Genomic DNA, 230686 nt, shown 5'->3' with positions numbered 1-230686 from the left:
TAATCGATTTAAATGTTCAATTAGTTCCTTGTTTTGAATCGTTTGAGCCAATTCATCAATGCGCCCACGTTCAATTACACTTTCTTCAAACATATTCATTAATCTTTCAATTTTCTCTAATTGAACACGAATTGAACGATTCTCCACTTTAGCATTTTTCGTTTTTGTAGTACTTTTAGCTGGCTGATTCGTTGCCACTATCGGTGATTCTACCTGCGTAGCCACAGCTGGTTGTAGCGTTTCTTCTACTTGCACAACTTCTTGTGTAACGACTTTTTTAGAAGCTACTTCCCTCGATATAGGTTCTCCTTGCTTTACTTCCACTTTCTCAATTTCAGAAACATGAAGTACTACTTGTTTCAATTCTTCTATACTACAATCCGTATCCATAAATACTGTAAATTCAAATCCGAAAGCATCTGCTTCAATTTCTTCAATACTCGGAGCTGTTTTTTGTATATTCCCCACATTTTGTAATGCTTCAATACACATAATGGCACGTACTGCTTTTAAAATTGCTTGCTGTTCAACTGTTATATGCACTGCATGCGAAACTGCATCATCGTTGTCTATATGATTTTGCTCTATATGTTCCGTAGTAGTTTCTACATTACCGTTCAATAATGCTTCTAATTTCTGTTTAGTTGAGACTACATCAATATTGCCCATTCCACCTTGTTGCACATCTGCAACCATCTTCTCCAAATTATCAATGCACTCAAAAATCACATCAATAATATCCGCATTTACAACTATATTCCCATGACGAATTTCATCTAACACATTTTCCATCTTATGTGTTAAATCAGCCATCTCCGTAAATTCCATACTCGCAGACATACCTTTGAATGTATGAGCGGAGCGGAATATTTCTCCTACAACATCCATATCAGCAGGATTTTGCTCTAACACTAGCACATTTTCATTTAGCGACTGTAAATGTTCTTCTGACTCTTCAAAAAATATATTTAATAGATCTGTTTGCATTTTTATCCCCTACCTGTCTAACAAACATTTCATTTATGTATAACAATTTAGTGTTTTATAATGAGAAAAAAGGGGGCCACACGTCGATCCGCTATCACTGTTTTGATTCCTTGTGGCACCCCTTCTATATTAACTATTTGCTACTTTTGTTAAAGCTTCAATTACACGATCCGCTTGGAATGGCTTTACAATAAAGTCTTTTGCCCCGCCCTTAATTGCATCTAATACCATACCTTGTTGTCCCATTGCAGAACAAATAACAACCTTTGCACTTGAATCAATTTTAATAATTTCTTTTAATGCTTCAAGCCCATCCATTTCTGGCATAGTAATATCTAATGTTACAATATCAGGTTGAAGTTCTTTATACTTTTGAATTGCTTCTACCCCATTCTCTGCTTCGCCAATAACTTCAAATTCAGCATTACTTTTTAATAAGTTTTTAATCATCGTTCGCATAAACATCGCATCGTCTACTACTAAAATTTTATGTGCCATTCTTTTTAATTCTCTCCTTCTATGTATAAATATATCTTAATATTTCACCTTATCATTCTCACTCATTATACAAAATAAAATGATAAAATTTAATATTTTTTTAAAAGAATTTTCGTATTTTTATTATTTTATTATTAAAATAATAATATACTACTCTTTTATATAAATAACAACGCGACGGTTTTTTTCCCAGTTTTGCGGTGAATCATTTGGTACAATTGGCTTTGTGTCTGCATATCCTACCGCAGCTAGCCTTTTATCATCCACATTATACACTTCAATTAAATGGTGAATCATATTTGCCGCTCGTGCTGAAGATAACTCCCAATTTGAAGGGAATTTCTCGTTATGAATAGGTCTACTATCTGTATGTCCCTCTACAACAATTGGGTTAGGTACGGATTGAAAAAATCCAACTAATTGACTTATTATCCCTTTCGCTTCGGGCTTAACGTTTGCATCGCCTGTATCAAATATTAAATTATCTACTATAACGACGCTTACCCCTGTATCCTCTCGATATACATTCACTTGACTAATACCGTTATTATCTACATACGCTTTTAACTTCTTATATAATTCATCCATTCTCTTTTTTGAGATCATCTTTTCATCATTTTTTTCATGTGAAATATCCGGTATTGTATTTTCCATTACTTTTGCATCTACTTGCCCCGTATCACTAAACTTTTCAAGCATCTTTGACAATTTTACTGCATCTTGCTTTGATGTAGCAACTAGTAATACAAAGAAAGTTAATAATAACATTGTTAAATCTGTAAAAGTCGTCATCCAACGAGGCGATCCCTTTTGCGGTCCTTTACTCATCATACCACTCCTTGAAATATTAGGCTGCTCCTTTTACCTTTTTTACCTTTGTTTCGTATACGTATGTATCCAGTTTCAACTTTAATTTAGAAGGGATTTGTCCACGATACAATTCTGAAATTGCTTCTATTACAAACTTCTTCTCTGTATATAAATCTTCAATACCACGATATACTTTTTCCGCAAGAGGGATTGCAATCATATTCGCAAGTACGGACCCATATAATGTCGTTAACATCGCAACTGCCATCCCTGTACCAATTTGCGATGTATCTTGTAAGTTTTGGAGCATAATGATAAGACCGATTAACGTACCAATCATTCCCCAAGCTGGAGCAAAATCACCAATTTTATCTAATAATGCTGCTCCTTTTCTTAACTCATACACTTCCGTTTCAATATCTTTCAGTAACACTTCTTTTAATTCATCTTCATCGTAACCGCTTAACATTAATCGAATTCCTTTTTGAATAAAAGGATTGTCTACTTGCTCTCCATCAACCTCTAAAGAAAGCAAGCCGTGCTTTTTAGACTTTTTCGAAAAATCGACAAACAAATCCGTTAACTGTTCTAAATCTTCTTCTCTTCTATGTAAAACAGTAAAAATGCTTTTCGTATATTTTTTTATTTCTCCAAATCGATATGCCACAACAATTGTCGCTGTTGTTCCCCCTATGACAATTAAAATAGATGAAACATCTAAAAAGTTTTTAAAAGCTTTTATTCCACCGCCGCCAAGCATAATTGCTGCTATCACTATAATGAAACCTACTATAATGCCCACTGGGCTAGAAATATCAAACTTCCTTTTTCTTCTTTGTGGTCTAGCTAATACTTGATTTTTCTCTCCCATATTTCTGCCCTTTCCTTTCCATTTTTATATAACATTTTTTTATTTTAATAATACGTTTTCACATATAACATGTATTATACGCTTATCATCTATTTATCGCAATATACTCATGAAATTGACACATTTCATTTCTATATTAGAATTATAGTATGGATAAATGAGGAGGATCACGATGGAACACAACATTTTACAAGTCATTGCATTAGCAGAAAAACTAAAATATGAAATGCGACATAGCTGGCTTTCTAACGGACGTCAAGAAAGTGTTGCCGAACATACATGGCGTATGTCTCTAATGGCTATTTTAGTTGAACCTTATTTGGATCAAAAAGTAAATATTGAGAAATTACTTAAGATGGTTATTATTCACGACCTAGTCGAAGCCGAAGCTGGTGATATCCCTGCTTTTGATACAATGAATAGTCACGAATTACAACTACAAAAACAAAAAAATGAACTAGAAGCTATTTTAAATATTAAACAAACATTAACAAGTTCTCTCGGTGAGGAATTATATGACTTATGGATGGAGTTTGAAGCGAAAGAAACGTACGAAGCAAAAGTTGCTAATGCACTCGATAAACTTGAGGTGAAAATCCAACATAACGAAGCTGATATTGATACGTGGTTACCAATTGAACATAAAATGACATTCCAAGTAGCAAAGCATACAAACTTTGATTCTTTCCTATCTAAATTACAAAAAATTATTGAACAAGATGGAGAAAAGAAGTTAATTGCTGCCGGTATTGATGTTGAGGCATGCAAGCAATAATGAAATAAGACACTCAACAAGAGTGTCTTATTTCATTATTGTTGATATAGCCTGCTTATAAATAAGCTGTTGTTTTCCATCCACTAATATTAAAACTGTAAATTTATCTACTCCAACAACTTCTCCTACTATTCTAACGCCACTCTTTAAGAAAATTGTAACTGTACCTTTTTCTTCTTTTATTTGTTTATACAATTCTTCCTGTAAATGTTCCAATTACTGTCCTCTCCTTCTCGTGAAACATCTTAATATAAAAAACTATAAATTTTTTATTTATGCACTTTGTCTTTTCCATTCATAAACTTATTAATTAGTATATCTAAATCTCGGCTAAATAACAAAACTTTATCATGATCCAATCCGTGTCTCGCAACAAGTTGAATTAACTCTTTCTTTTTGTTTTCTATTTTATTTTGTAATTGTCCCATCTCCATCTCTATACTAAAACTCCCTTTTCCCATAATATTACTTGTAAAATTATAGTACATATTCTCTCATAAAAAAATAAAAAAATGGTTTTTTTTACAATTTTTTATTTTTTTATGCCTAAATTACGAATCACGTAAAGGTTCATTTACAAATCACTAACATACAATCCTAATGAATCTACAGGCATTTGTCTAATTATAAATGAGACTGGCTCGTTTTCTATACAAAAAACATACTGTATATAGTAGTCCATGAACCATATAGATTAACTTACTAAAAAGGAGGAAAACATATGAGTTATGGTGGAAGTTGCGCTGGTTTCGGCGGTGGATTTGCTTTGCTTATCGTACTATTCATCCTTCTAATCATCATCGGATGTAGCTGTTGGGGTGGCGGCGGATACGGATATTAATATATCCTATCCTTGACAAATGAACTAAAAACTATAGAAAAACAGCTCATATTTGAGCTGTTTTTTTCATACTTTCGTATGAATTTATATCCCTCTTATTTGCGATTTCAACTAACAAAATATCGTTTAATATGGAATAAGAAACATTTTTCACTGATATAAAAGATCGTTATACATACATATTACAAACAAAAATTATTTTAACATTAATTCTTGTCGGCATTTCATGGGGCATTATTGGAGGCGCTTATCAGCTACTCCTAACGATCTATGCCGAGAGAATTTTCCACACTAACATTGGAATTTTATATACAGTTCAAGGCATTGGGCTTATGATTGGAAGCCTTCTCGTTAATCTTTATATGTCTCATAATAAAGAAAAAATGAAAAAAGTATTCGGTTGAGCCTAATTATTACAAGGAATTTTCTTTCTCGGATTCATTCTATCCGATCAACTTATTATCGGTATCGTTACTTTATTCTGTATGCGCATAGCAGGAGGAATCCTCGTTCCACTTGATACGACATTACTTCAAACTTACACACACGAAAATATGATGGGTAAAGTTTTTTCATTCCATTATTCCGTTTACGGATCTCTTATTCAGTTATCTATGTTTTTTACAGGAGGGCTGTTAGAAATTCTTTCTCCTCAAATAATTGGCAGTTTATTAGCTACATGCTGTATTTTTGTAAATTTTATATGGCTTTTCTTGTTTATCGCGGGGATCTCAGTGAATAATCTAATGATAATCAATAGATTTTAATCCCATTCATTATTTGTTTCCCAATAATAAAATTGCTTAAAAATGTCAGTCTAATTTTTTAGTTAATGATCCTTATATGGCAACACTATTTGAGAAAAAACTAGATATTTATGTTAAAATATAAATAAGTTTGTGAAAGTTTGCACTTAAATAAGAGACTTCAACTAGTTAAACTTGATTAAAGAGGAGGGCTGTTTTGGGTATCACATTCATTTTCATATGTATTATATTAGTGGCTTCTATTCTGCAAGCAAGTACAGGTTTTGGCTTTTCCATAATGGCAACCCCTTTCTTACTTATGTTATTTCTACCACAAGAAGCTATACAAATAAACATTATTTTATCTTTAATTATCTCCATTTCACTCATTTGGAAAATAAGAATGGACGTTGATTTTGTTCTACTGAAAAGGTTTATTTTGGGAAGTATAGTTGGTGTACCTTTTGGTATTTTAATCTTCATTTCCGTTAACATAAACACTTTTAAATTAGCAGTTAGCATCCTACTCTTACTATTAACATTGTTGCTAATATGCAACGTTAAGGTTAGATCAACACAATCTAGAGATTTCATAGTTGGCGGATTATCTGGTCTTTTAACGACAAGTATCGGTATGCCAGGTCCACCCCTGTTACTTTATTTTACAGGAACTAATACTGAAAAAGAGAAGTTAAGAGCAACTACATTAGCTTTTTATCTGTTTATATATTTCATTAGTCTAGTAACTCAAATACTCTTTACTGGCACAAACAAAACCATTTGGGAATCAAGTTTTTATGCCATTCCAATTGTATTTTTAGGTTTGTTTATAGGTCAAATTATGTTCAAATGGCTTAATCAACGGATTTTTAAAATATTTACGTATATCCTTTTAAGCTGTACGGGTATGTATCTTCTTATTGAAAGTTTGCATTTATTATAGAAGTTGCTTTAGGTTATGCATTAAGAATTAGGTTTCGAATGAAATATCATGATATATTTTTAAACGTGATAACGATAAAAAGCGGCTATTATGCCGCTTTTTATCATTATCAAATTGGTCGATATTAAACCAAATGACAGTAAATACATCGTTATAACAATCATCCACATATTATTTTTCAATAGGGGTACTTAATGATTTATGAATAATGTACAAAATTAATTTTCCATATTGATCAATCACTTCTTTCAAAGCATCTTGATCATGTTTTTTCATAGCTATAATTAAATCCTCTTCAGAATTGAAAATCATAAGCATCTTCCTTCCTCAGCTCCCCTTTAGCAGCTGCTTTTACTTACTATTGGCATTTCATTCTCTTTTTCTATCACTTTTGTAAAAAATTATTAATTTTTATTTCTATGTATATGATAACAAACAAAATACCTAAGTTCAGAAAGAATAAAGAACTTAGGTATTTCTCCTTCCAAAAAAGGCAAACCCACATCACAGGTTTGCCTCTTTACTCACTTCTTATTTAATCCTTTTTCACTTAAAAACTCTTTCATATGCATTCTTTTTTCTTTAGACATAAACGAACTCATTGATTCTGTCCATGTTACGTTTTTCTTGTTTGATGGTCTTTCTTTATAATACGCGTTCATCGTTTCATCATATTCGTTTAGTAATTCATCATATTTTTGTTCATCATATCCATTTTCATGAAGAACTGCTGCTACTGGTAAACGTGGTTTAACTCCATGTTCTTCATCTGGTACACCGACTGTCATTCCAAATACAGGATATACTTTATCCGGTAAATGAAGCAATTCGCTCACTTCTCTCGGATTATTACGAATACCACCAATATAACAAATACCGTATCCTAATGATTCTGCTGCTAGTGCTAAGTTTTGCGCAAAAAGGGAAGCATCTACCGTCGCAACGATAAAGTCTTCTACTCCCTCATGCTTTATCTCTGTACTATGTTTTTCACATGCAATTTCAAGTCGTTTTAAATCTGCACAACAAACAAAAAATGCTGCACAGTCCTTCACATGGCGATTTCCGGATAGCTCTGCTAGTTTAGCCTTTAATTCCTGATCTGTTACATATATAACAGAATACGCCTGTACAAAATGTGATGAAGCTGCATGTTGCGCAGCATGCACCATCTTTTCTACTACATCTTTCGGAATTGATTCTTCTTTATATTTACGAACTGAAACATGTTGCTCCATCTTATGTATCATCTCATTCATGAAAGTCACTCCTTTTTTCTCTTCATAATGAAAAATTAACATATCTTTTTCAATTTTCACAACTTATAAGCACAAAAAGAGCAATTCTTTTTGAATTGCTCCTTTATTAAAACGTTTATCAATACGGTAAATGAAATTATACTTATCTTATTACGCCGTTTTCAAAACTTTAATACCTTTTACGATATTCCAAATGAAGTAGTAAATTCCTACAAGAATGAACACTGCATATGTGATAGCCATTCCAATTCCAGCACCGTCAGATTGATTAAAACCTAAACCGTACATGCCTGATACTGCTAGTCCTCCAAATAAGATTGCGTATGGGAAAACATGTGACCAAAATGCTTTTTTCGCGTGATACTTCACTTCATCTTCTGCAATAAAGTACACGATAATTGGTAGTAAAAATGGTGCAAAAAAGATACTAAAGTAACATAACGAAGATAAAATATTATTTCCTTTCATCCGATTCACCTCTAAATAGTTTTTGTTACCTTCATTATGTCAGGAAATCATTCTAGAAACTATCGCTTTACCTTTCACGAACGTGACATATTTGTAAGATTTTCCTCAAACTAAATCCCGCCTGAAGTTTCAGACGGGATCACTTTCACTATATTCGATTCATAAACCAATACTGTGTAATTGCTAAATATTCTCGTACATTCGATGGAATGATGATTGGTTTCGGTGTTTTTGCCGGAAGACCTTCTAATTGTAAACCTTGTTTGGCCGCTATTTTTTTCGCTCTAAACATGTGAAAATCGTTTGTTACGATCATACCTTTTTTCATATCGACTGGAATTAACGGTTTTGAGAATGTAATATTCTCATCTGTACTCGTAGATTTGTCCTCCATTATAATGCGGTCTTCTGCGATATTTTGTTTTATTAGTCCTTGTTTCATTGCTAATGCTTCTGAAATGTCTTCGCCTTTTCCTTGTCCTCCAGATACGATAGCGATTGTTTTCTCATGTGATTTTAAATATTCAGCTGCTTTATCAATACGATATTGCAATGAATAAGATGGTTTCGCCCCATTTACTTTCGATCCTAGTACAATTATGTAATCAGCATCGTATGTTGCATTCATATGCCCATGCTTATAAATGTGATATTGTAAAAACCCCGCATACACGGAGCAAATCATTATAACAACTAAAATGCCCTTCATTATTTTCTTCTTTCTCATATTCATATACTCCTATTTTCTTTTACTTCCTTCATGATAATATCCATTTATTTGTTTGTATACAGACAAATTCCAATAAACCCTAATTTATCCTCTGAAAGGTAATATTTATATTACTTTCGGGAATAGTAAGTACAACTTTACACGAAGGAGTGTCTCTATTGCTTCTCTTTTTATGTAACGTGTCGTTCTTTTTCATCTTATTTTTGCTATCGCTTAAGTTACTCGGTAAATCCGCGTTAGCGCAACTAACTCCTCATGATTTTGGGGCTATAATTTTTTTATCTTATTTAGCTTTCCAGGCCATACCCGTCTCTGGTGCTTTACAAGCATTTCTCGGTATGGTTGTTATCACATGTTTACATTTACTCCTTACAAAATTAAGCCTATTCAACAAACTAAATCGCTTTATTCTCGGACACCCTATCATTTTAATTAAACATGGTGATATTATTTTTGAGAACTTACAAAAAAGTAGATACCCCATTGCAGAACTGCTTTCTAATCTTCGCGTTGCAGGATATCCAAGTGTTCATGAAATTGAATACGCTATTTTAGAAGCGAACGGCGCTATTAGTATTTTACCAAAAAGAGAACTTGTACCATTAACTCCAAAAGATTTAAACATAGATGTTAAGTATGCTGGATTACCAATTGCACTTATCGTCGATTCACAAATTCAATATGATAACTTAAAGTTAATACATAAAGATGAAAAATGGTTATATAAAGAATTAAAAGAAAAAGGAATTACAAATATTAAAAACGTTGCCTTTGCTTCTGTTCAAGAAACGGATGGATCTTTTGCGATTAGTTTAAAGGAATAAAAAAATCCCCTTAATTGCTTAAGGGGATTTCTTCATCATATCGCTTCTTTCTCTCCTGCCATATTTAATGGCACAGGATGCTTCATACGATTCATCGTAAATACGATAACCGCTGTCATTACTTCTGCAACTGGCATAACGAGCCAAATTCCATTTATACCAAATAATTTCGGCATAATCCATAACAATGGAATAATAAATAGTAATCCTCGGCTCATTATAATAAGTACTGATTTCTTCGTTTGTCGCACTGATTGGAAGTACTCTCCATACACAATGTTATAACCTAAAAATACGTATTGGATAAAGAATAAACTAATACCTGTTAAGGTTAACTCCAATAATTCTGGAGATTGAACATCAAATAAACCAATGATATATTTCCCGAAGAATAATCCGACAATTATCGCAACGCCTCCAAGGACAACTGCAATTTTCACAGCAAACTTCAATCCTTCACGCAATCTTTCTGATAAGTTTGCACCATAATGGAAACTAGCAATTGGTTGCAATGCAGCACCTACACCGAAGAATAATAGTAATGTCATTGCATGAATACTATTCACCATCGCATAGGAAGCTACTCCTACTTCTCCTGCATATTGGACGAATGCGATATTAAAACCAATCGTTACGATTGCAACCGTACTTTCTGCTGTAAAACTTGGGAAACCAATCACCATAATTTGTTTGACAGTATCCCATTCAAAATGGAATTTCGTCCACTTTAAGATACTACTTTTTCTAAAGAAATGAGTTAATAATACAAGGAAACCAATCGCTGCCGAAAGAATAGTCGCTGAAGCAGCACCTGTTACGCCCCATCCAAAAATAAAAATAAAGATGTAGTCAAACACGATATTTAATACAGCCGTTACAACAAGACCTGCCATCGCTAAATTAGGATTTCCATCATTTCGAATAAATGTACTTAAAATATTTTCTAAAACGTATATCATTCCAAATGTTAATAATACGTGTAAATAGTCTAACGCATATGGTAGAATCACTTCGTTTGCACCAAATAAGTATGCTAAATCTTCTATTCTCCATAAGCAAATCGCTGCTAAAATCCCTACGATAACAACTGCTACCGTCATTGATTGAGTAAAAATAGACCTTGCTCTTTCTCGTTTATTTTCACCTAATGCAATGGAGTATAACGTTGCCCCGCCCATTCCAATCCATAATGAAATAGAGAAGAAAATCGAAAAGGCTGGAATAGCCACGTTCACTCCTGCTAAACCGTTCGCCCCAACTCCTCTACTAATCATAACCGCGTCAATTACAATATTCACTGACATTAATACCATTCCAAGAACTGCTGGTATTAAATAAGAAATAAATAAACTTTTAATTGGTTTTTCTCTTAATTTTTCTGTTGCTTCCATACTCTAATATGCTCCTTTTTTTCAACTCTCTTTTCTTAGTTTAAACCTTCAAGTAACTTTAAGGTCAATAGAGAATTAAAAAATAGGTAACTGACTTATATGAATGTAAATTTGTAATCAATTCAAAGGTTTTCATCTTATTTTTTTACTACAGGAATTTGAATTTCTGTTACTTGCTCCTCAGGATCTTCTGTTACAGACCAATCAATCAATCCAATCTCAATCGAATCTCCATGTACTTCGTAACCTTCTTTATCAATGTATGTAAGTAACTCCTTGTACGTTGCATCTGTTTCTTCATATGGTCCATGATGATAAGAACAAGCATATAAACCTTCTTTAATTTCATCTGAAGTATGCACTTCATACGGCATATAATCCAAAAGAATAAATACACTGCTATATGCTTGAAACTCATTTTGCATTAAACCTTTTTTCGCAACAGTTACACCAATATCTCCAGAAAATAAACTATCATCCATTTGCCTCATATTTTTTTGAAGCGAATGGATGTAGTACTCAAACATATCATCCGTCGTATTTGGAGCAACCGCAATAGCTGTAATTTTTCGCGGCGGGATCTCTTTTATTACCATTTGTTCAGCTTTTGCTTTTGTTGCTTCCTTAATTAAATGAATTCTATGCTCCATTTTCGCCAAAGCATACTCAATTTCTCTTTGTTTCTTCAGCATCATCTCTTTTTGTTTTTCCAGTAAATTGAGTGCGTATGCTGGATTTCTTTCATCAATATATTTTTTAATTTCCTTTAATGGAATGTTTAATTGGCGTAAAAACTTAATCGTATCTAATAGTGAAAATTGATCGATTGTATAATAACGATAATTCGTTTGAGGATCAACAATGGACGGATGAAAAATTCCTTTTTCATCATAATACCTTAATGTAGATTCTGCGATATTATGCATTTTTGCCATTTCTCCAATTGTAAAACGTTTATTTAATAACATCTTTTATTTCCTTCCATTTCTATTTATTTCATTATATGTTCATTTTGTCTTCAAAACAAAAAAGAATTCCCATACGAGAATTCTTTTTTTACTATTAAACCTCTATTATTATAGGAAGAATCATCGGCTTTCGTTTTGTATTTGTATATATATACTTCCCTAACGCTTCTCTTACCTCCCTTTTCAAAATACCCCAGCTATTCACATTCTCTTTCTTTAAATTATTAATTGTAATAACAGCTAATTTATTTAATTCTCTTAAAAATTCTTCTGAATCACGAACATAGACAAATCCACGAGAAATAATATCAGGACCTGAAATTATTTCTCCATCCACTTTATTAAAAGTAATAACTATAACGAGCATTCCATCTTCTGAAAGTTGTTTACGATCACGTAATAATGCATTTCCAACATCTCCAATTCCTAATCCATCTACATATATATTTCCTGCCTGTATTCTTCTAGATTGAATTGCCACTTCATTACTTATATCTACAACATCTCCATTACGTACGATAAAGATATTTTCCTTTTCAATACCAATTGATTCTGCTAACAAACTATGGTGATGTAGCATTCTAAACTCTCCATGAATTGGAATAAAATATTTTGGCTTCATTAATGTAAGCATTAACTTCAACTCTTCTTGATATGCATGACCGGATACATGCACTCCAGTAGAACTACCTGATCCGTAAATCACCTTTGCTCCTAATGCAAATAAATTATCGATAATTCGAGAAACGTTACGTTCATTTCCTGGGATAGGGGTCGCGGCTATAATAACCGTATCTTCTGGTAAAATATCCACTTGTCTATAGTTTCCACTCGCTAAACGCGCTAAAGCTGCCATCGGTTCTCCTTGACTTCCTGTACAAAGTATCGCTACCTGCTTTGGATCTAAACGATTTACCTCACTCGCTTCAATTAACATGCCGTCTGGAATATGTAAATATCCTTTCTCTAGAGCAACTTCTACTACATTTACCATACTTCTCCCGAGCAAAGCCAATTTTCGATTTGTTTTTATACATGCTTCAACTATTTGCTGAACACGATTCACATTAGAAGCAAACGTAGAAATAATTACTTTTCTATTTGCTTTCATAAATATTTCCTCTATCCGTTCTCCTACTGACCTTTCTGATGGAGTAAAACCTGGGCGTTCTGCATTTGTGCTTTCAGATAATAAAGCTAGTACACCTTCACTTCCTATTTTAGCCATTTTATGAATATCAGGATGTTGATTATTTACTGGTGTTAAATCAAATTTAAAATCACCTGTATGTACTACAGTACCTTCTGGTGTATGAAAAACAATACCGAGACAATCCGGAATACTGTGGTTCGTTTTAAAAAAGGTTGCCTTAATAGAACCACAATCAATTTCTGATTCTGAATGAATAACGATTAATTCCGTATCATTTTGAAGATTGTGTTCCTTTAATTTAATTTCAATTAAACCTAACGTTAACTTTGTTGCATAGATTGGTACATTTAGTTGTTTTAAAAAATATGGTATTCCGCCAATATGGTCCTCATGCCCGTGCGTTACTACTAAACCGCGAATTTTTTCTTTATTTTCTTGCAAATATGTGACGTCTGGAATTATTAAATCAATCCCTAATAAACTTTCATCTGGAAATTTAGACCCACAATCAATGACGACAATATCATTTTCATATTGAATAGCATACATATTTTTTCCTATTTCATTTACTCCACCTAAAGCAACAATAGACAAGTTATTTTTTAATGAATTCAAATGATAAAACCTCCCTTTCACAGTTATAGTTTGTGAAATAGTATGTAGAATTTATTATTTGTAATGGAAAAGGACTTCATACTATTTTATACATATAAAATTCACACACTACTCTTACACCTATATCCCAATAAGACAGCTTCTTCCTCAAAAAGCTCCCATTTTTTCATTGATTTTTTATAAAATCTATTATATATTAATTACAGGTTCAAATTACGAGTTCAAAAGAACTTGTAATCAGACCCTTTTGTTTAATGGGTTTTACATATTTTCATTAGGCAAATTCCGAGAAATCGTATGATAAAATTAAAAATGACGAGGAGAGGATCAGATGGAATTCGAATTTTTCTTTCAAATTGCACTTATTTTATTAAGTACAAAGCTTGCTGGTGATCTTAGCGTTAGATTAGGTCAACCTTCTGTACTAGGTAAATTAATTGTCGGTATCGTTATCGGTCCAGCTGTATTAGGTTGGATTGAAAATTCAGAGCTTCTAACTCAATTAAGTAATGTCGGGGTTATTCTCTTAATGTTTATGGCTGGACTTGAAACAGACTTAGAAGAATTAAACGCCAATCGTAATTCTTCTTTAGCAGTTGCACTCGGAGGTATCATTCTTCCATTCGTAGGTGGTTACGTTTCCGGCCTTGTTATGGGAATGGAACAAGGAAACGCTGTATTCTTAGGATTACTTCTATGTGCGACAAGTGTTAGTATTTCCGTTCAAACACTTCGCGATTTAGGAAAGATGAAAACACGTGAAAGTACAACTATGCTAGGCGCAGCTGTATTTGATGACATTCTTGTCGTTATTTTATTAGCATTCGCAATGAGCTTCTTAGGTACTGATGATGTTAACTTAACAATGGTTATCTTGAAGAAAGTAGTATTCTTCGCTTCTATTATTTTAATCGGATGGAAAGGTGTTCCTGCGATTATGCGCTGGTTATCACCACTACGCGTATCTGAGTCTATCGTGAGCGCGGCTCTTATCATCTGTTTCTCATTCGCATATTTTGGCGAATTATTAGGAATTGCTGGTATTATCGGTGCTTTCGCTGCTGGTATTGCAATTTCTCAAACAAACTACAAACATGAAGTAGAAAAGAAAGTAGAACCAATTGCTTACGCTATGTTCGTTCCAGTATTCTTCGTTAGTATCGGTATGAATATTACATTTGACGGTATTGGCAATCAAATTTGGTTCATCCTAGCATTAACAGTAATCGCTGTATTAACAAAACTAATTGGTTGTGGTGTTGGTGCACGCATGACTGGATTTGACGCTAAGTCTTCTGCAATTATCGGTGCTGGAATGGTTTCTCGTGGTGAAGTTGCACTTATCATTGCAGGAACAGGACTTTCTTCAGGTCTATTGGCACAAGATTACTTTACAGCAATCGTTATTGTCGTTATTTTAACTACAATGATTACACCACCAATGTTAAAATATACTTTTGGTGCAAAAGATAAAGCAATGAAAGCAAGTAAATAAGTTTACTATAATAAAAGGAGATTGCTATTTTATAAGATAGCAATCTCCTTTTTGTTTTATCTTTAAACAATCTCGTTCTTTTTTAACCATTTTTCAAAAATAGTTCGTGCTTCTTCATCATTGATATCATTACTAAATGAATACACCTTAATACCATAATCATCTATATATTCACCCAGTTTCATTTCCTCCACTTTCTTATAAAAATCGTCTGCCTCATAGTGCGGAAGATAAGCATCCCAAACTGGTTCATTTATTCTTTTGTACGCCGTCACTTCTAAATCATATCCGTCTTCATAATATCCGATGTGATAATGTTTGTTCGGATCATATTTATCCATTAAAAGTCCCCTCCTACTAAACAAAAGCGAGCCTTATATTACAGCTCGCTCCTCTCTCTATTTATTAAATACGTTCCATCGCCGTCTTCAACGTTCCAACAACAAAGGCAATTTCTTCACTTGAAATAATAAGCGGCGGTGCTAATGTTAAGACGTTATTATACCCTGCTGTTGTCATACCATTGCGTCCTATAATTAAGCCCTTTTCTTTACAAGCATTTACAACACTTGCAATTTTGTCGTTATCAATTGGCTCTTTCGTCTCTTTATCATTTACTAATTCAATTCCGACTAATAGACCTTTTCCTCTAATATTCCCAACAAGCGGATGTTCCCCAATTTCATCTTTTAGTTGCTCTAATAAAAGGGAACCCATTTGCGCAGATCGCTCGATTAAATTTTCATTTTCCATAATCTCTAAGTTTTTAAGTGCTAATGCACAAGCTGCTGGATTTCCACCAAATGTATTAATATGTCGGAAGAATTCATACTCTCCCTTCCCTTTAAATGCTTCATATATTTCTTTTTTCACAGCTGTTGCAGATAATGGTAAATATGCGCTCGTAATGCCTTTTGCCATCGTAATAATATCTGGCTTCACATCATAATTCATAAATCCAAATGCTTTTCCTGTACGACCGAAGCCGCAAATCACTTCATCACTAATAAGCAAGGCACCGTGTTTTTGACACGTCTCATGAACAGCTTTCATATAGTCTTGTGGTGGCATTAAAATGCCCCCACCTGTAATAATTGGTTCCATAATAAAAGCGGCAATTGTTTCACTTAATTCCCACGTCATAACACGATCGACTTCTTTCACACATTCTACATCATAAATATGCTGCCCTTCAATCCCAGGCATACGGTAACAATCCGGTGGTGTTACGTGTAAAAAGCCTGAAGCAAACGGCTCATATTGATATCTACGCTGCGCTTGTCCCGTCGCTGCCATTGTCGCCATTGTATTCCCGTGATACCCACGATAACGTGACATAAATTTATAACGATGTGGTTCACCTTTTTGCGCATAGTATTGCCTTGCTATTTTAAAAGCTGTTTCGTTCGCTTCTGAACCACTATTTGAGAAGAAAATAACATACTCTCCCCCAAGCCACTCATTTAACTTTTCAGCAAGCTTTATAGCTGGTTCATGAGATTGTGACATCGGAAAGTATGATAATGTTTGTAATTGCTTATAAGCCGCTTCTGCGAGCTCCTTTCTTCCATATCCACTATTCACACACCAAAGACCACTCATACCATCTAAATATCTTTTTCCTTGTATATCTTCAACCCAGCACCCTTCAGCTTTTGCCCCTACCATTGTACTATTTGGACTAAAGGGACGCATTCCGTGCCAAACATATTGCTCATCTTTTGCTAATAATTCATCAGTTTGCTTCGTTTTCATCATTACTTCCACCTTCCATAACAACTTATTTTTCACAAAAGCTGCGCTGGTGCCATGATGACTTAAATTTCTCCCTGCTATTTTCATTCCACAAAATTAAGACAAATCCTACTTACAAATCAGTAATATTTACAAGAAAATGACAAAAGAAAAAAGAGCTTTTCTTATCTATCGAAAAGCTCCTCTTTTATTTAATGTGAAGACGCATCACTAATACCGTGACCAGTATTAGATTTCACAAGAATTTCATCAAATTTCGCTGCATCTTCTTTCTTACTAGATAAAACAGTTCCTAAATATGCTGCAAGAAATCCGAGCGGAATTGAAATAATTCCTGGTGTCGTATATGGGAATATCGCTTCCCCAACAAAAATAGCTTTTCCAGCTACAGGGTTCCAAACATTCGGACTCAACGCTACGAGAACAATTGCTGATACGAGCCCTACAATCATACCGGAAATAGCACCCGTTGTATTAAAACGCTTCCAATATATTGTAAATAAAATCACTGGTAGATTTGCACTCGCTGCAACTGCAAATGCTAATGATACTAAAAATGCTACGTTTAATGTTTGGGCAAATAATGCAAGTATGATAGATAGTATCGCTACTCCAATAGATGCATACCGAGCCATAGATACTTGCTCTTTTTCCGTTGATTTCCCTTTGCGAATGATCTCATTATAAAAATCATGAGCGAATGCTGATGCTGCCGTTAATACGAGACCTGCCACTACAGCCAAAATTGTTGCAAAAGCAATTGCTGATACGAAAGCAAATAAGAAATCTCCACCTAACGCTTTTGCTAATAAAGGTGCCGCCATATTACCAGCTGGGTTCGCTTTAATAATCGCTTCATTTCCTACAAAAGCCGCCGCACCAAATCCTAAGAAAATCGTCATAATATAAAATGCACCAATTAACCACGTCGCATATACGACAGATTGACGTGCAGTTTTTGCATCACGTACTGTAAAAAAGCGGACAAGTATATGTGGTAATCCAGCTGTACCAAGTACTAGTCCTAAATTTAAAGAAAGTGTATCAAGACCATCCTTATACTTTACACCTGGATTTAAAAATGAATCTTTTAATGGTGTAGCTGTTTTCATTTGAGCGAACATTTCAGTCACGCTGAAGTTGAATTTTGCGAAAACGATAACAGAAATAATAAACGTACCAGCCATAAGTAATACAGCCTTTACAATTTGTACCCAGCTCGTTGCTGTCATACCACCAAAAATAACATACACCGTCATAAGTGTTCCAACGATTAATACAGATGTCGTATATTCAATTCCTAATAATAATTTAATAAGTGCACCCGCGCCAACTAATTGTGCAATCATATAAAAGATAGAAATCGTCATCGTATTAAGAGCTGCGACTCCGCGAACTTTTTTCGCATCAAAGCGTGCTGCAATCATATCCGCCAAAGTGTACTTTCCTAAATTTCTAAGCGGTTCTGCAACAAGATATAGTACAACTAAATAAGCAACTAAAAAACCGATACTATAAAAGAATCCATCAAACCCAGTTAATGCGATTGCTCCGGCTATACCAAGAAATGAAGCAGCAGACATATAATCTCCAGCAATGGCCAGACCATTTTGCCAACCAGTTAATCCCCCTCCAGCCGTATAAAATTCACTCGCATTTTTCGTTTTTTTCGATGCAAAATAGGTTATGACAAGCGTACCAAGAACAATAATTAAAAATAGTGCAAACGCAGTAGTATTCAAGTTCAGCCCCTCCCTTTTTGCATATCTTGCAGAATTTTTCGGGAGATTTCATCAAATGATTCTGCTTTTTTGCTATAAATCATACATAGTGCCCATGTCATGATAAATTGGGAAAAAGCAAATACCCACGCCCATGTAACGTCACCAAATGCAGGTGTATTGAGCACCTTTGAATACGATGTTAAAATAGGTAATGCGATAAAAAAACTAAAAAAGAAAATACTCATTGGAATGATAAACTTCTTTTTCGTATTTAATAACAATTGAAATTCTTCCGACTGAACGACCTCTGTATAATTCACCTCATTTTGCAACTTACGTGCTGACGTATCATCTCGTTTCATTAACCGATCCCCTCTCTTACTTGAAATGCACTTCCCCCTTGCATACCTAAAGACTAAATTTTATAAATATTCAGAAACTTATACTTATTGTAGACAATCCGTGCATTCATGCAAAGATTTTTTGATAGACATTTTTCGGCAATTTCCCCTAAATTTTTAATATACTTTTTCAACATAAAGTGACACCTTACTTATTTTTTCCTCATTAAGACAAAAGCAGTGCTTAACGCACTACTTTTGTCTTTTTTTCCTTTTCTAAATTACGAGCTGTTTCGCTTAACTCAACCTCTTTTCCGTCTTTAAGTGTTCCAAATATAAAATCGAATACTGGATTTGAAACACCGAACCAAAACTTTTCGTTTTTATAATGGTGTAATATATGTTGTTTTTTTAGCCATCTTCCAAACTTAGTGACGGGACGAATCGGTCTATGGGCAATATAATGTTTCCATTCGTAAACGAGCAGCATAATAATCATTCCGATTCCAAATGAAAGTGTAATAGTAAGACTTTTTGTAATACCATATGCTATAAGTAAATATATAGTAAAACTAGGTATACTAAACCATACAGGTAAAAACAAAAGTTTTAAATCATCTGGATATACGTGGTGATCATAATGCAATCTTCTTAACATTTTTAATAGAAATGTGTTTTTAGGTGGCTTTATATGGAATAAAAAACGATGTGTCATATATTCATTAAGTGTATAGAAAACAATCCCAAACATACATGCTAACATGCCAAACCACGTAAAAAATTGCATTTTTAAAATAATAATGAAAATAAATAGAATGCTATACATAATAACAATATCATGTTGTAAAAAGAACTCTTTCCCCACTTTCTTCATCTTGTTTCCCCCTTTTCCAAAAAAACAGCCGCAACATATCGTTACGACTATTTCTTTTCTATTCTTGTTCTATTCACTTTACAAATTTGCCTGCTGTTCTATTGCCGAGAAAAAATTGTTTGGCCCAAATATATTTTGCTTCGGAATAATATGTTCCACTGCAAACACTGTTACTTCTCCTCTTTGCACTTCTCCAATAATGAGACCAAATATTTGATGATTTACTGCAAACGTCGGTTGCTTTGTTTGTAGCAATCTTGCAGCATTATGAAATACTGCTTCATATAGTGGATTTCTATCAGTAATTTCTTTTCGGATTTTTGGCGCTAACGTAATTATAATTTCTTTTCCGTCAATAGTGGTTCGATACATAAAAATCTCCCCTTCAATCTTATGTGAACAACTGTAAAGCTTTGTATGCAAAATGTATAGAGTAACCTACTAAAATAATACCTGCTCCGGCTGTTATGTAGCCAAGCGCTTTTGGTTTTAATAAAGTTCTTCCAAAATGTACAGAAAAAGCAATATTTAAATTCCATAAAATAATACCTGCAATAATGCAAAGACTGTACAAAAAAGCTTCTTGTTTCGTTACCTTCGTAAGTAATGAGCTAAGTGTACTTCCGTATATACCAAACCAAAAAACAAGATTTAATGGATTGGATATCGCAATTAAAAATCCTGCCATAAACGATTGCTTAAGACCACCTACCTCTTCTTTTTTATATTCCATGTTTGAGTGGGAAATTCCTTGTTTTACACTTTGAAATCCTAAATAAAATAACAAGAAAAAACCCGTGCAATACATGAAGGCTTGTACATATGTATACATAAACACAGAAGATAAACCGAAATAAATGAGAAGCATAAATAAAACATCTGCAGTCATTCCACCAATTCCAACAACCCAAGCATGCCAAAACCCACGTTCAATTCCTCGTTTTAACATTTCAATATTAATCGGCCCTACTGGTGCAGCTAATGAAATACCTAATACGATTTGCTGTATAATTGCTCCAAACATCGCTCTATCCTTTCTACTCTCTTTACTACTAGTTAATGATGTAATTTGAAAAAATGGACTAGCTTCCATAATAAAATACCCTTTTTTATCCAAAATATACAAAAGAGCCATATAGGTGATGGCTCTTACTTTTCTATCCTATGAAGAAAAGGACATTTCCCTTTTATTGGTTCTACATCGTCTCCTATGAAATATTGTTTCCATTCACGATGCTCTGGGTCACCATAATGACTAATGTTAGGATGTTTCGGCAATTGATCCCACTTTTCAACTCGCTCACGGACCATTTGTCTTGAATATGCTCCTTTAGGACGATCCCCCTCTAATCCATCAAAAATAGTGCGTGGTTGAAACCCAATAACGAGAGAATTCCCTAAATGTCTAGTTTTTCGTTGTTTATAAGCTGGCGCGTTTCCAAATGCGAATATTGGCTCACCACAAAATGAAAATTCCCATAAATAATGGTCTGGATCCTCAGGAATTTGCTTTGGCCATGCTTGATTATCGTTTTCATGTAAATACTGTAACACTTTCCAAAAGGAATCACGGTAATATTCGAGTGATCGTTCTTCACATTCCGGTTCTACAAAAAGGAAAAAGCCCCTTCTTACAATCGGCCTCTCTTTCATTAACTCTAAAAAAGATAACATTGTATGCGGCAAATGACTCCAATCATTATGAGAAAGAAATGAATAACGAAGTTCATTCTTTTTCAAAGCTGTTAAACCGAAATAACATGGAAAAGTTGGTTCTAACACGACACTTGAAAAAATCTCAAATTCTTTTGCAACCCAATCCGGTATGTCGGTTCTCGTTCTCATTCCTTCATTATCTAATAAGTACGACCTATTCATTCTTTCACCTCGTTATGTATAGCATTCAATTAAGAATATTACATACTCGGCCTGTCCTATACCTATTTAAAAATTTGATTGGAAAATTATTTAAAAATATAAAAAATAAAACCGCTTACTTGACTAAATTCTCCCAATTCGTGTATATTTAAATTAATCATTTAGCAGAATATTCAAGAATATAGCATTTTTAGTTTATATTATTTCTTTAAATGAATTTCACTAAATGAAAATAGTAAACGCTTTTAGGAGGAATTGTAACATGCAAGGAAAAGTAAAATGGTTTAACAACGAAAAAGGTTTTGGATTTATCGAAATGGAAGGCGCTGACGATGTATTCGTACATTTCTCTGCTATTCAAGGAGACGGCTACAAAGCTTTAGAAGAAGGTCAAGAAGTATCTTTCGACATTACTGAAGGTAACCGTGGACCTCAAGCTGCTAACGTAGTAAAACTTTAATCCAACATATAACAGGAGGTTACCTTACTTGGTAACCTTCTTTGTTATTCCTTTGTATATTTCCGTTTTACAGAGCAAAAACTATGTAAAATGCGCACTATACAAAGGAGGAATTATTAATGGGATCAGAAGTAAATGATTTTGAAGAAGTAAAATTCCGTGTAGAAACAGCACAAAAGATGGTAGGTTCTGCAACAATTTCAATGGATCCAGACACATTAGAGCATGCCACTACTGCAGTAGAAGCAGCTCGCTCACAGCTTGAAATTATGAAATCTGTTGCAGTAGATTTAGATGAACCATTTTTAATGAACGAGGAAAAGAAACTAAGCAAATGCGAGCAGCAATTAAACGAAGCAAAGCACTAAAAAACATCCAGAGAATTTTCTCTGGATGTTTTTTTATGACAACTGTTCTCCATACTTTTTCAATGTTTCTCCAACTGTACATTGTCTTATACAAAATGAATGTGCATAATATTTACTATTTGTCTTTCGATTATGTTCTCGCAAGAAACATCCTTCACAATATGTTTCTAATAAGTCATTTACCTCTGTAATGAGTTGCTTTTTATCCACCTTTGCACCTCTCTATTCGGTTATTTCTTTATGACTATCAATGACTGTCCCTTCTAATGCTTGCGTTGCTAATTGATGTGCTTCTTTATTTTGTTTTCTAGATATCGGATCACATACAAGTTTTAATTTCATTTGCTTCGCCTTTTGTTCAATTTGATCTAAATAATGGTTTAAATGCTCATCATAACAAGGCCATTCTCCCGCCAATTGCTGCAATACAACTTGAGAATCTCCGCGAAGTGTAACTGCTTCATATTTAATCCCTAATTCCTCGAGTATATTCATACCGTATAATAGTGATGCATATTCCGCTTCATTATTATCATCTATACCTTCTATATATGCATTGCGGCGAATGCGGTAGTTTGTATTTCCTTTTTTATAGTACACACATATACCAACGCCAGCTTCTTTCGTTTGCACATCATATCCCCCATCAAAATAAACGAGTATTTCTTGGGGCTCTTCCTCTACTTGTTTACTCAGTTTTTTCATTTCCTTTAATGACCATTCTGCATCCATTTCATCGTAAAATAAAAGTTCCTTAGCTCTTCCTGTTTTCTCAAAATCCTCTGCAAATTGAAGTATTTCTTCTATGTTCATATAATCTGTTGTTAATTCCGTCTGCAATCCTCGCTTCGTTTTATACAACCAATGAATTTTATATTTCATACTAGATTCCCCTTATATAAGACTTCTTATATGTAGCCAGCTAATGAAAGCCTTACTTTATTTTATTATATTTTATCTAGAGTCACAGCATTATATTCAATATGATTACATACAAAAAGAGCTATCCCTATAGGAATAGCTCTTTCATCTATTACATAAATCTTTCAAATTGTACTCGCTTATTAATCCAGTACATTACAGGCATACCAATGGCCATTACAACAAATTCACCGACTGCACATGTTAACCAAGACAACATAAATGGTAAACCCAATGCAAGATGAAGTTCAATTGCAATCATAAACATTGTAATCGTAAAGATAACCGTATTAAAAATCATACGAGCCCAAACACCTTTAATAAATCGCATAGAAATAATCGTTGCAACTAATGCAAGAATAGATTGCCCTACTCCAAATACTAAATCATAAGCGATCATAGGTGAGAAAAAGAGATTCGTTAAAAATACACCTAATACAATTCCGTAAATTGCTTTCTTGTTAAATACAACGAGATGATTAAACATCTCTGAAATACGAAATTGTACATTCGTAAAGCCAAATGGCTGAATAAGCATAGAAACAGCAATATATAATGCCGCTAAAATACCATTGCCGACTAAAGTTCTAATATTCATGACAAAATCTCCTTAGTTTTTTTACGTGGGATGGTTTCGAACCACGTTATTCTTTTTTTAGCAACAAGATTATATTTTACGTGGTAGCCCCTCTTTCGTCAATAGATTCCTATCATGAACTACCTTTTTTCTTTTAGACAACGTATAATGAAACATATGAAAGATTTAGGAGGTTTCACTTCATGATAGCAACAATCCAAAATGAAAAAGTGATCGTTTCCATTTCTGACAAAGGTGCAGAATTACAAAGCGTTCGCTTAAAAGAAGACAACACAGAATATTTATGGCAAGGTGATTCTACATATTGGGGACGTCGCGCACCAATTTTGTTCCCAATTGTCGGCCGATTAGTAGATAATACATACTACGTAGACGGTAAACCATATTCATTAACACAACACGGTTTCGCTCGTGATCTTACTTTCTCTGTGAAAGAACAAAGTGAAACAAAGATCACTTATATCGTTACTAATAATGAAGAAACGTTAAAAAAATACCCATACGAATTCGAATTACTCGTTTCTTATGAGCTAGAAGGACAAAGCGTTCATGTAACATATGAAGTAAACAATCCTACTTCTAAAGAGATGTTCTTCTCAATTGGGGCACATCCTGGATTCAACTTCCCTTTATTGGATGGTGAATCATTTACAGATTATCACTTATCGTTTAATGGTTCGGAACGCTTAGAAACAAGCGTATTAGAAGGACCTTACCTTTCAAACAAAAAGCAATTAATCGCTGAAAATACAACTGAATTGCCACTTACATATGATTTATTCAAAAATGATGCGCTTATTTTTGAAAATATGAATACGAATGAAATTTCGATTCGTTCTCATAAACATAATAAATTTGTAAAAGTAGAATTTGATGGCTTCCCATTTGTCGGCGTATGGACACCAGGGGATAACGCACCTTTCTTATGTATTGAACCTTGGTATGGAATCGCTGATGAAGTAAATCCAGCAAAAGATTTCAAGGACAAAAAGGGAATTCAATCTTTACAAGCGAATGAAACATTTACATGTCGTTACAGCATCACAATCGGATAACTACTCTATCCCCTACTTCAAAAAAATATTTAAGTAGGGGATAACCTTATAATTTGGAGGTTTCTCATTTTGATTGAAGTATATATTGATGGTGCATCAAAAGGAAATCCTGGTCCTTCTGGTGCAGGAGTGTTTATTAAAGGCGTTCAGCCACCTGTACAATTATCATTACCACTTGGAACAATGTCCAATCATGAAGCAGAATACCGCGCTTTACTTCTAGCATTAAAATATTGCATCGAGCATAATTATAGCACTGTCTCTTTTCGTACAGATTCCCAGCTTGTCGAACGGGCTGTTGAAAAGGAATACGCAAAAAATAAAATATTTGCACCTCTTTTAGATGAAGCACTACAGTACATAAAAAACTTCGATCTCTTTTTTATTAAGTGGATTCCAAGTAGTCAAAATAAAGTAGCTGATGAATTAGCTAGAAAAGCTATATTACAAAATTAACGGGGGTATGAGTGTGAAAAAAGATTGGATTGCTCCTCTTGCTTTATTATTTGTCTCTTTTATTTGGGGAGCTACGTTTGTTGTCGTTCAAAATGCTATGTCTTTCGTTGGTCCATTTACCTTTAATGGTATTCGCTTTTTATTCGCTGGAATTATTTTATTATTCGTTCAAATGATTTTCTCAAAAAACACTTCAAAACAAGATATAAAACAGAGTAGCCTCGCTGGATTAATCGTTGGGTTCTTTTTATGTGTTGGCTATGTATTACAAACATTTGGCTTACTTTATACAACTTCTTCAAAAGCAGGTTTCTTAACAGGGCTTAGTATCGTTATGGTACCAATTTTGTCTTTTATCTTTTTAAAACAAAAAGCTACCATTTTTATCGTACTTGGTATTGCTGTAGCAACAGCAGGTTTATACTTATTAACAGCTGCTGATTCTTTCCAATTAAATATAGGAGATGTACTTGTTCTCGGTTGTGCAATCGCTTTCGCTGCCCATATTCTTATTAACGGCTTCTTTTCTAAGAAAATATCACCTTTATTATTAAGCACATCTCAAGTATTAGCTGTTGGTATATTTTCTTCTATTTGCGCTTTTTTATTTGAAGATTGGGAAAAATTATTTTCAGTATCACTATGGACGAATCAATCTTTTTTATTCGCACTCTTTCTAACTGCCCTGTTTGCAACATCTATTGCTTTTTTCATTCAAACATCGGCCCAAAAGCACACTTCTCCAACGAGAGTAGCAATTATTTTCGCAATGGAACCCGTTTTTGCTGCATTAACAGGCGTTCTCGTTGCAAATGAACAACTTTCTATTTCTGCTATTATCGGATGTCTATGTATTTTCCTGGGCATGATTTTTGTTGAATGGCCTTCCAAAACAAAAAAAGAAGCGCAGGCTGCGTGAAGTTATGCTTGTAACTTCCGCATAAAAGCCTTAGCGCTTTTTTTATCTGTAATTTCTTCCTCTTTCAATCGTTCTAATAACGCAACGAAATAACTACCATCAAACTGCAATTGATGTTTAATTGTCGCTTCTATTGCTGCGTTCACAATCCCATCAGACGCACCAGTATATCCTTGTCCGAACATAATAAACCCTTGTGCTTCCTCTGATAATTTAAATCCTTTCGTATGTAAGAATGAAAGATAATCTTCTACTGTTTGCATGTTATTCCCACCTACTCAAAAATTCTCCATCTCCTATCATACATGTTTTTACACGCTATGAGAATGAAATTTCTTTGACAACTTTGTAAATCGCTCTTCTAATTCGCTTGCAATGGAGGATTTCCTAACAATCTGAAGGAATATGTACAGTGGAACTTATTTCATATTAAAGGGGAGACACGATGAAACAAGCACTATTAATTATCGACGCTCAACAAGAATTAATTGATGGAAATGAGCAAGAAAATGAAGTTTTTCGTAAAATCGAGCTATTATCTACACTAAATACAGCCATGCAGAAAGCAATAGATTCCAATGCTCTTATTGTTTTCGTAAGAGATATCGATGTTGCTTCTGGTAGCGGAGAAGGATTTGAAGTACATAATCAAATTCAAGTACCTCAGTCTGCAATCTTTATTAATAAAGCAGCAACCAATTCATTCTACGGCACTTCTTTACTTGAACTTTTAAAAGAAGAGAAAATTGGCCATATCGTTATCGGTGGATGTAAAACAGAGCATTGTATCGACACCGCAGTTAGAACTGCGACTGTACAAGGATTTGATGTTACATTAATTAAAAACGGTCATTCCACAACTGATTCTAACGTATTATCTGCAGAGCAAATTATTGCTCATCACAATAAAACTTTACACGGTCATTATAACGTTGATCATTTTTCTATGGTGAGAGATATCGAGGAAGACCTCTTTCAGCCAACTCATGACCAATATCGTGATTAAATTAGCTCAAAAAAGAATCCTTCATTTAAAAGGATTCTTTCTTTATCCAAAAATTTGTGCTGCAATACTATATAGTTCACTATTTCTTTTTATTAACCGATTACTATTTTTCATCATAATTGGTGGTGTATTCACCTTTTTAAAACCAGCAATCTCTAATTCTTTCATGAAATCGTTCTTTCCTTCTGGTACATCCATTCTTAATTTTCCATTATGCCCTCTTGCTAAATCATGTACTATTCTCATCGCCATCGCATTATTTTTAGCAACGACTGGTCCTATTATTTTATTTTCTGGCGTTTGTATACTTATACCGTATCCTACTACATTTTCTTTCGTATCCTTTACAACGACACACTGCTCACTTTGCATAATTCTTTGTTTTAAAAACTCGTTTCGGCTTGTCCCAAATGCGCCTTTATCTATTTTTATTATTCCTTCTAAATCACTCTCTTTATAAACCATCATATATTCTTCATTTTCTGCACATTTATGATTCGCATTGTACGAGTTACAAATATATTTAGAAACATAGCTTACTACCCTAAATCCTAATGTTTCATATAAGGGCTTCCCTTCATCCGTAGCAATAAGCATACATGGAGTTTGAGCTGATACGCTATTCATGCATGAATTCGTTGTCATCTTTCCAATCCCTCTCCCCTTATAATCTGGATGTACAATTACCATTCCAATAGATGCCAACGCCTCCCCGTATAATATAATTGCTGCGCTAGCAATAAGTTCCTTTCTCTCATTCCAGACGCCGTATACAATACCTGAGTTAAAAACTGCTTCAATTTCTTCTATGTTATAATCCCAGCCAATATAAGAAGATAACGCTACAATATCGCCTATTTGTTCTTTCCTAAGACGCTCCACCCTAATTTCCAATTCAATCATACTCCATCCCCTTATCTAGACATTTAAATCATTATTACTAAATCAACTTGTACATGTTTCCCTTTATTTGTCACACACATATGTTATTTTGACCAAGACTATATTGTAAATGAGGTGACAACATGCCCATTACGAATCGATTTTCTACCACCACTAACGGCGCACTCGCTATTACAGGTAATACTTTAGGCTTAAGTAAAATTAGTAATCAAAACCGTGCTGGTACAATCGGGGCCATTGGTGCGTTCGTAACTACGAATACAGCTTTACAAGTTCCTACTTTTCCTGCTGGTACAACGTTAAACTATACACAAAATAGTTCTACCGCTATTTTAAATATCCCTGCTGGCAGTACTATTCTTTACGCAGAACTCATATGGGGAGGAAATTATTTAACTCGCGATCAAAATATTACAAGTGTTCTAGGAAATCCCGTTTCATTTACGACACCCGTTTCAACATACTCAATTACTCCTTCAGCTGTTACAGCTTCAAATCAAACATTCGTTTCAAACTCTATTACATTTGGCTTTTATACTCGTTCAGCAGACGTAACAACTCTTATTCAAGCGGGGGGTTCTGGTTCCTATACTACAGGAGCTGTCCCTGGACTTGTTGATCCTTTAGATGCTTCAAATGGATCTATTAACTCGGCTGGATGGACACTCATTGTCGCTTATCAAAACGGGACATTGCCTGCAAGAAACTTAACCATTTACGTAGCTGGTAACCGTGTTTCTGCTGATACTGGTAGTGCAGATGTAGCTGTTTCAGGATTTTTAACACCCGCAGGAGGACCTGTAAGCGGGAGATTATTCTTAAGCTCCACTGAAGGAGATGCAGATTTAACCGGGGATCAAGCATTATTTGGACCAAATTTCAGTTCATTAAATGCTTTATCTGGGCCAAATAATGCTGTAAATAACTTCTTCGGTTCTCAAATTAATAATGCTGCTGGAAACTTAGATACAACTGGGACATTTGGAACGCGAAATCAAAGTGCTTCTACAGGCACAAACATCTCCGCTGGGAGACAGGGCTGGGATATTACTTCTATTGATATTTCTCCTTATTTAACAAACTCACAAGTGTCCGCCGCAATCCGTTTAACAACTAACGGAGATGCGTATATGTTAAATACAGTCGGTTTACAAATCAACATAAATTCACCTACTATACAAGCAACGAAAAGCGTGAATAAAAGTGTTGCTGCAATTGGAGATATTCTCACTTATACAGTTACGATCCCTAACACCGGACTTCTTCCGGCGAATAATGTTACCTTTACAGACATTCTCCCTAACGGGACTTCCTTTATACCTGGCACTGTAACAGTAGATAATGTCCCGCAAACAAACGCAAATCCCGCCGCTGGTATATCTCTTGGAACAATCAATAATGGTGCTTCTCGTACAGTAACTTTCCAAGCTACTGTCGTTTCTCTTCCAAGTCAAAACCCTATCTCTAATACCGCTAATATTACATTTCAATATACACCTATCGCCGGAGGAACAACCTTTAACGGTCTTGCAACAAGCAATTCTGCTGGAACACAAATTAACCTGGCAGATATTAATGGAACAAAATCAGTCAACAAAATTTTTACCGATATTGGTGAAACATTAACTTACAGTATTGCCTTAGCTAATATAGGAAATATCGCTGCAACGAACGTTATATATACGGATCCGATTCCTAGCGGAACTACTTTCATTCCAGGAAGTGTAACTGTTAACGGAGTTACTCAAGCTGGAGCAAATCCCGCTAATGGTATATCAATTGGTTCGATTGCCGCAAATTCCACTACTACTATTTCATTCCAAGTGCTCGTTCCTTCTATCCCTCAAACAAATCCAATATTAAATAGTGGAACAACAACATATCAATATATTCCTGTACCAAATCAACCTGCAGTAAGTGGGACTGATACGACAAATATCGTATCTACTCAAGTGAATAACGCTACTGTAACAATGGTAAAAGCAGTAGATAAAAATTTTGCAGATATTGGTGATACACTAACGTACACCGTTTCTTTTACAGGTACAGGTAATACAAATGCGAACAATGTTATTTTTACAGATGTCATTCCTACTGGAACAACTTTTGTTTTAAACAGTTTAACAATAGATGGCACTACACAAGTGGGCGCAAATCCCGCTAACGGCGTGAACATTGGATCCATCCCAAGCGGCACAACAAAAAATGTTACATTTCAAGTAGTAGTAAACACAATACCCGTGTCAAATGTCGTATCTAATGGATCAAATGCTTCTTATCAATATACCGTCAATCCTATCCAATCACCCGTTACAAAAAACATTTCTTCTAATCTCGTTTCCACTCAAATTAACAATGCGAATGTAACATTAACAAAATCAACTAACAAACAATTTGCCACAATTGGTGAAACGATAGGTTATACAATCCTTATTACAAACAGTGGAAATACAGCCGCTAATAACGTACAACTAACAGATCCACTTCCAAATGGAACGATATTAACATTAGGTTCGGTAACGCTCAACGGCGTTTTGCAAAATGTAGATTCTCTCGTTGCTTTACCTATTGGCACAATTCCTGCTGGAGCTACTTTTATCCTCTCTTTCCAAGTAACAGTTATTAATATTACTTCACAAAATCCTATCCTTAATAACGCTTTTGCCTCTTACATTTACACTGTAAATCCAAGTCTGCCACCAACTTCAAAAACAGCAAATTCTAATTCTGTTACATCTACAATTAGACTAGCAAATCTCCATGCTAATAAATCTGTAGATAAGACGTTTGCGGAAGTTGGCGATGTATTAACTTACACCTTTGCTCTTACTAACGATGGAAATGTTGCAGCAAACAACGTATTACTATCCGATTCCATCGCGAATGGCACTTCCTTTGTACCGAACAGTGTTATAGTTAACGGTGTTACTCAGCCGGGCATAACACCAGCTAGCATCAATATTGGTAGCATCAATGCTAATACTACAATTACAGCTTCATTCCAAGTAGTAATAACTAGCATTCCAAATCCAAACCCTATTTCAAATAGCGCTTTCGTCTCCTACAACTTTATCGTTGATCCAAACGCTTCACCTGTAAATAAAAACACTACTTCAACCACTACATTTACTCAAGTAAACGATGCAAATGTCATTTCAGCAAAAACAGTGGATCAAGCGTTCGCTACCGTAGGGGATATATTAACTTATACTGTTACTTTGACGAATGCAGGAAGTGTTTCTGCTGATAGTCCTACTTTCGTAGATACAAATCCAGACGGTACTACCTTTATTCCAAACACTTTTCTTATTAATGGTGTACTCCAAAATAACGCAGATCCAAATATAGGTGTTCCACTACCTTCCATTCCTGCTAACGGCTCACTTACCGTCTCTTATCAAGTAACCGTCACCTCTTTACCAACACAAAACCCAACGATAAATTCATCTAGTACACAGTATAGTTTTATTCTAAATCCGGGAGATCCACCAACTATAGAAATATCTGTAAGTAACACTGTAAGTACACAAATTAATTTAGCTAATGTAGTTATTGTCAAAGAAGTAGATTTAACTATCGCCGATGTAGGGCAACCAATCACATATACAATTTCTTTAGCTAATCTTGGCAATACTACAGCAAATAATGTTATTGTTACTGATATAATCCCTAATGGCACCACTATCGTACCAAATAGTATTTTTATAGGTGGTGCTTTACAACTAGGTGCAGATCCCAGTACCGGTCTTCAAGTCGGCTCCATTCCTTCGGGTGGTTTTACAACGATTGTTTTTCAAATAAGTGCAAATGGGCTACCTTCACCAAATCCAATTCAAAACAGCGCTTCACTTCAATATAGCTTTATCGCTGATCCAAATTTACCCGCTCTTGTTAGAAACGCTGCTAGCAATATAGTAACTACACAAATTAATACTGCTAATATCATTGCTACAAAGCTAACAAGCACAAACTTTGCTGATGTCGGTGATATCATATTATATGCGACTATTTTAACAAATAACGGGAATATCCCTGCTGCTAATGTAACGTTTACAGATATCATTCCAGCGGGTACCCTCTTCATTCCTAATACTGTAACGATTAATAATGTCCCTATAGCTAATGCAAATCCTGCTAACGGCATTTCGATTGGTACGATAGGAGCAAATTCATCACGCACCGTTGCATTCCAAGTTTTTGTACCAACTATCCCTGCTGTAAATCCGATTACAAATCAATCAGGCACAACATTCCAATATACGTATGATCCATCCAAACCCGCTGTGATGCAGATGGTTGCTTCTAGCACTGTACAGACAACTATTAATAACGCCTCAATTGCCGCTACTAAATCGGCAGATAAACAGTTTGCTAACGTAAATGATATTATTACGTACACGACTACTTTAACGAATAACGGGAATACACTTGCATCAAATGTAATATTTACAGATGTAATCCCAAACGGGACATCGTTCATTCCTAATAGTGTTACTGTAAACGGGAATGCACTGCCTAATGTCAATCCAGCAAGCGGAATTGCAATCGATCCAATAGATCCGAATACAAATACAATCATCTCGTTCCAAGTACAAGTAAATTCTATCCCGAACCCGAATCCAATCCCGAACCAAAGTAATACAACGTATCAGTATGTCATAGATCCTAACTTACCTCCAGCATCCGCTAATGCGCTGAGTAACGTAATAACAACTCAAATCAATAATGCCACGATTATCGCTACAAAATCAGTGAACACACCGAATGCTGCAATTGGAGATATCGTTACTTATACAATTGCAGTTACGAACACAGGAAATATCCCTGCTAGTGCTACAGTTTTAACAGATGGGCTTGGACCTGGTGCATCCTTCATCCCAAATTCCGTTACAATAAATAATGTTTCCCAACCTGGATTAGATCCTTCATTAGGGATTCATTTAGACGATATTTCACCAGGAAACACTACTTTCATTACATTCCAAGTGAAAATTCTGGCTATTCCACCTAGTGGAACTTTAACGAATAATGCTCTTGTAAACTACGAATATGCAGTGAATCCAGCTGAAACGCCAGCTATTGGTAGTACCGTTACAAACACAACAGTTACACCGATTATTGACGCTACTTTAGTAATAAATAAAAGTGCTAGTACAACTTTCGCTACGATTGGTGATACAATTACATTCACTTCATCTGTTACAAACACAGGAAATACTACTGCGAACAACATTGTTTTTACAGATACAATTCCAAACGGTACTACCCTTGTCCCAAATAGCTTTAAGATAAATGGTGTAACCGTCCCGAATGCAAATCCACAAAACGGTATCAATATTGGTAACTTAAATTCAAATGCATCGGTTACACTCAGTTTCCAAGTAAACATCACAACGCTTCCAAACCCTAATCCAATTCCGAACAAATCATCGCTTCAATATAGCTTTATTGTTGATATAAATGAACCGCCTGTTTCACGAACAGTTCAATCCAATACAACTTTTACGCAAGTAAATTCAGCTTCCGTTATCGCAACGAAAACTGCGAGCAGTGCATTTGCCGCTGTTGGCGATACAATTACGTATACAACTACTCTCACTAATAGCGGAAATACTACCGCAAACACACCTGTTTTTATCGATATATTACCACCTGAACTTTCATTCGTTCCTGATAGCGTACAAATTAATACCATCCCACAACTTGGATTTAGACCAGATAGCGGAATCTCTTTAGACTCAATTCCAGTTGGAGGAACGACAACAATTAGCTTTCAAGCTATCGTTGGCTCAATACCAGCTACAAATCCAACTTTGAACCAATCCAGTACGACATACTTGATCATTGTTGACCCTACCCAGCCACCGGTGACAGAAACAGCTACAAGTAATCCAACTTTAGTTCAAATTAATGAAGCAATTATTCAAGCAACGAAAAGTGTGGATCGACTATTTTCTGACGTAGCACCTGGAAATTCATTTTTAACGTATACAGTTTTATTAGAAAATGTAGGGAACACAACTGCTACGAATATCATTTTTACAGATCCTATTCCAAATAACACAATATTTATAGAAGATAGCGTTCGAGTCGGCGGAGTTTTATTGCCTGGGGTAAATCCAGCGAATGGAATACCAATTGGGGATATTATTGCAGGAGATTTTACAAACGTCACCTTTCGCGTTCAAGTAGTTAGTATTCCAAATCCAATTTTCACAATTGGACCTGGTGGACCAAACTCACCGGTTGTAAATAGTGCCTCCATTGACTATCAATTTATTACAGGACCTAATTTACCACTCGTTTCAAGAAGTACGACATCCAATCCCGTTGCGACACAAATAAATTCCGGAGAAATTGTGGCAATCAAATCTGTAGATAAAACTTTCGCAACGATTGGCGATACAATTTCTTATACAATTACATTAAGTAACCCTGGAAATGTCACTTCACAAAATATCATTTTTACAGATATTTTACCTGACGGAACGACATTCATATCTGGCACTCTTACAAACGATTCTGGTACACAGCAAATCGGAAATCCAGCTAGCGGGATACAGATTGGAAATATAAACCCAAATGGAACGGCCGTTATTTCTCTCAACGTACTTGTTACAAACATTCCAAGTATAAATCCTATCTCTAATTTTAGTTCCATACAATTTGAACATGTGATTGATCCTAGCCAACCTTCTGCATTACAAACAGCTGTATCTAATACAGTTTCAACGACCATTAATAGCGCAGTATTAACTACAACAAAAAGTGTTGATAAATCTATTATTTCCGTCGGGGATACACTTACGTATACAACGACTATTACGAATACAGGAAATACACCAGCTACAAATATAACTTTTACAAGTGCGATTCCTCCTAGTACTACTTTTGTACCAGATTCGATCACTATAAATGGCATCCAGCAGCTTGGTGCACAGCCAGCACTCGGAGTAAATATACCAAATATCGCTCCTGGTGAAACAGTAACTGTTACTTTCCAAGTAAATGTGATTTCTGTTCCCCCTTCAAGCTCAATTATGGATAACGATACAATTTTATATTCTTATACTGTTGATCCAAACGGAACTCCTGCTACTACTTCTACTTCAACAAACATTGTTACAAACCCTGTATTAGATGCTATGATAATGATGATTAAATCAGTTGATCAAACACTTGTAACGCTAGGTGATACCATTACCTATACGACAATTTTAACGAATAATGGTAATACAAATGCAACGAATATTACTTTCACCGACCTTATACCAGATGGTACAACGTTTATTACTGATAGCGTTACAATAGATGGCATCACGCAAATTGGCCTTAATCCTAATACAGGTATAACGATTGGAGCAATTGCTCCTAACAGCTCAATATCTATAGCATTTCAAGTGACGGCTACTTCTACACCTGTTCAAAATCCTATTGCCAATTCCGCTAGTGCTTCTTACACATTTATCGCTGACCCAAATGCCCCTATTGTTTCAAGAAATGTTACTTCAAACACAGTGTTCACTACGATTAATACAGCTACCATTCTTTCATTAAAACAAGTCGATAAATCCTTTAGTCGTATTGGAGACACACTCACTTATACTGTCGCTTTAACAAACAATGGAAACTCATCCGCACAAAATGTTATATTTACAGATACAATGCCGAGCGGAACTACTTTTATTGCAAACACATTCTCTATTAATGGGGTTCCTCAAAGTGGTGCGGATCCATCGAATGGTGTGAATATTGGGACTATAACAGCCGGGACTACAGTAACCGTTTCGTTCCAAGTTACTGTAACGTCATTACCAACGGAAAACCCCATTGTAAATTTCTCATCAACATCGTACCAATTAGTCTCACCACCTGATGCAGAAACTTCAATTAGTAATCCTGTTTCAACGCAAATTAAAGAAGCCATATTATCCATGACGAAAAATGAAAGTGTATCCTTTGCAGATATCGGGCAAACTGCTTTTTATACTACTTCTATTACCAATGTAGGAAATACCGATGCAACTAACATTGTATTCACAGATGTATTACCAAGTGGACTCACATTTGTTCCTAACACATTAACTGTCAATGGCGTTTTACAACCTAACGCGAATCCAAATACAGGTGTATTACTTGCAACACTTCCACCAAATGAAATATATAGTATCGTCTTTCAAGTGACAGTGAACAGTATTCCTCCTAGTAACCCAGCACCAAATACAGCATCAACGACGTATGAGTTTACTGTTGATCCAGGTAATCCGCCAGTATCGAGTACAGCTACTTCCAACACTACACTCCTTCAAATAAACAACGCAACTATTATTAGCATAAAAACAGCAGATCTTACTTTCGCGGATGTTGGTAATACAATAACATTTACACTTAACCTCCCTAATACCGGGAATGTGACTGCAACTGATGTAACTATTATTGACATTCTTGATAGTAATTTAAGTTTCGTTCCAAATAGTTTCACAGTTAATGGGCAAACCATTCCAAACGCTGATTTATCTACTGGTGTAAATATTGGTTCCATTAATGGTGGTAATGCGGCAATCGTTACATTCCAAGCAACTGTTATTACACTTCCAACACTTAATCCCATTTCTAACTCTGCTTCTATCACATATCATTATGTCGTTGATCCTAGCCAGCCACCTATTACAACTTCCAATCAATCTAATACAACGACAACACAAATTAATAGCGCTACCCTTACTGCACAAAAAAATTCAAATGTATCTACGGTAGATATCGGGCAGGATATTACCTACACCGTTACAATTACAAATAGCGGAAATGTTAGTGCAACGAATGTTATTTTTACCGACCTTATTCCAGACGGAACTTCCTTTGAACCAAATAGTTTTACACTAAACGGAACTAGCATCCCAAATGCAAATATCATTACAGGCGTTCCAATTGGTGATATTGCGCCAAACGAATCTGTCATCGTAGCATTCCATATTAATGCCAATGAAATTCCGCCTATAAATCCAATTACTAATCAAGCTAGCGTTAGCTTTCAACATATCGTTAATCCAGCTAATCCTCCAGTTTCAAAAAACATTACTTCTAATAGCGTTTCAACACAAATTGAAAGTGCTATTTTAAATACGATTAAAATAGGAGATAAAGCATTTGCAACGATTGGTGATACGATTACGTATACAACAACTATTACGAATACAGGAAATATCCCAGCTAACAATGTTGTATTCTCAGACCCTATACCATCGTGGACACAATTTGTTGCAGGATCAGTTGTTGTTGATGGAACTCCATTAACATCCGCTTCTATCATTGACGGCGTTGGCATAAATACAATAACTCCAAATCAAATCGTAACAATCGTATTCCAAGTTCAAATTGTAAGCAACCCAACAACGCTCACACCTGAACTCCAAAACTTAGGATTTGTTAACTTCCAATATAACGTAGGCAATGCATTACAGGCTCAACCTGGCAATGTGGAAACGAACGTCTTCGTTACCTCTATTAATTCAGCAATACTTTCAGCTGTAAAAACTACTAATACAGCCTTTGCAAATATTGAAGATACAATCACTTATACAGTTTTGATTCAAAATAATGGCAATACAAACGCTACGAATGTAAATTTCTCAGACATGGTTCCAGCAGGAACAACCTTTGTTGAAAATAGTTTTACTGTAAATGGAAGTAGCCTTCCAGGCGCAAATCCAAATTACGGAGTTAATATCGGAACAGTTAACGCGGGTAGTTCCTTAACCATTACTTTCCAAGTCATAGTTACATCAACCCCACCTTCAAATCCGATTACAAACGTAGCATCTATTCAATACGCATTCATCGTTGATCCAGCCTCTCCTCCTGTTACAAGCACGATAAATTCTAATAGCGCTTCAACACAAATTAATAACGCGACTGTTACAACTGTTTTACAAGCAAATCGAACAATCGTATCTCTCGGAGATGTAATTACGTATACAGCAACATTAACGAACACTGGAAACTTCCCTGCAAACTCTGTATTACTCATTAACGGCATTCCTGAGGGAGCATTATTTGTTCCAAATAGTGTCACGCTCAACGGAGTTTCACTTCCAGATGCAAGTCCAACTCTCGGTATTCCAGTTGGTATTATCGCACCAGGTGATTCTGCTACTATTACGTTCCAATTTCTCGCTAGTTCTATTCCACCGCAAGGAGCAATTATCAATCAAGCCATTACAAGTTACACGTATATCGTCAATCCAAGTCAACCTCCAGTTACAGCAACATCCTCATCTAATACGGTTAACACAGCTGTTGTTGATGCATCGTTATCCGCAATTAAAAATACAGATTCTCTCGTACAATCTACTGACGGTACAATCACTTACACAGTAGTCGTTCAAAATAACGGAAATACTACTGCAAATACAGTTACTTTAACAGATTTGGTTCCAGAAGGAACTGCATTTATTCCTAATAGCGTAACTATTAATAACGTTTCCGTTCCAGGTGCCGATCCTAATGTAAGAATACCATTAAACTCCATCGCACCGTCAGAAATAGTTAGCGTCACATTCCAGGTTATCGTTCAATCCATTCCAAGCGTGAATCCAATTTCCAATACGGCCCGTATTGACTATAATTTTATCGCTGATCCAACTGCTCCCATCATCTCTCGAACAATTACGTCTAATCCTGCTTTCACACAAATTTCGGATGCGACTATCCTTTCTTTAAAAGCAGTCAATGCACAACAAGCAACAACAGGTGATATTTTGACTTATACAATAACATTAGAAAATACAGGAAATATCCCAACTACGAATCTCACATTTTCAGACACTATCCCTCAAGGGACTACCTTTGTAGAAAATAGTTTTACACTTAACGGAACAGCTATACTTGATGCCAATCCTAATGTAGGTGTTACTTTGCCTAACCTAGCTGCAAACGCTACGCACCTTATTTCGTTCCAAATTCTTATTAACGATTCATTCTCGCAAGAATCAATTACAAATCAATCCAACACAACTTATACAATTCAGCCAGACCCAGGGCAACCGCCTATTACTGAAACATCTACTAGTAATATCGTCATTACAAATTTCGTGCAAGCACAATTGACAATTACAAAAACATCCAATCCAACAACTGTTGATATTGGCGGAACTATACTTTATATTTCTGAAGTAAAAAATATCGGCAATGTTGACGCAATAAATATTAATTTCACAGATTCTATTCCAGCTGGGACTACATTCGTTCCCGATAGTGTCACAATTAACGGTATCCTTCAGCCAGGTGTAAATCCAGAAAACGGAATACCGATTGGAACAATTCCAGCAAACAGTTCCAAAACGATACTATTTCAAGTGCAAACAAATAATCCACCTACTGAAACCGAAATTGTAAATCAATCTTCAGCAACTTACCAATATGTAAGTATTCCTGCAGCCCCACCAGTAAATCGTTCTGCAAATTCTAATATCGTTACAACATCACTTCAAAATGCAAATATTATTTCTGTTAAAAGTGCGGATGTAACTTTCGTATCAATCGGGCAAATTATTACCTACACAAATACACTTCAAAATATAGGAAGCGTTCCAGCTAACAATACCGTTTTCATTGATAACATTCCAGAAGGTACTATATTCATTGAAGATAGCTTAGCAATAAATAATGTAATTCAGCCTGGCGCTAATCCTGAAAACGGAGTAACTCTCGGCACGATACAACCAAATGAAACAGTCACTATTTCATTCCAAGTACAACTTACAAATATACCAGAGGGCAATACAGTCATTAATATTTCAGACACTTCGTACGAATACCAAATTGACCCTAGTTCTCCAATTATTCAGCGTAGATCGTTATCAAATGCAGTAAATACTGAAGTGCGGACGGCAAATGTTAGTGCCATTAAATCCGCCAATAGATCCATTACACGCATTGGTCAAATCATCACATATACAGTCGCAGTTACAAACGCCGGTACAGTACCTATTACAAATACTCTCCTAATTGACGCAATTGCAGCTGGGACCACATTCGTTCTAAATAGCATTCTTGTAGATGGCATACCGAGACCTAATGAAAATCCAATTACCGGTATCAACCTTGATATTATCCTTCCAAATAATACAATTATTGTTACTTTTCAAGTAAGCGTAGTCTCTATACCGCCACAAAATAACATTAATAATATCGCAGTCATTCACTATGAGTATGAACCAGACCCAAGCGCACCACCAATTTCAGAAACGACATCTTCCAATAGTACAAATATACAATTTATTGATGCTATTCTTATTGCTACAAAATCCGCTAATACTGTATTAGCTAACATTGATGAAACCATTGAATATACAGTATTCATTCAAAATAACGGATCGACTACAACTAACTCCATCTTTTTTACAGATACTATAGCGGATGGAACAGCATTTATTCCAGGAAGTGTAATAGTTAACAATACTGTACTTCCTGCAGCAGATCCGAATATCGGCTTTTCCATTCCTAATGTCGCAGCAGGTCAAATAGCTACAATAACATTCCAAGTTTCCGTTACGAATTTACCTGTTGTAAATCCAGCACCTAATACTGCAAACATCGTCTACGACTTTATTTTCAATCCTGACTTTGCACCAATTCAAAAATCTACTACTTCCAATACTACTTTCGTTCAAATTAATGATGCTGATATCGTTTCACTTAAAACTGTTGATTTGACCTCTGTAACAATTGGTGACATTTTAACTTATACAACAACTTTAACGAATACAGGGAATACGGATGCCACTGCTGTTGTATTTACAGACAATATACCTGATGGAACAACTTTTATTGACGGTAGCGTTTTAGTAAATAACATTCCTCAGCTTAACGCCAATCCAAGTGCAGGTATACTTGTAGGAACGATTACTCCTAACACTTCTATCCCAGTCACATTTTCTGTTACCGTCGTAGCTCTTCCTGCTAGCGGCCATGTTCAAAATCAATCAACTTCTCGTTATACAATAAACGCGGAAGAACAAATATCGACTAGCAATATTACCTTCACTGAAGTTATTTCTGCTAATGTAATTGCGACAAAAACAACGCCTATCCAATATGCTGACTTACAAACTATCATCCCTTATACAATTTCCATCATAAATAACGGAAATATACAAGTCGAAAACATTATTGTTACAGATATCATCCCAGCAAATACGAGCTTTATAGAGAATAGTGTTATCGTGAACGGCAATGCTCGGCCAAATGACAACCCTCTTAACGGTATACAAATTGATAACATTCCGCCTAATACGACAGCAACTATTCTATTCCAAGTACGGGTTACTTCGATTCCACAAACAAATCCAATCTCTAACACGAGTACAATTGAATATGAATACACGGTACCAGATCGACCACCTATTACCGAAACTATTATTTCATCAGCTGCCGCAACAGAAATTAATCACGCGAATTTGAATAGTAATAAGGCTGTTGACCTTGCATTTGCAACGGTTGGTGATACGTTAACGTATACGATTACACTAAATCAAACCGGTAATGTTGCAACAAATGATGTAAACATTCAAGATATTATTCCTCAAGGTACTACGTTTATAGAAAATAGCGTCATTGTAAACGGAGAAGCTCTTCCGGGAGTGAATCCAGTAAGCGGCATACCAATTGGCACTATAATTGTTGGTGGAGATGCTATCGTTTCATTCCAAGTAACTGTGACTTCTATTCCAACACCAAATGAACTAAACAACAACGCAATTACTACTTTTAACTATGTAGTCAACCCAAATAACGTACCCGTTACAAATACGACTACAACAAATACCGTCACAACTACTGTCCAAAATGATAATGTCATTGCCATAAAATCTGTTGATGTAACGAATGCCTTACCTGGTCAAACTTTAACGTATACAATTACGATTACGAATAGCGGTAATGTAACGATTGAAGACCTTCTTGCCATAGACACCGTACCAATAGATACGACTTTTGTTGCTGATAGTGTTACGATTAACGGAATCAATCAGCCTAATGAAAATCCTGAAAATGGTATTACGTTAGGAAATCTTGCTCCTAATGAATCTGTTATTATTACGTTCCAAGTGACAATATCTTCTTCTACTCTTCAATCTACAATTAATAATGATGCTTCTGTTTCCTATACCGTTATCATTGATCCAACAAAACCACCTATTACAATTACAAAACAAACAAATACCGTTACAACGACAGTCATTGATCCGATGGTTCGCATTGAAAAAACAACTGACAAATCTATTGTCGTTATAGGAGATATCATTACATTCACATTAGCGGTATTTAATCACTCCCCCATTCCGACAATCAGTACTTCTGTTATAGACAGCATTCCAGCTGGTACAACATTTATAGAAAATAGCGTAACAATTAACGGTACTTCGGTTCAAAATGTTCGTCCAGACACTGGTATTAATATTGGTTCTTTATCTGCAGATACAGTAGCAACTATAACATTTCAAGTTCTCGTAACTTCTATTCCTTCAAACAGTACAATTATAAATTCTGCAACAGTTACCGCTGCTTTTCAATTGACACCACAGGATCCAATTATTACTTTCATTGTTAATTCAAATATTGTTCGTATACCAGTTCAATTTGTAACTGCAACAGTCACGAAAAACGCTTCCGTCAGCTCCGCTTATTTAAACCAATACTTTGATTACACGGTGCGTATTACAAATACTTCCGAAATTTCACTCTCAAATATTTCTTTACAAGATACCATTCCAGCAGGTTTACAATTTATAAACGGCACTGTCTTTATTAACGGTGAACGCTCTCCACTAGCGAACCCAAATATCGGTTTCCTAGTTGCCACTAATTTAGAGCCAAATGAAACAATTATCGTGTTATTCACAGTACAAGTAATAAGTCCACCTATTAATAATCAATTTAAAAATACGGCCAATATTTCGTTACAACTTCAAGTCTCGCCTACCGATCCACCAATTACAGTAACCGTTACAAGCAACGAAAACATCGTCACCTTTGTTCCAGAAAATCCAGACGAAACACTTCCAAATTTAAATTGCTTCTTTGACGGTGAACGCTTCATACGGATTACTCCCCAAAATGCAAGAAATTACCTTTGGACTTGGATTTGGTGGAATTAAATTAAAAAAGAGATTGTAGTTTGGTTGAAACCAAATTACAATCTCTTTTTCATTGCCTTTATCACACTACGTTATAACTCGTCCAAGGATATACAATTAAGCATCACCTCAAGTTATTTTAGTCGTAATAAGTTGGCCAGCTTCATTAATAGTAACTTTCCATTTCACTCCACTAGCTGTCTTCATGATTATGCCTTTACTTGCCTCTATTTCAATATCTCCAAACATTCTTCCACCAGTTGTAGCTAACCAAGCATTCCCATTTTCCATAGAAGACCTTGCAAAAATGCGATTAATTCGAAAACGCTTATGATCTTGAGAATAACCACTTAATGTAATTCTTACTTTATATAGTTGATTCGCCTTCATATTCGATATAATTGTATCGCCTACATTTAATGGAACATCCGATGCGATAACCCAATTTCCAGTTGTGCTTAATGCATATTCAATTTTAATTTTTTTTGGACTCTCTCCCCATCCAAAATACATTCCGAAACAATTTAACATTTGTATTGGTTTTTTCGTAAAATCCAGTTCAATAACAACTGGATTACTATCTGGAACGTCAATATAGTTTACACTTTGTTCATCTATTAAATTAAAGCAATTTGCTAGATTTCCACCGTACGGTACTTTCCCACTTACTTGCTTAACAATATACTTTTGCTGAGCATTTACTAATATATCATCTTGATTGCCTATTAAGTGAGGTTTATTTAACGTAATCGGTAACTGAATTCGAAGAGATTCTTCATAGGTAGACTTACAAACATTATATTGCCCTTTATCTACAATAGTTGTCGAAAGCAGATTTGAAAAAAGGTAGTTACGATGAGAATTAGAAGAAAATTCAATGACAATTTGTTCACTACTCATCCGGTACGTATCCCAGATCATACAATCAAATGTATTATACGCACCTGAGCAACGAATTACTTTTTTCGTTTGTTGTCTACATTGTACTTGAATATCATGAAACGTATTTCCTGAACTTTCATTTGGTAAATCACTATTTCCATCTACTTCAATCCCATACACACATCCATCAATAAATATAGATTGAAATACATTGGCGTTAATCCAACAAGGTGTATTGATATCATTTATATATTCTGTCTTCAAATGTATTGCAGTTTGAAAGTTTTTAATTTGAATAAATTTAACTTGAAAGAAACTAATAAAATCCCATGCCTTTTGACAATAAAAATGTATAGCTTTTCCTTTATACGATGGGGTTGCATTTACTATATTTATATTTGATATAACAGATTGATTAGGTACTTCGATTTGTTGTGAACCAGAAACATAAATAACAACAGATTGAAACAATGGATTTATAACTTGAAGAGTACCACCAACTATCGAAGCGTTACTTTGTAGCTCAAATGCATTAAAATCTCCATCAATTTGCAGCGTTACGGTAGGATCTAACTCTAATCTTACGTTTGATTTAATAACAATCGGCTTTACAATTTTGTACGTATTTACCCCGGTAATTCTAACCGTCGAAATTCGATTCGCTACACAATAATCAATAGCTTGCTGAATTGCTAATGAGCTATCATTTCCCGAGTTTGGAACTGCGCCAAAACAATTAATGTGAACGCTACTTTCTGGCACACAATCTTCTTGGGAAGAAATATATTCTGACAAAATAAATTCACTCCTCATATTACCTTTTTCATATAATATGTGAGTTGTCTCTTAAAAGTTTCTATAATAAAAAAAACAAACGACCTACCCGGTCATTTGTTTAATTCATATATATTTTTCGTTTCCTCTATCATTTTAGTTAACGAGAAATACATCATTGCTTTCTCTCGTGCTTTTAGTCTAATAGCAATTACCTTTTCTTCATTCCCTTGTAGTTCCTCAAGCGCACTTGCGAATTCATATTCGCAATATTCAGATATCAAAATACCTGATTCTCCATCTATTACTGCTTCATGTATTCCACCAACATCTATTGAAACTATTGGTGTCCCTGTAGCCATTGCTTCAATTACTACCATTGGAAACACTTCACGAAAAGATAATAAAAGTAAGGCATCCATATTCCCTATAAACTCATGCGGCTCAGAAATATTTCCTAGCATCTTTACACTCTGTTGCAATCCATATTTTTCTATTTCTTTCATAATCGGTTCTTTCTCTGGTCCATCACCAGCAATATAAAACATAAAATCATTTCTCTTTTTCAACACATTTGCAATTTTAACAAATAGTAGATGGTTTTTCTCTTTGGATAATCTAGCTAATATCCCTATTTTATATGTAGATTCTTTCTTTTTCTGCTGGAATAAAAACTTTTCAATATCGACACCGTTATAAATTGTATTTATTTTTTCTTCTGCTACATGAATTGAAATTAAATTATTCTTTTCAAACTCACTTACTGTAATAATATTGTTTACATATTTATTCATGAAATAACGAAAAAGCGTTGGCATTTTCTTTTCTAATATCGTTACATTATGTTTCGTATAAACAATTTTCATCTTTTTTTTAATAAACTTTTGAAGTAGCAAAGCATATAATACCATTCGCAAACTATTTGCATGAATAAGTTCTATCTTTCGTTTACAAATTTCGTTTCGTAAATAATAAATATTTCTCAAATGATTCCATCTACTAAGTAAGATGAAATTTTCTTTTCTAGTAAGAGATTCATATAGTTCTCCATCACCTGCAGCTGTATAAATCTTAAAATCCTCATAACGCAAATTACTTTCCAATTTACAGAAATAGCTCTCGGCTCCGCCAGTTATCAATTTATCTGTCATCAACAGTATATTCATAATTGCGTCTTCCCAACTACATTGATTTTATTTTTTTTATAAGCATGATAAGCATACTTGCTGAAATAGTAAAAAATTTGTACCGAATTCAGTCTTTCTTGTTCCCTTAACAATTTCCAATACCGGAAAGCTGCTCTAATTTTATTTCTAGAAACAGAATTTGTAACAATTCTATATTTTGCTAACACTTGCTGTATCCCTTTTGCTTCATACCCTTTATGTAATAAGTTCAGCCATAACGCTGTATCTTCCGGCTGTATACTAGGCATTTCTACATACGGAATTTTTTCACGATCAATCATCACTGTTAAACACCCGATAATTGTATTTCCTACTAAATAATGATAGTCAACAGATTTTGGTACACTCACTTCGCGATTTAGTTCATTACCATTTTCATCAATTAAACTATACGACGCATATGAAAAAGCAATATTCATTTCTTCCATAAATAACAATTGTGTCTTCAATTTATGCGGCAACCATATATCATCACTATCTAAAAAGGCAATATACCTTCCTCTTGCCTCTTGGATCGCTAAATTCCGAGCTTTAGCAGCACCAACATTTTCTTTTAATGATAATAATCTAATTCGTGAGTCTCCTTCTATTATCTCTTTAATTTTTTCCGCAGATTGGTCGGTTGAACCGTCATCAACGATAATCATTTCCCAGTTTTCATACGATTGATTCTGTACAGATAAAATTGTCTCACCTATAAATCGTATACTATTATAAGAAGGTGTTATTACAGAAACATAAGGCGGCTCGTTATGTGCTGATAGACATTTTACCATCTATCTTTCCCCTTCCTTCATATATTGAAATATACTTCACAACAACTGCTAAAAATAAAAAGAACGCTTCGTTAATAATGAGTGACAATGACATCATCTGAAATAAAAATGCAATCATAGTCAATAGAAGGTATGGTTTTTCACGAAACAAAGTATGCTGCGCTAGCTTGAATATTAATATGAATAAAAACGCGCTATATAGAAGAAAACCAATTGTACCCGATTCAGACAAAATTTCTAAAAATGTATTGTGTACATATAATTTTTCATTAAATTGATACTCATAATAATTCGAAAAGTTAAAAGCACCGATTCCGATATATGGATTGGATAAATAATATTTAAAAGCAGCTTCCCATAATGTAAATCTACCACTTCCATTATCATGGGAAAAATCAGAGATTCGTTTATTTAATATGTCATCTAATTGGCCCCCCATTACACTATTCGATAAACTAAAAATAACTACACTAAACAATACTAAACTCATAATTATTTTTATTTTTTTAGCGAAACTAGACATACATATATATACAAAAACGACAAGCACAAGCGCTAATATACCACCCCTTGAAAAGGTTAATAGACTCGTCGTAACACATAAAATTAACCCTAGGATGTTAGTGATATTTTGTAAATTAGTCATATAGTACATAAAAAATATTGTATTATAGAAAATAAAAATGTTAGGATCATCTAGCAATCCAATTAACCGTGGATATCCTCTATCAACTAATAAACCAGCAAAAATTTCTCTCTCTTCTCCACCGTATAAACTAAAGTATTGTAAACCGATTATATAGAGTATTAGACTTACAATATTAAATACTACTCCTACATAAGCAATAGATGATTCAAGTACCACTATTTCAGTATTCCCCAATAAATTCCTCATTATAAAATAGCATCCTAAAACGAGTAGCACGCCAAAAATCATACGAATACTAGCATTTAAATACATAGAAAGAATTCCACTTAAACAATAAATGAAATAAAACAGTAAAAATATAACTTCATGAAAATATAACTTTTGAATATGAAAGTTTTTAATTGTTAAACAAAAATATATGACTAAAAAAATCATATATATTTTCAATGAAAATCCAATATATAAATTGTATTTACTTAACATAACAAATAATATTAGAAGAATAATCCATCCCATCGATACTTTCATACTATTTTCCATAGGCTATATCCCCTGTTTCGTAATATAATCCTTTTTGCGTATTTTTCTTATAAAAGAAAGAAGAAGTTTTTTTAGCTCATAATCATATAGGAATATGGCAGCTACTACAATTAGTATATTAAGAACAAGCGCAATTAAATGATATGTATGCAATATATATTGCACTCCAATAAAGGTTACACCAAAATAAATTGTATACGGTATTACAATTTGGAATACAATTTTTTTCTTCACTACACTTACCGCTATATATCCCACTAAAGCGACAATTTCAAATAAAACCATAGCGTATGCCGCTCCTATCACTCCACCAAGACTACTAAAGCTATAAAGCATAACCCCACCTATCACCAATGCTACACACTGCACAACAGTTCTCTTATTTTGACATCCGCTCGTCGTTAAACCGTCAGCAATGGCAATATTTAAACTTTGTAGCACAATAAGAAATGATAATATTTGGAGTGGTTCTACTGCATTGCTCCATTCTTCATGAAAAAATATAGAAATAAAGTATGGTGCTAAATGATATAAACCAATCGTCATACATATTCCTACAATCGCCATTGATTTAATTTGAAGCAAATTTAATTTCGTATGCGCTTCTAAATTATTCTGGTTATAATGCTTAAAGAGCACTGGAAAAAATGCACCTGCAATTACCCCCGGTACTTGATATAAAGCTGCCGGCATCCGGTAGGCTACTGCAAAAACACCTACCATACTTAATGGCAATGTATAGTTAAGCAAGATAGGTGCTAATTGTGGCGTACTCATTATTAAAAAACCGCTAATAATAAAGGGAGTTAATTGCCAAAATAACGCTTTATGAATTACGACTTTCATATTCATTTTCGTCTTTCTTCTCATGATATATATACTGAATACACCACCGATCATATACCCAAAAGCATATAAGCGAGCCGTTACATACACCGGTAACTCTCCGAAAATACAAAAACATGTAATTATAATAACAACCGATGATGATACAACTTTAATGAGCGCTATATACTCCATACGTTCCATCAGTTGAAAATAGACAATTCCTATGTTTTGCCAAGTTAATCCTATTAACATGAAAAACATTACGTTTATCATCATATAAATTAAATTTTTATCTACATACATATAATGAATAGCAACATAACCGATGATAGAAATAAAAATAAGTAGAATCATCCTTATTTTTATATACGATGATAAAATCTTCTCTAAATCTGCTCCACCCTTTGCCCCTTCTCGAAGAAACGTATTACTAAGTCCTAAGTCTGTAAAAAATAACATAACAAACGTCACTGCTATGGCAACACTAAACATCCCATAATGTTGTGCGTTAAAAAAGTTTGCTAAAATAATTAAACTGACAGCCTGAAGAAGGTTAGCTAAAATCGTACTATAAAATAGATGGATAATATTGTTTAGAATAGATCTACCCATACCAGTTCTCCTTTGCAAGTAACCTACTTACATATGTTGTTTGTTTACATATATATTTATCTTGCACCATTACCGTTCAATACAATTAAAACGGTCTTACATAAAATACGGATATCCATCCGAATCGTTTTCATTTCAATATACTCCATATCCAGCCTCAACTTTTCCTTTGGATCAAGATTATATCCTCCATTTATTTGTGCCCATCCTGTTAATCCTGGTTTTACCATTAAACGATCCTTAAATTCTGGAATATACGCATCAAATTCATTATAAAAAAACTCTCTCTCTGGTCGAGGGCCTACAAAAGACATATCTCCTCTTAAAATATTTAAAAGTTGCGGTAATTCATCAATTCTCGTTTTTCTTATGAACAATCCAACTTTTGTAATTCTTGAATCATGTTCTTTTGCCCATTGCGGGCCATTTATTTCAGCATCCTTTACCATCGATCTTAATTTAAATACATTAAACTTCTTCCCGTTTATACCTAAACGTTCTTGAAAGTAAATTGGAGCCCCTGATGTTTCTAAAGTAATCATAATACAAAAGAACAACATAATTGGTATCGTTAATAGTAACAATATGATTGAAAATATAATATCAAACAAGCGTTTTACACTTCGATTCAATATGCTAGGCTTTTCTTGAGCCGGAATCGTATACAACTTGGCTTGATTTGTTTCACGAATCATGGATCGTTACCCCCACATTCAAGAATATAAAATTATACCTATTAATTCACATTCTTTCCTCTTTATATCCACTATTACTTTTTGCACTGTACGTAGTGAATCTTTTCGCTTTTTAACTGCTAAGACCACTCCATCGCATTTCCCTGCAATAATGTGCGTAGCAGGAAGATCAAATACTTCAGAAGAATAAAAGAAAATGTAATCAAAATCTTCTTTCCACTTAGCAATCGCATTATCAAATTCATCCATAGCAACTAAGGGGGTCCCTGTGTGTACTGTTTTTTTTGCAGGAATACAATATAAGTATTTAGACAAATTACTAGAAAAAGATTCATAATTGCAGGGGGAAGAGCTTATTATATCGTTTACTGTTATCATGTGATCACTTTGTAATAATACATGTAATTTAGGATCAGAAAAATTCACATCAATAAGTAACACCTTTTTCTTCATTTCCGCAAACACTAGACCCATATTTACTATAAGCGAGGCAACAACCCCTCTGTCCTTCGTTGAACTAACTGTGAACAGTTGTTTTCCAGATTTTTTTAGCTCGTGATACACCGTATAAAACTGTTCTTTCATCAGATCATCATGCAGATCGAATGGCAGCTGTTTCTTTGTCCTAAACATCAACATGTTCACCTCGATATATAGATGATTGTTTATCAACCTCTGTAGGTTTCTTTTTTCTATTCGGTTTCATATTTATGTGACCAATAACAGAGACTGTTGTTATTTTCTCTAAATCCTGTTCCGTGTATATACGTTCATCAAAATAATCTCGAAATACAGCTAAACCTATCCCAACAAAAAAACTAACAATTAAAGAAATAGGAATGATTAGTTGAAATTTTGGAAACAATTTTTCAGCCTGTTCCTGTAACTCAGGATCCGTCAACACTTTCACACCTTGTACATTTGTGTACTGTTGAAAACTTTGTTGTGATTGCTCTGCCAATGTCTTTACTATGTCTTTCACGACTTTCGGATTGGAATCTTTTACTGTAACAGTTACAATTTGTGAGTTGTCCGTATTTACCACCGAGATTTTTTGTGCTAATTCATAACTTGATTGCTCTAATTTCAAAGTTTTTTTAACTGTTGAAATAATTAATGGGCTTTTTAAAATATCGACATACGATGTTACTAGTTGCTTATTTTCTTGTGTTTTATTTGTTGAATTTTCCTTATTAAACTCATCTAAATTCCCAACAAGAATTTGCGTTGAATATTGATATGACGGCTTTAAAACATACATAGAGATAAGAACTAAAGAAGCGGTTAAACAACACATCGTTAAAATAATCGTTACGAATCTTCTTTTCAATAATTGTTGAAAATCTTTTATACTCATTTCTTGCTTCAATTATTTCACCGCCCTTTTCTGAATAACATCCTGCAAGTCACTCTTTACAGATAACCCTTTCTCCTTTCTATCCACTTGTTTTGTTACATACTTTCCGACTCTCAATGCAAATTTTTCTACATATATATACGAAAGCATTGCAAATATAAACGAAAAAACAAGTGAAAAAATTAAAATAATAAGCAACGGTAATATTTTATGGAGCATGTATATAAGGGAAAATAACGATATAATATGATATAAATAAAGACTGTAAGAAATCTTCCCCAAATATAACAAGTATTTATTACGTAGTAAGGACGACAAAGTTGATATTGACAAGCTTAATATGACAAATAGACATGCACTTATCGCCACTACATAGTCTCGAAATATAAAATTATTGAGCACTTTCATTTCTCCAATAAGCCCTTCATACATAAAAAGTAAAATCGCAAATAAAAACCATGCAATTTTCGTGTTTTTAGTACAATTACTATAAAAAACTATTAAATTATTTTTATACTTCGCAACTAGTGCTCCTAGTAAAAATAGCACCGTATAATGCAAAGTTAATGCATAGCTTGTTAATGTTAAGCCCGAACGAAACAAAAATAATATGATGACAGAACATATACTAAAACTAAACAATAATAGTAATGAACCCCTTAACGTTTTTCGTAAGCAAATCATCAAAATTAACGGGAAAATTATTGATATTCGCATTTCATGGACAAGCGACCAAATCACACCGTTATATGCATCTGTATTATATTTCCCAACCAATAAAATATGTTGTGCGATTAAGCTTGAAGAACTTTCAATCGTCCATGAGCGATTAAACCATTCACTTAAATAAGAAATACCATATTCACTAATTGTAGTCTGGCATATAATCGCTATAATTATTGCCACAATATAAGGAATATATATTCTGCATATACGTTTTAAAAGGTATGACCCATAGCTACTATAGTTTTTTTCAATAGATTCATACAAAACAAATCCGCTCAAAACAAAAAAGATAATAACAGATTCGTTACCACTACTAAAAATTAGACGAGCAGGTGTTTCTTTTAATAGATACACAACAAATGGTTTATTATCTTCATAACTGTAATTTTGAAATGCTGAAAAAATCATTAAATGATGACCAATCATTACTACTAATGAAGAAATCCCTCTTATAGAGTCCAATTCTTCGTATCTCTTCATCTTTTTACATCAACTCCTAATGAAATGATACTAATCATTTCAAAGCGACATCTTTATTCATATTCCTCTCCTTTCTTTTCATTCCAATTTTTCATATTAAAATGATTTTATAGTATAAATTTGAGTGTATTGTAACATTTTTTGTAATATTATGAATAGTAAATCTCGAAAATTGGTATATACCAATTTCAACCTCGAAAAATGAGTAATATTGATAGAAAAACACTATAAAAATTTCTTGCATATTTACAAAATTAAAGAGATGAATAGCGTTTTTTCAATATAAAATAAAAAAGATAGCCTATATAGGCTATCTTTTTTATTTTATTTAATTACTGGCACCACTATATGCTACATGTCGTTTCTCAATTCTTTCTTCAATTTCTTTCATATTTTCTTTATTATTTAATAGTGATTGTTTATTTTCAATTAATAATTGTTTAAAAGATTTTCTCACTTTTTTTCTCATTTTCATTGTCCTCCTTGGGGGATGGTTTATATAAAAGATAAAGAATTATCTGTGTGTCCTTATAATAATTGATTGTTGTGAATTCTATTTGAACTTCATATGAAAATTCCGTTTATTTTCTGACAACTTTGTGAACACGAAAAAAAGACTCTCTAAAACTATGTTGAAATTAATTCACTTCATTATAAAAATTACTATTTCCATCAACTTTTATCATTATATCTTGTCGAAACATTTATATATTTAAAATTGATTTCGACATAATTTTATTTACTATAATACTGTTTACAAAAACAAAAAGAAGGTGTTGCATAAGTCAAAGTTCGACTTATGCAACATCCCTCTTTCCAAACTATTTATAGCATATTTATTAATATTTCAGGTCTTCCCCAATTCATTTCTTCACAAACAAATTTAAGTTTTTCTTCATCCATTGTGTGTAGTCCCTCTTCTAGTGAACATGAAATTGGAACTTCACAGTGAATTTGTGCTAATTGCAACGAAATATTTAAGTTCTCTAAATCACTTTCAATCTTCGTACGCTGCGCTTTCGTTAATGATTCTACATTTTCTAGTACAGCGGATACTGTTCCGTGCTCTTGAATAAGCTTATACGCTGTTTTTTCACCGATACCTTTTACACCTGGATAATTATCACTTGTATCTCCCATGAAAGCTTTTGCATGGACGATTTGCCACGGCTCTACACCTTTTTCTTCCATGATTTTCTCCGGTGTGTAATATTCGTAATTTCCAATTCCTTTACGCAGAAGCATAACTGTAACGTTCTTATCAACAAGTTGAAGTAAATCTGTATCACCAGTTAAAATATAAACTTCAGCTTCATTGCAATATTGTTTTGCAAGCGTACCGATACAATCATCGGCTTCGTAGCCTTTCATACCGATAACTGGAATGGATAATTTCGCAGTCATTTCTTGCACTAAATCAAATTGAGGAATTAATTCTTCTGGTGGCGCTGCACGATTTGCTTTATAATTCGAGAACGATTCTGTTCTAAATGTCGTACTTCCCATATCCCAGCATGTAACGATATGTGTTGGTTCGATCGCTTGCGTAGCTGTTAACAAGTGTTTCATATAACCATGAATCCCGTTTGTAGGGGTTCCATCTTGTCGTTTCATAAATTGTCCGTAAACACTTGTTGCGTAAAAAGCACGAAATAATAGTGCCATACCATCAACTAATAATACTTTTTTCATAATTCCTCTCCTATTAAAAAAATAATAACCTCACGTTATCACGTAAGGTTATATAAATAGATTACCATTCTACGTTTTTGCTCAACTTTGTCTATTATACATGGTTTTTGTATATTTAGCACCATTAACACATTAAGACATCCTACTACAACAAGTATGCAATATGCCTGAATACGTATTTTTTCCAGTAGAAACAACGACAGCCTTTGCATTTCCACTAACAATATGCGAACCTTTAAAACATACATTTTCAAGCTCAAGTGGATTATAATCTTTCATCCGTTTTAATGGAATAAATCGTTTACGTTCAAGGTGATAGCAGCTTTCAAACTTCTCTATACTCGCTTCGTTTCCCGTTAACACAGACTCATTTACTAATAAATCATCTGCATAAATAATACGTACATCAGCTGGCACAGCATCTCCAGCCGAAAGAAAAATCATATCTCCAGGTACAAGTTCTTGCACTGGTATCTCCATCATTTTCAGTTCACTATTTAGCCCTGTACTACTAGAACATTCTACTCTAGATACAGTAATCGTTTCACGTTGTAATTCATCACACACACGTTGTTTTGAAAAACCTGGGATCATGCCACCAAGCTTCATCATTACTTCTGCAAGAAGTGCTCTTTTTGAAGTTAGTTCATTTCGGCCATATACTTGAATACGTTTTTGTGCCTCTTTCATTGATAGTCCGTCTCTTGTTGTTTTAAAATATGCAAATACAGATTTTACATCTCTTGTTGCAATTTCAATTAATAAATCTTTATTTTTTTGAAGCATTGTTTGTTCTTTTATTGATTTTTTACTTAGTTTATATGACGTGTTACCCACAGTTTTGTTTGCATATAACATATTATCGTCTCCTCCTTTACAACATAGGAAGAAACGCTTTGTTTCTCAATTTATCCACTTTACTGTGAAAGTGTCTAGCGCTTTATAAACGCTACATTGTGATAAATATAGAGGGAGGAACAAATCGTTTCCTGCCTACATCATATATTTTTGATTTGAAGTATATGGGTAACGGAACCGAGTCAGAATTTGACATGCTCCTCACCTCCTCGTTTAATTTTATAGTTTATACTATGAAATTACTCATAGCTTGGTAACAAAAAAGACCCCTACCCTTAAGAGAGTAGTGGCCATTACATACACAAATAAACGATTTCTAATATAATTAGAAATCTACGGACCTCTCCCTCACCGAGTTTTAGCACTGTATAGCATAGGTACATTACCAGCTACGTTAAGAAAAACCTTAATTCGATCATTCCTGTTGACCCATTGGCGTCTCTCGACATTTTTGGGCAGTAGCATTTCTCTATACAGGAGCCTCACCTAACAGAGACTTATTTTCATTACATTGAAAATGTTACTCTTATTTAAAATAGATGTCAACCGTAGCCTACAATTTTTTCAAAAGGTATGGCAAACTAACATATATAAAGTGAAACTTTAATCAGTGGGGTTTTGTTCATCCCCCACTGATTATTAGCCCTCACCAATCGGGCTGCCCGGCAAATAGCGGAATAAAATAAAAAACTTTACGTTTAAACGTAAAGTTTTTAATAAGTTATACAGCCAGCAATTACAATCCCAATTGAAAGCGATAAAAACATAAGAAAAAGACCGACTGCTTGATTATCTTCTTCAAGACTTTTGTTTATATTAAAGCGTGGTGTAAGCCACTCAGCTAAATAAAAAACGATAATTTGAGCCAAAATCCCAACTGCTCCCCACGAAATCATATCAAGAAGTGAAATTGAATTAGCTGCTGTCGAATATAAAACAATAGCTAACCCAAGTAATCGTCCTCCAAGCACATAGCTTACCGCCTTATTCCCTTGAGCCATTAACTTAAATTCCTTAACTTTCGTTGTCACTTCCATCAAGAACAGACCAATACATAAAAGTCCGAGTGTTACTGCTAAATATGATAAAAAATTAATCATTTTTCCCCCTCCTTTTTATACCTACCGGTAAATAGTACGATTCATTTCCTGTAATCTTTTCTCCCGCGCGAATACCGATACTACTTGCTTTTCCAGCAATTAAAAAAGAACCAAACACATACGACAGTTTCTCCATCCCTTTTTCTGTTTCCAAGGATACGACTGGAAGTTCTATATACTTTTGAAATATCGGCAGTGAAGTTTTATACGTTTGATGTGCATTTTGAAGCATAATATTTTCATCCTTATCGCGAATCGTAATTGTATCTCCTTCTCTACCAAATGAAGGTTTTTGAACGAAAGAACCTTTTCCTAAAAATAAATCTGGTTCTAAATATGTAGGTAACATATATTCTTTAATCCACTGTTGTTCCTCGTTTGTATAAAAGACCTCTTCTTCTGCTAACCCCCAAATAAGACACTGAATTGATTTTGGCTGAAGTAAAAATGCTGACAAAGGATTTATTATAAAAAGCTTTCCGGCTTTTACAAGTTGCAGCAGTTCCACACCTACCAAATCTCCTGTTTCAGGATCTTGATCCTCAATTAAATCTTCTATCGGATATGTTTGACGATATAAAACATCAATCTTCGCCCCATCTTTATCAACTAGAGCACCTTTCGTAATTCTAAGTTCTGACATTGGCACTACTTTATTTTCAACATGGCATAACTGACTTAAATACATAGTCGTATTCCAATCCTCAATATGTTCATGATGTGCTGTAAAAACAACATTTGGATTGTCTAATCCCTTTGTCGCTTCCATTACAGCTTTCGTAACACCAGAAGATAGTAATCGTTCTTGATCCGAGTTTGGATCATCATAACCTAGGTTTTCACAAACTTTTCCATTCATTTGAAAGCATTCCATAATAAAAGTTGGTGTATCACTATTAAACTCAAGCATTTTAATTTGGTTATCAACCGTTATAACGAAATCAAATCGTGAAATAACAGATTCAGGATATAATCCTTTCATTCTAATGAATGATAAGCTCGCAGGAGGAAAACCAAGCTCAAGAAGCTGTTCGTCACTTAAATTTCGCAAAAGTTTAGCAGTCTTAAAAAATATTTTACCCATTCGTTCAGTCGCTAAGTGTAATTGTTCCAAAGTCTGATTTGTTATAGAAAAAACATGAAACAAACTATATTCACATTCATATAAATCCGACCAAAAATTCGGATATTTTAAATAAAAATCTTTTCGATCCCTTATGTATTGCGACATATTTTAGCCCCCAAATCCTCCCTTTGAACCGCTTCCAATTCCACCTTTAAATTCAGCAGACGATTGATACGATTTAAACGCCGATGAATTTTTAAAAGTGGATTTATTTTGATAATATCGCCCACCATAGAAATAATGCCCACGATAACCTGAACTACTATCATCACACTGCCATACCCCAAGTTCATCATCCCAATCCCAATCAGAACAACTATTATCATTCGGTTTTGGGGGAAGATCTTGTGCGCAACCAAATAAAGTGCCAGTCATTAAAGACGTTACGACACCACCTACTAGCCATTTCGTTTTTGTCACCTTCGCACTCCCCTTTTTAAATTCTATTCCTATTATATAGGATGGCATGATAAAGTAGAAGAAAAAGGAAGAAGAGGGATGAAATGCGCTTAGAATATCGACTTAATGATGAAACGAAAGGGTATCCTGCTTTATGGAACTACGCCAATATTTCTAATTCTGAAATTATCGCACGCATGACTTGTGAATATTTTATTAAAGAGAAAAATACTTATGTTGTTACTGCAACTTCGGTTGATCCAGACGGAACAGCAGTTATTTATATTCAAAAAGAAGTTTTCGCCAATGACCCTTCAGACCCTACATACTCCCACATCGGTTTTGAAATTAGAGAACTAAGTGAAACGAGTTCAAGCTTAGTAGATAGTCAAGATGTATGGAACTACGAAGAAATTTTACCATCTCTTCATTCAGATATTATATATATTCAGCGAGACGGCATGTCTATGGAATTCTCCTTGGATTCAAGAGAGATTGATGAAGACAGAAAGTGCTACATTTATTACGGAAACTTCACAGGTGAATCAAGATAATATTGATATATCTATGCAACAAAAAAACCTTACGTATAAAACGTAAGGTTTTTATATAGCCCCACATATGCCGTTCTCTCTAGATGTCCATAAACCTGCTCTCACAGGTGGATGCTCTCACAAATGTTTGTAACTTCCTTCTTAAAAAGATGGCATGTTAGCTACATTTAAATATTGAACTTCCATATTAAACTTATTGGTTTAAGACATGCATAAGCTACGTACACCGTAGGAATTTTATATAAGGTTAGTTGAAATAAGACCCCCGCACGTGCCGCTCCTCGTAAATGTCCAAAAACCCGCTACTCGCAGGTGGATGCCCTCACAGTTACCGTACATCTTCCTCCACAAGGAAGGCTTGATGATGGTCGCTAAATATTGAGCTTCCGTATAACTAACATCGGTTTTAGACATAAATAAGTTACGTACACCGCAGGATGTATTATTTACTTGTCGTTATATTATCACATTGTTTCCAATGTGTAAAATACAAAGTTTTTCGAGCAATCTCTTGCTTGTGACCTTATTTTAATACAAATTATTTTTGCATGCAAGTGATTAATCTTCTTCTTTTGCAATTTGATTTTCTGGATAAGAAATCCAATCACTCCAGCTACCCGCATACAATTTAACATTTTGGAATCCAGCCAATTTTAACGCAATGATATTTGGACATGCCGTAACACCAGAACCACAATATACTATGGTTTCCTTATCTTTCGACAGATTTTGGAATCGTCCTTGTTGCTCAGCTTCATTCTTAAATTGTCCTGATTGCAACATTCCATCCTTCCAAAAATAGTTTGCTGCTGTCGGAATATGTCCTGCTTTATGATCGACAAGTTCCTCTACACCAGCATAACGTTTTGGCTCTCTTGAATCAATTAACGTAACATCTGCACCTGCCTGGATATTCTCTCTTACTGTTTCCATCGATACAAGCATATGATCTTGTATGTTTGTTTTGAATGTTTTTCGTATAACAACAGGAATTTCCGTTGTTGTCGGTAGTCCATTCTCTTTCCAAACCGGGAAACCACCATCTAATATATATACTTTCTCATGTCCTACATAGTTACATAACCACCATAAACGAGCAGCATTTGCACCAGCTTGACTGTCGTACGCAATTACTGTCGTATGTTCATCAATACCAACCTCCGAAAGCTTGTCCGCAAACTCTTCAATGCTTGGCAACGGATGGCGGCCACCATGTTCTGCTATAGGACTTGATAAATCTAAATTCAAATCAAAATATAACGCATGAGGAATATGTTCTTCTTTATACTTTTCTCTACCCCAATTAGGCTTCGCTAAATCAAAACGACAATCGATTACACGGACGTTCTCATCTTCTATATGCTCACGTAACCATTCGACTGTAACTATCATCTTTAACGACCTTCTTTCTCTTGTAAACGACTTACATACTCCATAACCATTTCTTCTGTAACATATTTACGCTGCAAGGTAACACCATTTTTTGCAAGATCATTAATTTGCTTTGTTACAACATTAATGACATCAACCGAAAATTCTTTCCCATTTGACGCAAGAGATACGGCTGCTTCAATAGCTGCTTCACGCTGCGCATCTAATTGTAAACATGCTTTTACACTTTCATTTTGTTTACGAGAATGTGCTGTAATTGCTTTATGTACTTCCATCTTCTCTTCCCCCTAAATAAGTTATACGTTCTAATTCAATTCCATTGCAAGCCGAATCATATCACGGCATACAATGCCATTTTCAATAATCTCTTCTTCATAATGCTTCGAAAAGTAATCAAAATCAATAGAAAAAATACGAAATCCACATTTTTGATATAAAGCAAGTTGTGAAACACTAGAATTGCCTGTACCAACTTCCAGTTTTGACATACCATATCCTTTAGCAGTTTCTACAGCATGACTTACTAGCTTCTTTCCAATCCCTTTTCCTTGCACATGCTCTGCAACCGCAATATTCATGATTTCCATCGTCTTTGGCCTTGTTTCTAAAAGAACATATACACCGATAACGCTACCCTCTTGCTTTGCTACGTATGTTAATCCTCTTTGTACATATGTAGCTATTTGCCGTTCACTTGGATCAGCAAGTAGCAATAAAGACTTCGGTATAGCTTCTTCTTTCGAAATATACTCTATTACTACACCCATAAAAATTCCCCTTTCTCTATTGTTCTAAACCCTCCTTGTCTACCATAAGTAATAGAAAGGAGGGGTTCATCATGGACAACAATGAGAAAAAATGCAACGTCATCTCTATTGATGGAAAGAAGAAGAAAAGCGACACGTATTCCTATCCAAAATTAGTAGTAGAAAATAAAACATATGAATTTTCTTCATTCGTCTTATGCGGTGAAACACCAGACGGCAGACGACTCGTTCTTACTCATATGATTTCTACCGATGAATTTGCTGGATTTGTAAAATCTTTAGATACTGTACTGCAAAAGAAAATTGAACGAATCTTTTTCTCATAACGACTATATAACATAAATTTCTTTTTCAATCTCTACTAACTGCTTGTGCAATTGTTCTTTACTTTGCTCATATAGAGATACATCAATCGTTTCAGCCAATGCAAATAATATACTTTCATAATAATTCATCACATCTTGCTGCATTACTTTTTGGAATAAGTTCCATTTCAAATCCCACTCTTGCTTATAATGATGAACAAATAAATCTTTTTCATCAGCTACATAGTTTGATACGAAAGGTTCTAATACAACTTTAGCCTCTTCTTGCATGAATGCTTTATCATTTTTTTCAAAAAAGCTTTTTTCATTTTTAAAATGTGCCAGTGCTTTTTTGAAATCTTTTATTTCAACTGAAGGGAACGGTTCTTTATGTGTAATATCTTTATATTCATACTCCACTGTTCCATTCATAGAAATTGATTGATTTTCTACTTTACAGTTCACTACAATTTCGTCCTTTGCACGCTTCATCGCTTCGTCTATCCATTTTTCAAGACGTAATGATGTCGCACGCATTTCTTGTAATAAATCATGCTGAATAAATGCTACTAATTCCATAACACACTGTTGCAATTGTGTTTTCACATTTCCATCCGTTCGAAGTGACGCCGGATTAATAAATTCAGTAAACACATCGTTATAACGTAGGAATAGACGCTGTTGCACGTAATAAAGCAACTCTTTCACTTCATTTTGCATCGCCTGTTCTTCAGCAAGTACACTATATGATGAAATGATATGAAGTAGTTGATCACGCTCTGCTTCATATTTTTTCGTTTGCTTCTCTTTCTCTTCATTCCCCTGCTTTGCACCATTTATCATGTTTACTAAAAGCTGATCTGCCCCTTGCAACGCACCGTATAGAGCATGCACAGAAACAAGCATTAAATCTCTCATCATAAAGGACGTAAATGATTCCTCAAACTTAGTAATTCCAGAGTTTTGTAAAATACCATACTTCTCTTTTTCAACACTCTTTCCTTGTTTCTCTTCAAGCGCACATAAACTTGAAATTGCAAATAAACGCGGATTTCTAATACCGTATTGCAGTAGCTGATCTGCGATATAACCTTTTACCATTTCAAGTTCTTCTTCAGACTCTGCTAAATCCGCCGCATTAATTAAGAAGAACATTTTATCAAGGGCAAAAGTATCCTTTACACGACCAAGCTGAATTAAAAATTCACGATCCGCACGAGAGAATACATGGTTATAATATGTTACAAATAAAATAGCATCTGCGTTTTTAATATACTGGAATGCAACATCCGTATGGCGAGCATTAATAGAATCCGCTCCAGGTGTGTCTACAAGCGCTACTCCCTGCCTTGTTAAAGCACAATCATAATAAAGCTCCATATACTCAACGAAGCATGATTTTTCTTCGTTCGCTACATAATCAGAGAACTCTTCTAATGTAACTTGTACTTGTTCTCCTAAATAAGTAGAAACTGCATCATACCCTTTTTGTACCGCTCGTAAAAAGCTAAATGTTGTTTTTTGCTTCCCAGTTGGTGAAGGATATTTCATAACTTTATCAATTTGTGCTAACGCCTCATCTAACGTAGTAATCTCATAATGAAACAGCTTATAAACAGCTTTCATATCTTCTAATAAAGCTTGCTTTGATTTGAATTGAACCATTACTGTTCCGTGTGGTTTTTCCTCTGTAACCGGCAAAATTTGATTAATCGTTGCCGTCGTCGGATTTGGTGATACAGGAAGTACCTTCTCACCTAGTAAGGCATTGGCAAATGATGATTTTCCAGCACTAAAAGCTCCGAATAACGCTACTGTAAATTGTTTCGTTTCCACACGACGCCTTTTTTCTATTACCTCTTGCTGTACATGTTTCAGCGCTGGCAATGGCTCTAATATCATTTCAGCTTTCTTCACTTTCTCTAATATACGCTGAATATTTAAAACTGCTGTTCCTTTTATCTCTTCTTCATGAGCCGCCCCGTTATCATTTACAATCTCCTGCTCTTGTAGTGTAAATTTCTCACTAACAATTTGTTTTTCACGTTGCAATATCTCCTCTATTTGCAATCCTTCTGGTGTAGCAACACGCTCGCGCCAAATATTTTGTAAATAACTTTCATATGTCTCTAAATTGTTACTGTATTGTAATTCCGTCTCTTTTGCCGTTTGCAACATCGTATATTTTTCAATCTCTTGTTCCATACGAGCAACTGCTTCCTTCACCTTTTGCTTTAAAACGACTGCACTTTTATCAAAAATTTGCTGAGCTTTTGTAAAATAACGTTTCTTCAGTTCATTCGCTACATCCGCTGTATAAAGAAGTAAGTAATCACCTGTGAAACCTGCACCTTGTTTAATGACTTCAGCTAACATTTCTGGTCCAAAAGCAATTTCTAAAGCATATATGTCTTTCCCAATTTCCTCCGTGAACAATCCTTCTTCTTTTAAGAAGGCCACAATAAATTCTTTCACATGAAAATCAAGTTGCGTTTCAACAGTCTTTTGAAGGGCAGAATAAAACGCCTCTACACGTCTTTGTTTTTCTTGCTCCGTCTTTCCTTTTGCAAATAGCAAACCAACTTTAAACTTTGTTAATTTCGTTTCTAAATATGCATTTGCCAATTCTCTCATTTCAAATGGCATTAAATACGCGTTATCTAATATAGCTTGTAAACCTTTTATAAATTCGTTTCTCACATGAGATTCTTTACTAGCCTCGCGATGTTTAATTTCCGTTAGCTCTTCTTTCTTTTCAACTATTTCTGAAATCGAAAGCGGTGATGCTAACTCTTCCTCATATGTCAAAAGAGCTTTTTCATTTTCAGAAAGAATAAACGAGAAATGTTCCCCCATTAAATATTCTGTTTCTCGCTCCATTCCATCTCTTACATACTGCTCTTTTTCTTTCATAATAGATGTAATTAATGTTTCTAAGCTTCCAATTTCATTTTGTGGATGGTTCATCATTCTTAATGACGTATAATAAACTCCATCTACTTCAATATCCCAGTTAGAGAACGATTGTTTTACACTATCTTTATAATCCTCAAACGATAATTCATTTTCTTTATGTTTATCTATTTGATTTACAACGAGATAAACCGTTTTATTACGTTGTTTCAATTCTTTAACAAATTGTAAATTCACTTCCGATTGGACGTGATTATAATCCATCATATAAAAAATTACGTCTGCTAGATGCAGCGTTGATTCTGTCGCTAATTGATGGGCATCATCTGTTGAATCAATCCCTGGTGTATCAACTAACATAACACCCTCAGGAATTGGCGCATCATTCCGATAAATATGAACACCAATTACCTCATCACCGTCTTTACAAATTTGTTTTAATTCTTCCGCTGAATATGCACCATCATATTCGTACTGTTCTCCAGATTTAATCGTTACAACAACACGATCAAATCCCTTTTCAATTTTAACGACGTTAGCGCTTGTCGGAATTGGACTTGTTGGTAACAACTGTGCTTTATATAGATGATTCATCATCGTTGATTTCCCTGCAGAGAAGTGACCGCAGAACGCTATCATAAGCTGTTCTTGTTTATATTTTTGAATCACCTCAAACAACTTTAAACTATTCTCTGCATCGCCGTGTTTTTGCCACTCTTCATAAAAACAAACAAGTTTTCTCATACCGTTTGTCTGTACTATGTTTGTCATCCCCTTGTTCCCCTTTATCCAAGATGTATATACTTTTCCCTGCTATTTGCGAGCTCATAACCAGTGAGAGTTACACCTACCCATTGATTACAGTTTCACTTTACTATCATACTAAATTTTCAGCATATTCTCATTAAAAATAAAAAATCCCTTTCATTCTTTTTACAAATGAAAGGGATTTTATGTCATATCACTCATTTTGCTGTTCCTACTCCATTTAAAACATACTTTGTAATAACTGCATATACAACGACTGTACCTGCTACTAATGCATATACCATACTTACGCACCAACCTTTTTTGATAATGATTATCACTTTTGAATACAGTTTATCATTAAAGAGAATCATTATCAACACTTTTCATAAAGAAAGCCCCTTATAGGAAGGAGCTTTACTGCCTGTTTTGAAGAAGGTTAAAACTTGTTGTGCACTCTTATTATATCTCATAATACGCATCTTAACAGTTTTAAAAATTGGAAATTACCTATATACCCTCTTCTTTACATTTTGTATAATAAAAGGGAATTACTTAACAAGGAGGAAAATAATGACACAAAACATTTCACAAGGCGAGAGGATACATTCCATCGATATTATTAGAGGAATAGCTGTATTAGGTATTTTTCTTGTTAACTGGCCAATTATTGCCGGGGTTGACTCACGTGATATTACAGGAATTTACGAAGGGATAGACAGCTATATTCGCCTATTTTACGATATGTTTATTCAAACGAAATTTTATACAATTTTTTCGTTTTTATTCGGATTAGGTTTTTATATTTTTATGAATCGTGCTGAGGCGAAGACCGATCGTCCAAAAACTTTGTTTGTTCGCCGCTTACTTATCTTATTATTATTTGGGTTCTTACATTACGTTCTTTTATGGGACGGTGACATTTTACATACTTATGCAATTACCGGGTTTTTCTTATTTTTATTTTACAAAAGAAAGACACGTACTATTTTAATATGGTCAATTGTACTATTAAGTTTCATGCAATTGTTCACATTATTAGGTTCTCTTGTCATGTTATTAGTGCCGGTAGATGAACTAGGCCTTTCCATAGCCATTATGCCGTTAGAAAACTGGGGCTTACAAATTACAGACAGATTCTATTCTTTCTATTCTGAAGCAATAAGTAACAGTCTTATTATGCTTCCTGAAACACTAGGATTGTTTTTACTCGGATTATATGCCGGTAAAAAAGACATTTTCCGCCGTGCTAAGGAATTAGATCCAAAACTTAAAAAATGGCAAATCATTATGTTCATTTTAACATTACCGATGTGGTTTATTATGGTTTACTTCTTTATGAACAATCAACCATACACACCATTTTCACTTATGGGTATTACGATGATAAGCGGAAAGACATTGTTCATCTTCTACATTGTCACGTTAATGCGTTTATTACAAAAAGAAAAATGGCAAACAGTATTACGTCCATTCCAATACGTTGGACGAATGGCGTTAACGAATTACATCTCACATACAATTGTTACATTACTTGTATTTGGGCTACTATTCAAAAATGATTATCTTGCTCCATTATGGGTTGGACCACTATTCTGCGTCGGTTTCTACACGTTACAAATCTTTATTAGCCGCTGGTGGCTTTCACATTACCAATACGGGCCACTTGAGTACATTTGGCGTCTTGGTACTTACGGGAAAATGATGCCACTTAAAAAGAAAAGCAAGGTCTCATAACGAGACCTTGCTTTTTTACGCTTCTCTTACTGCACTTTGCATAGACACCGGCTCTTCTTTTACTTTCACTTTGCGCTGCGGCACCATATTAAATACGATATTTAACAATACTGCTGATGCACTTCCAAGTACAATTCCGTTATCTGTTAAAATACGAATGCTTTCTGGAAGTTGTGAGAATAATGTAGGAACGACTGTTACGCCAAGCCCAATTCCAACAGAACATGCAACGATTAATAAGTTTTCTTGTCTTCCAAAGTCAACGCTACTTAACATTTTAATACCATATGCCATAACCATACCAAACATTGCGAGCATAGCACCGCCAAGTACTGACTTCGGAATAATTGTTGTGATAGCTGCAATTTTCGGAATAAACCCAAGAGCGATTAACATACCACCGCAAGTATAAATAATAACGCGATTTCTTACTCCAGTTAATTGAACAAGTCCTACGTTTTGAGAGTATGTTGTATATGGGAACGCGTTAAAAATACCACCTAACACCATCGCTAATCCTTCTGCACGATACCCTTTTGTTAATTCTTTTTCACCGATTTTTTTATTGCAAATATCAGATAATGCAAAGTATACACCTGTTGCTTCTACAATCCCTACACAAGCAACGAGAATCATTGTAATAATTGGTGTTAATTCAAATGTTGGTGTACCGAAGTAAAATGGCTGAATACCATGGAACCAATCCGCCTCTCCAACTGCTTGCAAGCTTACTTTCCCCATAAATGCTGCAGCGATAGTACCGAACAACAAACCTAATAGAATAGAAATTGAACGGATAAACCCATCAAAGAAACGATACATAATGATGATAAATAATAACACTCCAAATGCTAACGCTAAGTTTTCAAGACTTCCGAAATCTTTGCTTCCTACTCCACCAGCCATATCATTAATAGCGGCTGGAACAAGTGTAACTCCAATTACTGTAACGACAGACCCTGTTACAACTGGTGGAAACAGTTTTACAAGCTTTCCAAATAATTTCGCAAAAATAACAACGAATAACCCGGCAGCAATAATTGCCCCATAGATAGAAGACACACCGTATTGTTTTCCAATTGCAATCATCGGCCCAACCGCTGTAAATGTACAACCAAGTACAACTGGGAGTCCAATACCGAAAAAGCGATTTGATAATGCTTGTAAAATTGTCGCAACGCCGCACATTAATAAATCAATTGAGACTAAGTATGTTAACTCTTTTTGATTTAAACCAAGTCCGCCGCCTACAATAAGCGGTACGATAATTGCGCCAGCATACATAGCAAGCATATGCTGCATACCAAGCGATGCAATTTTAAATGGATGCTGCTTCATTGCTTATTTCACCTCCGCAGTTTCATGCTGTACAAATGTAACTGTGCCGTTATCAAGTGATGCAATTTCTGCTAGTGATTCAACACGAACGCCTTGTTCACGAAGCTTCTTTCCTCCATCTTGAAATGCTTTTTCAATAACAATTCCAATTCCTGCAATACTCGCTCCAGCTTGCTCTACTAAACTCATTAAACCTAAAGCAGCCTGACCGTTTGCTAAAAAGTCATCGATGATTAATACACGATCATTTTCATCGATATGATTGCGAGATAATGAAATTTCATTCGTTTCTTGTTTCGTAAATGAGTATACGTTTGCAACGTACATATTATCTTGTAACGTTAACGATTTACGTTTTCTTGCAAAGATTACTTTTACACCAAGCTCTAATGCAGCCATAACTGCTGGTGCGATGCCTGAAGATTCAATCGTTACGATTTTTGTAATGTTCTCTTCTTTAAAACGTTTAGCAAATTCTTTTCCAATCTCTTGCATAAGTACTGGGTCAATTTGATGATTTAAAAATGCATCTACCTTTAATACGTCACCAGATAAAACCTTTCCTTCGTTCAAAATCTTTTCTTGTAATACTTTCATGTTTGTTCCCCCTCTTATGCAATAAAAAACTCCAAAAGCCGCCACCACTCGTTACAAGTGAGAGACGCGCTTTTGGAGTTTCGCAAAAAAGAATGCTAAACAAGCAATATATTCGTCCTCACTCATAGTCAAAGTATTTACGGTACTTCGGTAGAAACTTGCAGGCCATATCCCCGCGATTATATGAGTGTAGCTAACTATTTATTTTATAGATGGATTATAACGCACTTTTTATACTTTGAAAAGTATTTATTAACAAAACACGTACAAATTTTATAAAAACATCATTTTCGTTCGAGTTTTGTAAACTCTTACATATTATTTCAAAGCGTCGTTAAAACAATTGGCCCATCTTTTGTAATTGCAATTGTATGCTCATATTGCGCTGATAATTTCCCGTCCATCGTTCTTGCAGCCCATCCATTTAAATCTACTTTAGAATATCGCATACCTACATTTACAATTGGCTCAATTGTAATTACCATTCCTTCTTGCAACTCAGGCCCTTGTCCTTGTTTCCCAAAATGAAAAATTGCTGGTTCTTCATGGATCTCTTTACCTATTCCATGTCCCGTAAAGTCTCTTGCGACAGAACAACCTTCATTTGCTACGTAACTCTCAATTGCATACCCAATGTCTCCTACATGATTACCGATTACCGCCTGATCAATCCCTTTATACAATGCATTCTCAGCTACTACCATTAACCTTTCCGCTTCCTCAGAAACATTTCCAACTCTATACGTCCAAGCAGAATCTGAAAGACCACCATTTAAGTTTACTACCATGTCAATTGTTACAATATCTCCTTCATTTAAAGGAACATCGGCCGGAAACCCATGACACATTTCATCGTTTACAGATGCACATATCGCATATGGATACCCATTGTAACCTTTCTGTTCAGATGTGGCACCATGCTGTTTTAAATACATTTCAACAAACGTATCAATCTCTTGTGTCTTTATACCTGGCTTTATCATTTTCGCAATTTCTTTATGACATGAAGCAAGTAATTTTCCAGATTCATGCATCAAATCTATTTCATTTTTCGTTTTAATTGTAATCATACTACCTCTACCTTTCCTTGCTAAACCTACTATTTACTACTAAAATTCTATCATACACATCTTCTTCCACAATTTCCAATTACAAAAGCAAATATCCTTTATCTCTATTTTCCGAATATAAATTTTTAGTTAATTCGATTTTTAAGATATTATATCTAGTATTTTTTATTGATATTTACTTATAAACAAAGTATAGTGTTACCATACTATTAAAAGGAGGATTATTAAAGATGATGCACGCAGGAAGACTACGTCAGCAAACTTTGAACAATAAGTAACTTAATATGTTCAAAGGCTCTGTTTTCATAAAGCAGAGTAAACGGGATTAGTCTGCACATTTTTAATAATCTTCAACGGAAGAGTACACTTTCCACATGAAGAAAGGCAGATATACGTCTGTCTTTTTTTCGTATATTTTTTCATACAAAGAGAGGCGTTTATTCATTATATCCTCGTTTACTCTTAACCACAGACAGAAGCTCGTCTGTGGTTTTTTTATGATTACATTTCCTTATATCTCGCTACTTTAATCATATTGATGTAGTTAGAAACAATTAGTAACAGAAAACATTAAAATTAGAATAAACATTTGGAGGAAATGGGAATGAATACACTTAAAGTTAAACAATTAGCAAATAAGGAAGGACTAAATATATTAGAAGATTCAATAGTAATTAATGAATCTGGCGTTGACTTTCAAGTAGCACACGTTAAAGAACAAAACGGAGATAAATGGATACTAAGAATCCCTCGTAGACCAGAATCTATGAGACATGTCCAACGAGAAAAAAAGCATTAGAACTTATGAAAAAACATGTAGAATTCCAAGTTCCTGATTGGTCTATATTCTCTGAGAAACTAATCGCTTATAAACAACTAAGTGGCGTTCCTGCCGCTACTATCGATATAGAACAACAAGAATATATATGGAACTTTAATGAAAAGAATGCACCAACTGAATACAATATTTCATTAGGAAAAGTTCTAGCGAATTTACACTCATTACCTCAGCAAAAATTTAATAATATAGGTGTTGAAATTCTTACTGCTAATGAATTAAGAACTTCTATGAAACAAAGGATGAATCGAGTGAAGGAACAATACCACATCAATCAAAACTTATGGGATCGTTGGCAAGCATGGCTAGCTGAAGACTCTTTTTGGCCATCTCATGTAGGAGTAAAGCACGGGGATATACATCCAGGTCATATCCTGATTGATAAGAAAAATAATGTAACTGGCTTAATCGATTGGACAGAAGTAGGGATAGCTGATGTATCTATCGATTTCGCTTCCCATTATCTGCTCTTTGGGAAAGATGGACTAACAAAGTTAATTAGTTCTTATGACAATTCTGGCGGTAAAACTTGGTCAAGAATGGATGAACATATTATCGAACTTCTAACAACAAGTAGTATCACTGTTGCTGAATACGCTCAAGTATCAGGTTTGAAAGACATGCATGAAATAGCTGTACACATGCTATCAACTGAAAGTTAATGTAGTTGCAAAAAACAGAAGAACCCTCTTCTGTTTTTTGTTATTTTCCACATATATAATTCATTTTCAAAAACTCAAAACAACTACCGTTTGTTTTTTGTATAAACGTCCCAACTGCTTCAAACCCTGCCCTTTTATATACTTTAATAGCTCTCTCATTAAATTTCACTACTGATAGTGTTATATAATTGCACCCATATTTTTCTTCACTAAAAGCTAGTCCCGCATTCACGAACTGTAAACCAAATCCATTGCCAGTTATATCAGGTCTCATTCCAAGTCCTATATCAACCGTTCCATTATTCATTTTACAAACAGTAAAAAAACCAATGAGAGTGCCATTTTCCTTTACAGAAAATGTATGATTCCCTCTACTCTCATCATGTAAAAACTCATCTAAATCTTCTTCATCTGCCGCTATATCATAAAAAGAATATTTCCCTTCATAGTGCCAGTTATATGCAATCTCTTCCGCTTCTTCTTGCGTCATTACTGTATATGTATAAAGCATTCTTTTATCCCCCTTAAAAAAAGAGCTGCAATTAAGCAGCTCTTTTTTATAACTCATAAATTTCTTTATACTTCGCTTCTAAATAATCTGCTAAGTAGTTTGCATTTAATCCTTCGCCTGTCACATCTTCTAAAATTTCAAGTGGCTTTTTCGTTTTACCGTATTGGTGAATATTTTCTGTTAACCATTCACGAATTGGTGTTACGTTTCCTTCTTCTAATAATGCGTCAAAGTTCGGAATGTCTTTTAACATTCTTTGCTTAAACTGTGCTGCATACATGTAACCAAGCGCATAAGATGGGAAGTATCCAAATGAACCACCAGCCCAGTGAACATCTTGCAATACACCTTGTGCATTATTTTCCGGACGAATGCCTAAATATGCTTCCATCTTATCATTCCAAGCTGCTGGTAAGTCCTTCACTTGTAATGTACCATCAAATAATTCTTTCTCAAGCTCATAACGAACCATAACATGAAGCGGGTATGTAAGCTCATCTGCTTCTATACGAATGAATGACGGTTTCGATTCGTTAATTGCATCATAAAACTCATCAACTGACATATCATCAAATTGACCATTGCTATACTCTTTTAATAAATCATAATTCTTCTTCCAGAATGATTTATTACGGCCGATAAAGTTCTCAAAGAATAATGATTGTGATTCGTGAATACCCATAGATGTACCACTGCAAAGTGGTGTACCTTCAAATTGTTCTGCAATATTTTGTTCATATACTGCATGACCACATTCATGAATTGTTCCAAAAACAGCCATACGAAAATCTTTTTCATCATAGCGTGTCGTAATACGAACATCCCCTCTATTTAATGTAATTTCGAAAGGATGTACTGTTTCATCAAGACGACCTGCTTCAAAGTCATAATTCAATTGCTTCAATAATTCTAATGTAAAGTTCTTTTGTTTTTCTTTTGAAAATCGTTCCGATAAAGCACTTGTTTTTAATCCTTTTTTAGACTCAGAGATTTCTTTTACAAGCGGTACGATGCGCTCACGAAGTTGACCAAATACGTGATCTAAAACTTCCACTATAATACCTGGCTCATACATATCTAATAATGTATTGTATTTATATGTTTCATAACCCCAATATGTAATAAATTTCTTTTTAAATTCCACAATTTTTTCTAAGTATGGGCGGAACATTTCGAAATCAGATTTTTCGCGAGCTTCTTCCCACACACTCTCCGCTTTCGCTTCTAATTTCACATAAGCCTCATATTCAACTTGTGGAATTTTTTTATTTCTATCATATTCTTTCCGGCACTCTTCAACCATTTTCTTCGTCGTTTCAGAAAGTTTATCTTCGCGTATTAAAGCTTCAAGCTCTGTTAAATAGTTTCCCATCTCATCTGAAGTCGACATAGCAAACACTTCTGACGAAAGCATACCAATTACTTCAGAACGCTGATCCACACCTTTTTTTGGTGCACCTGTTCTTAAATCCCAAAACATTAAACTTAATGCTTCTCCATAATTCTGTATCTTCTTCACGTATGTTAAAAATTGTTTTTCTACTTCATATGTAGCAACTGTCATCGTATAAAAGCCTCCTTTTTCTACCTCAAACTTAATTCGACACGGAAACATAAATTCCTTTTATAATAGAAAAAAGCTTGGCAAGCGCCAAGCTTTTTCCTTATAATTCTTTACCTTCTACTGGCAGTACATTTTTCACAGCTGCAACTACTTTCTCATCTTCTGAATCAGATAAGAAGATTGATATAGCACCTTTATCGTCGCTCGTACGAATTAAACGTCCGATCCCTTGACGAAGTCGTAAAATCATATACGGTACATCTACATCCCAGAATGGATCATTTACGTGCTTACGTTTCGCTTCAAACACAGGATCGTTTGGAGGGAATGGTAATGACCAAATGATAACATGTGATAATGATGAACCTGGAATATCTAAACCTTCCCATAAATGAACGGCACAAAGTACAGTCTCTTCTTCATTTTGGAAACGAGAAACGAGCTGACTAATTTCCTGATCTCCTTCATATAGGAACGGAACTGACATTTGTTCTTTACTTACATATTCTTTAAACGCTGCAAGTTCTTGTGTTGTACGGAATAATACAAGCGTACGTCCATTTGTTTTTTGTATATTTTCAAGTGTATATTGACACTTTCTTTCCCATTCATTTTCTTTCGTATGCGATAGTAAGTTTACCGCCATTTGCTCCTCATAATCAAACGGTGAGGCAACTGAGAATGATAAGTAATCTTTTACCCCTAGACTATTTGCTGTAAATGCGAATGAATCGTTGTTCGATAATGTCGCAGAAGAGAAAATATACGGGATTTTCTTCGAGAATACTTTCTCTTGTAACACCTCTTCAACTGCACGCGGCATAATAACTAACGTGAAGGCACCATCACCTTCTTCACCCCATGTAATTACATTTTTCTCGTGCATAAACAGACGAAGTGAATGTTCTAACACATCTAAATGCTCATCAACGATATTTAAGTCATACGTGTTTACTGTATGCATTTCACTTTCAAATACTAATGCATCACCGACTTCACCAATTTTTGCATAAAGTCGCTTCGCTTCAGCTGTTACTTTTTCTGTCACAGTAATTTCTAAACGATCAGAACCGGCAATTTCCTTTTTATTCTCTTGTAACACATCAAAGAATCGCTCTGTTTGCCAAATTGTTTCTTCTACTAAATGCGCAAACTCCTCGCGAATATCGTTTTGTAGCAATCTCGTTAAAAGTTGCTCCATCATCGTTTGCTTTAAACGGTATGTTAAAGCTTTTTGAGCTGCATATTCTACAAGATGTCCTTCATCGAATACAACGCAGCTACTTTCTGGTAATAACGGAATTTGCCCTTCACGCTTACGAGCATCGTACGTCCAAATATGATCCATATAGAAATCTTGAGAACAAATAATTAAATCTGCTGCTTTACGATAATGTTCACGAGAAAGAGTTTGTCCACAGCGATGACGAGAATCACAAGTAAAGCAATCTTGGAAGTAATCCCAATTTACTTTTGACCATTCTTCGTCATTTAAAAGTGGAAATTCTTTTCTGTCACCATAGTGAGTAAAGTTTTGCATCGTACCATGATCAAATACAAACTGTGGTAACTCATAATATACGTCTTCAATTACTTCTGGAGCTCGTCCACTCATAACATCTTCAAGTTTACGTAAGCATAAATAATTATCCATTGATTTTGCAAGCCTTACATCAACAGAGAGCCCTAATGCTTCAGATAACTTAGCAATGTCCCCTTCTTCTTTCACAAGTTGCTCAATTAACGTTTCATCTGCACAAGCAATAATAGCTGGTTTCCCAGTATAACGCGCGTAACAAATTGCATATAGAAGATATACAATTGTTTTCCCTGTTCCTACACCCGCTTCTGCGAACATAACTTTCTTTTCTTGGAAAGCGCGTTCTAACTGAAACGCCATAAAAATTTGTTCATCACGCTCTTCAAAGCCTTTTTCCGGAAGGATGTCGTAAAATACATCTCCAATCCACTCATTCAACTTATCATAAAAATTATCTTGTTTTCCTACTTCAAATGGTAATCTCTTCTCAGTAAACATCCTTAGCCTCCAACCAAAAAGTTTTTCTATAAAAAGATAATAGCAACTGCTACGCATATGTATGCATTTGCTTTCCCCTGTTGCCATACATAGAAATTCACGAAAAAAAATTTTCCTTTCGAAAAAGGAAAATTTTCTTCTATATTAATGACTTTAAATACCGTTTATCAATCGCTGTTTCATGTGAAAGAGCTGACAGATATTCTTCTTGTGCTTTTTGTATTTCATCTACAATCGCACCTTGACTATCCACTTCTTTTCCGAGCTCATCATACGTACGGTGAATAGCTTTTTGAATCATTGATAATTGGAAACTATCCATATCACTTCCTCCTTTACGCATTACATAATAGCCAGTATATGCGCGCTGGAGGAGTTTTATACTATGAATTACGCGGTGGACGTTTTCCGAAGTATTGGTAGTAATCTGTACGGATAAATCCGTTAAACAGTTTACGCTTCTTCGACGCATCTTTTCCGTAACACTTCTCAAATGCTTCGTAGCTTGTTAATACATACGCTGACCATGTATCTAACGGACGGAATACTTGTCCCATTTCTTTATACAGTTGTTCAACGAGTGCTTTTTCACTTAAACGTTCTCCGTATGGAGGATTCGTTACAACGTAGCCATAATCCTCTTTTGTTGTGAAATCTTTTACCTGCATTTGTTTAAATGTAATTAAATCACCTAAACCTACTTCTTCTGCGTTATCTTGAGCAACTCGAATCATACGATGATCAATATCTGATCCTATGATTTGTAATCGTTGATCATAGTTCGCTAAATCTTCAGCTTCTTGACGCGCTTCACGCCAGTTTTGTTTACCTACCCAGCCCCACTCATCTGATGCGAAACCACGGTTAAATCCTGGCGCAATGTTTTGCCCAATTAATGCCGCTTCAATCGGAATTGTACCTGATCCACAGAATGGATCAACAAATGGACGATCTGGCTTCCAGTTTGTTAATTTAATTAAAGACGCAGCTAATGTTTCTTTTAACGGAGCTTCCCCTTGATCCATACGGTATCCACGTTTATGAAGTCCAACACCACTCGCATCAATTGTTAATGTTGCAATATCCTTGAGCATTGCAATCTCGATACGGAATAACGGACCATCTTCTTCAAACCAAGTTGTACGTTTATATGTTGTTTTTAATTTTTCAACGACAGCCTTTTTAACAATACGTTGGCAATCCGAAACACTGAATAATTCAGATTTTAAAGATTTACCGATAACAGGGAACTCGCCATTCTCTGGAATATAATCTCCCCAGTTTAATGCTTTCGTTTTTTCAAATAGCTCATCAAATGTTGTTGCTTTAAATTCGCCAACTTTAATTTTTACACGATCCGCAGTACGTAACCATAAATTCGTGCGACAAATCGCCTTTTCATCTGCTTCAAATGTTACTTTGCTGTTTTCTACTTGACATTCATAACCAAGATCGCGAACTTCTCGGGCAACTAACGCTTCAATACCCATTGCCGCTGTTGCAATTAAAGTAACTTTTCCCATTTGCATTCACCTCTTATGTATATTCAAACAATAATTAATAGCAATTGTTCCTATTAATCATTACATTTTACGAAAAATTTTCTCATTAACCATTTTAACTCATACTTTATAACTTCATACAAATAAAAAGCCCTCCTCTAACAAAGGAGAGCTGAGTTATTTCATAGTTGGTTCATAACGTTCTGTAAGCCATGTTCTGTTCCTTTGTACTACAAACGGCCCACGCCTCGTACTCCGGTGGCAATCATCTATCTACAGGTTTTATAACCTGTCCTTTCCCGTCGTTCATTTCCTTGGAAAAGATTCCCCTACCATTATTTGGGTTTCTCGCTCGTGGGGTTTACCTCGTTCCACTCCTATCATTTCTTCAAGGACTTCGTCACTGTGGCACTTTAAAGGTAGTCAAACCATATCCGAAAGGACTTAGGTTTTTTCCCTGCCGTTAAACCAGCCTTACAGCCAGAATACCCTAGCTTATGAATTGGCTAGGCACGAACACTACAGCCATCTCAGGCCGTGCGAGCATGGACTTTCCTCTACAACGTTGGCGTTGCAGCGATTACCCAAACGTTATGACATCCATTAGTATAGTGGAAACAAAAAGATTTTGCAACGTTTTTTTCTATGTAAAATGCTTAAACCTTTTCCCACCTTACATCATTCGTATAACTTACTTCCAAATACAGCTTTTTCTAAGTTAGATAAGCGTTTTAAAATATCCGTATTCGTGTTGTTATAAACCGGTTGTGCAACTGGTGTTTGTACAGGTTGTTGTGGAACTTGCGTTACTGCTAGTTTTTGTTCCTCTAATTCACGCTTTAAACGAGCATTTTGTTGCTTTAATTGCTCAAACTCTTTGTGGAAAGCTTCATAGTCTTTAATGATCATATCAAGAAACTTATCTACTTCTTCTTGCTGATAACCTCTCATACCTGTTTTAAATTCTTTTTCTAAAATATCTTTCGCTGTTAATTTAATTTTATCCGAAATCATTTTCTTCACCTCAAATTTTTACCAAAACTTTCATTAACTAAATTTTTTCAGAAACAATGCTTTTTGTCAATCATATATACGAGTACTATATTACATATTACTCTGCATTATTCCACTGTTCCTCTTCTATTATATCTTGTAACTCAGAAAAAAGAATGAAATAACTGTGATAATTTTCTATTTCCCCTTTTTTCTTTGCTGTTTCTACAATATATTTGGGACTTCCTGGTTTTTCTTCATCGTATACCGCTAAAAGTGCATCACTTTTTTCAATAAAAAATTGATTTTTTAATTTAAATTGCTCTGGGCTTTCATACTTCCGTTTCGTGATACTATCAACATGGTCTGCTTGAGAAAGAATAAATTCGTAATATTCACGATTATCTTCTTTCCAATTTTCTTCTTGTTCTAAAAACGGAGTGAATACCGCTAATTTTAAATCTGGATATTCTACTTGAATTTCAAAAACAACTTCAGCAGCCCATAATTCTACACCTAACTGGCCGCTTATTATAACCCATTCTAAACCATCTTCTACAAAAGTGGTTAATTTACGGTGTAATGCCTTTTTTATACACCCCACCCCTGGATGATCATTTTTAAATATTCCGAGTTCAAATGGCTTATATCCTGTTACTGCAATAACTTTCATATCAACACTCCAATTACAAAAAAAGAACTAGCATTTCGCTAGTTCTAACATATCATTTACTTTTTAAATATTCCACCAACGTTTGGTCCGATATTTGGACCTACTGGTGATACATTGTTTGGTAAAAACGGTGATACATTTGGTCCTGGTCCAAACGGTGATACATTCGGTCCTGGCCCAAATGGAGATATTTGATGACCGTGGTGATGATGACCATGGCCACACGGTCCACATCCACCGCCGAATCCTGGGTCGATTGGGTCCACAACATTTACATTTGAATTTGTTTGTGGGAAGAAGTTTTGGTTTTTAATTTGTTGATGATGTACATGTGTTGTATGTGTTGGGAAAATGTGTGGCACCACCGTTGTTGAAAAAGAGTGTGTTACGCATTGTTTCGTCGGATGAACGACAGGAGCAGTTGTACAAATAGGTCCTACAGGCTTATGCCCTCCAAAACAAGGATGACAATGATGCATAGTTTTTTCTCTCCTCTCTCGTTAAAAAAATCTGATTACACTTTACAGTATGAGAAAAGAGAGAAAGCCGTTTGTTATATATACCCATTTATTACAAGGAAATTTGTCTAGTCCTTTATTTCATATACCATACTTTCATAGACAACTCTTCAACATTACTTACCAAAAAAGCCTCCAACTTGCTTTACAATACCTGTCACCTGATTCATCGCATTCATCATTTGTCCAGCTGTATTCATCATTTTATTTACATCATAGTTACCATCGGATGTTTTAAATTGAGAAACAAAACTAGAAAACTGACTTGGCTGTTGTTGCTTTTGTTTACTCTGCGTCGGGTACGGCTGTTTTGGTGGATAAAACATCGCTTGTTGATTAGCATAGGGCGATGGTGGTGGCATATAATATTGCGAATTCATATAAGGCTGCTGCTGTTGTTGATTCATGTATGGTTGCTGAGCTTGTGATTGTTGAGCTTGATTCACATAAGGTTGCTGCTGTTGTGATTGTTGAGCCTGATTCACATGAGGTTGCTGTTGTTGTGGTTGTTGAGCCTGATTCACATAAGGTTGCTGCTGCTGTTGTGGTTGTTGAGCTTGATTCATAAACGACACTTCAAACGGTTGATAATAATTTTGATTTCCATAATAAGGCTCGAAAGGATACATATTATACCGTAAATATGTATCCGTATTATATTGGTACATATTTTGCTGTGCATATGGATTTGTTTGCTGATATACGTTAGATTGTTGAAACATGCATTCTCTCCTCCTTCACATAAGTTTCTACATATATAATATGTACCTATAAAATAATATGTGTGATGGAGTATCTGTCTATTTTTGTCGGAAGTTTAAATTTTTAAAAAATTAAAAAAGAAAACCCTTCCATGCTATGATAATTAAGAAGAAGATTCTCATGGGGGAGGAATCAACATGGTATTAGGGGATTTAAAACAAGCGTTTTCTCAAAAAAAGGGGTATTGCACAGAGAATGCAAATGAATTATTAGACTTTGCGAGACATTGGTATCTCGAAGGAAAAATATGCATTTCAGATTATCGAACATTAATAAAAGAATTAGAAATAAACGGCGCAACAAAACCTACAACAATGACAGAAGCATAAAAATAACAAGAGGGTTCTCCCTCTTGTTATTTACATTGCTCAACTATATTTTGCAAAGTATACGAAATGGCTTGGTGTGTTTCAAAGAATCGTTTACCTTTACCTTTATTTACAAAGCATTGTAACACATTCGTTTGTAAATTATCGTATACTTGATCAATTTGCTGTACATGTATATACTTTGGCTTTTCTTCTTTAATCCACGTATAAGCTAATTCTTTCCACTTCTTTAATTCCTCATCTACCATGTCTACAAATGGTTTCATATCCTTATAAAAGTCGTATTCGATTAGTTCTCTTTTTTTTATATTCGCTTCATTATTATACTGCATGAGTTTTTCTGAAGACTGTATTAATGCTTCATTCTTCATCTCTTTCCCACCTTATTATGCACTCACTACGACGTTTTGAAATGTCTTTACCCAATTCCCTTTTTCTTCGTGATGCACTAATTTATTTTCCATATGTTCAATATGCATTTCTGTTATTTCTATCTTATTACATATTTTTTCACTCGCATCCTTTAATGCATGATTCATTCTAATCCCTATATTCATTTCCAGCAAATCGAGAGAACTTAACATTTGATCCATTTTTTTCATTACATCTTCCTTCTGAACCATCGCCATATACAAAACGCCTCCTTCTTTGCTTTTCCTTTGTCATGTAATTTCGCCGAACGATTCACCACTCCTGCCCACATGACAAAACTAGTTGTTATTCGTCAAAGAAATCATTTCGTATGTCATTTATAGAAATGGTAACAATACAAAAAGGAGGTGTAGTACAATGGCAAAGAACAAAAATGAAAAAAAGAAAAACCAAAACAAACAACAAAATAAACCCGAGACTGGCAATCCAAAGCTAGATGGTCCAAACTTCCCTGCTACATAAAGCGAGACTTTATTACGTACGGTTAAATTTCAAGTCACCCTTAATCTCCTACTAGCATTACGTTTTGAGATTAAAGTCGTAGCAAGCATAGCAGGATTATTTCAAATTAAGAAGTCCCGTCTTCAAAATGGAAGACGGGACTTCTTTTTCATTATATCATGAACTCATCCATCCTTTTAACGAAACGATTTACGATAGATATCCTATAGATTTGTTCCCTCTTTCTCCTATACCATTCTGTTATATTAACTTCCTCTTTAGGTTCTTCAAGTACAAATAGCACATTCATTTTCATATTTGCACAAAACCAATCTCTCATTTCTATTTCTTCATGTAAAACAACAGGATAACTATCTCTAAGTGCTGGCGTACACGATTTTCTAGTTTCCTTTGAGTAAAATTCATAATCTTCTCTAGACCCAGTATGTGTAGTTTGCACTGCAAACTTATAAAACGAACCATTATAAATTGGATGAAACAATAACCATGCTAATTTTTTTCCCAGTTCTATACGCTGTTGTAACGTTTCAAATTGATAAACCGAAAATCCATACATCCTCCCTTCAATTGTTGGGAAGATAACTGCACTAATATGAAATCTTTCTTGTACTTTAAAAAGTGCAGTATGGAATACATGTTTTTTAAAATATGTGCTCTCAATGACTGGTTTTTGAATTTTATTTTGTTCATTTATAATAAGGGCTGTTATAAGCCTATTCATATCTCTTTTCTCCCAGAAAAGTAACCATTCTTTTTCCATAAAAATTGATACGCTGAAATATTGCAACAAATGAAAGAGAGGTGTACGTCTCTTCTTACTTTCCTCATACAATAATAGCTGAGGAAAGGCATCTAAGAAAATAATCCAATTAGCTTGTTCGTACAGAAGAAATAAATGTTTTTTTACCGTTTTAGGTAAAACAGTAGCATAATATCTCCCTTCTAAATCGGTCATATTCCATCCCGCATTTCTCGAAACCATACTCGCTAAAAAGGCCCACCTGATTTCACTATTTCTTAAATAATATTCTTGATAAGATTGTGTCCGAGAAATATTGTCCACATTAGCTATTTCTGTTTTCTTTGTAATATTGCGAATGATTGCTTTTTCTTCCTCTGTACAAAACTTTTTTTCTCGATTTTGTTTAATTTTCATATAATCATTCCATGTCAACATAAATAAGTCATCATACCTTTCATCAAAAAGGTCACATCTTTTTTCATTTTTTGATATAATCACCTTTGTAAGTAATTCTTAGTAAGTTGGGAGTGGACACACTATGACCATTCGTTACCCAAATGGAAAAAGGTATAATCAAGCTTCACAACCTCAAAAAACACCTATAAAAACACATACTTATAGCAACAGAGGTATGTCCCTTGAAGAGGAATTGAATGAAACAAATCAATATTACTTAACCCATAATATTGCATGTGTACATAAAAAACCTACACCTCTTCAAATTGTAAAAGTAGATTACCCCGCTCGAAGTGCTGCAGTGGTAAAAGAAGCGTATTTTAAACAACCTTCTACAACAGATTACAACGGTGTATACAAAGGGAAATACATCGATTTTGAAGCAAAGGAAACAAAAAATAAAACTAGTTTCCCACTTCAAAACTTCCACCTTCATCAAATAGAACATATGAAGCAAGTGGTTGCTCATAATGGAATTGCATTTGTCATTATTAAATTTACACTTTTTGATGAATTTTATTTATTAGATGCAAAACATATTATTGCATTTTGGAATCGTCAAAATACTGGTGGACGCAAGTCGATTACGAAAGAAGAAATAGAAGAGCATGGATCCTTATTATCATGCGGTTATCACCCTCGGATTGACTATATCCGTGTACTAGACACGGTTTATTTTTCGTGATAGAGTCATCACTAAGGCTCTTTTTTCGACTTTTGGGGGAGAGAATGAAAGGTAGGAGAAAGTATAATGTCAGATAATTATCGTTCTCGTACAGAACGAAATCATGTGAAAAATCAAGAGAAAAAAACACATAAAGAAGAAAAACCAAAGAAAAAAGGCTCCTTTTTCAAGAAATTCCTTATAGGTTGTCTACTTCTTGGTATCGTTGGTCTCGTAGCCGGCGTTTCCGCTTTCTTTGTTATGGTAAAGGACGCTCCAAAATTAGACAAATCCAAACTTGTTAATCCTTTATCAACAAAGTTTCTTGATAAAAACGGGAATTTCTTCTATGAATACGGTGCTGAAAAACGAACGCATGTTACTTATGATCAAATTCCAAAAGTAGTTGAAAATGCATTCCTTGCAACTGAGGATTCGCGTTTCTATGATCATAATGGAATTGATTTTAAACGAACTACAAAAGCAGTTATGGAAAATGTCACTGGTGGTTTCGGTTCCCAAGGTGGTAGTACGATTACACAGCAAGTCGTTAAAAACTATTTTCTAACGATGGATAAAACTGCTAAGAGAAAAGTACAAGAATGGTACTTATCTTATAAATTAGAGCAACAATACTCTAAACATGAGATTTTAGAAATGTACTTAAATAAGATTAATTTAGGTAACCGTTCATATGGTATTGCGACAGCAGCGCAAAAATATTATGGTAAAGATTTAAAAGACTTGCAATTACATGAAGCTGCTATGCTCGCTGGTTTACCCCAAGGTCCAAACATTTATGATCCAACAAAAAAGGAAAATGTTGAACGAGCAACAAATCGTCGTAATGTTGTATTATCATTAATGAATCGACATGGTTATATAACAAAAGAAGAAATGAATAACGCCGTTAAGATCCCAGTAACAGAGGGCCTTCAACCGTCTTCAGAAGTAACTGAGATGAAGTATCAAGCATTTTTAGATGCGGTTGTAAAAGAAGTTGAAAAAGAATATCCTGATGTAAATATCGGTTCAGATGGTTTAACGATTCATACAACACTTGATCAAGATGCTCAAGATTACGCTGACAAAATTATGGATGGCAATCTTATTAAGTATCCAGACGATCAATTCCAAGGGTCATTCGTATTTATGGATACACAGTCTGGAGAAGTTCGAGCAATTGGTGCTGGACGTAAAGAAAGTAAGTCTACTTTCAAAGGTCATAATATGGCAACTGATTTAAAACGCCAAGTTGGTTCAACAATGAAACCAATTTTCGACTACGGTCCGGCAATTGAAAATTTACAATGGTCTACATACCATCAATTAAACGATTCAGAGTATACGTATTCCAATGGTAAAAAAATACAAAATGCAACAAAGAGCTACAAAGGTGACGTTTCACTACGTGAAGCTTTGAAAAAGTCATTAAACATTCCAGCTTTAAAGACAGCACAAACAGTTGGTCTTAATAAGTCAAAAGAATTCGCTGAAGGTTTAGGCATGACCTTTAAAGAAGGAAAAGTCTACGAATCAACAGCAATCGGTAGTAACGAGGGGTCTCCATTGGAAGTAGCAGGTGCATATGCAACCTTCGGTAATAGTGGTAACTATAATAAACCACACTTCGTAAAAGAAGTAACCTTCCCGGACGGGAAAAAGAAAAGCTTTAAACCTAAGGAACAACGCGCAATGCAAGACTATACAGCTTACATGGTTACTGACGTTCTTCGTGACGTAGTAAAACCTGGTTCTGGTGGTACAGGTCCAACAGCATACGTTTCAGGTGTTGACGTAGCAGGTAAAACAGGAACACAAAACTTTGATGCATCAGTTCTTCAAAAATATGATATCCCAGCTGATGCAAACAGAGATAGCTGGTTTGCTGGATATACACCACAATACACAATGGCTGTTTGGACTGGTTACGAAAAAGATGGTCCAAAAAATTATGTTAGTGATCGCTCCACTAGAATTGCACAGCAAATGTTCCAAATAATGATGAGCAAATTCGCTACAGATAAATCACGCTTTGAACGTCCTTCTTCTGTACAAGAAATAAACGGAGAGTTATACGTTAAAGGTGCGAAAAAAGATGCAATTAAACAAATTAAAGTAGATGCCCCTAGTGGTCTGAATGTCACTTTTGATGGCGCTAGCACAGTTACACTAAACTGGTCTGGACCAGCAGAAGTTGACGCATATGCAGCCAGCTATAAAGCAACTGACGGTTCAAGTGGTAGCCTATCAATAAGTGGTACGACAGCTACTCTTGGTGGTATTAAACCAGGTGTTACTTACAGCTTCTCTGTAGTAGCGAAAAAAGGTACTGGAACAAGCCCAGCAATTGGTGCATCCTTCACTGCGCCTGGCGGAACTCCAGATGCGAAAAAAGCTGATGAAGAGGCTAAGAAAAAGGCCGATGAAGAAGCTAAGAAAAAAGCTGATGAGGAAGCCCAGAAAAAAGCTAATGAAGATAAAGTAAAACAAGACGAAGCTAAGAAAAAAGCTGATGAAGAGGCTAAGAAACAACAAGAACAGCAGCAACAACAAGAACAACAACGTAAACAGCAAGAAGAAGCTCAAAAGAAAGCTGATGAGGAAGCTAGAAGAAAAGCTGAAGACGAAGCTAAGAAAAAAGCTGAAGACGAAGCTAAGAAGAAAGCTGAAGAAGAGGCCAAGAAAAAAGCTGAAGACGAAGCTAAGAAACAACAAGAACAGCAACACCAAAATACCGGAGGAGATACACCTCAGGCAGACGGTGCTGTTGTTACAACAGAGTCCTAATAAACAAAAAAAGAAGTCCGTTTCTCTTAACGAGAAGCAGACTTCTTTTTTGTTATCATTTTCTTTACAAACAGCTTTTCTATTTCGATATATAACTGCGCTAATTGAATATAAGAATGATAATTACTCGGTTTCTTTATAATGAATGAATACCTTTCCATAAAATTAACAGGTTGCACTTTTAATTTATTCGTATTTATTTGCATTTCATTCAAACTATGAACAGGTTGCTCATTTAACCAATAGACAACCGATAACAAGTGAGCTGCAAAAAGAATCATTGGCCCCTCAGCCTCTTGCTTATCTCTATTTCGAAACAGTATAGCAATGTCTTCATGCTTATTTTTCCATACATTCAACACTGCTGGAATACTGTTTTCAATTTCCTTCCATGGCTCATACTGTCTTTCAATATCAAATATAAAGTAAGTATTTTGTATTATTTCTTCAAAAGACTCGTCTGTATGATACTCAATTGAATTTACGCTTTCTTTAAAAAATGGTAAGCAATGAAATTCTTTCGGTATTTCTATAACTCGCTCCATCCTTTATTTCACCTTCATTCGCTTCTTTCCTTCACGACATACTTCTAACAGCCTGCACTCCTCACATTGCGGTCGTTGTGCTTTACAGTGATAACGTCCAAAGAAAATCATACGATGATGCGTAACCCCCCACTCATCCATCGGTACTTTCTTCATTAACGTTTTTTCTACTTCTAACACAGAGTCTTTCCATCTACAAATCGCTAATCGTTTACTCACTCGCTCCACATGTGTATCAACAGCAATTGCCGGAATCCCAAACGCTACGGAAACTACAACATTCGCTGTTTTCCTTCCTACACCTGGTAATTTCGTAAGTTCATCTCGATCGCTCGGTACCTCCCCATTATAGTCATCTAATAACATTCGGCATAATTTTTGAATGTTTTTTGCTTTATTTCTATACAATCCGATAGAGCGTATATCTTGTTGTAATTCTTCTAGAGAAACACTTAAATAATCTTCTGGTGTTTTATATTTTTGAAATAAATTTCTTGTCACTTTATTTACAAGTACATCTGTACATTGTGCAGATAACGCCACCGCGATTACAAGTTCAAATGGATTGTCATGAACCAATTCACAATGTGCTTCTGGATACATATCCGCCATTGTGTCTAAACAATAACGGATTTGCGTTTTGTTAAGCATATTTCCCCTCCTATATTACTGCTCCAACCAATTATAAAAAGGCACTTTTCCAGTAAATTTCGTCTCTTGTTTTGTCATTTGTTGTGCTCTTTGTTGATTCGCTCTAAATTTTTGACCTTGATTTTGAGCCTGATCTACCGTTTTAATTCCATTCTTTTTCCACTCAAATAAAATACGATCAATATATCGGAAATTTAGTTTTCCACTCATTACAGCTTCTCTAAGAGCCGCTTGAATTAAATTTGGATGATGTTGATCTTGGTCCTCCCACATTCCTAACGTTTCACATTCGAACGGCGAAAGTGGTCTTCCAAATTCTTTTTCGAATACTGTATATAAATTTACTTGCAGCTGTTTTTTTTCTTTTTGCTCTTCCTCTATTGATTCATCCATTAAGAAATGTAATATTTTTTCCCATAACGGTTGTAAAGAATAACTTTCGCACATCATCGCTTCTGATCTTTGTCCACCTTCTAGTGATAAAAAACCTTTTTGAATCAACGCTTGAATTATTTCCATACATTTCATTTCTGTTATCGTCATCCGTTCAGAAATCTCTGAAGGAGTCGGAAACGAATTACCTGATTCTAAAAATGTATGTATATGAAGTACAACCATAAATTCCGTCTCATTTAAACCTAATTTTTTATAATGCATCATAAGCAATTTTGGAATTGCAATGCTTCCCTGCTCAAACCACTGTAACATCATTTTCTTTTTCATCACCAAACACCTCGCTCTCTAGTATAACACACCTTTAGCTATTTCTTTTTGCCACAATTCGTCAAAAAAACCTCCCCATTAATAGGGAGGTTTTGTATATTACATAAATGAAATATACAATTAAGCTTGCACTTTACTTTTCATAAATGTATGGATGCGTTCCAATGCTTTCTCTACTTGTTCAAGAGATGTCGCATATGATAAACGAACATTATTTGGAGCACCAAATCCTGTACCTGGTACAAGAGCCACTTTTTCCTCTTCTAATAGAGCTTTTGCCCAATCATCAACTGTTGCATATCCTGATAAAGCTACAGCTTCTTTTACGTTAGGGAATAAGTAAAATGCACCTTGCGGTTTAATACAAGTAAAGCCAGGGATTTGAATTAATTTATCATAAATGATGTTTAATCTCTCTTCAAAGGCTTGACGCATTGTTTCCACAGGTTCTTGTGAGCCTGCATATGCCGCAATTGCGCCGTATTGAGCGATTGAAGTAGGGTTTGACGTACTATGACTCGCTAAGTTCGTCATCGCTTTAATAAGCTGCTTATTTCCTGCAGCATATCCAATACGCCATCCTGTCATAGAATGAGATTTAGATACACCATTAATAATAAGTGTTTGTTCTTTTAATTCATTAGAAAGCTGGGCAATTGAAATATATTCTACGCCACCATAAATTAATTTTTCATAAATTTCATCAGAAACGATTAAAATATCATGTTCTAAACATACTTCTCCAAGCTGTTGTAATTCTTCTTTGCTATAAATCATTCCTGTTGGATTGCTCGGTGAATTAATAATAACTGCTTTCGTTTTCTCTGTAATTGCCTCACGCAGCTGCTTTGCTGTAATTTTGTACTCATTGTCTTCTAAACCTTCTACATAAACCGGCTTACCGCCAGCAAGCTTTACTTGCTCTGGATAGCTTACCCAGTAAGGAGTTGGGATGATAACTTCATCTCCCTCATCAAGTAATACTTGGAATAATGTATATAATGCATGCTTTGCGCCATTACATACAATAATTTCAGATGGATCATACGCAATACCTTGATCGCGAGTAAATTTCTTCACAATTTCTTGTTTTAACGATTGTAATCCACCTGTTGGTGTATACTTCGTATGCCCTTCTAACATCGCTTTATGTGCAGCATCCATAATATGCTCTGGTGTATTAAAGTCAGGTTCCCCTGCCCCTAATGCAATTACATCATGACCCTCTGCTTTTAATGCTTGTGCCTTTGCTGTAATTTCTAAAGTTGAAGACGGTGTTAAAGCAGCTACTCGCTTTGCTAATTTCATTTGTAGTTCCCCCTACATCTATTTTTCAATGCTATATCGTCTTAAAAATTTTCCATCTTTAAATTCAAGATAGTAATAACTATAACGATTGTCATCATCAATATATGTAACTTCCCATAGTGGTACATCATTTTCAAAGCCTAATTTCACTTTCATAATCTCTTTCGGCTTACTTTTTGATTCCTTACTTTCATTGCCGACTTGCTCTATTGTTCTTTGTATAGCCTCTTTTTCAGAAATACCTTCGCTCTTTTTCCTTACTACAGTATCCCCTTTTTTCTCAGGCACCCAAACGATAAGTTGTTCTCCCTTTTCATCTGTACCTTGCACGACTATATATGCAGATTTTCCGTTGTAATAATCAACAGATTTCACCTTTGTAAGCTTTGCTTTTTCTTTAGCAATTTCTACAAATTTCGACTCTTTTGGAATTTTCTTTCCCATCGCTTTATTATAAACATACGCCCCATATATTCCGCTAGCAACGATAACAATAATGATTGCAAAAATCCACTTTTTCATTGTATCGCTACGTTCTGTAAATCGTAAATACAGCTGTTTCTTTATCTTTTTCGTCTAATGCTAGTCCGAACATGAGGTCCTGCTCTTTTAACGTACGATTCAAACTATCAACAATTTTATACAAATCAGACGAATATTTAATACGCGTCGTTGATAGTACTTCGATTTTCTTCTCCATGAAAAAACTCCTCCGTTACACAAAAATTTCTAATTATAGAAGAACGCAATGCGGTTACAATAAGAGTACATTCTTTACAACCCCTGCTTCATCACCCATCTATTATAGCAGGACATGTACAGCAAAAAAAGGTTTCAAGTCGAAAACCAACACATTTTGTATACAAGAAGTAAGAAAAATAAAATTCCTCCTACCCACATTTTTTACGCCTGAAGTTTATAAGTACTTCAGGCGTATTTTTCTTCCATTTTTATTCATTTAATGGTTCTTCTAATTGTACTAATAATTCTTCTAATGGCCCTTCATAAAGAGGTACGTTAGGGATCGATTGTAGAAATCGTTTTCCATAGGAAGAACTCGTCAAACGACGATCTAACACTACTACCGTTCCTGTATCTGTATTCGTTCGAATTAAGCGGCCGAATCCTTGTTTGAAACGTAATATTGCTTGTGGCAACGCTAATTTAGCGAATACATCCTCACCTTGATTTTTTAGCCACTCACCTTTCGCTTCCATCATAGGTTGATGAGGAGGCGTAAATGGTAGACGGACAATAACAAGACAACTTAAGGCATCTCCTGGAATATCTATCCCTTCCCAGAAACTACTCGTCCCTAATAAAATTGATTTGTCGAACTCTTGAAACTTTCGAATTAAGCGGCTTCGACTTCTATTATTCACACTTTGGGTGAGTAATAAATAACCCTCTAATTCATCATTATTTTTTAAATTCGCATACGCTTCTTTTAACATTTCATACGAAGTGAATAAAACGAGCATTCTGCCTTTTGTGGCTTTTGCTATCTTTGCAATATGTTCCGATACAGATTCAATATATCGCTCATTACTTACTTGCTTAATAAAAGGTACATCCGTTGAAACCATTAATTTCATCTGTTCATCATAACGAAATGGTGACGGAACCTTTAAAGTATTTGGAGCGAAATCATGTAAACCAAGTTCCTCTTTTATATAATCAAACGTATCGTTAACTGTTAGTGTTGCGGATGTAAAAATAACACTCTTTTTTTCTGTTAAAAATTTATCAGCAAATCTTTCACCAATATGAACAGGCTGTGCATATAGAACTGTTGAATGAATCGTCCCTTTCGTTTCAGTCTCCATCCAAGTTACATACGAATTCTTTTCTAATACGAGTAACTGTAATGATTCTGCCATCTTTCTCAGCAACTCAATTAAATGCATAAATTCACCTGTTACAACATGCATCTCCCATTCTAACTTACTTTGCAATATATCCACTTGCTTCTCAAGAGCAGTTACTACCCTTCTTAATTCATATATAAAACGATTTGTTAATTCGACGATACTATCCCACAACTTACCTTTTTCTAGTTCTGCGTTATACCTATAGATGAGCGGCATATTATTCGTTCCTTGCTCTTGCTTTGTTTGTTTAAATATAAAAGTACGTAACATTTGGAAGAGTTCATCCGCATCAAACTTAAGTTCCTTCAAACTATAACTTATCATACGGAAAGTTGAACGAGATGCTTGCTCTGATTTTTTCATCATTTTATATACTTTGGAGAGTACATCTTCTGTTTCTAGCGTCCCAAGACGAGATATAACCAATTGAAAATACATACAAGAGAACTGTTCACCCAATGTTCTACTCGCAGCTTCTTCAATATGGTGAGCTTCATCAAAAATAATATGTTCGCATGAAGCAAACAGCGGTTCTTCACTTGAAAAATCTTGAAATAATAACGCATGATTTGTAATAACGATATCTGCAAATAAAGCTTTATTCTTCGCTCGCTGGTAAAAACAACGACTAAACCAATTACTTTGCATACCGCCTGGACTATACGCATCACTACAAATACGATTCCAAAGTAACTTTCCGCCCTCAGGAATATTTAATTCGTCTCGATCACCCGTTTCAGTTTGCAATAGCCAAACTAAAATCTTCGCTTTCGTAAGTGCCATATCATAATTTTTTTCTTCCTCTTGTAAAGCATACTCAAATTTGTGTAAGCAAAGATAATGCTTTCTTCCTTTTAGAAGAGCTGCATCAAATGAAAATGGCATTATTTTTTGTAATAACGGAATTTCTTTTTCTAATATTTGTTGTTGGAGTTGTACCGTTTGTGTACTTATAATGACAGGTTCTTCTTTTCTCTTTGCAAAATAAAGACTAGGAAGCAAATACGCAAGAGTCTTTCCTGTTCCTGTACCGGCTTCAATTAGTGAAAAACGAGAATCTCTTAACGCCGTATATATCTCTTTCATCATCAGTTGTTGACTTTCTCTTCTTTCAAACTTTGGCATATGTGATTCCAATTTATCCATCGTTTTATTCAAGAAAGCATCAAACTTTGATGAACACGTTTCTCCAAGGTTTAAGGAATAGTTCCGCTTTTTCAGCGCAATATTTCGATGTATTTCATACTCCGCTATATCTTCTTTACCATGCATTACTTTCTTTAAAATATTTTCAGAAAGCACATCAGCTATATCACTTTGAAACACGTCGCTTAATTCATAAAGCGATTGCAACGTGACAAGTGGTAACTTTTCAATTTCATTTAAAAATTGTAAAAATAATTCCGCTGTTGCAAGAGCATCACTATCCGCACGATGTGGTTGATCATGTTCTAGTTCGTGCTTCTTAGCTAAATCACGTAATTTATAACTATCAGCTGTCGGTAAAAGAATTTGAGCCAATTCAACCGTGTCGATTTTAGGACAATGTATTTCTGTATATCCAGCCTGCCTTAATTCTTCATTTAAAAAATTCCAATCAAAGTGAACATTATGCGCAACGAAAGCCGCACCTTGTAATAGCTCAACAATCATCGGGGCTACATCTTGAAATAACGGGGCTTGTTTTACAAGACTTTCATCAATCCCTGTTAATTCTGTAATAAATGGTGGGATCTCTCTCTTTGGGTTAACAAAAGACGAAAAAATCTCCAATATCTCTCCATCTTCTACTACAACAGCTGCAATTTGGGTAATTTTATCCTTCCCATCTTTCCAGGAGTTCCCTGTCGTCTCTAAATCAACAACGACATAACGCTTACTCATATATGTAACACCTCAATTTCTTACCGTTCAAACAACAATAATTTATATAATGTTACTATACCACGTTTTATCTCATCTTAATGAAAAGATGCACAAAAAAGCTATCTCCGCAATGGAGATAGCTTTTCTACTTATAATATCGTACCCGCTTTTTCAGCACCTAACATTTCAATAATTTGATTATTGTCGTCTAGTACTGCAATTTTTGGTTCTTGTTTATGAACCTCTTCTTCCGTAACTAGCCCATAACAAATAATAATTACTTTGTCCCCTGGTTGTACAAGCCTTGCCGCAGCACCGTTTAAACAAACAACACCACTACCGCGTTCCCCTTTAATAACGTATGTCTCTAAGCGAGCACCATTATTATTATTTACAATTTGGACTTTTTCATTTTCTACAATATTTACTGCATCCATTAAATCTTCATCAATTGTAATACTACCTACATAATTTAAATTTGCCTCCGTTACAGTTGCACGATGTAACTTTGCTCTCATCATTGTGCGAAACATAGATGCTCCCCCTTATTTAACCGTTAATGTTATATTGTCAATTAATCTTACATTTTCAAATTTAACTGCAATAGCTAAAATGATTCGTCCTTCGACTTTCTCTACCATTGTTAATGACGGATATGCATATAAATCCGCATAATCTAAAGTGCCTTTCGTATGCGTCTCAATATACTCTTTCACAAGATTTGTAATGATTTCCGGATTACGTTCACCTGCCTCAATTCTTTCTTTCGCTATACATAGACTGCGGTATAAATGAAGAGCCTCTTCACGTTCATCTTGTGATAGGTACACGTTACGAGAACTTTTCGCTAATCCATCTTCTTCCCTTACAATATCAACTGGTACGATTGTAACTGGAATATTGAAATCAGTTACAAATCCTTCAATTACTGCAACTTGTTGAGCATCTTTCATACCGAAATAAGCACGCGTGGGCAGCGTAATATTAAATAGTTTCATTAGTACAGTTGCAACACCAGCAAAATGACCAGGTCTTTGTTTACCGCATAATACGTCCGTGCGTTTCACAACTTCTACTGTTGTTGTTTGTTCTGATGGATACATTTCTTCTACACTCGGATAAAATAAATAATCTACACCGTTTTCTTTTGCTACATTTTCATCTCTATCAATATCACGAGGATATCGATCTAAATCTTCATTTGGGCCAAATTGCAGCGGGTTTACAAATACACTTAAAACTACAATTTCATTTTCTTCTCTTGCCTTACGTAATAAGGTAGCATGCCCTTCATGTAAATAACCCATCGTTGGAACAAAACCAATACTTTTTCCACTTGCATGCAGTTCGTTTGTAATTTGCTGCATCTCTTGCACTGTAGTTACGATTTTCATTATTGTTTTCCCCCGTATAACGCTAAGCGGTCTTCTTCTTTCATTGTGAACGAATGTTTTTCTTCAGGAAATTGCCTTGTCTTTACTTCAGTAACGTATTGTGAAATCCCGCGCACAATCTCCTCTTGAACAGACGTATATTGCTTCACAAATTTTGGAACACGATTTACGCCATATGAGATAAGATCATGATAAACAAGCACTTGCCCATCTACTTTTTGTCCTGCACCAATCCCGATTGTTGGTATTGTTAGTTGTTCTGAAATAAGTTCTGCTAACTGCATTGGTACACATTCTAACACAAGCGCTATTGCACCAGCTTCTTCACATTTCTTTGCATCTTCTATTAATTTTTTTGCACTCTCCGCATCTTTTCCTTGCACTTTATATCCACCCAACACTCCTACAGATTGAGGTGTTAAACCTAAATGCGCTACAACAGGAATTCCTGCGTTCGTCAAATATTGAATCGTTGATATAACTTCTCCAGCACCTTCTACCTTCAGTGCGTGCGCCCCGCTCTCTTGAACGATGCGGCGTGCATTCATCATCGTTTCTTGTAATGATACGTGATACGACATAAATGGCATATCAGTTACAATAAACGTCTCTTTCGCTCCGCGGCGTACAGCTTTCGTATGATGAATCATATCCTCTACTGTTACAGGTACTGTTGAATCGTATCCGAGTACAACCATTCCAAGAGAATCTCCAACTAAAATCATATCAACTTCAGCTTCTTCTGCTAATTTAGCAGATGGATAATCATACGCCGTTAGCATTGTAATCGGCTCACCTTGCTCTTTCATCTTCAAAAAATCTGTTTTTGTTTTCAAAAACTACTCCTCCTTTATGCAGGAGAGAGGAGATGGCCGAAATCATATAAAAAACCCCTCTGGCCATAAAAGGGCAGAAGGGTTGTGTGTTAGTCGGCATTATTCATCCCTCTGTCCCAGTCCGTTATTGGATCAAGGCAGAATCCAAGTTATTATTTTTCATATTACTTCGAATCATGGTGCAGTTCACTCTGATACTGCCCACATTCGAACTAATTATAGCAAACTACAAAAAGGAATTACTACATTTTTTTGAAAAAATAATTTTTTATTCTTATTACGGTATATGAAATTTAACAAGAGAGTATATATGCTATAAAGTGAAAATTTAATCAGCCCGACAAATAGCGGGATAAAGTTTTTATAGATAATTCAATCTTGAAAAGATACATGTTTTTTCAACGCATGTTAAAAAAATCTAAGTTAATTTCTTCTATAATCAATTGAACTGTATAGTATAACTCTTAAACTAATGATACAGGTTAATTGAGGAAAAGTACTTAACAAAGGAGAATTGCAGATGTCTATGAACAGGTGGTTATTTCGATTCAGCAGTTTGCTTGTAATGATTGTATGGTGGATGTCTTTAGGATCCTTTCATGTATTTTCCTCAGTTAATGTCGTAACACAACCCACCGATTTAACGAACGTGATTGAGGTTGAACTAAATGATGATTACTTTAATCCAAATGTCATCACGATTCCGCTTGAAGGATCTACAGCATTACTATTGAAAAATAAAGGTAAAAACGAGCACACCTTTACAGTGAAAAAACTCGGCATTGACGTCGTAGTCGAGTCAGGAAAAGAAAAGAATATTACCGTGAAACCTAAAAATACTGGTACATATGAATTAATATGTCGATACCATCTTCTTAAAGGAATGGAAGGCAAAGTAATCGTCAAATAACATGCCAGGCCAACTAGACGGAAGATATTTTGAAGTGAACTTTAAATATGAAAAGAATTTATTATCATGTTACAAATTCAACTCAAAAATATTGAAATAAAAAGAAGTTCCAAAAGAGGAACTTCTTTTACTTAATTTCGATATCTGCAGAATGAATATGATGTACTTTCCCCTCATGATCCTCCAGAAGTAATACACCATCCTCTGTGATTCCTTTCGCTAACCCCGTAATCGTCTCTCTCATCGTTCGAGCAGTAATTTCTTTCCCGATGCTCACAGCGTAACTTTCCCAAAGAATTTTAATGACAGAGAAACCATTTTGTAAATACTCTTCATATAATTTTTCTAGTTGTAAATAGATTTGTTGCATAAGTTCTGCACGAACAATCGGCTTACCTGATTCAATCGCTAATGAAGTAGCAATGTGCTGAATTTCTTCATCAAAATGTTCTTGCTTTTGATTCGCATTAATACCGATGCCCATAATGACAGCATTAATTTTATCAGGATCCGCTTGCATTTCTGTTAATATACCTACAGCCTTTTTACCTTGAATTAAAATATCATTTGGCCATTTTATTCCCACGCCTACACCTGTACATTTTTCAATTGCCTGTGCAACACTAACAGCCGCTAACAAAGTAAGTTGCGGTGCATGATGAACTGGAATCGATGGGCGTAAAATAATACTCATCCAAATGCCTGTTCCTTTTGGTGAATGCCATTTTCTGCTTAAACGACCTCTTCCCGCTGTTTGTTCTTCTGCTACAACGATAGTTCCTTCTTCTGCACCTTCATAAGCCAGTTTTGCTGCAATGTGCTGCGTTGATTCAACAGTTTCTTCAAAATACACTGTTCTACCAATTCGCTTCGTTTGTAGCCCTAACTGAATTTCATTAGCAGTCACTTTGTCTGGCTTACTTGCAATTCGGTAACCTAATCGACGCACAGCTTCAAGTTCATATCCCTCACTCCGGAGATCTTCCATATGTTTCCATACAGCAGTTCTTGAACAACCAAGTTTATCACTAATCGTTTGGCCGGATACAAACTCGCCATCCGCTTCAGAAAAAACTTGTAATAACTGCTTTCTTATAGTAGATTGCATCCTTGCAGCCACTCCCTTATACGCTCTTTCTCATTAACTATGTTCCCTTGTACGATTGCTTCCTCGATTTTCTGAAGCATTTCAGCAACCCACGGACCAGGCTTTTTGTTTGCCCAGTTTAATAAATCATTACCAGTCACATTCATTTCTTGACGCTCCTGGATTGGCAATACATGAAACATTGATTGTACTCGTTTAACAGATGTAGGGTCATAGCTTTCAATCATCGCTTCATATACTCTCTCTGCCATTTCAGCGATATGAATTCCCGTTTTATAAAGAAGGACTGTATCCCAACCCCTCTCCTTTCTAGTACGGATTGCCAATAAAACTGCAACAATATCTTTTATTTTTTTATTCGAAAACTTCCATTGACGTAAAAAGACAGATGGATGTTCTTCTCCGATACAATATAAGAAAAATGCCCACGCCTCAATATCCGTTTCGAAAGAATCCCATTTATACCGCGTAGCTGTTAAGAGTCTTTCTTCTGACATTTGTAAATATGGCAAATGAGAAAATAGCTTCGTCTCTACTAATTCTTTGAGACCTTTCACACAATATGTACCAGTTAACATTTTCTCAAACTCTACTGTAATGCGCTCAATTGCTATATGTTCTAGCAAATGCCCATACGTTTCAATCGCTTGCTTCGTTTTCGTTTCTATTGAAAAACCTAACGTGCTTACAAACCGAATACCACGTATCATTCGCAGGGCATCTTCTTGAAAACGATCCGCAGCATTTCCAACTGTCACGATTTCTCTCTGTTGAATGGCTTCCTGTCCAGCGAATAAATCAACCATTTCGCCTTCTTCTGTCATAGCAATTGCATTCATCGTGAAATCACGACGTTTTAAATCCTCTTCTAATGAACGAACAAATTGAACACTACTAGGTCTTCGAAAATCTTCATATTCGCTTTCTGTTCGAAAAGTAGTTACCTCATAAGGCTCACCATTTTCTAAAACAATTACAGTTCCATGCTCAAGACCAACAGGAACATTTCTTGGGAATATAGCCATCACTTCTTCTGGTAAAGCAGATGTCGCAATATCAATATCTCCAATCGGCCTATCGATAATAAGATCTCGTACGCTCCCACCAACAAAGTAAGCCTCATGTCCTTGTTGCTTTAATGTCTCAATAATAGAACTAGCTTTTTTAAATCTTTCCATTTTTGTCATCCCTTAGTACGTCATAGTAAATCGTTTCATATTGTGAAACAATTTTTTCTGAGCGAAATTGCTCATAAACACTTTCTCTTGCTCGTTCTCCCATATTACGATGAAGTTCCTCGTCCTTTAATAGCTGAGTAGCTTGATTTGCCACTCCTGTTGTATCGCCAACTTCATATAAATATCCTGTTTCCCCGTGTTGAATAACCTCTGGAATACCTCCGACCCGTGTTCCGATACAAGGTACACCACACGCCATTGCTTCTAATAAAACAAGACCAAAACTTTCCTTCTCTGATAGAAGCAACATTAAATCACTCATCGCAAGTAGTTCTGCAACATTATCTTGCTTGCCTAGGAATAAAACGCGATCTTCAATATGTAAATTCTTCACTATCTGTAAAATCGTACAGAATTCTGGTCCGTCTCCAACAAGAAGCAACTTCGCATCTACTTCTTTAACAATTTTAGCAAATGCCTGAACAACATCCTGCACACGTTTCACTTTACGGAAATTCGAAATATGAATAAGTACTTTTTCGCTCTCACTTATACCGTATTCTTTCTTTAATTGAGACATATTACGCTTGAAATATACACGTTCGTCTATAAAGTTATATACCGTTTGAATTTCTTTACTTGGTTTTACAAGCTCATGCGTTTCGTTAATTAATGAATGCGAGACAGCAGTTACAACATCCGATTGCTCAATACCAAAACGAATTAAATTATTTAACGAAGGGTCGGAACCTAACACAGTAATATCTGTTCCATGCAAGGTTGTAACAATTTTAATACGCTCTCCGATCATTTGTTTTGCTAAATATGCACAAATCGCATGTGGTATTGCGTAATGCACATGTAAAATGTCTAGATTTTCTCTTTGTGCAACCTCTGCCATTTTACTTGCTAACGCTAAATCGTATGGTGGATATTGAAATACAGAGTATTGGTTTACCGTCACTTCATGAAAATAAATGTTTGGATATACTTTATTTAACCGGAATGGTAAACCCGATGTAATAAAGTGAATTTCATGCCCGCGTTCCGCCAATTGCTTTCCTAATTCTGTTCCAACAACTCCAGAACCACCTACAGAAGGATAACATGTAATACCTATTTTTAATTTCATTTACATCCCCCTAATAAATCAGCATGTAATAAAACCGGTTTCTTACTCATAAATCCCTCGGCATACAAGACTCCAACTTCTTTTCCAAACATCTTCTCACGAGCAATCACCGTTTCAACATATCCTTCTGTTAACGGTGTCTTAACCCCATCACTCCCTGTTGAAAACTGACTTTCATACGATTCTAATGCTTCCACCTTTATAGAGAGGTGCTCACTTATATCTATACAAAAATTCGGTTTATGAAAACCATTAATCATATAATTATAAAAAGACTCCACACGATGTGGTGCAAGTTCCGGCATATATTTACGGATTCCTGCTGAAAAAATAGCCTCTTCCACAAGCTTTGCACAATTTGCATGATCTGGATGGCGATCTTCATAGTACGGCGCAAAAACTAGTTTTGGTTTATATGTACGGATCACCTTGACAATTTCACGTATATACTCTTCTTTCATATACAAACCACGGTCTGGCATCGCTAAATTCAGTCTCGTTTTTACTCCCATTATACGAGCTGCAACCTTTGCTTCTTCTTTTCTCAACTCTATCGTTCCATTTGAAGAAAGATCAGCTTCTGTTAAATCACAAATACCTACTTCATACCCTTGCTTTGTATATTTAGCGATGGTACCAGCCATGCCGATTTCAACATCATCGGCATGAGCACCAAACGCTAATATATGTAATCCACTCATAATTGTTCCCCTCATTTTCTTAACTTACGATAATCTAAATCTCCTCGCTCTAATGCGTGCATTAACATTTCAGCACTTGCCATATTCGTTGCAAGTGGAATCGCATATACATCACATAAACGAAGCAATGCATTCACATCCGGTTCATGCGGCTGTGCTGTTAATGGATCGCGGAAGAAAATCACCATATCTAAATCATTTTTTGCAATCATTGCACCAATTTCTTGATCTCCACCAAGAGGGCCAGATTGATATCTTGTTACAACTAATCCAGTCGCTTCCATAATGCGAAGCCCTGTCGTTCCTGTTGCAAATAATTCATGTTGTTCAAAAATTGGTTTATATGCGTATGCAAACGAAACCATATCATTTTTCTTTTTGTCATGTGCGATTAAGGCAATTTTCATCCGTTGTCTCCCCTTTAGTCGATAATATTTTCTAAACCGTACACAAGATGATCCAGGTTCATTACTGTCTCAATTGATAGTTTTACACCTGACATAAATGATGCACGATTGAATGAATCATGACGAACTGTTAACATTTGTCCATCTCCACCGAACATTACTTCTTGGTGTGCAATAAGCCCTGGCAAACGTACACTATGAATGTGAATACCGTCTACATTTGCACCACGTGCACCTGCTAGTTGCTCTACTTCATTTGGATGACCTTGCTGCTTTGATTCACGATTTTGACGAATTAATTCTACCGTTTTTACAGCTGTACCAGATGGTGCGTCTAATTTTTGATCATGATGTAATTCAATTACCTCAACATCTTGGAAATATTTCGCTGCCATTTGTGAGAATTTCATCATAAGAACTGCACCAATTGCAAAGTTTGGAGCAATAATTGTTCCTACTGCTTTTTCTTTTGCATTCTCTGTTAAACGTGCCAATTCTTCTTCTGTAAATCCAGTTGTACCAATAACAGAACGAAGTCCACGCTCAACTGCAAGTGTAACGTGTTGTTTCCCAACTTCTGGTGTTGTTAAATCTAACAACACGTCTGCTTCTACTTCATCTAAACAAGTATGTAAATCAGCGTAAATCGGTGCATGTAATGCTGGCATGCCAGGTAAATCAGAAATCTTCTCACCACCATGCTTATAATCCACTGCTGCTACTAAATTTAAATGTTCCGTTCTTTCCATAAGAAGGACTGCTTCATGTCCCATACGTCCTCTTGGTCCGGCGATAATTACTTTAATTTCTTTCATTATTCTTTCTCTCCCTCATCAATACGTGTCCAGCGATCTTTATCACGTGTATTAAATTTGTTCATTACAATGTTATGTGCTGTCTCTAAATCAATATTTAAACTATTTGCCATACAAATCATAACAAATAATACATCTCCAAGCTCTTCTTCAATACTATTTTCTTTTTCAGTTGTTTTCTTCGGTTTCTCACCATAATAATGATTTACCTCTCTTGCAAGCTCTCCCATTTCTTCCGTTAAACGAGCCATCATTGCAAGCGGACTGAAATAACCTTCTTTAAACTGACCAATATATGCATCTACTTCTTTCTGCATATCTTTCATCGTTTTTGCTTCCATACTATTCACCTCTAATCCTTCCTCTTTCATGTTAGCCAATTCATCGCGATTTGACAAATATTATTCCCCGCCAAACACCTATTTGCTACCCTTTTTTGGATAGACTATAATAAAGTGAAACTTCTTTTGCGATTTTTGCAAAAGATCAGCCCGAACTAATCGGGTTCCTACGGCTGGTTCGCCTTTCTTCAGAACTTTATCTCCTACAAGCCGTTGGTACGGGGTAAAGTGAAACTTCTTTTATGTGCTTTTCGCAAAAAATCAGCGCACACCAATCGGGTTGCAACTAGAAATTACTTATTATTATGTTTTACTGTTTCAGCGGAGCAATGCAATCATTACATAATTAGGGGGATTTCTATATGACATCAAAATTGAAGATGCGAAATATTATTTTTATTTTAATCGGTTCCGCTATATTTTCTTTCGGTATTGTCAATATCAATATTGAAAACCACCTTGCAGAGGGTGGGTTTACTGGTATTACACTATTATTGTATTTTTTATTTAAGTTTGATCCTTCCTACTCAAACTTAATTTTAAATATCCCTATATTTTTTATTGGTTGGAGGTTACTTGGCAGAACGACATTTTTATATACATTAATCGGCACCTTTAGCGTATCTTTATTTCTATGGATTTTCCAGCGTTACGAAGTGCTAAACTTACATTTAAACTTGCAAAATGATATGACACTCGCAGCTTTATTCGCTGGGGCATTTATAGGTATCGGCCTTGGAATAATATTTAAATATGGCGGGACTACTGGCGGTGTAGATATTATCGCACGACTAGCTCACAAATATGTTGGCTGGAGTATGGGAAAAACAATGTTTATGTTTGATGCTGTCGTTATCGTAGTCTCTATTCTTACCTATTTATCATACCGCGAGGGCATGTATACGCTAGTTGCTGTTTTTATCGGTGCTAAAGTCATTGATTTTATGCAAGAAGGGGCTTATGCTGCAAAAGGAGCGACTATTATCTCAGAGAAAAACGATGAAATTGCTGCCAAAATTTTATCTGAAATGGAGCGCGGAGCAACCTTTTTAAAAGCCGTTGGATCGTATACAAAAGTGGAACGTAACGTATTGTATTGCGTTGTTGCTAAAAATGAAATCGTGAAATTAAAAAATATTATTACGTCTGTAGATCCTCATGCTTTTGTCGCTGTAAGTGATGTACATGATGTAGTTGGTGAAGGATTTACGTTAGATGAAAATAAAAACCCTTTACATAATTAAATGTAACTAGAAAAGCACCTTAGCTTTTCTAGTTTTTTATTACAAGTCTTTTAAGCTTCTCCAAATCCTCATAAATAAGCTCCAATAAACTCCGATTATAAAAAATAGAAGCTGGATGAAAAGTTGGAAAAACATGATATTCATTCTCTGACCATATAAACTCTGCACTTTGCACATCCTTTAATTTTTGAATGGGCTGTTTTAATAATTGCCCATGTACATCTGTGATTTTTTTATTTTTTCCTGTTAAACGTTGAAGACCGATATTTCCAAGCGTGACGATAAGCTTCGGATTTATTTTCTCTAATTCATAATCTAATAAAGGCGCATGGGCAACTATTTCTCCTTGATTTGGCGTTCTATTATACTTTTTTTGTATGATTTCACCATTTCGTTCTTTTTTCTCTCGCCATTTATAAGGTCTACTCCGAACAGCGCTCGTAATATATACTTCTTCCCTTGTAACGTGAATACGCTCTAAAAAACCCATTAATTGTTTTCCCGCCCTCCCGCTAAACGGAATCCCATTATGAATTTCTGTTTCACCAGGCGCTTCTCCTAACAACATAAATTTGGGATTTTCAGGGCCTTGTCCACTTAAAAAACCTTCTAGTTGATAAGGAGCACTACGCTCTTTCACTTGTTTTACTAAATGGTCTGGATATTTCATTTCCCCCCACCGCCTTTCCGCATTACTTCTATTATTTCTATTTGCAATACATTATATAATTCAAGCCACACAACAAAAAAAGACTATCAAAATTGATAGTCTTTAGTCGTCGCTACGCTGCATACCAGTATACATTAATACGAGACGTAATAATTCAAATACCGCTACAGCTGCAGCTGCTACATATGTTAATGCTGCCGCATTTAATACTTTACGAGCTTGGCCATATTCATCTGTTGATACAATACCTAACGCTTCAATTTGTTGCATCGCACGCTTTGACGCATCAAACTCAACTGGTAATGTAACGAGCTGGAACACAACACCTGCTGCCATTAGAATGATACCTAATAACAACAAACCAGACATTTGTGCAAATATACCGATTAGGACGAAAACCCAAGACATATTCGAACCAAAGTTTGCAACTGGCACTAACGAATGACGAACGCGCATAAATTTGTAATCTTTTGCATCTTGAATTGCGTGTCCTACTTCATGTGCTGCAACTGCCGTACCAGCAACTGAATGTCCATAATAGTTATCTGTTGATAATCGAACCGTCTTAGCGGTTGGATCATAATGATCTGATAAATGACCTGGTGTTTCTTCTACAGCTACGTTGTATAATCCATTTTCATCTAAAATTTTTCGAGCCACTTCCGCTCCTGTCATACCTGATGTTGAATAAACTTGTGAATACTTGCTATAGGCACTACGTACTCTTGACTGTGCATACAACGGTATGATCATTATGATCGCGAAGTAAATTAAATAAAACATCATGAACCTCCATTGAAGTTTTAATTATAGTACTTCTCATTCTATTTTCTTCTGCCACTATTGTCAATAAATAAACCTTACAATCCATATCTTTACTTATTACATTATCTATTTTTAGAATGTACATTACTTTTTCTTTTCTCTCTCTCTCCTTTATACTTTCTCCATCCAACATAAGTTAATGTGAATAAAATAAGTCCCCCAGTAATTGTCATAAACCAAATGAGAGAGGGTGCAATTTCATCCTTTTTTACTGTGTGAAATATCTTTTGCAAATCCCCTTTAATAATCCCTAATTGCATTTGGCCGCCTTTCGTTTTTAACATAACGTTACGAAATTCATCCAAATAAGATAAATGAGCATTTACACGCTGTACCTCGTTTTCTGGCAAAGCAATCATTAAGCTTGGATAAATAATATTGAATTCATTTAAAAATGTATTTAACGTTTGTTGAAACTGCCCAACATCTTCTTTTTCCATCGCTTTTTCCATTTGAGAAAAGGCATCCATTACTTTTCTTTCTCTTTCCATCCAAAGCGGTTGATATTTCGATACTTGCGCATCAACAGCAAGTTGTAATGCCAGCACATTATCCATTTTAGCTTGCTTACCTAAACCTTCTTCAAAGAGCGATTGTTGCGCCTTGTCGTAAGCTAAAGAAATAACTCTAACTTGATCTGGTGTTACTTCCTGCTTCTTTTCATTCCCCTTGATTAAAAATTGCTCTGAGAAAAGTTGTAATACTTGTACTGCTTTTTCATCTTCATTACGCTTCACTAACTGTAACGAGTCATCTAACAACCCTGTTAGCTCATTCCACTCTTCAGCATATATACGTAATGGAAACATTATAATTAGAAATGCTATCAATCCAATTAATGTTCTCTTCATCCCGGTCCCCCCTATAACTACTAGTACAAAATATGTTAATTGGGACAAGAATAGAACAGAACTGAACCGAAAAATATATTATCGTTTTACAAAGAAAAAATTCTCTTTAAGCGGAGAATTTTTTCTTTGACATCCTTTTCTTTTTTACGAAATATCTATATAAACTATAACAAAGTATACTACCACCTAAAATGAATAATAAAATAGCACACGCAGCATGCATAAAGAACTCCTCTGGTAGCATTAATATAACTGGATCCGTTTCAATATCAAACATCCAATAATCATTACTGAATAAAAGCTTATGGAATAATACAAAGCTCTTTTCAAAATTAATAGCGATTGGTAACATAAGCGCTATCGGAAAAATGATTGTTAAAATCGATCCGTGCAGTAAAAACTTTTCATTTTTCTTTTTTAATAAATAAATTCCGCCTATCACTGCAATCATAATTGTCGCATACATCACATATTGAATCTTTACTAAAATATTTTTAACATCTACAAAATGAATACGGCCATTTGTAGACATATCTAATGTTGGCAAATGTAATGCTCCGTCATAAAACGGGGATAAATATGTAATAAGCACATCGTAATTTCTTTTAATTTCATCCTTCGTCATATCCGCTAAATCAGGAATATTTAAAAAATCAATTTCAAAATAATACAGCCATTTTCCATACACAACTGCCGTTGTTGCAAGTGCAAAAATAGAAAATGCTATGCTATATGAAACAATTAAAGTAATCAATCGATCCAATATTTTTGTACCACTCTTATTTTTCTCCATGTTCTCCCCCTAAATGTTCTAACCATCATAAAGAAAATTGTTTCCTGTGCTCACGTAAGCAACAATAATATGTAATACATAGTACAGCAACGCTTAACCAAAACGTAAAATAACCAATTTCCTCTACAAACAAATGCATAATTCCATATCGCGGCATTTGCCAAAATAAATAATCAATTGCATCGTTATGCAACGTCCACACACCCGCTACTATAAAATGCCATTTTTTTATACGGTAAAATGGAGCATATAAAACACCTTGCACCGCCATCGCAAAGTGCGAAAGCATTAACATGTAGCCCATAAGGCCAATAGAACCTTTTACGTAAATCATAATCGCATTTACAACAACAGCCCAAATACCATATTTTATTAAAGTAACAATCGCTAGTGCTTCTATTAATCCCCAGTTTCTCTTTGTCAAAAAAGCAATTAAAACAAAGAAAAAAAAGAGACTCGCCATAGGACTATCTGGTACAAACGGCCAAAATATAGGTGACGTTTCTTTCAATTGATTTCCGTACCATATAAACCCGTAAATTGTACCTAATATGTTAACAACCAATAAAAATAATAATACCGAGCGTTGTCTTAACATTGCATACAAGTACACCAATCTGTATGTCCAACACCTTTCAAGCAAAGTAATTCATTCACTAAATCCTACTCTATTATAACAAACTTCATCCAACTAAATATAAAAGCTGACTACAAATTTTGTAGTCAGCTTTTTATTATTTTTTATTATACTTTGCAACGAATTCCGAAAGCTTCTTCAGTTCCTCATCTGTACCTTTAAATACACCTTTAGGCATGGAACCTTTTCCATCTTTCGCAATTTTAGCAATTTCTTCTGGCTTTAAAGTTAAGTTTTGCAGTGCTGGTGCTGCCGCCCCGCCCTGTAAGTTGTCACCATGACATGTTAAACAAGTATTTTTTTGCATTAATTTATAGCCATCATCATTTTTATCAACTGGCGCTGTTTTTACAATTGCTCCTTGTTTCTTTGCAGCTTCCCAGTCGTGGTGTGCTACAGATTCCCAAGTTAAAAAGATAATCGATGCAATTGCTAAAAGCATAAATCCAGTTGCTACAGGACGCTTCAATGGACGTCTTTCTGGACCTCGATCAAGAAATGGAGCTAACAGTAATGCACCAAACGCAATCCCTGGCATAATAAACGCTCCAATTACAGTAAATGAACCGGAAGCATAAGAATACTTTAATAACTGATACAAGAATAAGAAATACCAATCTGGAAGTGGTATATATCCAGCATCTGTTGGATCCGCCATTCTCTCAAGTGGCGACGGATGCGCCACTGTTAAACATAAATAACCGATTAAAAAAACTGCACCAACCATCCATTCTTTTAACAAGAAGTTCGGCCAAAATGCTTCTGTTTTCCCTGGGTATTCAGAATAGTCTTTTGGAATATTTGGTTTCCGAGCTACTGGTACCCGAGAATCTCCTACAAACTTCATCCCTTTGCCGCGATGCATAATCTCCCTCCTTTAGTTCTTTCCCCTTTAATTTAGCAATCTCTTATAGTGGACCGGAAATACCTTGTTTGCGAATCATGATGAAGTGGAAGGCCATTAAACCTAGAAGTGCTGCTGGTAAGAAGAAGACGTGAATAGCAAAGAAGCGAGTTAATGTTTGAGCGCCAACAATTTCGGAATGACCAGCGAGTAATGTTTTAATATAAGGACCAATGAGCGGTGTTTGCTCTGCAATTTGAATCCCTACTTTTGTAGCAAATAAAGCTTTCATATCCCACGGTAATAAATATCCGGTAAAACCAAGACCTAACATAACAAAGAAAATAAGAACACCAACAATCCAATTTAACTCACGGGGCTTTTTATACGCACCTTGGAAGAAAACTCTGAGTGTATGTAAAAACATCATTACAATTACGAGACTAGCACCCCAGTGGTGCATACCACGAACAATTTGCCCATAAGCAACTTCATTTTGTAAATAGTAAACGGATTCCCAAGCATTTTTAATATCAGGCACATAATACATCGTCAAAAACATTCCAGATAAAATTTGAATTACAGTAACGAAAAAGGTAAGTCCTCCAAAGCAATAGACGAATGCAGAAAAGTGATGTGCCGGGTTTACATGTTCAGGTACTTCATGATCAGCGATATCACGCCATATTGGTGTAATATCTAATCTTTCATCTACCCAATCATAAATTTTATTTAACATCTACTTTGCACCCCCTCTTGGCTTTGCTTTTCCTAGATACAGCGTTCCATCTTTCACTTTAGACTCGTACACATCAAGCGGAGCAAGGGGTGGCGTACCCTTAATGTTCATCCCATCTTTTGTATAACGCCCCCCGTGACATGGGCAAAAGAATTGATTCGGATGTGCTTTGTCCGAATTCCAGTTAACTGTACATCCTAAATGTTTACATACTGGAGAGAACGCAACAATGTCTCCGCTTTCATCTTTATGAACCCAAGCCGATTTTGGTTCTTCAGACTTGTACCAACCATCAACCTGCTTCACTTTAAAATCGAAACGCTTCGGCTCTGTTGTAATATCCTTTACTTGCGCAACAGCAACCATATCTGTTCCGGCTTCTTTTCTTAACACCGGATCAAGCGCAAATCGCGTCATCGGCATTAAAATACCGGCAGCCATAAAGCCTCCTACCCCTGTGAGTGTGTAATTTAAAAATTGTCTTCTTGACACGCGATGTTCTTTCTCGCTCACGAAAATTTCCCCCCTCTATCAGAAATTGTCCCCTCGTGATAAATTATATAAAAAATAAAAACTAGGACACTATCATGATATAATACGCTCATGCACAGGTCAATATCATACTACTCATAATAATAAGAACTTTCTGTTTATTGCGAGTTTCCCCACTTCTCTTCCAACATCACCATTATATTTTTTATATGTGCATGAATAACTTCTCTCTTTGCTTGATCACTAAATTGTTCTAATGCTAATGAAGGAAACCAAAATAAATCTCCCTGTAACTCTTGTATATCCTCTTTCCATGAAAAATCACTTGTAACATAAGCAATATGCTTAAAACCTTCTCTTCGTAAATGATTTGTCCATTCTTGCAAACGACCTTTTTCATTCTTTTGACTTTCTACTAAATACGTAAAAGCAGGCAGTAAAAGCACTCTTCCTTTATACTCTCTTTCCAATTCCATACTCAACAATTCGATAAATTCACCTTGTTCTACAACCATTTTTATTTCTTTCGCTGCCGAAATTGATAAAAGCGGTATTACTCCTGTATCAACATACTCTCTTGCTTGCTCAAACTGTTCCACATCTTTTACAATCCATTTCAAATTTCTTCCCCCCTTCATTTACAAATGACAGAACTTTCACTTTATATATATTAAACCATACTAAAAGAGGTAAAAAAAGAAAAACTACCCAATATAGGTAGTTTTTCTTGATAAAAGTCTGAAATTTGTAAAAATATTAATCCAAATACATTCTATAAAGTTTTTAACTCTGCCGTTAATCTATGAAACGCTTCCTTATCTTGCTTATCTAACGCTTCATCAATTTGTTTCAAAAGGCGTTCTCTTCTAAACGAAAATACACTTTCTTCCAAAAACCTTTCTGCAAGTAAACGATCTTTTTCATTTACTTCAATATGCTTTGGTAGATATGGGTTTTCTTCTAATACAGCTACATAATTCGCATTTTGAAACGATGATTTAAAGTTGAGTTGAATATAAATATCCTCATCTCGATTTAAACGAATATCATGAAACGATTTTTCAGCATCTGTTGTCATAACATTTTGTTTAAAAAAGTGAAACGGTGTGTCTTTCACACAATTCGCTGACATCACTAAGCCACGCGGACAATATTTTGCATGCTCTACGAAGTGGACTTTATGCATCAATTGGTCGTGACTCATTAAATAATTCAGAATCCATACACATTCACGCTGTTTCAGTTGGTAATTATTCAAAAACCATTTTACAAAATCCTTCTTCTCGTTTACAGAAACAGGGGTATTCATAGCAATTAAGTCCCTCCTCTGTCTTTCTCTTTTCTTTTTAGATTCAAGAAGCGGCATTCAGTTTCCTTCCAACTTATGAAAAATCCTCTAAATTATATAACAACTCTTCAATATGAATTTGTGTCGGGTCTAGTTGTAATAACTGGGTAAATACTTCTTTCGCCTCTTTTCGCTTTCCTTCTTCCAATAAGAAATAACCGTATTCTTCTAAGAAGTCTGGATGATTCTTAAAAGAAGTATATGCACTTTCATAGTGTTTTAATGCATCCGAATACATTTCTAATTGTTTTTTTGCATACGCAAGGTCCCAAAGTAGTTGTGTATCTGGTTCTCCACTATCAATAGCACGCTCTACAATTGCAATTAAATCTTCGTACTTTTCTTGTTCTTTTAAGATATACGCATATTTTAATGTTGCGCCTAAATGCCCTGGATCTAACTCAAGTGCTTTTTGAAGAACTTCCTCTGCTTCTACTATTTTTCCTAATTTCGCCGCAATGTTCGCTAACTCTACATAAAACGGAACTGAAAGCTCATCTACTTTAATTCCTTCATGAAGCGTTTCATAGCTTTCTTGAAGCATTCCTTCTTTTTCATAGCTTTTCGCTAAATACATGTACAGTGATGCGTACTCAGGGTCTAATTCTTTTAGTTCTTGCCAAGCACCGATTGCTCTCTGATATTCTTCACCTTGGTATAATGTGAAGGCATATCCAAATAATGAGTGAATATCTTTTTGTTCCTCTAGGCCTGCTTCATAATAAGAAATCGCCTCTTCCCAGTTTCCAATCGCACTTAACGTTTCTGCAAGACGAAGTGCGATTACAACACCACCCATTACTTTATGTTCCGCTAATAGCGATTCATAATAAGTAATTGCCTTTTGTTCTTCACCTTTACTACTATATAATTCTGCTAACCCAAACGTAATAACAGGTTCATCAGGCATCATTTCTTTCGCCTTTAATAGTTTTTGCTCTGCTACATCATCAAAACCTTGCATTTGGAATAAATCTGCAACAAGTAATAAAGATTGAACATATAAATCGTCATTTTCTGGAATATCATGAAGTACTTCAATCGCTTCATCTTCTTTATCTAGATCAATATATAATTCTGCTAAAAATACAGTGAATTCACTTTCTTCCGGATACAGTAAACGTAAGTCTTCAGTAATCGCTAATGCCTCATCTGTAAATCCAAGTGTATGATAGTAACGAGCGATATCATACTTCTCTTCATCATTTGCAATTTTTAATTGTTCTTTTAATAATTGTAATCCTTTTTCCGCTTCACCATTTTCAATATATGAAACAACTTGTTCAAACTTTTGCATAAACGTCTCCTTTAATTCTAAAAAATATTCTCTTCTGTTCATTTACCCCGCTATTAACGGGCAGTAAGACCCCCACCTCAAAATTCAGCTAAGGCAAAGAAGTTAGTTTGGGGATCAACTGCCCGTAAAAGCCCGATTGGTTCAACTAATAATCAGCGGGGGATAAACATCCCCCCACTGATTAAAGTTTCACTTTATCATAAGCAACTCACTGTTAGAACGCAACCTTTAGAATGAGCATGCTTCTTCTTATACTTCTTCTTACAGAGTAGGTAATTGTTCAAAAGGTTCGGATATGACACCGATACCTTATCATCATCTTCTATTGTACCGCTTTCTTTTATGACCGTGCAAATAACTTCTCTCACTAATTATCAAGCCATACAAACCGTGATTTACAGAACAACTTAATTACCAGTCTTCAACCTTTATTTTTAATACGATAAAAAAGGCTCCTATAATAGGAGCCTTCACAATCTCTTAAGAATATGTTTCTTCTTTCTGTACTTGCTCATTTACAAGCTCTTTCAGCAACTCTATAATTTCATCATTTTCTTCTTTCAAACCGACAGTAATACGAATACCATCATCGATACCAAATGCAGCACCAGAACGAACGATATATCCTTTTTTCATTAATCGTTCGAAAGCTTCATTACCCGGTATACCAAGTTTTAAGAAAATGAAATTTGTTTGAGATGGATAATAGAATACGTTATATTCTTTACAAAATGCATAATACTGATTTAGACCTTCAGCATTCTTTTTCACACAATCTTGTAAAAAGGCTTGATCTTCTAATGCAGCGAGTGCTACAGATTGCGCTACAGTTGATGTATTGAATGGTAACCTTGCTACTTCTAGCTGTCCGATTAACTTCGCATCCCCAATCGCATATCCAATACGAAAAGCAGCTAAACCATATGCTTTTGAAAACGTGCGTAAAACCATAAGATTTTCATACTTTTCAAGAAGTGGTAATGTTTGCGGATAGTCTTCTGCTTCCGCGTATTCATAATATGCTTCGTCCATAATAACGAGAGCCGACTTAGGAACCGATTCTAAAAATGAAAGTAATTTTTGTTTCTCAACATATGTACCTGTCGGATTATTCGGATTACAAATCCATACAATTTTCGTTTTATCATCTACTTGCTCTAGCATTGCATCTAAATCGTGAATACCATCTTTAAGTGATACTTCACGAACTTCTGCTCCTTCAATAACAGCATGGTGATGATATTGTGAAAACGTAGGATTCGCCATTACAACGTTTGTTCCTTCATGTAGTAACGCTCGGCTAATCATTTGAATGACTTCATCTAATCCACTACCAAATAGTAGTTGTTCTGCTTTTACACCTAAATGTTCCGCTACTTTTGTCCGAAGTTCAAAGGCATATCCATCTGGATAAAGGGCATATTGGCTCGCTAAAGAAGTTAATGCTTCTGTCACACGCGCTGAGCAACCGAATGGATTTTCGTTCGATGCTAATTTCACAATTTTCGATAATCCATATTCCCTTTTTACTTCTTCAATGTTTTTCCCAGGTACATACGCTCTCAAAGTTAACAATTGCTCTTTCACTCTCATTTTTCTTCCCCCAGTCATTTCATTCAATTTGATTACAATACAGTTATAGCCCCTTACTGTAATCTTTTATCATAACCGTCACTATTACGAGAATACCTCTAAATGAGCACTTCACAACACTTCGCTATCATTTTAAACCATATCTTTTTGAAATGCCTCTAACGCAATATGAACAGTCTCATCTGAAATAGATACGACATTCACTACCCCATATTCCTGCATAAGCACCATATGAATTGCTCCTGCATTTGCTTTCTTATCTTGTTTCATCAATTGAACGAGGCGCTCTACATTCAAATCTCTTGGCATTTTTGGATAGCCGTATTTCAAGAACCACTGCTTCATATCTTCATAAGCAAGATTAACCTTGTACACTTGCTCACTTAAAAATATGGCGAATAACATTCCAACCGCTACGCCGTCACCGTGAGTAATATTTCCATACCCTAGCTCTTTTTCAAGAGCATGTCCTAACGTATGTCCAAAGTTCAAATGGGCACGTACACCCTTCTCTGTTTCATCTTGTGATACAACATTTGCCTTTACAGGAATCGCCTTCGTTAATATATGGATTAACTTCTCATCACGAAGATCCGCTAATGTTTGCACTTCTTCTTTTAACCAATGATATAGCTCCACATCACCAATAAGAGCATGCTTTATCACCTCTGCATAACCTGAACGCCACTCTTTTTTAGGAAGAGACTGTAAAAACGGTGTATGATATACAACTGCTTCTGGCTGATGGAATGCACCAATCATATTTTTACCTAACGGATGATTAATCGCTACTTTCCCACCTACTGCGCTATCGTGCGCTAATAAAGTCGTCGGAACCTGCACAAAGCGAATACCACGCATAAACGATGCAGCAACAAAACCAGCTAAATCTCCAATCATTCCGCCTCCCAGTGCAAGAATTAAAGAATTTCTATCTAATTTATTTTCAAGAGCTGACGTATGAGCCGCATAGAAATTTTCGAAAGACTTCTCTTTTTCGCCACTTGGTACAACAAACGAAAACACGTCCTGCTCCACTTGTAATGCATCGATAACTGTCTGTAAATGTAGTGATGCAACAGCTTCATCTGAAATGATCATTACGTTAGATACAGCTGGCTGCATATTTTGAACGATCATTGTTAAGTGTGACAACGCTTCTTTACCAACATGTACATCATATTCTTTTGATTTCGTTTGAATATGTATGTTTCCCATTAAAATCCCCTCGCATATTCATTATGTTTCTCAATATTTTCACGAATCAGTTCCATACGATCTAATCCGAATTGTTCTATTAAAGCTGTTGCTAATTCCCAAGCCACAACCGCTTCTGCAACGACACTAGCTGCTGGTACTGCACAACTATCTGAACGTTCAATGCTCGCTGTAAAAGGCTCTTTCGTATCAATATCTACACTTTGAAGAGGTTTATAAAGTGTAGGTATCGGTTTCATCACACCGCGCACAACAATTGGCATTCCAGTCGTCATACCACCTTCCAATCCACCTGCATTATTTGTTCTTTTTGTATATCCATGCTCCTCATTCCATAGAATTTCATCATGAACTTCACTTCCCGGTCTATGCGCTGCTTCAAAACCAATTCCAATCTCGACACCTTTAAAAGCATTAATACTCATAATTGCAGCTGCTAATTTCGCATCCAGTTTTCGATCATAATGCACGTAGCTACCTACTCCAATTGGCATTCCTTCCACAATTACTTCAACGATTCCACCAATTGAATCACCATTTGCTTTCGCATCATCAATCGCTTTCATCATTTGGTTACCAGCTTCGTCATCTAAGCAACGTACAGGAGATGCTTCTGTAATACTCTTTAATTCTTCAATTGAACTATACGTAACCTCCTTAGCTTGTACACCGCCAATTTCAATTACATGGCCCGCCACTTTAATACCAAGTTCTGCTAACACCTTTTTAGCAACCGCACCAGCAGCAACACGCACCGTCGTTTCGCGCGCTGACGAACGTTCCAGTACATTCCTCATATCTCTATGACCATATTTAATTGCACCATTTAAATCAGCATGCCCAGGCCTTGGTTTTGTCACTTTCCTTTTCATCTCTTTTTCTTCTTGTTTCGTTAAAGGTTCTGCACCCATAACTTTTATCCAATGGGCAAAATCACGATTTTCAACAACGAGTGCAATAGGGGAACCTAATGTTTCTCCATGTCTAACACCACTTAAAATTTGCACTTGATCCGTTTCAATTTGCATGCGTCTACCACGCCCATACCCCTTTTGCCTTCTAGCTAACTCTTCGTTTATATCATCCGCTACTAAAGACAATCCTGCTGGAACACCCTCTATAATTGTTGTAAGTTGCGGACCATGAGATTCACCAGCTGTAATATATCGCATACGTTATTCCTCTTTTCGTATATGTATTTATCTCACTATATTAACTTTTATCATTCTAAAAATATTAAAGAAATTATATCATATATCGACCATTTTCTTATTCTATATTTCCGATAGGCCTAATTTAAATATCAATATATCATAACAGCTCAAACTTCGTAACTAATTGAAAATAAAAAAAGTGCAAGAAGAATACCCCTATTCTTCTTGCACTTTTTACTATTATCACAGTGATTAAAGCGTTTACAAATTATTTCAAAATAATTAGTAAATCCATTCATTCATTAATTTTGAGTAGTCAACTAATTCTTCTTCTTTAAAGAAAATAGCAATCTCGCGCTCTGCGCTTTCTAAAGAATCAGAACCATGGATAATGTTTTTCGCAACAGTTACACCGAAATCTCCACGAATTGTTCCAGGAGCTGCTTCATGTGGTCTTGTTTTCCCCATCATGTTACGCGCTGTATCTACTACACCTTCACCTTGCCATACCATTGCGAACACAGGTCCAGATGTAATAAAGTCTACTAACTCACCAAAGAAAGGTTTTTCCTTATGCTCAGCGTAGTGTTGTCCAGCAATTTCCGGAGTGACTTGCATTAATTTTGCACCAACTAATTGAAAGCCTTTTTTCTCAAAACGAGCTACAATTTCCCCAATGAAGGCACGTTGTACACCGTCTGGTTTTACCATTAGAAATGTTTTTTCCATAAAAAATCTCTCCACTTCTGAATTATGTATGTAATTGTATATCCCCACACACATATTATCACCCTTATCACAATTGTGCAATAGTTTTGAAATAGAGAGATTATTTTATTTTTTAGAATAAACATTAAAATTTTCGTTTTCCAATATACTTTGCAACATTTTGTAATGCGTACTTTGCTTGTCCACGTGGGAGTGGTTTTATTATTTCTAAAGCTTTATGTAAATAACGTTCACTAAACGCAAATGCTTGATCAATTGCTGTACTATTTTTTACAGCATCAATAATTTCTTGCATTTCACTTGCTGTTGAATTTTCATGTACAGATGTGATTTTCTGACGAAGTACGGGATCTTCCATCGCATATAAAGCAGGAAGTGTAATATTCCCTTGTAGTAAATCTCCACCAGCAGGTTTTCCAAGTTTCTCTTCTGTAGAAACGAAGTCTAAAATGTCATCAATAATTTGATAAGACATTCCTACAAAATACCCATACCAAAATAGACGATTTACCGTATCACGATTAGCACCAGCAGCAATCGCTCCCAATTGACAACTCGCGGCAATTAATAATGCTGTTTTTCGCTTTATTCTTCTTAAATACGTTCTTAAATTTTGGTCATAATTGTATTTATCTTTAATTTGTTCAATTTCACCTTTACAGACTTCTAAAATAGTATGCGATAACGCTTGATGTGCCTCTGGAATTTCGATATTTGTTATACATTCAAGAGACTTAGCGAACAGATAGTCCCCTGTATACATCGCAATACGATCTCCCCATTTTGCATTCACAGTCGCACTGCCGCGTCGTAAAAATGCAGCATCAATAACATCATCGTGAACAAGAGAAGCCATATGAATAAGTTCTAACGCAACAGCAACATGCTTAATTGCATCTAACTTATAATCTCCAAATTTCCCTGCAAGCAACACAAATACAGGACGAATTCGCTTCCCACCAGCTTCAATAAGCTGTAATGCTGCCTCTTCTACTAATGGCTGTTCAGAAGCGACTGTCTTTTTTAATTCTTTTTCTATCACATTAATATCCGATCGTAAAAAAGAGTACATAAGTTGTAACTTCATATTGTTCACCTTAACCTAAAACTTCTTTTTTCTATTTTGATTCTGGTTTAATACCTAAATGCATCGCTGCTACCCCAAAAGTAAATGGTTTTACTTGCACACGTTCAAGTCCAGCTTGCTCAAACATTTGAGCCAGTTCTTTCATCCCTGGGAACGTACTAGCAGATTCTTGAAGCCATGAATATTCTTTATAACTTTTCGCAAACATCTTTCCAAATAACGGCATGATATATTTAAAGTATAAAATATACCCTTGTCGAAAACCAATCATTGTTGGTTGAGATGTTTCTAAACAGATTACTTTTCCACCTGGTTTTACTACACGTGTCATTTCTTTTAATACGTGCATATAATCCGGTACGTTACGTAAACCAAACCCAATCGTCACATAATCAAACGTATTATCTTCAAATGGAAGTTCCATTGCATTCCCATGTAGAAGTTCTACTTGTTTTAATTGTAACGCCTCTACCTTTTGCTTACCGACAGATAACATATTTTCACTGAAGTCTAAGCCAACAACCTTTCCTTGTTCACCTACCGCTCCAGCTAGCGCAATTGTCCAATCTGCGGTTCCACAGCATACATCAAGCGCTTGACTGCCTGGTTGTACATCCATAATTCGCATCGTTTCTTTACGCCACGCTTTATGTCTTTGAAAACTAATTACAGAATTCATCACATCGTATTTATCAGAAATCTTTTCAAATACGTCATGTACTCTTTCTTCTTTTGATTGTTGCATGCTCGTACCTTCTTCCAATGTAAAATTGCTTATGTCTTCTATTTATCCCTTAACACAGAATTTATTTCATTAATGTCTATGTGATTTTCTAAAAATTGTTTTTCTTTCTTTCTCAATTCCATCATCCAACTATTAATCACTACTTCTGCTTTATCCCCTAAAGCATCTTGCATCGCTTGAAAAACAGGTGAATGTTGTTTATCAGCATACAATTGAATTTCTTTTTGAAGACGATTTCCACCTAATACGTATGTGATAAATGGCTTCCAATGTGATAAATGAAAATGATCACATGTTTTTTGAAGGAGCGCAGACTCAATCGTTACTACGCTTTTCATTATGTCATCCGTCGTTTCATGCGCTTTTTGGTATAACATAATTTTGTGTTCATTTATCTCTTTAATTCCTTCAGCAAGTGCACGAATTAAAACAATATCACGATTCATAGACAATAAATAATAATATAGTCCACTATAGTAATCGCCTGCAAGTACTGTTAATTGACGACATTTATGCGATTCAATCGCTTCCTCGCCTGCTTTATTTGATACCTTTTCATGCGTATCAAGCGCAATTTGCACAAGCATAATCGTTACTACGTAATGCTCAATTTGTTCTATATGTAAGTTTGCACTCTTTAAAGCACCATATAACAATGCTATCTTTTCTTCATCAATAAATGGTTCTTCAATATAGTTTATAAAATAAGGATGGCGTAATTTCTCCATCAATTTCTCTTTTATACCCGCATACCCTCCGTAGATGTCACACACAAAAAATCACCCTTGTTTTCTAATTCATAAAACTTATTATAACACATACACTCTATTTTCTATAACCAAAACTTGGCTACACCTACCATTCATGTAAGCAATTTTTCTAATCTCACTCTGTCTAGCTAAAACTATATCATTTATTTACTAAAAAAAAAAAGAAAAGCAGTTTCCCGCTTTTCTTTACTTCGTTTTAATAAACGATAAAATTTCACTGCGCGCTGCAGCATCATTTTCAAGCACACCACGCACTGCTGTCGTTACTGTTTTCGCACCTGGTTTTTTCACACCACGCATCGTCATACACATATGTTCTGCTTCTACTACTACCATTACACCATGAGGCTCTAATACTTCCATAATAGAGTTCGCTACTGTTGATGTAATACGTTCTTGCAGTTGTGGACGACGTGCAATTGTATCTACAGTACGAGCTAATTTACTTAACCCTGTCACCTTTCCACCTTGCGGAATATATGCAACGTGAGCAACTCCATAGAATGGAACTAAATGATGCTCACACATCGAATAAAATGGTATATCTTTTACTAGTACAAGCTCTTCGTGATCTTCTCCGAATACTTTATGCAAATGCTCTTTCGGATCTTCATGCATACCTGAGAACACTTCTGCGTACATTTTTGCAACACGTTTTGGTGTATCAAGTACTCCCTCACGATTTGGATCATCCCCAATCGCCTCTAAAATAAGGCGTACTGCATGTTCAATTTGTTCTAAATTAACTTTTTCCATCCGCTAGCCCTCCCGAAAACCTAAAAGTGATACGAACACATTCTAGCATATTTATGTTTTTAAAAGCAAAAAGAAGAGTTCCCAAAAAGGAAACTCTTCTTCCCTGTTAATATGTAAGGATTATTTAACCGCATCTTTTAACGCTTTACCAGGTTTGAATGCAGGTACTTTACTTGCAGCGATTTCAATCTCCTCACCTGTTTGTGGGTTACGACCTTTACGAGCCGCACGCTCACGAACTTCGAAGTTACCGAATCCGATCAGTTGTACTTTATCACCTTGTTTTAAAGCTTCTAAGATAGAATCAAAAACAGCGTCTACTGCTTTTGTTGCGTCCTTTTTAGAAAGGGAACTTGCTTCTGCAACAGCATTGATTAAATCTGTCTTGTTCATGCCATTCACCTCCTCCCAAAGATAAGACTGTATAATGATCATAAAATGAGTCTTACTTTCATTTGTAGGCAATTTTTACAAATTCTATACTACAAAGATGTAGATAAATCATTATCAACGCCTATATTATACGATTCTCCTTTATAATTCAATATTTTTAAGGAAATTGTTACTGTGAAAATGTGAAAATCTGATGAAACTTGACAATTTACAACAATGTATTAGATAATGACTGTTTATTTTTCTATTTTATAATCAAAAAAAAACAAAAAATCCCTCTACAATGAGAGGGATTTTTCTTATAGTATAATCGCAATTAATCCGCCAGATCCTTCATTAATAATTCTTTCTAGCGTTTCTTTTAATTTATATCTAGCGTTTTCTGGCATTAAGGATAATTTCGCTTGAATTCCTTCTCGAACAATTGAGCTAAGCGAACGTCCAAATATATCAGAATTCCAAATTGATAACGGGTCATCTTCAAAATCTTGCATTAAATAACGAACTAATTCTTCACTTTGCTTTTCAGTACCAATGATCGGTTCAAACGTTGACTCTACATCTACTTTAATCATATGAATGGATGGCGCTACCGCTTTTAACTTCACACCAAACCTTGAACCGTGACGAATAATTTCTGGCTCATCTAAGCTCATATCTGCTAGCGCAGGCGCTGCTACACCATATCCTGTTTGTTTAACCATACGCAGTGCGTCTGCGACTTGGTCGTATTCTGTTTTCGCATGAGATAAATCGAGCATAAGCTTCAATAAATGATCTTTCCCCCGAATTTCTACCCCTACTACTTCTTTTAAAATCTGATCATATAATTCATCTGGCGCATATAAATCAATCTCCGCCACACCTTGCCCCATATCAATGCCAGCTAAGCTCGCTCGATCAATAAATTCATATTGACTAAACTGCCAAACAACCCGATCCACATCACGAAGACGTTTTATATCCTTCACAGTTTCTTGAACTGCTTCTTGATAACTTTGACGCAACCAATGCCCTTCATTTAGCACCATTACCCAGCTCGGAAGGTTCACATTCACTTCTAATACAGGGAATTCAAATAGCGCTTCACGAAGTACATTATATACATCTGTTTCTCTTAAACTCTCCACACTCATTGCAATAACCGGGATATCATATTCTTCTGATAAACTTTGGCGTAATTGCTCTGTATCTGGATGATACGGCTGTACCGTATTAATTATCATAATGAAAGGTTTTCCTACTTCTTTCAATTCATTTACAACGCGTTCTTCTGCCTCTATATAATCTCTTCTTGGAATTTCACCAATTGTTCCATCTGTTGTAATTACAACACCAATTGTTGAATGTTCTTGAATTACTTTACGCGTGCCGATTTCTGCAGCTTCATGGAATGGAATAGGTTCTTCATACCAAGGGGTATTAATCATGCGCGGGCCATTCTCATCTTCATAGCCCTTCGCTCCTGGAACCGTATATCCAACACAATCTACTAATCGAATATTCACTTCAAGTCCTTCATCTACTTCGATAGAAACCGCTTGGTTTGGAACAAACTTCGGTTCCGTCGTCATAATTGTACGACCAGCAGCACTTTGAGGCAATTCATCCTGCGCTCTTTGACGGTCAGACTCATTCTCAATATTTGGAATAACTACAAGTTCCATAAATTTTTTAATGAATGTTGATTTCCCTGTTCGAACAGCTCCTACAACTCCAAAATAAATATCACCGCCTGTTCGTTCTGCAATATCTTTAAAAATATCTACCTTTTCCAAGTGATTCCCTCCCTCAAAATTTTTGGGAATAATTCCGCGTTTATAGTCAACTAATACCTTCTCTAACGTTGCCTATAATATCTGATATAATATAATGGTATTCTAGAAGTTCGGACAATATATCATATAATTTTGTCCAATTTCATATGACTATTAAAAAATATCTTTTGTTTGCATCGTAAGTTGTATAACATAAAAAACCTTTCTTCTAGAACTTATTCACTAAAAGAAAGGTTCATGACTTATGATTTTAAAAAAATTGGTTCTCCGTCCTTTACTGTGTACGGTAAAGAATAAGCTGGTACAAACGGGGAACCTTTCGAAAGTATATTTCGAATATCTTCTCCCTCCGTAAACTGCCCTTCATTTTTTTTCAAAGCGTCATATAAGTCGATTCTATAATCAACAAAAACTTCTCCTTTTTCATTAATTACAAAAGGAAGTCCTTTACCAGAATATGGACTTGTCACTTGTGGCACATCTTTATATCCTAGTTTTTTAAAATCCAATTCATATACACCATCTGAAATTACTTTTTTAAAAGGTGGATATTGATGTTCATCACGATACATCCTAAGCTTTAAAGATAGTTCCTGAATTTGTTCAGCCATCCTAACATCAATTAACTTTACTGTTGGATTTGTTTCAACGTCTATTAATACGTATTGATATACTCCTCCACTTTCATATGCATTCCCTGGTGCTTCTTGTATGTAACGCGGGGCAATCTGTTGAAAGTCGATTGGATACTTTTGATAAATAGGTGTACTCATATCCCTCGTCTTAATTGGCAATATCCCATCATTTTGCTCCTTAAATGTCACAACAGCTTTTTGAACAACCTGTAGCTGATCTTCATAAGGAACCGCATTTTGCTTCATATTTTCTTTCGGATACAGACACCCCGTTAAAAGGCTCATACAACAAAATATTAAAATAATATGGACTTTTTTCACTAGCATCACCTTTTCATACTAATATAACTTGCTCCGTATGTAGTATTTTCGAGACCATTCCATTTACTGCTGTACAGGTCCACTAAATACAACAAGAAAAATAACAATTCCTGACACAACCATAAGGGTGTACGCTACTAACGCTGTAATCCCTTTCAAAAATTTATTCTGTATTTTATGTCTACTTAATAAAATAAAACTTACTGCAAAAAACATAAATCCAATTGCCCCTAAAGCCAACCACATTTTCATAAGCCCTTCTGACATATACACACCCCTTTTTATTAATCTATTTTTATACTATTTTAACAAATTAAAATCTTTAAACAAATACAAAAAGAACATTTTACTACAAATTACGAATATGTAACTTTAATCAATAGGTTTTTCAGCATTTTCCACTAATCTAGATAAAAATAAAACCGAAGCGATTGTATCTCTCGCTTCGGTTGACCAAATATGCCCAAAAACAGCTCTATTCCCATTCTTTCATGGCTATCATATGCAATCTACAAACTCTTTGTTTCTCATAATTTATTTTTTAAACATTTTGCTTAACGAGCCAAAATCTGCTGGCATATTATTATTAATAATCGCTTTTACAATTTGATCCTCTTGCTCTTTCGGCACTTCACGTCCCGCCATAAGAGCCACTTGATGAATTAATTGACGAAGTACAGTTTCATCACGTAAATTCGCATTTTGCACGGATGACGCTAATTTAAAAATATCCTCTTTATTTACTTTCGCTTCCTTCTCAATATTATTAAAAATGTTATTATCCATTCTTTTCACCCTCTCCTCAAGTTACTCTTCATCCTATGCAAAAATAAAAAAATGGTGAAAAGACCCATAAAATAAAAAAGCGACAGAAGTACAAATGTACTTCTGTCGCTTTTCTTTACAGTAAGTCAGGTATAGCTTCCACTTCATGTTTTCGAACACGTCCCATCAATGAGCCTACCGCATCTTTTACGTTATTCCCATTGAACAGCACGTCATATAAAGCAGCTGTAATCGGCATTTCAACTTCCATTTTCTCTGCCAATTCATGAGCAGCTTTCGTTGTTCTTACACCTTCTACAACCATACCCATGCTTTCTAACACTTCTTCTAAAGAATGTCCTTTTCCAAGCATATTTCCAGCGCGCCAATTTCGGCTATGAACACTTGTACAAGTTACAATTAAGTCTCCCATACCGGTTAGACCAGCAAACGTTAACGGATTCCCGCCCATTTTTCTTCCTAAACGAGCAATCTCTGTTAAACCACGTGTCATCAATGCCGCTTTTGCATTATCACCTAATCCAAGACCATCAGTTATACCAGCAGCTAATGCGATAATATTTTTTAACGCACCACCAAGTTCAACTCCAACGATATCTGGATTTGTGTATACACGGAAATAACTATTCATAAATAAATCTTGTACTTCCTCAGCCGCTTCCATACGCTTTGCTGCAGACGTAACTGTTGTCGCTTGTCGTAAACCAACTTCTTCAGCATGACTCGGTCCAGACAATACAACAACATCTTTAATTAAGTTCTCTGGAATTTCTTCCTCGATCACTTCCGAAATACGTTTTGACGTACCAGGTTCAATCCCTTTACTCGCATGAATCCAAGTAATCGGTTCTGTAACAATTTCTTTCATCTCTTGTAATACATCTCTGTACGCTTTCGTCGGTACTACTAGCAGTACTGTATTTACATCTACTAATGCTTCTTCTAAAGAAGAGTAGGCTACGATTGTGCTTGGCAATGTAATGCCTGGGAGATATCGACTATTCTCATGTTTCGTATTCATTTCATCCATAAGTTCTGAGCGATTTCCCCAAATACGTACATCATGTCCATTGTCAGCTAATACCATCGCTAACGCTGTTCCCCAGCTACCTGCTCCTACTACTGTGATTTTTGTCATAAAATCACATCCTCTCCATTAGTCTCTTGCTCGAGCAATAATGTGAATCGGCGTTCCTACAAAACCGAACGCTTCACGTAAACGATTCTTTAAGAAGCGCTCATATGAAAAGTGCATTAATTCTGTATCGTTTACAAACACAACAAATGTCGGTGGTTTTACCGCAACCTGTGTCGCATAGAAGATTTTCAGACGGCTACCATTATGAGTCGGTGTTGGATTCATCGCTACCGCATCCATAATTACATCGTTTAATACGTTTGTTTGTACACGGATACTATGGCTTTCATTTACCTCATTGATAACCGGTAATAACGTTTGTGTACGTTTTTTCGTTTTTGCAGATAAGAATACAATCGGTGCATAATCCAAGAATTGGAAATGAGCACGAATATTTTCTTCAAATGCTTTCATTGTTTTTTCATCTTTTTTCACTGCATCCCATTTGTTTACAACGATAATAACAGCTCGTCCTGAATCATGAGCATATCCAGCGATTTTTTTATCTTGCTCAATAATTCCTTCTTCTCCGTCTAAAACAACTAAAACAACGTCAGAACGTTCAATCGCTCTAAGTGCACGAAGTACACTATACTTTTCTGTACTTTCATATACTTTTCCTTTTTTACGCATACCAGCTGTATCAATGATTACATAATCTTGATCATCTTTACTATATGGTGTATCGACAGCATCACGCGTCGTTCCTGCGATATTACTTACAATTACACGTTCTTGACCAAGAAGTGCATTTACAAGCGATGATTTCCCTACATTTGGACGTCCAATTAAAGAGAAACGGATTGTTTCATCGTCATACGCCTCTTCTTCAATCTTTGGAAAATGATTTGCAGCTTCATCTAACAAATCACCAAGTCCTAAACCGTGTGTACCTGAAATCGGGAATGGCTCGCCAAATCCTAATGAATAAAAATCATAAATATCACTACGCATTTCTGGATTATCAACCTTATTTACCGCAAGTACAATTGGTTTTTTAGAACGATACAAAATTTTAGCAACTTCTTCATCCGCTGCAGTTACACCATCGCGACCATTCGTCATAAAAATGATAACATCTGCTTCATCAATCGCAACTTCCGCCTGTTGACGAATTTGTGTCAAGAACGGCTCGTCTCCAATATCAATTCCACCTGTATCAATAATGTTAAACTCATGATTTAACCATTCTCCCGCACTATAAATACGGTCTCGAGTTATACCTGGGATATCTTCTACGATTGAAACTCTTTCTCCAACTATTCTATTGAAAATAGTAGATTTTCCTACGTTCGGGCGGCCTACTATTGCTATTACTGGTTTCGGCATATACTTTCATCCTTTCAACTTGCTTCTGTTTATTATGTAAAAAACCCTTCTTTGTGCAAGAAGGGATTTGCATTCCAGAATATTTCTCAACGTATCAAAACACCTCACATTATAACACACGTTCCTAATGTTTCACAATAATATATACATTCTCTTGTAAGCGATGCGCAATACCATCTAAAATTGCCTCTAAATTATTTGCAACAAATTCTAGTTCCTCCATCGACTCACAAACAAATAAAGGAGCACCACCTGCAAATTTTTCTGGCGCTGTTGTAATAACTGCCAGGATAACGCTTTCTAACATCATCTCTTATCTCCCCTTCCTTTCGGGGCTTCCGATGACATATGGACGGCACTTTCTAACGTTGGTACATTTCCTATAACACTTATCGCTTTCTCTGCATCTTGATCTTGCGGTAAGACAAAAATTCCAACCCTACCATCCTCTAAATCACGCTTTGCTAACGGTACAAGCGCTGGTGTACCAGAATCTCTATAAATCCCTAGCGCCACCGAAACATCGTGTAAAACAGCTTGCCGTTGCCCTAAATTTGAGATTGTCACCATCGCATCAATTGATTTCGGTTTTAAAATAAACCCCATGCCATATTTCATAATCTCTTCTTGCCTCGCCGGCAATCCAATATTCATAATATAAATATTATCAATATACAGTCCTGCCCCTTCAAAACGAAGGGGCACGTGCTCAATTTCAACAAGATCATGTAGCCTTTTTCCAGACATTAATTTTTTCGCAATAAAAAATGCGATTATAGCCATAATTACTCCCGCAATCCATGAACGGAACCCTATATACGCAAATGTCGTTGCAAACGACGTTAACATCGCCAAATAGTTGCGACTTTCAAAAACCAATGCAATTCCTTCAATATATGTATTTCCACGCGGTACGAGCTCATATCCATCTAATTGTTGAAGCGTGTTTCTTTCCATATTACGTACATCACGAAATTGTGTTGCCGCTAACGTAAGAAATGTAATGGCAGAAAAATCTTTTTTCAAAATAGACGGGATTGCAATCGCTCCTAAAGCAGCTGCAATTAACCCCATTGCAATATGAATAATTTTCCCATGCAGCCTCGTCGGATATTGCCGCGTATCCGTCCGAAGCATTAACACTCTTGTAACTGTCCCCGCTATTACGCCGCATAAAATGGCTGATGTATATTCAGTCATGCATTACCCTCGCCTTTCTTTTACGTGTTTTTCTCTTAAACTGTTCCATGTATACTGATGCTTTTGCAATCCAAAACAATACTACCATGAATAATGTAGAAACGGCGACGATATCAAAAAATGCTAAACTACCGTAATCATATGGAAAATTCAATTTCCGAAAAATAAATGTCACTAGCAACTCTCCTTGTAACATCCCTACATATAGGGAACATAATCGTAATATGCGATCCCCATGCAATAACACCGATGCATACACAAGAGCACTACTTAGCAGAAACACTCTATCCACCACAATCCAAATCGGATCATATATTTCTAACAAATGAAAACTTGTATATAACATTGCAATAATAAGTGCCGAAAGTAAGCTATATAATTTTTTCCAAACAGAATATAGCGTAATTCCTATAAAAGAAATAATACAAAGTAGAAGAGCATTTACTGATACCACGAATGAGGCAATCGTTACATGTAACGGAGAGCAAATTATAAAAATCATTATACAAGCGCCTAACTTCCACCGAATAGGGTCCTTTTTCATAAAAAAGGTTACGATGATCCACCCTATCCAAGCTACAAAATAAAAAGTACTTCCATCCATCAACTTCACCTCCTATGTTTTCCATTATGGGAACTTTTTATGAAAGTTAATCCACTTTATTTACGCATAGTTTTTTCTTATAACAGCAACACTTTTAACAAGGAGGTGTTATTTATTATGGGTAAAGATCGCCAAGAACGAAAACTACGAGAATCACGCCGCGTTGAATCTGATCGTAATCAATCACTACAATATCCAGGTGCAACTGGACTTGATACACCAGAGCAGGCTCGAAAACAAAACCAGCACTAATTAATACAAAAAGACGGTTTCGATGTTGTACGAAACCGTCTTTTGCATAATCATTTTAATGATTTTTATTTATATTGAAATAATATTTTGTGTACTATATCCTCCTATCACTTCTTTTACCCCCACCTATTTCCCTTATAAAAGCAAGTCCTCTCAAAAATCCAGTAACTAATCATCTTCATTTTTTAACCTTTTTTCAATTACAATTTTTATAAAATACCAATTCCATTCTCCACTTTATATTACGAGAAAGAAAAGAAAACAAAAAATCAACCGAACGGTTGATTTTTTATCTCCTACTATAATGCGCAGTATCAATACCACGCTGCATTAACCAATGATATGTTTCACCTTTTACAACAAGAGGTACAGATTGCAACTCTTCTATCGTCTTCGCACCAAGAGCTGTCATAATAAATTTCAAATCTGTATGTAGAAGCTCAATTTCATCCACTAATTTCTCGATACCATCTTGCATTAAAATACGTAAAAAGTAACCAGCAAACGCAGTTGTATTCGCCCCTAATGCGATTGCTTTCGCTACGTCAAGCGCTGTCTGTATACCCCCTGATGCAATAAAAGAGAGGTTATTATTTGTAGAGGTTGCTTCAATAATCGAGGTTGCTGTTTGTATGCCCCAGTTATTAAAATAAGAAAGCATTCGCTGTCTTCTTTCATTTTCAACAGCAGCAAAATTCGTACCACCTTGCCCACCAATATCAATTGCCGTTACACCTACGTTCGCTAACTGTTGCATTGTTTCCTTACTCATCCCAAATCCAACTTCTTTTACAATGACAGGAACTTTACTATTTAAAACAATTTTCTCAATACGCTGAAGTACGCCAGTAAAATCACGGTCTCCTTCTGGCATCGTTAACTCTTGTATGACATTTAAATGAATTTGCAATGCATTCGCTTCAATCATATCAACGGCACGCTCTGCCTGCTCGATAGTTGCCTCACTACCTAAATTAGCAAAGAAAATACCATTTGGGTTTACCTTTCTGATCACCTTATAAGAAGCAGCCTCACTTTCATCTTTTAACGCCGCCATTTGCGAACCTACAGCCATAGCAAGGTTATGTTGTTTCGCTACATATGCTAATTGCTCATTGATATGTAACGTTTTCTCTCCTCCACCACCAGTCATCGCATTGATAAAAATCGGCGAACTTAGTGAAAGTTCGCCGATTTTTGTTTCACATGTTATTGTGTCATAATTTGAATTTGGCAAGCTTTGATGCACAAAATCAATATCATGAAAGCCATGCGTACGAGACTGACCAGTAGAAAGAGCGTATTCAATATGATCTAATTTACGTTTTGCCCTTACCACTTGTACCCCTCATTATTTCTTTAATTTTTTCAGTTGTTCACCAATAATATCACTTAATTGGAAAGTAGCAGAATCAGCATTTGGCTCATACTGACTATAATCTTCAATTACATTATTTTCCTCAAGCGCTTCTTTTATACTTAAAGAAATACGTTTCTCTGCTGCGTGAACTTCAAGTACTTTCACTTTTACTTCTTGTCCCATTTCCAATACTTCATTCGGATTTTTCACGTGACGATTTGCAATTTGAGATACGTGTACAAGTCCTTCAACGCCAGGTAAAATCTCAACGAATGCACCAAATGTAACAAGGCGTTTTACTACGCCCTCACGAATATCTCCAGCTTTTATTTCGCCAGCAACGTTTTCCCAAGGTCCTGGTTGAGCTGCTTTAATCGATAAAGAAATACGTTGTGTATCAGCATCAACAGATAACACCTTTACCTTAACCTTTTGACCTTGCTCTAAAACTTCAGAAGGTTGCTCTACACGTTCGTGTGAAATTTGTGAAATGTGAACTAAACCGTCCACGCCACCAACGTTAACGAAAGCACCAAAGTCAGTTAATCGTTGCACTGTTCCTTCAACAACGTCCCCTTCTTTTAATGAAGAAATTGCTTCTTTTTTCTTAGAATCTAGTTCTAATTCTACTACCGCTTTATGCGAAAGGATTACACGATTTTTTTCACGGTCTAATTCAACAATTTTCACCGCTAACGTTTTACCTTTATAGTCAGTAAAGTCTTCTACATAATGTACTTCTACAAGTGAAGCTGGGATAAAACCGCGAACCCCAAGATCCACAACTAATCCGCCATTCACAATATCTTTTACAGTAACATCAAACACATGACCAGAAGTAAATTTCTCTTGTAATTCTACCCATGCTTTTTCTGCATCAACAGCACGTTTAGACAAGACAAGATCATCTTCTTCTAATTTAATAATTTTCAACTCTAGTGTTTGATCTAATTCTACAACATCGCTTGCTTTTTCAATATGAACGTTAGCTAATTCACTAATTGGAATTACGCCATCTGTTTTGTATCCAACATTTACAAGCACTTGTTTCTCTTCAACTTTCGTTACAGAACCTGTAACAACGTCACCAACTTGTAATTCTTTTGAATCCATAACTTCTTCATTCATTTTCTCTACCATGGAAATACCTCCCTACAGAATTGACAAAGCATTTTTTATGTATATACGAAATGAAAACAAAGTTTTCATTTGCATGTTTAAGAATTTCTCATCACATACTTTTTTCAATACCATTCATAAGAAAATATATTAAACCTATATAAATAGTATACAGCAAAACCAGCTTGAAAAAAGTATGTTTTGAAATATAATAGCGAATATATTCTGACAGTTTTATTCCTCTTTAACTAACTTCTTACAAATCAGCTCATTTGTCAAGGAAAGAGACTCACAATTCACGTATCCTTTACATTTCTATTTAAACAAAAAAGAAAGGGGATCATCCCCTTTCTTTATTTCGCAAACACTCCTGAAACAATACTCATAATTTTTTGGACAACTTCTTCAATTGATAAAGAAGTCGTATCTAATTCCAATGCATCATCAGCCTTTTTTAGTGGAGAAACTTCGCGTTCTGAATCTAATTTATCACGCTGAGCAATTTCTTCTTTTAGCTGCTCTAAATTAGAATCGAAACCTTTATTTAAATTTTCTAAATGTCTTCTTTCCGCTCTTTCTTCAACAGAAGCAAGCATAAAGATTTTCACTTCAGCATCCGGTAATACATGTGTACCAATATCACGGCCGTCCATTACAACGCCGCCTTTTTTCGCTAAATCTTGCTGACGGCGTACCATTTCTTCACGAACAAGGCGATGCTTTGCTACAATAGATACTCGATTCGTCACATCAGGTGTACGAATTACTTCAGAAACATCTTGTCCATTTAAAAATACAAGCTGTGTATTTTCTCCTTGCTGAAATTCAATATTTACATTCCTTACAACTTCCATTAACTGCTCTTCATTTTCAATATCTACTTTTTGTTCAAGGGCTGCATATGTAAGCGTACGGTACATTGCGCCTGTATCAATATAAACGTAAGAAAGTTCCTTCGCAACAACTTTTGCCACTGTACTTTTACCAGCAGCTGCTGGACCATCTATAGCAATTGAAATTCGTTTATCCATTGTAACACCTCATTTTTTCACTTATAAAACAAAACGAAAAGCAGGTGTTCACCCTGCTTCTTCTCATTTGCTTCACGTCATTAAATCCTCAATTATTGTAGCATAATCCTTCATAGAAGAAAATGAAAACTACCTATTCACCTGTAAGATTTCCGCTTTGTCTTTTACCATGACACCTTCATAATAAACAATTTTAGATAAATATTTCACTGATGACTTATGTATAAATAACAATTGCACAACAGAAAGACAAATAAATTGTATTATTAATATACGAATAAAAATTCTCTCCATCTTTTCCACCGTAATTGCTCCCTCCTATACTATATTTACACATCTCGTTTCGTAATTTTATACATCGTACATATAGCAGTTAATTTTATTGTCATTTGCGAGGCATACTTTTATACATTTCCATTGTCGAATTTACTAAAAACATGTTATGTTCTAAATGTATTTTTTACTTGAAAGGGGTATAAGAATTGAAAAGAATCCTAGTTTTACACACAGGTGGAACAATTGCAATGGAGGAGGATAAAGAAACTGGAGTCGTACAACCAGGTGAAAAAAATCCTCTTTTAAAATTCATTCCTGATTTAGAAGGCGATGTTGATTTAATCGTTGAAGATGTGTTCCATTTACCATCTCCCCATATGACACCGAGCGAAATGTTACAATTACAAGTCATCATTGATGAAAGAGTAAAACAAGACAACATTCATGGCGTAGTCATTACGCATGGTACTGATACATTAGAAGAAACAGCCTATTTCTTAGATTTAACAGTACAAGCAACTATTCCGATCGTTGTGACAGGTGCAATGCGCTCTAGCAATGAATTAGGTGCTGACGGCCTATATAACTTCTTATCAGCTGTAAAGGTTGCTAGTTGTGATGAAGCTGCAGAAAAAGGTGTTTTAGTCGTATTAAATGACGAAATTCATTGCGCTACAAATGTAACGAAAACACATACAAGTAATGTCGCAACATTCCAAAGCCCACAATACGGACCAATTGGAATGGTAACAAAACGCGGCGTTGTCTTCCATCACGCTTTAGTACATCATGAAACATATACGATAAACACAGTGTCTAAAAATGTAGTTGTTCTAAAAGCATATGCTGGCATGGATGATACATTATTAGCAGCAATCGAAAATCTTCCTGTAGACGGTATTGTTATCGAAGCGCTCGGACAAGGTAATCTACCTCCAAGAACACTTCCTAGTCTAGAACGATTATTAAATAAAGGTATTCCTGTCGTATTAGTTTCTCGCTGTTTCAACGGTATCGTTCAAGACGTATATTCGTATGAAGGTGGCGGTAAACACTTAAAAGATATGGGCGTTGTATTCACATACGGCTTAAATGCACAAAAAGCACGTATTAAATTACTTGTCGCATTAGAGAATACAAATTCTCATGAATCCATTCAAAATATGTTTATGCACGAATAAAAAGGAGTTGTCGAGATTTTCTCGACAACTCCTTTTTATTTTTCTCTTGATGCAATGGTTTGCGCAATCGCATCTCCATGAAATCTACCGTTCTCGATAAATATTTCATTTGCATTATTTCCAGCAGCAATGACACCTGCAATGAAAATATTTTCAGCATTCGTTTCCATTCTATCCTCTGTATAAATTGGACGTCCTGTTTCTTCATCAATCTGAACACCCATCTTCGTTAAGAAGCTATGATCAGGATGATAACCAGTCATCGCAAATACAAAATCGTTTTGGATTGTATAAACTTCACCATCAACTGTAAACGTTAATGTATGCTCAGTAATTTCTTTCACATGAGCCCCGAAATGCATTTGAATTGTACCGTTTCGTACTAACGCCTCAAATTCCGGCAAAATCCAAGGCTTTATGCTTGGCGAATACTCAATTCCACGATACAGTACCGTTACACGCGCACCAGCTTTAACAAGTTCTAATGCGGCATCTACACTCGAATTTTTCCCACCTATAACTACTACGTCTCGATCAAAATAAGGATGCCCCTCTTTAAAATAGTGAGCTACTTTCTTCAATCCCTCACCTGGAACATTCATATAATTTGGATTATCATAATATCCAGTTGCTACAACAATATATTTCGCTATATATGTTTCTTTACTTCCGTCACACTTTGTCGTCTCAACTTGAAAAACTCCTCCATCTTTTTGAACTTTCTCCACTCGCTCAAAAGCATTTACACGTACAGATTTACGTTTTACTACTTCACGATAATACGCAAGCGCTTGATTTCGAACTGGCTTACGATTTTCTGTAATAAAAGCTACATCACCAATTTCTAATTTTTCACTAGAAGAGAAAAATGTTTGATGAGTTGGATAATTATAAATGGCATTTACAATGTTTCCTTTTTCAATTACTAACGGATTTATCCCTACCTTTTGCAACGAAATCGCTGCCGCTAATCCGCACGGACCGCCTCCGATTATAATAACTGTTTCTTTCTGCATACTCGTCCACTCCTAGTCTTCTACCAATACACTATTTATAAAAACAAGAAAAAACCTACTTACAGCAGTAGGTACCTATCTTTATTGTATTCATTTTTCATATATTTGTCATCTAAACGAAACGTACATCCGATAGACATCTGCTAAAAACTGCTGAAATTTAATACCTTGTTTCCCTAATACATTCTCAGGATCAATCTTTCTAGCTGGATCAAGCGTTTTATGTGACACGATATCTTTTTTCGGATTTAAGCCAAAGTTTTGGCATAAATACGCATGATACCATGTAAAACGATTATATGCTTCCCAAAAGTTAACATCACCGCCATAACAAAGTTCCACTCCAATGGCCGCCTTATTCGCGTCATAGCCGTATAAGTCATTATCCGTCGGCACACCATATCGAACATGATACGCAACTTCATTTATAGGAATAATCTCCAATATTGTTTTATCATCTATAAATGTATGCGCCGAAGCTTTCGGTTGTAATTCATTAAAGTAATCTCGATTTCCTATCGCATTGCTTCCTGGATTCCCCGTATCATGGCTTACAATAAATCTCACTTTAGTCAGAGGAATCCCCGGCCGTGAACTTCCATATCCAATATAGTTGCGTTCTATAGGAAACATCGCCATTGCTACCAACTCCCGCTCTAGAAGATTACCTTACTTCCTTATATATGTATTCGGTAGCAACGTCCTTATCGCATATTTCTTACACGAAGAGAAAATCGAAAATATTTGAAGTGAACACCATAAACAACAAGATACTTACAGCCACTCCATAAAAACCGTAAAACCAAACACAATCTTCTTTCGTATCTAAACCGAAAAATTTATTTACCGATTGTAATAATGTGCCACGCTTGCTTTGTTTGTTTCGTAATACTTCCACTCGCTCTACAACATCTGCTGGCATCATAAATCTTTGGTCTACTGTCATTTTCATCATTTATCTCTCCTTAAAATCATTTCCGTTTTGTTTATCTAAGGAGAGTATAGCACGTTTGTTCGTATAGAACAAGCGTTCTTTTTTTATTTTTATTTTATTTTTCAGCAAGCCAAGTAAAAATTGAGATTACAACGGCAATAATCGGCCCTACTACAACCACACCAAATATCAAAAACAGTAGCCCTTCTCCGAACATTCTAACGGTACTTACTTTTCGAGCTTTCATCGTTCTTGCAAGTTCTCCCTCTAACCTCTTAACCTTTTCTTCTAATTGTTCTACTCGTTCCAGCATTTCATTCTCCATATATAACACCTCATTTAATACTTCAACAAAAAAACGTGATTCCCTCGAAAGGAAATCACGTTTTCTCAAGATATAATATTTTATACCCAACCTCTGAAGCGGCTTGCTTCAGCCATTTTACGAACACCAACCATGTACGCCGCTAAGCGCATGTTCACTTTACGAACTTGTGCTGTTTCATAAATAGAATCAAATGATCTTACCATTACTTTTTCTAAACGTTGTTCTACTTCTTCTTCAGTCCAGTAGTATCCTTGGTTATTTTGTACCCACTCAAAGTAAGATACTGTTACACCACCAGCACTTGCTAACACGTCTGGAACAAGTAAAATTCCGCGATCTGTTAAAATTTTAGTCGCTTCTAATGTTGTTGGACCATTTGCAGCTTCAACAACGATTTTCGCTTTAATATCATTAGCATTTTCTTCTGTAATTTGGTTCTCAATTGCAGCTGGAACTAAAATATCGCAATCAAGTTCTAACAATTCTTTATTTGAAATTGTATTGTTAAATAGCTTTGTTACTGTACCGAAGCTATCACGACGGTCTAATAAATAATCAATATCTAATCCGTTTGGATCATGTAACGCACCGTAAGCATCTGAGATTGCAATAACTTTCGCACCTGCATCATGCATAAATTTAGCTAAGAAGCTACCAGCATTACCGAACCCTTGGACAACAACGCGTGCACCCTTAATATCAATGCCACGTTTTTTCGCAGCTTCACGAATACAAATTGTTACACCTTTCGCTGTTGCTGTTTCACGGCCATGTGATCCACCTAATACAAGCGGTTTACCTGTAATAAATCCTGGTGAATTAAATTCATCAATACGGCTATACTCATCCATCATCCATGCCATAATTTGAGAGTTTGTGAATACATCTGGAGCTGGAATATCTTTCGTCGGACCTACGATTTGGCTAATTGCTCGTACATAACCGCGGCTTAATCTTTCTAACTCACGGAATGACATTTCACGTGGATCACAGATAATTCCACCCTTACCTCCACCATATGGTAAATCAACAATACCACATTTTAAACTCATCCAGATTGAAAGTGCTTTCACTTCATTTTCTGTTACATTCGGATGGAAGCGAATTCCACCTTTCGTTGGACCAACAGCATCATTATGTTGTGCACGATACCCTGTAAATATTTTAACAGTCCCGTCATCCATACGAACTGGTATTTTCACTGTCATCATACGAATTGGTTCTTTTAATAATTCATATACTTCGTTTGGATAACCCAATTTTTCTAACGCTTCACTAATAACAATTTGTGTTGAATTCAATAGTTCAAAATGTTGTTCCCTTTGTTGTTGTGTTTTTGTTTGAGTTCCCTTTTCGGCTACCATAGTAAGTAAACCCCCTGTAATTTCACTTGTTTAGTAAACCTTCATTGCCTAGTATACACCCTTAAATTTGGAATGCAATAGAAAACGCTAACAAATATATACAAACTATTTTCTGTTGCAAGCGTTTTCACTATTATTATAGTCCTTTTATTACTTTTAGAAAAGTAAAATACTTAAATATTTAAATATTTTTTATTTTACTCAAACATACTCCCATAAAACTGCATATTTTATTTTAAAAAAGTATGTTGGAGTATTTACAATCATCCCTTCCCTTATCCAAATAAAAACAAAACCTCAGCTATGTTGTATTAGCTGAGGTTTTGTTTTTTCACAAAGTAATTGTGTATTTGTTCTATCGCATTAAAATCCATTAATTCTTTACCGTACTCCATTATGCGATAAATAGTTGCGGTAGACGGATTACCGTATTCCGCTAAAATAGCTATAAAATCCGCCTTTAACAATTGAATTTGTTCCTCTTCTTCCATCCAAAGATAGAAGCGCTTATCCCACGTATATAGCTTTCCGCCAGTTACACCAAGGTTATATAAGCGATTCGACAGGTTAATTATGTCATCTAGCGTAGCAAACTCATATAATATATGCTCACTTTCATCTAGAGTCACTTGCATTTCAATAAACTCGTCACGAAACTCATCATCTGTATCCATTTCTTGATTTTCTTTCGTTACAATTACAACCATCCCTTGTGCTTGTAGAGAAAATACTTCAACTGCAATCGGACCATCTGCTTCAAATCCTAATTCCTTATTTGCTTCTTGCATCATATCACGAAATAATTGCTGTACTTTCGGCGCATTTCTCCATAAATCTTCTTTCGTTAATCCTCGTTCAGATAAATCATCAAATGTTAGAAAAATTTTTATCTTATTGTAATTTAATCGTTCCAGCCTCATCTCATACCCTCCCTACGTAACCAATGCATCTAATTTTTATTATATGAAATAGAAAATAGATGGTTCTTTTCGAACAACTATTCCGACATTTTTAACCATTCATCCCATTCTTCTTTTGTATCACCAATTAAGGTTGTTTCAATGTCCAACTGGTTTAGAACGCCTAGCTTTCCGATAAAGCCAACAGAAAGAGATTCCCTTTTTTCTTGTAATAAATTTATAAAGTTCATCGTCTTTTTCATTTCTTGTTCGTCAGCAAAAGATACAAATACATATTTCGGCTGTATTTCTTCTACCGCTGACAACATACCATCTTCAGCTAAGCTTGTCCTAATATATATCGCCTCATATCCTTTTAAGCGTAAATACGTTGAAAAAATAAATCCTTGCAATGCATTCTTTTCTAACACAATAACTTTGTGTAAAGAGGAAAACATTGAGGCATTGTGATACACCATTCCTAGACGCGTTTGTAAAAATGATAGTGCATATTGGAATTGCGCCATTGAAATCTCATTATTATTTTTTGACATTAATAAATTGTCTGTCACTCGAAGAACGATACTGGCAACAACCTTCTCTGTTGAATATATACTAAAAGCTTCGTTTAATAATGCAGTAATTGTAATTTCATCAAATTTTAACAAAGCTTGTAGCAAATCGTCCACTAAAACAACTTCTTTATCAAAAGGTATCTCTTTTTGAACTGTACTCTGCAAACGATTCTCTTCTAATAACTGAACTGCTTGTCCAATCATCATACCGGAAGAAACTTTTTCCATTAACCATTTTAAAATTTGAATATGTTCTTCTGTATATAAACGATGCCCAGCTTGATTCCGCTTTGGGGCAATAATTTGATATCGTCTTTCCCATGCACGAAGCGTACTCGGCTGAACTCCAATTATATTCGAAACAGCTTTTATATTATATTTTCCACTAAGAGTTGGCATCATTTCCCTCCGCACAATGTAATAATATGTGTTTGAGCAGGTGCTCGGAAACGAAGTGGTATCAATGTTGTTCCGTACCCATTACTAACAAAGAGAATGGTATTCAAATGGTTATATACGCCACCTTTTAAATATTTTTTAGATGGGAATAATCGGATTTGTCCCCCATGCGTATGTCCACTTAATACAAGTGAAATCTGCTCATTTCCAGACATCTTTTTTATTATATCAGGGTTGTGACTAACTAAGATACGAAAACCTTCTTCTTTACAATCCGCCAATGCCAAATCTAGACGATCACGGTGCAATCCAACATCATCTATACCGAGCAAACAAATTTTCTCTCCTAATTCAGACTCAAATACCACTCTTGTATTATCTAAAACTTTTACGTTATTTTCTAATAATAACGCATCTAATTCATGATATTCTATCTCATAATCATTGTTTCCCCACACAAAATATACAGGAGCTATCTCTCTTAACTTTTGAATATTCGCAGAGATTTTTGATAAAGAGACACCTTTCTCTGCTAAATCTCCTCCGATAATTACTAGATCTACTTTTCCTTTTACTTGTTCAATTAACAAATTCGAAATAACTCTTCTATGAATATCAGAAATAAAAAACACATTTACTTTTTGAAAACTTTTCGGAAATTCTTTAAATACTAAAGTATGTTCCAACACCGTATTACGCGTCGCTTCTTTATACATCACAAGAAGTAATAAAATCCCAATGCCTATGAGAGTACTGAATAATATAATCCATATCATATTTTTTACTCCCCTCCTCATAAAGATAATCCTAGGCTTTTATAACAAATTGTGATCGCTTAATTCACTAGCTCTCTTGCTTTGTGGATTTATCTTTTATCGGAATTTTTAATTCTTGCCCTGCACTCACTTCATCTTCTTGCAAGTTATTATACTTTTTAATGACTTCAATCCCATTTTCATCCGAAAAATATTGCTTCGCTATACTTTCTAAAGTTTCTCCCTCTTTCACAGTATGCGTTATCGCTTTTTCAGACTGTTTCTGTGAATCAGATTTAGCTGAATCAAAGAAGATTACTTCAAACGCACTTTTCCCGGCATTATTACTATCGCCCTTCACCTGAATATATTTATCCGTATACCACAAAATACTAATTGGCAGCAGAATGAATAGAAATGTTAAAACCCGGACGAAAATGTGATTTATTTTAAACTTTTGTTTTTTCTCTTTATTTCTATGAATTTCACTACGCGGCGGTAAACTTTCTTTTTCTTCCACTCGCTCAACTTCTAATTCCTCTTCAAAATCAGGAATTCGTTTCCTCATGTTGTTCACCACCACCTTCCATTTATTTTCTTAATTGGAGTCCCATTATAAAATCAACAAGAAAGTGTGCAAAGATTGTTATAAACAAATTCCCTGTCCATTCAAATACATAACCAAAGACAAAACTAATGAAACAGACGAAACAAAACAAAAATGGCTTTGTTATATAACGAATATGTAACACTGCAAATACTAAACTCGCAATTACAATTCCAAAATGAGTCTGCACTACACCTCTAAATAAAAATTCTTCTGCAAAACCGATTACGAACGTAATAACGAGTAAATGTAGAACCGACATTCCTCGAAACATCTTATCGTTAATACCACCATCATCAAACCAAGACTCTGGAAACACTCGCATTGCAACATAATCTAATAACACAATACCAATCGCTAACAAACCACCTATAATAAGTATAGATACTGGTTCCCATTTCCATAAATTAAACACTTCTTTTACATCTTGAAATAATATATATGCTAGTAAACAGCCAATACCGATAATAATTAACTGTGTTATATATAGATTCAGCCTTATTTCCTGCGGACTCATATCTTCAACATTATGCCTTTGAATGTTCATCATTCCTCCATCTTTTCTAGGCCGAAAAGCTTTTGTAACTCTGTTTCCCAATTATAGTCGAAATCCGATTGTTGCGCTCGTCTTTTTTTATAATCTTCTTTTGTAATACCGCAATAATCGCAGCAATTATTTAACTCTTTCTCTTTCCTATAACCGAACTGTTGCAGCACATATTCACGTCTACATCCTTTAACTCGTATCCATGACTTCATATTTTCTAATTCACTATATTTATTACGCAACCTTATTTCTACTTCAGCTATTAATCGGTTCATAATTTCATCTGACAAACCCTCTAATAATAATCTTCGTTGTTGTATAATTCCAACCTGTTCGAGATGATAACGAACGAAACGCCAATATTGCTCATTAAATCTTGCTGCATTATAACAAATTTCTTCTACATCTTCTATTGGTAATTCTTTCGTTTGAAACATTCTTTCTTGTAGTAAAGAAAATAAAAATTGTATTTGCGACTTACTTGGCAATTCATCCTCAATGATTGAAAGTGGTAAATCATGATCCAACGGACTACACAATAAAATAGCTATACTCGGTTTGCCATCTCTTCCAGCTCTTCCGATTTCTTGTAAGTAAGAAGCTATATTAGTTGGATAATGAAAATGAATAATATATTGCGTATTCGCCTTATTTACCCCCATACCAAATGCACTTGTACATATTACAATCTGCAATTGATCGTTCATAAACTGCTGTTGAATTAACATACGCTCTTCATGTTCCATACCACCATGATAAAAAGCTACACCAGTAACACCTTTCCCTCTCAAGTATTCCGTTAACCTTTCTGTCCACGCTCTACTTGAACAATATACAATCCCCGGCCCTTGTAAATACATCACCTGCTCCAAAAGCGCCTCTTTCTTTTCTTCTATCGTCTCTACAAATTGCACCTCCATTGCAATATTAGGACGGTCAATAGAGTATACATGTTCCGCGGCACCCTTTAAATTTAAACTGTCTGCGATATCTTGCAGTACCCCTTTTGTCGCTGTGGCTGTCAATGCTAACACTGTAGGAGAACCAATATTTTCAATAACTACATTTAGTTTCTTATAGTCCGGTCTAAAATCATAACCCCATTGAGAAATACAATGAGCCTCATCAACAACAAATAATGAAATATGAATTTTCTTCAATTCCCTAATTAATAACTCCGACTGTAACATCTCTGGTGAAACAAAAATAAATTTATATGAAGATAATTTTTTCATCGCTTCTCTTTTTTCATTTAATGTCCGAAAACTATTAAATGCTATCACTCGGTTTTTCACAACATACTTTAATTGTGTCACTTGATCTTCCATTAAAGATAATAACGGCGATACAACAAGCACTGTTCCTTCTCGCATAAGCCCCGGAAACTGATAGCACATAGACTTTCCTCTTCCAGTCGGAAGCATTGCTATCACATCTTTTCCTTCTAATAAATCTGTAATAACTCCTTTTTGACCTGGACGAAATTCAGAATATCCAAACCACTTATATAAATATTCTTCAAGTTTCATTTACACCCTCCATCCGCGCTAATACAAGACGAACTTCAAAATAAGAGATATCTTCTCCAATCGCTTGTTTCAAAACACGTAACTTCCGCGTTTGCAATGCTTCAATTACTTTTATTACTTTGTCTATCTTTTCTTTTTCCATAAACATTTCAATAGAAAAATCTTTTTCTCGCAAAGCAATTTCAACAAAATGATCTTCTATCGTTGCAACCTTCAAATTCCGAATCGTTGCTATTTCTTCTAAAGAACGCCCTTGTCTCCAAAAATTATATGTTTTTTTCGTGGATAAACTAAATAGTTCAGCTCTCTCATTTGGATAAGATATAATTTCAGCTAATAGCGGAAATTCATTTTCTTTATCACGAACTTCTTGTATAAAGAAATGCATTGTACCCCAAAATAAAAAATACACCCTGAACATATCTTGTTTCGTAATTTCTGCTAATTGTTGCAATGTACAACCAATCCGTTCATAACCCGTTAGTCGATATGTTACAATCGTCGCTTCTATCGCATTACTTTTTTCTAAAAGATTATGTACTTCCGTCCACAGTTTTCTCGCCAATTCACTTCTCTTATATGGCCTTCCTGTTAGAAAACGTTTCACCCACATCATTATTTCTGTATCTTGTTGAATCGGGATAAACTTAGTATTATTCTGTTGTAAATTTGATATAGTTTGAATAATCAATGACAATCTTTTCCAAAATGTTTCACCTAATTCTCCATAATGTAAACCATGCAAATGCGCTGGAAAAGCATAAACTTCCTCCCATTTATGTAACTGCGTTTTACCCTTAGGTGTTAACACATATGTATTTTCATGTATTTCTTGAATAAAATCTGCTTGCAACAACTTTACAACTTCACCATCATAGTCATTTCTATTTAATGATTTATATATTCCGAACAAAAAAGAAATTCTAAACATATTTCCATCTTGTAAAGTTTGCGAAGAACGTTTGCCCTTTAGTAAATAATAAATAGATGAAACGGTTCTTTCACCATTCAATTGTTTTAAACAATGCAACAAAGTATATTGTATTTGCATGACCGCTTCCACCTTCCAATCTTAACTTCATTCTTTTCAGTACAATTACACTATCTACTGTCGCTCATTAAACTTATCATAATAAGAACTATATACTTGTATATATTCTATTGTATCAAACGAAATCATATTTACGTATTTTGAAAATCTTATGACATAATTCAAAAATAAGTTGACACTCTAATTGATAAGCATTATCATTATAATTTTATGTTGAAAAGTTTTACAAACCGTTTTACAATAAGGTTATAATTTTTATGGCAAGCTTTTCACATACATATTATCAGGAGGGAAAAAAGATGGCAAAATATACAATCGTTGATAAAGATACTTGTATTGCATGTGGTGCTTGTGGCGCTGCTGCACCAGACATTTATGACTATGATGATGAAGGTATTGCATTTGTAACATTAGACGATAACCAAGGTATCGTTGAAATTCCAGATGTATTAATTGAAGATATGATGGATGCATTCGAAGGCTGTCCAACTGACTCAATTAAAGTTGCTGACGAATCATTCGACGGAGACGCTTTAAAATTTGAATAGTCTTTTATTAACTTCAAAAAATGCCCCTCATATTGATGAGGGGCATTTTTTGTATCTAAATTTTATTTTCCTTAATAAAAAACCATTAGTAGTTCCACACTACTAATGGTTTATATATATTATGCATTTTTCATTTTTGCAAACACCCATACTTTCAGGCGTGAGAATAATGCCACAAATACAATTGTTACAACAATTCCTTTAATTAAATTAAATGGTAAGATTGCCGTTACAACCGTTGTTCTTATAGCTTCGCTAGACATAGCTGGTGAATTTAAAAACCAAGTGTACGCCGGGAATATGATGATGTAGTTTAATACACTCATAATAAGTGCCATTGTAATTGTCCCTAGCATTAACCCTGTCGTTAAACTCTTCACAGTACGATACTTTCTAAATAAGAAAGCTGCTGGTCCAATAAATAAACATCCTGCAATAAAGTTTGCAATTTCTCCAACTGGTACTCCCGTTAAACTTCCTTGAATCCCGTAATGTAAAATGTTCTTTATTGCCTCTACAATCACTCCAGCTACTGGTCCAAAGATAATTGCTGCAATTAGAGCTGGTACATCACTAAAATCAATTTTCAAAAATGGCGGAAGCCCTGGGAAAGGGAAATCTAACATCATTAGTAAATATGCAATACTACTTAGCATCGCTACACTCACCATCTGCACCACACTGTTTTTTTGTTTCATCTTTCTCTCTCCTTTTCCATCGATCTTCTCATGGAAAGTGGAAAGGTTCTGCTATGCCTATTTTTTCATAGAACGAAAAAACCCTTTGTGTTTTACACAAAGGGAGAATTTAAGGCACATCAAACAGACGTTCAAATCCATATCTTTTTTGAACGCTTGAACCTCCATCTTCTCCCATCCAGACTGTACTGTCGGCTTTGGAATCACACCAAATCCTGCCTTAACGGCTCGCGGGCTTAGAACAAAATCATAAATAGTTCATCACCGCCGGTCGGGATTTTCACCCTGCCCCGAAGATAGACCGATATTCTATTTTCCCCTTCATTATACAACAACCTCATAACATTGTGAACAAAAAAATTGTAACTTATTTAAAATTAGTTATTTATTTTTCGTAACAATAAATAAATTGCGAGATATTTTACAATACAATCCATATTTTTTATCATTCGGCATTTCTCTTTTGAATTACCTAGTCATATATAATTAAAAGTGATAAGATATTGAATTGTTAAGATAAGAACATTTTCTGAGTTATGGAGGAAATGTCATGAAAAAAGAAAAGAGACATTCTATTCGAGAAGCAATGAAAAAAAACTTAAGAAAAGAATACTTTTACTTAAAAAAAGAATTACTTTTCTACTGCCCAATTGATTTAGGCACATTCTCAAACGAGACATACTATGCTACTTTCGATGAAGATGGCATCAGTATTTATCAGTATGATAAAAAAACAGAAAGTAAATTAAAATTGTGTGAGCGTCATCCGTGGAAAAGTTGGAGTAAAGTGAAGATTGATCACTATTTGACAACTTCTCAATTTATTTTTCAGGGTGAGCGAAATTGGATCTTATCCCTTTTTCAAAAAGGAAAAGAAGCTCAAAGAATTATTGAAGAGCATACATCTTTACAAACAGAAGTTGTTTCCCGCTCTTTCTTAAAAAAACTTCCTGGTTTTCGTTCTAATACACCACTGAATAAATACATCGGTAGCATTTGTTACACTGCACTTATTGCATTTTTATTAAAATGGATGATTCCATTTCAAGCACCACAAATCGCCCTGTATTCTATTTCGATTGGTTGTATGCTTCTTGGCCTACTTTGTTTGACAATCGGTTTAATTGAACCGACTATCGTACTGTTTCGAACAAAAGAGAAAACAAGAACAAAAGTTTTTTACTTATATAGCTATTTAGCTATTTCTGGATTTATATGTGTCTTTATTTTTTGGTAAAAGAAGCCGTCCCAAAATAAATTTTGGGACGGTTTTCTTTTAGATATAAATACTCTAATTCACTCAATACTTCTAGCAGAAGCGCCCATATAATTTCATTTACATCGAACCTTATTTAAGAATATTCAAAGTTTAATTTTTGAGACGTTGCCTTTACTTAACATATAATTGTTGATTAGGATAAATTAGCTCTTGCTGCAATCCATTTTTTTCTTTAATTTCCTTAAGTGTCATACTAAATTTCCGTGCAATACTAACTAAAGTATCCCCTTTTTGTACGACATATAATGATGAAGAAACAACTTCATTTCTTTGTTCACTTAAAACAAGCAATGGGTTCATCGCATTCTTTTTCGCCATCGTCCATCTTCCTTGATGAAGTTCTAGATGTAAGTGTGCACCTCGCGATTCTCCCGTGTTCCCTACTTCTCCAATTTTTTCACCTTTTGAAATATAATCTCCTTGACCCACATATCTCTTATTTAAATGTGCATATACAGCCTCATATTCTCCGTGTTTAATAAATACAACATTTCCATAACTACTTGAATAATAAGACTTCGTTACCTTACCATCTTGGATAGCTGCCACAGGCGTTCCAATCGGTGCAGCTACATCAATACCATAGTGTTTTCCATGCCTTGTCCCAAAATAATCACTTATCTGACCTTCAACAGGCCATGTCCATCGATTTTCTTCTGCATAAACATGTAATTGAGATACAAACAGTATACTCAATAACATGACTCCGCATTTTAAAACTTTCATATACATCCTCCGTTTTCTAATTACCACCATACCTTCTCTATTTTGGTATATTACAGAAAAAAGTATACAAAAAAAGAAAGTGAATTACTCCACTTCCTTCTCTTTCTTATCACGAAAAACTAATGCACTACGGTTATACTCCACATCTTTCACTTGTAATCGGGCATTTATTACTCTAGCTACTGCAAATAAATAGTCAGATAATCTATTTACATACTTTAGAACAACTTCATTTATTTCTCCTTCTTTTTGTAAGGACACGATACATCGTTCTGCTCGCCTTACAACTGTACGTGCAATATGAATAGCAGCTGCCGACTCGCTTCCACCTGGTAAAATAAAGCGCTCTAGCGGCGGTGCTTCTTCTATATACAAATCAATCTTTCTTTCTAAGCTTTCAACCATCTCAATTGTCACCTTATAAGGAATTTTTTGTTCCACTATTGCCAAGTCTCCTCCGCAATCAAATAGCTCATGTTGAATATTTTCGAGCTCATTGTAAATATCTCTATAAGTCCTGCCTTGAAGCTTAGTCATTGCATATCCGATATGAGAATTCGCCTCGTCTATTGTTCCATACGCTTCCACACGGATATCATCTTTATCAACCCTACCGCCTATTACACTTGTCGTTCCTTTATCTCCTGTTTTTGTATATAATTTCATTTCTTCACAGCACCTCTCTTGTTATTCTTTATTCGAGCAACATAGAAAAAAGTTCTACCATTCTTTATTTAATTGAGTTTACAAAAAAATAAAAAACAGCAGAACTTTATTCATTATCAACTTTAAAAACAAATATCTAAATTATACGATTCGGTAAATATACAGAGAATGTAGTTCCTTCTCCAACAACACTTGAAACAGAAATTTTACCATCATGACCTTGAACAATATTTTTCGCAATCGCAAGCCCGAGTCCTGTTCCACCCTTTTTCCCACGTGTTCTTGCTTTATCAGCTTTATAGAAACGATCAAATAAAAATGGAATATCCTCTTCTGGAATGCCTGCACCCGAATCTTGTACTTCAAAAATGAGGCCATTATTTTTCGAATCAATTACAAGCGTTACATGTCCGCCTGCGTTTGTATGACGTATTGCGTTATCAATTAAATTCGTCAATACTTGCTCCATACGATCTGCATCAAATGGGTATTGTTCAATTGAATCTTTGAAATCAACCGTTAACGCGACCTCTTTATCCTTTGCAATCCCTTGGAATTTACGACCTATTTTTTCAACGAAAGGATGAATATCAACTTCACCTATATGTAACTCTACATTACCACTTTCCATGCGTGCTAAATCTAATAATTCATTTACAAGTTTACCTAAACGAACGGATTCATCATAAATGATTTGAACAAACTCATCAATTTCTTCTTTCGTTTGCACAATATCATCTAAAATCGCTTCACTATACCCTTGCAGCATTACCATTGGTGTACGAAGTTCATGCGATACATTCGCAATAAAGTCTTGACGCATCTTTTCAAGACGGCGTTCTTCCGTCATATCTCGCAGTACCGCTACAGCTCCACGAATTTTCGTTTGATTGTAAAGCGGCGTCATAAGAACTACATAGTTCCCTTTTTGTAAATTAATTTCAACAACTTGTTGTTGTTCACTTTCTACAACAAGATGGAATAGTTCCACAAGTTCAGAAGGTAGTTTTTTACTTAGCTCTATCTCTTTTTCTTCTTGCCAAACTTGTAAGAAATGTTCGGCCGGCGGATTAATTACAACGACTTCACCTTCTTGATTTAACGTAATAACCCCATCTGCCATACTACTTAAAATACTAGCTAACTGTTCTTTTTCTTGCTGCAGTGCATTCATATTAAACTTCAACTGTTTCCCCATTTGATTTAAGGCCGTTGCAAGCTCACCAATCTCGTCCTGAGACACCATAGGAGCTTTCGCATCAAACTTCCCACGCGCCACCTCAAAAGCAACTTCACGCATTTTACGGAGTGGTGCTGTAATTCGAGTAGACAAGAAGAATGCAAAGAACGTTGTTAATATAATCGCAATCCCTGCTGATAAGAATATAAAATCAGTCGTTCTCTCCATGCCTTGTATCGGTACTTGTAAAGATTCGTATACGAACACTGCACTTTGATTTTTTGACTGCACTGGTTTTCCGACAATCATAATATCATTTTCAGTGTTTTTATTCTTTCTACTATTAGAGGCTTTTCTAATGTTATTCTTAATTTCTTTTTTGTCTGTGAAAACAGCCGCTAATTCTTTATCTTCTTTCAAATCATCCATTGTAAGAGTGACTAACCCTTCTTGTTTCGGCGAAGATGATATTTCTTTACCATCTTCTACAATAATGATCCTTGAAAGTGAATCAGAGAATTTGTACGCGATATTCTCAATCGTTTTTACATCGGCACCTTCTTCAATTAACTCTGAAACACTTGTTGCAACTTTTTGAAGCCTATCTTCACTCATATCAACATAATATGTTCTAAAAAACTGTGAAAGTAAAATCGCAACAAATCCAAGCACAAACGAAACGAGAAGTAATATAGTCATCCATAACTTCCCTACTACACTTCTCCAAAGCATCAGTCGTTCACAACCTCAAATTTATAACCTACGCCCCAAACGGTAACAATCATCTTCGCAGCATCTGGTGATTTTTTACTTAACTTCTCACGTAAACGCTTTACATGCGTATCAACTGTACGTAAATCTCCGAAGAATTCATATTGCCATACTTCTTTTAACAATTGCTCACGATCGAATACTTTATCAGGAGCTTTCGCTAAAAATAATAGTAACTCATATTCTTTCGGCGTTAAGTTTACTTCATTACCATCTGCAGTAACACGGTGTGCATCGTTATCAATTGTTAAGTGCGGGAATACAGTAACATCTTTTGTCGTTGTATCTTGTGTAAAGAATGTTGTTGGTACAGCACGACGTAATACCGCTTTCACACGTAGCACGACCTCACGTGGACTAAATGGCTTTACAATATAATCATCTGTTCCAACTTCAAATCCTTGTACTCTATTTACTTCTTCACCTTTTGCTGTCAGCATAATAATTGGTGTCGCTTTCTTCTCACGAACCCCTTTACATACTTCAATGCCATCTTTACCAGGCATCATAAGATCTAATAAGATTAAATCGTAATCATTTTGCAACGCCATTTCTAAAGCTGTATCACCATTATCTGCTTCTTCAATTGTGTATTGTTCTCTTTCTAAGTACATTTTCAATAAACGACGAATACGATCCTCATCATCTACAATTAAAATTCTTGATTCATTTTCCATCTCTACCCGCTGCGTACTCTCACCTCAGCGGTTCACACCTACCCTTCTTTACTATTATGTTGCGCTATTCTCGTTTATTTAAGCAATCTTCTAAATGTTTCACTTCCCATATTATGCTTCACAAGAATAATAAATTTTGTTCAATTTTTTTCCAAAACTATGTATTTTTTTTGAACAGTATATAATGTCCTCGACATCATTTTACAAAATCAACCGCTACTTTGTCATGTTTTTCTCAAAAAAGAAGAAAAGTTGACAAAAATAAAATAGGAAAGTGACATGCACTCTCCTATTTTATTTCTCTATGCATATGAATGTAAACCGGCAATAATTAAGTTTACTACAATAAAGTTAAACATAATAATTGCAAAACCAATTACTGCAAGCCAAGCTGATTTCTCTCCATGCCACCCTTTAGATAATCGTAAATGTAGTACTGCAGCATAAAAGAGCCACGTTATAAGTGCCCAAACCTCTTTCGGATCCCAGCCCCAAAAACGCGTCCACGCTATTTGAGCCCAAATCATTGCAAAAATTAACGCTCCTAATGTGAAAACTGGGAATCCAATTGCAATAGATCGATATCCGATTTCATCTAGTAAATCACTATTCGTATTCTTTACTAACGGCTGAAGTGCCGCCGATACTCGCTTCCGTAAAACAAGCCTTAATACAATATAAAGTAATGTTCCAACTAACACTGACCAAATAACAGTATTTAATTTTTTCGCATTTACAATCGCTGGAACTTCAACTACCGGTTCTAATTTATTTTCTGTCTGTAACTTCCCTTCATGCGGTCCTACTAAAGCTGGAAGATTGTACTTCATTTCCAGTTGTTGTTCATTTTTATCAACCCATTGAAACTTCGCTTCATATTTCATACTAGAAAATACCGTTGTTACTCCAATAAATCCAACTGTACAAACAAGCGTAAACACTACCGTCTCTAGCCAAAATGTCCGTTTACTTCTCGTTGATTGATCTACATTTTTTAATAAATACATGACGCCCGTAATAAAACTAATCGCTAAAATTGCTTGTCCTGCTGCTGCAGTCGTCACGTGAATATGTAACCAATTACTTTTTAAAGATGGAATAAGCGGAGATATTTCCCTCGGAAACATACTTGCATAGGCAATTAATAAAAGCGCAACTGGTAATGCAAATAGTCCAATTATACTTACGCGGTACATAAAATACATTACAATAAATGCTCCTACAAGCATCATGCCGAAAAATGTACCGAATTCAAAAAAGTTACTAACTGGCGCATGCCCTGATGCAATCCACCTTGTAACAAAATATACTGTTTGTGCTATAAACCCTAAAATTGTAATTGTTATTCCTACATTTGCCCATTTATGACCCTTTTCTTTAATGGCTCCACCAAAAAATAGAGTCGCAATTAAATATAAAATAAATGCGGTAAAGAGAAAGTTACTACTTATTTGCACCATATCGTTTCCCCACCTTAACTAATTTTTTTATCGATTACTTTATCATTTGGCTGTGGAATTGCTGTACCTTCTATTACTCTTTCAATATCTTTCTTTAAACCGAACCAATTTTTATTCGTATGCCCTGCAATCCACCATTCATCATTAACACGTTGTATCCAAATACGGCGATGATTCCAATACATACCTTGAATGACACCAACCATAAATATAAATCCTCCAATACCGAGAATCCAAAGCGTTAAATCTTTTCTTACAGTAAGTGCTGTTGCATTTTGCATTTCAACACCCGCAAACGACATTTTATATTTGTTGTTTCCATCAGGTTCTATATTTTGCTGAATACCAACAAAACTCACTTCACCATCTGGTGTTTCAGGTGTAAACATTTTAAATACAAATGCAGGATTGTTCGGTAATTTCGTTTTTGTATTCGGTTTTCCATTCTCATCAAAATAAAAATCAGGAAAATAGCTTAATAGTTCTAGAGAATAACCATTTCCTAAATCATATTTTTCCTTAGGATTCGTTAAATCTACTTTAATCGGTCCCCATTTTTGATTATTTTCTTTATTTTGCAAGTTGAAGGACATACTTTTAAATTCACTTTCTTTATAATCCACTTGATACACTGCAAATTGATCAAATTTCAGTGGTTCATTTACTCGAATTTCCGCTTCTTTTACTTTTTCCAACTTTGGTTTTTGCCCTGCTATATTTTCGCCCACAGCTTTATATAATACAGCATTCGTTTGGAAGTTTTTCGCAATCATTTTATCGCCTACACGATCAATCGCTTCCTCAAAAACTTCCTTGTCCTTACTTTTATCATAAACTTCTTTTATAAATCTCTCGTTTTTTAAGTAGTATTGTCCATCCGTCCCTGGTATTTCTTTCGTTTCACCATCACGTAACCAAAGTGCTTCGTCTACGTACATACTCGGTAAAAAACGAAGCATCGCACCGAATAAAAAGATAATAAGACCGATATGATTTACATATGGCCCCCAACGCGAGAAGCGTCCCTTTTCTGCTAAAACGTTTCCGTCTTCCACTTTCACGTTATAGTTTCTTTTCTTTAAATTCTTTTGCACTCTTTCCAGGTCACCATCTTGCGGTGTACCAGTCCCATATAATCTCTGTCTCTTTAAAAAACTAGGATGTCTTTTTACGCCTTGCTTTTTTAAAGCTTTATAAAGTGGAATAACGCGGTCTAAACTACATATCACAAGTGAAATACCGATAGAAGCAATCAAAATCATATACCACCATGAACCGTATAAATTATTAAATCCTAATTGATAGTATAATTGCCCTAAAAATCCGTATTCTTGCTTATAATATTCAGCTGGTGCAATCCCTGGAGTTATGTACATTTCTTGCGGAAAAATAGTTCCTATCGCTGATGCAGCTAAAGTTATTACGATTAGCCATACACCGACTTTTACAGAAGAGAAAAAGCTCCAAATTTTATCGACTATCGTTTTTGTTTGCGTGAGAGATCTCCGTGCACTCCCCTCATAGCGCATATCCAATAGTTTTGCATTTTCATTGCTTTCAAATGGTTTCCCGCAAGCTTCACAAAAAACGGTTCCTATCGGATTAACATGTCCACATTCACATTTAATTTCTTTCAACACTCTCACCGCCCCTGTATCTATATGTACTATTGTATATTCTAACCTCGAGTTACCGCAATACTCAGAATTTTTAAATCAGAGGCACTATAGACACGCACCTCTTATGTAAAGGCTTTCTTTATTACGGAGTAATTTTCTTTAAATACCCTTCTAACTGTTCTTTCGTTTGTTCACCTATAATTTGCTCCACTACTTTTCCATCTTTATCAATCAAAAAGCTTGTCGGTAATGGACCTACTCCATATGTTCCTATAATCTTTTGTCCTTTATCAATAGCAACTGGGAATTTCAAACCATATTGGTTCACAAAGTTCTTTACTGCAATATCCGTTTCATCTGCATCTAACGCTATGATTTCAACGCCTTTTTCTTTATACTTTGGATATAATTCATTCATATAAGGCATTTCTTTTTCACAAGGTTTACACCACGTACCCCAAAAGTTTAAAAATACACCTTTTCCCTTTAAATCTTTTAGTTCAATTTTCTTCCCTTCTAAATCTGTCACAACAAAGTTAGGTGCTTCTTTTCCGATTTGCATTTTCTCTTTATTAGCAAACAATCCTTGATAAAGGGTAAATCCTACAGCACCACATAAAATGAGTAGAATAATAACGCGAAATAATAAGCGATTTTTCTTCATATTACCTCTCCTCTCCTCGGTAAATGTTATGTATTATCTTCTGTAAATGTTGTATTGAATAAATCACCAGCAGAGCACTCCACTGGTGAATTTTTAACTCTATAGCTTATCTTGGCTTTGTAGAAGCAAGCGCGCGTAATTGTTTCACCTCATGTGGTGTCAATTCTCTCGCATCACCAGGTCGCAGGCTTCCTACTTCTAAGAAAGCATAACGTTCACGTTTTAATTTCACTACTTTACAGTCTAACGCTTCAAACATACGACGCACTTGACGATTACGTCCTTCATGAATTGTTAATTGTACAATAGCCATCTCTTTACGCTTGTCCCAAGAAATAATTTTCACATGTGCTGGTGCTGTTTTACCATCTTCTAATGCAACACCGCGTTCTAACATGCGAATTTTCTCACCTGTTAATGGGCCTTTTATTTTTGCAACATACGTTTTTTCAACTTTATATTTAGGATGCATTAATATATTTGCGAAGTCCCCGTCGTTTGTCATTAATAATACTCCTGACGTATCATAATCTAGACGTCCGATTGGGAATAAACGTTGTGTAATTTCAGGGAAAAAGTCTGTTACAACACTTCTACCTTTATCATCTGATACACTTGAAATTACACCAGTTGGTTTATATAGTAAAAAATAAACAGGTTCTTCTTTTTCAAGAGGGATGTTATTTACTTCTACTTTATCTTGAGGAGTTACTTTTGTTCCTAACTCTTTCACTATTTTTCCGTTAACTTTCACTTTTCCTTGCTGAATTAATTCCTCAGCCTTTCTTCTCGATGCAATACCTGCTTGCGCAATCACTTTTTGTAATCGTTCCATTTCTTTTTTTCACCTCGAATTTATCTTACCTTACATTAGAAAGACTTGGCAACCGCATACGCTTTACGGTTATTCGCTCCATCTCCCTTAAACAACATAGCGATGATATTAAACATATAAAGGTCAAATCATGTTTTTATCCTTTATTATTGTCCATATTTTTCATATTTCTCACAATAAAAGTTCATCATTTTGTCAAAAATACTGCATAAAAAAACCACTATTAAGCTACACCTTAATAGTGGTCGTATACGTATTATACGCGAAATAGCATAAAAAATGAATAGCTTTACTGAAACAATAGGGAAACAAAGACAATCGAGCAAATAATTCCGATTAAATCTGCAAAAAGACCTACTTTTAATGCATCTCCCATTTTTCTAATACCAACAGCTCCGAAGTATACTGTTAAAATATAAAAAGTCGTATCTGTACTCCCTTGCATCGTAGAAGCTAATCTCCCAATGAATGAGTCTGGCCCATATGTAGCAATTAAATCAGTCGTAATACTTAGACCAGCAGAACCTGAAATAGGACGTATTAGTGCTAATGGAACGATTTCTGCTGGAACGTGAATTAAATCTAGCATTGGCTTCATTACTGATATCATTGCATCTAGCGCACCTGACGATCGGAATATAGAAATAGACACAAGCATTCCAACCATAAACGGTAAAATGGAAATTGCAATTTGAATCCCTTCTTTTCCTCCCTCAACGAACGATTCATACGTCGGCACTTTCTTTATCGTGCCATATAAAAGGATAAAACCAATTACACAAGGGATTACCCATAAGGAAATTGTATTTACAATACTCATTTTTTCCGCCCCTTTCTACTCCTTCTTCGGTAAAAATAGCGGTCAATCCAAATTGCTCCAATCATAGAAAGTACTTGTGCAATAAATGTTACCCCAACAATTTCAGTAGGATTGGCTGATTCATATGTCATTCGAATTGAAATGACTGTCGTAGGAATTAATGTAATAGCTGATGTATTTAATGCTAGAAACGTCACCATAGAACGGCTCGCCGAATCCTTTCCTCCATTTAACTCTTTTAGTTGTTCCATCGCTTTAATACCAAGAGGGGTTGCTGCATTACCTAGACCAAAAAAGTTTGCCATCATATTTGATAGAATAAATCCCATGGACGGATGATCCTTTGGTATTTCTGGAAACAACCTTTTTACTATCGGCATAAAAAGTGAAACTAATTTTTTTAACAATCCGGCTTCCTCTGCAATTTTCATTAAACCAAGCCAAAATACTAAAACACTAATAAGTCCTATACAAATCGTTACTGCATCTTTTGCTCCGTCAAATACAGCCTTATTCACTTCTTCCATCGTTCCATTTATCATGGCGTATACAATCCCAATGACAGCCATCGCTACCCATACGAGATTAACCATTGTTCCCAACACCTATCATGTAAGAAAAAATTTCTTTCACATTATTCCAGTAAAGTCCCGTTGTAGCTACTAACTTCCGTTTACTATAAAATAAATTCCGTTCTCCAACTTTCTCATTGCCAACATAAACATCTGTCTTTCCAACCTTTACTCCATCCTCAAGCGTTATACTTTTATCCAGTTCAACTTTTAATAATACGTTCTTTCTTTCCTCTTCAGTTAACGGCACGGAAAAACTATTTTTCGTATAAACATGGTTGGCATACTTCTTTTCATTTATTTCAGCAATTGCTCCTTGTCCTAAAACTTTCGTTTGCTTGAAACGTTCAAATCCTTTATCAAATAGATTCATATGATCATCCCAATCACTAGAAGCACTCAAAGTTACGACAATTAAATCTAGTCCATCTTTTGATGCCGTTGTAACAAGCGTTCTTCCTGCTTTCTTCGTAAAGCCTGTTTTTCCTCCTGTTGCAAATTCATAATAAGACGTTACCAACTTATGTTTATTTTTCCACGGGTAATCCCAAGAATCGGATTTATACGTTTTTGTTCCAAAGATTTTTTTAAATGACTCGTTTCCCATTGCATACTTCGTTAATAACGCCATATCGTAAGCCGACGAATAATGTGATCCATCTCCATCTAAACCATGAGGGTTTGAGAAGTGAGTATCTTTCATTCCAATTTCTTTCGCCTTTTCATTCATTAAATATACGAATCCATCTATACTCCCACCCACACTTTCAGCAATTACTTGCGCTGCGTCATTACCAGATCTAAGCATGAGTCCGTATACTAAATCTTCTAACTTCACTTTTTGTCCAGGCTTTAAATAGATTGCTGATCCTTCCACCCTCACCGCTTCATTGCTAACTGACACCATTTCTTTCATCTTCCCTGATTCAGCAGCTAACAAGGCAGTCATAATTTTTGTTATACTAGCAATTTTTTGAGGTTCATGTTCTGCTTTTCCGTATAATACACGACCAGACTGTTGCTCCATTAATACAGCATTTCGAGCACTGACATTGCTGTTCATCTTTGCATATGTAGGAATCGGCATAACGCTTGCGTACATAATAAGAAGCGTAATGATTACACAAATTCGTCTCATATTTCCCCCCACGTCCTTTTGGCACTTTTTGTACAAGTGTATGCTTGGCCTTTTAAAATATGAACGAAATCTTCCTTCTGCTTCCATTAAAAAAGACGCAGAGAATTTGCGTCTAATATGGTGTCCATTCAATTTGTTTCGCAGTTTCAAACCTTTTTTCTACATCAGGCCAATTTACAACATTCCACCAGTTTTTAATATATTCATCTTTTCGATTTTGGTATTGTAAATAATACGCATGTTCCCAGACATCTAGTACAAGGAGTGGTATCGTATCCCATTGTGTAAATAATTGATGAAGTGTACTTTGCAAAATTTCTAACCTTCCAGACCGGGGCACCCAAACGAGAATTGCCCAGCCTGAACCTTCTACTTTAGAGGCCGCTTCTGTAAAATGTTTTTGGAAACGTAAAAAGCTCCCAAAATCTTGTTCGATTTGTTGTGAAAAAGCACCTCTTGGACTCCCACCACCGTCTTTTTTCATGTTATTCCAAAATATCGTGTGTAAGTAATGACCTGACCCATGAAAAGCCGCTTCTCTTTCCCAATGCTTAATTAAATCAAATTGATTTGTTTTTCTCGCTTCTTCCATCATCTTCTCTGCTTTATTTAACCCTTCCACGTAACTCCGATGATGTTTATCATGGTGTAACATCATAATTTCTTTAGAAATATAAGGTTCTAACGCATTATACGGATAAGGTAATGGCGGGAGTGTATGTCCTCCAATTGGAACAGCTCGTTCGCTATCCCCTCTTTCATATAATTCATATTCCTCTTCTTCTTGCATAAATACTTCCTGCAAGTGATGCTGAATATGTTCTACATCATCACTTATTTCATACATAAACTCTGCATCTGTTTCATACTCATGCTCTTTCATACGCTCTAACAACGCCTGAATTTTATAAGCAAGCATATGGACATCATACACTTCCATTGCGCGGCTATCTAATACGTGAAGAACACTTTCACACCAATTTTCTACTTCATGAAAGTAATCTGTAAATACACCTTGCTGATTCATGTTGCACCTCCCTAATGCTATCCACTTAACTATATTCAATGAAAATCCCTTATATAACTGTACAAAAGGAAAAGAAGCTAAGTCACCTTAGCTTCTTTTCCGCAATCAATATTTGTGTAACATCTTTGTCTGATAATCCGTCTCATAATATTCTAGTTCTTCACGTATCAATTGAAATTTACCTTCTAAACTCTTCATCACTTGCCCCAAAGATGCAGGTGGTGTTTGTTGAAAAACGATAGAATTTTTTCCTGTATATGCAGACCGACTATTTTCATACCAATAATCACTCTTTGGTGAAAAAAACTCTGCAATTACTTGATGGTAAATCTTATATAAAATTTTTTCAGCTGCTGTTTTTCGAAATGGCTGACTATTCAACAAAACAAAACATGCATCATGTCCTTCTTCGCAAAAAACGAGAAGTCGTCTCATTGATGCTAATAACCCTTTATAATATTGCTCATTCCCTGCTGGTGTTTCCTCTAATAAAGAAGGCAACGTATGATAATTTACATAATTGGTTATCAAATTAATAGCATCTTCTAAAAATATAGAAACTTGTTCTGTTTGATTTTCAACCATCAAATTAGACATTTTTTCTCTCTCCTTTGCCATTTCACGCTATTTCTACTCTTTTATTTTTATGTAATTCAGCCAATATTTCTTGTACTTTCGACACCGTTCCCTCATCAAAATATTGTTGAAATTCTTCCAGATTATTTAAATACAAACGTTTTTGCGCACGAAGTTCCCTATCCTTCACTAAACAACATATCGCTACAATATCGCGCAAATATATGTTTTGTTCTTCTACTTTATACACTGGATTTCCTTCAAAAGGAGTAATTTCTTGTAAAACTTCTTCAAAATATCGAACGTATAAAACCGAAAAAGTTTTCTCTTTATCATTTAATATATATGTCACTTCAGATCTGTTAAAAAAATCTTCTGATGTATTAGGTTTCGCCTTTTCTAACTCATATCCTACATAACCTTTTATAATCATATACTCCCCTCCACCTTCTTTCATCTTATTCTAACTTAATTTTCTGATAAACAAAATATTCTTTTAAATATACCTATATAAAAAATAGCTCCCCTATACAGGAATTTACCTTTTTATTTTTCTTGAAGTTTGTCATAATAATATTATTGTCTCAGTTTTCTTATACAAGGAGAGTTGTATTTATGTCGTTTTCATGGAAACGTTTCTTACAAATCGGGAAAATTATCTTCCCATTTGTTGTATTAACAATTGTATTCTTTCAAGCAAAAAAAGAATTAGCGGGCATTTCTTTTTTAGAAGCGATTGATACAATTAAAAACATTCCAACTGGAGGAGTCTTTTTAGCAATTACACTTGGTGCATTCGCTGTATCAACAATGTTCTTTTATGACTATGTTATGCTTCGTTACTTAAAAGCTGATATCCCTGTCCAAAAGATTTTCCGTATCTCGTGGATTGCTAATACTTTAAATGGATTTATCGGGTTTGGTGGTCTAGTTGGAGCCGGCGTACGCACAATGCTTTATCGTCCATACATAAAAGAAAATGGAAAACTTATTAAAAGTATCGCTTGGATGACAACTGCCTTTATTAATGGATTAGCCATTCTTTCATTTCTTGGTCTTATCGGAATATTAGACACGAGATTTATTTTGCATGAAAAACCATGGCTATGGCCTGTTCTTATCTTCTTTGCTCTTTTCGTCCCTATATATATCGGATTTTCTAAATTAAAAAATAGAAAAGCGATGCAAACAGAGGGACAAGAAGAAGAGGAGAAAAACCCAACTGTTTTATACTCATTAGTTTCATTAGTCGAATGGGTATCTGCTGGTATTGTTATGTACGTCATATTACTATTATTTGGCATTGAAATCGAATTCCAAAAGTTTTTAGGCGTATATGTCATTGCTGCTTTAGCTGGTGTCGTTAGTCTTGTTCCTGGTGGTCTTGGATCATTTGATCTTGTCTTCTTAACTGGGCTTGGGCAATACGGCATCGATACAGGTGTTTTGCTTCCTGCTATGTTATTATATCGTCTCGTCTATTACATCTTACCATTCTGCCTTGGTCTCATTTTTGCAGCTTTTGAAATGACAGGAGTAGCCATTAAAAAGTTTGAAGATAAACCCTTTATTGCGCCTGCATTAGAGACAACTGGTGTTATATGGACTTTGCAGCGTGACTTTCTAGGAAAGTTAGGTTCTTGGGCATCTGCTGCTTTAACAGTATTTGCTGGCTTAATGGTTATTTTATCAACTATTCTACCGACAAGTATAAATCGGGCACACGCCTTACATATTCTAGCTCCAAAACATCTTATTCAATTTTCTTTTAGCTTATCGCTAACATTCGGTATTCTCCTCCTCATTCTTTCACGAGGGATATATTACGGAACAAAACGTTCTTATTATATGACGATTGTTTCTTTAATTGGAGCGGCTATTTTTAATACACTAAAAGGAATTGATGTTGAAGAAACTTTTATTTTATTAATCGTACTCGCTGTATTGTATATGCTTCGTAAAAGGTTTGTACGTGAGAAAATGGAAATCTCACTATCCGATATCGTAAAAGTTTTTATATTCCTACTTGTAACGTTATATTTATATAAAAACTTAGGTATTTTATTTGCAAGTGCAAAAGAAGCTTTCCAACCTGATTTTGTCGTTCGTAATATTACACAAGTGAAACGAAGTGCATTAGCAGCTGCCTTTTTTGTTCCTACTTTTTTACTAATTGGTTCACTCATTGCAAATCGTTATCGAAATGAATTTCCCGGGCAACCAGCTAATGATAAAAGATTACAAAACTTCTTAGATGAACATGGTGGAAATGTACTTAGTCATTTAGGTTTTTTAGGAGATAAACAGTTCTTTTTCAGTAGTGATGGAAAAGCACTCATTCTCTTCTCAATAACTGGAAAACGACTTATTGTACTAGGTGATCCAATCGGGGACCCTTCCTCCTATCGTACTGTATTGCAAGAGTTTTTAGCTGAGGCTGATCGATTTGGATACATTTGTGTATTCTACCAAATTGAAAGTAAATGGATGAGTTTATATCACGATTTTGGTTATAACTTCTTTAAGCTCGGTGAAGAAGCTGTTGTTGATTTAAATACATTTACAATAACAGGAAAGAAACGCGCTGGCATGCGAGCTACTTTCAACCGTTTTGAAAGAGAAGGCTATACATTCTCTATTCATGAGCCACCTTTCTCAGACGAATTATATGAAGAGTTAAGAAAAGTTTCAGATGCATGGCTTGGTGGAAAAAAAGAGAAAGGTTTTTCACTCGGATACTTCGATCGTGAATATATTAGTCGCGCTCCCATTGCAACATTATCTGATGCGGATGGAAAAATTATTGCATTCACAACATTCATGCCCGTATATCAAAACGGATCATTATCTGTCGATTTAATGCGATATTATCCAGATGCGCCTAGCGGCATTATGGACGCAATTTTCATCCACTTATTCCAATGGGCAAAAGAAAATGAATACCACTCCTTTAATATTGGTATGGCACCACTTTCAAATGTTGGTTTATCCACACAGTCTTTCTGGTCTGAACGAGTGGCTGCTGCAATCTTTAATAACGTTCGTTATACGTATAGTTTCAGCGGATTACGACATTTTAAAGAAAAATATAAACCAGCATGGAGCGGTAAATATTTAGCATTTAGGAAGAATCATTCTTTACCAATTACAATGCTCTCTGTAACAAAATTAATAGGAAAAAGAAAAAACAGCTAAATTCTTAGCTGTTTTTTCTTTTTTGAACTTGTACAATAAATTCTTTTTCATATTTCTTACCATTTATATAGAAATTCCCCCACATTTTATACGTACCCTCGGCAGGAAATGTAATACGGTATTGTAATTGTTCATCCGTATCCACAGGCATAGCGTATAAAAAGTTCTCCTTCGTTTCATCCACGATATAGAGTGACTCTACTTCTCCTCTCTCTGAATGTAATTTCAATTTTTCACCCTTTTTCGCTTGAAACTGAAATGTTAACGTAACTGGTTCATTCGGATGTAATGCGCCAAATAAAAGAGAAACTTCATACTCCCCTATTTTTTTTGTAAGTACACTGTCGATTGGAAATTTCACTTTTTTCTTATTGTTCTCCTCTTTCGTTCTACCAAAATCTTTCCTAGCGAATGACTCTACGGACTTATTTTTATCTTCGTATAAAAATATCGTATATTCTTCATCTTTCGCTATTTTGGAAGATAACTTATATGACCCGTTCCCTGCAAATGTAGGTTTAATTTGTTGTATGTGTTTTAACTGTCCATCTACAATCACTGCCCGTATTTGATCATTTACACCACGAATTTCATTATTCTTTTTGTTTAACAACTGAAATACAATATCTACTTTCTCATTTCCCTTTCCATTTGACACATCCCACTTTACTTCCTGAACATCTCCTACAGTCTCTTCGTTTTCTTGATATTTTTTTATGTAAAATCCTCCTGCCACAATAAGTACTAACGCAATAAGCCCAATGACAAGATTTTTCAAAACATCACCTACCATTTTTATTGTCTCTGTTCACATAAAACTTCTTAAGCTATATATTCTAGATTATGATTTATGAAATCCTCCTATTTTGCACATATTACAAATAATAAAAAGATTTTAATTGAAAGGATTCGTAGTGTATAATGCAAATGATATTGATTTCTATCAATACATTATAAGGAGGACTTTTCATGAGTGTACATATCGAAGCAAAACAAGGCGAAATCGCTGAATCTATTCTATTACCAGGTGATCCATTACGTGCAAAATATATCGCTGAAACATTTCTAGAGGATGTTACTTGCTATAATAACGTACGTGGTATGTTAGGTTTTACTGGAACTTATAAAGGAAAACGTGTATCTGTTCAAGGTACAGGTATGGGTGTTCCTTCTATTTCTATTTATGTAAACGAATTAATCCAAAGCTACGGAGTTAAAAATTTAATTCGCGTTGGCACTTGCGGTGCAATTCAAAAAGATGTAAAAGTTCGTGATGTTATTATCGCAATGACGGCTTGTACTGATTCTAATATGAACCGTTTAACATTCCCAGGATTTGATTTCGCACCAGCTGCAAACTTTGATCTTTTAAAGAAAGCTTACGATGCTGGAACTGAAAAAGGATTACACGTTCGTGTCGGTAACGTCTTAACAGCAGATGTGTTTTATCGCGAAAGCATGGACATGGTTAAAAAACTTGGAGATTACGGTGTATTAGCAGTAGAAATGGAAACAACTGCTCTTTATACATTAGCAGCGAAATACGGCGTAAATGCATTATCTGTATTAACAGTTAGCGATCACATCTTCACTGGCGAAGAAACAACATCTGAAGAGCGTCAAACTACATTTAACGAAATGATTGAAATCGCTTTAGATGCAGCAATTCAACAATAATACACTAAAGAACTTGTCATACGTCTGGCGAGTTCTTTTTATGTGACTTTTTATAAATAACTATTTTATAAAGAGACAGATTTCTCCCCTCTACTTTATTGTAACGTTTGTTATAATAAAGTGAAACTTTAATCAGTGGTTTTTTTCCATCCCCCACTGATTATTAGTTGAACCAATCAGGCTTTTACGGACAGTTGATCTCCCACCTACTAACTCCCTTGTATTCGCCGAATTTTGAAGTGGAAGTCTTATTGCCCGAGCGGGATAAAGAAATCATTTACAGTATTTCTCATAAGAGGTGACGCAGTGAAAAACAGAAGTATCGTCTTTAAACTATTTTTATTAACATCAACTTTATTTACAATAATATTCCTACTTTTTTTCCTAGGACAATCTCTATTTTTAGAGAAATTTTATATTAATAAAAAAGTAAAAACAGTTCAAACTGCTTTTGAAAAATTCGTAGATAATTATGACAAAAGTGATAAAAGTTATGAGAAAGTTAGAAAACTAAAACAAGAATTTCATGATAAAACAAATGCCGATATGCAGTTTTTGGATTCTAACGGTATTATTAAAAGTGATAACAATTACTATATCGATGTATTTAATCCCAACAATAATAAACAGTATTCCATTCCACTCAATAACCTTTTAACACCAGAAGAATATAATAAATTCGAAAATTTAGGTTTAAAAAAAGATGTAATAATTAATGTTGATGGAGTCGTACAAGAGAATAATATTATTACACCACAAAAATTAGGAACGAATTATAATCAATGGCAAAACGAACATTTCTATTCGGATTTTCAGTCAATTAATGGTAATCCTTCTAAGAATAGACTTGCAAGCCGATACAAATCTACAACTCGTATCGTCTTTACAGGTGTTATAACTAAGTTACAGCTCCCATCAAAAGCTGAGGTTCGTCTTGCAAATGATATTGAAACATTACAAGCCGTTCAATATTTTGCAGATATTATTAGAGATGGCACTTCTAACTCGAACCAATTAAACACTTTCATATTAGATGGCGGCGAAAATATAAAAAATAGTATCTTTGTAAAGCCGATTATAGAAAACGGAAAGATTACAGAATATGCTTTTGCGATAGCGTCTTTACAACCCGTTAATGAAGCGATGCTAGTTTTAAAAGACTATTATGTTTATGCCTTAATCATCGTGTTTCTCGTTATTATTTTGTTATCCTTCTACTACTCAAAAATCATTGTTAAGCCATTAATTAAAATGAATCGTGTTACAAAAAAAATGGCTAATTTTGATTTCAGCGAGAAATTACCTGTTACAGCCGACGATGAAATTGGTGGGCTTTCCGGCAGTATCAATACATTATCTGTAAATTTAAAAGATCGAATCGATCGATTAAATGTTGCCAATACAAAGTTACAACAAGACATTGAACGTGAACGTCAATTAGAGAAAACAAGAAAAGAATTCATTTCTGGCGTATCACACGAATTAAAAACACCACTGAGTGTAATTAGAAGTTTTGCAGAAGGTATTAAAGATGGTGTTAGTAAGGATACTTCGTATTATACTGATGTTATTTTAGAAGAAACAGAAAATATGAACAGGCTGATTGTTGAAATGTTAGAATTAGCAAAGTTAGAATCTGGTACTTACAAACTAGATATGACGACGTTCTCAATTGGTGAATTAACGCAACAAGTCTATACAAAATTATTATTTAGCATGGAAGAAAAGCATCTACAAGTGAACGTCGATGCAGACCCTTCTATACTTGTTAAAGCAAATCGTAGCCGTATTGAGCAAGTAGTTGTGAACTTACTAAGTAATGCCATCCGCTATACGCCGGATGGAGAAAAAATACAAGTCTCCATTATAGAAGCAGAAGATACCGTAAAAATCGAAATCGAAAATACAGGAAACCCTATCCCTGAAGAAAGTCTTGAAAAAATTTGGGATCGCTTCTATCGCCTAGATGCATCACGTAGCCGTCACACCGGAGGTACCGGTCTCGGATTATCTATTGTAAAAAACATTTTAGACCTCCATCATGCCGAGTACGGTGTGTATAATACGACTAACAGTGTTGTATTCTATTTCAATTTACAAAAAGTAAAAGAAGTCAAATAATTTGTCTTAATTTCACTAGGAGTTCACATGAAATTCACACTCTCCCTTTATAGTAAGAAACAAGTTAATCCTTTCCTTTACACATATAAAAGAGGAGAGTGCGTGAAATGAAACAAGCAGGACAACCTATTCAAAATGAAAAACAATTAGAAACTATCAAAAATATACTTTTACAATCTTCGAAACGTGATGGCTTATTATTCGTATTAGCTGTAAATTCTGGCTTAAAAGTAAGTGAAATCTTACAATTAAAAGTTAGTGATGTAATCGATGAAAATGAAAATGTTCGCCATTCCATTTTATTTTACAATGAAAAAGTGAAGAAACATAAATGGTTTGCTGTAAATGAAGACTTACAGCACGCAATCGAAGACTACATGAAAGAACGTAAAACTTGGAAACGTAATGAACCATTGTTAAAATCTCAAAAAGGAACAAAATCTATTACGAGACAACATGCATGGTACATTTTAAACAAAGCTGCAAAAGAAGTTGGATTAGAAGGGATTAGCTCACATACACTTCGAAAAACTTGGGGTTATTGTGCATACAAATCAGGTGTTGATATTGCATTTTTACAACACTTCTTTGATCACAGTACTCCATCAAAAACTTTAAAGTATATCGGTATTGCTTAATAACTCTTATACATAAAAAAGGTTACCATTTGAAAATTTGGTAACCTTTTTTATATTTCATATTCTCTTTTCTTGTCTCTCCTATACTGTAGTGGTACTCTAATAATAAGGGGGAGAAATTATGAACACACTTACAATTGAATTACCAAAAGAAACGGCTGAAAAACTTGATTTATTAAAACAAGCTTACGAAAAGAAAACAGGTGCTTCTATCTCTGAGAGCACTCTCGTGCAAACACTTATCTCAAAAGAATTTATCCAGGCGATAACTCCTTTTGATTTACAACAATTCATCAACGGAAAAGAACAGCATTAATGCTGTTCTTTTTTTATCTCTATTTAAAATATACAAAGTTTTTTATATATTTTTAGAAAAACCATTGACAATGATAATGATAACCATTATCATTTATTATGAAGCCAACAATTGATGAATCAACCAAACGCTCAGTAACATTGTTACCCCTCTTTTTCATATAGAAAGGCACTGTACATTCCCCCTGTTTGTACAGTGCCTTTCTTGTTTATTATCATTCAAAAAAATTTAATTGCTCCGGCTTCGGCTCACCATATGTAATGTTCATCATTTTCATAAGCTGTTTCGCATTATCTGCTGCATCCCCACCTGAATTGTTGTTAAACAGTACGTATATATCCTTTGTTTTCTTTTTTAATTGCTCTAGTCGTTCCACCCATTCTTCCAGTTCTTTATTGTTGTAGCGATATAAACAACGAACCGCTCTCCAATTTTCCCCTTTATCAAGCCAACCATGAACATTTCGACCGTGAAAACGTATTAATGCCATGTTTGAATTCGTAACCTCTAATACGAGTGGCACAGAACCTATCCCAGCCTGTGGTTCATCACAAATTGTATGAACCCATTTCTCCTGTTCTAGAAACTGTAACGTCTTATCTCTCATTTCTGGATAAAACCATGTTTGATTTCGAAATTCTATTGCACATGGTAAACCTTCCATTTTTTCTTTCGTATATCGAAGAAAATCTACATTTTTCTTTTTGCAATCAAACCATGGTGGATATTGAAATAAAATTGTTTTTAATTTATTAGCTTCTATTAAAGGAAGAATGGACTGCTTATACACATCAAACATCTCATCAAACGTAGAAAAAGGAAATTCCCCTTTCATATGTCCTGTCATTCCTTGATACGCTTTTACGACAAAAGAAAAATCTTTCGGCGTTTCCATTGCCCATTTTATATAATTTCGTGCAGGTTGCATCGCGTAAAATGAACTATCCACTTCCACAATAGGAAAATACTCACTATATGTTCGTAATTTATTTCTATTTTCATAGGAATCTACGTATAAAGAATCATGATCTCCCCATCCTGTCACTCCAATGAACAGCACATATATTCCTCCCTTTTTAACTTTATCTTCTATTCACTCCCCAAACACTTTTGCTAATCAATTTCATTAAGTGGCCCTTTCTTTAAGAGTATCCTTATTAAAATATGATATACTATATGGAAGAATTTTTAAAATGAGGGGTTATTTATTTATGCTTCCAAACGATGCTACTGTATCTCATGAAAAACGAATTGAAGAACTAGAAAATAAAGTGCGTTTTTATGAAGAACTTGTAAATCAATTACCACATCATTTCACATACAAAAATCCACATATTGGTTTACAAATAAAGAAAACTAGAGCAACTCATTCCATTCAAGAAATACCAAAAGAGAATAAAGAGGCTCATTTTCAACTTACTTGTGATTCATTATTCTTATTTGAACAACTTGAAAAACACTTTGTACATATTTTTGATGCCTTTTCACATCATGTAACCTTTGTCGATAGTAAAGGGAATATTACTTTATGTAATCAAGTTGCCGCAGATGATTTCGGTGTAATACGAAATGATATTATCGGAAAACCGATTCAACAATTACTAAGCTTGCCGGAAGAAAAAATTAAAGCGATTGAAACATTAAGAACGGGAACAGAAATATATAATGAAGAAGTTTTAGACAAAAACTATGGCATTATAAACAACCGAATTATTCGCGATTATAACGGGGAGATTTTTAGGGTTATTAGTGTCTTTCATTATTTAAACACAGAGCGTGATGCAGAGAAGTTTTCGTTAGCAGGACGAATCGCAGCCGGAATTGCACACGAGGTACGAAACCCTCTTACGACAGTACGAGGATACTTACAATTTTTACAAGAAAGTGTTTCTCCATCAAATAAAGAGTTATTTAAAAGCTTACTTATCCCTGAATTAGATCGTGCAAATAGTATTATTACAAAATTTTTAGCCATTTCAAAAACACGTGAATTTACAAGAGAACCGTTTCCTATTAATACATTTTTATGCGACTATATTCAACAGTTACTAGCTAGTGAAGTCTTCTTGCATAACATTTCAATTGATTATAACTTTTCTAATGAATTAGATGATATTTTAGTCAATATTGATCGACATGAACTTGTTCAAGTATTTTTAAACCTATTTCAAAATGCCGTCGATGCTCAAGGCGAAAAGCCTCTTTCTATTCAAATCACTAGTTATCGCCTAGATAACTTCGTTCGGATTACTTTCACAGACAATGGAATTGGTATTCCTCTAGCTATTCAAGAATATATCTTTGATCCATTCTTCTCAACGAAGGATTCGGGGACAGGACTAGGCTTATCAGTAACAAAAAAAATCATCCAAAATCATAACGGTACGCTCAAAATGACTAGTGATCCAGACGGTACAACCTTCACTATTTCTATTCCGATTTTACCTAAAGTAAATCGTGAAGCAATTAACTTATAAAATGAGAATGCTGTTCTATTAACTCCCTTTAATTGTTAAGCACACTCTAACAATTAAAGGGAGTTTTTTAAAACATATAGATTTTTCTCTACTTCTTTATTGTTCGTGTTAGGTAGGTAAACTTCTTATTTTTTGAGAAATAGTAGTTTGTCCATCACGAATTTAATTTAAATTTCATTATAATATATAGTAACGACTATTATTCTATGAAAGAAAGGAATGCAAAGATAAACAACAAAAATAAAGGGAAAGTATTTTATGGTAATGATTGTTGCGAAGTAAGAGCTTGTAGTTATATCAACATCTCTAAGTCCGAACTTAAATAATTTGTTAGACTTCTTCAAGCTCTCGGCCAAGCTATTCAAGCTGTCTTAGTTCAATATGGATCTGGTTCCTAGGTGGAGGCGCTACTGGACCAGCGGGTACTCCGATTCGGGTAACTATAGCTGCAATAGGAAACTCCAATGCTCAAACAATATCAACTGGAATTAATATTCAATTAAATCAAGTTTTTGAAATAAATAATATTAACTTTAATGACACTACACATACTTTACAGGCGTATATGATATTAGTTTCTCGGCATCTACAACTTTCCCAGGCTCTTCACCGTTTGGATTCGGTATTTCATTCAATGGCCAACCACCTACTCGTAATTTTTCAACTAATGTTATCGGTAGTGCTGTTTCTTTCTCTACAATTGTTACTTTACAAGCTGGTACAACGATTTCTGTACAACCTACAGCAAATACTATTTCTATTCCTAACACGGGCGATACAACTGCGACACTATCTGTACTCCGAATTTACTAACCACAATTTCCGATAATATTTTGGGAGGACTAAACACATTTATAAGTAATAGGTGTGATTTTGATTGTCTATTAAATCTCTCTTTTAATAAAAAGGAGCACTTATTTGGGAGGATAAGTGCTCCTTCTTTACGTTTCTTTACCTCAAATTTACTCTATCTTAATCCTCATTTTGTATGATAAATAATGAAGTCAAAGATATGAAAGAGGGATGAAAAATGAGAGTTATGTCACCGATACGCATTTGGATTGCTCTTATGATATGCATTATTTTATGTGTAGGGTTTTTTTTAACTCTAAAATATTCTACTATTTCAAAAGCAGAGAGAAAAACAGTTCCATACACACTTTTGTATACGAAACAAAACAACATCCTTTATTCCAATTCCACAAATAATGAAAAAAAAGTTATAAAAGGAATGCTTATTACGAAAGCTTCTAGTTACGAAACTCTACTTCAAATTACTGAAACGATTAAAGATCAGTATACAAATAAAGGAATTGATGAAATCACGCTGACTATCCATAATGAAAATAATGGTAGTTATGAAGAAGAATTACCATACGAACCGATTAGTAAAGGAACAATAATCATCACATACGATTCTCAATCCTTTGGCAGTACCAACATTACTCTTAATGAATAGTAGCATTTACCCCACTAATTATGAGCTCACTTCATTTTTCACATGAGAAAGAGGCGAATAACGAAATTCGCCTCTTTCTTTTACCATAACGATGGAATCCACTCTTTTACTTTATTAAACCACTCTTGCTGTTCTTTTTTCCTTTTTTGTTCTTCTTCTTGCCTTTTCTTTTCTTCTTCTTTTCTTCGCTTTTCTTCTTCAATTGTTTGCAATTGTTTTTTATAGTCCGCCTCAGATATTAACGACAATTGGAACGCTTTTTGGGCTGGGTTTGCATTTGCTTTTTTCATGATATCCCGGAACATCGTCGTTGTAATTTGACTACCACCTGGAACATAATGCTCGCTATCTGTTTTGTCATATCCTACCCAAACTGCACCTACTAAATCTGGTGTGTATCCTACAAACCACGAGTCCTTTGCCCCTACGCTCGGGCCATTTACAAGTTGAGTAGTCCCTGTCTTCCCTGCTGTATCAACATTAGTAACTTTCGCTTTTCCACCTGTTCCCTTTTCTACAACACCTTTTAATAAATACGTCATCTTTTGAGCAATTTTCTCACTCGTCACTCGTGTCTCTTTCTTATACCATTTCCCTATTATTTCCCCTTCAGCATTTTGAACTTCTCTAATTGCATGAGCCTCTACTTGAACCCCATCATTAGCAAATGTACTATATGCTTGGGCCATTACAAATGGTGATGTCCCTACATGCATCCCACCTAAAGCAATTGGATACGTACGGTCTTCTGGTACTAACGGAATACCAAATCGCTCTAAAGATTTCAATCCTTTATCTAATCCTATTTGTTCTAATAGCCACACAGCGGAAACATTATACGACTTTGCTACCGCTTCATACATTGTCACATTACCATGAAAGGCCTGATCACTATTTTTCGGTTCATATTCTTTAATATGAAATGGTTCATCTTTTAATATATCGTATACTTCATACCCTTGTTCTAAAGCGGGTACATATACAGCTAGAGGCTTTAATGTTGAACCTGGCTGTCTTTTTAATTGCGTAGCATGATTAAATTGTAAAAACTGATATGGTCCTCTACCTCCAACTAAAGCTGGAACACCGCCTGTTTTTGGATTTATAAGGACTACACCCGTTTGCATAAGTTGATCTGAGCCACTATCTTTGAAATAACTATCATTATTCACAACATCTTCTACAGCTTGTTGTTTTTTCGGATCAAGCTCTGTATAAATACGATAACCACCTGCTAAAATTTCATTTTGTGTTAATTCATACTTATCCATCGCTTCTCTAACTATATAGTCTACATATTGGGAGTATTTACCTTTGTATTTATCATCAACCCCACGTTTTAATACAAGGCCTGACTCTTTTTCTTTATTGTATTGCTCTTCAGAAATATATCCTTGTTCCTTCATTAAACTTAATACGACATTACGTCGTTCAATTGATTTATTAAAGTTTTTATAAGGAGAATACGCAGACGGCGCTTTAATTAAACCTGCAATCGTTGCAGCTTCTGAAATTGATAAATCTTTTACCTCTTTATCAAAATAAGATTTAGCTGCCCTCTTTATTCCCCAAGCACCTTCCCCAAAATAAATTTGATTCATATACATTTCAATAATTTCATCTTTTGTATAAGTACGTTCTATTTTTTTGGTTAAAAAGTATTCCTTTATTTTACGAGAAAATGTACGATCTTGTGTCAAAAATACATTCTTTGCAAGCTGTTGTGTAATTGTACTTCCCCCTGCTACAACTTCTCCTGCTGTAATATTTTTAAAAACTGCACTTATAATTCCACTATAATAAATACCATGATGGTTAAAAAACCCCTTATCTTCTACTGCAACAATTGCCTGAACCATAATATCAGGAATATCTTTTCTTTTAACACCTTCTGTTTTCGAAGAAGCTAATTTAGTTGCGACCTCATTATTTGCATCATAAATTAAAGTCGGTTGTGGAACAGCTTGTTTTAATTCAGATATGTCTTGAATGGATATTATTATATTTATAGCAATAAATAGAGTAATGAGTACACTTCCCAATACAATTAATGAATTACGAAGTTTCTTCCTCTTATTGAACCACTCAAGCATTTTTTTAAAATGAGTGTTCTTCAATTTCATTCGTTCACTTCCTTCATTTATTTACACTCTTCTTTTTAAAAGGAAGAATATACCGCCTTTTAAATTTACTATAATAACGTAGTCATTCCTATAGTGTAAAGCTTTTCTTTTACATTCATACTTTTTGCAAGAAAAGGACATTCTACAAGTAAGATATTCACTATTGGATATTAATATTATTAATAGAACAACGAGAGTTATGTTAAGTTTTTGTAAACTTTTCGATAAAATGTTTTAAAAAACGACAGTTTTTTGTTAGAATTGATTAGCCAATATATTTTACATATATTACTTTTGTGGGGGTAACAATAATGGTCTTTAAATCAAAAAAAGATAAATTTTCTGAAATGTTAATGAATGTTTCCGAAAATTTAAAAGAAGGCGCGCAGTTTTTCGTGGAGTATAAAATTAAAAATGCTAGCGATTTAAAAGAGTTTTCTATGCGCATGAAAGAGTATGAGTCAAAAGGTGACTCATTTATTCACGAAATCATTATGGAGCTAAACAAAGCGTTTATTACTCCAATTGAACGTGAGGACATCCTACAACTTGCAATGAGTATGGATGATGTATTAGACGGATTAGATCACAGTGCTGGTCTGTTCGAAATGTATTCTATTACAGAAGCTGATGAATACATGATTAAATTCGTGGAAGCAATTAATCAATGTGCGATTGAGATTGCAAACTCTGTTGAACTACTTTCTAAAAAGAAGTTAGTCGACATTCGTACGAACGCGATTAAGATTAAGGATTACGAATCACAATGCGATGATATTCGTCGTCATGCGATTAAGCACTTATTCTCTCGTGAAAAAGATCCGATTAAGATTATTCAATTTAAAGAGATTTACGAAGAGCTTGAAGAAGTAGCTGATAGCTGTCAAAGCGTTGCAAACGTATTAGAAACAATTATTATGAAGAACGCGTAAGGAGTTTGATCATGGATACACTCTTGATACTGACCGTTTTAGTAGTCATTTGCGCTTTAGCTTTTGACTTTATCAATGGATTTCACGATACAGCAAACGCTATTGCAACGGCTGTTTCAACGAAAGCTCTAAAGCCTAGACATGCAATTATTATGGCAGCTATTATGAACTTTTTAGGTGCAATGACATTTACAGGTGTAGCAAAAACGATTACAAAAGATATCGTTGACCCATTTGCTTTACAAAATGGTTCTCTTGTAATTTTAGCTGCTTTGCTTGCGGCGATAGCATGGAACTTAATTACTTGGTACTACGGTATCCCAAGTAGTTCTTCGCATGCAATTATTGGCTCCATCGCAGGTGCAGCCATTGCTGCTGCTGGTATTAGCTCATTAAACCTTAAAGGATTCATTAAAATTCTTGAAGCTTTAATCATTTCACCAATTATCGCTTTCGTTATTGGTTATATCGTTTACAGTATTTTTAAAGTGGTCTTTAAAAACTTTAACTTAACGAAAACGAATAAAAACTTCCGTATATTCCAGATTTTCACTGCAGCATTACAAGCCTATACACACGGTACGAATGATGCACAAAAAGCAATGGGAATCATTACGATGGCTCTTATGGCTAATAACTATCATACTTCTAGCGATATCCCGTTCTGGGTACAATTATCTTGTGCTATCGCAATGGGACTTGGTACTTCTGTCGGTGGATGGAAAATTATTAAAACTGTCGGTGGACAAATTATGAAAATTCGTCCTGTAAATGGTGTAGCTGCCGATTTATCATCATCACTTGTTATTTTCGGTGCAACATTCATTCACTTACCGGTTAGTACGACGCACGTTATCTCTTCTTCTATTTTAGGGGTTGGTGCTTCTCACCGTGTGAAGGGGGTAAAATGGGGAACTGCAAAACGTATGTTAATTACATGGGTTATTACACTTCCTATTTCAGCTTCTTTAGCTGCTCTGTTTTACTACCTATTACATTTTGTTTTCTAATCAAAAGTCGTCTTCCTTATTTTTCTAGGAAGACGACTTTTTTGTGAACAAGCCTATTTCTCATTAAAAAGCGTGTATAATAATTGGTGGATAAGTTATTTAGAGGAGTTGGCAATTTTGGAATACATCATGTTACTTTTCATCGGACTAATCGCCGGGACAGTCGGCAGCCTAGTTGGGCTTGGAGGCGGAATTATTATTGTTCCGTTATTAATTGGATTACACAGTTTATCACCACAACTTGCAGTAGGGACTTCTATGGTAACAGTCGTTTTCACAGGACTATCTTCTACCCTTACTTACATGAAGCATAAGCGAGTGGATTATAAAAGTGGACTTATTTTATTTATCGGAAGCGGTCCTGGTGGTATTATCGGATCATGGGCAAATAAATTTTTAAACCAAGACACATTTTCTTTATACTTTGGGATTTTCCTTATATTCGTCTCAATTCTACTTATGCTTCGAGACAAATTAAAACCTCTTTCCCTCTCAAATACGTCTGTAATTAAGCGTTCTTTTACAGATAATGATGGAAATGCTGTACACTACCAATTCCCACCGTTTCTTGCTATCTTTATCGCCTTTATAGTTGGGTTTATATCTGGGTTATTTGGAATTGGTGGCGGTGCCTTACTTGTTCCAGCAATGATGCTTCTTTTTGCATTCCCAGCACATATTGCAGTAGCAACTTCAATGTTCATCGTATTTCTATCAGCAATTGTAAGTTCTGCAACTCACATCTCACTTGGAAATGTCAGCTGGATTTATGCATTAATCCTTATTCCTGGTGCATGGATCGGCGGAAAAATCGGGGCTTACATTAATACAAAACTGAGTGGTAACGCCGTAATTAATTTATTACGTATTACGTTAATTATTCTTGGAACTAGATTAATCATTATTTCCCTTTTATAACGTATTCTTTTTAGAATGCGTTTTTCTTATACACATGAATATAAAAATCCTCCGAGGAGAACAAATAAAATTAAACAAGCACTTAATAACATATAATTTGAAATATGTACTTTCTTCAAGTTGACCACTCCTATAACTGCGACTGTTATCTTTATGATAGCGAAAAAATAGTTCACTTGCAGTTACAGAGTGCTAACAATGCAAAATCAATTATTACAAATTTTATCCTTATATTTCATTTCTTTGTATATTCTATCGATTTAATAAAAAAAGATGTCATATTGACATCTTTTTTAGTGAAGAAGTGACCATCCCATAAAGTCTTCATGTACTTGGCACGCCCTCTTATCGTTTCGATCATATAATTCAGCATAACTATCTGTTTCTTCATCATAAGCCATCGTATAAATAATTTGGCCGTCTACTTCAACGGATAAAACGACTCCACCTTTCATCTCTTCTACATGAATGATAGCATTCGCCGGAATTCTCATATCCGTCATTCTTATCGCATCTAACAATATACTAAACCCCCTACAGCGTATTCATTGCTAGTACTATTACACACTAAATAGTATACTACTGTAATAGCATACATTTCGTCAATGAAATTGCTGTTGAAATAGCATATTGTCTATATACATATACGCTAAAATAGAAGAAATAGAAACATATTAATGGGGGGCTAACATTGATTCTACACAAAGGAGATGTACTATTCCGTCAAGGCGAGGACGGTCCTTTATACTTTATAAAAACAGGCTTATTAAAAGTAGTTCGGCTAGAAGAAGACGGAACACCATTTTTATTCAACATTATCGTTCCAGGTGAAACGATACCTCATCATTCTTTAATTTCACCGAAAGAATATCACGGTACAGCTATCGCTTTAATAAAGACAGAAGTGGAACCGATCACTAGTAGTGAATGGTACGAGAGACTTCAAGCAAATCCCGAATCATATGCCAACATCGCTATGCAATTGCAATCTAAATTAAGAATGATGCAACAACGAATTGATCAATTGACAACTGTCTCTCCGAAAGAACGTCTTCATCGTTTACAAGAATGGTTCACATTATATTTAGGTGACATTCCTATATATGAAATATTAACACAAACTGAAATTGGTCAACTGATAGGCATACGCCGTGAAACAGTTAACCGTTTATTACGAGAACAAATAAAAAACGAGGTAAAATAAATACCTCGTTTTTTTGTTTATTCTCATCTGTCTTATTGTAAGCTTGTTGCTGGGCCGAAAAATTCATAATGAATATGCTCTTGTTTCACACCTAAATCAGTTAGTGCAGCATTTATATGCTTCATAAATGCTACTGGACCACAGAAATAAAATTCTGCTTCAGTTGTCTGAATAATAGTTTTTAACCATTCGCTTTCAACGAAACCTTCTTTATCAAAGTTCTTCATTTCTAAATCTTTTTCAGTCGGTGCAGAATAACAAGTATATGCTTTAACTTGTTCATATTCATTTTCTACTGCCTTAACGTGTTCTTTCATTGCATGTGTATTACTATTTATTGCTGCATGAATAAAATATACATTACGTTTTGAATCTTGTTCAATTAACGTATTTAACATACTCATCATCGGTGTAATCCCTACTCCACCACTAATTAGTACAACTGGTAATGTTGAATCCATATTTAACACGAAATCTCCCGCTGGTGCACTTACTGGTAAAACATCTCCTTCTTTTACATGTTCATGTAAGTAATTAGACACTTTACCGTCTGGTGTATCTACACCTTTTTCTTTCTTTACACTAATACGATAATATTCTTTCCCAGGTGCATCGGATAAACTGTATTGACGATTATGTGTATATGTCTCACCTTCAATATTGATTTGAACCGTTACATATTGACCTGGGATGAATGAAGAAACTTTCCCTCCATCTTCAGGTTTCAAATAAAATGACGTAATAACATCGCTTTCCTTCACTTTTTTAACAATCACAAAGTTACGGAAGTCTTTCCATCCACCTTCTTTATGTGCAGCTTCTTCATACATCTCTGCTTCAATGCTAATAAATGCATCAGCAATGACACCATATGCTTCTCCCCATGCATTTAAAACTTCATCAGGTGCACCTGCGACCTCTTTAATGGCACGTAGTAAACATGTACCTACAATCGGATAATGCTCAGCTTTAATACCTAAACTTCTATGCTTATGACCAATTTGTTTTACAACTGGAATAATTGCTTCTAAATTATCAATGTACGTTGCAGCTGCATAAACAGCATTCGCTAACGCTTGTTGTTGTCTTCCCTTTTTCTGATTCGTATGGTTGAAAATATTCAATAACTCCGGATGTTCTGAAAATAAAATTTCATAAAATCTCGTTGTAATTTCAACGCCTTTTTCTTGTAATAATGGTACTGTTGACTTTACGATTTCAATTGTTTTTGCACTTAACATTGTATCCCACTCCTCTATTTCCTTAACTGTTTTTAGTTTAACTGAATCTTATAATGCAGATTGTGATTTTAATCACTATTAACACGTTGTTTTTGTGAATAATATATGAACATTGTACTTACAAAAGAAAATAAGCTAACTAGAATTCTAGCTAGCTTATTATTTTGTTTGTATAGCTTGTTCAATTACTTTTATATCTTTCCCCTCGCCAAACTCTGTATACCCCCAGATATTCGTTTCCCCCCTATATTTATTTACGATAATATCCAAGTCATGATATACACGGTGGGCATACACTACATACTCAATATTTTGAAGTTCCACACCCTTTTTTACAATTTCATAGCTTCTATTTACATCGCGTTTTATTTTTTCATTCTTTATTTCCGTATGTATATTTTTTAAAGATGGTTCTTGTTGTTGAAACCATTGCTTAAATTGATTCCAATCCCCGTCTGTATAATTCTCTGCTTTACCGTAATTTAAGAAATTATTATAGCTTTCATGTGTCATTCGAATAAAATCTAGCACTTTTGTCTCTTCTTGCACATCTTCTACTTGAGCTATTGTATTTACCTCAGCAGGCTTATTCGCATAATGTAACAGCACTTTCATAAGACTATAACTCGCGATGATCATTACGATAATAATCCCGAATACACGTAACAATTTCTTCATATACAGAACTCCTTCTCTACTAAAGATATTATAATGTATGGCTATACTTGTAACATTCTCTCGTAGAAATATACTTCCTGTATAAATTCTTCCTATCATTTCGACAATATTTTTCTATACGTTTCTCGTTGGCAAATGTTCTTGTAAAACAATATATCCTTCATAAGCTGTGTAACCGAGTATAGCCATTAATCCGATATAACAAGCAAATACTGTCCATTTCGTTTTCGCATCCACTTTATAATAGTTTTCCTGTTGTCTCTTGTCTGCATCCCATTCCTGTAATTTTCTTTCTGACATTTCAAATGCTTCTCTTATATGAATTGTATATGTTTCTTTTTCATCTTCATATGGGACGTAATCAAGTGGCTCAAACTTTGGTAAAAGATACTCTAACACTTCAAGCTTTTGAAGTTCTCCTGTTTTTAATTCTTTCTCTCGTTCTTTTTGCCTTAATACATTTATTTCATGTTGCATCATATATATATTTCGATGTACTGCACCAGTTTCTTTTAACTCCTCTTCAAGCCTTGCAACATATTCTTTCATTCCATCAATTCTATATCCTAATTCCTTAATCGGCTCATCTCTCTTTATCACTCTATATAATTCCATACAACCGATAATAACAATAAATCCTCCCAAAATACTTTTAAAGTAAATTGAATAGCCAAGTAATAAAATAAGGCCTGCTCCCCAAATTTTAGTGCTGACAACTGAAATAATTCGCCCACCATCTAGCGGCGAAACGGGAATTAAATTAAAGAAATTAATCATACTTCCAAGCAAAATAACAAGCGCCCAAAATGGTTCTTTCGTCATTATGTAAAGCGGTATCGCGGGTAAATATGACAGAAGCCCGAAAAGCGGACCCATATAGGCAATGTAAGCTTCATCTTTTGCATTTTTCGGCATCTCTTTCATTCCAATAAGAGCCCCCATAAATGGGATAAAGATTGCTGGCGATGTTGGAATCCCTTTTCTTTTCGCAGCCCATAAATGGCCCATTTCATGAACAAACAACAAATAAATGAGCGCCACCCCAAATTTCCAACCATATAGAACTGCGTATGCGCCAAGCGATAGAAACATACTAAATACCGTTGAAAACTTTGCTAATTTAAAAATTGCAAATACCCACTTTAACTTAGACAGTAAAAATAATCCTATGGCAACAATAATTCCCCATAATCCTTTTTTATTATTTTTCATCTCTCTCCTTTAACCCCCTGTAACGAGTCATACAAGCTCATCAAAAATTATTCTCCTCTTTATTATGACATATTTTTTTCTATTGTTAGAAATAATGTTTATTTAATCCATTTTTAGCCAAAAATATAAATAAAGGAGGTATATACGAATGAATTTACAATCTCTCATAATAAGTGTTTTATCATTTTTAGCTTCAACTCTTATTTTTTATACAGTGAGCTATGTATTATTATTAGATTGGTTGCCAAATCACTTACTTATCACTCTTATCATTCTTTCCGCTCTTATGATTTCATTTCTTATTACACGAAAATCAATGAATGAGCCATCTGCAAAAGCAAAATAATAGAGAGGGTGTTCTTCTCCCCTCTCTATTATCATTTCCTAGGAAAGGCTATATAGAATTTACAATTCAGTTACAGCCAATAAGGGCCTTACCCCAAAATTCAGTTGAAACAAAGAAGTTAAGTGAGAGTCAACGCCGAATTGGCAAAGACTATTAATCAATGAGAAATGAGCAGCCTCCGCCGATTAAATTCTCACTTTATCTTTGGAAATTCATTTTTTCACCATACTCTTTAACGATTTGAATTATATTTTGAAACACACCTATTTTTTCTTTTTCACTGTTTAATATTTTTAAATCATACTTTTCGTAATATGTTTCTAATGATTTTAATTGTGATTCTGAAGCGCCTTTTACCTGCACAGTAGCATGCAATTCATATTGCTTATACCCTTCCTTTACTTTTTCACCTAAAATCATTTCACTCTCTTTTGCTCCAATTAATTTTTGAACTTTTTCTGGGAAAGTGAGTTGCAAATAATATTCTTGTTCCTTCACTAACTTGTTGTATAGTGATTGTGAAATCGTATACCGTACCATATAATTCACGTTTTGATCGCCTGCTTTAATATGAAACGCGGTAATCTGCAAATCTTTTTTTGTTACCTCCGTTAAAGGACCTACCTGCATCTCTTCTTCTTTTTGTTCTGAAACATTTGGAAATATAGCCAAAAGCTTTTCCGTATCTTTTTCATTCAACATATACATAACTTTCTTATATTGCACCCATCCTCGTCTATCTTCTCCCCTTAACCATGCATAATAAGTTTCTTTTTTCCCCTCTCTACTAATTTGTATTTCATATTCAGGTTCACCGAAGCTTCCGGTTATTTCTTGTTTCTCAGCTTTATCCAAAATGTCTATTACTAACTTCGCTTCTGATTCCTGCAACTTTTTCTCTTTATGTTTTTTTTGTATAACGGTTACCCCTATTGTTTCTTTCACTTCATTCACCGTCTCTTCTACTTTTTTTGTTTCTTGTTTTTGCTCAGCTTGACCACAAGCTGCTAGTAACATAACAAATAACAACAATACATATTTCCCTTTCAAATTAATCCTCCTTTTACGATAAGAAATTCTTATAATCTTCATACATAAAACAAAAACGTGACATCCTATTAAATAAGTTATACTAATCATTGAAAGGAGGTCTTTATCATGTCCATTAATTTTCATGATGCAAATAATAAATACACATACGCAACAAGAAACGCTCATATTTCTTGGGCTGAAATGGTAAAAAACATTACAGACATACAAAACAAGCAAATAATTGATATTGGCTGCGGTGGCGGGATTTATACGAAAGAACTTGCTCTTATGGGAGCCAAAAATGTTGTGGGACTTGATTTTTCAAAAGAAATATTACAAGCTGCAAAAGAAAATTGCAACAATTTCCCAAATATTTCTTTCATCCACGGTGATGCACATAATATCCCATACCCTAACGAAACATTCGACATAGTTATTTCGCGCGCAGTTATTCATCATTTACAAGACATTCCTACATTTTTATGTGAAGCTTCTCGTATATTAAATAAAAACGGTGTACTTATTTTACAAGATCGAACGATTGAAGATTGTACAGTTCCAGGAAATCCCGAACACATTCGTGGATATTTTTTCTCTATATTTCCAAAACTCATTGAAATAGAGTCAAAAAGACGTCCAAAAACCAACACGATACAGAAAGAATTACAAAAACATTCTCTTCACGTGCTTCCCACACAAACACAATGGGAAGTACGAAAAATACATGATTCTGTAGAAGCATTGCTACAAGATTTATCTCCTCGAACAGGTCGATCCATTCTATATGAGTTAACAGATGATGAACTTTCTCAACTTCTACAACATATACAGACCACATTACAAAACGTCTCTCCTATTATTGAAAGAGATCGATGGACAATTTGGAGCGCCATGAAGTTGTAAGGAAGGAAGCCTCACAAAATAATGTGAGGCTTCCTTTCTTTCATAATCTAATTTTGCAACACTCTTGATATCCTCCACTTCTGGCCTGTGCACTTCCACACTTCGGACATACTAAATATCTAGACTGATTTGTCAACAAACTACCTTTTTGAAAGAGTAAAACTTCTGCTTGTTTAAACGAACGCGAATAATATAACCACATAAAACCAATTATAGCAATAATGCCAAATAATACTCCCATCGCAAGCATTTCAGTCACCTCTTTTGGTTTGTTCTTTCCAGCAAGTGGATTGTTGTAATATTCTCTGTAAATTCAAATAATCCCTTCTTTACTCCTATAAATATCAACTTTCTCTATAAATTTTACAATTCTCCACAAATTTTTACTCCCATTTTACAATTCATTATTCCTTTTGCAACAACGAATATTACTTTCGATATTTCCGTATATAAATATATCTTTCAAAAAACATATTGACTTTCTAAAAAAAACATGCAACAATACTGTCAGAATACTTGAATAAAAATTCATTGACGAGAACGAGTACGTTATAGAACTGTTCCCCAGAGAGTTGGCGATTTGCTGAAAGCCAACGTTCAGTGCGTAACCGAAAATCATCTCCGAGAAGTAGAACCGAATGTTACAGTAAGTTCTTACCGGCCGTCCCCCGTTACAAGGAACACGTATCATGTTGTACGTTGCAAAGCCGTATACATATAGATTTATTTCTACATGTGTAAATTAGGGTGGTATCGCGGGTAAATATAACTCGTCCCTTTCTTTAGGGACGAGTTTTTTGTGTTCTTACAAATGAATTTAAAAAAGGAGGAAAAACAATGAACACTGTATCAAAAAAACATATTTTTTTCACGGGTCTTATGCTATTTTCTTTATTTTTTGGGGCAGGTAATTTAATTTTCCCTCCCATGCTTGGCCAAAACGCAGGTGAAAACTTTTGGCCCGCAATGATTGGATTTTTACTAACAGGAGTTGGCTTACCACTACTTACTGTTATCGCAATTTCTCTATCAGGAAATGGAATGCAGCAACTTGCAAGTCATGTTCATCCATTATTCGGAATTTTCTTTACGGTAGTTGTATACATTGCCATCGGTCCATCCATGGGCATCCCACGTGTTGCAAATGTTGCTTATGAAATGGGTGTTAGTTCTTTCTTACCAGAAACAATCCGCTCTAGCAGCCTAGTGCTATTTGTATATACAATCATATTCTTTACTATCGTATTTTGGCTGAGTTTAAATCCATCTAAACTTGTCGATCGTATTGGAAATATATTAACACCTATTTTATTACTCTCAATTTTCTTATTGTTTGTTAAAAGTGTCTTTACACCACTTGGACAATCAGGACCAGCTATGCAAGAGTATCAAACTTCTCCAATCTTCAAAGGCTTTATGGAAGGGTACTTAACAATGGACACCATTTCAGCACTTGCATTTGGAATTATCGTTGTAAATGCAATTCGCTCTAAAGGTGTGAATGATCGTAAGTCCATTGCCATCGCCACAGCAAAAGCAGGACTTATTGCCGCTACAGGACTCGTACTTGTATATGGTGCACTCGGCTGGCTTGGGACAACTAGTGTCTCTCTCGGATATGCAAAAAATGGTGGACAGCTACTTACTGTTATCGTACAACAATTATTCGGCCCATACGGTTTGCTCCTATTATCTCTTATCGTTACACTCGCTTGTTTAACGACATGCGTTGGACTCGTATCTGCGTGCAGCCAATATTTTTCAATATTATTGACTACATTTTCATACAAAACGTTCGCGAGTATCATTTGCGCATTAGGATTATTAGTTGCCAACTTAGGTTTAACAAAAATTATCGCAATCTCTGTTCCAATTCTACTTGTTGTATATCCAATTGCGATTGTACTCGTACTACTATCGTTACTTCATAAATACTTCGGTGGATATCGCTCTGTTTATGTAGGTGCTTTAATCGGAGCAGCAGTTGTGAGCGTATTTGATGGATTAAAACAAGGCGGTATTCCAGTCTCGTTTATCACGTCCAACTTTGAATTTATTCCTTTATATAATGAAGGAATAGGCTGGCTATTACCAGCATTAGCCGGAGCACTTATCGGATTTACTATCGCTAAACTAAGCGGTGCTAAAAAAGTTCCCTTAATAACCGACGCAAAAGCATCTTAAAAAAACTCCCGAAAGGGAGTTTTTTTACATTTGATAAGCAGTATGATTAAAACTACTTATTTTATACGCTTTCGTATAATATTCAATATTCGTATCAACTGTTTCTACCTTAACAACATCATAGCAGTCTTCTTGCTTTACTAAAAATAAATAGTATTCCTCTGTTGCCTCAATAATCGCAATTTTATCTGTTTCAACATTATATTGTTCACAAAGCGCTTGTAATGCGTTCACATAATCCCCTAATTTTTTAGACTTATCCATTCCGAATATAGTTTGAACTAACATATACATTCTCCCCTTTGTATGTACTGTTAACAACTTAATGATAACGCTTACATTTATTAGCGTCAATAAAAAGATTTGATGCAAACTAATAATCAATGGGGATAGTCCCCCACTGATTAAAGTTGCACTTTATCATTTCGTTAATTGATGTCTAAATGCATAAATAACCGCCTGTGTCCGGTCACTTACATTTAGTTTATTTAATATATTACTCACATGTGTCTTTACTGTTTTGAGGGCAATAAACAATTCATCTGCAATCTCTTGATTACTTTTCCCCTCTGCAATTAATAACAAAATTTCAGACTCTCTTTCTGTTAACTCCTCATGCAAAGGTTGCTCTTTCTTTTGACGCATACGGGACATCATTTTCCCGGTAACTTTCGGCTCTAATACCGTTTCTCCATCATAAGTAGCTCGTACAGCGTCCGCTATATCACTTGCTCTTGATGTTTTTAATAAATAACTAGTCGCCCCAGCCTCAATAACAGGATACAATTTTTCGTCATCTAAAAAGCTTGTTACAACTACAATTTTTGCTTCTGGCCATTCTTGAATAATAGCACGTGTTGCTTCGACACCATCCATCTCATCCATAACAAGGTCCATTAAAATAATATCCGGTCTTAATTGCAGTGCTAATTCTGATCCTTTTTTTCCATTTTCAGCTTCCCCGACCACTTCAATATCTGGTTGTGTAGATAAATATGCCGATACACCCATACGAACCATTTCATGATCATCGACAAGCAATACTTTTATCATACTTCTCCCCCTCTCTCAAGCATAATCGGTACTTTCACTTCTATTTGTGTACCTTTGGCCGGAAAACTCAGTACCTTGAGTGTCCCACCAATTTCATGAACACGCTCTTGCATCGATCTTAAGCCATAGGAACCGGCTTTATTAACGCCTACTTCAAACCCAACACCGTCATCAATGATTTTTAAAATCGCATATTGATCAATTTTTCGAAGGCGCACTTCTGTTTTCTTTGCCTTCGCGTGTCGCAACGTATTTGATAGCGCTTCTTGCACAATACGGAATAAATGATCTTCTACACCTTTTTTTAATTCTATTGGCTCAATAAGCCATTCAATTTTCATATGTTGTTTTCGCGATAATTCCGTTAATAATTCCTCTATACCTTCTGTCAGTTTCTTACCTTCCAATTGTACAGGACGTAAATGAAGGAGCAATGCTCTCATTTCTGATTGAGCATTTACAACCATATTTTCAACAAGTTGTAATTGTTTTTTTGTCACATCTGGAAATTCAGTTATTTGTTCATTAATCGCTGACATCATCATCGACATTGCGAAAAGCTGCTGACTTACTGAATCATGCAACTCCCTTGCTAAGCGATGCCTTTCTTGAGAAATCGCTTCTTGTCTCATCTCTTCATTCCAATGAGCTCGTTCATTCGTTACTTTTTGAAAGAGTCCAGCTTGCTCCTCTAATCGACGAGCCAGAACGATTACTTTTCGTTCCACTTCATGAAATTCATCATCCGCAGTAAACGAAACATCACTCGGAAAATTCCCTCGCTCTACTTCAAATAGAAAAGTATTTAATCCTTGTATACGCTGCTCTATATAGTAACCGATTGCATATCCTACAATTCCCCCGATAAGTAAACTTGTAGTCATAATAAACAAGCCAATTGGAACAGAAGCGATGGATTCCTTCCATAATAAATCATACACTTGTTGCTCGCTTTTCCATACATATACAATTGTACAAATGAGTGCGATACTAACAGAGGACAACATAGAATAACGAATATACATCCACGAAATATTTTTTTGTTTCTTCATTATACTTTCCTCACTTCCGTGTCGCCTACGACAAGCGAAGAAATAATTTTAATACGACGAGGAGCCTCTTTATACTGCTCTGTTCTAAATGTAACATTGCGGTTAAACCCTGTCTCTTCATGACCTGGCAAGAGCACACGGCCGACAATAACAGAGTGATTTAAAGAAAGTTCAATATCATATGGCACATATAAACGAATATTACCAACAACACCTCGAATAACAATTACTGTTTCTCCTTCTGGAATCATAGCAGTTGTTAAATCTATTTCCACATCACAAGCACCATATTGAACATTAATATCCTCAAGTTCATAAATATGATCCATCATTCGTACATTGCCTACAAACATATTTTTCAAATATGGTTCTGTACGATATATTTGCTTCTCTTCGTCTATAATCCCTTTTTCTTTAATTTCAACCTTCATTGCTTTTTGCTGATGTCCTTGTTGAATCAATTGATAACCAATTAAAGCTAAACAAGCAAATACGACAAGAACAAATGCCGCTGATGAAAATAAGAAAAATAAAAATACGATACCACCAACAAATAAAAATACATTCCCCCGTACATAACGATTCTTTTTACGATAATGCCTTCCAAACATAAGCATAATAAATGCAAAAATGAGACCACCTGGTTCAAAATGTCCAAGTATCATATCAAGAAAAAGACCGAACCCAAATATGATGAGGAGCATCCCCATTAATTGTGTCTTTGAAAAATGTTTCTTCACTTCAGCTCCCCCCCTTCTTGTCACATATACATAGAAGAAAAGGCATTGCTTTCCAACACCTTTTCTCCTATCACTATATCATAAGCCTGTTTTATAATATACTACTATTATTTTGTTAACTCTTTCGTTAACGATACATCATTCTTTTCTTTCATTTCACGCTCAAGTTTTGCAATTTTCATATCAAATGTGTCACGCTCATACCCTTCATTCATACGAGTTTCTAAGTCACGAATGTGATCTTCAATTTCTTCAAATCGTAAGAATGGATTATTTTCATCCATTTTATGCATCGCAGTATTCATCCGACGATTTGCATGTGCCATATTTTCACGTGCCATTAGTTCCATACGCTTTGCGTGCATTTCTTTTAATTTATTTTTCATTTCAGAAAGACGACGCTCTAACTCATCAATTTGCTCTACAACACCTGCATACATTTCTTCTAATCGAGTTACTTGCCCTTCATAATAAGCTACCTCTTCTAACGCACGTTCGTGCAATTGTAATTCGCCTGCTTCTTGAGCAATGATAGCTTGCTTTGATCTTTTATTAACGAAATAACGTGCTTGCTCAAGCTCACGAGCGAAGTTAGATTTTAATGTTTTATGACGCTCAATTAACTTCTCAATTTTTGTTATTTCACGCTCACTATCACGTAAATATTGGTTTAACATCGCAATTGGATTTTTTCTTTCCTTCTCATCTAACACGTTATGAAAATCAGCTAAAATTGCATCGCGTACACGTCCGAATAAAGATTGTTTCATTATAAATCTTCCTCTCTTCTACTTTAATTATAATTTGATTTATTGTTTTAGTTTTTCATTAATTTGTTCCACTCATCTTCAAAGTTGCTATATGGTTTAGAACTTTCTGGAGCAGATTCAACAACTACATCTTTTTCTTTTTTCCACTCACGGTATCCGTAGTATAAAACCACTAAAGCAGCGATACCGATTAATGCTGGTGAATGAGAAAGTGCAATGGATAAACCGATTAAACCAACAATACCCCAAGCTAACTTTCCAAAAAATGATTTAGCTCGCACAAATGATTTATAGCTCCAATATACAACTCCTGCTCCGATTGCGAATCCTACAATACCAGCAAGACTACCAAGAGCAATTAAAGCCAAAATACCGGCTGCGATAAACGCTAGAAATTGTTTCATCTTGTGCTTGCCTCCCTTCGATTTGATACTCTTATCTTAACTATTTTTTCATCTTTCCATAACGAGCTTAAGAACCGTTTTTAACTCAGACTTAAGACCGAGTCATATTCAGCCCTTTACGCAAAAAAACGTGCAGAGTCTATTCTCTGCACGTTTTTTAATTACTAACGTTCATATTAGATTAAGCTGTTTTATGATACTTTTTTTTCTCAGCTACTTTCGAAAACCTTGGAAACCCAATTAAAATAGAAACAATCCCACATACTCCAACTAAAATTGGATAAAATGCATATGGTAACAATTCAACCGGAGATAACGCTGCAAATCCTGCTGCCGTTAACATTTGGGCACCGTACGGGATCAACCCTTGCACACAACATGAGAAAAGATCTAATACACTCGCTGATTTACGAGGATCTATTTCATATTGATCCGCAATATTTTTTGCAAGCGGGCCTGTAAAAATAATCGAAATCGTATTATTTGCTGTACACATATTCGTCATACTCACTAAACCAGCAATACCAAATTCCGCTCCTTTTTTCGAACGAATATTACGTGTTAATACATTCATTAAATATTGAATACCACCATTATATTGGATTAATTCAACCATACCGCCAATTAATATAGCAAGTAATACTAACTCCATCATACCGCCCATTCCAGTCGTTACACTTTTAAAGAAACTTTCTAACGTGTAACTTCCATCTATAAGACCGATAACACCAGATAGTACAGTTCCACCAGTTAATACGATAAGTACATTCCAGCCAAGTAGAGCTGTAATAAGTACTCCTGCGTACGGTAAAATCTTTATCCAATCAAAGCTATGCGCTTTAACCTGCGTATCACTTCCTGAAGTAACTATTACTAATAGTACAATTGTAATAATAGCCGCTGGTAATACAATTAAAAAGTTCGTTTTAAACTTATCTTTCATTTCTGTTCCTTGTGAACGAACAGCTGCGATTGTTGTATCTGAAATAAATGATAAATTATCACCAAACATCGCTCCGCCAACAACAGTAGCCATCGTAAGCGCAATTGAGATATCAGTTTGACCACTAATACCTACAGCAATTGGTGCTAACGCTGCAATTGTTCCCATTGAAGTCCCCATAGCTAATGAAATAAATGCACCAATAACAAAGATTCCAGCTACGATAAATCCTGGCGGTAAAATAGTTAACGCTAAATTAACAGTTGAGTCTACCCCGCCCATTCCTTTAGCAGTCTCAGAAAATGCACCAGCAAGCACAAAAATTAATACCATAATCATAATATCTGGATTTCCTGCACCTTTAGCGAACCGCTCTACTTTCACATTAAAACTTTCTTTACGATTCATCACTAAAGCAACTCCTACAGCAATTGAAATCGCTACAAGTATCGGCAATTTATAGAAATCACCTGTAATAATTCCAGAACCAATAAATAGCGCCAAAAATATCCCAAGTGGTAATAAAGCTAAACCATTTCCTCTCGTTTCTTTCAAAGTACCATCTCTCCCTAGTTTCAACCTTTTTCTAATGAATAACAAAAGACCTCTTCCGATGAGAAGAGGTCTTATACATCTATAAGAAACACTCTTCTCATCTTTCAAGCACACGCTTGCTGGATTTGGCACAGCACTCTGAAATCGAGTCCGCTGCCGAGGCATCGTAGGGCCAGTCCCTCCGCCTCTCTTTATAAGAAGGTTTCATATTTATTTTTTAATAATAATTTCTTCCCTAACTTTACTCGCTTACAAAACAAAAGTCAATTATTTTTTGTATAGATTTTTTTGGTAATTATACAAAAATTTGAATACAACAATCATTTTAACTTTTCTATTTCTTCTTCCAATATTGAAATCCAATAAAATTCACTATTTTTTATTGCTGCTAATATCCATTTCGTAGTGTACCAAGCTAACTCATACTCTTCCTTCGTGACATCGCCACTTTTATAAGCATCCTCTAGCTCTTCTTCATCTAATATATACACCTTACCGCTGGGTAATAATACTACATCTAAATATAAATCATCAAAATACGGTAAACCACGATCGTCTATTTCATATTCTTTCGTCACATCAATATAATATTGCACTAAATTGTGCCTATCATCTAACATAGCTGTAATCGCAAAGTTCTTTCCATTAATGAAATATTGAACCCACGTATACCCATCACTTGCAATACAAATTTCTTTACCATCATATTCTTTACAACTAGGCTCTCTCACTTTTTTTATATCCAGTATTCCGAGCATTCCCTCTTCCACTTGCTTAACCGTATAACTCTTTTCTATTAGTCTCTTCCACGAAGCACCGTCACCATATTTACGTTTCATTATGTCTGCTCCTCTTCTATATACAGAAAAGCTCCCACATATTATGTGAGAGCTTGTTCATATTATAATTAAGCAGCTTGACCCTTTTCAGAAATCTCTTTTAAATAAGCTTGTCCTTTTTCAGCGTCATATTGACCTTCCCACTTAGACATAACTACAGCTGCTAAAGAGTTTCCTACAACGTTAACTGCTGTACGAGCCATATCTAAAATACGGTCAATACCAGCAATGAACGCTAAACCTTCAGGTGGAATACCTACTGTACCAAGTGTCGCTAATAATACAACGAATGATACGCCCGGTACACCTGCGATACCTTTTGATGTAACCATTAATACAAGTAATAATGTAATTTGTTGTGTAATAGATAAATCAATACCGTACATTTGCGCCAAGAAAATCGCCGCAATTGCTTGATATAAAGTTGATCCATCTAAGTTAAATGAATAACCTGTCGGAATAACGAAAGATGTAATTGCTTTCGGACAACCGAATTTCTCCATCTTCTCCATGATTTTCGGTAAAACTGTTTCTGAGCTTGCTGTAGAATACGCTAAGATCAGCTCGTCTTTTAAAATCTTAAAGAATTGGAAAATGTTAATTCCAAATATTTTCGCTGTAAGTCCTAAGACAACTACGACGAAGAAGATCATTGCTCCATATACGACAATTAGTAATTTCCCTAATGGAATTAATGAAGCAAGACCAAATGTAGAAACTGTAACACCAATTAGTGCAAACACACCAAATGGTGCAAATTTCATAACTTGGTTTGTTACATAAAACATTGCGTCAGCTACACCTTGGAAAAATTGAAGAACTGGTCTTCCTCTTTCACCAATTGCTGCTACACCTAAACCAAATAGTACAGAGAAGAAGATAATAGCAAGCATATCTCCGTCAGCTAATGACTTCATAATGTTCGTTGGAACAATATTTACAAATGTATCTGCAAATGAATGACTTTGTACTTGCTCTGTTGTATGTGTATATTTTGAAATATCTGTCTTTGTTAACTGCTCCATATTCACGCCTTTTCCTGGTTGGAAAATATTCGCTATTAATAGACCAACAATAATTGCAATTGTTGTAATAATTTCAAAGTAAATAATTGTTTTTCCGCCTAGTCGACCTAGTTTTTTAACATCGCCAACACCAGCAACCCCAACAACAATACTTGCTACAACAATCGGTACAACGATCATTTTAATTAATCGGATGAAAATATCACCAATTGGTTGTAAATAACTCACTACAGCCGGATTGCCAAAGAAAATCGCCCCAACTGCAATACCAAGTGCAAGTCCTATTAATATTTGCCATGCAAGTCCTATTCTTTTCATATTTGTTGTAACCCCCTCTTCGATGTGTCACTCTATCTCTCATTCTATCTCTATAAAACTAAGAAATTAAGAGTATTACATATTATTCGACAATTCACTACATTTTGTCCCTGTTAAAAATCATAAATCAAAATTTAAAATCTGACAACAAAATAACTTTGCTCGAACACAAATAATTTTCTTGACAAAAAATAAACTCATGTCAGAAAACCTCACATGAGAACGATTCCTTACTAGTATTTCATTGGCTTTCTAAGTAATATTTCACCCCATAAAAACTCTTACTTCCCTCCTGCATTTTACAAATAAATCAAAAATTTACCTTTGTTACACATATAAATAAAATGTAAGTACTATGACAATTAAAGTTGAAAAATGATAAATTCCGACAAAACTTAGCAATTTTATAAAGTTTTCTTTACATTATGATTACAACGATAGACACCCTTCTTCTTATGATATATAACATTCATAGGGAAAGGAGTCAGACAACAATGAAAAAGAAATTTGCAGCGTTTAGTGTTTTAGCAGCAGGAACGATTTTTGCTTCCCCGTTACTTTCACCCGTATACGCTGAAACGAATCAAGATAAATTAACTAACATTCAATCTGAATTAGAAGGCAAACAAAGTGACTTACAAAATAAATCAGTCGAGAAAGAACAAATAGAAAAAGAAATTCAAGAATTACAGAAGAAAATCGATGAATTAACTACTTCTATTAATAAAAACGAGGCTGAATTAAACGATACAAAAAAAGAAATTAGCAAAACACAACAAGTAATTACTGACAAAAAGAAACATATAGAACAATTACAAACAAACATAGATACACGTCAGGAAGTTATTAAACAACGATTACAATCTATGCAAGAAAAACCGCGTACAAATATCATTACAGAAGTATTAACAAACTCTACAAACATTGCTGATCTTGTTGATAATATGTACTCCGTAAGTTTAATATTAAACAACGATACAGATATTGTAAAAAAACAAACATCTGATCAAAATGCTGTAACTACAGAAAAAGAAGCTGTTGAGAAAAAAGAACAACAACTGAAAGAATCTGAGCAAAAACTAGAACAAAAACAGCAAGAATTACAAAATAACCAACAACAGCAACAAACTCTTATTAACGATCTACATACGAAAGTAGCAAAAGTAGATTCAGAGATTGAAGGATTAGAAGAATCCAAAGGTATTTTAGAAAATCAACGTCAAGCTGTTCAAAAAGCAATTGAAGAAGAAAAACGTGCCGAAGAAGCTCGTAAAGCGGAAGAAGCTCGCCAGGCAGAAGAGGCTCGCAAACAACAAGCTACTAAATCTGCTCAAGCAACTCAAGCAGCTCCAACACCACATGATACAAATATCGGTGGCTTTATCAAACCAGCAGCTGGATCAAAAACATCCGGATTCGGTGTACGTTCTTTAGATAACCATAAAGGAATTGACATCGCTGCTTCGGGAACGGTTCCAATTATCGCTGCTGCAGATGGCGTTGTTATTCGCTCAGAATTATCATCTAGTTACGGAAACGTAGTGTACTTATCTCACCGTATAAACGGAAAAACATATACGACAGTATATGCTCATATGAATAGCCGTTCCGTATCGAATGGACAAACTGTAAAACAAGGCGATCAGCTTGGATTTATGGGGAATACGGGCCAATCATACGGACAACATTTACACTTCGAACTTCATCTTGGAGAATGGAATGTCGGCAAGACAAACGCAGTTGACCCATCTCCTTATATCGGATTATAAAAAACCTCGGTGCCTACCGAGGTTTTTTATTTACACTTCACACAATATAGGCATTCTACATAAACTATAACTAAATGCCTATAGTTTACGAGGTGATCCATATGAATACGCAATTACAACAAAAAATAGAAGAAGCTAGAACGACATATATCGGCCGGATATTTACATTTGGCGGCTCAGTTTTATTTTTAATCGGTTCATTCCTCGCAGTCACCACAGCCTATAAAGCGTATAATCGGCTATTACATTCATCAACATAAAAAAGACGGTAGATCCCCGTCTTTTTTATGCAAACATTTTAAATATACCTATCGCATTTAAAAATACAATTATTACAGTTACCGGAATGACATAACGAAGTAAGAAGAACCAAATGTTAAATAACGTTTTCCCTTTCGTTTCCGTCACTTCTAATTCTTTCATCAACAATTCTTTACTCATTTTATTTGGTACAAATAATGAAATAGCTAGTACTCCTAACGGCAGCAATACGTTACTTACTGAAAAGTCGACTAAATCAAAAAATGTTTTCCCGAATATTTTCACGTCACTCATTATTCCAAATGATAACGCTGATGGAATACCGACTGCAAAAATAAGAATACCAATTAATAATGATGCTGACGGACGCTTCTTCTCATTACCTTTCGCAACAGATGCTACTACAATTTCAAGCATTGAAATTGCTGATGTTAAAGTCGCAAAGAAGAATAAAATTAAAAACATAATAAAGAAAAATTGACCAAATGGTATTTTTGCAAATACTGCTGGAAGGACGATAAACAGTAATCCCGGTCCTTCAGTCGGTTTAACTCCTAATGCGAAAATCGCTGGGAAAATTGCTAATCCTGCAAGTACTGTAACAAAAACAGTTAAACTTACAATAGATGTTGCTGATTTCGCTAAATGTTCTTCTTTCTTTAAATACGAACTATACGTTACCATTACCGAGGCACCTACAGTTAGCGAGAAGAAAGATTGTCCCATCGCATATAAAATCGTATCTGCTGTAAGCTTTGAAAAATCTGGCTTTAAGAAGAACTCTACTCCAGCAAAAGCACCATCGAGTGTTAACGCACGAACAATAATCGCTATAAATAAAATAAATAATAGCGGCATCATGTACTTACTTGCCTTTTCTATACCTTTCTCTACACCTTTACTTACGACAAAAATTGTACAAAGCATAAAGATAAATTGTGCTCCAATCGCACTTAACGGATTTGAAATCGTTTCACCAAACAATTGTCCATAATCAGCTACTCCATTCCAGAAACTGCCTGTCACACTATAATATAAATAAAGTAAAATCCATCCACCTACAACACTATAAAAAGATAGTACACTAAAACAAGTAACAACTCCCATACGACCAATCCAAGGATATAATTTGCTATTTGGCACTAATACTTTATAAGCTGTAACCGCCTCTTTTTGCGTGCTACGTCCAATAACAAACTCCGCTATTAGAAGAGGCATACCTATAAATAAAGTTAATAGTAAAAATACAAGGAAGAATGCTCCTCCCCCGCCATTACCTGCAACATATGGAAATTTCCATATCGCACCAAGACCTACTGCGGCTCCGGCTGCTGCGAGTACAAAGCCTATTTTCGACGTCCATTGCTGTGTTTCTTTCATCATAAATTCTCCTTTTCTGAATATTTAAACTTTTGTTAATTATACACTTTCATTTCATACTCGCACACCTCCTTTAGAAAATAAAAAAGTCCCCTACACGCAAATATGCATGTAGAGGACGATATATGTAATGTAAATACCGTGGTACCACCTCAATTGGATTGATAAATCCCACTTGTTCAAGTACAGGAATAATTCCGATACTCTATCCTTTTAACGGCGGAACCCGGGTTGCCTACTACAATGTTCAACATACCTCTCGCAAGCCCATTCTGTATAATTTATCGTACCGGGCTCCCACCTAACCCCAGCTCTCTGAACGCATCAAATATACGTACTCTTCTTGCTCATCGATTTCATCTATTGAAGTTACTTGTGATTATAAATTATATTTTTATATTTGTAAAGCGCACTTTATCTTTTATTATTTTAAAACCTTTTCCTCTAATTCTCGCAAAAAACTTTCTCTTTTCCCCTCGTTTTGCATATATACTGATTTCAACACTTCCTGGAGCAATATATTTCGTTCCCTCTTTTCTAACTGTAAATCTTTTAACTTCACCCTTACTTCATATAAAAAATCTAAATACGATTCATATGTCTCATCATATTTATTTGCAATCTCATCTCGAATTTTTTTTGCGAGCTTCGGGCTCGCTCCCCCAGTAGAAACTGCTATATTAAGCAAACCACGATGAATCGCTGCCGGAAAATGAACATTACCACTTTCCGGATTTGTAATAACATTTACTAATTGATTCTCCGCGGCATCTTCAGCAACTTGTTCATTTAATATTGAATCACTACTCGCTGCAACAACTAAAAAAGCACTTTTAATATCACTTTTTTCATATTCTCTTTGATACCAACGAATTTTCTTTTCTTCCACAAGTTTTACTAAATTCGCATCTAATTCTGGACTGATTACAACTATATCTGCACCTTGTTTGAGTAAAGGAATAATTTTAAATCCTGCAACTTTTCCCCCACCAATAACAACAACACGTTTCTCATTAACTCGCACTGTAAGTGGATACATACTGATCTCCCTTCAATAACTCCGTCGTTTTCTGAATTAACATATCTTGAAACGCTTCATTCTTCCCTAAATATGGACTGATTTTTATCTCTTCCAATTCATATTGGCGCACTTCTTTCTCAATATGTTTCATAAGTAAACCTGTAAATAACAAGTAAGGCAGTACAACGATGTTCTTTTCTTTTCGTTCTACAACTTCCTTTAACTTCTCCTCAAATTTTGGCTCTGCAGCCGCTAAATAACAAACTTCTACTTTAGCAATTTTTTCTTCTGCTTGAAATAAAGTAGCGATCCGATTTATATCTTGTAAAGTTTCAGGATCGCTACTACCCCTTGCAACGAGTAAAAGTGTTACTTCATCTTTATATTCTTCAATACCACTTCCGTTATATACCGACTTTATAAGCGTCTCTGATACACCAAACGGATTACCATACGTCACTTTAATATTAGGGTATTGATTATTTAACTTTTCTAATTCAAAAGGAATATCATTCTTCACATGGCCTGCTGCTAATAAGAAAACAGGAATAGCAATAATCTCTGTCGCACCACGCTTCGCACATGTACGAAATCCTTCTTCAATAGAAGGATTCGCCAGCTCTAAAAAACAAACTTCTTGAATAGCCGCTTCTATACGGCTCATACATGTCGTAATAAATTGAATTGCCTCTTCTTTCGCTGCCCTCAAACGACTTCCATGACATATATATAAGATGGCTTTCATTTTATAACACTCCACTTACTTGATAAGTCTGTTCCGTTTGTTTTTCAAACCAATGAATTTTCTCTCTAAAACGGACAACTTCTCCAATTACAATCATACTCGGATTTTGAATTTGTTCTTTTCTCGCAACATCTACAATTGTCCCTAACGTCCCGACAACTGTACGCTGCATAGACGTCGTTCCCCGTTCAATAATAGCAGCAGGTGTACCTTTATCTTTTCCATGCTTCATAAGTTGTTCGCATATGTAGGGCAAATTACTAACTCCCATATATACTGCCAAGGTCTCTACACCTTTCGCTAAATTTTCCCACTTCACTTCCTCTTCAGCACCTTCTTTTCTATGCCCTGTCACAACCGCAAAACTCGCACTTGCATCACGATGCGTCACCGGAATACCAGCATAAGCAGGTGCAGCTATTCCAGCTGAAATTCCAGGAACGATTTCAAATGGTACACCCTGCTTTGCTAACGCTTCAGCTTCTTCCCCCCCTCTACCAAATACAAATGGATCACCGCCCTTTAACCTCGTTACAACTTTTCCTTTTTTCGCATATTTAATAAGAAATGTGTTAATTGTCTCTTGCTTCATCGTGTGATAATTCGGGAGTTTCCCGCAATAAATTAAATCCGCTTCAGGCTTTGCATATGAAAGCAATTCTTTATTCACGAGACGGTCATATAAAATAACATCTGCCTTCTCAATACATTTCAATCCTTTAACAGTAATTAAATCCGGATCGCCAGGACCCGCTCCAACTATATACACCTTCCCCATCATCTCTCCTCATTTCTACTATTAAAATGAAACTTCCATCCTTATGCATGAATGGAAGTTAGTATACGTTCGTATTTCAATGTTATTTACTCATGAACAACAAATGCCGCACCTTTTCGAATCTTCTTTTTTTCAAATAAGGAGATTTCCTTTACTTCTGGCAACGGTAAAAAATGCTTTTCAAGCTCAATCTCCGCAAGCTTAAATGCCTGCTCTTCACTTTGAGCAACAACAACAATCGGAACGATATTATTCGCTAACACAGCTTCAAATCGATATAATTCCATATTGCCCCTCCTAAGACGCTATTACTTCTTCTAACACGTTATTTAAAGCTATTTGCAATGTATCTACACCGATACGTCCGACAAAATCATAAAATGTTTCGGCAGGTAACTTATTCTCTTTAAAATAACTTATAAATGATGCGAGTACATCCGGTAAATCCTCGCCATCTATTTTCCCTTTTAACTTTTGATTATAGGCACCGCCATCTAACAACGTTCCACCTACATATATTTCAAATGCTTCAACAATCCCTTTTTCCTTCGTTTTCATTTTTACCCCTTGTAATCCGATGTCAGCAATTTGACGTTGACCACATGAATTTGGGCATCCTACCATATGAATTCGAACTGGAACATCAAGTGCAATTTCTGTATCTAAGTATTCTGCAATTTTCCGTAATCTTTCTTTCGTTTCTACTAGAGCAAGATTGCAATATTCAATACCAGTACATGAAACCGCATGACCAATAAATGATTTCGGACTTGCAGATATCGCTTCAAACAACGGTTCACTTAATAAACCCGTTACATTTTCTGGTGGAACATTCGGAATGATGAAGTTTTGTGAGTTACACGTACGAATTTGTCCATTTCCATACTGCTTTGCAATTCTTGCAATCTCAAACATTTCTTTTGCATGTAAACGACCTACCGGCACATTAAAACCGACATATTTTAATCCATCTTGTTTTTGATCTTGAACACCATAAAAATAGCCTGCATTCCATCCTTTAAGTGCACTTTCTCCTTTACTTTGCAATGGTCCTGTATACTCTATTAGTTTCTCTTTAAATTTCTCTGCTCCCCAGTCTGCAACAAGAAATTTCAAACGAGCTAAATGACGTTTCTCGCGATATCCAAAATCACGGAATATAGTAGCAATCCCAATTGCTATCGCCTTCACTTCTTCTGGTAAAACGAACACATCTAATTCATCAGCTAAATATGGACGGGCTGATAATCCACCGCCTACTTTTATATGAAAACCAACTTTTTTCTCACCATCTATTTCTTTCGTAGCAGGTGTAAATGCAACACAGTTAATCTCTGCGTTTGCCGAGTTATAAACGTTAGAACTAATAGACATTTTAAATTTACGTGGTAAGTTAGAAAACTCTTCATTATGTTGGAAATAGTCATATACCTCCTTCACAATATGCGTTGTATCAAACAGTTCATTCGCATCAATTCCTGCAAGTGGATTACCTGTAATATTACGTGTTATATCACCACACGCCCCTGCTGAAGATAACCCAACTCTTGCTAATCTTTTAAAAATATCTGGCATTTGCTGAATTTCTAACCAGTGAAACTGAATCGCCTGTCTTGTCGTAATATCTATTACATCACGTCCATAATCCTCAGCGATAGAAGCAAGCACTTCCGCCTGCGCATTTGTAATAATCCCTGAAGGAATATTTACACGCATCATAAAATAGCCAGCTTCTTTCGGTCTTTGCAAATACAATCCTGCCCATTTAAATGCGTCCCACTCTTCTTTCGGAATAGATTCGAATCCATTTTCCGCATAGTAAGGAATATCATTAAAAATTTCCAAACCATCTTTTGCTAATTTATTTTTCTCAGTCTGATTTAATTTTTCATTATTAGCCCATACTTTTTCATAACTCATTTTTAAATCCCCCTATATAAAGTGAAACTTTAATCAACCCTCACCAATCGGGCATTTACAGCCTGCTCCAGCCGAATTTTGAGGTGGGCGTTTTACTTCCCAGCAAACAACGGGACAAAACTACGCTCTTGTAAGTACTTCACGATTTGTTCTGCACATTCTTCAATAGAATACTTGTGCGTTTCTACAATTAATTCCGCTCGATCTGGTTCCTCATACGGTGAATCAATACCTGTAAAATCTTTAATATCACCTTGTCTCGCTTTTTTGTATAACCCTTTTGGATCACGTTTTTCACACTCTTCAATTGGACATTTTACAAACACTTCTATAAACTCATCTGCCGCTAATAGATCCCTAACTTGTTTGCGATCTACTCGAAATGGTGAAATAAATGCTGTAAGGACAACTGTTCCTTGATCTACAAATAGCTTCGCCACTTCGCCAATACGCCTTATATTCTCCATACGATCACTTTCAGAAAAACCTAAGTCTTTATTTAAACCGTGGCGAATATTATCCCCATCTAACACATAATTTCCAATATTCTTTTCAAATAGTTTACGAGCAACCGCATTCGCTACTGTAGATTTACCCGAAGCTGATAAACCAGTAAACCAAATTACAAAACTGTGATGTCCATTCTTCACTCTTCTATCATCTTTTGAAACCGAAGCTATATGCCAAGTAATATTCGTATCCATCTCGTTCTCTCCCTATTCTGTTACTACTTCTTTTTTTAAACCTTTAATTAGCACTTCTACTACTTCTTTACGACTAAATGTACTTGGCGGAATCTCACCGTTTCTTAATAATTCTCTTACTTTCGTACCCGATAAAATAACATGATCTTCTTTTCCGTGCGGACATGTTTTCGTTGAAGCCATCGCTTCACATTTCGTGCAGTAAAAACTATGTTCAAAGAATAGTGGTGTAATGCCTAACTCTTCTATCGTAAAATTCGTGAAGATTTCTTGCGCTTCGTATGTTCCGTAATAATCTCCTACTCCGGCATGATCACGCCCTACAATAAAGTGTGTACATCCAAAATTCTTTCTTACTAACGCATGAAATATAGCTTCCCTTGGTCCTGCGTAACGCATTGCAGCAGGAAATACACTTAAAAAGACACGATTTTTCGGATAATAGTTTTGAAGGAGTACTTCATAGCTTTCCATTCTTACATCAGCAGGAATATCATCCGATTTCGTTTCTCCAACGAGTGGATTTAAAAAGAGACCATCTACAATTTCAAGAGCAGATTTTTGAATATACTCATGGGCACGATGTACCGGGTTTCTCGTTTGAAATCCGACTACTGTTTTCCACCCACGTTTTTTAAATTCTTCTCTCGTTTCAATTGGGTCTAAACGATAAGAAGGAAATTGATTATTTTCAAAGCGTTTTGTTAGAATAATAGTTCCTCCAACGTAAACGTTTGGCCGTTCATATAACTTTTTCACTCCTGGATGAACCTCATCCGTTGTTTTATATACAAGTAACGCTTCTTTTTCTTTATCTGGTACGAAAATATCTTCTATTTGAATAACACCATATATATTTCCATTGTTGACAAGCTTTACTTCCTCTCCAGTCTTCAGGCTTTCTGCGACTTCTTCTGTTACCGGTAATGTAATCGGTATACTCCACACACTACCATTTGCTAAACGAAGCGTTTCTACGACTGAATCATAATCTTCCTTCCCTAAAAAACCAGTAAGCGGGCTATATCCACCTGTCGCCAATAGTTCTAAATCACTTAAAGCAATATTGTCTAATTTAATTTCTTTTTCAATTTGTGATACCTCATATGTCTCATCTATACGGTTTACTAATTCGTTTACTGTGCTCATTTTCTATATCCCCTCTTAGCTTTATTTCAAGATTCATCTTATTGATAATGAAGACCACATTCGGTTTTCATTTTCCCAGCCCATCTACCATCTCTTGAATCGCCACCATCCCCTACAGGTAAAGTACATTTCTCACACCCAATACTTGGATAGCCAACATCATGCAACGGGTTATACGGCAAGCTATGTTTGTATACATATCGCCAAACTTCTTTCCACGTCCAATGAATGAGTGGACAAACTTTAATAGATTGAAAACGATGATCTTGATTTATAAACTTTGTATGCTTACGTGTTTCTGATTGTTCCCTTCTTAAGCCCGATATCCATGCTTTTTCCACGACTAATGATTTTTCTAAAGGTAAAATTTTTCTAATCTTACAACAAAGATTCGGATTGCTCTCCCACAGTTTTTCACCATGCAACTTCGCCTGTTCATCAAGTGTAAGTTCTGGCTGTTTTTCTATAATATTCAATGAAGGAAATCGTTCCCTCACTCTTTGAATTAATTCATACGTTTCTTGAAAATGAACATTTGTATCTAAAAATACAACTTTAGCAGATGGATTTACTTGGTTTATAAGGTGCAGCAATACCATACCTTCCACCCCAAAGCTACATGCATAGACGATTTCATCTTTATACTCTTCATAAGCCCAATTTAATACTGATAACGCGCCTTTTGTTTCATCTTCTTCCGAAAATGAAACAACATTTTCTTCCCACGTTTCATACGTCAACATGTTTTTTCCCCCTGTAAAAGCAAAAAGACGGTTTTAACCTAATGAAAATAGGTTAAAACCGCCTCTAGTTTTTCTAGTCAGCGCTTTTCACTTTAAACGTACTTTTTCACTTTTCTCTAACTGAATTACTTTTCCATCTTGCACAACAATTGTAATTGAACCATATTTCATATCAGCAAGCATCGCTTCAATCTTCTCGGATACTTCATCAAAATGTTCCCGTACACTCACGCGAACAGCCCCCCTTTTTATTCATAAAAAAAATCTTTCCCATTTCGAAAAGACTGTTCGGTAATATATTTTACCTTATCTTTCAAAATGGATTCCATTTTGCTGGATTTAGCACCTTGCTTTCTATAAGCAGGTTGCCGAGCTTCTTCGGGCCAGTTCCCTCCGCTTCTCTTGATAAGCTTTGTATTTGTATTTTATCACAATTCTGATTTTTTTCAATCCTAGTTTTCCGATATATTTTAATTATTTTATTTTACAAAAAAGGAATTGCCCATCCGAACAACTCCTTTTCTATTTAGACAAGCTCTTTAATACGTATGCGATCGTTCCCAATAATATTTTCATATGTTTCGCGTTCCACAACTACTTGCGATGTTCCGCCTTTTGCAAAGACCACGGCTGGTCTTCGAATCCGATTGTAATTATTCGCCATCGAATACCCGTAGGCTCCTGTACAGGAAACTGCTAGTAAATCAGCAGAAGCGACTTTTGGTAAATGAATATCCCAAATCAACATATCTCCACTCTCACAGCATTTCCCAGCAATCGAAACGAGTTCCTCATTCTCATCATTCCCTCGATTCGCTAACATTGCTTCATAACGCGCACTATATAAAGCAGGTCTTAAATTATCTGTCATTCCACCATCGACTGATACATATTTCCGAATACCAGGAATATCTTTCACAGATCCAACTGTATAAATTGTTGTCCCAGCATCACCTACAATGCTACGGCCTGGTTCAATCCATATTTCTGGCAATGGATATTCACATACAGTAAATTGTTCTCTCACTGCACTTGTTACAGCTCGCACATATGTCTCAAGAGTTAATGGTGTATCCGACTCTGTGTAGCGTATTCCAAATCCCCCGCCTACATTTAACACTTTTACTACATAGTTTGTTTGCTCTCTCACTTCTTCTAAAAATTGGCGAAGAACTTCAATTGCTCGAACAAAACCAGCTGTTTCAAATATTTGCGATCCGATATGTGAATGAATCCCTAGCACATTATAATTTGATTTTTGTAAAGCAAATCCAATTGCCTGCATCGCTTGACCGTTTGAAACGCCAAATCCAAATTTCGAATCATCTTGGCCTGTTGTAATATATTCATGTGTGTGCGCCTCTACTCCAGGCGTTACACGAATTAATATGTTCACAAATTTTCCATGTTGCATCGCTAAATCGTGTAAAATTTCTAATTCAAAGAAATTATCTACGACAAAACAACCAATATTCGCCTGAAGAGCCATCACTATCTCTTCTTCTGTTTTATTATTTCCATGAAAATGAATACGTGATGCTGGAAATCCTGCTTGGAGCGCAGTATATAATTCTCCCCCAGAAACAACGTCTAATGACATATTCTCTTCACGAGCTACTCGGCACATCTCCATGCACAAGAACGCCTTGCTTGCATATGCTACTTGATAAGAGAAACCACTTTCTTTAAAAGCACGATGAAACGCTCGGCATTTTCCTCGAATAGACTCTTCATCATATACATAAAGTGGTGTTCCGTATTGCTTTGCTAGCTGCGTCGTATCGCACCCTCCAATTTCTAAGTGTCCTTGCCCATTAATTCGGCTTGTGCCGTGTAAATACATTTAAATTCCTCCCTTATTTCCTCTAAAACTCATAACCCCAATCTTCTATTCATTGCAGCACGCTTTTAGATAGACAAAAAACGCGCGGAACAATGTTCACACGCGTTTCTTATTAGGAAAAATATATATTGAAAAAATAAACGAGTTGTTATCTCCTCAAAATAAGAAACCGCATCAACATCTCCAAATAGCTCTCCATAAAATAAATCTTATGACAGTACTACATTTATTCAATGTAGTCCCAATATATGAATAAGATGGTTATTCTTATATTTCGGCAATAGTCCCTTTCAACCTATGATCACAGATTCCATTAAATCTCCCATAGCTTACTCTTTCCTATCGCGGCCTCTACCTTTGAGAGTAGATGAGGTAAGTCTATTTAATTTTCAAACATCTAATTGTTGCTATTAACAATACCAAAGGACCATTTTATTTGTCAAACAATTTTTTATATTGTTTTTTTACAGTTTAATTTTGTATCGTTTGGTAAGCGCTTTACTGAAATCTTTGTCACTTCCCATTCGCCTTCTTCGTTATTAAATGTAATCGTTACCTTCTCAAATGGTGGAGCAATTTTCCCAGCAACACGTTCATACTTTGTCACTTCAATACTTGCTTGAAATAAATATGTACCGCTATACACTTTTTTTAAACTAATAATTTTAGGACATTGATAAGGTTTCAAACTTCCATATTGTTTTTCAATTGCTTTATTTATTTTTGGAAATAAAACAGAATAAAGTGCATCTTCCATAAGAGGTGCATCATATTGAGCTACCGACACACTCGGTGAAGTAAAAAGTATAACACTACTGCATGCTATAAAATATAATAATTTTCGCATTATAACCTCCGTATATCACGCGATTCTTTCTACGTACGATAATTATCATACATAGAAATTCTGTTTTATTGTCTCCCACCAATCTTTTTCTACTCGATTATTATAAAAAAGCCCACAACCCCCTTTTATTTTCGTATAATGATACTCATAGTATAATAATCATAATAACAAAGGACTGTTCGTATATATAAAAGGAGTCGTTAAGCAAACTGACTCACAAGAACTGTCATGCTTTTTAGGAGAGGAGTATATTATGCTACAACATCTGTTTCCAAAACTGCGATTTGCACTCGTTGCAGTCGTTTTACTATGGATTAAAACATATATTGTGTACAAGCTAGCATTTGATATTAAAATTGATAATTTCTTTGAAGAATTCATGCTTTTTATTAATCCACTAGCTGCGTTACTTTTATTTTTCGGCTTAGCTTTACTTGCATCTAAGCACCGAAACCGAATTATAATTGGAATCAGTTTTATACTGTCATTTATTTTATTTGGAAACGCAATGTTTTATGGGTTCTATAACGATTTCGTTACTTTCCCGGTTTTATTCCAAACAAACAATATGGCTGATTTAGGGACAAGTATAAAAGAACTCTTTACGTACAAAACATTACTTTTATTTGCAGATGCAATTATTTTAATGTTTATTTCGCGTAAATTCCCATCATTTGGCGACAAAACACCACTTTCCCGCTCAGAGAAGCGAACTTTCTTTAGCGGTGTAACAGCTTTATTAGCACTACAAATTGTTGTATCAGTTATTTATAAACCACAAATGTTCTCACGCTCATTTGACCGTCAAACTGTTGTGAAAAATTTAGGTTTATACACATATCATCTATTTGATATTACACTCCAATCCAAGTCTTCAGCTGAGCGTGTATTTGCAAGTGGCGATGGATTTTCTGAAATTAAGAACTATACAGACTCAAAAGACAAGCAAGTTGATAAAAACTTATTTGGAGCTGCAAAAGGTAAAAATGTAATTTTAATTTCAATGGAATCTACACAAAGCTTTGTTATTAATAAAAAAATAAATGGAAAAGAAATTACACCATTTTTAAATGAATTTATTAAGGATAGCTTCTATTTCGATAACTTCTATCATCAAACTGGACAAGGTAAAACTTCTGATGCTGAATTTATCGTTGAAAACTCACTTTACCCACTAGATCGTGGTTCTGTATTCTTTACTCATGCAACAAATGAATACACAGCTACACCAGAACAATTAAAGAAATACGGATATTCTTCCGCCGTCTTCCATTCAAACGATAAAACGTTTTGGAATCGGAATGTAATGTATCCTACACTTGGATATGATCGTTACTTTAATTTAAATGATTACGTAGGAACGGAACAAATGTCTGTCGGTTGGGGATTAAAAGATAAAGAGTTCTTTGAACAATCTATTCCAAAGTTAAAATCTTTACCGCAACCGTTCTATACAAAATTTATTACATTAACAAATCATTTTCCGTTTCTTCTAAATCCGGAAGACCAATATGTTGATGAATTCAACTCAGAAAGTGGTGTTGTAAACCGCTACTTCCCAACTGTTCGTTACACAGATGAAGCTCTTAAATTATTTATTAAACAATTAAAAGAAGAAGGACTGTATGATAATTCCGTTATTGTCATTTATGGTGATCATTATGGTATTTCCGAAAACCATAACGCAGCTATGGCACAGTTCCTAGGAAAAGATACTATTACACCATTCGATTCTATGCAATTACAACGCGTTCCTCTTATTATTCATGTGCCTGGTCAAGAAGGAAAAGTTGTTTCTAAAGTATCTGGTCAAATTGATATTAAACCAACGCTCCTTCATTTACTTGGTATTAAAACAAATAAATCCGTTGAATTTGGAACTGACTTATTTATTAAAGAAAAAGACCCGCTTATGGTAATGCGTGATGGTAGCTTTGTTTCTGAAGAGTATGTTTATACAAAAAATATGTGCTACAAAAGAAGTACGGGTGAAGAAGCTGACATGACGCTATGTCAGCCGTATGTTGAAAAAGCAAAAACAGAATTAAAACTCTCCGATAAATTAATTTATGGAGATTTATTACGTTTCGATCCTAATAATCGATATAAAACCGGAACGATGACAACGAAATTTGAATAGTAAAGGAAGCAACTTTATACAAGTTGCTTCCTCTTTTTATTTTCACTTAATTTATTCCTCATCCTTCTATGAAATCTTTCACAAATTGGTAATTTCTTTCGTATGAGGAATAAATTTATGGTATGATAAAATAAGTAAACTTTCATACACTAATTAAGAATTTATTACAGAAAGCAAGGGATCAGATTTTGTATAGAGCAGCTATTCCAAACTTATTTACGCTCGGAAATTTATATAGCGGATTTTTATCAATCGGCTATGCATCTTTAGGATATTATAAATCAGCTGCTATTTTAGTACTTATCGGGATGATGTTAGATAGTCTTGATGGTCGTGTTGCTCGTTTATTACGTGTTGATTCACAAATGGGAAAAGAGCTCGACTCGCTTGCAGATGTCGTAACATTTGGTGCAGCACCTGCTGTTTTAATGTATTACACATCTTTCTCAAACTACGGAATCATCGGATTATACATAGCGGGATTATTCCCTCTTTTCGGGGCATATCGTTTAGCACGATTTAATGTAACACCATCTTCTACTTCAATGAAATATTTCACTGGAGTACCGATTACAGCAGCGGGAGGGCTTGTTGCTTTCTTAACATTATTTTCACATACCATTCCAAAAATCGTTCTTATTACCGTATTTGTAACGTTCGCATTTTTAATGGTGAGCCGCATTCGTATCCCAAGTTTAAAAGATGTACCAATTCCACGATATAGCATCATTATTACACTATTTTTAGTTGGAATCATTATTACAATGTATCAAACAGGATTTGGCAATTTTTCTGTTTTCTTATTCATTGCCATTCCACTATATATTTTATACATGTTATCTCAATTCATTAGACAAAGACCGTCTAAAAAAGCGAATAAAGAAAAATAAGAAACCTTCCGAGTCCGGAAGGTTTCTTTTTATTTTGTGACTAATACCTTTTGATTTACAGGTGTTACTGGCTCTTCGCCGTTTAATACAGCTAAAATATTTCTGACAGCCATTTCAGCCATCGCATCACGAGTTTCAAACGTTGCATTCCCTACGTGTGGAGCAAGCACTACATTCTTTAATTCTTTTAGCTCTTCTGTAATTTTCGGTTCAAATTCAAACACATCAAGAGCTGCCCCTTCAATTTCATTCGTTTTTAATGCATGAGCAAGTGCCGCTTCATTCATAATTGGTCCACGTGAAGCATTTACAATATACGCTGTTTTCTTCATCATTTTAAACTGCTCTTCATCAATCATATGATGTAATTTTGGATTATAAGCACAGTTAATTGTAATAAAATCTGCTGTTTGTAATAATTCTTCCAACGTCACATACGTTGCTCCCAGTTCACTTTCAGCTTCAAGCTTACGATTTGGCCCTGTATATAAAACACCCATTCCAAATGCTCTCGCACGTTTTGCAACAGCCTTCCCGATTTCTCCAAGACCAATAATTCCAATTGTCTTACCGTGGACTTCTCGTCCTAAGAAAAATAACGGTGCCCATCCGTTAAATCCAGTCGTACGACATAACGTATCCCCTTCAGGAATTCTACGCGCCGCTGCTAAAAGAAGTGCAAATGTTAATTCTGCAGTCGCTTCCGTTGATACTTTCGGTGTATTCGTTACTGCAATTCCTTTTTCGCCAGCATACGTGTAATCAATATTGTCGTAACCAGCACCATAGTTTGCAACAATCTTTAAATGAGGCGCTGCATCAATAACTTCTTTTGGCACCTTTGTTGAAAGTAAACTTAACAATGCATCTTTATCTTTTACACGCTCTGTTAATTCATCTATAGAAATTAACTCCTCTTTATCGTACATTTCTACATCATGATCTTTTAATAGTTCTAATCCAATTTCTGGAATTTTTCCCGCTACTAATATTTTTGCCACTACTAACACCTCTTCTATAGAAAATAAGATATCTCTTATATTTCATTGTAAGAAATCCATATATAAAAACCAAGGAATTTGATTATAGTTTTGAAAATCGACACTTTTCCATAAAAAAAGAGGAGATACAACTCTCCCCTCTTCTTACGCTTTTTCCTGCGATTCTTCTCCGAGCTTCACATCAATAGTTCCTTCTGCAACCGTATCGCTAATTTGCTCCTCAATAACCGATTGAGATGCAGCATTCGTTTCAGACGTATAAGCTTGTTGCTGTGCAACTTGTACATTTTGTTTATTTTGTTGTTTCGCCATTTCTTACCCTCCTTTTCATTCTTTCTTATTTTGAACAAAAAGGACGGTTTTCATCAAAAAATCGCGTTTCATTTTAAATTTGTTACTTCTTCTTCAAGCAACCTCATTACTCTTGCTCGCTTCGTAAATGTTGCGACCTGAGTAACACCGTGAGCTCGTAATGTTTGTACATTTTCTTGTACATAATTCCCTAAATCATTTGGATAATGGGCATCCGAAGAAATCGTAATTGGAACACCATACTTAGCTAATACTTGTAAATATAGTGGACTTGGGCACATTTCACGAACAGGGTAACGATAGTACAGTCCTGCATTTATTTCTGTTGCCGTATTCGTTTCTACTAACGCACAGGCAATTTCCTCATAATAAGAAAGCTGTTCATTCTCATCCAATCGATAATTAAATACCTTTATATTATCAAGATGAGCGATAATATCAAATAACTCTGTATGAATCGCACTCTCAACTGTTTTAAAAAACGTATCGTATAATGTGCGTAGGTCATGCACCTCAAAATATTCTTTCGTATCCGGATTATCAAATCCCCAGCCATTTAGAAAATGAACGGAACCAATTACATAATCAAAGTCTCCTAGCGCTAATAATTCTTTTAACTCTCCTTCACAATCAAGAAAATAATCCGCTTCAATTCCAAGTTTAAGTGTGACACCTCTTTTACTCCATCGTTCTTTCGCTTCTTCAATTGCCTTTGTAAAATCATACAGTGAAACTACCCTTACTTGATCTAACCATTCCTTCTGTATACGACCAAGCTTAGAATCACTAATATCTACATATTTTTCATAATATCCTTGCGCTTCATGAAAACGATATAGATGATCAACAATTCCCACTTCTTTTATTCCTTTTCGCACAGCTTCTTCTAAATAGAGATCCATCCATTCTTTTGTAAATGGCCCTTCCTTCACACGCTTTTGCAAACGCTCTTGTGTTTTCATAAGCCAATCAATAGAATGCCTTTCTTGAAGCGGTTCATAACATTCCAACGCTTCATTTATTTTAGCAAGCCATCTTATTGAATACGGTCCTTCTTCTAAGTGAAGATGATAATCTACTTTCATATACATTCCCCCTTATAATGTATCTATTTCCCTTCTATCCCCAACTCTCGAAAGCTTTCCATTTCGTTCTTTCACCTCTCGCATGACATCTTCCAATGCAATATTTTTTTCAGCCAATAAAACGAAACAGTGATAAAATACATCAACCATTTCTTTCACTACTTCTTCTTTATCATTATTTTTACATGCGATAATTACTTCAGCGCACTCTTCACCAATTTTCTTTAAAATTTTATCTTCTCCTTTTGAAAATAAATAATTTGTATACGATTCAGGAAGTGGGCTTTCCTTTCGTTCTTCAATTGTTTTATACAGCAACTTAAAGGCATTTTCCATATGTATCCCCCCTATATAATTTGATAGTGAAAGCATGTCTTCTCCCCCGTATGACAAGCAGGCCCTACTTGTTTCACATTCACAACAATTGAATCTTGATCACAATCTAAGTATAGAGATTGCACATATTGAACATTCCCTGATGTTTCTCCCTTATTCCATAACGACTGCCTCGAACGAGAATAAAACCATGTTCTTTTCGTCTCTAACGTTTTTTCATATGCGTCTTCATTCATATAAGCTAGCATTAAAACTTCTTTCGTACCTTCTTCGATGACAATTGCTGGTATTAATCCTTTTGAAAAATTAGGTTTCATAACCGCACCTCAACATTTGCATCTCTTAATTTTCGCTTTACACTCTGCACTGTCGCCTCACCATAATGAAATATGGATGCCGCTAACGCTGCATCAACCGTTGTCTTTTGAAAAACTTCTATAATGTGATCCGTATGACCACAGCCCCCTGATGCGATGACTGGAATGGAAACACTTTTTGAAATCTCTTCTGTTAAACGAAGATTATATCCACTTTTCGTTCCATCTGCATCCATACTCGTTAACAAAATTTCACCCGCCCCGAGCTTAACAACACGCTTCGCCCATTCTATAGCATCCATTTCTGTGTCAACTCTTCCACCGTTGACGTATACGTTCCATTTATCTTCCGCTACTTTTCTAGCGTCAATTGCGACGACAATACATTGTGATCCAAAGTGTTCTGCCCCTTCTTCGATTAGCTTCGGGTTTCGCACTGCCGCTGAGTTTATTGAAACTTTGTCTGCTCCAGCTCTTAGTAAATTGTACATATCTTTCACACTTGAAATCCCCCCGCCAACCGTAAGAGGAATAAATACTTTTGCTGCTGTTTTTTCTACAACATCTATAATCGTTTTTCTTCCTTCATGGGTCGCCGTAATATCTAAAAATACGATTTCATCTGCCCCTGCCTCGTTATATGCTTCAGCTATTTCAACCGGATCACCGACATCTTGTAATCCTATAAAATTTACACCCTTTACGACTCGCCCTTCTTTCACATCTAGACATGGAATAATTCGTTTCGCTAACATAACTTCGTTACCTGTAATACTTCTTCTAAATCAATCTTTTTCTCGTAAAGCGCCTTTCCAATTATGACACCATATATATTCATATCATTTAACTTTTTCACATCTTGAATAGATGCCACTCCTCCAGAGGCAATGAGACGAATGCCCACACTTTTTTGAAGTAACGTCAATTGTTCAAAATTTGGCCCTGCAAGCGTCCCGTCTTTCGAAATGTCTGTAAACACAATCGTTTGAACACCTAAACTTTCCATTTGTTTCGCTAAACTAATATAAGAAATTTCAGACAAATCAAGCCAACCTCTCGTTGCTACGAAACCATTTTTCGCATCAATTCCAACAATGATTTTCTCTTTATATAGATGAACTGCTTCCTCTAAAAATGACTTATCATAAAGAGCCGCTGTTCCTAAAATCACTTTTTCTACACCTACTGACAATAACTTCTCCACCGCTTTAAGTGAACGAATTCCTCCTCCCACTTGCACAGGAATACGTACCGCCTTGCAGATTTTTTCAATGACGAGAAAATTTAGCGACTCGCCAGCAATTGCACCGTCTAAATCAACAATGTGTAGTATTTCCGCTCCAAGCTTTTCAAATATGATCGCCTGCGCTACCGGATCTTCATTCATCACCGTTTCTTTACTAAACTCTCCTTGATAAAGTCTAACGCATCGCCCTTCCTTTAAATCGATAGCCGGGAAGATTTCCATGCTTCTACCACCCCTTGAAAATTTTTTAATATTTGCATGCCAATTTCACCACTTTTTTCTGGATGAAACTGTGCACCAAATACATTTCCTTTCGCTACAAACCCTGGTACTTGCATTCCATAATCACTTACTCCGCATACAATTTCATCTGGACAATCCGCGTAATATGAATGAACATAATACACGAAAGAACCATCTACTAATCCATTCCAAAGCGGAAATTCTCTTTCCTTCCTTAATTCATTCCATCCCATATGAGGAATTTTATACGAAACTTTTAACTTACGAATTTCCCCTGGTAGTAAACCTAACCCACTACAACCTTTTAGTTCCTCACTTCGTTCAAATAAAAGCTGCATGCCCAAACATATACCGAGGAGTGGTTTTCCTATATCACAAACTTCTTTTAGTACACACACTAAATCTCTTTCTTCTAATACTTCCATCGCTTTCGGAAATGCACCTACTCCCGGTAAAATCACGCCATCGCTTCTCAATATCTCTTCTTTATCACTCGTTACAATGTGCTCTGCCCCAATATATTTTAATGCTTGCTCTACACTACGAATATTCCCCATTCCATAATCTATAATGGCAATCAATTACAACATCCCTTTCGTTGAATTTACACCAGTAATGTTGGCATTTTTTTCGACCGCTTCTCTAAGCGCTCTACCAAAAGCTTTAAATAATGCTTCAATTTTGTGATGTGTATTACTTCCATATAGAACGCGCGCATGTAATGTAATATTGGCAGCATGTGCAACTGCTCTAAAAAATTCTTCCGTCAATTCTGTATCAAAATCCCCGAGCTTCGGATTTGTTAATTCCCCTTGAAATACACAATATGAGCGTCCACTTATATCAATTGCGACAAATCCTAAAGATTCATCCATCGGTACATACGCTGAACCGTAACGATTAATTCTCTCTTTATTTTGCAATGCTTCTTTCAAGCAATTTCCGAGTACAATTCCAACATCTTCAACGGTATGATGTGCATCGACAAATACATCACCTTCTGCCTCAACTTGCAATCCAAATCTTCCATGTCTAGCAAATAAAGTCAGCATATGATCGAAAAAACCAATCCCCGTTTGAATAGATACATTCGTACTTTCATCAAGCTGCAAACTTAATTTAATTTTTGTTTCTGTCGTCTGACGTACTTGACTGGACTGACGCATTATTTTTCCTCCTCAAACCTTATTTGGATTGCTCTCGCATGTGCATGTAACCCTTCTTTATTTGCAAGCTCTACAATATGATGCTGTACATTTTTTAATGCTTCCTCCGTATAAGAAATAAAACTTGATTTTTTCACGAAATCATCGACTGATAACGGAGAAAAAAATCTTGCCGTTCCGCTCGTTGGTAATACATGATTCGGTCCCGCCAAATAATCCCCGAGCGGTTCAGGTGCATATGGCCCAAGGAAAATAGAGCCTGCATGTTTCACATAATCTAGAGCATTCATCGGTTCTTTTATATGTAACTCTAAATGTTCTGGAGCAATTTCATTTGATAACTTTAGTGCCTCCTCTAAAGAAGGAACGATAAAGATGGCTCCATTTCTATTTATTGATTCACGTGCAATTTCACTTCTTGGTAACATTTCTAACTGTCTTTCTACCTCTTTTTCTACTTCTTTAGCTAGTTCCATATTCGTTGTAATACAAATTGCCGTTGCTCTCTCATCATGCTCTGCTTGCGATAATAAATCCGCTGCGATATATTTTGCATTACCTGTTTCATCCGCGACAACTACAATTTCTGATGGACCAGCAATCATATCGATATTTACTATTCCGTATACTTCTCGTTTCGCTAGAGCGACGTACAAATTTCCCGGTCCAACTATTTTATCCACTTTCGGAATCGATTCCGTCCCGTATGCTAAAGCCGCAATTGCTTGCGCGCCACCTATCGTATAAATTTCATCTACCCCCGCAAGATTTGCAGCAGCTAATATATGAGGATCAATTCCTTCTTTCCTCGGCGGTGTTACCATTACAATCTTTTTCACACCTGCGAGTTTCGCCGGCAATACATTCATTAATACTGAAGAAGGATATGAGGCTGTCCCACCCGGTACATATACACCTATATTTTCTAATGGCCGAATGAGCTGCCCTCTAATTATGCCTTTACTTTCACAATCGAATATTGAGTACTTCTTTTGCTTTTCGTGATACGAAACAATGTTTTTCTTCGCCTCTTTTAAAGCTTCTAAAAATGAATTCTCTACAAGCATACTCGCTTGCTGTATTTCTTCTTCACTTACACAAAAATCTTTCATCTCTACACCATCAAACTTTTTTGTATAGAAAGATAAAGCCTCATCTTTCCCTTCCCTTACATTTCTAATGATTTCTCTTACACTTCTTTGAACAGTTTCTTCTATTATATTAGCGTTTTCTCTTAGCACTTTTATTTTAGATAATGCCTCCTTAAAGTCTTCATAAATGATTTCCATTTTAAGTCCTCCTATTTCCCTGATAAGATTTCTTGCTCCATCATATTTACAATACTGAATATTTCGTCTTTTTTAGTTTTTAAGGCCGCCTTATTTACAATCATCCGAGCCGATATAGATTGCATTTCCTCAAATATAATAAGTCCATTCTCTTGTAATGTTTTTCCTGTTTCAACAATATCTACAATTGCATCTGCCAATCCAAGAAGAGGAGCGATTTCTACAGAACCTTCTATTTTAATAATTTCTACGTCCTCTCCCTTATCATGAAAATAAGTAGAAGTAATATGTGGGTATTTCGTAGCAATTCTTTTCTTCCGGTAACTTTTCGGATTATACGTAGGAATAGAAGCAACACAAAACTTACAAATCCCTACTCCTAAATCCAGCATTTCATAAATATCTTTCTCGTTTTCCATTAAAATATCTTTTCCAACGATCCCAATATCAGCTACCCCATGTTCTACATAAGTAGCAACATCAACCGCTTTTACTAAAATAAATGAAACATTTGTATTTTTACTTTGAAATACAAGCTTCCGACCTTTATTTTTGAGTTCCGAACAATCAATTCCAATCTGCTCAAAGAGTGGAATTACATGTTTTTCTAATCTTCCTTTCGTTAACGCAATTTGAATGTTACGCATGAAGTCTCTCCTTCTTTCTGGACTACCCATTTCTCATTCCACACATATTCCACTAAGTATTCATTCTTTGCCTCAACGACCGTTCCTATTTTATTTTTTCTTGCAAATTGAAAGGTATCGCTTAAATTAGAGAATAGAGATAACCAGGCATTTTTCCCGTCCTTTCGAAGTAAATTTCGTAACCTTTCTGCTTCTGCTAATCTATTTAACTCATAATGAATCACAATATCAATTTGATTTCGTTCATATGGTTCTTGCTGCTCTTGTAGCGCCTTCACAATTTGATTTACTTGCAGCGCGAGTCCAACAGCCGGCAGCGTTTCTCCAAAATTCCCAATTAGCTCATCATATCTTCCGCCACTAACGATTTCTTCTCCAATTTCATATATATATCCTTTGAAAATAACACCCGTATAGTAATCTAAGTGTTGAATCATGCCTAAATCAATTGATATGTAAGAACCATATCCTAACGTTTCCATTGTTTCATACATTTCTTTTACTCTTGCAATTGCCATTTTCATTTCATTACTTGAAGCAAGCTTTTCTGCTTCCTCAATAACTTCTAAATTTCCAAATAGCCTCGGTAATTTCTCAAGTAATCTTACTGTCTCATCGCATCGATCTAATTTCTTTTCTCCGATGAAATTTGAGAGGGCAGCATAATTTTTACTTTCTATATACGTTCTAAGTACCCTTTCTTCTTCATCATGGATGGAGAGTTTTTTTACAATACATTTATATAACTGTACTTGCCCAATCTCAATTGTAAAAGATTGCACATTCAACTTTTGAAGTGCTTGAATGACACTTATTACGCATTCAATTTCAGCTCTTACATTATCAATCCCGATAACTTCAATACCACTTTGTACGATTTCATTATATTTTCCAGAATGGGATTCATTTGCTCGAAATACATTCCCGCTATACGTCACTTTAAGTGGCGTATCCCATCTCTGTGTTCCAATAACTCTCGCTAAAGGAATTGTCATATCTGGACGTAAAACGATAATCCTTCCCTTTTCATCAAAAAATTTATACATCTTCTCTTCATCTATCGGTCTATTTTGAAATGCAAAAACATCATAAAATTCAATTGTAGGTGTTCTTATTTCCTCATAACCTCTCTCTAAAAAAGTAAGCCTTAATTTTTGCTCCACTTCTTCAATTAATGTACATTCTTCGAATAAATAATCTCTCGTTCCATTCGGGTTTGCCCGCTTCCATTTTGTCATCTAAATTTTCACACCTTTCCCCTTCTAATGTATGCCGATTTCATTCACCTAAGCCGAAAATAAAAAGAGCCTTGTAGACAAAATACCTACAAGGCTCTTCAATAGAGTGTAGGTACAACGGGAATACCCCTTGTACCTACACGTTTTCACGCTAGGTTCAAGGGTTTCATGTATGATGATGTAGTTGTGTAAGCATTGTAATAGATCGCACGATATTCATAATACTTACTCCCTTTCTCCTCTGATTTTCACATAGTATATAACAGTTAATTTTGAATGTAAATACATTTTAAATATTCCGTCACTTTTTTAATATAAAGCCACTTTTCTTTCATACTCTTTTATTTCTTGTTCATATTGCATTGTAATACTAATTTCATCTAAACCATTTAATAACTTCTCTTTCCACATTTTCTCGATTGTAAAATGGAATCTATGCGTATTCGTTGTAATTACTTCATTTTCTAAATCAACTGTGATTTGTTCCCTCGCATCTGTTTTAGCAAGTTGTTCACGCATATCTTTATCCATTACAATCGGTAACATTCCATTCTTCATACAATTCATATAAAAGATATCGGCAAATCCTCCAGCGATAATAACGCGGAAACCATAATCAGCAAGCGCCCATGGAGCATGTTCTCTTGACGAGCCACATCCAAAATTATCACCTGTAATTAATATGCTGGCTCCTTTTCTTTCTTGTGCATTAAGAGGAAAATTAGGGTTTTCTTGGCGATTATTATCATATCGCCACTCATCAAATAAAAACTTCCCAAACCCAGTTCTTTCAATTCTCTTTAAATATTGCTTCGGAATAATTTGATCTGTATCAATGTTATCATTCATCAGTACTGCGGCAGTACCTTTATGAATACGAAATGGCTCCATCATAACTCTCCTTTCTAATATCAACAAAATGACCATATAACGCAGCCGCAGCCGCCATTGCCGGGCTAACTAAATGCGTTCGTGCTCCCTTTCCTTGTCTTCCTTCAAAATTGCGATTTGACGTAGAGGCACAATGTTCTCCTTCAGGCACTTGATCTGGATTCATACCTAGACACATTGAGCATCCGGGCTCTCTCCATTCAAATCCAGCTTCTTCAAATATGCGATGTAATCCTTTATGCATCGCTGCTTCTCTTACCCTTTGAGATCCGGGTACAACAAGTGCTCGCACACCTTCTTTTACTTTCTTACCTTTCACGACAGATGCAGCAATTTCTAAGTCAGAAAGCCTAGAATTTGTACAAGATCCAATGAAAACATGTTGAACTGGAATGTCATACGTACTTTGTCCGGGACTCAATCCCATATAAGAAAACGCTCTTTCGTCATTTGCATCATACTTTTCTGGCAATTTCTCATCAATCCGAACACCCATACTAGGATTTGTTCCCCACGTAACGTACGGCGCTAAATCCGTAACATCTACTGAAATATGTAAATCATAAACTGCATCTAAATCTGTATAAAGTTCTGACCATTTTTTCTTAATAGATTCATAGTCTTTCGGCGCATATTTACGCCCTTTTACGTAAGCAACCGTTTTTTCATCTGGTGCAATAATACCAGCCTTTGCTCCCCCTTCAATTGCCATATTGCAAAGCGTCATCCTCTCTTCCATATCCATAGCATGAATGGTCTCTCCGTAAAACTCCATTACGTAACCTGTTCCAACTGCTACTCCGTACTTTGAAAGGAGATGTAAAATAATATCTTTCGCATAAACACCTTGCGGTAACTTTCCTTTTAACTCAATGCCCATCGCTTTCGGCTTTCGTTGCCATAACGTTTGCGTTGCCAATACATGTTCCACTTCACTCGTACCAATACCAAACGCTAGTGCACCAAAAGCACCGTGTGTTGCTGTATGACTATCACCACAAACAATCGTTTTTCCTGGCTGTGTGAGTCCAAGTTCTGGTCCTATAACATGAACGATCCCTTGCTCTTCATCTCCGATATCCGCTAATGGCACCTGAAATTGTTTACAATTTTCCCGAAGTGTATCTAGTTGCTGCTTCGCAATACGATCGGTAATATTCCAAACATCTTTCGTTGGAATATTATGATCCATCGTTGCAAATGTTAAATCTGGTCTGCGGACTCTTCGATTTGTAAGCCGCAAGCCTTCAAAGGCTTGCGGTGACGTTACTTCATGAACAAGATGTAGATCGATATATAATAAATCCAATCCATTTTCATTAGTCGTAACTACATGTCTTTCCCAAAGCTTATCTAGTAACCTTTTCCCCATTATTTTCCTCTCCCTACTAACGCTTGCTCTTCCATTTCTTGAATAACTGCCTTTGTAAATGAAATTGTCGTTTCAGTCCCCCCGATATCTGCTGTACATTTTCCTGATTTAAGGACTGCAGAAACTGCTTCTTCAATTGCATCTCCTTCCCTCGTTAATCCGAACGATTGCCCAAGCATCATTGCAACAGAACGCATCATCGCAATTGGATTCGCCTTATTTTTCCCCGCAATATCCGGCGCTGATCCGTGAATAGGCTCGTATAATGAAGGCCCCTTTTCAGCGTGACTTGCTGATGGAAGCATTCCTAATGATCCAGCTAATACTGAAGCCTCATCACTTAAAATATCACCAAATAAATTTTCCGTTACAATAACGTCAAATCTTCCTGGATTTCGAATTAATTCCATAGCCGCTGCATCTACTAAAATGTGTTCTACTTCCACATTTGGGTAGCGAAGTGCTACTTCTTCTGTCACAGTTCTCCATAGTTTACTAGACTCTAAAACATTCGCTTTATCAATAGATGTTACTTTTTTCTTCCGCTTATTCGCTAATTGAAAAGCATACGAAACGATACGTTCAATTTCATGGCGATGATACGTAAGTGTATCTGTCGCCACTTCTTCCGTTCGCTCTTTCGGATAAGAAAAATAAATTCCGCCTGTTAATTCACGAACGACAACGAAATCAATTTCATCCGCATTTTTTAATGGTGATAAATGTGCAGTTGCACTTTCTACCGTTACAGGGCGAACATTCGCAAATACACCGAGTCCTTTTCTTAATGCTAATAATCCTTTCTCAGGCCTTTCTTTCGCACTATCCCACCTTGGTCCACCTACTGCTCCAAGTAAAACCGCATCACTCGCTAAACAGGCGGCAAGTGTTCGCTGTGGTAATGGTTGCCCAGTTAAATCGATAGCAACACCACCAAAGTACTCATCTTGCAAATGAAAATGATGTCCATATAGCCTTTCTACCATATGCAATACTTCCTTCGCACTTTCCATAACTTCTGGACCGACACCATCACCAGCTAAACAAACGATACGTTTTTCCATTTTTAACACTCCTTTTAACTGAATTTTCAGAACTTTAATTTGATAGGTGAGGAAAACTTCTCTCACCTATCAAATATTTATTTCACAAGCGCTATAAGAGATTTTAATTTCCCTGCTGCATGGACATAAGCTCTCGCCGACGCTTCCAATACGTCTTGCGCAACTCCGAAACCTGATATTTGGTGACTACCTTCTTTTAATTCAACATGAACGTGAGCAAGTGCATCTTGACCTTGTGTAATAGATTGTATGCGATAATCTGCCAATTCACATTCTAGTCCTAAAATTCTTTGAATCGCATTGTATATCGCTTCAATACTACCAGAACCAGTGGCTGCATCTTCATATACATTTCCTTCCTCATCCTTCAGCACAACTGTTGCGCATTGTGTACTATTTGATACGAAATGCACTTGTAATTGCGTAATGTTATATTGCTGGGCTGCAAATGCTGCTTCACCAAGCATAAGTGCGCGTAAATCTTCCTCAGTAATTTCCTTTTTACGATCAGCCAATTTTTTAAACGCTTCGAATACCGCATCTCGCTCTTCATTTGTAAATTCATAACCAAGCTCTTTCATTTTTTCCGTAAACGCATGACGGCCAGAATGTTTCCCAAGTACAAAGAGATTTTGAGATTCTCCTATAAGCGCTGGTTCGATAATTTCATAAGTTGTTACTTCTTTTAGAACCCCATCTTGGTGGATGCCTGATTCATGAGCAAATGCATTCGCTCCAACGATTGCTTTATTTTTCGGTACAACCATACCCGTTAACCTGCTTACTAATGTACTCGTCGCCTTAATCTCTTTTAAAGTCATAGAAGGTTCTGCTTTATAAAAATCTTTTCTAATATGAAGAGCAACCGCAACTTCTTCTAACGCTGCATTCCCTGCTCTTTCTCCAATGCCATTAATCGTTCCTTCTACTTGCAATGCTCCGCCTTCAACCGCAGCTAACGAATTTGCTACTGCCATACCAAGATCATCGTGACAATGACAAGAAAAAATCGCTTTTTCATATGATGGAACGGATTCTTGTAAGTATTTGAAAAGAGAATAATATTCTTCTGGATTCGTATATCCAACTGTATCCGGAATATTAATTACATTCGCTCCTGCGCGAATCGCAGTTTCTACTGCTTCAGCTAAAAATGCTCTCGATGTTCTTGTCGCATCTTCTGCAGAAAATTGTACTGTCGGAAATAATGATTTTCCAAGCGTAACCGAACGATGAATACTATTTAACACGTCTTCTTTTGACATACAAAGTTTATATTTCATATGAATATCACTCGTAGCTAGAAATACGTGTAGACGAGGAGATACAGCACCTTTCACTGCTTCATATGCTCTTCGAATGTCACTTTCTTTCGCTCTAGCTAAACTCATAACCGTAGCATTTTGAATTGTATTCGCGATGCGTTTTACTGATTGGAAGTCACCTTCGGAAGCTGCCGCGAATCCAGCTTCCATTACATGAATACCAAGCCTCTCTAATTGCCTAGCAATTTGTAATTTCTCTTGTTCATTTAAATTTACTCCTGGTGATTGTTCGCCATCACGAAGCGTTGTATCCATGAACAAAATCTGCTTCATATTATTTAATCCCTACCTTTACTCGCGGTTGTACGAAAGGCATCATTTCACGTAATTTACGTCCAACTACTTCAATTTCATGTTCATTCTCTTTCTCATTTGTCGCGTGGAAATTTGGTCTTCCTGCTTTATGCTCTGCAATCCAGCCTCTTGCAAATGTACCATCTTGAATTTCTGCTAATACTGCCCCCATCGCTTTCTTCGTATCTTCAGTAACAACGCGTGGTCCTGATACGAAGTCTCCCCACTGCGCTGTATCTGAAACTGAATATCTCATATTTTCAAGTCCACCTTCATACATAAGGTCAACGATTAGCTTCAGTTCATGTAAACATTCAAAATATGCAAGTTCAGGCTGGTATCCCGCATCAACTAACGTTTCAAACCCTGCTTTTACAAGTGCAGTCACTCCGCCGCAGAGTACAGCTTGCTCTCCAAATAAATCTGTTTCTGTTTCTTCTTTAAACGTCGTTTCTAATACACCAGCTCTCGTTGCTCCAATTCCGTCAGCATAAGAAAGTGCTTTTTCAGTCGCAACTCCTGTTGCATCTTGATATACGGCAAATAGTGCAGGAACAGCCCCGCCCTCGGCGAACGTACGGCGTACGAGATGCCCCGGTCCTTTTGGCGCTACTAGAAATACATCTACATTAGCTGGTGGTTTTACTTGATCAAAGTGAACATTAAATCCATGTGCGAACACGAGAGAATTTCCGGCTTGTAAATTTGGTTCAATTTCAGCTTTATATACTTCTGGTTGTAATTCATCAGGCAGTAGAATCATTACTACATCAGCTTTTTCCGCTGCTTCTGCTACTGTATATACAGAAAATCCATCTTCATTCGCTTTATCCCAAGACTTACCTTTTCTTAAACCTACTACTACATCAAATCCGTTATCACGTAAATTTTGCGCATGCGCATGACCTTGCGAGCCATATCCGATGATTGCTACTTTCTTTTCCTTTAATACATTTACTGTTACATCTTTCTCATAATAAACTTTTGCCATTTTCATTTCCCCCTATATTTAAATGATTATTGAATTAACATAACTTGCTTATCTTGTTTTTTCATACTACGTGTAAATGCTGTTACACCTGTTCTCGCAATTTCTTTCAAACCGTATGGTCTAAGTAATTCAATTAACGCTTCCACTTTATCTTGCGTACCTGTTACTTGCACAACTATGGAATCCTTCCCAACATCTATTACAGCGGCTCGAAACGGTTCAATTAAACTATATAATTCCGCCCTTGCTACAGAAGTTGCTACTTTAATAAGAGCAAGCTCTCTAGCAATCATCGCTTCTTCTGTAATATCTGATACTTTCAGAACATCGATTTGCTTATGAAGTTGTTTAATTAACTGCTCAACTTGCTGTTCACTTTCCACATGCACAACTATCGTCATTCGTGATATATCTGATGATTCCGTATGACCTACTGAAATACTTTCAATATTAAAATGTCTTCGTGTCATAACCCCTGTAATTCGGTTTAACACACCACTTTGATTTCGAACTGTCGCTGTAACAATTCTCTTCACCTTTTTTCCACTCCTTCCATTTGGTGAACGCCTTTCCCGGGCGCAACCATCGGCATAACTTTCTCAGATTGAAGTACACGGCAATCAATTAAGACTGGTTCTTTTAATTCAATCGCATGCTTCAACTGCTTCTTTGCAAGAAGTGGATCATCAATACGAACACCTTTTATACCATACGCATTCGCAAGAGCGACGAAATCTGGTTGACACGACAATAAGGAATGTGAATATCTTTGATTATAAAATTCGTCTTGCCATTGCCTTACCATCCCTAAAGCTTCATTATTTAAAATAAATACTTTAACAGGTAAAGAATGTTCTTTTAATACACTTAATTCTTGTAGAGTCATTTGAAACCCAGCGTCACCAACAATTGCAATGACTAGTTCTTCAGGCTTTGCGATTTGCGCACCAATTGCTGCTGGAAATCCGAATCCCATCGTTCCCAATCCGCCAGAAGTTACCCATTTATCTGGATTTTTCAGCGGATAATATTGCGCTGCCCACATTTGATGTTGCCCAACGTCTGTTGTTACAATCGCTTCTCCTTTCGTGATTTCATATAGCATATCAATCGCGTATTGAGGTTTAATACTTTCAGAGTTTCGTTTATAAGAGAATGGATACTGTTCTTTTCTACTCTTTAATAAAGAGATCCATTCATGATGATTTTCTTTCCTTCCTTCTGGTTGAAGTAATACTTCCAATGCCCGCTTAGCACTTGCAACAATAGGAATTTCAGTCGGCACATTTTTTCCGATTTCTGCTGGATCGATATCGATATGCGCGACAGTCGCTCCTTTAGCAAAATAAGCTAAATTTCCAGTAAGCCGATCATCAAATCTCGCGCCTACATTAATGAGTAAGTCGCATTCATATAACGCCATATTGGCTGTGTAAGAACCATGCATTCCCCCCATCCCTAGAAAAAGTTCATCATCTGGCGGAAAGCCACCAAGACCAAGTAATGTATGCACAACAGGAATTTCATATTTACGCGCAAAACTTGTTAACTCTTTTGATGCTTTCGCATGCAATACACCTGCTCCAGCTAAAATTAACGGCTTGTTTGCAGCACTAATTGCTTGTAATAATTTGTTTATTTGGAGTAAATTCGGTTCATAATTTGGGTTGTATCCTGGTAAATCCATTTGCACATCATTACATCGTTCTCCTTGCTCTACTACCATATCTTTCGGAAGATCGATCACGACTGGGCCTGGTCTTCCTGTTTTAGCAATATGAAATGCTTCTTTAATAATTCGAGGTAAATCTGAAGCCTTTCGCACTTGATAGTTATGTTTTGTCACCGGCATTGTAAGCCCCATAATATCCGCTTCTTGGAAAGCATCACTTCCAATTAACGTTGTTGCTACTTGCCCTGTAAATACAACAAGTGGTAATGAATCAATCATCGCATCTGCTAGACCAGTAATCACATTTGTAGCACCTGGACCACTCGTTGCAATGACAACCCCTGGATTACCAGTAATTCTGGCATACCCTTCAGCAGCGTGAATTGCTCCTTGCTCATGCCTTGTTAAAATATGAGGAATTTCACAATCATACAGTGCATCATAGAGAGGTAAAACAGCACCACCAGGATAACCGAAAATCACTTCTACTCCTTCCTTTTCTAGCGCTTCTAACAATAGCTGTGCACCAGTTGCCAGTTTCTCTTCCGTTTTTGAAGACATTGTTCTTATAAGCCCCCTTTTTGAAAACCTTTATCAATAAAAAAAATCCTACGTCCACACTCCAGCTATGTGCTGAAGGGACGAAAGATTTCGCGGTACCACCCTTCTTTGCAAGAATACTCTTGCCTCAGTGACCCATAAATGGATCTAGCTAATAACGGAGCTACCGTCTAAGCCTAGACAAATGCTTCAGCTTAGCACTCAAGGGCGATGTTCGTCGACGTGAACCATCGGTTTTCAGCAACCACCGACTCTCTGTGAGGCTTCACAATCAACTACTCCTCCCTCTCAACGCTTTCTTATGTTATAAAAAGTTGTTATCCAACTTTATTTTCTTCGTAAATTTTCTCTCCATCTTCTATAACTAACTTTCGGAATTCTTCCAATAAACGATTCGTATGTGGACCCGTTTGCCCTAAACCAATCGTTCTACCATCTACTGTCGTAACAGCAATAACTTCAGCAGCTGTTCCTGTTAAAAACACTTCATCAGCTACATATACATCATGTCTTGTAAATAACTCTTCTCTTACGTCATATCCAAGTTTTTCGCCGATTTCTAAAATGGCGTTTCGTGTAATACTTTCTAACGCTCCAGCAGAACTTGGTGGTGTAATTAATTTATTTCCTTTAACAATAAACACGTTATCTCCTGATCCTTCAGCAACATATCCTTGATCATTTAACATAAGTGCTTCTTGTACTCCAGCTAATTTCGCTTCAATACGAACTAAAATATTGTTTAAGTAATTTAAAGATTTTACTTGAGGGGATAAAACATCGGGACGATTTCGGCGCGTTGCAACTGTTACAACTGGAATCCCTTTCTCATAATATTCTTGTGGGAATAAAGATAATTGTTCTGCAATTACTACTACATTCGGCTTCTTACATGAATCGGGATCCAATCCAAGATTTCCTGCTCCTCTTGATACAACAAGGCGAATGTATCCATTAGATAATTTATTTTGTCGAATCGTCTCAACAACAATATTCGTTACTTCATCTAATGAATATGGAATTTCTAAAAGGATTGATTTTGCTGATTCATACAACCGGACAAGATGCTCTCTCAAACGGAAAACATTACCGCTATAAACTCTAATTCCTTCAAATACTCCATCGCCATATAAATAGCCATGATCATATACCGAAACTTTTGCTTCATCTTTCGGAACAAATTCTCCATTTAAGAAAATCCATTGCTCATTCACTGGAAGTGCCTCCTATGTTCTATGAATTTTTTATTGTTTCCTAGTTTACTCTCCTTTTTAAATAAATCAAGTAAATTTTTAGAAAATTTATAATTTTTAATCGTACGTACATCTTTAATTATATTGATTTAACAACATTGTTAACGTTTACAAAAAGTCTGAAAATTTTTTTCGCCAATTTTCACTAAAAAAATATTTGTTTAAAAGAAGGATTTTCATCAATTAATACGAATCTATTGTATTCAATAAACGGACGTCCGATTTTATAAATCCGAGAATATATAACGACTTTTGCTGAAAAAGGGGGAAAATAACAAAAATAGCGCTGTCTAAAAATAACATTCATATTTTTCATTTCGTAATCATAATCCTATTTTTAAAAAACAATTTGTCAAAATGAAGGAGGAAATAAATATGGCATGTGTACAAATTAAAGGAACGAGACAAGAGGTAGTAGAAATGTTGCAATTATTTGATCTAATGGACACGAAAGGTTTTTGTAAATTCGATAATTACGTAGAGGTAGAACCAAACACGCAAGAACATAATCATTTTATTGCTTCAATCGACATCCATTCAAATACTTCTTCTGCACAAGATACATTAAACGATCAATTCGTTAGTCAAATGCTTACTGGCGTATATAACGACTAAACAAAGATTTACTTCCTACCGTCTTTTCATAAATATATGCAGTGAACTTGAGCATACTAGCAATTAGATGGTAGGAGGTGAGAATTATGGCTAGAATTGGCGTTGAAAACTCATTAACAGACGTTCAACAAGCTCTTCAGCAACAAGGTCATGAAGTTGTTACACTTAACTCAGAACAGGATGCACAAGGGTGTGATTGTTGCGTTGTAACTGGGCAAGATTCTAATGTGATGGGCATTGCAGATGCATCAATTAAAGGATCAGTCATTACAGCTCACGGTTTAACAACGGATGAAATTTGTCAACAAGTTGAAATTCGCACTTAAAAAAAGAAAGAGGACTCCTTTTGAAAAGGAGTCCTCTTTTTTATATTCACCTAACGGGAAAGTAACATATACTGGATGAAAGCCCTACCTCTCTCTCATCATTACGGTTCCACTGACCGCTCCTTGATTCACTAGTATACCTATAAAGCTTACACTTATAATTTATAGGGTTTGTTCACAAAAGTTGTTGGTAAGACTACCCGATCTTTCGCAAACTTTTCGTATTACATTTATAAGATTTATTTACTTTATACTAGCTGTAACCGAGACACGAATTAAAATTTTAACATCAATAAAATAACTTGTCAACATTTTTTGTAAATTAAAAACAGACAGTAACGGTTTGTCTGTTTTAGAATGGAGCTTTTTCTTTTATTACATATACAACAAAACCGCTTACTAACATACATAAACCAACTACTAAGTTTTTGATATTAATCATAAATTCCTCTCCCTTATTCCACACATCATATATATTTACAGTTCAATTATTCCGATCATCCTAAAGCGCACTTTTTCTAATATATCATAATTCCTAAAAAATGCAAGTTCACTTTTGGCGACCATTTACAAATTTATCTACAGTGCTTGGTACCGTATTTAAAGCCTTTTCAATTAAATGTGTACTACTATTGAGGTGTAATACTTGCACACCGTTAGAACCGACTACTAAAAAAGCAACTGGGCTAATAGAAACCCCAGCCCCGCTTCCTCCTCCAAATGGATGCCCTTGCTTTTTCTCTTTATGCTGATTTTGCCCACCGTTATGTTTTTCAGTAATGAAATCCCCTTTAAAATCACTTCCACCAGCTCCAAAACCAAAAGCCACCTGAGATACTGTTAATACTACATTTCCGTCAGCTGTTGAGACCGGGCTCCCAACAATTGTATTTACATCTACCATCTCTTTTAAATTTGTCATTGCCGTTTTCATTAAATTTTCAATTGGATGTTCCATTATGTATTGCACCCTTTCCTCATTATTCCTTTTTATACTTTCCAAAATAGAGGAAGTCATACTAACTTTTCCTATTTCAAGAAAACATTTTCCTCCTTTTAAAAGATACTACTCCCTGTACATGCTCCGGTATAGTGAAACTTTAATCAGTAGGATGTGTACGTAGCTCGACTCCCACAAATAGCAGGATAAAAAAGAAAAAGAGATACATACTACTATTGAACCTTGTTATGAAAGGAGTCATGACTTTGACTGAGAAATTTGATGATTATAAAAGAAGAGATAGAATAGATAGTGATTATAGTGACTATAAAGAAGAGTACGCCGCTGAGGTTGCACCACAACGCATTGATTATGATTACGATGATAAAGACGATAAAGATGTTGTAAAATCATCCGCCGCTGGATCAACTGCTGGTTTTATCGCTCTTGCGCTATCTATCTTATCGCTATTTACATTCCCAACACTATTTGGTCTTGTTTCTGTTTTACTCGGTATTTACGCTTATAATCGCGGAGCTACTGTAACTGGCGGTATCGCTGCAGTTGTCGGTGGGATTGCTGCACTTATCGCAATTTTATTCCGAGTAGCACTTATTGGTTTATTGTTCTCCCTGTTCTAAAAAAGAAAAAGGTATCTCGCTTAACGCGGGATACCTTATCCTGTAAACACATCTTCCGATGGATATTTTATTTTTTGTTTTGCTGGTCGCGCTAAAGAAAACACAAGTGTTAACGGTCCAATTAATCCGCAAAACATAACAAACATAATAATACATTTTCCGAATGCCGAGAGCTTTGCAGTAATTCCCATCGTTAATCCGACTGTGCCAAACGCTGATATTGTCTCAAATAATAATTGAATAAAGCTGAAGTTTTCTGTAAGCATTAATATAAATACCGCTGTAAAAATAAGTATTTGACTGGCAACAGCAATCGCTAAGGCCCTCGTTACTGTCGACATTTTAATTGTACGCTGAAATAAAACAATTTCTTCCTTTTTTCTAAAGAAAGAAAGGACAGATGTAATTAAGATAACAAACGTTGTTAATTTAATTCCTCCACCTGTTGATACACTTCCTGCACCAATAAACATTAAAATCATCGTAAATAATATAGATGATTCTTCCATACCTCCATAGTCAATCGTATTAAATCCAGCTGTCCGCGGGGTAATACCTTGAAAGAAGGAAGCCCATAGTTTTTCATTTAAAGATAAATTCCCTAACGTCTTCACATTATTATATTCCAATACAAAAATTACAATCATTGCTATAACATTTAACACTACTGTTCCAATAATCATTATTTTTGAGTGAAGTGATAATTTTCGAAAACTGCGACTATACCATATATCAATTAATACGGTAAAACCGAGTCCACCTATTACAATTAAAGAGCAAATCCCAATATTAATAATGGGATCCCCTACATATCTTGTTAAATTATCTGGCCATAAAGCAAATCCTGCATTATTATAAGATGCAATTACATGAAAAATACTATAGTATAAACCTTTTCCAAAACCAAACTCTGGAATAAAGCGAAACGATAAAAAGATGACCCCAATAAGCTCAATACAAATCGAAAATATAAAGACACGCTTTACTAATTTTACAAGACCACCTATATTTGTTTGATTAAATGCTTCTCCAATTAATAAACGATGGCGTAATCCGATTTTTTTGCCTAATACCCAAACAATTAAAATGGCAATTGTCATAAGACCTAGACCACCTGTTTGAATTAAAAACATAATAATAATTTCGCCAAACATCGTAAATGTACTTGCTGTATCCACTACTCCCAAACCAGTTACGGTCGCTGCTGACGTTGCTGTAAAGAAAGCATCTACCCAACTAATATGTGCTTTCGTTGCGAATGGTAACTTTAATAACAAACCGCCAACCACAATTAAGCAGAAAAAACCTAATGCTAATATTTGTGGTGGGTTTAATCGTATAAGACGATTATACAGCCCTTGTTTTTTTGTTACTTCCATATCACTAACTCCCTTATTAAAGTGAAGCTTTCCCCTCATAAATAAAAAGCTTTTAAAAAGCCCTTAAACAATTGGGACAAACCTTATATTCTTATAATATAGTTGAGCATAATCCTTTTTTTCATAGATTACAACTTTTATTTATATTCAGATTCCTTTTTGTTTTATGCTGGAAAACTATATATCCTAGCTCAATATTGCTAGCAATAACAATTTCATATGTACTATTTTTCAAATCCCCATATCTTTCACTCTATGTTCACATAGAGGTCACATCCACCTTTTATAGTATATGTATCGAAGCTGTTCCTCCCTAATTTTTAAGACATTCCCCAGTGTCTTTGAATAGCTTCCATCCCTAATTAAATTGACATAAATTGTCCCCTTCCTTGACCATCTTATAAATGATGGTCTTATTTTTTTGTCTTTCTATCTTTTCTTTAAAACTCCCTCTCTCTTTCACCCTATGTTCACATGAGAGTCACACCTACCTTTTATAGTATATGTATCGAAGTTGTTCCTCCCTAATTTTTAAGACATTCCCCAGTGTCTTAAAGCAGCTTCCATCCCTAATTAAATTGACATAAATTGTCCCCTTCCCTAGACCATCCTATGTGATGGTCTATTTTATTTTCCAAACACAAAATCAGTCTATCTACACTTAAATAAAAACAAAAAATTCAGAAAATATTGTTAAATTAGGTATTTTTTCGGTATAATTACTTTAGAAAGAACTTTCGCAAAAACAAAAGGGGGGATTTTATTGAAACAAACAAAAGCAATCTTAATCGCATTATTTCTAGGTCTAGTTGTTGGACTCACTCTAAATTTAGCCGCTCCATCTATCTTTGAGCCACTAAATCAATATGTGTTCAACCCAATT

The 230686-nt window shown here is 35.3% G+C and carries 237 protein-coding genes, 3 other RNA genes, 4 pseudogenes, 7 riboswitches and 3 other annotated features (2 of these 254 only partly in view); of the genes and pseudogenes, 50 read left to right on the top strand and 194 right to left on the bottom strand.

Going from position 1 to position 230686, the window contains the following annotated elements; translation table 11 throughout:
* From AC0ONG_RS06855 to AC0ONG_RS06840, 4 genes are all read right to left on the bottom strand, one after another.
* Positions 1-987 carry the start of a chemotaxis protein CheA gene (locus AC0ONG_RS06855; RefSeq protein WP_001192626.1) on the bottom strand. 1017 nt of this gene lie to the left of the window's left edge, so 987 of the gene's 2004 nt are visible here — the first part of the coding sequence; its start codon is at positions 985-987; its stop codon lies beyond the left edge, outside the window.
* A gap of 129 nt (positions 988-1116) precedes the next feature.
* Entirely contained in the window at positions 1117-1485 is a 369-nt protein-coding gene (locus AC0ONG_RS06850) for a response regulator (protein WP_000940568.1), read from the bottom strand.
* A gap of 150 nt (positions 1486-1635) precedes the next feature.
* Positions 1636-2313: an OmpA family protein gene (locus AC0ONG_RS06845; RefSeq protein WP_000033627.1), complete on the bottom strand. Its 678-nt coding sequence runs from the start codon at positions 2311-2313 to the stop codon at positions 1636-1638.
* Between the two features lie 19 nt (positions 2314-2332).
* Entirely contained in the window at positions 2333-3166 is an 834-nt protein-coding gene (locus AC0ONG_RS06840; RefSeq protein ID WP_000504191.1) for a flagellar motor protein MotP, read from the bottom strand.
* A 172-nt stretch (positions 3167-3338) separates the two neighbouring features.
* On the opposite strand from AC0ONG_RS06840, the gene AC0ONG_RS06835 reads away from it, so the two are divergent.
* A complete protein-coding gene (locus AC0ONG_RS06835) occupies positions 3339-3941 on the top strand; it encodes an HD domain-containing protein (RefSeq protein ID WP_000400770.1) in 603 nt (200 codons plus the stop codon).
* Between the two features lie 27 nt (positions 3942-3968).
* On the opposite strand, the gene hfq is transcribed toward AC0ONG_RS06835, so the two are convergent.
* Positions 3969-4157, bottom strand: coding sequence for an RNA chaperone Hfq (hfq, locus tag AC0ONG_RS06830; RefSeq protein ID WP_000400665.1), 189 nt, complete (start codon positions 4155-4157; stop codon positions 3969-3971).
* Between the two features lie 53 nt (positions 4158-4210).
* Positions 4211-4429 carry an aspartyl-phosphate phosphatase Spo0E family protein gene (locus AC0ONG_RS06825; RefSeq protein WP_000291690.1) on the bottom strand — a complete coding sequence of 73 codons (219 nt, stop codon included), beginning with the start codon at positions 4427-4429 and terminating at the stop codon, positions 4211-4213.
* Between the two features lie 233 nt (positions 4430-4662).
* Here AC0ONG_RS06825 and AC0ONG_RS06820 point away from each other — a divergent pair, with 233 nt between their 5' ends.
* The 3 genes and pseudogenes from AC0ONG_RS06820 (at position 4663) to AC0ONG_RS06810 (ending at position 6471) form a co-directional block, all read left to right on the top strand.
* Positions 4663-4782: a YjcZ family sporulation protein gene (locus tag AC0ONG_RS06820; RefSeq protein WP_000120179.1), complete on the top strand. Its 120-nt coding sequence runs from the start codon at positions 4663-4665 to the stop codon at positions 4780-4782.
* A gap of 140 nt (positions 4783-4922) precedes the next feature.
* Positions 4923-5549: pseudogene (locus AC0ONG_RS06815) on the top strand (MFS transporter); the annotation flags it as partial.
* Between the two features lie 196 nt (positions 5550-5745).
* Positions 5746-6471, top strand: a complete 726-nt coding sequence (locus AC0ONG_RS06810; RefSeq protein WP_016077919.1) for a sulfite exporter TauE/SafE family protein — start codon at positions 5746-5748, stop codon at positions 6469-6471.
* A 57-nt stretch (positions 6472-6528) separates the two neighbouring features.
* On the opposite strand, the pseudogene AC0ONG_RS06805 reads toward AC0ONG_RS06810, so the two are convergent.
* The 4 genes and pseudogenes from AC0ONG_RS06805 to AC0ONG_RS06790 all read right to left on the bottom strand — a co-directional run.
* A pseudogene (locus tag AC0ONG_RS06805) lies at positions 6529-6789 on the bottom strand (RNA polymerase); the annotation flags it as partial.
* A gap of 206 nt (positions 6790-6995) precedes the next feature.
* Complete coding sequence (nfsA, locus tag AC0ONG_RS06800) at positions 6996-7730, bottom strand: oxygen-insensitive NADPH nitroreductase (RefSeq protein ID WP_001004530.1); 735 nt, start codon at positions 7728-7730, stop codon at positions 6996-6998.
* A 150-nt stretch (positions 7731-7880) separates the two neighbouring features.
* A complete protein-coding gene (locus tag AC0ONG_RS06795) occupies positions 7881-8198 on the bottom strand; it encodes a magnetosome magnetite crystal formation protein family (protein ID WP_000678034.1) in 318 nt (105 codons plus the stop codon).
* A gap of 148 nt (positions 8199-8346) precedes the next feature.
* Positions 8347-8925 carry a YdcF family protein gene (locus tag AC0ONG_RS06790; RefSeq protein ID WP_127725726.1) on the bottom strand — a complete coding sequence of 193 codons (579 nt, stop codon included), beginning with the start codon at positions 8923-8925 and terminating at the stop codon, positions 8347-8349.
* A gap of 161 nt (positions 8926-9086) precedes the next feature.
* Between AC0ONG_RS06790 and AC0ONG_RS06785 the strand changes: the two genes are divergently transcribed.
* Entirely contained in the window at positions 9087-9752 is a 666-nt protein-coding gene (locus tag AC0ONG_RS06785) for a DUF421 domain-containing protein (RefSeq protein WP_000923922.1), read from the top strand.
* 35 nt (positions 9753-9787) lie between these two features.
* Here the strand turns inward: AC0ONG_RS06785 and AC0ONG_RS06780 are convergent, their stop codons facing one another.
* The 3 genes from AC0ONG_RS06780 to AC0ONG_RS06770 all read right to left on the bottom strand — a co-directional run bounded on the left by AC0ONG_RS06780 (position 9788) and on the right by AC0ONG_RS06770 (position 13879).
* Complete coding sequence (locus AC0ONG_RS06780) at positions 9788-11143, bottom strand: MATE family efflux transporter (RefSeq protein ID WP_000388391.1); 1356 nt, start codon at positions 11141-11143, stop codon at positions 9788-9790.
* 137 nt (positions 11144-11280) lie between these two features.
* Positions 11281-12111 carry a MerR family transcriptional regulator gene (locus AC0ONG_RS06775; protein ID WP_000925909.1) on the bottom strand — a complete coding sequence of 277 codons (831 nt, stop codon included), beginning with the start codon at positions 12109-12111 and terminating at the stop codon, positions 11281-11283.
* A gap of 94 nt (positions 12112-12205) precedes the next feature.
* On the bottom strand, positions 12206-13879 hold the full coding sequence (locus tag AC0ONG_RS06770; RefSeq protein WP_001086700.1) for a ribonuclease J: 1674 nt from the start codon (positions 13877-13879) through the stop codon (positions 12206-12208).
* Positions 13880-14210: 331 nt separating this feature from the next.
* Between AC0ONG_RS06770 and AC0ONG_RS06765 the strand changes: the two genes are divergently transcribed.
* A complete protein-coding gene (locus AC0ONG_RS06765) occupies positions 14211-15374 on the top strand; it encodes a cation:proton antiporter (RefSeq protein WP_000393904.1) in 1164 nt (387 codons plus the stop codon).
* Positions 15375-15436: 62 nt separating this feature from the next.
* Here AC0ONG_RS06765 and AC0ONG_RS06760 read toward each other — a convergent pair whose 3' ends face one another.
* The 8 genes from AC0ONG_RS06760 to AC0ONG_RS06725 all read right to left on the bottom strand — a co-directional run bounded on the left by AC0ONG_RS06760 (position 15437) and on the right by AC0ONG_RS06725 (position 21946).
* Positions 15437-15715 carry a DUF3986 family protein gene (locus AC0ONG_RS06760; RefSeq protein ID WP_000362149.1) on the bottom strand — a complete coding sequence of 93 codons (279 nt, stop codon included), beginning with the start codon at positions 15713-15715 and terminating at the stop codon, positions 15437-15439.
* A 64-nt stretch (positions 15716-15779) separates the two neighbouring features.
* On the bottom strand, positions 15780-17129 hold the full coding sequence (locus AC0ONG_RS06755) for an aspartate aminotransferase family protein (RefSeq protein WP_000850964.1): 1350 nt from the start codon (positions 17127-17129) through the stop codon (positions 15780-15782).
* Between the two features lie 191 nt (positions 17130-17320).
* The gene (locus AC0ONG_RS06750) at positions 17321-18871 is read right to left on the bottom strand and encodes a solute symporter family protein (protein ID WP_001098235.1); all 1551 of its coding nucleotides are present in this window, start codon (positions 18869-18871) and stop codon (positions 17321-17323) included.
* A gap of 2 nt (positions 18872-18873) precedes the next feature.
* Positions 18874-19215, bottom strand: coding sequence for a DUF485 domain-containing protein (locus AC0ONG_RS06745; protein WP_000817366.1), 342 nt, complete (start codon positions 19213-19215; stop codon positions 18874-18876).
* A 223-nt stretch (positions 19216-19438) separates the two neighbouring features.
* A complete protein-coding gene (locus AC0ONG_RS06740) occupies positions 19439-20068 on the bottom strand; it encodes a sterol desaturase family protein (protein ID WP_000755395.1) in 630 nt (209 codons plus the stop codon).
* Between the two features lie 78 nt (positions 20069-20146).
* Positions 20147-20440 (bottom strand): hypothetical protein, encoded by a 294-nt coding sequence (locus AC0ONG_RS06735; protein ID WP_000286366.1) that lies wholly within the window; start codon positions 20438-20440, stop codon positions 20147-20149.
* Positions 20441-20459: 19 nt separating this feature from the next.
* Entirely contained in the window at positions 20460-21203 is a 744-nt protein-coding gene (locus tag AC0ONG_RS06730) for a LysE family transporter (protein ID WP_001196838.1), read from the bottom strand.
* A 14-nt stretch (positions 21204-21217) separates the two neighbouring features.
* Entirely contained in the window at positions 21218-21946 is a 729-nt protein-coding gene (locus AC0ONG_RS06725) for a YqcI/YcgG family protein (RefSeq protein ID WP_001082150.1), read from the bottom strand.
* A gap of 262 nt (positions 21947-22208) precedes the next feature.
* Between AC0ONG_RS06725 and cspB the strand changes: the two genes are divergently transcribed.
* Together cspB and AC0ONG_RS06715 are read left to right on the top strand one after the other, a co-directional pair.
* Complete coding sequence (gene cspB / locus AC0ONG_RS06720; RefSeq protein WP_001161731.1) at positions 22209-22406, top strand: cold shock-like protein CspB; 198 nt, start codon at positions 22209-22211, stop codon at positions 22404-22406.
* A gap of 119 nt (positions 22407-22525) precedes the next feature.
* The gene (locus tag AC0ONG_RS06715) at positions 22526-22774 is read left to right on the top strand and encodes a DUF2564 family protein (protein WP_000534400.1); all 249 of its coding nucleotides are present in this window, start codon (positions 22526-22528) and stop codon (positions 22772-22774) included.
* Positions 22775-22807: 33 nt separating this feature from the next.
* Here AC0ONG_RS06715 and AC0ONG_RS06710 read toward each other — a convergent pair whose 3' ends face one another.
* The 3 genes from AC0ONG_RS06710 to AC0ONG_RS06700 all read right to left on the bottom strand — a co-directional run bounded on the left by AC0ONG_RS06710 (position 22808) and on the right by AC0ONG_RS06700 (position 24293).
* Positions 22808-22984 carry a zinc-finger domain-containing protein gene (locus tag AC0ONG_RS06710; protein ID WP_000358801.1) on the bottom strand — a complete coding sequence of 59 codons (177 nt, stop codon included), beginning with the start codon at positions 22982-22984 and terminating at the stop codon, positions 22808-22810.
* 12 nt (positions 22985-22996) lie between these two features.
* Complete coding sequence (locus AC0ONG_RS06705) at positions 22997-23656, bottom strand: ribonuclease H family protein (RefSeq protein ID WP_000875533.1); 660 nt, start codon at positions 23654-23656, stop codon at positions 22997-22999.
* A gap of 151 nt (positions 23657-23807) precedes the next feature.
* On the bottom strand, positions 23808-24293 hold the full coding sequence (locus AC0ONG_RS06700; protein WP_001026475.1) for a QueT transporter family protein: 486 nt from the start codon (positions 24291-24293) through the stop codon (positions 23808-23810).
* A gap of 6 nt (positions 24294-24299) precedes the next feature.
* Positions 24300-24344: riboswitch (PreQ1 riboswitch) on the bottom strand.
* Between the two features lie 131 nt (positions 24345-24475).
* Between AC0ONG_RS06700 and AC0ONG_RS06695 the strand changes: the two genes are divergently transcribed.
* From AC0ONG_RS06695 to AC0ONG_RS06685, 3 genes are all read left to right on the top strand, one after another.
* A complete protein-coding gene (locus tag AC0ONG_RS06695; RefSeq protein WP_000562118.1) occupies positions 24476-25348 on the top strand; it encodes an aldose 1-epimerase family protein in 873 nt (290 codons plus the stop codon).
* Between the two features lie 69 nt (positions 25349-25417).
* A complete protein-coding gene (locus AC0ONG_RS06690) occupies positions 25418-25804 on the top strand; it encodes a reverse transcriptase-like protein (RefSeq protein WP_000573877.1) in 387 nt (128 codons plus the stop codon).
* Positions 25805-25817: 13 nt separating this feature from the next.
* Entirely contained in the window at positions 25818-26723 is a 906-nt protein-coding gene (locus AC0ONG_RS06685; RefSeq protein ID WP_474203543.1) for a DMT family transporter, read from the top strand.
* A gap of 2 nt (positions 26724-26725) precedes the next feature.
* On the opposite strand, the gene AC0ONG_RS06680 is transcribed toward AC0ONG_RS06685, so the two are convergent.
* Complete coding sequence (locus tag AC0ONG_RS06680; protein ID WP_001195212.1) at positions 26726-26986, bottom strand: DUF6123 family protein; 261 nt, start codon at positions 26984-26986, stop codon at positions 26726-26728.
* Positions 26987-27168: 182 nt separating this feature from the next.
* Between AC0ONG_RS06680 and AC0ONG_RS06675 the strand changes: the two genes are divergently transcribed.
* On the top strand, positions 27169-27729 hold the full coding sequence (locus AC0ONG_RS06675; protein ID WP_000806312.1) for a cysteine hydrolase family protein: 561 nt from the start codon (positions 27169-27171) through the stop codon (positions 27727-27729).
* 42 nt (positions 27730-27771) lie between these two features.
* Here the strand turns inward: AC0ONG_RS06675 and AC0ONG_RS06670 are convergent, their stop codons facing one another.
* Positions 27772-28632: a GNAT family N-acetyltransferase gene (locus AC0ONG_RS06670; protein ID WP_000571018.1), complete on the bottom strand. Its 861-nt coding sequence runs from the start codon at positions 28630-28632 to the stop codon at positions 27772-27774.
* Between the two features lie 122 nt (positions 28633-28754).
* Here AC0ONG_RS06670 and AC0ONG_RS06665 point away from each other — a divergent pair, with 122 nt between their 5' ends.
* A complete protein-coding gene (locus AC0ONG_RS06665) occupies positions 28755-43787 on the top strand; it encodes a DUF7507 domain-containing protein (RefSeq protein WP_474203542.1) in 15033 nt (5010 codons plus the stop codon).
* A 108-nt stretch (positions 43788-43895) separates the two neighbouring features.
* Here the strand turns inward: AC0ONG_RS06665 and AC0ONG_RS06660 are convergent, their stop codons facing one another.
* From AC0ONG_RS06660 to AC0ONG_RS06590, 15 genes are all read right to left on the bottom strand, one after another.
* Complete coding sequence (locus tag AC0ONG_RS06660) at positions 43896-45443, bottom strand: glycoside hydrolase family protein (RefSeq protein WP_000006067.1); 1548 nt, start codon at positions 45441-45443, stop codon at positions 43896-43898.
* A 92-nt stretch (positions 45444-45535) separates the two neighbouring features.
* Positions 45536-46588: a glycosyltransferase family 4 protein gene (locus tag AC0ONG_RS06655; protein WP_001023711.1), complete on the bottom strand. Its 1053-nt coding sequence runs from the start codon at positions 46586-46588 to the stop codon at positions 45536-45538.
* Entirely contained in the window at positions 46585-47385 is an 801-nt protein-coding gene (locus tag AC0ONG_RS06650; protein WP_000237679.1) for a glycosyltransferase family 2 protein, read from the bottom strand. The genes AC0ONG_RS06655 and AC0ONG_RS06650 overlap by 4 nt, the downstream gene beginning before the upstream one ends.
* On the bottom strand, positions 47360-48574 hold the full coding sequence (locus tag AC0ONG_RS06645) for an O-antigen ligase family protein (RefSeq protein WP_000431763.1): 1215 nt from the start codon (positions 48572-48574) through the stop codon (positions 47360-47362). Before AC0ONG_RS06645 ends, AC0ONG_RS06650 begins: the two co-directional genes overlap by 26 nt.
* 3 nt (positions 48575-48577) lie before the next feature.
* Complete coding sequence (locus tag AC0ONG_RS06640) at positions 48578-50014, bottom strand: oligosaccharide flippase family protein (protein WP_000533727.1); 1437 nt, start codon at positions 50012-50014, stop codon at positions 48578-48580.
* A gap of 56 nt (positions 50015-50070) precedes the next feature.
* The gene (locus AC0ONG_RS06635) at positions 50071-50709 is read right to left on the bottom strand and encodes a sugar transferase (RefSeq protein WP_000617643.1); all 639 of its coding nucleotides are present in this window, start codon (positions 50707-50709) and stop codon (positions 50071-50073) included.
* Positions 50710-50727: 18 nt separating this feature from the next.
* Positions 50728-51348 (bottom strand): CpsD/CapB family tyrosine-protein kinase, encoded by a 621-nt coding sequence (locus tag AC0ONG_RS06630; protein WP_002083177.1) that lies wholly within the window; start codon positions 51346-51348, stop codon positions 50728-50730.
* Entirely contained in the window at positions 51335-52078 is a 744-nt protein-coding gene (locus AC0ONG_RS06625) for a YveK family protein (protein ID WP_000807061.1), read from the bottom strand. Before AC0ONG_RS06625 ends, AC0ONG_RS06630 begins: the two co-directional genes overlap by 14 nt.
* The gene (locus tag AC0ONG_RS06620) at positions 52079-53272 is read right to left on the bottom strand and encodes an acyltransferase family protein (protein ID WP_000833048.1); all 1194 of its coding nucleotides are present in this window, start codon (positions 53270-53272) and stop codon (positions 52079-52081) included.
* A gap of 328 nt (positions 53273-53600) precedes the next feature.
* The gene (locus tag AC0ONG_RS06615) at positions 53601-53741 is read right to left on the bottom strand and encodes an FbpB family small basic protein (RefSeq protein ID WP_001228048.1); all 141 of its coding nucleotides are present in this window, start codon (positions 53739-53741) and stop codon (positions 53601-53603) included.
* 356 nt (positions 53742-54097) lie between these two features.
* Positions 54098-54964 carry a 5'-3' exonuclease gene (locus AC0ONG_RS06610; protein ID WP_000757071.1) on the bottom strand — a complete coding sequence of 289 codons (867 nt, stop codon included), beginning with the start codon at positions 54962-54964 and terminating at the stop codon, positions 54098-54100.
* A gap of 132 nt (positions 54965-55096) precedes the next feature.
* Positions 55097-55822, bottom strand: coding sequence for a P-type ATPase actuator domain-containing protein (locus AC0ONG_RS06605; protein ID WP_000964950.1), 726 nt, complete (start codon positions 55820-55822; stop codon positions 55097-55099).
* 335 nt (positions 55823-56157) lie between these two features.
* Positions 56158-56323, bottom strand: a riboswitch (M-box (ykoK) riboswitch).
* 212 nt (positions 56324-56535) lie between these two features.
* On the bottom strand, positions 56536-56922 hold the full coding sequence (locus AC0ONG_RS06600; RefSeq protein WP_000606873.1) for a DUF350 domain-containing protein: 387 nt from the start codon (positions 56920-56922) through the stop codon (positions 56536-56538).
* Entirely contained in the window at positions 56915-58153 is a 1239-nt protein-coding gene (locus AC0ONG_RS06595) for a glutathionylspermidine synthase family protein (protein ID WP_000084925.1), read from the bottom strand. The genes AC0ONG_RS06600 and AC0ONG_RS06595 overlap by 8 nt, the downstream gene beginning before the upstream one ends.
* A 3-nt stretch (positions 58154-58156) precedes the next feature.
* Complete coding sequence (locus AC0ONG_RS06590) at positions 58157-58468, bottom strand: hypothetical protein (protein ID WP_000169030.1); 312 nt, start codon at positions 58466-58468, stop codon at positions 58157-58159.
* A gap of 83 nt (positions 58469-58551) precedes the next feature.
* Between AC0ONG_RS06590 and AC0ONG_RS06585 the strand changes: the two genes are divergently transcribed.
* Positions 58552-59001, top strand: a complete 450-nt coding sequence (locus tag AC0ONG_RS06585; RefSeq protein ID WP_001235522.1) for a hypothetical protein — start codon at positions 58552-58554, stop codon at positions 58999-59001.
* Positions 59002-59055: 54 nt separating this feature from the next.
* On the opposite strand, the gene ssrS (AC0ONG_RS06580) is transcribed toward AC0ONG_RS06585, so the two are convergent.
* From ssrS (AC0ONG_RS06580) to AC0ONG_RS06560, 5 genes are all read right to left on the bottom strand, one after another.
* A non-coding RNA gene (gene ssrS, locus AC0ONG_RS06580) (6S RNA) lies at positions 59056-59239 on the bottom strand.
* Positions 59240-59260: 21 nt separating this feature from the next.
* Positions 59261-59443: non-coding RNA, 6S RNA (gene ssrS, locus AC0ONG_RS06575), on the bottom strand.
* Positions 59444-59559: 116 nt separating this feature from the next.
* Positions 59560-60393, bottom strand: a complete 834-nt coding sequence (locus AC0ONG_RS06570; RefSeq protein ID WP_000637573.1) for a sulfurtransferase — start codon at positions 60391-60393, stop codon at positions 59560-59562.
* Between the two features lie 2 nt (positions 60394-60395).
* Complete coding sequence (locus AC0ONG_RS06565; protein ID WP_000451820.1) at positions 60396-60668, bottom strand: YpbS family protein; 273 nt, start codon at positions 60666-60668, stop codon at positions 60396-60398.
* A 30-nt stretch (positions 60669-60698) separates the two neighbouring features.
* Positions 60699-61160 carry a GNAT family N-acetyltransferase gene (locus tag AC0ONG_RS06560; RefSeq protein ID WP_000539329.1) on the bottom strand — a complete coding sequence of 154 codons (462 nt, stop codon included), beginning with the start codon at positions 61158-61160 and terminating at the stop codon, positions 60699-60701.
* Between the two features lie 71 nt (positions 61161-61231).
* Here AC0ONG_RS06560 and AC0ONG_RS06555 point away from each other — a divergent pair, with 71 nt between their 5' ends.
* On the top strand, positions 61232-61486 hold the full coding sequence (locus AC0ONG_RS06555) for a DUF3931 domain-containing protein (protein WP_000369740.1): 255 nt from the start codon (positions 61232-61234) through the stop codon (positions 61484-61486).
* Positions 61487-61489: 3 nt separating this feature from the next.
* On the opposite strand, the gene AC0ONG_RS06550 is transcribed toward AC0ONG_RS06555, so the two are convergent.
* Together AC0ONG_RS06550 and AC0ONG_RS06545 are read right to left on the bottom strand one after the other, a co-directional pair.
* Positions 61490-65149, bottom strand: a complete 3660-nt coding sequence (locus AC0ONG_RS06550; protein WP_000182183.1) for a dynamin family protein — start codon at positions 65147-65149, stop codon at positions 61490-61492.
* A 194-nt stretch (positions 65150-65343) separates the two neighbouring features.
* Positions 65344-65508, bottom strand: a complete 165-nt coding sequence (locus AC0ONG_RS06545) for a hypothetical protein (RefSeq protein ID WP_153587184.1) — start codon at positions 65506-65508, stop codon at positions 65344-65346.
* A gap of 190 nt (positions 65509-65698) precedes the next feature.
* Here AC0ONG_RS06545 and AC0ONG_RS06540 point away from each other — a divergent pair, with 190 nt between their 5' ends.
* Complete coding sequence (locus AC0ONG_RS06540; protein WP_000193087.1) at positions 65699-66862, top strand: DUF418 domain-containing protein; 1164 nt, start codon at positions 65699-65701, stop codon at positions 66860-66862.
* A gap of 15 nt (positions 66863-66877) precedes the next feature.
* Here the strand turns inward: AC0ONG_RS06540 and pbuX are convergent, their stop codons facing one another.
* The 3 genes from pbuX to AC0ONG_RS06525 all read right to left on the bottom strand — a co-directional run bounded on the left by pbuX (position 66878) and on the right by AC0ONG_RS06525 (position 69867).
* Positions 66878-68200: a xanthine permease PbuX gene (pbuX, locus tag AC0ONG_RS06535; protein ID WP_000809208.1), complete on the bottom strand. Its 1323-nt coding sequence runs from the start codon at positions 68198-68200 to the stop codon at positions 66878-66880.
* A 3-nt stretch (positions 68201-68203) separates the two neighbouring features.
* Positions 68204-68797 carry a xanthine phosphoribosyltransferase gene (locus tag AC0ONG_RS06530; protein ID WP_000866482.1) on the bottom strand — a complete coding sequence of 198 codons (594 nt, stop codon included), beginning with the start codon at positions 68795-68797 and terminating at the stop codon, positions 68204-68206.
* A gap of 105 nt (positions 68798-68902) precedes the next feature.
* Positions 68903-69004, bottom strand: a riboswitch (purine riboswitch).
* 116 nt (positions 69005-69120) lie between these two features.
* Positions 69121-69867, bottom strand: coding sequence for a type I methionyl aminopeptidase (locus AC0ONG_RS06525; RefSeq protein ID WP_474203541.1), 747 nt, complete (start codon positions 69865-69867; stop codon positions 69121-69123).
* A 604-nt stretch (positions 69868-70471) separates the two neighbouring features.
* On the opposite strand from AC0ONG_RS06525, the pseudogene mphL reads away from it, so the two are divergent.
* Positions 70472-71367: pseudogene (gene mphL, locus AC0ONG_RS06520) on the top strand (macrolide 2'-phosphotransferase MphL).
* A 40-nt stretch (positions 71368-71407) separates the two neighbouring features.
* On the opposite strand, the gene AC0ONG_RS06515 reads toward mphL, so the two are convergent.
* The 10 genes from AC0ONG_RS06515 to AC0ONG_RS06470 all read right to left on the bottom strand — a co-directional run bounded on the left by AC0ONG_RS06515 (position 71408) and on the right by AC0ONG_RS06470 (position 79888).
* Entirely contained in the window at positions 71408-71878 is a 471-nt protein-coding gene (locus tag AC0ONG_RS06515) for a GNAT family N-acetyltransferase (protein WP_000967501.1), read from the bottom strand.
* Positions 71879-71924: 46 nt separating this feature from the next.
* Positions 71925-73442 (bottom strand): carboxypeptidase, encoded by a 1518-nt coding sequence (gene ypwA, locus AC0ONG_RS06510; RefSeq protein ID WP_474203540.1) that lies wholly within the window; start codon positions 73440-73442, stop codon positions 71925-71927.
* A gap of 100 nt (positions 73443-73542) precedes the next feature.
* On the bottom strand, positions 73543-75480 hold the full coding sequence (locus tag AC0ONG_RS06505) for an ATP-dependent DNA helicase (protein ID WP_000493696.1): 1938 nt from the start codon (positions 75478-75480) through the stop codon (positions 73543-73545).
* A 139-nt stretch (positions 75481-75619) separates the two neighbouring features.
* The gene (locus tag AC0ONG_RS06500; RefSeq protein WP_000376895.1) at positions 75620-75802 is read right to left on the bottom strand and encodes a DUF3921 domain-containing protein; all 183 of its coding nucleotides are present in this window, start codon (positions 75800-75802) and stop codon (positions 75620-75622) included.
* Between the two features lie 61 nt (positions 75803-75863).
* Positions 75864-77003, bottom strand: coding sequence for a THUMP domain-containing class I SAM-dependent RNA methyltransferase (locus tag AC0ONG_RS06495; protein WP_000521224.1), 1140 nt, complete (start codon positions 77001-77003; stop codon positions 75864-75866).
* A 180-nt stretch (positions 77004-77183) separates the two neighbouring features.
* Positions 77184-77574: RNase P RNA component class B (gene rnpB, locus AC0ONG_RS06490), an RNA gene on the bottom strand.
* Positions 77575-77660: 86 nt separating this feature from the next.
* The gene (gpsB, locus tag AC0ONG_RS06485) at positions 77661-77996 is read right to left on the bottom strand and encodes a cell division regulator GpsB (RefSeq protein WP_000622431.1); all 336 of its coding nucleotides are present in this window, start codon (positions 77994-77996) and stop codon (positions 77661-77663) included.
* A gap of 97 nt (positions 77997-78093) precedes the next feature.
* A complete protein-coding gene (locus tag AC0ONG_RS06480; protein WP_000862927.1) occupies positions 78094-78648 on the bottom strand; it encodes an SLOG family protein in 555 nt (184 codons plus the stop codon).
* A gap of 56 nt (positions 78649-78704) precedes the next feature.
* The gene (locus AC0ONG_RS06475) at positions 78705-79127 is read right to left on the bottom strand and encodes a CotD family spore coat protein (protein ID WP_000546292.1); all 423 of its coding nucleotides are present in this window, start codon (positions 79125-79127) and stop codon (positions 78705-78707) included.
* Positions 79128-79282: 155 nt separating this feature from the next.
* Positions 79283-79888, bottom strand: a complete 606-nt coding sequence (locus tag AC0ONG_RS06470; protein WP_000487717.1) for a YppG family protein — start codon at positions 79886-79888, stop codon at positions 79283-79285.
* 177 nt (positions 79889-80065) lie between these two features.
* On the opposite strand from AC0ONG_RS06470, the gene AC0ONG_RS06465 reads away from it, so the two are divergent.
* Entirely contained in the window at positions 80066-80257 is a 192-nt protein-coding gene (locus AC0ONG_RS06465) for a YppF family protein (RefSeq protein ID WP_000242652.1), read from the top strand.
* Between the two features lie 26 nt (positions 80258-80283).
* Here AC0ONG_RS06465 and AC0ONG_RS06460 read toward each other — a convergent pair whose 3' ends face one another.
* Both AC0ONG_RS06460 and AC0ONG_RS06455 read right to left on the bottom strand, forming a co-directional pair.
* Positions 80284-80628, bottom strand: a complete 345-nt coding sequence (locus AC0ONG_RS06460; RefSeq protein WP_000786936.1) for a YppE family protein — start codon at positions 80626-80628, stop codon at positions 80284-80286.
* Between the two features lie 15 nt (positions 80629-80643).
* Positions 80644-80886 (bottom strand): hypothetical protein, encoded by a 243-nt coding sequence (locus tag AC0ONG_RS06455; protein WP_001252036.1) that lies wholly within the window; start codon positions 80884-80886, stop codon positions 80644-80646.
* Between the two features lie 85 nt (positions 80887-80971).
* On the opposite strand from AC0ONG_RS06455, the gene AC0ONG_RS06450 reads away from it, so the two are divergent.
* The gene (locus AC0ONG_RS06450; RefSeq protein ID WP_003277508.1) at positions 80972-81151 is read left to right on the top strand and encodes a hypothetical protein; all 180 of its coding nucleotides are present in this window, start codon (positions 80972-80974) and stop codon (positions 81149-81151) included.
* A 151-nt stretch (positions 81152-81302) separates the two neighbouring features.
* Here the strand turns inward: AC0ONG_RS06450 and AC0ONG_RS06445 are convergent, their stop codons facing one another.
* Entirely contained in the window at positions 81303-82328 is a 1026-nt protein-coding gene (locus AC0ONG_RS06445; RefSeq protein ID WP_003277507.1) for a DUF2515 domain-containing protein, read from the bottom strand.
* Between the two features lie 103 nt (positions 82329-82431).
* Here AC0ONG_RS06445 and recU point away from each other — a divergent pair, with 103 nt between their 5' ends.
* Positions 82432-83034, top strand: coding sequence for a Holliday junction resolvase RecU (recU, locus tag AC0ONG_RS06440; RefSeq protein WP_000155599.1), 603 nt, complete (start codon positions 82432-82434; stop codon positions 83032-83034).
* Positions 83035-83100: 66 nt separating this feature from the next.
* Entirely contained in the window at positions 83101-85803 is a 2703-nt protein-coding gene (locus AC0ONG_RS06435) for a PBP1A family penicillin-binding protein (protein WP_001283103.1), read from the top strand.
* A 26-nt stretch (positions 85804-85829) separates the two neighbouring features.
* Here AC0ONG_RS06435 and AC0ONG_RS06430 read toward each other — a convergent pair whose 3' ends face one another.
* The 10 genes from AC0ONG_RS06430 to panB form a co-directional block, all read right to left on the bottom strand.
* Complete coding sequence (locus AC0ONG_RS06430) at positions 85830-86348, bottom strand: YpoC family protein (RefSeq protein WP_000442661.1); 519 nt, start codon at positions 86346-86348, stop codon at positions 85830-85832.
* A 3-nt stretch (positions 86349-86351) separates the two neighbouring features.
* The gene (nth, locus tag AC0ONG_RS06425; protein ID WP_000933035.1) at positions 86352-86999 is read right to left on the bottom strand and encodes an endonuclease III; all 648 of its coding nucleotides are present in this window, start codon (positions 86997-86999) and stop codon (positions 86352-86354) included.
* Positions 87000-87014: 15 nt separating this feature from the next.
* Positions 87015-87722, bottom strand: coding sequence for a DNA replication protein DnaD (gene dnaD / locus AC0ONG_RS06420; RefSeq protein WP_000728537.1), 708 nt, complete (start codon positions 87720-87722; stop codon positions 87015-87017).
* A gap of 120 nt (positions 87723-87842) precedes the next feature.
* The gene (gene aspB, locus AC0ONG_RS06415) at positions 87843-89030 is read right to left on the bottom strand and encodes an aspartate transaminase AspB (protein ID WP_000761559.1); all 1188 of its coding nucleotides are present in this window, start codon (positions 89028-89030) and stop codon (positions 87843-87845) included.
* Between the two features lie 18 nt (positions 89031-89048).
* On the bottom strand, positions 89049-89552 hold the full coding sequence (locus tag AC0ONG_RS06410; protein WP_000758739.1) for a cell wall elongation regulator TseB-like domain-containing protein: 504 nt from the start codon (positions 89550-89552) through the stop codon (positions 89049-89051).
* A 7-nt stretch (positions 89553-89559) separates the two neighbouring features.
* A complete protein-coding gene (locus tag AC0ONG_RS06405) occupies positions 89560-89730 on the bottom strand; it encodes a YpmA family protein (RefSeq protein ID WP_000412179.1) in 171 nt (56 codons plus the stop codon).
* Positions 89731-89980: 250 nt separating this feature from the next.
* Positions 89981-92785 (bottom strand): ATP-dependent DNA helicase DinG, encoded by a 2805-nt coding sequence (gene dinG, locus AC0ONG_RS06400; protein ID WP_000044952.1) that lies wholly within the window; start codon positions 92783-92785, stop codon positions 89981-89983.
* 131 nt (positions 92786-92916) lie between these two features.
* Complete coding sequence (gene panD, locus AC0ONG_RS06395) at positions 92917-93300, bottom strand: aspartate 1-decarboxylase (protein ID WP_000490186.1); 384 nt, start codon at positions 93298-93300, stop codon at positions 92917-92919.
* Positions 93301-93312: 12 nt separating this feature from the next.
* Positions 93313-94161, bottom strand: coding sequence for a pantoate--beta-alanine ligase (panC, locus tag AC0ONG_RS06390; protein ID WP_000707007.1), 849 nt, complete (start codon positions 94159-94161; stop codon positions 93313-93315).
* Entirely contained in the window at positions 94161-94997 is an 837-nt protein-coding gene (panB, locus tag AC0ONG_RS06385) for a 3-methyl-2-oxobutanoate hydroxymethyltransferase (RefSeq protein WP_000851105.1), read from the bottom strand. The genes panC and panB overlap by 1 nt, the downstream gene beginning before the upstream one ends.
* Before the next feature lie 520 nt (positions 94998-95517).
* On the opposite strand from panB, the gene AC0ONG_RS06380 reads away from it, so the two are divergent.
* Entirely contained in the window at positions 95518-95907 is a 390-nt protein-coding gene (locus tag AC0ONG_RS06380; protein WP_000062383.1) for a cupredoxin domain-containing protein, read from the top strand.
* A 127-nt stretch (positions 95908-96034) separates the two neighbouring features.
* On the opposite strand, the gene AC0ONG_RS06375 is transcribed toward AC0ONG_RS06380, so the two are convergent.
* The 7 genes from AC0ONG_RS06375 to AC0ONG_RS06345 are packed head-to-tail and all read right to left on the bottom strand — an operon-like array spanning position 96035 to position 101589.
* Positions 96035-97015, bottom strand: coding sequence for a biotin--[acetyl-CoA-carboxylase] ligase (locus AC0ONG_RS06375; RefSeq protein WP_001192058.1), 981 nt, complete (start codon positions 97013-97015; stop codon positions 96035-96037).
* Positions 97000-98193, bottom strand: a complete 1194-nt coding sequence (locus tag AC0ONG_RS06370) for a CCA tRNA nucleotidyltransferase (protein ID WP_000439310.1) — start codon at positions 98191-98193, stop codon at positions 97000-97002. The genes AC0ONG_RS06375 and AC0ONG_RS06370 overlap by 16 nt, the downstream gene beginning before the upstream one ends.
* Positions 98180-99325 (bottom strand): N-acetyl-alpha-D-glucosaminyl L-malate synthase BshA, encoded by a 1146-nt coding sequence (bshA, locus tag AC0ONG_RS06365; RefSeq protein WP_000768307.1) that lies wholly within the window; start codon positions 99323-99325, stop codon positions 98180-98182. Before bshA ends, AC0ONG_RS06370 begins: the two co-directional genes overlap by 14 nt.
* Complete coding sequence (gene bshB1 / locus AC0ONG_RS06360; RefSeq protein WP_000015671.1) at positions 99322-100026, bottom strand: bacillithiol biosynthesis deacetylase BshB1; 705 nt, start codon at positions 100024-100026, stop codon at positions 99322-99324. The genes bshA and bshB1 overlap by 4 nt, the downstream gene beginning before the upstream one ends.
* Before the next feature lie 11 nt (positions 100027-100037).
* Positions 100038-100433 (bottom strand): methylglyoxal synthase, encoded by a 396-nt coding sequence (gene mgsA, locus AC0ONG_RS06355; RefSeq protein ID WP_000684765.1) that lies wholly within the window; start codon positions 100431-100433, stop codon positions 100038-100040.
* Between the two features lie 14 nt (positions 100434-100447).
* Positions 100448-101248, bottom strand: coding sequence for a dihydrodipicolinate reductase (dapB, locus tag AC0ONG_RS06350; RefSeq protein ID WP_000658818.1), 801 nt, complete (start codon positions 101246-101248; stop codon positions 100448-100450).
* On the bottom strand, positions 101248-101589 hold the full coding sequence (locus AC0ONG_RS06345) for a nucleotide pyrophosphohydrolase (RefSeq protein WP_014894810.1): 342 nt from the start codon (positions 101587-101589) through the stop codon (positions 101248-101250). The genes dapB and AC0ONG_RS06345 overlap by 1 nt, the downstream gene beginning before the upstream one ends.
* A 362-nt stretch (positions 101590-101951) precedes the next feature.
* On the opposite strand from AC0ONG_RS06345, the gene AC0ONG_RS06340 reads away from it, so the two are divergent.
* Positions 101952-102833 carry a YitT family protein gene (locus tag AC0ONG_RS06340; RefSeq protein WP_000202121.1) on the top strand — a complete coding sequence of 294 codons (882 nt, stop codon included), beginning with the start codon at positions 101952-101954 and terminating at the stop codon, positions 102831-102833.
* 28 nt (positions 102834-102861) lie between these two features.
* Here AC0ONG_RS06340 and AC0ONG_RS06335 read toward each other — a convergent pair whose 3' ends face one another.
* From AC0ONG_RS06335 to AC0ONG_RS06195, 29 genes are all read right to left on the bottom strand, one after another.
* A complete protein-coding gene (locus AC0ONG_RS06335) occupies positions 102862-103503 on the bottom strand; it encodes a uracil-DNA glycosylase (RefSeq protein WP_000876854.1) in 642 nt (213 codons plus the stop codon).
* Positions 103504-103605: 102 nt separating this feature from the next.
* Positions 103606-104289 (bottom strand): zinc metallopeptidase, encoded by a 684-nt coding sequence (locus AC0ONG_RS06330; protein WP_003258828.1) that lies wholly within the window; start codon positions 104287-104289, stop codon positions 103606-103608.
* A gap of 101 nt (positions 104290-104390) precedes the next feature.
* Positions 104391-105179, bottom strand: coding sequence for a sporulation protein YpjB (gene ypjB, locus AC0ONG_RS06325; protein ID WP_000831587.1), 789 nt, complete (start codon positions 105177-105179; stop codon positions 104391-104393).
* Between the two features lie 106 nt (positions 105180-105285).
* Positions 105286-105972: a lipoprotein intramolecular transacylase Lit gene (gene lit / locus AC0ONG_RS06320; RefSeq protein ID WP_000414366.1), complete on the bottom strand. Its 687-nt coding sequence runs from the start codon at positions 105970-105972 to the stop codon at positions 105286-105288.
* A 25-nt stretch (positions 105973-105997) separates the two neighbouring features.
* Positions 105998-106588, bottom strand: a complete 591-nt coding sequence (gene lhaT / locus AC0ONG_RS06315) for a lipoprotein heptaprenylglyceryl N-acetyltransferase LhaT (RefSeq protein ID WP_000262822.1) — start codon at positions 106586-106588, stop codon at positions 105998-106000.
* Positions 106589-106706: 118 nt separating this feature from the next.
* Positions 106707-107474 (bottom strand): menaquinol-cytochrome c reductase cytochrome b/c subunit, encoded by a 768-nt coding sequence (gene qcrC, locus AC0ONG_RS06310; RefSeq protein WP_000554601.1) that lies wholly within the window; start codon positions 107472-107474, stop codon positions 106707-106709.
* A 43-nt stretch (positions 107475-107517) separates the two neighbouring features.
* Entirely contained in the window at positions 107518-108192 is a 675-nt protein-coding gene (qcrB, locus tag AC0ONG_RS06305; protein WP_000932700.1) for a menaquinol-cytochrome c reductase cytochrome b subunit, read from the bottom strand.
* A complete protein-coding gene (qcrA, locus tag AC0ONG_RS06300; RefSeq protein WP_001290420.1) occupies positions 108193-108705 on the bottom strand; it encodes a menaquinol-cytochrome c reductase iron-sulfur subunit in 513 nt (170 codons plus the stop codon).
* Between the two features lie 137 nt (positions 108706-108842).
* Complete coding sequence (locus AC0ONG_RS06295) at positions 108843-109322, bottom strand: YpiF family protein (protein ID WP_003258820.1); 480 nt, start codon at positions 109320-109322, stop codon at positions 108843-108845.
* 134 nt (positions 109323-109456) lie between these two features.
* The gene (locus tag AC0ONG_RS06290) at positions 109457-109993 is read right to left on the bottom strand and encodes a ReoY family proteolytic degradation factor (protein WP_001095925.1); all 537 of its coding nucleotides are present in this window, start codon (positions 109991-109993) and stop codon (positions 109457-109459) included.
* A gap of 73 nt (positions 109994-110066) precedes the next feature.
* On the bottom strand, positions 110067-111329 hold the full coding sequence (locus AC0ONG_RS06285) for a tetratricopeptide repeat protein (RefSeq protein ID WP_001168695.1): 1263 nt from the start codon (positions 111327-111329) through the stop codon (positions 110067-110069).
* Between the two features lie 480 nt (positions 111330-111809).
* Positions 111810-112922, bottom strand: a complete 1113-nt coding sequence (gene hisC / locus AC0ONG_RS06280; protein WP_001264022.1) for a histidinol-phosphate transaminase — start codon at positions 112920-112922, stop codon at positions 111810-111812.
* A gap of 132 nt (positions 112923-113054) precedes the next feature.
* Positions 113055-114140: a 3-dehydroquinate synthase gene (gene aroB / locus AC0ONG_RS06275; protein WP_000526805.1), complete on the bottom strand. Its 1086-nt coding sequence runs from the start codon at positions 114138-114140 to the stop codon at positions 113055-113057.
* A complete protein-coding gene (gene aroC / locus AC0ONG_RS06270) occupies positions 114140-115312 on the bottom strand; it encodes a chorismate synthase (RefSeq protein ID WP_001269378.1) in 1173 nt (390 codons plus the stop codon). The genes aroB and aroC overlap by 1 nt, the downstream gene beginning before the upstream one ends.
* A gap of 264 nt (positions 115313-115576) precedes the next feature.
* Entirely contained in the window at positions 115577-116023 is a 447-nt protein-coding gene (ndk, locus tag AC0ONG_RS06265) for a nucleoside-diphosphate kinase (RefSeq protein WP_000415883.1), read from the bottom strand.
* 124 nt (positions 116024-116147) lie between these two features.
* On the bottom strand, positions 116148-117110 hold the full coding sequence (gene hepT, locus AC0ONG_RS06260) for a heptaprenyl diphosphate synthase component II (protein WP_000776078.1): 963 nt from the start codon (positions 117108-117110) through the stop codon (positions 116148-116150).
* Between the two features lie 31 nt (positions 117111-117141).
* Positions 117142-117855: a 2-heptaprenyl-1,4-naphthoquinone methyltransferase gene (menG, locus tag AC0ONG_RS06255; RefSeq protein ID WP_001187674.1), complete on the bottom strand. Its 714-nt coding sequence runs from the start codon at positions 117853-117855 to the stop codon at positions 117142-117144.
* 38 nt (positions 117856-117893) lie between these two features.
* Positions 117894-118628 (bottom strand): heptaprenyl diphosphate synthase component 1, encoded by a 735-nt coding sequence (locus AC0ONG_RS06250; RefSeq protein WP_000332840.1) that lies wholly within the window; start codon positions 118626-118628, stop codon positions 117894-117896.
* Positions 118629-118811: 183 nt separating this feature from the next.
* Positions 118812-119381 (bottom strand): GTP cyclohydrolase I FolE, encoded by a 570-nt coding sequence (gene folE, locus AC0ONG_RS06245; RefSeq protein WP_000416925.1) that lies wholly within the window; start codon positions 119379-119381, stop codon positions 118812-118814.
* A gap of 120 nt (positions 119382-119501) precedes the next feature.
* Positions 119502-119774 carry an HU family DNA-binding protein gene (locus tag AC0ONG_RS06240; protein ID WP_001043860.1) on the bottom strand — a complete coding sequence of 91 codons (273 nt, stop codon included), beginning with the start codon at positions 119772-119774 and terminating at the stop codon, positions 119502-119504.
* 299 nt (positions 119775-120073) lie between these two features.
* On the bottom strand, positions 120074-121552 hold the full coding sequence (gene spoIVA, locus AC0ONG_RS06235) for a stage IV sporulation protein A (protein WP_000416521.1): 1479 nt from the start codon (positions 121550-121552) through the stop codon (positions 120074-120076).
* A 242-nt stretch (positions 121553-121794) separates the two neighbouring features.
* Positions 121795-122508, bottom strand: coding sequence for a hypothetical protein (locus tag AC0ONG_RS06230; protein WP_000755479.1), 714 nt, complete (start codon positions 122506-122508; stop codon positions 121795-121797).
* Between the two features lie 63 nt (positions 122509-122571).
* On the bottom strand, positions 122572-122775 hold the full coding sequence (locus tag AC0ONG_RS06225) for a DUF2768 domain-containing protein (RefSeq protein ID WP_001289006.1): 204 nt from the start codon (positions 122773-122775) through the stop codon (positions 122572-122574).
* 267 nt (positions 122776-123042) lie between these two features.
* Positions 123043-123294 carry a stage VI sporulation protein F gene (locus AC0ONG_RS06220; protein ID WP_000369753.1) on the bottom strand — a complete coding sequence of 84 codons (252 nt, stop codon included), beginning with the start codon at positions 123292-123294 and terminating at the stop codon, positions 123043-123045.
* A 115-nt stretch (positions 123295-123409) separates the two neighbouring features.
* Positions 123410-124432 (bottom strand): NAD(P)H-dependent glycerol-3-phosphate dehydrogenase, encoded by a 1023-nt coding sequence (locus tag AC0ONG_RS06215; RefSeq protein ID WP_000161783.1) that lies wholly within the window; start codon positions 124430-124432, stop codon positions 123410-123412.
* An 18-nt stretch (positions 124433-124450) separates the two neighbouring features.
* Positions 124451-125761 (bottom strand): ribosome biogenesis GTPase Der, encoded by a 1311-nt coding sequence (gene der, locus AC0ONG_RS06210; RefSeq protein WP_001125890.1) that lies wholly within the window; start codon positions 125759-125761, stop codon positions 124451-124453.
* 124 nt (positions 125762-125885) lie between these two features.
* Positions 125886-126071 carry a capping complex subunit for YIEGIA gene (locus AC0ONG_RS06205; protein ID WP_000979048.1) on the bottom strand — a complete coding sequence of 62 codons (186 nt, stop codon included), beginning with the start codon at positions 126069-126071 and terminating at the stop codon, positions 125886-125888.
* Complete coding sequence (locus tag AC0ONG_RS06200) at positions 126068-126961, bottom strand: YIEGIA family protein (protein WP_000141605.1); 894 nt, start codon at positions 126959-126961, stop codon at positions 126068-126070. The genes AC0ONG_RS06205 and AC0ONG_RS06200 overlap by 4 nt, the downstream gene beginning before the upstream one ends.
* A complete protein-coding gene (locus tag AC0ONG_RS06195; protein ID WP_136997015.1) occupies positions 126954-127565 on the bottom strand; it encodes a YphA family membrane protein in 612 nt (203 codons plus the stop codon). The genes AC0ONG_RS06200 and AC0ONG_RS06195 overlap by 8 nt, the downstream gene beginning before the upstream one ends.
* A 117-nt stretch (positions 127566-127682) precedes the next feature.
* On the opposite strand from AC0ONG_RS06195, the gene AC0ONG_RS06190 reads away from it, so the two are divergent.
* Entirely contained in the window at positions 127683-127817 is a 135-nt protein-coding gene (locus tag AC0ONG_RS06190; protein WP_000513902.1) for a YpzI family protein, read from the top strand.
* A gap of 289 nt (positions 127818-128106) precedes the next feature.
* On the opposite strand, the gene AC0ONG_RS06185 is transcribed toward AC0ONG_RS06190, so the two are convergent.
* The 4 genes from AC0ONG_RS06185 to AC0ONG_RS06170 form a co-directional block, all read right to left on the bottom strand.
* Entirely contained in the window at positions 128107-129156 is a 1050-nt protein-coding gene (locus tag AC0ONG_RS06185; RefSeq protein ID WP_000251041.1) for a type 2 isopentenyl-diphosphate Delta-isomerase, read from the bottom strand.
* Positions 129157-129168: 12 nt separating this feature from the next.
* Positions 129169-130317, bottom strand: coding sequence for a 30S ribosomal protein S1 (gene rpsA, locus AC0ONG_RS06180; protein WP_000229557.1), 1149 nt, complete (start codon positions 130315-130317; stop codon positions 129169-129171).
* A 332-nt stretch (positions 130318-130649) separates the two neighbouring features.
* Complete coding sequence (gene cmk / locus AC0ONG_RS06175; protein ID WP_000361254.1) at positions 130650-131327, bottom strand: (d)CMP kinase; 678 nt, start codon at positions 131325-131327, stop codon at positions 130650-130652.
* A 129-nt stretch (positions 131328-131456) separates the two neighbouring features.
* Positions 131457-131630 carry a YpfB family protein gene (locus AC0ONG_RS06170; RefSeq protein WP_000413849.1) on the bottom strand — a complete coding sequence of 58 codons (174 nt, stop codon included), beginning with the start codon at positions 131628-131630 and terminating at the stop codon, positions 131457-131459.
* Positions 131631-131809: 179 nt separating this feature from the next.
* Between AC0ONG_RS06170 and ansA the strand changes: the two genes are divergently transcribed.
* Positions 131810-132784, top strand: a complete 975-nt coding sequence (gene ansA, locus AC0ONG_RS06165) for an asparaginase (RefSeq protein ID WP_000822011.1) — start codon at positions 131810-131812, stop codon at positions 132782-132784.
* A gap of 35 nt (positions 132785-132819) precedes the next feature.
* Here ansA and AC0ONG_RS06160 read toward each other — a convergent pair whose 3' ends face one another.
* The 12 genes from AC0ONG_RS06160 to AC0ONG_RS06105 form a co-directional block, all read right to left on the bottom strand.
* The gene (locus AC0ONG_RS06160; RefSeq protein ID WP_001168517.1) at positions 132820-133800 is read right to left on the bottom strand and encodes a YpdA family putative bacillithiol disulfide reductase; all 981 of its coding nucleotides are present in this window, start codon (positions 133798-133800) and stop codon (positions 132820-132822) included.
* Positions 133801-133908: 108 nt separating this feature from the next.
* The gene (locus AC0ONG_RS06155; RefSeq protein WP_001240655.1) at positions 133909-134439 is read right to left on the bottom strand and encodes a peptidoglycan recognition protein family protein; all 531 of its coding nucleotides are present in this window, start codon (positions 134437-134439) and stop codon (positions 133909-133911) included.
* Between the two features lie 79 nt (positions 134440-134518).
* Positions 134519-134755, bottom strand: coding sequence for a DUF3961 domain-containing protein (locus tag AC0ONG_RS06150; RefSeq protein ID WP_002083150.1), 237 nt, complete (start codon positions 134753-134755; stop codon positions 134519-134521).
* Positions 134756-134849: 94 nt separating this feature from the next.
* A complete protein-coding gene (locus AC0ONG_RS06145; RefSeq protein WP_000426765.1) occupies positions 134850-135059 on the bottom strand; it encodes a hypothetical protein in 210 nt (69 codons plus the stop codon).
* Positions 135060-135139: 80 nt separating this feature from the next.
* A complete protein-coding gene (gene gudB, locus AC0ONG_RS06140) occupies positions 135140-136426 on the bottom strand; it encodes an NAD-specific glutamate dehydrogenase (RefSeq protein WP_000225173.1) in 1287 nt (428 codons plus the stop codon).
* A 311-nt stretch (positions 136427-136737) separates the two neighbouring features.
* Entirely contained in the window at positions 136738-137346 is a 609-nt protein-coding gene (locus tag AC0ONG_RS06135; RefSeq protein WP_001235399.1) for a genetic competence negative regulator, read from the bottom strand.
* 77 nt (positions 137347-137423) lie between these two features.
* Positions 137424-138299 (bottom strand): MerR family transcriptional regulator, encoded by an 876-nt coding sequence (locus tag AC0ONG_RS06130; RefSeq protein WP_001142722.1) that lies wholly within the window; start codon positions 138297-138299, stop codon positions 137424-137426.
* Positions 138299-139075 carry a metallophosphoesterase gene (locus AC0ONG_RS06125; RefSeq protein ID WP_000637788.1) on the bottom strand — a complete coding sequence of 259 codons (777 nt, stop codon included), beginning with the start codon at positions 139073-139075 and terminating at the stop codon, positions 138299-138301. Before AC0ONG_RS06125 ends, AC0ONG_RS06130 begins: the two co-directional genes overlap by 1 nt.
* Positions 139076-139142: 67 nt before the next feature.
* Positions 139143-139622: a LysM peptidoglycan-binding domain-containing protein gene (locus AC0ONG_RS06120; protein WP_001231548.1), complete on the bottom strand. Its 480-nt coding sequence runs from the start codon at positions 139620-139622 to the stop codon at positions 139143-139145.
* Positions 139623-139644: 22 nt separating this feature from the next.
* Entirely contained in the window at positions 139645-140208 is a 564-nt protein-coding gene (locus AC0ONG_RS06115; RefSeq protein WP_001025781.1) for a CPBP family intramembrane glutamic endopeptidase, read from the bottom strand.
* Positions 140208-141737 carry an ATP-dependent DNA helicase RecQ gene (recQ, locus tag AC0ONG_RS06110; protein WP_000762976.1) on the bottom strand — a complete coding sequence of 510 codons (1530 nt, stop codon included), beginning with the start codon at positions 141735-141737 and terminating at the stop codon, positions 140208-140210. Before recQ ends, AC0ONG_RS06115 begins: the two co-directional genes overlap by 1 nt.
* Entirely contained in the window at positions 141727-142788 is a 1062-nt protein-coding gene (locus AC0ONG_RS06105; protein ID WP_001167015.1) for a YpbB family protein, read from the bottom strand. Before AC0ONG_RS06105 ends, recQ begins: the two co-directional genes overlap by 11 nt.
* Positions 142789-143087: 299 nt before the next feature.
* Between AC0ONG_RS06105 and AC0ONG_RS06100 the strand changes: the two genes are divergently transcribed.
* Complete coding sequence (locus AC0ONG_RS06100) at positions 143088-143336, top strand: ferredoxin (protein ID WP_001151993.1); 249 nt, start codon at positions 143088-143090, stop codon at positions 143334-143336.
* A 119-nt stretch (positions 143337-143455) separates the two neighbouring features.
* Here AC0ONG_RS06100 and AC0ONG_RS06095 read toward each other — a convergent pair whose 3' ends face one another.
* The gene (locus AC0ONG_RS06095; RefSeq protein WP_000810856.1) at positions 143456-144034 is read right to left on the bottom strand and encodes an ECF transporter S component; all 579 of its coding nucleotides are present in this window, start codon (positions 144032-144034) and stop codon (positions 143456-143458) included.
* Between the two features lie 162 nt (positions 144035-144196).
* Positions 144197-144336, bottom strand: a riboswitch (FMN riboswitch).
* A gap of 248 nt (positions 144337-144584) precedes the next feature.
* Here AC0ONG_RS06095 and AC0ONG_RS06090 point away from each other — a divergent pair.
* Positions 144585-145271 (top strand): hypothetical protein, encoded by a 687-nt coding sequence (locus AC0ONG_RS06090; protein WP_000711799.1) that lies wholly within the window; start codon positions 144585-144587, stop codon positions 145269-145271.
* A gap of 153 nt (positions 145272-145424) precedes the next feature.
* Here the strand turns inward: AC0ONG_RS06090 and AC0ONG_RS06085 are convergent, their stop codons facing one another.
* The 14 genes from AC0ONG_RS06085 to AC0ONG_RS06020 all read right to left on the bottom strand — a co-directional run bounded on the left by AC0ONG_RS06085 (position 145425) and on the right by AC0ONG_RS06020 (position 158477).
* Positions 145425-146039, bottom strand: coding sequence for a peptidoglycan DD-metalloendopeptidase family protein (locus AC0ONG_RS06085; RefSeq protein ID WP_000866113.1), 615 nt, complete (start codon positions 146037-146039; stop codon positions 145425-145427).
* A gap of 84 nt (positions 146040-146123) precedes the next feature.
* Positions 146124-146705: a cob(I)yrinic acid a,c-diamide adenosyltransferase gene (locus AC0ONG_RS06080; protein WP_000781275.1), complete on the bottom strand. Its 582-nt coding sequence runs from the start codon at positions 146703-146705 to the stop codon at positions 146124-146126.
* Between the two features lie 136 nt (positions 146706-146841).
* Entirely contained in the window at positions 146842-148617 is a 1776-nt protein-coding gene (gene resE / locus AC0ONG_RS06075; RefSeq protein WP_000964694.1) for a sensor histidine kinase ResE, read from the bottom strand.
* A complete protein-coding gene (gene resD, locus AC0ONG_RS06070) occupies positions 148617-149333 on the bottom strand; it encodes a DNA-binding response regulator ResD (protein ID WP_000426861.1) in 717 nt (238 codons plus the stop codon). The genes resE and resD overlap by 1 nt, the downstream gene beginning before the upstream one ends.
* Positions 149334-149635: 302 nt before the next feature.
* On the bottom strand, positions 149636-150793 hold the full coding sequence (gene resC / locus AC0ONG_RS06065) for a cytochrome c biogenesis protein ResC (protein WP_000250089.1): 1158 nt from the start codon (positions 150791-150793) through the stop codon (positions 149636-149638).
* A 14-nt stretch (positions 150794-150807) separates the two neighbouring features.
* Positions 150808-152433: a cytochrome c biogenesis protein ResB gene (gene resB, locus AC0ONG_RS06060; protein ID WP_016098004.1), complete on the bottom strand. Its 1626-nt coding sequence runs from the start codon at positions 152431-152433 to the stop codon at positions 150808-150810.
* A 121-nt stretch (positions 152434-152554) separates the two neighbouring features.
* Positions 152555-153076 (bottom strand): thiol-disulfide oxidoreductase ResA, encoded by a 522-nt coding sequence (gene resA / locus AC0ONG_RS06055; protein WP_000742196.1) that lies wholly within the window; start codon positions 153074-153076, stop codon positions 152555-152557.
* A gap of 106 nt (positions 153077-153182) precedes the next feature.
* Positions 153183-153911, bottom strand: a complete 729-nt coding sequence (gene rluB, locus AC0ONG_RS06050; RefSeq protein WP_000440553.1) for a 23S rRNA pseudouridine(2605) synthase RluB — start codon at positions 153909-153911, stop codon at positions 153183-153185.
* Between the two features lie 289 nt (positions 153912-154200).
* Complete coding sequence (spmB, locus tag AC0ONG_RS06045; protein ID WP_000029514.1) at positions 154201-154731, bottom strand: spore maturation protein SpmB; 531 nt, start codon at positions 154729-154731, stop codon at positions 154201-154203.
* Entirely contained in the window at positions 154728-155324 is a 597-nt protein-coding gene (gene spmA, locus AC0ONG_RS06040; RefSeq protein ID WP_000247810.1) for a spore maturation protein SpmA, read from the bottom strand. The genes spmB and spmA overlap by 4 nt, the downstream gene beginning before the upstream one ends.
* A complete protein-coding gene (locus AC0ONG_RS06035) occupies positions 155317-156441 on the bottom strand; it encodes a D-alanyl-D-alanine carboxypeptidase family protein (protein WP_001252627.1) in 1125 nt (374 codons plus the stop codon). The genes spmA and AC0ONG_RS06035 overlap by 8 nt, the downstream gene beginning before the upstream one ends.
* A 112-nt stretch (positions 156442-156553) precedes the next feature.
* A complete protein-coding gene (locus tag AC0ONG_RS06030; RefSeq protein ID WP_001075736.1) occupies positions 156554-157468 on the bottom strand; it encodes a superoxide dismutase in 915 nt (304 codons plus the stop codon).
* 105 nt (positions 157469-157573) lie between these two features.
* Positions 157574-158065 carry a YpuI family protein gene (locus AC0ONG_RS06025; RefSeq protein ID WP_000067554.1) on the bottom strand — a complete coding sequence of 164 codons (492 nt, stop codon included), beginning with the start codon at positions 158063-158065 and terminating at the stop codon, positions 157574-157576.
* A 22-nt stretch (positions 158066-158087) separates the two neighbouring features.
* Positions 158088-158477 carry a hypothetical protein gene (locus AC0ONG_RS06020; protein WP_000584359.1) on the bottom strand — a complete coding sequence of 130 codons (390 nt, stop codon included), beginning with the start codon at positions 158475-158477 and terminating at the stop codon, positions 158088-158090.
* A gap of 182 nt (positions 158478-158659) precedes the next feature.
* On the opposite strand from AC0ONG_RS06020, the gene mprF reads away from it, so the two are divergent.
* Entirely contained in the window at positions 158660-161239 is a 2580-nt protein-coding gene (gene mprF / locus AC0ONG_RS06015) for a bifunctional lysylphosphatidylglycerol flippase/synthetase MprF (protein ID WP_016098002.1), read from the top strand.
* A 4-nt stretch (positions 161240-161243) separates the two neighbouring features.
* On the opposite strand, the gene AC0ONG_RS06010 is transcribed toward mprF, so the two are convergent.
* A complete protein-coding gene (locus AC0ONG_RS06010) occupies positions 161244-162032 on the bottom strand; it encodes a hypothetical protein (protein WP_000232602.1) in 789 nt (262 codons plus the stop codon).
* A gap of 176 nt (positions 162033-162208) precedes the next feature.
* Here AC0ONG_RS06010 and deoD point away from each other — a divergent pair, with 176 nt between their 5' ends.
* From deoD to AC0ONG_RS05990, 4 genes are all read left to right on the top strand, one after another.
* Complete coding sequence (gene deoD, locus AC0ONG_RS06005; RefSeq protein WP_000110707.1) at positions 162209-162916, top strand: purine-nucleoside phosphorylase; 708 nt, start codon at positions 162209-162211, stop codon at positions 162914-162916.
* 306 nt (positions 162917-163222) lie between these two features.
* Positions 163223-165037: a sensor histidine kinase gene (locus AC0ONG_RS06000; protein WP_000797506.1), complete on the top strand. Its 1815-nt coding sequence runs from the start codon at positions 163223-163225 to the stop codon at positions 165035-165037.
* Between the two features lie 107 nt (positions 165038-165144).
* Positions 165145-165675 carry a tyrosine-type recombinase/integrase gene (locus AC0ONG_RS05995; protein ID WP_000806236.1) on the top strand — a complete coding sequence of 177 codons (531 nt, stop codon included), beginning with the start codon at positions 165145-165147 and terminating at the stop codon, positions 165673-165675.
* A gap of 121 nt (positions 165676-165796) precedes the next feature.
* The gene (locus AC0ONG_RS05990; RefSeq protein ID WP_001094856.1) at positions 165797-165991 is read left to right on the top strand and encodes a DUF3924 domain-containing protein; all 195 of its coding nucleotides are present in this window, start codon (positions 165797-165799) and stop codon (positions 165989-165991) included.
* Positions 165992-166205: 214 nt separating this feature from the next.
* Here the strand turns inward: AC0ONG_RS05990 and AC0ONG_RS05985 are convergent, their stop codons facing one another.
* A complete protein-coding gene (locus AC0ONG_RS05985) occupies positions 166206-167051 on the bottom strand; it encodes a DUF72 domain-containing protein (protein ID WP_000897362.1) in 846 nt (281 codons plus the stop codon).
* 151 nt (positions 167052-167202) lie between these two features.
* On the opposite strand from AC0ONG_RS05985, the gene AC0ONG_RS05980 reads away from it, so the two are divergent.
* The 3 genes and pseudogenes from AC0ONG_RS05980 (at position 167203) to AC0ONG_RS05970 (ending at position 169927) form a co-directional block, all read left to right on the top strand.
* Complete coding sequence (locus AC0ONG_RS05980) at positions 167203-168468, top strand: ATP-binding protein (RefSeq protein ID WP_000937233.1); 1266 nt, start codon at positions 167203-167205, stop codon at positions 168466-168468.
* A 206-nt stretch (positions 168469-168674) separates the two neighbouring features.
* A pseudogene (locus AC0ONG_RS05975) lies at positions 168675-169281 on the top strand (Gly-Xaa-Xaa repeat protein).
* Between the two features lie 217 nt (positions 169282-169498).
* Positions 169499-169927: a hypothetical protein gene (locus AC0ONG_RS05970; RefSeq protein WP_001265587.1), complete on the top strand. Its 429-nt coding sequence runs from the start codon at positions 169499-169501 to the stop codon at positions 169925-169927.
* Between the two features lie 80 nt (positions 169928-170007).
* On the opposite strand, the gene AC0ONG_RS05965 is transcribed toward AC0ONG_RS05970, so the two are convergent.
* Complete coding sequence (locus tag AC0ONG_RS05965; protein ID WP_000769249.1) at positions 170008-172050, bottom strand: transglycosylase domain-containing protein; 2043 nt, start codon at positions 172048-172050, stop codon at positions 170008-170010.
* A 311-nt stretch (positions 172051-172361) separates the two neighbouring features.
* Here AC0ONG_RS05965 and AC0ONG_RS05960 point away from each other — a divergent pair, with 311 nt between their 5' ends.
* The 3 genes from AC0ONG_RS05960 (at position 172362) to AC0ONG_RS05950 (ending at position 174910) form a co-directional block, all read left to right on the top strand.
* On the top strand, positions 172362-172982 hold the full coding sequence (locus AC0ONG_RS05960; protein WP_000231445.1) for a DUF47 domain-containing protein: 621 nt from the start codon (positions 172362-172364) through the stop codon (positions 172980-172982).
* Between the two features lie 11 nt (positions 172983-172993).
* On the top strand, positions 172994-173992 hold the full coding sequence (locus AC0ONG_RS05955) for an inorganic phosphate transporter (RefSeq protein WP_000380276.1): 999 nt from the start codon (positions 172994-172996) through the stop codon (positions 173990-173992).
* 117 nt (positions 173993-174109) lie between these two features.
* The gene (locus AC0ONG_RS05950; protein ID WP_000455760.1) at positions 174110-174910 is read left to right on the top strand and encodes a sulfite exporter TauE/SafE family protein; all 801 of its coding nucleotides are present in this window, start codon (positions 174110-174112) and stop codon (positions 174908-174910) included.
* A gap of 293 nt (positions 174911-175203) precedes the next feature.
* Here the strand turns inward: AC0ONG_RS05950 and AC0ONG_RS05945 are convergent, their stop codons facing one another.
* A complete protein-coding gene (locus AC0ONG_RS05945; protein ID WP_000882911.1) occupies positions 175204-175431 on the bottom strand; it encodes a hypothetical protein in 228 nt (75 codons plus the stop codon).
* A gap of 170 nt (positions 175432-175601) precedes the next feature.
* Between AC0ONG_RS05945 and AC0ONG_RS05940 the strand changes: the two genes are divergently transcribed.
* Positions 175602-176114: a Crp/Fnr family transcriptional regulator gene (locus AC0ONG_RS05940; RefSeq protein WP_000600585.1), complete on the top strand. Its 513-nt coding sequence runs from the start codon at positions 175602-175604 to the stop codon at positions 176112-176114.
* 32 nt (positions 176115-176146) lie between these two features.
* On the opposite strand, the gene hmpA is transcribed toward AC0ONG_RS05940, so the two are convergent.
* The 3 genes from hmpA to AC0ONG_RS05925 all read right to left on the bottom strand — a co-directional run bounded on the left by hmpA (position 176147) and on the right by AC0ONG_RS05925 (position 179245).
* Positions 176147-177355 (bottom strand): NO-inducible flavohemoprotein, encoded by a 1209-nt coding sequence (hmpA, locus tag AC0ONG_RS05935; protein WP_000947319.1) that lies wholly within the window; start codon positions 177353-177355, stop codon positions 176147-176149.
* A 159-nt stretch (positions 177356-177514) separates the two neighbouring features.
* The gene (locus AC0ONG_RS05930) at positions 177515-178033 is read right to left on the bottom strand and encodes a hypothetical protein (protein WP_000735433.1); all 519 of its coding nucleotides are present in this window, start codon (positions 178031-178033) and stop codon (positions 177515-177517) included.
* Between the two features lie 114 nt (positions 178034-178147).
* Positions 178148-179245, bottom strand: a complete 1098-nt coding sequence (locus AC0ONG_RS05925) for a site-2 protease family protein (protein WP_000794497.1) — start codon at positions 179243-179245, stop codon at positions 178148-178150.
* Between the two features lie 148 nt (positions 179246-179393).
* Here AC0ONG_RS05925 and AC0ONG_RS05920 point away from each other — a divergent pair, with 148 nt between their 5' ends.
* Positions 179394-179591, top strand: coding sequence for a hypothetical protein (locus AC0ONG_RS05920; RefSeq protein WP_001053359.1), 198 nt, complete (start codon positions 179394-179396; stop codon positions 179589-179591).
* Between the two features lie 198 nt (positions 179592-179789).
* Here the strand turns inward: AC0ONG_RS05920 and AC0ONG_RS05915 are convergent, their stop codons facing one another.
* Complete coding sequence (locus tag AC0ONG_RS05915; protein ID WP_000677055.1) at positions 179790-180641, bottom strand: YhfM domain-containing protein; 852 nt, start codon at positions 180639-180641, stop codon at positions 179790-179792.
* 108 nt (positions 180642-180749) lie between these two features.
* Here AC0ONG_RS05915 and AC0ONG_RS05910 point away from each other — a divergent pair, with 108 nt between their 5' ends.
* Positions 180750-181526, top strand: a complete 777-nt coding sequence (locus AC0ONG_RS05910; RefSeq protein ID WP_136997017.1) for a class I SAM-dependent methyltransferase — start codon at positions 180750-180752, stop codon at positions 181524-181526.
* 40 nt (positions 181527-181566) lie between these two features.
* Here the strand turns inward: AC0ONG_RS05910 and AC0ONG_RS05905 are convergent, their stop codons facing one another.
* Complete coding sequence (locus AC0ONG_RS05905; protein WP_000880630.1) at positions 181567-181776, bottom strand: hypothetical protein; 210 nt, start codon at positions 181774-181776, stop codon at positions 181567-181569.
* Between the two features lie 272 nt (positions 181777-182048).
* Positions 182049-182307: a binding site (T-box leader), on the top strand.
* A gap of 56 nt (positions 182308-182363) precedes the next feature.
* On the opposite strand from AC0ONG_RS05905, the gene brnQ3 reads away from it, so the two are divergent.
* A complete protein-coding gene (gene brnQ3 / locus AC0ONG_RS05900) occupies positions 182364-183710 on the top strand; it encodes a branched-chain amino acid transport system II carrier protein BrnQ3 (protein ID WP_016097999.1) in 1347 nt (448 codons plus the stop codon).
* Positions 183711-183734: 24 nt separating this feature from the next.
* Here the strand turns inward: brnQ3 and AC0ONG_RS05895 are convergent, their stop codons facing one another.
* The 9 genes from AC0ONG_RS05895 to gltP all read right to left on the bottom strand — a co-directional run bounded on the left by AC0ONG_RS05895 (position 183735) and on the right by gltP (position 191409).
* On the bottom strand, positions 183735-184073 hold the full coding sequence (locus AC0ONG_RS05895; RefSeq protein WP_118961699.1) for a DUF3922 domain-containing protein: 339 nt from the start codon (positions 184071-184073) through the stop codon (positions 183735-183737).
* A gap of 57 nt (positions 184074-184130) precedes the next feature.
* Positions 184131-184763, bottom strand: a complete 633-nt coding sequence (locus tag AC0ONG_RS05890) for a response regulator (protein ID WP_000598702.1) — start codon at positions 184761-184763, stop codon at positions 184131-184133.
* Entirely contained in the window at positions 184760-185815 is a 1056-nt protein-coding gene (locus AC0ONG_RS05885) for a sensor histidine kinase (protein ID WP_000744327.1), read from the bottom strand. Before AC0ONG_RS05885 ends, AC0ONG_RS05890 begins: the two co-directional genes overlap by 4 nt.
* Positions 185815-186555 (bottom strand): cell wall-active antibiotics response protein LiaF, encoded by a 741-nt coding sequence (gene liaF, locus AC0ONG_RS05880; protein WP_000716094.1) that lies wholly within the window; start codon positions 186553-186555, stop codon positions 185815-185817. The genes AC0ONG_RS05885 and liaF overlap by 1 nt, the downstream gene beginning before the upstream one ends.
* 107 nt (positions 186556-186662) lie before the next feature.
* A complete protein-coding gene (locus AC0ONG_RS05875) occupies positions 186663-187325 on the bottom strand; it encodes a PspA/IM30 family protein (protein WP_136997019.1) in 663 nt (220 codons plus the stop codon).
* 47 nt (positions 187326-187372) lie between these two features.
* On the bottom strand, positions 187373-187729 hold the full coding sequence (locus AC0ONG_RS05870) for a lmo0954 family membrane protein (protein WP_000808640.1): 357 nt from the start codon (positions 187727-187729) through the stop codon (positions 187373-187375).
* A 181-nt stretch (positions 187730-187910) separates the two neighbouring features.
* The gene (locus AC0ONG_RS05865) at positions 187911-189227 is read right to left on the bottom strand and encodes a Na+/H+ antiporter NhaC family protein (RefSeq protein WP_000665498.1); all 1317 of its coding nucleotides are present in this window, start codon (positions 189225-189227) and stop codon (positions 187911-187913) included.
* A gap of 94 nt (positions 189228-189321) precedes the next feature.
* Positions 189322-189427, bottom strand: a riboswitch (SAM riboswitch).
* Between the two features lie 120 nt (positions 189428-189547).
* On the bottom strand, positions 189548-190066 hold the full coding sequence (locus AC0ONG_RS05860; protein WP_000824630.1) for a ribonuclease FAU-1 family protein: 519 nt from the start codon (positions 190064-190066) through the stop codon (positions 189548-189550).
* A 68-nt stretch (positions 190067-190134) separates the two neighbouring features.
* Complete coding sequence (gene gltP, locus AC0ONG_RS05855) at positions 190135-191409, bottom strand: glutamate/aspartate:proton symporter GltP (RefSeq protein WP_000821134.1); 1275 nt, start codon at positions 191407-191409, stop codon at positions 190135-190137.
* A 494-nt stretch (positions 191410-191903) separates the two neighbouring features.
* Here gltP and AC0ONG_RS05850 point away from each other — a divergent pair, with 494 nt between their 5' ends.
* Positions 191904-193178 (top strand): murein hydrolase activator EnvC family protein, encoded by a 1275-nt coding sequence (locus AC0ONG_RS05850; RefSeq protein ID WP_000726091.1) that lies wholly within the window; start codon positions 191904-191906, stop codon positions 193176-193178.
* A 101-nt stretch (positions 193179-193279) separates the two neighbouring features.
* A complete protein-coding gene (locus AC0ONG_RS05845) occupies positions 193280-193438 on the top strand; it encodes a hypothetical protein (RefSeq protein ID WP_001096007.1) in 159 nt (52 codons plus the stop codon).
* A 25-nt stretch (positions 193439-193463) separates the two neighbouring features.
* Here AC0ONG_RS05845 and AC0ONG_RS05840 read toward each other — a convergent pair whose 3' ends face one another.
* The 12 genes from AC0ONG_RS05840 to AC0ONG_RS05785 all read right to left on the bottom strand — a co-directional run bounded on the left by AC0ONG_RS05840 (position 193464) and on the right by AC0ONG_RS05785 (position 204569).
* Positions 193464-194819, bottom strand: coding sequence for a sodium-dependent transporter (locus AC0ONG_RS05840; protein WP_000665434.1), 1356 nt, complete (start codon positions 194817-194819; stop codon positions 193464-193466).
* A 111-nt stretch (positions 194820-194930) separates the two neighbouring features.
* Positions 194931-195179 (bottom strand) — a binding site (T-box leader).
* Positions 195180-195243: 64 nt separating this feature from the next.
* Positions 195244-195858: an NAD(P)-binding protein gene (locus AC0ONG_RS05835; protein ID WP_000283361.1), complete on the bottom strand. Its 615-nt coding sequence runs from the start codon at positions 195856-195858 to the stop codon at positions 195244-195246.
* Entirely contained in the window at positions 195833-196585 is a 753-nt protein-coding gene (locus AC0ONG_RS05830) for a sirohydrochlorin chelatase (RefSeq protein WP_136997021.1), read from the bottom strand. The genes AC0ONG_RS05835 and AC0ONG_RS05830 overlap by 26 nt, the downstream gene beginning before the upstream one ends.
* Before the next feature lies 1 nt (position 196586).
* Positions 196587-197363, bottom strand: coding sequence for a uroporphyrinogen-III C-methyltransferase (gene cobA / locus AC0ONG_RS05825; protein WP_000521277.1), 777 nt, complete (start codon positions 197361-197363; stop codon positions 196587-196589).
* 86 nt (positions 197364-197449) lie between these two features.
* Positions 197450-197650 (bottom strand): DUF3906 family protein, encoded by a 201-nt coding sequence (locus tag AC0ONG_RS05820; protein WP_000424930.1) that lies wholly within the window; start codon positions 197648-197650, stop codon positions 197450-197452.
* Positions 197651-197660: 10 nt separating this feature from the next.
* Positions 197661-199283: a nitrite/sulfite reductase gene (locus tag AC0ONG_RS05815; RefSeq protein WP_136997022.1), complete on the bottom strand. Its 1623-nt coding sequence runs from the start codon at positions 199281-199283 to the stop codon at positions 197661-197663.
* A 92-nt stretch (positions 199284-199375) separates the two neighbouring features.
* Entirely contained in the window at positions 199376-199987 is a 612-nt protein-coding gene (gene cysC / locus AC0ONG_RS05810) for an adenylyl-sulfate kinase (protein WP_000380490.1), read from the bottom strand.
* 12 nt (positions 199988-199999) lie between these two features.
* Positions 200000-201136 carry a sulfate adenylyltransferase gene (gene sat / locus AC0ONG_RS05805; protein ID WP_000108784.1) on the bottom strand — a complete coding sequence of 379 codons (1137 nt, stop codon included), beginning with the start codon at positions 201134-201136 and terminating at the stop codon, positions 200000-200002.
* A gap of 38 nt (positions 201137-201174) precedes the next feature.
* Positions 201175-201879, bottom strand: coding sequence for a phosphoadenylyl-sulfate reductase (locus AC0ONG_RS05800; protein WP_000959017.1), 705 nt, complete (start codon positions 201877-201879; stop codon positions 201175-201177).
* An 87-nt stretch (positions 201880-201966) separates the two neighbouring features.
* Positions 201967-202110 (bottom strand): YezD family protein, encoded by a 144-nt coding sequence (locus AC0ONG_RS05795; protein ID WP_000116158.1) that lies wholly within the window; start codon positions 202108-202110, stop codon positions 201967-201969.
* 72 nt (positions 202111-202182) lie between these two features.
* Positions 202183-202291, bottom strand: a riboswitch (SAM riboswitch).
* A gap of 114 nt (positions 202292-202405) precedes the next feature.
* Positions 202406-203722 carry a diaminopimelate decarboxylase gene (gene lysA, locus AC0ONG_RS05790; RefSeq protein ID WP_000280641.1) on the bottom strand — a complete coding sequence of 439 codons (1317 nt, stop codon included), beginning with the start codon at positions 203720-203722 and terminating at the stop codon, positions 202406-202408.
* A 180-nt stretch (positions 203723-203902) separates the two neighbouring features.
* Positions 203903-204084, bottom strand: a riboswitch (Lysine riboswitch).
* A gap of 89 nt (positions 204085-204173) precedes the next feature.
* Positions 204174-204569: a DUF3888 domain-containing protein gene (locus tag AC0ONG_RS05785; protein ID WP_001228823.1), complete on the bottom strand. Its 396-nt coding sequence runs from the start codon at positions 204567-204569 to the stop codon at positions 204174-204176.
* Between the two features lie 253 nt (positions 204570-204822).
* On the opposite strand from AC0ONG_RS05785, the gene AC0ONG_RS05780 reads away from it, so the two are divergent.
* Positions 204823-206709 carry an LTA synthase family protein gene (locus tag AC0ONG_RS05780; RefSeq protein ID WP_474203539.1) on the top strand — a complete coding sequence of 629 codons (1887 nt, stop codon included), beginning with the start codon at positions 204823-204825 and terminating at the stop codon, positions 206707-206709.
* A 188-nt stretch (positions 206710-206897) separates the two neighbouring features.
* On the top strand, positions 206898-207599 hold the full coding sequence (pssA, locus tag AC0ONG_RS05775) for a CDP-diacylglycerol--serine O-phosphatidyltransferase (RefSeq protein ID WP_000285417.1): 702 nt from the start codon (positions 206898-206900) through the stop codon (positions 207597-207599).
* Between the two features lie 29 nt (positions 207600-207628).
* On the opposite strand, the gene AC0ONG_RS05770 is transcribed toward pssA, so the two are convergent.
* From AC0ONG_RS05770 to ilvE, 20 genes are all read right to left on the bottom strand, one after another.
* Positions 207629-208600: an NAD(P)-dependent oxidoreductase gene (locus AC0ONG_RS05770; protein WP_001062837.1), complete on the bottom strand. Its 972-nt coding sequence runs from the start codon at positions 208598-208600 to the stop codon at positions 207629-207631.
* Positions 208601-208744: 144 nt separating this feature from the next.
* Complete coding sequence (locus AC0ONG_RS05765; protein ID WP_001118892.1) at positions 208745-208912, bottom strand: DUF4025 domain-containing protein; 168 nt, start codon at positions 208910-208912, stop codon at positions 208745-208747.
* Between the two features lie 68 nt (positions 208913-208980).
* Positions 208981-209997, bottom strand: coding sequence for a histidinol phosphate phosphatase domain-containing protein (locus tag AC0ONG_RS05760; protein WP_000861858.1), 1017 nt, complete (start codon positions 209995-209997; stop codon positions 208981-208983).
* Between the two features lie 12 nt (positions 209998-210009).
* Positions 210010-210333, bottom strand: coding sequence for a phosphoribosyl-ATP diphosphatase (hisE, locus tag AC0ONG_RS05755; protein WP_000426355.1), 324 nt, complete (start codon positions 210331-210333; stop codon positions 210010-210012).
* An 11-nt stretch (positions 210334-210344) separates the two neighbouring features.
* Complete coding sequence (gene hisI, locus AC0ONG_RS05750) at positions 210345-210650, bottom strand: phosphoribosyl-AMP cyclohydrolase (protein ID WP_000803959.1); 306 nt, start codon at positions 210648-210650, stop codon at positions 210345-210347.
* A complete protein-coding gene (hisF, locus tag AC0ONG_RS05745) occupies positions 210647-211405 on the bottom strand; it encodes an imidazole glycerol phosphate synthase subunit HisF (protein ID WP_000880106.1) in 759 nt (252 codons plus the stop codon). The genes hisI and hisF overlap by 4 nt, the downstream gene beginning before the upstream one ends.
* Positions 211399-212118: a 1-(5-phosphoribosyl)-5-[(5-phosphoribosylamino)methylideneamino]imidazole-4-carboxamide isomerase gene (gene hisA, locus AC0ONG_RS05740; RefSeq protein ID WP_000402290.1), complete on the bottom strand. Its 720-nt coding sequence runs from the start codon at positions 212116-212118 to the stop codon at positions 211399-211401. The genes hisF and hisA overlap by 7 nt, the downstream gene beginning before the upstream one ends.
* The gene (hisH, locus tag AC0ONG_RS05735) at positions 212091-212720 is read right to left on the bottom strand and encodes an imidazole glycerol phosphate synthase subunit HisH (protein WP_000560346.1); all 630 of its coding nucleotides are present in this window, start codon (positions 212718-212720) and stop codon (positions 212091-212093) included. The genes hisA and hisH overlap by 28 nt, the downstream gene beginning before the upstream one ends.
* Positions 212721-213305, bottom strand: coding sequence for an imidazoleglycerol-phosphate dehydratase HisB (gene hisB / locus AC0ONG_RS05730; RefSeq protein ID WP_001249962.1), 585 nt, complete (start codon positions 213303-213305; stop codon positions 212721-212723).
* Positions 213305-214594 carry a histidinol dehydrogenase gene (gene hisD, locus AC0ONG_RS05725; RefSeq protein ID WP_000402915.1) on the bottom strand — a complete coding sequence of 430 codons (1290 nt, stop codon included), beginning with the start codon at positions 214592-214594 and terminating at the stop codon, positions 213305-213307. Before hisD ends, hisB begins: the two co-directional genes overlap by 1 nt.
* Before the next feature lie 11 nt (positions 214595-214605).
* A complete protein-coding gene (gene hisG / locus AC0ONG_RS05720; protein ID WP_001244490.1) occupies positions 214606-215241 on the bottom strand; it encodes an ATP phosphoribosyltransferase in 636 nt (211 codons plus the stop codon).
* On the bottom strand, positions 215217-216479 hold the full coding sequence (locus tag AC0ONG_RS05715; RefSeq protein ID WP_000170301.1) for an ATP phosphoribosyltransferase regulatory subunit: 1263 nt from the start codon (positions 216477-216479) through the stop codon (positions 215217-215219). The genes hisG and AC0ONG_RS05715 overlap by 25 nt, the downstream gene beginning before the upstream one ends.
* A gap of 309 nt (positions 216480-216788) precedes the next feature.
* Positions 216789-217370 carry a 3-isopropylmalate dehydratase small subunit gene (gene leuD, locus AC0ONG_RS05710; protein ID WP_000433191.1) on the bottom strand — a complete coding sequence of 194 codons (582 nt, stop codon included), beginning with the start codon at positions 217368-217370 and terminating at the stop codon, positions 216789-216791.
* On the bottom strand, positions 217348-218742 hold the full coding sequence (leuC, locus tag AC0ONG_RS05705; protein WP_000520125.1) for a 3-isopropylmalate dehydratase large subunit: 1395 nt from the start codon (positions 218740-218742) through the stop codon (positions 217348-217350). Before leuC ends, leuD begins: the two co-directional genes overlap by 23 nt.
* On the bottom strand, positions 218742-219806 hold the full coding sequence (gene leuB / locus AC0ONG_RS05700) for a 3-isopropylmalate dehydrogenase (protein ID WP_136997024.1): 1065 nt from the start codon (positions 219804-219806) through the stop codon (positions 218742-218744). The genes leuC and leuB overlap by 1 nt, the downstream gene beginning before the upstream one ends.
* Positions 219807-219883: 77 nt before the next feature.
* Entirely contained in the window at positions 219884-221404 is a 1521-nt protein-coding gene (gene leuA, locus AC0ONG_RS05695) for a 2-isopropylmalate synthase (RefSeq protein WP_000809594.1), read from the bottom strand.
* 1 nt (position 221405) lies between these two features.
* Entirely contained in the window at positions 221406-222416 is a 1011-nt protein-coding gene (gene ilvC / locus AC0ONG_RS05690) for a ketol-acid reductoisomerase (protein WP_001151745.1), read from the bottom strand.
* 26 nt (positions 222417-222442) lie between these two features.
* Positions 222443-222952: an acetolactate synthase small subunit gene (gene ilvN / locus AC0ONG_RS05685; RefSeq protein WP_000822952.1), complete on the bottom strand. Its 510-nt coding sequence runs from the start codon at positions 222950-222952 to the stop codon at positions 222443-222445.
* Positions 222949-224649: an acetolactate synthase large subunit gene (gene ilvB / locus AC0ONG_RS05680; protein WP_000095838.1), complete on the bottom strand. Its 1701-nt coding sequence runs from the start codon at positions 224647-224649 to the stop codon at positions 222949-222951. The genes ilvN and ilvB overlap by 4 nt, the downstream gene beginning before the upstream one ends.
* A gap of 73 nt (positions 224650-224722) precedes the next feature.
* Positions 224723-224950, bottom strand: a binding site (T-box leader).
* Between the two features lie 16 nt (positions 224951-224966).
* Positions 224967-225863, bottom strand: a complete 897-nt coding sequence (gene ilvE / locus AC0ONG_RS05675) for a branched-chain-amino-acid transaminase (RefSeq protein WP_474203531.1) — start codon at positions 225861-225863, stop codon at positions 224967-224969.
* Between the two features lie 414 nt (positions 225864-226277).
* Between ilvE and AC0ONG_RS05670 the strand changes: the two genes are divergently transcribed.
* Together AC0ONG_RS05670 and AC0ONG_RS05665 are read left to right on the top strand one after the other, a co-directional pair.
* On the top strand, positions 226278-226517 hold the full coding sequence (locus AC0ONG_RS05670; RefSeq protein WP_000752514.1) for a DUF3911 family protein: 240 nt from the start codon (positions 226278-226280) through the stop codon (positions 226515-226517).
* A gap of 86 nt (positions 226518-226603) precedes the next feature.
* A complete protein-coding gene (locus tag AC0ONG_RS05665) occupies positions 226604-226843 on the top strand; it encodes a YkuS family protein (RefSeq protein WP_000101020.1) in 240 nt (79 codons plus the stop codon).
* A gap of 352 nt (positions 226844-227195) precedes the next feature.
* On the opposite strand, the gene AC0ONG_RS05660 is transcribed toward AC0ONG_RS05665, so the two are convergent.
* Together AC0ONG_RS05660 and ytfJ are read right to left on the bottom strand one after the other, a co-directional pair.
* Positions 227196-227285, bottom strand: a complete 90-nt coding sequence (locus AC0ONG_RS05660; protein ID WP_000608225.1) for a hypothetical protein — start codon at positions 227283-227285, stop codon at positions 227196-227198.
* A gap of 108 nt (positions 227286-227393) precedes the next feature.
* The gene (ytfJ, locus tag AC0ONG_RS05655; protein WP_002083119.1) at positions 227394-227861 is read right to left on the bottom strand and encodes a GerW family sporulation protein; all 468 of its coding nucleotides are present in this window, start codon (positions 227859-227861) and stop codon (positions 227394-227396) included.
* 188 nt (positions 227862-228049) lie between these two features.
* Here ytfJ and AC0ONG_RS05650 point away from each other — a divergent pair, with 188 nt between their 5' ends.
* The gene (locus AC0ONG_RS05650; RefSeq protein ID WP_000136546.1) at positions 228050-228424 is read left to right on the top strand and encodes a hypothetical protein; all 375 of its coding nucleotides are present in this window, start codon (positions 228050-228052) and stop codon (positions 228422-228424) included.
* 35 nt (positions 228425-228459) lie between these two features.
* Here the strand turns inward: AC0ONG_RS05650 and AC0ONG_RS05645 are convergent, their stop codons facing one another.
* Positions 228460-229803, bottom strand: coding sequence for a TrkH family potassium uptake protein (locus tag AC0ONG_RS05645; protein ID WP_474203527.1), 1344 nt, complete (start codon positions 229801-229803; stop codon positions 228460-228462).
* A 763-nt stretch (positions 229804-230566) separates the two neighbouring features.
* Between AC0ONG_RS05645 and AC0ONG_RS05640 the strand changes: the two genes are divergently transcribed.
* Positions 230567-230686, top strand: partial view of a dicarboxylate/amino acid:cation symporter gene (locus AC0ONG_RS05640; RefSeq protein ID WP_000814811.1) — the beginning only. It continues 1116 nt past the right edge of the window; only the first 120 of its 1236 coding nucleotides appear in the window; the start codon lies at positions 230567-230569; its stop codon lies beyond the right edge, outside the window.

This window comes from Bacillus sp. TCT6 (genome assembly GCF_056033845.1).
The sequence above is the reverse complement of the archived record's forward strand: the minus strand, read 5'-3'. Positions and strand labels throughout refer to the sequence as shown.

Bases quoted from the DNA above. Each gene is read 5' to 3' on its own strand.
- AC0ONG_RS06850 (WP_000940568.1), bottom strand. From the start codon at position 1,485: ATGGCACATAAAATTTTAGTAGTAGACGATGCGATGTTTATGCGAACG.
- AC0ONG_RS06845 (WP_000033627.1), bottom strand. From the start codon at position 2,313: ATGAGTAAAGGACCGCAAAAGGGATCGCCTCGTTGGATGACGACTTTT.
- AC0ONG_RS06840 (WP_000504191.1), bottom strand. From the start codon at position 3,166: ATGGGAGAGAAAAATCAAGTATTAGCTAGACCACAAAGAAGAAAAAGG.
- AC0ONG_RS06835 (WP_000400770.1), top strand. From the start codon at position 3,339: ATGGAACACAACATTTTACAAGTCATTGCATTAGCAGAAAAACTAAAA.
- AC0ONG_RS06825 (WP_000291690.1), bottom strand. From the start codon at position 4,429: ATGTACTATAATTTTACAAGTAATATTATGGGAAAAGGGAGTTTTAGT.
- AC0ONG_RS06820 (WP_000120179.1), top strand. From the start codon at position 4,663: ATGAGTTATGGTGGAAGTTGCGCTGGTTTCGGCGGTGGATTTGCTTTG.
- nfsA (WP_001004530.1), bottom strand. From the start codon at position 7,730: ATGAATGAGATGATACATAAGATGGAGCAACATGTTTCAGTTCGTAAA.
- AC0ONG_RS06795 (WP_000678034.1), bottom strand. From the start codon at position 8,198: ATGAAAGGAAATAATATTTTATCTTCGTTATGTTACTTTAGTATCTTT.
- AC0ONG_RS06790 (WP_127725726.1), bottom strand. From the start codon at position 8,925: ATGAGAAAGAAGAAAATAATGAAGGGCATTTTAGTTGTTATAATGATT.
- AC0ONG_RS06780 (WP_000388391.1), bottom strand. From the start codon at position 11,143: ATGGAAGCAACAGAAAAATTAAGAGAAAAACCAATTAAAAGTTTATTT.
- AC0ONG_RS06775 (WP_000925909.1), bottom strand. From the start codon at position 12,111: ATGTTATTAAATAAACGTTTTACAATTGGAGAAATGGCAAAAATGCAT.
- AC0ONG_RS06765 (WP_000393904.1), top strand. From the start codon at position 14,211: ATGGAATTCGAATTTTTCTTTCAAATTGCACTTATTTTATTAAGTACA.
- AC0ONG_RS06760 (WP_000362149.1), bottom strand. From the start codon at position 15,715: ATGGATAAATATGATCCGAACAAACATTATCACATCGGATATTATGAA.
- AC0ONG_RS06755 (WP_000850964.1), bottom strand. From the start codon at position 17,129: ATGAAAACGAAGCAAACTGATGAATTATTAGCAAAAGATGAGCAATAT.
- AC0ONG_RS06745 (WP_000817366.1), bottom strand. From the start codon at position 19,215: ATGAAACGAGATGATACGTCAGCACGTAAGTTGCAAAATGAGGTGAAT.
- AC0ONG_RS06740 (WP_000755395.1), bottom strand. From the start codon at position 20,068: ATGAAGAAAGTGGGGAAAGAGTTCTTTTTACAACATGATATTGTTATT.
- AC0ONG_RS06735 (WP_000286366.1), bottom strand. From the start codon at position 20,440: ATGTATCGAACCACTATTGACGGAAAAGAAATTATAATTACGTTAGCG.
- AC0ONG_RS06730 (WP_001196838.1), bottom strand. From the start codon at position 21,203: ATGGCTCTTTTGTATATTTTGGATAAAAAAGGGTATTTTATTATGGAA.
- AC0ONG_RS06725 (WP_001082150.1), bottom strand. From the start codon at position 21,946: ATGAATAGGTCGTACTTATTAGATAATGAAGGAATGAGAACGAGAACC.
- cspB (WP_001161731.1), top strand. From the start codon at position 22,209: ATGCAAGGAAAAGTAAAATGGTTTAACAACGAAAAAGGTTTTGGATTT.
- AC0ONG_RS06715 (WP_000534400.1), top strand. From the start codon at position 22,526: ATGGGATCAGAAGTAAATGATTTTGAAGAAGTAAAATTCCGTGTAGAA.
- AC0ONG_RS06705 (WP_000875533.1), bottom strand. From the start codon at position 23,656: ATGAAATATAAAATTCATTGGTTGTATAAAACGAAGCGAGGATTGCAG.
- AC0ONG_RS06700 (WP_001026475.1), bottom strand. From the start codon at position 24,293: ATGAATATTAGAACTTTAGTCGGCAATGGTATTTTAGCGGCATTATAT.
- AC0ONG_RS06695 (WP_000562118.1), top strand. From the start codon at position 24,476: ATGATAGCAACAATCCAAAATGAAAAAGTGATCGTTTCCATTTCTGAC.
- AC0ONG_RS06680 (WP_001195212.1), bottom strand. From the start codon at position 26,986: ATGCAAACAGTAGAAGATTATCTTTCATTCTTACATACGAAAGGATTT.
- AC0ONG_RS06675 (WP_000806312.1), top strand. From the start codon at position 27,169: ATGAAACAAGCACTATTAATTATCGACGCTCAACAAGAATTAATTGAT.
- AC0ONG_RS06670 (WP_000571018.1), bottom strand. From the start codon at position 28,632: ATGATTGAATTGGAAATTAGGGTGGAGCGTCTTAGGAAAGAACAAATA.
- AC0ONG_RS06665 (WP_474203542.1), top strand. From the start codon at position 28,755: ATGCCCATTACGAATCGATTTTCTACCACCACTAACGGCGCACTCGCT.
- AC0ONG_RS06655 (WP_001023711.1), bottom strand. From the start codon at position 46,588: ATGAATATACTGTTGATGACAGATAAATTGATAACTGGCGGAGCCGAG.
- AC0ONG_RS06650 (WP_000237679.1), bottom strand. From the start codon at position 47,385: ATGGTAAAATGTCTATCAGCACATAACGAGCCGCCTTATGTTTCTGTA.
- AC0ONG_RS06645 (WP_000431763.1), bottom strand. From the start codon at position 48,574: ATGGAAAATAGTATGAAAGTATCGATGGGATGGATTATTCTTCTAATA.
- AC0ONG_RS06640 (WP_000533727.1), bottom strand. From the start codon at position 50,014: ATGGGTAGATCTATTCTAAACAATATTATCCATCTATTTTATAGTACG.
- AC0ONG_RS06635 (WP_000617643.1), bottom strand. From the start codon at position 50,709: ATGATTCGTGAAACAAATCAAGCCAAGTTGTATACGATTCCGGCTCAA.
- AC0ONG_RS06630 (WP_002083177.1), bottom strand. From the start codon at position 51,348: ATGTTGATGTTTAGGACAAAGAAACAGCTGCCATTCGATCTGCATGAT.
- AC0ONG_RS06620 (WP_000833048.1), bottom strand. From the start codon at position 53,272: ATGAAGAGATACGAAGAATTGGACTCTATAAGAGGGATTTCTTCATTA.
- AC0ONG_RS06615 (WP_001228048.1), bottom strand. From the start codon at position 53,741: ATGAGAAAAAAAGTGAGAAAATCTTTTAAACAATTATTAATTGAAAAT.
- AC0ONG_RS06610 (WP_000757071.1), bottom strand. From the start codon at position 54,964: ATGAAAAAAGTATTATTAGTTGATGGTATGGCACTATTATTTCGTGCT.
- AC0ONG_RS06605 (WP_000964950.1), bottom strand. From the start codon at position 55,822: ATGTTATATGCAAACAAAACTGTGGGTAACACGTCATATAAACTAAGT.
- AC0ONG_RS06600 (WP_000606873.1), bottom strand. From the start codon at position 56,922: ATGATTAATTTTTTATCATATTTAGCAGTAACACTCGGACTTTTATGT.
- AC0ONG_RS06595 (WP_000084925.1), bottom strand. From the start codon at position 58,153: ATGTCGCAATACATAAGGGATCGAAAAGATTTTTATTTAAAATATCCG.
- AC0ONG_RS06585 (WP_001235522.1), top strand. From the start codon at position 58,552: ATGCGCTTAGAATATCGACTTAATGATGAAACGAAAGGGTATCCTGCT.
- AC0ONG_RS06570 (WP_000637573.1), bottom strand. From the start codon at position 60,393: ATGATAGTTACAGTCGAATGGTTACGTGAGCATATAGAAGATGAGAAC.
- AC0ONG_RS06565 (WP_000451820.1), bottom strand. From the start codon at position 60,668: ATGGAAGTACATAAAGCAATTACAGCACATTCTCGTAAACAAAATGAA.
- AC0ONG_RS06560 (WP_000539329.1), bottom strand. From the start codon at position 61,160: ATGGGTGTAGTAATAGAGTATATTTCGAAAGAAGAAGCTATACCGAAG.
- AC0ONG_RS06555 (WP_000369740.1), top strand. From the start codon at position 61,232: ATGGACAACAATGAGAAAAAATGCAACGTCATCTCTATTGATGGAAAG.
- AC0ONG_RS06550 (WP_000182183.1), bottom strand. From the start codon at position 65,149: ATGACAAACATAGTACAGACAAACGGTATGAGAAAACTTGTTTGTTTT.
- AC0ONG_RS06540 (WP_000193087.1), top strand. From the start codon at position 65,699: ATGACACAAAACATTTCACAAGGCGAGAGGATACATTCCATCGATATT.
- pbuX (WP_000809208.1), bottom strand. From the start codon at position 68,200: ATGAAGCAGCATCCATTTAAAATTGCATCGCTTGGTATGCAGCATATG.
- AC0ONG_RS06530 (WP_000866482.1), bottom strand. From the start codon at position 68,797: ATGAAAGTATTACAAGAAAAGATTTTGAACGAAGGAAAGGTTTTATCT.
- AC0ONG_RS06525 (WP_474203541.1), bottom strand. From the start codon at position 69,867: ATGATTACAATTAAAACGAAAAATGAAATAGATTTGATGCATGAATCT.
- AC0ONG_RS06515 (WP_000967501.1), bottom strand. From the start codon at position 71,878: ATGCTTTATACATATACAGTAATGACGCAAGAAGAAGCGGAAGAGATT.
- ypwA (WP_474203540.1), bottom strand. From the start codon at position 73,442: ATGACAGTTGCTACATATGAAGTAGAAAAACAATTTTTAACATACGTG.
- AC0ONG_RS06505 (WP_000493696.1), bottom strand. From the start codon at position 75,480: ATGTTTACTGAGAAGAGATTACCATTTGAAGTAGGAAAACAAGATAAT.
- AC0ONG_RS06500 (WP_000376895.1), bottom strand. From the start codon at position 75,802: ATGGATAGTTTCCAATTATCAATGATTCAAAAAGCTATTCACCGTACG.
- AC0ONG_RS06495 (WP_000521224.1), bottom strand. From the start codon at position 77,003: ATGGGAAAAGTTACTTTAATTGCAACAGCGGCAATGGGTATTGAAGCG.
- gpsB (WP_000622431.1), bottom strand. From the start codon at position 77,996: ATGATTTCGGATAAAATTAAATTAACAGCGAAAGATATTTTAGAAAAA.
- AC0ONG_RS06480 (WP_000862927.1), bottom strand. From the start codon at position 78,648: ATGAAAGTTATTGCAGTAACAGGATATAAGCCATTTGAACTCGGAATA.
- AC0ONG_RS06475 (WP_000546292.1), bottom strand. From the start codon at position 79,127: ATGCATCATTGTCATCCTTGTTTTGGAGGGCATAAGCCTGTAGGACCT.
- AC0ONG_RS06470 (WP_000487717.1), bottom strand. From the start codon at position 79,888: ATGTTTCAACAATCTAACGTATATCAGCAAACAAATCCATATGCACAG.
- AC0ONG_RS06465 (WP_000242652.1), top strand. From the start codon at position 80,066: ATGGTATTAGGGGATTTAAAACAAGCGTTTTCTCAAAAAAAGGGGTAT.
- AC0ONG_RS06460 (WP_000786936.1), bottom strand. From the start codon at position 80,628: ATGAAGAATGAAGCATTAATACAGTCTTCAGAAAAACTCATGCAGTAT.
- AC0ONG_RS06455 (WP_001252036.1), bottom strand. From the start codon at position 80,886: ATGGCGATGGTTCAGAAGGAAGATGTAATGAAAAAAATGGATCAAATG.
- AC0ONG_RS06445 (WP_003277507.1), bottom strand. From the start codon at position 82,328: ATGTTGACATGGAATGATTATATGAAAATTAAACAAAATCGAGAAAAA.
- recU (WP_000155599.1), top strand. From the start codon at position 82,432: ATGACCATTCGTTACCCAAATGGAAAAAGGTATAATCAAGCTTCACAA.
- AC0ONG_RS06435 (WP_001283103.1), top strand. From the start codon at position 83,101: ATGTCAGATAATTATCGTTCTCGTACAGAACGAAATCATGTGAAAAAT.
- AC0ONG_RS06430 (WP_000442661.1), bottom strand. From the start codon at position 86,348: ATGGAGCGAGTTATAGAAATACCGAAAGAATTTCATTGCTTACCATTT.
- nth (WP_000933035.1), bottom strand. From the start codon at position 86,999: ATGCTTAACAAAACGCAAATCCGTTATTGTTTAGACACAATGGCGGAT.
- dnaD (WP_000728537.1), bottom strand. From the start codon at position 87,722: ATGAAAAAGAAAATGATGTTACAGTGGTTTGAGCAGGGAAGCATTGCA.
- aspB (WP_000761559.1), bottom strand. From the start codon at position 89,030: ATGAAATTAGCAAAGCGAGTAGCTGCTTTAACACCGTCTTCAACTTTA.
- AC0ONG_RS06410 (WP_000758739.1), bottom strand. From the start codon at position 89,552: ATGAAAAAGTGGATTTTTGCAATCATTATTGTTATCGTTGCTAGCGGA.
- AC0ONG_RS06405 (WP_000412179.1), bottom strand. From the start codon at position 89,730: ATGGAGAAGAAAATCGAAGTACTATCAACGACGCGTATTAAATATTCG.
- dinG (WP_000044952.1), bottom strand. From the start codon at position 92,785: ATGAGTAAGCGTTATGTCGTTGTTGATTTAGAGACGACAGGGAACTCC.
- panD (WP_000490186.1), bottom strand. From the start codon at position 93,300: ATGTTTCGCACAATGATGAGAGCAAAGTTACATCGTGCAACTGTAACG.
- panC (WP_000707007.1), bottom strand. From the start codon at position 94,161: ATGAAAATCGTAACTACAGTGCAAGAGATGCAGCAAATTACAAACGAA.
- AC0ONG_RS06380 (WP_000062383.1), top strand. From the start codon at position 95,518: ATGTCTATGAACAGGTGGTTATTTCGATTCAGCAGTTTGCTTGTAATG.
- AC0ONG_RS06375 (WP_001192058.1), bottom strand. From the start codon at position 97,015: ATGCAATCTACTATAAGAAAGCAGTTATTACAAGTTTTTTCTGAAGCG.
- AC0ONG_RS06370 (WP_000439310.1), bottom strand. From the start codon at position 98,193: ATGGAAAGATTTAAAAAAGCTAGTTCTATTATTGAGACATTAAAGCAA.
- bshA (WP_000768307.1), bottom strand. From the start codon at position 99,325: ATGAAATTAAAAATAGGTATTACATGTTATCCTTCTGTAGGTGGTTCT.
- bshB1 (WP_000015671.1), bottom strand. From the start codon at position 100,026: ATGAGTGGATTACATATATTAGCGTTTGGTGCTCATGCCGATGATGTT.
- mgsA (WP_000684765.1), bottom strand. From the start codon at position 100,433: ATGAAAATTGCCTTAATCGCACATGACAAAAAGAAAAATGATATGGTT.
- dapB (WP_000658818.1), bottom strand. From the start codon at position 101,248: ATGAAAGAAATTAAAGTAATTATCGCCGGACCAAGAGGACGTATGGGA.
- AC0ONG_RS06345 (WP_014894810.1), bottom strand. From the start codon at position 101,589: ATGGAAGCAAAAACGATGAAAGATATGCAGAAAGAAGTAGATGCATAT.
- AC0ONG_RS06340 (WP_000202121.1), top strand. From the start codon at position 101,952: ATGACATCAAAATTGAAGATGCGAAATATTATTTTTATTTTAATCGGT.
- AC0ONG_RS06335 (WP_000876854.1), bottom strand. From the start codon at position 103,503: ATGAAATATCCAGACCATTTAGTAAAACAAGTGAAAGAGCGTAGTGCT.
- AC0ONG_RS06330 (WP_003258828.1), bottom strand. From the start codon at position 104,289: ATGATGTTTTATTTAATTTACTTCGCGATCATAATGATCATACCGTTG.
- ypjB (WP_000831587.1), bottom strand. From the start codon at position 105,179: ATGAAGAGAACATTAATTGGATTGATAGCATTTCTAATTATAATGTTT.
- lit (WP_000414366.1), bottom strand. From the start codon at position 105,972: ATGGAGAAAAATAAGAGTGGTACAAAAATATTGGATCGATTGATTACT.
- qcrC (WP_000554601.1), bottom strand. From the start codon at position 107,474: ATGCATCGCGGCAAAGGGATGAAGTTTGTAGGAGATTCTCGGGTACCA.
- qcrB (WP_000932700.1), bottom strand. From the start codon at position 108,192: ATGTTAAATAAAATTTATGATTGGGTAGATGAAAGATTAGATATTACA.
- AC0ONG_RS06295 (WP_003258820.1), bottom strand. From the start codon at position 109,322: ATGAAGGGGGGAAGAAATTTGAAATGGATTGTAAAAGATGTGGAACAG.
- AC0ONG_RS06290 (WP_001095925.1), bottom strand. From the start codon at position 109,993: ATGAATACCCCTGTTTCTGTAAACGAGAAGAAGGATTTTGTAAAATGG.
- AC0ONG_RS06285 (WP_001168695.1), bottom strand. From the start codon at position 111,329: ATGCAAAAGTTTGAACAAGTTGTTTCATATATTGAAAATGGTGAAGCG.
- hisC (WP_001264022.1), bottom strand. From the start codon at position 112,922: ATGAGAGTGAAAGAGCAATTGTTAACTTTGAGAGCGTATGTACCTGGG.
- aroB (WP_000526805.1), bottom strand. From the start codon at position 114,140: ATGGGAAACATACATATTCAAACGAAATCAAAAGAATATGATGTACAT.
- aroC (WP_001269378.1), bottom strand. From the start codon at position 115,312: ATGCGATATATTACAGCTGGTGAATCTCATGGTCCGCAACTTACAACA.
- ndk (WP_000415883.1), bottom strand. From the start codon at position 116,023: ATGGAAAAAACATTTCTAATGGTAAAACCAGACGGTGTACAACGTGCC.
- hepT (WP_000776078.1), bottom strand. From the start codon at position 117,110: ATGAAGTTACAACTTATGTACTCTTTTTTACGATCGGATATTAATGTG.
- menG (WP_001187674.1), bottom strand. From the start codon at position 117,855: ATGCAACAATCAAAAGAAGAAAGAGTACATGACGTATTTGAAAAGATT.
- folE (WP_000416925.1), bottom strand. From the start codon at position 119,381: ATGGAAAAAGTTAATTTAGAACAAATTGAACATGCAGTACGCCTTATT.
- AC0ONG_RS06240 (WP_001043860.1), bottom strand. From the start codon at position 119,774: ATGAACAAGACAGATTTAATCAATGCTGTTGCAGAAGCAAGTTCCCTT.
- AC0ONG_RS06225 (WP_001289006.1), bottom strand. From the start codon at position 122,775: ATGTCAGAAGGGCTTATGAAAATGTGGTTGGCTTTAGGGGCAATTGGA.
- AC0ONG_RS06220 (WP_000369753.1), bottom strand. From the start codon at position 123,294: ATGGATAATAACATTTTTAATAATATTGAGAAGGAAGCGAAAGTAAAT.
- AC0ONG_RS06215 (WP_000161783.1), bottom strand. From the start codon at position 124,432: ATGACAAAAATCACAGTAGTAGGAGCAGGTAGCTGGGGAACAGCGTTA.
- der (WP_001125890.1), bottom strand. From the start codon at position 125,761: ATGCCGAAACCAGTAATAGCAATAGTAGGCCGCCCGAACGTAGGAAAA.
- AC0ONG_RS06205 (WP_000979048.1), bottom strand. From the start codon at position 126,071: ATGATGTTAGAAAGCGTTATCCTGGCAGTTATTACAACAGCGCCAGAA.
- AC0ONG_RS06200 (WP_000141605.1), bottom strand. From the start codon at position 126,961: ATGACTGAATATACATCAGCCATTTTATGCGGCGTAATAGCGGGGACA.
- AC0ONG_RS06195 (WP_136997015.1), bottom strand. From the start codon at position 127,565: ATGGATGGAAGTACTTTTTATTTTGTAGCTTGGATAGGGTGGATCATC.
- AC0ONG_RS06190 (WP_000513902.1), top strand. From the start codon at position 127,683: ATGGGTAAAGATCGCCAAGAACGAAAACTACGAGAATCACGCCGCGTT.
- rpsA (WP_000229557.1), bottom strand. From the start codon at position 130,317: ATGGTAGAGAAAATGAATGAAGAAGTTATGGATTCAAAAGAATTACAA.
- cmk (WP_000361254.1), bottom strand. From the start codon at position 131,327: ATGGATAAACGAATTTCAATTGCTATAGATGGTCCAGCAGCTGCTGGT.
- AC0ONG_RS06160 (WP_001168517.1), bottom strand. From the start codon at position 133,800: ATGCAGAAAGAAACAGTTATTATAATCGGAGGCGGTCCGTGCGGATTA.
- AC0ONG_RS06155 (WP_001240655.1), bottom strand. From the start codon at position 134,439: ATGGCGATGTTTCCTATAGAACGCAACTATATTGGATATGGAAGTTCA.
- AC0ONG_RS06150 (WP_002083150.1), bottom strand. From the start codon at position 134,755: ATGATGAAAATGACAGTAGACCAAAGATTTATGATGCCAGCAGATGTT.
- AC0ONG_RS06145 (WP_000426765.1), bottom strand. From the start codon at position 135,059: ATGGAGAATGAAATGCTGGAACGAGTAGAACAATTAGAAGAAAAGGTT.
- gudB (WP_000225173.1), bottom strand. From the start codon at position 136,426: ATGGTAGCCGAAAAGGGAACTCAAACAAAAACACAACAACAAAGGGAA.
- AC0ONG_RS06135 (WP_001235399.1), bottom strand. From the start codon at position 137,346: ATGAGGCTGGAACGATTAAATTACAATAAGATAAAAATTTTTCTAACA.
- AC0ONG_RS06130 (WP_001142722.1), bottom strand. From the start codon at position 138,299: ATGCCAACTCTTAGTGGAAAATATAATATAAAAGCTGTTTCGAATATA.
- AC0ONG_RS06125 (WP_000637788.1), bottom strand. From the start codon at position 139,075: ATGATATGGATTATATTATTCAGTACTCTCATAGGCATTGGGATTTTA.
- AC0ONG_RS06120 (WP_001231548.1), bottom strand. From the start codon at position 139,622: ATGAGGAAACGAATTCCTGATTTTGAAGAGGAATTAGAAGTTGAGCGA.
- AC0ONG_RS06115 (WP_001025781.1), bottom strand. From the start codon at position 140,208: ATGAACATTCAAAGGCATAATGTTGAAGATATGAGTCCGCAGGAAATA.
- recQ (WP_000762976.1), bottom strand. From the start codon at position 141,737: ATGAAACTTGAAGAATATTTATATAAGTGGTTTGGATATTCTGAATTT.
- AC0ONG_RS06105 (WP_001167015.1), bottom strand. From the start codon at position 142,788: ATGCAAATACAATATACTTTGTTGCATTGTTTAAAACAATTGAATGGT.
- AC0ONG_RS06100 (WP_001151993.1), top strand. From the start codon at position 143,088: ATGGCAAAATATACAATCGTTGATAAAGATACTTGTATTGCATGTGGT.
- AC0ONG_RS06095 (WP_000810856.1), bottom strand. From the start codon at position 144,034: ATGAAACAAAAAAACAGTGTGGTGCAGATGGTGAGTGTAGCGATGCTA.
- AC0ONG_RS06090 (WP_000711799.1), top strand. From the start codon at position 144,585: ATGAAAAAAGAAAAGAGACATTCTATTCGAGAAGCAATGAAAAAAAAC.
- AC0ONG_RS06085 (WP_000866113.1), bottom strand. From the start codon at position 146,039: ATGAAAGTTTTAAAATGCGGAGTCATGTTATTGAGTATACTGTTTGTA.
- AC0ONG_RS06080 (WP_000781275.1), bottom strand. From the start codon at position 146,705: ATGAAATTATATACAAAAACAGGAGATAAAGGAACGACAAGTGTAATA.
- resE (WP_000964694.1), bottom strand. From the start codon at position 148,617: ATGCTTTGGAGAAGTGTAGTAGGGAAGTTATGGATGACTATATTACTT.
- resD (WP_000426861.1), bottom strand. From the start codon at position 149,333: ATGGAAAATGAATCAAGAATTTTAATTGTAGATGATGAGGATCGTATT.
- resC (WP_000250089.1), bottom strand. From the start codon at position 150,793: ATGGTGCAAATAAGTAGTAACTTTCTCTTTACCGCATTTATTTTATAT.
- resA (WP_000742196.1), bottom strand. From the start codon at position 153,076: ATGAAGAAAAATCGCTTATTATTTCGCGTTATTATTCTACTCATTTTA.
- rluB (WP_000440553.1), bottom strand. From the start codon at position 153,911: ATGGAACGATTACAAAAAGTGATTGCGCAAGCAGGTATTGCATCGAGA.
- spmB (WP_000029514.1), bottom strand. From the start codon at position 154,731: ATGAGTATTGTAAATACAATTTCCTTATGGGTAATCCCTTGTGTAATT.
- spmA (WP_000247810.1), bottom strand. From the start codon at position 155,324: ATGGTTAATCTCGTATGGGTAGCGATGGCTGTCATTGGGATTGTATAC.
- AC0ONG_RS06035 (WP_001252627.1), bottom strand. From the start codon at position 156,441: ATGAGACGAATTTGTGTAATCATTACGCTTCTTATTATGTACGCAAGC.
- AC0ONG_RS06030 (WP_001075736.1), bottom strand. From the start codon at position 157,468: ATGAATCAGCAAGGTGTATTTACAGATTACTTTCATGAAGTAGAAAAT.
- AC0ONG_RS06025 (WP_000067554.1), bottom strand. From the start codon at position 158,065: ATGTCTAATTTGATGGTTGAAAATCAAACAGAACAAGTTTCTATATTT.
- AC0ONG_RS06020 (WP_000584359.1), bottom strand. From the start codon at position 158,477: ATGATTATAAAAGGTTATGTAGGATATGAGTTAGAAAAGGCGAAACCT.
- mprF (WP_016098002.1), top strand. From the start codon at position 158,660: ATGTCGTTTTCATGGAAACGTTTCTTACAAATCGGGAAAATTATCTTC.
- AC0ONG_RS06010 (WP_000232602.1), bottom strand. From the start codon at position 162,032: ATGGTAGGTGATGTTTTGAAAAATCTTGTCATTGGGCTTATTGCGTTA.
- deoD (WP_000110707.1), top strand. From the start codon at position 162,209: ATGAGTGTACATATCGAAGCAAAACAAGGCGAAATCGCTGAATCTATT.
- AC0ONG_RS05995 (WP_000806236.1), top strand. From the start codon at position 165,145: ATGAAACAAGCAGGACAACCTATTCAAAATGAAAAACAATTAGAAACT.
- AC0ONG_RS05990 (WP_001094856.1), top strand. From the start codon at position 165,797: ATGAACACACTTACAATTGAATTACCAAAAGAAACGGCTGAAAAACTT.
- AC0ONG_RS05980 (WP_000937233.1), top strand. From the start codon at position 167,203: ATGCTTCCAAACGATGCTACTGTATCTCATGAAAAACGAATTGAAGAA.
- AC0ONG_RS05970 (WP_001265587.1), top strand. From the start codon at position 169,499: ATGAGAGTTATGTCACCGATACGCATTTGGATTGCTCTTATGATATGC.
- AC0ONG_RS05965 (WP_000769249.1), bottom strand. From the start codon at position 172,050: ATGAAATTGAAGAACACTCATTTTAAAAAAATGCTTGAGTGGTTCAAT.
- AC0ONG_RS05960 (WP_000231445.1), top strand. From the start codon at position 172,362: ATGGTCTTTAAATCAAAAAAAGATAAATTTTCTGAAATGTTAATGAAT.
- AC0ONG_RS05955 (WP_000380276.1), top strand. From the start codon at position 172,994: ATGGATACACTCTTGATACTGACCGTTTTAGTAGTCATTTGCGCTTTA.
- hmpA (WP_000947319.1), bottom strand. From the start codon at position 177,355: ATGTTAAGTGCAAAAACAATTGAAATCGTAAAGTCAACAGTACCATTA.
- AC0ONG_RS05930 (WP_000735433.1), bottom strand. From the start codon at position 178,033: ATGAAGAAATTGTTACGTGTATTCGGGATTATTATCGTAATGATCATC.
- AC0ONG_RS05925 (WP_000794497.1), bottom strand. From the start codon at position 179,245: ATGAAAAATAATAAAAAAGGATTATGGGGAATTATTGTTGCCATAGGA.
- AC0ONG_RS05920 (WP_001053359.1), top strand. From the start codon at position 179,394: ATGAATTTACAATCTCTCATAATAAGTGTTTTATCATTTTTAGCTTCA.
- AC0ONG_RS05910 (WP_136997017.1), top strand. From the start codon at position 180,750: ATGTCCATTAATTTTCATGATGCAAATAATAAATACACATACGCAACA.
- AC0ONG_RS05905 (WP_000880630.1), bottom strand. From the start codon at position 181,776: ATGCTTGCGATGGGAGTATTATTTGGCATTATTGCTATAATTGGTTTT.
- brnQ3 (WP_016097999.1), top strand. From the start codon at position 182,364: ATGAACACTGTATCAAAAAAACATATTTTTTTCACGGGTCTTATGCTA.
- AC0ONG_RS05890 (WP_000598702.1), bottom strand. From the start codon at position 184,763: ATGATAAAAGTATTGCTTGTCGATGATCATGAAATGGTTCGTATGGGT.
- AC0ONG_RS05885 (WP_000744327.1), bottom strand. From the start codon at position 185,815: ATGAAGAAACAAAAAAATATTTCGTGGATGTATATTCGTTATTCTATG.
- AC0ONG_RS05875 (WP_136997019.1), bottom strand. From the start codon at position 187,325: ATGAAACAATCTTTATTCGGACGTGTACGCGATGCAATTTTAGCTGAT.
- AC0ONG_RS05870 (WP_000808640.1), bottom strand. From the start codon at position 187,729: ATGAAACAATTTCTAGCGTTTATCGCAGCCGGTATTTTGGCTTTAATT.
- AC0ONG_RS05860 (WP_000824630.1), bottom strand. From the start codon at position 190,066: ATGAAACGTAAATATGGTGACGGTGCTTCGTGGAAGAGACTAATAGAA.
- gltP (WP_000821134.1), bottom strand. From the start codon at position 191,409: ATGAAAAGAATAGGACTTGCATGGCAAATATTAATAGGACTTGCACTT.
- AC0ONG_RS05850 (WP_000726091.1), top strand. From the start codon at position 191,904: ATGAAAAAGAAATTTGCAGCGTTTAGTGTTTTAGCAGCAGGAACGATT.
- AC0ONG_RS05845 (WP_001096007.1), top strand. From the start codon at position 193,280: ATGAATACGCAATTACAACAAAAAATAGAAGAAGCTAGAACGACATAT.
- AC0ONG_RS05840 (WP_000665434.1), bottom strand. From the start codon at position 194,819: ATGAAAGAAACACAGCAATGGACGTCGAAAATAGGCTTTGTACTCGCA.
- AC0ONG_RS05835 (WP_000283361.1), bottom strand. From the start codon at position 195,858: ATGTATCCACTTACAGTGCGAGTTAATGAGAAACGTGTTGTTGTTATT.
- AC0ONG_RS05830 (WP_136997021.1), bottom strand. From the start codon at position 196,585: ATGAAAGCCATCTTATATATATGTCATGGAAGTCGTTTGAGGGCAGCG.
- cobA (WP_000521277.1), bottom strand. From the start codon at position 197,363: ATGGGGAAGGTGTATATAGTTGGAGCGGGTCCTGGCGATCCGGATTTA.
- AC0ONG_RS05820 (WP_000424930.1), bottom strand. From the start codon at position 197,650: ATGGAATTATATCGATTTGAAGCTGTGTTAGCGAATAATATCGTTCCG.
- AC0ONG_RS05815 (WP_136997022.1), bottom strand. From the start codon at position 199,283: ATGAGTTATGAAAAAGTATGGGCTAATAATGAAAAATTAAATCAGACT.
- cysC (WP_000380490.1), bottom strand. From the start codon at position 199,987: ATGGATACGAATATTACTTGGCATATAGCTTCGGTTTCAAAAGATGAT.
- sat (WP_000108784.1), bottom strand. From the start codon at position 201,136: ATGAGCACAGTAAACGAATTAGTAAACCGTATAGATGAGACATATGAG.
- AC0ONG_RS05800 (WP_000959017.1), bottom strand. From the start codon at position 201,879: ATGTTGACGTATGAAACGTGGGAAGAAAATGTTGTTTCATTTTCGGAA.
- lysA (WP_000280641.1), bottom strand. From the start codon at position 203,722: ATGTATTTACACGGCACAAGCCGAATTAATGGGCAAGGACACTTAGAA.
- AC0ONG_RS05785 (WP_001228823.1), bottom strand. From the start codon at position 204,569: ATGCGAAAATTATTATATTTTATAGCATGCAGTAGTGTTATACTTTTT.
- AC0ONG_RS05780 (WP_474203539.1), top strand. From the start codon at position 204,823: ATGCTACAACATCTGTTTCCAAAACTGCGATTTGCACTCGTTGCAGTC.
- AC0ONG_RS05765 (WP_001118892.1), bottom strand. From the start codon at position 208,912: ATGGCGAAACAACAAAATAAACAAAATGTACAAGTTGCACAGCAACAA.
- AC0ONG_RS05760 (WP_000861858.1), bottom strand. From the start codon at position 209,997: ATGAAAGTAGATTATCATCTTCACTTAGAAGAAGGACCGTATTCAATA.
- hisE (WP_000426355.1), bottom strand. From the start codon at position 210,333: ATGGAAAATGCCTTTAAGTTGCTGTATAAAACAATTGAAGAACGAAAG.
- hisI (WP_000803959.1), bottom strand. From the start codon at position 210,650: ATGAAACCTAATTTTTCAAAAGGATTAATACCAGCAATTGTCATCGAA.
- hisF (WP_000880106.1), bottom strand. From the start codon at position 211,405: ATGTTAGCGAAACGAATTATTCCATGTCTAGATGTGAAAGAAGGGCGA.
- hisA (WP_000402290.1), bottom strand. From the start codon at position 212,118: ATGGAAATCTTCCCGGCTATCGATTTAAAGGAAGGGCGATGCGTTAGA.
- hisB (WP_001249962.1), bottom strand. From the start codon at position 213,305: ATGCGTCAGTCCAGTCAAGTACGTCAGACGACAGAAACAAAAATTAAA.
- hisD (WP_000402915.1), bottom strand. From the start codon at position 214,594: ATGGAAATCATTTATGAAGACTTTAAGGAGGCATTATCTAAAATAAAA.
- hisG (WP_001244490.1), bottom strand. From the start codon at position 215,241: ATGCGTAACATTCAAATTGCGTTAACGAAAGGAAGATTAGAAAAACAT.
- AC0ONG_RS05715 (WP_000170301.1), bottom strand. From the start codon at position 216,479: ATGACAAAATGGAAGCGGGCAAACCCGAATGGAACGAGAGATTATTTA.
- leuD (WP_000433191.1), bottom strand. From the start codon at position 217,370: ATGGAGCCATTTCGTATTCATAAAGGTACTGCCGCAGTACTGATGAAT.
- leuC (WP_000520125.1), bottom strand. From the start codon at position 218,742: ATGGGGAAAAGGTTACTAGATAAGCTTTGGGAAAGACATGTAGTTACG.
- leuB (WP_136997024.1), bottom strand. From the start codon at position 219,806: ATGGAAAAACGTATCGTTTGTTTAGCTGGTGATGGTGTCGGTCCAGAA.
- leuA (WP_000809594.1), bottom strand. From the start codon at position 221,404: ATGAAGCAGATTTTGTTCATGGATACAACGCTTCGTGATGGCGAACAA.
- ilvC (WP_001151745.1), bottom strand. From the start codon at position 222,416: ATGGCAAAAGTTTATTATGAGAAAGATGTAACAGTAAATGTATTAAAG.
- ilvB (WP_000095838.1), bottom strand. From the start codon at position 224,649: ATGTCTTCAAAAACGGAAGAGAAACTGGCAACTGGTGCACAGCTATTG.
- AC0ONG_RS05670 (WP_000752514.1), top strand. From the start codon at position 226,278: ATGGCATGTGTACAAATTAAAGGAACGAGACAAGAGGTAGTAGAAATG.
- AC0ONG_RS05665 (WP_000101020.1), top strand. From the start codon at position 226,604: ATGGCTAGAATTGGCGTTGAAAACTCATTAACAGACGTTCAACAAGCT.
- AC0ONG_RS05660 (WP_000608225.1), bottom strand. From the start codon at position 227,285: ATGATTAATATCAAAAACTTAGTAGTTGGTTTATGTATGTTAGTAAGC.
- ytfJ (WP_002083119.1), bottom strand. From the start codon at position 227,861: ATGACTTCCTCTATTTTGGAAAGTATAAAAAGGAATAATGAGGAAAGG.
- AC0ONG_RS05645 (WP_474203527.1), bottom strand. From the start codon at position 229,803: ATGGAAGTAACAAAAAAACAAGGGCTGTATAATCGTCTTATACGATTA.